This is a genomic window from Bradyrhizobium sp. LMTR 3, from assembly GCF_001693485.1.
Taxonomy (GTDB): Bacteria; Pseudomonadota; Alphaproteobacteria; order Rhizobiales; family Xanthobacteraceae; genus Bradyrhizobium.
Genome location: NZ_MAXC01000023.1, coordinates 284,840 through 512,662 on the forward strand (window position 1 = coordinate 284,840; position 227,823 = coordinate 512,662).

General features: G+C 63.3%; 211 protein-coding genes, 1 tRNA gene and 2 pseudogenes (2 of these 214 only partly in view). 111 read left to right on the forward strand and 103 right to left on the reverse strand.

Annotated elements, in window-relative coordinates; genetic code table 11:
- The 12 genes from ybeY to murJ all read right to left on the reverse strand — a co-directional run.
- On the reverse strand, positions 1-414 hold the 5' portion of the coding sequence (gene ybeY, locus LMTR3_RS18420) for an rRNA maturation RNase YbeY (protein WP_065746452.1). 111 nt of this gene lie to the left of the window's left edge; 414 of the gene's 525 nt are visible here — the first part of the coding sequence; the start codon lies at positions 412-414; its stop codon lies beyond the left edge, outside the window.
- Positions 415-476: 62 nt separating this feature from the next.
- On the reverse strand, positions 477-1,532 hold the full coding sequence (locus tag LMTR3_RS18425; RefSeq protein WP_065746453.1) for a PhoH family protein: 1,056 nt from the start codon (positions 1,530-1,532) through the stop codon (positions 477-479).
- 4 nt (positions 1,533-1,536) lie between these two features.
- Complete coding sequence (gene miaB / locus LMTR3_RS18430) at positions 1,537-2,955, reverse strand: tRNA (N6-isopentenyl adenosine(37)-C2)-methylthiotransferase MiaB (RefSeq protein ID WP_065746454.1); 1,419 nt, start codon at positions 2,953-2,955, stop codon at positions 1,537-1,539.
- A 195-nt stretch (positions 2,956-3,150) separates the two neighbouring features.
- Positions 3,151-5,064: an ArnT family glycosyltransferase gene (locus LMTR3_RS18435; protein ID WP_141686675.1), complete on the reverse strand. Its 1,914-nt coding sequence runs from the start codon at positions 5,062-5,064 to the stop codon at positions 3,151-3,153.
- Between the two features lie 165 nt (positions 5,065-5,229).
- Entirely contained in the window at positions 5,230-5,910 is a 681-nt protein-coding gene (locus LMTR3_RS18440) for an HAD family hydrolase (RefSeq protein ID WP_065746456.1), read from the reverse strand.
- 12 nt (positions 5,911-5,922) lie between these two features.
- Positions 5,923-6,372: a Fur family transcriptional regulator gene (locus tag LMTR3_RS18445; protein WP_065746457.1), complete on the reverse strand. Its 450-nt coding sequence runs from the start codon at positions 6,370-6,372 to the stop codon at positions 5,923-5,925.
- A gap of 52 nt (positions 6,373-6,424) precedes the next feature.
- Positions 6,425-6,910 carry a ribosomal protein S18-alanine N-acetyltransferase gene (gene rimI / locus LMTR3_RS18450; RefSeq protein WP_057844713.1) on the reverse strand — a complete coding sequence of 162 codons (486 nt, stop codon included), beginning with the start codon at positions 6,908-6,910 and terminating at the stop codon, positions 6,425-6,427.
- Entirely contained in the window at positions 6,907-7,605 is a 699-nt protein-coding gene (gene tsaB, locus LMTR3_RS18455; protein ID WP_065746458.1) for a tRNA (adenosine(37)-N6)-threonylcarbamoyltransferase complex dimerization subunit type 1 TsaB, read from the reverse strand. The genes rimI and tsaB overlap by 4 nt, the downstream gene beginning before the upstream one ends.
- Positions 7,606-7,767: 162 nt before the next feature.
- The gene (locus LMTR3_RS18460; protein WP_065746459.1) at positions 7,768-8,337 is read right to left on the reverse strand and encodes a NifU family protein; all 570 of its coding nucleotides are present in this window, start codon (positions 8,335-8,337) and stop codon (positions 7,768-7,770) included.
- A 115-nt stretch (positions 8,338-8,452) separates the two neighbouring features.
- Complete coding sequence (locus tag LMTR3_RS18465) at positions 8,453-8,947, reverse strand: universal stress protein (RefSeq protein WP_057844710.1); 495 nt, start codon at positions 8,945-8,947, stop codon at positions 8,453-8,455.
- Positions 8,948-9,164: 217 nt separating this feature from the next.
- Complete coding sequence (gene trpS / locus LMTR3_RS18470; RefSeq protein ID WP_065746460.1) at positions 9,165-10,217, reverse strand: tryptophan--tRNA ligase; 1,053 nt, start codon at positions 10,215-10,217, stop codon at positions 9,165-9,167.
- Positions 10,218-10,297: 80 nt separating this feature from the next.
- A complete protein-coding gene (gene murJ, locus LMTR3_RS18475) occupies positions 10,298-11,842 on the reverse strand; it encodes a murein biosynthesis integral membrane protein MurJ (RefSeq protein ID WP_065746461.1) in 1,545 nt (514 codons plus the stop codon).
- 111 nt (positions 11,843-11,953) lie between these two features.
- Here murJ and LMTR3_RS18480 point away from each other — a divergent pair, with 111 nt between their 5' ends.
- Positions 11,954-12,955, forward strand: coding sequence for an adenosine kinase (locus tag LMTR3_RS18480; RefSeq protein ID WP_065746462.1), 1,002 nt, complete (start codon positions 11,954-11,956; stop codon positions 12,953-12,955).
- 430 nt (positions 12,956-13,385) lie between these two features.
- Here the strand turns inward: LMTR3_RS18480 and LMTR3_RS18485 are convergent, their stop codons facing one another.
- Positions 13,386-14,579 carry a serine hydrolase domain-containing protein gene (locus LMTR3_RS18485; RefSeq protein WP_065746463.1) on the reverse strand — a complete coding sequence of 398 codons (1,194 nt, stop codon included), beginning with the start codon at positions 14,577-14,579 and terminating at the stop codon, positions 13,386-13,388.
- 355 nt (positions 14,580-14,934) lie between these two features.
- On the opposite strand from LMTR3_RS18485, the gene LMTR3_RS18490 reads away from it, so the two are divergent.
- Both LMTR3_RS18490 and LMTR3_RS18495 read left to right on the forward strand, forming a co-directional pair.
- Positions 14,935-15,255 carry a hypothetical protein gene (locus LMTR3_RS18490; RefSeq protein WP_065746464.1) on the forward strand — a complete coding sequence of 107 codons (321 nt, stop codon included), beginning with the start codon at positions 14,935-14,937 and terminating at the stop codon, positions 15,253-15,255.
- Positions 15,256-15,455: 200 nt separating this feature from the next.
- A complete protein-coding gene (locus LMTR3_RS18495; protein ID WP_065746465.1) occupies positions 15,456-16,949 on the forward strand; it encodes an NAD-dependent succinate-semialdehyde dehydrogenase in 1,494 nt (497 codons plus the stop codon).
- A gap of 165 nt (positions 16,950-17,114) precedes the next feature.
- Here LMTR3_RS18495 and LMTR3_RS18500 read toward each other — a convergent pair whose 3' ends face one another.
- From LMTR3_RS18500 to LMTR3_RS18510, 3 genes are all read right to left on the reverse strand, one after another.
- Positions 17,115-17,918: a crotonase/enoyl-CoA hydratase family protein gene (locus tag LMTR3_RS18500; protein WP_065746466.1), complete on the reverse strand. Its 804-nt coding sequence runs from the start codon at positions 17,916-17,918 to the stop codon at positions 17,115-17,117.
- Positions 17,919-18,069: 151 nt separating this feature from the next.
- Complete coding sequence (locus tag LMTR3_RS18505) at positions 18,070-18,984, reverse strand: phosphoribosylaminoimidazolesuccinocarboxamide synthase (protein ID WP_065746467.1); 915 nt, start codon at positions 18,982-18,984, stop codon at positions 18,070-18,072.
- 69 nt (positions 18,985-19,053) lie between these two features.
- Entirely contained in the window at positions 19,054-19,971 is a 918-nt protein-coding gene (locus tag LMTR3_RS18510; protein ID WP_065746468.1) for a pirin family protein, read from the reverse strand.
- 203 nt (positions 19,972-20,174) lie between these two features.
- Between LMTR3_RS18510 and LMTR3_RS18515 the strand changes: the two genes are divergently transcribed.
- Together LMTR3_RS18515 and LMTR3_RS18520 are read left to right on the forward strand one after the other, a co-directional pair.
- Entirely contained in the window at positions 20,175-21,239 is a 1,065-nt protein-coding gene (locus LMTR3_RS18515) for a helix-turn-helix domain-containing protein (protein ID WP_065746760.1), read from the forward strand.
- A gap of 149 nt (positions 21,240-21,388) precedes the next feature.
- Positions 21,389-22,820: pseudogene (locus LMTR3_RS18520) on the forward strand (serine hydrolase domain-containing protein).
- Between the two features lie 201 nt (positions 22,821-23,021).
- Here LMTR3_RS18520 and LMTR3_RS18525 read toward each other — a convergent pair.
- The 5 genes from LMTR3_RS18525 to gyrB all read right to left on the reverse strand — a co-directional run bounded on the left by LMTR3_RS18525 (position 23,022) and on the right by gyrB (position 30,194).
- A complete protein-coding gene (locus LMTR3_RS18525; protein WP_065746469.1) occupies positions 23,022-24,392 on the reverse strand; it encodes an MmgE/PrpD family protein in 1,371 nt (456 codons plus the stop codon).
- A gap of 75 nt (positions 24,393-24,467) precedes the next feature.
- A complete protein-coding gene (locus LMTR3_RS18530; RefSeq protein WP_065746470.1) occupies positions 24,468-24,989 on the reverse strand; it encodes a DUF2867 domain-containing protein in 522 nt (173 codons plus the stop codon).
- Positions 24,986-26,392 (reverse strand): MATE family efflux transporter, encoded by a 1,407-nt coding sequence (locus LMTR3_RS18535; protein ID WP_065746471.1) that lies wholly within the window; start codon positions 26,390-26,392, stop codon positions 24,986-24,988. Before LMTR3_RS18535 ends, LMTR3_RS18530 begins: the two co-directional genes overlap by 4 nt.
- Before the next feature lie 53 nt (positions 26,393-26,445).
- Positions 26,446-27,744 carry a UDP-N-acetylglucosamine 1-carboxyvinyltransferase gene (gene murA, locus LMTR3_RS18540; RefSeq protein WP_065746761.1) on the reverse strand — a complete coding sequence of 433 codons (1,299 nt, stop codon included), beginning with the start codon at positions 27,742-27,744 and terminating at the stop codon, positions 26,446-26,448.
- Positions 27,745-27,758: 14 nt separating this feature from the next.
- A complete protein-coding gene (gyrB, locus tag LMTR3_RS18545) occupies positions 27,759-30,194 on the reverse strand; it encodes a DNA topoisomerase (ATP-hydrolyzing) subunit B (RefSeq protein WP_065746472.1) in 2,436 nt (811 codons plus the stop codon).
- Positions 30,195-30,528: 334 nt separating this feature from the next.
- Here gyrB and LMTR3_RS18550 point away from each other — a divergent pair, with 334 nt between their 5' ends.
- On the forward strand, positions 30,529-32,415 hold the full coding sequence (locus tag LMTR3_RS18550) for an acyltransferase family protein (protein WP_065746473.1): 1,887 nt from the start codon (positions 30,529-30,531) through the stop codon (positions 32,413-32,415).
- Positions 32,416-32,524: 109 nt separating this feature from the next.
- On the opposite strand, the gene recF is transcribed toward LMTR3_RS18550, so the two are convergent.
- The 4 genes from recF to dnaA all read right to left on the reverse strand — a co-directional run bounded on the left by recF (position 32,525) and on the right by dnaA (position 37,143).
- Complete coding sequence (recF, locus tag LMTR3_RS18555; RefSeq protein ID WP_065746474.1) at positions 32,525-33,661, reverse strand: DNA replication/repair protein RecF; 1,137 nt, start codon at positions 33,659-33,661, stop codon at positions 32,525-32,527.
- 84 nt (positions 33,662-33,745) lie between these two features.
- Complete coding sequence (locus LMTR3_RS18560; protein ID WP_065746475.1) at positions 33,746-34,051, reverse strand: endonuclease domain-containing protein; 306 nt, start codon at positions 34,049-34,051, stop codon at positions 33,746-33,748.
- A 149-nt stretch (positions 34,052-34,200) separates the two neighbouring features.
- On the reverse strand, positions 34,201-35,319 hold the full coding sequence (gene dnaN / locus LMTR3_RS18565) for a DNA polymerase III subunit beta (RefSeq protein WP_065746476.1): 1,119 nt from the start codon (positions 35,317-35,319) through the stop codon (positions 34,201-34,203).
- A gap of 393 nt (positions 35,320-35,712) precedes the next feature.
- The gene (gene dnaA / locus LMTR3_RS18570) at positions 35,713-37,143 is read right to left on the reverse strand and encodes a chromosomal replication initiator protein DnaA (protein WP_065746477.1); all 1,431 of its coding nucleotides are present in this window, start codon (positions 37,141-37,143) and stop codon (positions 35,713-35,715) included.
- Between the two features lie 1,120 nt (positions 37,144-38,263).
- Between dnaA and LMTR3_RS37730 the strand changes: the two genes are divergently transcribed.
- Positions 38,264-38,446 (forward strand): hypothetical protein, encoded by a 183-nt coding sequence (locus tag LMTR3_RS37730; RefSeq protein ID WP_141686676.1) that lies wholly within the window; start codon positions 38,264-38,266, stop codon positions 38,444-38,446.
- 21 nt (positions 38,447-38,467) lie between these two features.
- On the opposite strand, the gene rpsT is transcribed toward LMTR3_RS37730, so the two are convergent.
- On the reverse strand, positions 38,468-38,734 hold the full coding sequence (gene rpsT, locus LMTR3_RS18575; protein ID WP_028347803.1) for a 30S ribosomal protein S20: 267 nt from the start codon (positions 38,732-38,734) through the stop codon (positions 38,468-38,470).
- Between the two features lie 371 nt (positions 38,735-39,105).
- Between rpsT and LMTR3_RS18580 the strand changes: the two genes are divergently transcribed.
- The 4 genes from LMTR3_RS18580 to LMTR3_RS18595 all read left to right on the forward strand — a co-directional run bounded on the left by LMTR3_RS18580 (position 39,106) and on the right by LMTR3_RS18595 (position 42,467).
- The gene (locus LMTR3_RS18580; protein WP_065746478.1) at positions 39,106-39,423 is read left to right on the forward strand and encodes a hypothetical protein; all 318 of its coding nucleotides are present in this window, start codon (positions 39,106-39,108) and stop codon (positions 39,421-39,423) included.
- A 122-nt stretch (positions 39,424-39,545) separates the two neighbouring features.
- The gene (gene msrA / locus LMTR3_RS18585) at positions 39,546-40,202 is read left to right on the forward strand and encodes a peptide-methionine (S)-S-oxide reductase MsrA (protein ID WP_065746479.1); all 657 of its coding nucleotides are present in this window, start codon (positions 39,546-39,548) and stop codon (positions 40,200-40,202) included.
- Between the two features lie 133 nt (positions 40,203-40,335).
- Positions 40,336-41,097 (forward strand): polysaccharide biosynthesis/export family protein, encoded by a 762-nt coding sequence (locus tag LMTR3_RS18590; protein ID WP_176721932.1) that lies wholly within the window; start codon positions 40,336-40,338, stop codon positions 41,095-41,097.
- Positions 41,098-41,459: 362 nt separating this feature from the next.
- Entirely contained in the window at positions 41,460-42,467 is a 1,008-nt protein-coding gene (locus LMTR3_RS18595; protein WP_084029691.1) for a Bug family tripartite tricarboxylate transporter substrate binding protein, read from the forward strand.
- 126 nt (positions 42,468-42,593) lie between these two features.
- Here the strand turns inward: LMTR3_RS18595 and LMTR3_RS18600 are convergent, their stop codons facing one another.
- From LMTR3_RS18600 to LMTR3_RS18610, 3 genes are read right to left on the reverse strand one after another with little or no spacing between them, the layout of a single operon-like run.
- A complete protein-coding gene (locus tag LMTR3_RS18600) occupies positions 42,594-43,265 on the reverse strand; it encodes a dienelactone hydrolase family protein (protein ID WP_065746480.1) in 672 nt (223 codons plus the stop codon).
- Between the two features lie 50 nt (positions 43,266-43,315).
- The gene (locus tag LMTR3_RS18605; RefSeq protein ID WP_065746481.1) at positions 43,316-43,660 is read right to left on the reverse strand and encodes a hypothetical protein; all 345 of its coding nucleotides are present in this window, start codon (positions 43,658-43,660) and stop codon (positions 43,316-43,318) included.
- Positions 43,657-44,457: an alpha/beta fold hydrolase gene (locus tag LMTR3_RS18610; RefSeq protein ID WP_065746482.1), complete on the reverse strand. Its 801-nt coding sequence runs from the start codon at positions 44,455-44,457 to the stop codon at positions 43,657-43,659. Before LMTR3_RS18610 ends, LMTR3_RS18605 begins: the two co-directional genes overlap by 4 nt.
- A gap of 267 nt (positions 44,458-44,724) precedes the next feature.
- On the opposite strand from LMTR3_RS18610, the gene LMTR3_RS18615 reads away from it, so the two are divergent.
- A complete protein-coding gene (locus LMTR3_RS18615) occupies positions 44,725-45,822 on the forward strand; it encodes an HD-GYP domain-containing protein (protein ID WP_065746483.1) in 1,098 nt (365 codons plus the stop codon).
- Positions 45,823-45,943: 121 nt separating this feature from the next.
- Here the strand turns inward: LMTR3_RS18615 and LMTR3_RS18620 are convergent, their stop codons facing one another.
- Together LMTR3_RS18620 and LMTR3_RS18625 are read right to left on the reverse strand one after the other, a co-directional pair.
- Entirely contained in the window at positions 45,944-47,524 is a 1,581-nt protein-coding gene (locus LMTR3_RS18620) for an AMP-binding protein (protein WP_065746484.1), read from the reverse strand.
- Between the two features lie 249 nt (positions 47,525-47,773).
- Positions 47,774-48,193, reverse strand: a complete 420-nt coding sequence (locus LMTR3_RS18625) for a VOC family protein (protein ID WP_065746485.1) — start codon at positions 48,191-48,193, stop codon at positions 47,774-47,776.
- Positions 48,194-48,343: 150 nt separating this feature from the next.
- Between LMTR3_RS18625 and LMTR3_RS18630 the strand changes: the two genes are divergently transcribed.
- From LMTR3_RS18630 to LMTR3_RS18680, 11 genes are all read left to right on the forward strand, one after another.
- Positions 48,344-49,321, forward strand: a complete 978-nt coding sequence (locus LMTR3_RS18630) for a Bug family tripartite tricarboxylate transporter substrate binding protein (protein WP_065746486.1) — start codon at positions 48,344-48,346, stop codon at positions 49,319-49,321.
- A gap of 81 nt (positions 49,322-49,402) precedes the next feature.
- A complete protein-coding gene (locus LMTR3_RS18635) occupies positions 49,403-49,660 on the forward strand; it encodes a DUF3551 domain-containing protein (protein ID WP_065746487.1) in 258 nt (85 codons plus the stop codon).
- A gap of 152 nt (positions 49,661-49,812) precedes the next feature.
- The gene (locus tag LMTR3_RS18640; RefSeq protein ID WP_065746488.1) at positions 49,813-50,283 is read left to right on the forward strand and encodes an ArsR/SmtB family transcription factor; all 471 of its coding nucleotides are present in this window, start codon (positions 49,813-49,815) and stop codon (positions 50,281-50,283) included.
- Positions 50,283-50,624, forward strand: coding sequence for an SRPBCC family protein (locus LMTR3_RS18645; protein ID WP_065746489.1), 342 nt, complete (start codon positions 50,283-50,285; stop codon positions 50,622-50,624). The genes LMTR3_RS18640 and LMTR3_RS18645 overlap by 1 nt, the downstream gene beginning before the upstream one ends.
- A gap of 16 nt (positions 50,625-50,640) precedes the next feature.
- Positions 50,641-51,378, forward strand: a complete 738-nt coding sequence (locus LMTR3_RS18650) for a DUF899 domain-containing protein (RefSeq protein ID WP_065746490.1) — start codon at positions 50,641-50,643, stop codon at positions 51,376-51,378.
- A 155-nt stretch (positions 51,379-51,533) separates the two neighbouring features.
- Positions 51,534-51,896 (forward strand): DUF1428 domain-containing protein, encoded by a 363-nt coding sequence (locus LMTR3_RS18655; RefSeq protein ID WP_065746491.1) that lies wholly within the window; start codon positions 51,534-51,536, stop codon positions 51,894-51,896.
- A 145-nt stretch (positions 51,897-52,041) separates the two neighbouring features.
- Positions 52,042-53,199 (forward strand): ABC transporter ATP-binding protein, encoded by a 1,158-nt coding sequence (locus tag LMTR3_RS18660; RefSeq protein WP_065746492.1) that lies wholly within the window; start codon positions 52,042-52,044, stop codon positions 53,197-53,199.
- Between the two features lie 28 nt (positions 53,200-53,227).
- Positions 53,228-54,142, forward strand: a complete 915-nt coding sequence (locus LMTR3_RS18665) for a carbohydrate ABC transporter permease (protein ID WP_141686696.1) — start codon at positions 53,228-53,230, stop codon at positions 54,140-54,142.
- Between the two features lie 14 nt (positions 54,143-54,156).
- On the forward strand, positions 54,157-54,975 hold the full coding sequence (locus LMTR3_RS18670; protein WP_210184713.1) for a carbohydrate ABC transporter permease: 819 nt from the start codon (positions 54,157-54,159) through the stop codon (positions 54,973-54,975).
- A 30-nt stretch (positions 54,976-55,005) separates the two neighbouring features.
- Entirely contained in the window at positions 55,006-56,280 is a 1,275-nt protein-coding gene (locus tag LMTR3_RS18675) for an ABC transporter substrate-binding protein (protein WP_065746495.1), read from the forward strand.
- Between the two features lie 77 nt (positions 56,281-56,357).
- A complete protein-coding gene (locus tag LMTR3_RS18680; protein WP_065746496.1) occupies positions 56,358-57,182 on the forward strand; it encodes a phosphodiesterase in 825 nt (274 codons plus the stop codon).
- 34 nt (positions 57,183-57,216) lie between these two features.
- Here LMTR3_RS18680 and LMTR3_RS18685 read toward each other — a convergent pair whose 3' ends face one another.
- From LMTR3_RS18685 to LMTR3_RS38585, 3 genes are read right to left on the reverse strand one after another with little or no spacing between them, the layout of a single operon-like run.
- A complete protein-coding gene (locus LMTR3_RS18685; RefSeq protein ID WP_065746764.1) occupies positions 57,217-58,335 on the reverse strand; it encodes an amino acid ABC transporter permease in 1,119 nt (372 codons plus the stop codon).
- A 4-nt stretch (positions 58,336-58,339) separates the two neighbouring features.
- Positions 58,340-59,527 (reverse strand): amino acid ABC transporter permease, encoded by a 1,188-nt coding sequence (locus tag LMTR3_RS18690; protein WP_065746497.1) that lies wholly within the window; start codon positions 59,525-59,527, stop codon positions 58,340-58,342.
- Entirely contained in the window at positions 59,524-59,676 is a 153-nt protein-coding gene (locus tag LMTR3_RS38585) for a hypothetical protein (RefSeq protein ID WP_176721933.1), read from the reverse strand. Before LMTR3_RS38585 ends, LMTR3_RS18690 begins: the two co-directional genes overlap by 4 nt.
- Here LMTR3_RS38585 and LMTR3_RS18695 point away from each other — a divergent pair.
- The 4 genes from LMTR3_RS18695 (at position 59,675) to LMTR3_RS18710 (ending at position 63,709) form a co-directional block, all read left to right on the forward strand.
- A complete protein-coding gene (locus tag LMTR3_RS18695) occupies positions 59,675-60,550 on the forward strand; it encodes a MurR/RpiR family transcriptional regulator (RefSeq protein ID WP_065746498.1) in 876 nt (291 codons plus the stop codon). The genes LMTR3_RS38585 and LMTR3_RS18695 overlap by 2 nt on opposite strands.
- A 5-nt stretch (positions 60,551-60,555) precedes the next feature.
- The gene (locus LMTR3_RS18700; RefSeq protein WP_065746765.1) at positions 60,556-61,905 is read left to right on the forward strand and encodes an aspartate aminotransferase family protein; all 1,350 of its coding nucleotides are present in this window, start codon (positions 60,556-60,558) and stop codon (positions 61,903-61,905) included.
- A gap of 10 nt (positions 61,906-61,915) precedes the next feature.
- Positions 61,916-62,926 carry an amino acid ABC transporter substrate-binding protein gene (locus LMTR3_RS18705; RefSeq protein ID WP_065746499.1) on the forward strand — a complete coding sequence of 337 codons (1,011 nt, stop codon included), beginning with the start codon at positions 61,916-61,918 and terminating at the stop codon, positions 62,924-62,926.
- A 141-nt stretch (positions 62,927-63,067) separates the two neighbouring features.
- On the forward strand, positions 63,068-63,709 hold the full coding sequence (locus LMTR3_RS18710; protein ID WP_065746500.1) for an arylsulfatase: 642 nt from the start codon (positions 63,068-63,070) through the stop codon (positions 63,707-63,709).
- Between the two features lie 47 nt (positions 63,710-63,756).
- Here the strand turns inward: LMTR3_RS18710 and LMTR3_RS18715 are convergent, their stop codons facing one another.
- Positions 63,757-64,902 carry an MFS transporter gene (locus tag LMTR3_RS18715; RefSeq protein WP_065746501.1) on the reverse strand — a complete coding sequence of 382 codons (1,146 nt, stop codon included), beginning with the start codon at positions 64,900-64,902 and terminating at the stop codon, positions 63,757-63,759.
- Between the two features lie 66 nt (positions 64,903-64,968).
- Entirely contained in the window at positions 64,969-65,397 is a 429-nt protein-coding gene (locus LMTR3_RS18720; RefSeq protein ID WP_245319931.1) for a hypothetical protein, read from the reverse strand.
- Positions 65,398-65,863: 466 nt separating this feature from the next.
- On the opposite strand from LMTR3_RS18720, the gene LMTR3_RS18725 reads away from it, so the two are divergent.
- Positions 65,864-66,637, forward strand: coding sequence for an AraC family transcriptional regulator (locus LMTR3_RS18725; protein ID WP_245319932.1), 774 nt, complete (start codon positions 65,864-65,866; stop codon positions 66,635-66,637).
- A 109-nt stretch (positions 66,638-66,746) separates the two neighbouring features.
- Here LMTR3_RS18725 and LMTR3_RS18730 read toward each other — a convergent pair whose 3' ends face one another.
- Entirely contained in the window at positions 66,747-67,058 is a 312-nt protein-coding gene (locus LMTR3_RS18730; protein WP_065746503.1) for a hypothetical protein, read from the reverse strand.
- Positions 67,059-67,314: 256 nt separating this feature from the next.
- Here LMTR3_RS18730 and LMTR3_RS18735 point away from each other — a divergent pair, with 256 nt between their 5' ends.
- Complete coding sequence (locus tag LMTR3_RS18735; protein ID WP_065746767.1) at positions 67,315-69,012, forward strand: methyl-accepting chemotaxis protein; 1,698 nt, start codon at positions 67,315-67,317, stop codon at positions 69,010-69,012.
- Between the two features lie 217 nt (positions 69,013-69,229).
- On the opposite strand, the gene LMTR3_RS18740 is transcribed toward LMTR3_RS18735, so the two are convergent.
- From LMTR3_RS18740 to LMTR3_RS18750, 3 genes are all read right to left on the reverse strand, one after another.
- The gene (locus tag LMTR3_RS18740; protein ID WP_065746504.1) at positions 69,230-69,478 is read right to left on the reverse strand and encodes a type II toxin-antitoxin system Phd/YefM family antitoxin; all 249 of its coding nucleotides are present in this window, start codon (positions 69,476-69,478) and stop codon (positions 69,230-69,232) included.
- On the reverse strand, positions 69,475-69,768 hold the full coding sequence (locus tag LMTR3_RS18745; RefSeq protein WP_065746505.1) for a type II toxin-antitoxin system RelE family toxin: 294 nt from the start codon (positions 69,766-69,768) through the stop codon (positions 69,475-69,477). Before LMTR3_RS18745 ends, LMTR3_RS18740 begins: the two co-directional genes overlap by 4 nt.
- Positions 69,769-69,831: 63 nt before the next feature.
- Positions 69,832-70,935 (reverse strand): transporter, encoded by a 1,104-nt coding sequence (locus tag LMTR3_RS18750; protein WP_065746506.1) that lies wholly within the window; start codon positions 70,933-70,935, stop codon positions 69,832-69,834.
- Between the two features lie 386 nt (positions 70,936-71,321).
- On the opposite strand from LMTR3_RS18750, the gene LMTR3_RS18755 reads away from it, so the two are divergent.
- Entirely contained in the window at positions 71,322-71,831 is a 510-nt protein-coding gene (locus LMTR3_RS18755; protein ID WP_065746507.1) for a copper chaperone PCu(A)C, read from the forward strand.
- 549 nt (positions 71,832-72,380) lie between these two features.
- Positions 72,381-72,605, forward strand: a complete 225-nt coding sequence (locus tag LMTR3_RS18760) for a hypothetical protein (RefSeq protein WP_176721934.1) — start codon at positions 72,381-72,383, stop codon at positions 72,603-72,605.
- 164 nt (positions 72,606-72,769) lie between these two features.
- Here LMTR3_RS18760 and fabA read toward each other — a convergent pair whose 3' ends face one another.
- Complete coding sequence (gene fabA, locus LMTR3_RS18765; protein WP_065746769.1) at positions 72,770-73,300, reverse strand: bifunctional 3-hydroxydecanoyl-ACP dehydratase/trans-2-decenoyl-ACP isomerase; 531 nt, start codon at positions 73,298-73,300, stop codon at positions 72,770-72,772.
- 209 nt (positions 73,301-73,509) lie between these two features.
- Between fabA and LMTR3_RS18770 the strand changes: the two genes are divergently transcribed.
- On the forward strand, positions 73,510-74,838 hold the full coding sequence (locus tag LMTR3_RS18770) for an MFS transporter (protein ID WP_245319933.1): 1,329 nt from the start codon (positions 73,510-73,512) through the stop codon (positions 74,836-74,838).
- 130 nt (positions 74,839-74,968) lie between these two features.
- A complete protein-coding gene (locus tag LMTR3_RS18775) occupies positions 74,969-75,559 on the forward strand; it encodes a hypothetical protein (protein ID WP_210184711.1) in 591 nt (196 codons plus the stop codon).
- 257 nt (positions 75,560-75,816) lie between these two features.
- Here LMTR3_RS18775 and LMTR3_RS18780 read toward each other — a convergent pair whose 3' ends face one another.
- The 4 genes from LMTR3_RS18780 to LMTR3_RS18795 all read right to left on the reverse strand — a co-directional run bounded on the left by LMTR3_RS18780 (position 75,817) and on the right by LMTR3_RS18795 (position 77,435).
- Positions 75,817-76,149 (reverse strand): addiction module antidote protein, encoded by a 333-nt coding sequence (locus LMTR3_RS18780; protein WP_065746509.1) that lies wholly within the window; start codon positions 76,147-76,149, stop codon positions 75,817-75,819.
- Entirely contained in the window at positions 76,149-76,439 is a 291-nt protein-coding gene (locus LMTR3_RS18785) for a type II toxin-antitoxin system RelE/ParE family toxin (protein ID WP_065746510.1), read from the reverse strand. Before LMTR3_RS18785 ends, LMTR3_RS18780 begins: the two co-directional genes overlap by 1 nt.
- 296 nt (positions 76,440-76,735) lie before the next feature.
- Positions 76,736-77,134, reverse strand: a complete 399-nt coding sequence (locus LMTR3_RS18790) for an MAPEG family protein (RefSeq protein ID WP_245319934.1) — start codon at positions 77,132-77,134, stop codon at positions 76,736-76,738.
- A gap of 224 nt (positions 77,135-77,358) precedes the next feature.
- Positions 77,359-77,435, reverse strand: a tRNA-Arg gene (locus tag LMTR3_RS18795).
- Positions 77,436-77,606: 171 nt separating this feature from the next.
- Here LMTR3_RS18795 and LMTR3_RS18800 point away from each other — a divergent pair.
- Entirely contained in the window at positions 77,607-78,083 is a 477-nt protein-coding gene (locus tag LMTR3_RS18800; RefSeq protein WP_065746512.1) for a universal stress protein, read from the forward strand.
- 123 nt (positions 78,084-78,206) lie between these two features.
- On the opposite strand, the gene LMTR3_RS18805 is transcribed toward LMTR3_RS18800, so the two are convergent.
- On the reverse strand, positions 78,207-78,614 hold the full coding sequence (locus tag LMTR3_RS18805) for a YccF domain-containing protein (RefSeq protein WP_057844659.1): 408 nt from the start codon (positions 78,612-78,614) through the stop codon (positions 78,207-78,209).
- A gap of 145 nt (positions 78,615-78,759) precedes the next feature.
- Between LMTR3_RS18805 and LMTR3_RS18810 the strand changes: the two genes are divergently transcribed.
- Together LMTR3_RS18810 and LMTR3_RS18815 are read left to right on the forward strand one after the other, a co-directional pair.
- Positions 78,760-79,839: an LLM class flavin-dependent oxidoreductase gene (locus LMTR3_RS18810; protein WP_065746513.1), complete on the forward strand. Its 1,080-nt coding sequence runs from the start codon at positions 78,760-78,762 to the stop codon at positions 79,837-79,839.
- Positions 79,840-80,036: 197 nt separating this feature from the next.
- The gene (locus tag LMTR3_RS18815; RefSeq protein WP_245319935.1) at positions 80,037-81,932 is read left to right on the forward strand and encodes a patatin-like phospholipase family protein; all 1,896 of its coding nucleotides are present in this window, start codon (positions 80,037-80,039) and stop codon (positions 81,930-81,932) included.
- On the opposite strand, the gene LMTR3_RS18820 is transcribed toward LMTR3_RS18815, so the two are convergent.
- The 3 genes from LMTR3_RS18820 to LMTR3_RS18830 form a co-directional block, all read right to left on the reverse strand.
- The gene (locus LMTR3_RS18820; protein WP_065746514.1) at positions 81,848-84,955 is read right to left on the reverse strand and encodes a bifunctional diguanylate cyclase/phosphodiesterase; all 3,108 of its coding nucleotides are present in this window, start codon (positions 84,953-84,955) and stop codon (positions 81,848-81,850) included. The genes LMTR3_RS18815 and LMTR3_RS18820 overlap by 85 nt on opposite strands.
- A 108-nt stretch (positions 84,956-85,063) precedes the next feature.
- The gene (locus LMTR3_RS18825; protein WP_065746515.1) at positions 85,064-86,839 is read right to left on the reverse strand and encodes a putative bifunctional diguanylate cyclase/phosphodiesterase; all 1,776 of its coding nucleotides are present in this window, start codon (positions 86,837-86,839) and stop codon (positions 85,064-85,066) included.
- Positions 86,840-87,016: 177 nt separating this feature from the next.
- The gene (locus LMTR3_RS18830) at positions 87,017-87,979 is read right to left on the reverse strand and encodes a sensor histidine kinase (protein WP_065746516.1); all 963 of its coding nucleotides are present in this window, start codon (positions 87,977-87,979) and stop codon (positions 87,017-87,019) included.
- A gap of 194 nt (positions 87,980-88,173) precedes the next feature.
- On the opposite strand from LMTR3_RS18830, the gene LMTR3_RS18840 reads away from it, so the two are divergent.
- Both LMTR3_RS18840 and LMTR3_RS18845 read left to right on the forward strand, forming a co-directional pair.
- Positions 88,174-89,016 carry an SDR family NAD(P)-dependent oxidoreductase gene (locus LMTR3_RS18840; protein WP_065746518.1) on the forward strand — a complete coding sequence of 281 codons (843 nt, stop codon included), beginning with the start codon at positions 88,174-88,176 and terminating at the stop codon, positions 89,014-89,016.
- A gap of 155 nt (positions 89,017-89,171) precedes the next feature.
- Complete coding sequence (locus tag LMTR3_RS18845) at positions 89,172-89,669, forward strand: cupin domain-containing protein (protein WP_065746519.1); 498 nt, start codon at positions 89,172-89,174, stop codon at positions 89,667-89,669.
- A 119-nt stretch (positions 89,670-89,788) separates the two neighbouring features.
- Here the strand turns inward: LMTR3_RS18845 and LMTR3_RS18850 are convergent, their stop codons facing one another.
- Positions 89,789-91,171: a cytochrome P450 gene (locus LMTR3_RS18850; protein ID WP_065746520.1), complete on the reverse strand. Its 1,383-nt coding sequence runs from the start codon at positions 91,169-91,171 to the stop codon at positions 89,789-89,791.
- Between the two features lie 234 nt (positions 91,172-91,405).
- Entirely contained in the window at positions 91,406-92,647 is a 1,242-nt protein-coding gene (locus LMTR3_RS18855; RefSeq protein WP_065746521.1) for an LLM class flavin-dependent oxidoreductase, read from the reverse strand.
- Positions 92,648-93,207: 560 nt separating this feature from the next.
- On the opposite strand from LMTR3_RS18855, the gene LMTR3_RS18865 reads away from it, so the two are divergent.
- Complete coding sequence (locus LMTR3_RS18865) at positions 93,208-94,419, forward strand: extracellular catalytic domain type 1 short-chain-length polyhydroxyalkanoate depolymerase (protein ID WP_065746523.1); 1,212 nt, start codon at positions 93,208-93,210, stop codon at positions 94,417-94,419.
- A 33-nt stretch (positions 94,420-94,452) separates the two neighbouring features.
- Here LMTR3_RS18865 and LMTR3_RS18870 read toward each other — a convergent pair whose 3' ends face one another.
- Positions 94,453-95,133 carry an MBL fold metallo-hydrolase gene (locus tag LMTR3_RS18870; protein ID WP_065746524.1) on the reverse strand — a complete coding sequence of 227 codons (681 nt, stop codon included), beginning with the start codon at positions 95,131-95,133 and terminating at the stop codon, positions 94,453-94,455.
- 184 nt (positions 95,134-95,317) lie between these two features.
- Between LMTR3_RS18870 and LMTR3_RS18875 the strand changes: the two genes are divergently transcribed.
- The gene (locus LMTR3_RS18875; protein ID WP_065746525.1) at positions 95,318-96,133 is read left to right on the forward strand and encodes an RMD1 family protein; all 816 of its coding nucleotides are present in this window, start codon (positions 95,318-95,320) and stop codon (positions 96,131-96,133) included.
- A gap of 170 nt (positions 96,134-96,303) precedes the next feature.
- Positions 96,304-96,789 (forward strand): MmcB family DNA repair protein, encoded by a 486-nt coding sequence (locus LMTR3_RS18880; RefSeq protein ID WP_028347747.1) that lies wholly within the window; start codon positions 96,304-96,306, stop codon positions 96,787-96,789.
- 134 nt (positions 96,790-96,923) lie between these two features.
- Here the strand turns inward: LMTR3_RS18880 and LMTR3_RS18885 are convergent, their stop codons facing one another.
- The 3 genes from LMTR3_RS18885 to LMTR3_RS18895 all read right to left on the reverse strand — a co-directional run bounded on the left by LMTR3_RS18885 (position 96,924) and on the right by LMTR3_RS18895 (position 100,802).
- Positions 96,924-98,645 carry a SulP family inorganic anion transporter gene (locus tag LMTR3_RS18885; protein WP_065746771.1) on the reverse strand — a complete coding sequence of 574 codons (1,722 nt, stop codon included), beginning with the start codon at positions 98,643-98,645 and terminating at the stop codon, positions 96,924-96,926.
- A 159-nt stretch (positions 98,646-98,804) separates the two neighbouring features.
- Positions 98,805-99,359: an ActR/PrrA/RegA family redox response regulator transcription factor gene (locus LMTR3_RS18890; RefSeq protein WP_065746772.1), complete on the reverse strand. Its 555-nt coding sequence runs from the start codon at positions 99,357-99,359 to the stop codon at positions 98,805-98,807.
- A gap of 117 nt (positions 99,360-99,476) precedes the next feature.
- Positions 99,477-100,802: an ActS/PrrB/RegB family redox-sensitive histidine kinase gene (locus LMTR3_RS18895; RefSeq protein WP_065746526.1), complete on the reverse strand. Its 1,326-nt coding sequence runs from the start codon at positions 100,800-100,802 to the stop codon at positions 99,477-99,479.
- A 527-nt stretch (positions 100,803-101,329) separates the two neighbouring features.
- On the opposite strand from LMTR3_RS18895, the gene ccoN reads away from it, so the two are divergent.
- The 11 genes from ccoN to LMTR3_RS18950 all read left to right on the forward strand — a co-directional run bounded on the left by ccoN (position 101,330) and on the right by LMTR3_RS18950 (position 110,364).
- The gene (gene ccoN, locus LMTR3_RS18900; RefSeq protein ID WP_065746527.1) at positions 101,330-102,982 is read left to right on the forward strand and encodes a cytochrome-c oxidase, cbb3-type subunit I; all 1,653 of its coding nucleotides are present in this window, start codon (positions 101,330-101,332) and stop codon (positions 102,980-102,982) included.
- 6 nt (positions 102,983-102,988) lie between these two features.
- Positions 102,989-103,732: a cytochrome-c oxidase, cbb3-type subunit II gene (gene ccoO / locus LMTR3_RS18905; RefSeq protein WP_176721935.1), complete on the forward strand. Its 744-nt coding sequence runs from the start codon at positions 102,989-102,991 to the stop codon at positions 103,730-103,732.
- Positions 103,729-103,899 (forward strand): cbb3-type cytochrome c oxidase subunit 3, encoded by a 171-nt coding sequence (locus LMTR3_RS18910; protein WP_065746528.1) that lies wholly within the window; start codon positions 103,729-103,731, stop codon positions 103,897-103,899. The genes ccoO and LMTR3_RS18910 overlap by 4 nt, the downstream gene beginning before the upstream one ends.
- Positions 103,890-104,774 (forward strand): cytochrome-c oxidase, cbb3-type subunit III, encoded by an 885-nt coding sequence (gene ccoP, locus LMTR3_RS18915; protein WP_065746529.1) that lies wholly within the window; start codon positions 103,890-103,892, stop codon positions 104,772-104,774. Before LMTR3_RS18910 ends, ccoP begins: the two co-directional genes overlap by 10 nt.
- A complete protein-coding gene (locus tag LMTR3_RS18920; RefSeq protein ID WP_065746530.1) occupies positions 104,771-105,019 on the forward strand; it encodes a hypothetical protein in 249 nt (82 codons plus the stop codon). The genes ccoP and LMTR3_RS18920 overlap by 4 nt, the downstream gene beginning before the upstream one ends.
- A 15-nt stretch (positions 105,020-105,034) precedes the next feature.
- Entirely contained in the window at positions 105,035-105,829 is a 795-nt protein-coding gene (locus tag LMTR3_RS18925) for a DUF2189 domain-containing protein (RefSeq protein WP_065746531.1), read from the forward strand.
- Positions 105,830-105,877: 48 nt separating this feature from the next.
- A complete protein-coding gene (gene ccoS / locus LMTR3_RS18930; protein WP_065746532.1) occupies positions 105,878-106,093 on the forward strand; it encodes a cbb3-type cytochrome oxidase assembly protein CcoS in 216 nt (71 codons plus the stop codon).
- 135 nt (positions 106,094-106,228) lie between these two features.
- A complete protein-coding gene (locus LMTR3_RS18935) occupies positions 106,229-107,023 on the forward strand; it encodes an ABC transporter ATP-binding protein (protein WP_065746533.1) in 795 nt (264 codons plus the stop codon).
- The gene (locus LMTR3_RS18940; protein ID WP_065746534.1) at positions 107,020-107,838 is read left to right on the forward strand and encodes an ABC transporter permease; all 819 of its coding nucleotides are present in this window, start codon (positions 107,020-107,022) and stop codon (positions 107,836-107,838) included. Before LMTR3_RS18935 ends, LMTR3_RS18940 begins: the two co-directional genes overlap by 4 nt.
- Before the next feature lie 128 nt (positions 107,839-107,966).
- Positions 107,967-109,316 (forward strand): polyhydroxyalkanoate depolymerase, encoded by a 1,350-nt coding sequence (locus tag LMTR3_RS18945; RefSeq protein ID WP_065746774.1) that lies wholly within the window; start codon positions 107,967-107,969, stop codon positions 109,314-109,316.
- Positions 109,317-109,542: 226 nt separating this feature from the next.
- Positions 109,543-110,364 carry a M48 family metallopeptidase gene (locus LMTR3_RS18950; protein ID WP_065746535.1) on the forward strand — a complete coding sequence of 274 codons (822 nt, stop codon included), beginning with the start codon at positions 109,543-109,545 and terminating at the stop codon, positions 110,362-110,364.
- Between the two features lie 145 nt (positions 110,365-110,509).
- On the opposite strand, the gene LMTR3_RS18955 is transcribed toward LMTR3_RS18950, so the two are convergent.
- Positions 110,510-112,729 (reverse strand): transglycosylase domain-containing protein, encoded by a 2,220-nt coding sequence (locus LMTR3_RS18955; RefSeq protein ID WP_065746536.1) that lies wholly within the window; start codon positions 112,727-112,729, stop codon positions 110,510-110,512.
- Positions 112,730-112,874: 145 nt separating this feature from the next.
- Here LMTR3_RS18955 and LMTR3_RS18960 point away from each other — a divergent pair, with 145 nt between their 5' ends.
- Positions 112,875-113,300, forward strand: coding sequence for a DUF1330 domain-containing protein (locus LMTR3_RS18960; protein WP_065746537.1), 426 nt, complete (start codon positions 112,875-112,877; stop codon positions 113,298-113,300).
- Between the two features lie 111 nt (positions 113,301-113,411).
- Here LMTR3_RS18960 and LMTR3_RS18965 read toward each other — a convergent pair whose 3' ends face one another.
- Together LMTR3_RS18965 and LMTR3_RS18970 are read right to left on the reverse strand one after the other, a co-directional pair.
- Positions 113,412-114,638 carry an ABC transporter substrate-binding protein gene (locus LMTR3_RS18965; protein WP_065746538.1) on the reverse strand — a complete coding sequence of 409 codons (1,227 nt, stop codon included), beginning with the start codon at positions 114,636-114,638 and terminating at the stop codon, positions 113,412-113,414.
- Positions 114,639-115,009: 371 nt separating this feature from the next.
- The gene (locus tag LMTR3_RS18970; protein WP_065746539.1) at positions 115,010-116,233 is read right to left on the reverse strand and encodes an ABC transporter substrate-binding protein; all 1,224 of its coding nucleotides are present in this window, start codon (positions 116,231-116,233) and stop codon (positions 115,010-115,012) included.
- Between the two features lie 266 nt (positions 116,234-116,499).
- Here LMTR3_RS18970 and LMTR3_RS18975 point away from each other — a divergent pair.
- Positions 116,500-117,012: pseudogene (locus LMTR3_RS18975) on the forward strand (methylated-DNA--[protein]-cysteine S-methyltransferase); the annotation flags it as partial.
- Positions 117,013-117,877: 865 nt separating this feature from the next.
- On the opposite strand, the gene LMTR3_RS18980 reads toward LMTR3_RS18975, so the two are convergent.
- The 4 genes from LMTR3_RS18980 to LMTR3_RS19000 all read right to left on the reverse strand — a co-directional run bounded on the left by LMTR3_RS18980 (position 117,878) and on the right by LMTR3_RS19000 (position 124,417).
- On the reverse strand, positions 117,878-118,264 hold the full coding sequence (locus LMTR3_RS18980; RefSeq protein ID WP_065746540.1) for a response regulator transcription factor: 387 nt from the start codon (positions 118,262-118,264) through the stop codon (positions 117,878-117,880).
- Between the two features lie 93 nt (positions 118,265-118,357).
- Positions 118,358-119,029 (reverse strand): response regulator transcription factor, encoded by a 672-nt coding sequence (locus tag LMTR3_RS18985; RefSeq protein ID WP_065746541.1) that lies wholly within the window; start codon positions 119,027-119,029, stop codon positions 118,358-118,360.
- Positions 119,026-120,780, reverse strand: a complete 1,755-nt coding sequence (locus LMTR3_RS18990) for a PAS domain-containing sensor histidine kinase (RefSeq protein WP_245319936.1) — start codon at positions 120,778-120,780, stop codon at positions 119,026-119,028. Before LMTR3_RS18990 ends, LMTR3_RS18985 begins: the two co-directional genes overlap by 4 nt.
- 841 nt (positions 120,781-121,621) lie before the next feature.
- Positions 121,622-124,417, reverse strand: a complete 2,796-nt coding sequence (locus tag LMTR3_RS19000; protein WP_065746544.1) for a [protein-PII] uridylyltransferase — start codon at positions 124,415-124,417, stop codon at positions 121,622-121,624.
- A 209-nt stretch (positions 124,418-124,626) separates the two neighbouring features.
- Between LMTR3_RS19000 and LMTR3_RS19005 the strand changes: the two genes are divergently transcribed.
- Together LMTR3_RS19005 and LMTR3_RS19010 are read left to right on the forward strand one after the other, a co-directional pair.
- Positions 124,627-125,136, forward strand: a complete 510-nt coding sequence (locus LMTR3_RS19005; RefSeq protein WP_065746545.1) for an OsmC family protein — start codon at positions 124,627-124,629, stop codon at positions 125,134-125,136.
- Positions 125,137-125,278: 142 nt separating this feature from the next.
- Entirely contained in the window at positions 125,279-126,073 is a 795-nt protein-coding gene (locus LMTR3_RS19010; RefSeq protein WP_065746546.1) for a hypothetical protein, read from the forward strand.
- Between the two features lie 33 nt (positions 126,074-126,106).
- Here LMTR3_RS19010 and LMTR3_RS19015 read toward each other — a convergent pair whose 3' ends face one another.
- Together LMTR3_RS19015 and mutS are read right to left on the reverse strand one after the other, a co-directional pair.
- Positions 126,107-126,373, reverse strand: coding sequence for a hypothetical protein (locus LMTR3_RS19015; RefSeq protein WP_065746547.1), 267 nt, complete (start codon positions 126,371-126,373; stop codon positions 126,107-126,109).
- Positions 126,370-129,111, reverse strand: a complete 2,742-nt coding sequence (mutS, locus tag LMTR3_RS19020) for a DNA mismatch repair protein MutS (RefSeq protein WP_065746548.1) — start codon at positions 129,109-129,111, stop codon at positions 126,370-126,372. The genes LMTR3_RS19015 and mutS overlap by 4 nt, the downstream gene beginning before the upstream one ends.
- A gap of 232 nt (positions 129,112-129,343) precedes the next feature.
- Here mutS and pcaF point away from each other — a divergent pair, with 232 nt between their 5' ends.
- The 16 genes from pcaF (at position 129,344) to LMTR3_RS19105 (ending at position 145,519) form a co-directional block, all read left to right on the forward strand.
- The gene (pcaF, locus tag LMTR3_RS19025) at positions 129,344-130,552 is read left to right on the forward strand and encodes a 3-oxoadipyl-CoA thiolase (RefSeq protein WP_065746549.1); all 1,209 of its coding nucleotides are present in this window, start codon (positions 129,344-129,346) and stop codon (positions 130,550-130,552) included.
- A 135-nt stretch (positions 130,553-130,687) separates the two neighbouring features.
- Entirely contained in the window at positions 130,688-131,389 is a 702-nt protein-coding gene (gene pcaH, locus LMTR3_RS19030) for a protocatechuate 3,4-dioxygenase subunit beta (RefSeq protein ID WP_065746775.1), read from the forward strand.
- Entirely contained in the window at positions 131,390-131,995 is a 606-nt protein-coding gene (gene pcaG, locus LMTR3_RS19035; RefSeq protein ID WP_065746550.1) for a protocatechuate 3,4-dioxygenase subunit alpha, read from the forward strand.
- 45 nt (positions 131,996-132,040) lie between these two features.
- Complete coding sequence (locus LMTR3_RS19040) at positions 132,041-132,979, forward strand: LysR family transcriptional regulator (protein WP_065746551.1); 939 nt, start codon at positions 132,041-132,043, stop codon at positions 132,977-132,979.
- 146 nt (positions 132,980-133,125) lie between these two features.
- Complete coding sequence (locus LMTR3_RS19045) at positions 133,126-134,016, forward strand: shikimate dehydrogenase (RefSeq protein ID WP_065746552.1); 891 nt, start codon at positions 133,126-133,128, stop codon at positions 134,014-134,016.
- Positions 134,017-134,068: 52 nt separating this feature from the next.
- Entirely contained in the window at positions 134,069-135,205 is a 1,137-nt protein-coding gene (locus tag LMTR3_RS19050) for an ABC transporter substrate-binding protein (protein ID WP_065746776.1), read from the forward strand.
- A gap of 246 nt (positions 135,206-135,451) precedes the next feature.
- The gene (locus tag LMTR3_RS19060; RefSeq protein WP_065746554.1) at positions 135,452-136,327 is read left to right on the forward strand and encodes a branched-chain amino acid ABC transporter permease; all 876 of its coding nucleotides are present in this window, start codon (positions 135,452-135,454) and stop codon (positions 136,325-136,327) included.
- A complete protein-coding gene (locus LMTR3_RS19065; RefSeq protein WP_065746555.1) occupies positions 136,324-137,322 on the forward strand; it encodes a branched-chain amino acid ABC transporter permease in 999 nt (332 codons plus the stop codon). The genes LMTR3_RS19060 and LMTR3_RS19065 overlap by 4 nt, the downstream gene beginning before the upstream one ends.
- Positions 137,319-138,062, forward strand: coding sequence for an ABC transporter ATP-binding protein (locus LMTR3_RS19070; protein WP_065746556.1), 744 nt, complete (start codon positions 137,319-137,321; stop codon positions 138,060-138,062). Before LMTR3_RS19065 ends, LMTR3_RS19070 begins: the two co-directional genes overlap by 4 nt.
- A gap of 12 nt (positions 138,063-138,074) precedes the next feature.
- A complete protein-coding gene (locus tag LMTR3_RS19075; RefSeq protein WP_065746557.1) occupies positions 138,075-138,815 on the forward strand; it encodes an ABC transporter ATP-binding protein in 741 nt (246 codons plus the stop codon).
- Positions 138,812-139,867 carry a Gfo/Idh/MocA family protein gene (locus LMTR3_RS19080; RefSeq protein WP_065746558.1) on the forward strand — a complete coding sequence of 352 codons (1,056 nt, stop codon included), beginning with the start codon at positions 138,812-138,814 and terminating at the stop codon, positions 139,865-139,867. Before LMTR3_RS19075 ends, LMTR3_RS19080 begins: the two co-directional genes overlap by 4 nt.
- Positions 139,864-141,735 carry a bifunctional sugar phosphate isomerase/epimerase/4-hydroxyphenylpyruvate dioxygenase family protein gene (locus LMTR3_RS19085; protein ID WP_065746559.1) on the forward strand — a complete coding sequence of 624 codons (1,872 nt, stop codon included), beginning with the start codon at positions 139,864-139,866 and terminating at the stop codon, positions 141,733-141,735. Before LMTR3_RS19080 ends, LMTR3_RS19085 begins: the two co-directional genes overlap by 4 nt.
- Positions 141,736-141,840: 105 nt before the next feature.
- Positions 141,841-144,075: a cation:proton antiporter domain-containing protein gene (locus LMTR3_RS19090; RefSeq protein ID WP_065746560.1), complete on the forward strand. Its 2,235-nt coding sequence runs from the start codon at positions 141,841-141,843 to the stop codon at positions 144,073-144,075.
- A 107-nt stretch (positions 144,076-144,182) separates the two neighbouring features.
- Positions 144,183-144,506 (forward strand): ArsR/SmtB family transcription factor, encoded by a 324-nt coding sequence (locus tag LMTR3_RS19095; protein WP_065746561.1) that lies wholly within the window; start codon positions 144,183-144,185, stop codon positions 144,504-144,506.
- A gap of 11 nt (positions 144,507-144,517) precedes the next feature.
- The gene (locus LMTR3_RS19100; RefSeq protein ID WP_065746562.1) at positions 144,518-145,000 is read left to right on the forward strand and encodes an SRPBCC domain-containing protein; all 483 of its coding nucleotides are present in this window, start codon (positions 144,518-144,520) and stop codon (positions 144,998-145,000) included.
- A 51-nt stretch (positions 145,001-145,051) separates the two neighbouring features.
- The gene (locus LMTR3_RS19105; protein WP_065746563.1) at positions 145,052-145,519 is read left to right on the forward strand and encodes a GyrI-like domain-containing protein; all 468 of its coding nucleotides are present in this window, start codon (positions 145,052-145,054) and stop codon (positions 145,517-145,519) included.
- A 106-nt stretch (positions 145,520-145,625) separates the two neighbouring features.
- Here LMTR3_RS19105 and LMTR3_RS19110 read toward each other — a convergent pair whose 3' ends face one another.
- The 3 genes from LMTR3_RS19110 to LMTR3_RS19120 are packed head-to-tail and all read right to left on the reverse strand — an operon-like array spanning position 145,626 to position 148,828.
- Positions 145,626-147,185: a DHA2 family efflux MFS transporter permease subunit gene (locus LMTR3_RS19110; protein ID WP_065746564.1), complete on the reverse strand. Its 1,560-nt coding sequence runs from the start codon at positions 147,183-147,185 to the stop codon at positions 145,626-145,628.
- 4 nt (positions 147,186-147,189) lie between these two features.
- Entirely contained in the window at positions 147,190-148,356 is a 1,167-nt protein-coding gene (locus LMTR3_RS19115) for an HlyD family secretion protein (protein ID WP_065746565.1), read from the reverse strand.
- A complete protein-coding gene (locus tag LMTR3_RS19120) occupies positions 148,349-148,828 on the reverse strand; it encodes a MarR family winged helix-turn-helix transcriptional regulator (RefSeq protein WP_065726370.1) in 480 nt (159 codons plus the stop codon). The genes LMTR3_RS19115 and LMTR3_RS19120 overlap by 8 nt, the downstream gene beginning before the upstream one ends.
- A 154-nt stretch (positions 148,829-148,982) precedes the next feature.
- Here LMTR3_RS19120 and LMTR3_RS19125 point away from each other — a divergent pair, with 154 nt between their 5' ends.
- Positions 148,983-149,468: a Fur family transcriptional regulator gene (locus LMTR3_RS19125; protein WP_065746567.1), complete on the forward strand. Its 486-nt coding sequence runs from the start codon at positions 148,983-148,985 to the stop codon at positions 149,466-149,468.
- A 36-nt stretch (positions 149,469-149,504) separates the two neighbouring features.
- A complete protein-coding gene (locus LMTR3_RS19130) occupies positions 149,505-150,443 on the forward strand; it encodes a DMT family transporter (protein ID WP_065746568.1) in 939 nt (312 codons plus the stop codon).
- 126 nt (positions 150,444-150,569) lie between these two features.
- Here LMTR3_RS19130 and LMTR3_RS19135 read toward each other — a convergent pair whose 3' ends face one another.
- Positions 150,570-151,445, reverse strand: a complete 876-nt coding sequence (locus LMTR3_RS19135; protein ID WP_065746569.1) for a sulfurtransferase — start codon at positions 151,443-151,445, stop codon at positions 150,570-150,572.
- Positions 151,446-151,713: 268 nt separating this feature from the next.
- Between LMTR3_RS19135 and ispG the strand changes: the two genes are divergently transcribed.
- From ispG to LMTR3_RS19150, 3 genes are all read left to right on the forward strand, one after another.
- A complete protein-coding gene (ispG, locus tag LMTR3_RS19140) occupies positions 151,714-152,997 on the forward strand; it encodes a flavodoxin-dependent (E)-4-hydroxy-3-methylbut-2-enyl-diphosphate synthase (protein ID WP_065746570.1) in 1,284 nt (427 codons plus the stop codon).
- 228 nt (positions 152,998-153,225) lie between these two features.
- On the forward strand, positions 153,226-154,119 hold the full coding sequence (locus tag LMTR3_RS19145) for a TauD/TfdA dioxygenase family protein (RefSeq protein WP_065746571.1): 894 nt from the start codon (positions 153,226-153,228) through the stop codon (positions 154,117-154,119).
- 155 nt (positions 154,120-154,274) lie between these two features.
- Positions 154,275-155,615, forward strand: a complete 1,341-nt coding sequence (locus LMTR3_RS19150; RefSeq protein WP_065746572.1) for a Rieske 2Fe-2S domain-containing protein — start codon at positions 154,275-154,277, stop codon at positions 155,613-155,615.
- Between the two features lie 25 nt (positions 155,616-155,640).
- On the opposite strand, the gene LMTR3_RS19155 is transcribed toward LMTR3_RS19150, so the two are convergent.
- Positions 155,641-156,015: a nuclear transport factor 2 family protein gene (locus tag LMTR3_RS19155; RefSeq protein WP_065746573.1), complete on the reverse strand. Its 375-nt coding sequence runs from the start codon at positions 156,013-156,015 to the stop codon at positions 155,641-155,643.
- A gap of 101 nt (positions 156,016-156,116) precedes the next feature.
- On the opposite strand from LMTR3_RS19155, the gene LMTR3_RS19160 reads away from it, so the two are divergent.
- On the forward strand, positions 156,117-156,545 hold the full coding sequence (locus tag LMTR3_RS19160; RefSeq protein ID WP_065746574.1) for a GFA family protein: 429 nt from the start codon (positions 156,117-156,119) through the stop codon (positions 156,543-156,545).
- 218 nt (positions 156,546-156,763) lie between these two features.
- Entirely contained in the window at positions 156,764-158,533 is a 1,770-nt protein-coding gene (locus LMTR3_RS19165; protein WP_084029711.1) for a caspase family protein, read from the forward strand.
- Positions 158,534-158,592: 59 nt separating this feature from the next.
- Here LMTR3_RS19165 and LMTR3_RS19170 read toward each other — a convergent pair whose 3' ends face one another.
- Complete coding sequence (locus LMTR3_RS19170) at positions 158,593-159,273, reverse strand: DUF1345 domain-containing protein (protein WP_065746575.1); 681 nt, start codon at positions 159,271-159,273, stop codon at positions 158,593-158,595.
- Positions 159,274-159,394: 121 nt separating this feature from the next.
- Complete coding sequence (locus LMTR3_RS19175) at positions 159,395-160,315, reverse strand: polyprenyl synthetase family protein (protein WP_065746576.1); 921 nt, start codon at positions 160,313-160,315, stop codon at positions 159,395-159,397.
- 186 nt (positions 160,316-160,501) lie between these two features.
- Between LMTR3_RS19175 and mtgA the strand changes: the two genes are divergently transcribed.
- The 4 genes from mtgA (at position 160,502) to LMTR3_RS19195 (ending at position 162,843) form a co-directional block, all read left to right on the forward strand.
- The gene (mtgA, locus tag LMTR3_RS19180) at positions 160,502-161,179 is read left to right on the forward strand and encodes a monofunctional biosynthetic peptidoglycan transglycosylase (RefSeq protein WP_065746777.1); all 678 of its coding nucleotides are present in this window, start codon (positions 160,502-160,504) and stop codon (positions 161,177-161,179) included.
- A 154-nt stretch (positions 161,180-161,333) separates the two neighbouring features.
- Positions 161,334-161,516, forward strand: a complete 183-nt coding sequence (rpmF, locus tag LMTR3_RS19185; RefSeq protein ID WP_028347701.1) for a 50S ribosomal protein L32 — start codon at positions 161,334-161,336, stop codon at positions 161,514-161,516.
- 138 nt (positions 161,517-161,654) lie between these two features.
- Positions 161,655-162,377: a hypothetical protein gene (locus LMTR3_RS19190; protein WP_065746577.1), complete on the forward strand. Its 723-nt coding sequence runs from the start codon at positions 161,655-161,657 to the stop codon at positions 162,375-162,377.
- A 28-nt stretch (positions 162,378-162,405) separates the two neighbouring features.
- Positions 162,406-162,843, forward strand: coding sequence for a VOC family protein (locus LMTR3_RS19195; RefSeq protein WP_065746578.1), 438 nt, complete (start codon positions 162,406-162,408; stop codon positions 162,841-162,843).
- 71 nt (positions 162,844-162,914) lie between these two features.
- Here LMTR3_RS19195 and LMTR3_RS19200 read toward each other — a convergent pair whose 3' ends face one another.
- Positions 162,915-163,202, reverse strand: coding sequence for a hypothetical protein (locus LMTR3_RS19200; protein ID WP_065746579.1), 288 nt, complete (start codon positions 163,200-163,202; stop codon positions 162,915-162,917).
- Positions 163,203-163,435: 233 nt separating this feature from the next.
- Between LMTR3_RS19200 and LMTR3_RS19205 the strand changes: the two genes are divergently transcribed.
- Entirely contained in the window at positions 163,436-165,127 is a 1,692-nt protein-coding gene (locus LMTR3_RS19205) for a putative bifunctional diguanylate cyclase/phosphodiesterase (RefSeq protein ID WP_065746580.1), read from the forward strand.
- 144 nt (positions 165,128-165,271) lie between these two features.
- Here the strand turns inward: LMTR3_RS19205 and phaR are convergent, their stop codons facing one another.
- Entirely contained in the window at positions 165,272-165,871 is a 600-nt protein-coding gene (phaR, locus tag LMTR3_RS19210) for a polyhydroxyalkanoate synthesis repressor PhaR (RefSeq protein ID WP_065746581.1), read from the reverse strand.
- A gap of 318 nt (positions 165,872-166,189) precedes the next feature.
- On the opposite strand from phaR, the gene LMTR3_RS19215 reads away from it, so the two are divergent.
- From LMTR3_RS19215 to yddG, 3 genes are all read left to right on the forward strand, one after another.
- The gene (locus tag LMTR3_RS19215; protein WP_065746582.1) at positions 166,190-167,368 is read left to right on the forward strand and encodes an acetyl-CoA C-acetyltransferase; all 1,179 of its coding nucleotides are present in this window, start codon (positions 166,190-166,192) and stop codon (positions 167,366-167,368) included.
- A gap of 203 nt (positions 167,369-167,571) precedes the next feature.
- Positions 167,572-168,297, forward strand: coding sequence for an acetoacetyl-CoA reductase (gene phbB, locus LMTR3_RS19220; protein ID WP_065746583.1), 726 nt, complete (start codon positions 167,572-167,574; stop codon positions 168,295-168,297).
- A 183-nt stretch (positions 168,298-168,480) separates the two neighbouring features.
- Positions 168,481-169,350, forward strand: a complete 870-nt coding sequence (yddG, locus tag LMTR3_RS19225) for an aromatic amino acid exporter YddG (protein ID WP_065746584.1) — start codon at positions 168,481-168,483, stop codon at positions 169,348-169,350.
- Here yddG and LMTR3_RS19230 read toward each other — a convergent pair.
- The 4 genes from LMTR3_RS19230 to gloB form a co-directional block, all read right to left on the reverse strand.
- Complete coding sequence (locus tag LMTR3_RS19230) at positions 169,347-170,027, reverse strand: flavin reductase family protein (protein WP_065746585.1); 681 nt, start codon at positions 170,025-170,027, stop codon at positions 169,347-169,349. The two genes, yddG and LMTR3_RS19230, sit on opposite strands and share 4 nt — an antisense overlap.
- 124 nt (positions 170,028-170,151) lie before the next feature.
- On the reverse strand, positions 170,152-170,592 hold the full coding sequence (locus LMTR3_RS19235) for a hypothetical protein (protein WP_065746778.1): 441 nt from the start codon (positions 170,590-170,592) through the stop codon (positions 170,152-170,154).
- A 191-nt stretch (positions 170,593-170,783) separates the two neighbouring features.
- The gene (locus LMTR3_RS19240; RefSeq protein ID WP_084029697.1) at positions 170,784-171,218 is read right to left on the reverse strand and encodes a cupin domain-containing protein; all 435 of its coding nucleotides are present in this window, start codon (positions 171,216-171,218) and stop codon (positions 170,784-170,786) included.
- Entirely contained in the window at positions 171,218-171,985 is a 768-nt protein-coding gene (gene gloB / locus LMTR3_RS19245; protein WP_065746586.1) for a hydroxyacylglutathione hydrolase, read from the reverse strand. Before gloB ends, LMTR3_RS19240 begins: the two co-directional genes overlap by 1 nt.
- Positions 171,986-172,105: 120 nt before the next feature.
- Between gloB and LMTR3_RS19250 the strand changes: the two genes are divergently transcribed.
- The gene (locus tag LMTR3_RS19250) at positions 172,106-172,861 is read left to right on the forward strand and encodes a methyltransferase domain-containing protein (protein ID WP_141686678.1); all 756 of its coding nucleotides are present in this window, start codon (positions 172,106-172,108) and stop codon (positions 172,859-172,861) included.
- Between the two features lie 104 nt (positions 172,862-172,965).
- On the opposite strand, the gene LMTR3_RS19255 is transcribed toward LMTR3_RS19250, so the two are convergent.
- From LMTR3_RS19255 to LMTR3_RS19275, 5 genes are all read right to left on the reverse strand, one after another.
- Positions 172,966-173,715, reverse strand: coding sequence for a DUF4167 domain-containing protein (locus tag LMTR3_RS19255; protein WP_065746587.1), 750 nt, complete (start codon positions 173,713-173,715; stop codon positions 172,966-172,968).
- 489 nt (positions 173,716-174,204) lie between these two features.
- Positions 174,205-175,086: a peptide chain release factor N(5)-glutamine methyltransferase gene (prmC, locus tag LMTR3_RS19260; protein WP_065746588.1), complete on the reverse strand. Its 882-nt coding sequence runs from the start codon at positions 175,084-175,086 to the stop codon at positions 174,205-174,207.
- Positions 175,087-175,315: 229 nt separating this feature from the next.
- Entirely contained in the window at positions 175,316-176,395 is a 1,080-nt protein-coding gene (prfA, locus tag LMTR3_RS19265) for a peptide chain release factor 1 (protein WP_065746589.1), read from the reverse strand.
- 56 nt (positions 176,396-176,451) lie between these two features.
- On the reverse strand, positions 176,452-178,719 hold the full coding sequence (gene ptsP / locus LMTR3_RS19270) for a phosphoenolpyruvate--protein phosphotransferase (RefSeq protein WP_065746590.1): 2,268 nt from the start codon (positions 178,717-178,719) through the stop codon (positions 176,452-176,454).
- 320 nt (positions 178,720-179,039) lie between these two features.
- Positions 179,040-180,293 (reverse strand): aspartate kinase, encoded by a 1,254-nt coding sequence (locus LMTR3_RS19275; RefSeq protein ID WP_065746591.1) that lies wholly within the window; start codon positions 180,291-180,293, stop codon positions 179,040-179,042.
- Positions 180,294-180,469: 176 nt separating this feature from the next.
- On the opposite strand from LMTR3_RS19275, the gene LMTR3_RS19280 reads away from it, so the two are divergent.
- From LMTR3_RS19280 to LMTR3_RS19290, 3 genes are all read left to right on the forward strand, one after another.
- Positions 180,470-180,949, forward strand: a complete 480-nt coding sequence (locus LMTR3_RS19280) for a PH domain-containing protein (protein ID WP_065746592.1) — start codon at positions 180,470-180,472, stop codon at positions 180,947-180,949.
- Positions 180,950-180,952: 3 nt separating this feature from the next.
- On the forward strand, positions 180,953-181,720 hold the full coding sequence (gene ubiG / locus LMTR3_RS19285; RefSeq protein WP_141686679.1) for a bifunctional 2-polyprenyl-6-hydroxyphenol methylase/3-demethylubiquinol 3-O-methyltransferase UbiG: 768 nt from the start codon (positions 180,953-180,955) through the stop codon (positions 181,718-181,720).
- A gap of 236 nt (positions 181,721-181,956) precedes the next feature.
- Positions 181,957-182,856: an EamA family transporter gene (locus LMTR3_RS19290; protein ID WP_065746782.1), complete on the forward strand. Its 900-nt coding sequence runs from the start codon at positions 181,957-181,959 to the stop codon at positions 182,854-182,856.
- A 93-nt stretch (positions 182,857-182,949) separates the two neighbouring features.
- Here LMTR3_RS19290 and LMTR3_RS19295 read toward each other — a convergent pair whose 3' ends face one another.
- Genes LMTR3_RS19295 through LMTR3_RS19310 form a run of 4 tightly spaced genes read right to left on the reverse strand, consistent with a single transcriptional unit; the run spans position 182,950 to position 185,416 of the window.
- Positions 182,950-183,420 (reverse strand): DUF1178 family protein, encoded by a 471-nt coding sequence (locus LMTR3_RS19295; protein ID WP_065746593.1) that lies wholly within the window; start codon positions 183,418-183,420, stop codon positions 182,950-182,952.
- On the reverse strand, positions 183,417-184,295 hold the full coding sequence (locus LMTR3_RS19300) for a carbon-nitrogen hydrolase family protein (protein ID WP_065746594.1): 879 nt from the start codon (positions 184,293-184,295) through the stop codon (positions 183,417-183,419). The genes LMTR3_RS19295 and LMTR3_RS19300 overlap by 4 nt, the downstream gene beginning before the upstream one ends.
- Positions 184,292-184,564 (reverse strand): glutaredoxin 3, encoded by a 273-nt coding sequence (grxC, locus tag LMTR3_RS19305; RefSeq protein ID WP_065746595.1) that lies wholly within the window; start codon positions 184,562-184,564, stop codon positions 184,292-184,294. The genes LMTR3_RS19300 and grxC overlap by 4 nt, the downstream gene beginning before the upstream one ends.
- A gap of 42 nt (positions 184,565-184,606) precedes the next feature.
- Positions 184,607-185,416, reverse strand: coding sequence for a ComF family protein (locus LMTR3_RS19310; RefSeq protein ID WP_065746596.1), 810 nt, complete (start codon positions 185,414-185,416; stop codon positions 184,607-184,609).
- Between the two features lie 77 nt (positions 185,417-185,493).
- On the opposite strand from LMTR3_RS19310, the gene LMTR3_RS19315 reads away from it, so the two are divergent.
- The gene (locus LMTR3_RS19315) at positions 185,494-186,339 is read left to right on the forward strand and encodes a methyltransferase domain-containing protein (protein WP_065746597.1); all 846 of its coding nucleotides are present in this window, start codon (positions 185,494-185,496) and stop codon (positions 186,337-186,339) included.
- 125 nt (positions 186,340-186,464) lie between these two features.
- On the opposite strand, the gene LMTR3_RS19320 is transcribed toward LMTR3_RS19315, so the two are convergent.
- The 3 genes from LMTR3_RS19320 to LMTR3_RS19330 form a co-directional block, all read right to left on the reverse strand.
- Positions 186,465-186,875, reverse strand: coding sequence for a (deoxy)nucleoside triphosphate pyrophosphohydrolase (locus tag LMTR3_RS19320; protein WP_065746598.1), 411 nt, complete (start codon positions 186,873-186,875; stop codon positions 186,465-186,467).
- 15 nt (positions 186,876-186,890) lie between these two features.
- Positions 186,891-188,126: a bifunctional glutamate N-acetyltransferase/amino-acid acetyltransferase ArgJ gene (argJ, locus tag LMTR3_RS19325; RefSeq protein WP_065746599.1), complete on the reverse strand. Its 1,236-nt coding sequence runs from the start codon at positions 188,124-188,126 to the stop codon at positions 186,891-186,893.
- 221 nt (positions 188,127-188,347) lie between these two features.
- Entirely contained in the window at positions 188,348-189,268 is a 921-nt protein-coding gene (locus tag LMTR3_RS19330) for a peptidylprolyl isomerase (RefSeq protein ID WP_065746600.1), read from the reverse strand.
- Positions 189,269-189,613: 345 nt separating this feature from the next.
- Between LMTR3_RS19330 and secA the strand changes: the two genes are divergently transcribed.
- A complete protein-coding gene (gene secA / locus LMTR3_RS19335) occupies positions 189,614-192,451 on the forward strand; it encodes a preprotein translocase subunit SecA (protein WP_065746601.1) in 2,838 nt (945 codons plus the stop codon).
- A gap of 85 nt (positions 192,452-192,536) precedes the next feature.
- Here the strand turns inward: secA and LMTR3_RS19340 are convergent, their stop codons facing one another.
- Positions 192,537-192,980 (reverse strand): MarR family winged helix-turn-helix transcriptional regulator, encoded by a 444-nt coding sequence (locus tag LMTR3_RS19340; RefSeq protein ID WP_028347666.1) that lies wholly within the window; start codon positions 192,978-192,980, stop codon positions 192,537-192,539.
- A 207-nt stretch (positions 192,981-193,187) separates the two neighbouring features.
- Between LMTR3_RS19340 and LMTR3_RS19345 the strand changes: the two genes are divergently transcribed.
- The 7 genes from LMTR3_RS19345 (at position 193,188) to LMTR3_RS19375 (ending at position 200,668) form a co-directional block, all read left to right on the forward strand.
- Positions 193,188-194,372, forward strand: coding sequence for a substrate-binding domain-containing protein (locus LMTR3_RS19345; protein WP_065746602.1), 1,185 nt, complete (start codon positions 193,188-193,190; stop codon positions 194,370-194,372).
- Between the two features lie 143 nt (positions 194,373-194,515).
- Positions 194,516-196,030, forward strand: coding sequence for an amidase (locus tag LMTR3_RS19350; RefSeq protein WP_065746603.1), 1,515 nt, complete (start codon positions 194,516-194,518; stop codon positions 196,028-196,030).
- A 35-nt stretch (positions 196,031-196,065) separates the two neighbouring features.
- Positions 196,066-196,923, forward strand: coding sequence for a branched-chain amino acid ABC transporter permease (locus tag LMTR3_RS19355; RefSeq protein WP_065746604.1), 858 nt, complete (start codon positions 196,066-196,068; stop codon positions 196,921-196,923).
- Positions 196,924-196,927: 4 nt separating this feature from the next.
- Positions 196,928-198,148 (forward strand): substrate-binding protein, encoded by a 1,221-nt coding sequence (locus tag LMTR3_RS19360; RefSeq protein WP_065746605.1) that lies wholly within the window; start codon positions 196,928-196,930, stop codon positions 198,146-198,148.
- Between the two features lie 64 nt (positions 198,149-198,212).
- On the forward strand, positions 198,213-199,253 hold the full coding sequence (locus tag LMTR3_RS19365; RefSeq protein WP_245319945.1) for a branched-chain amino acid ABC transporter permease: 1,041 nt from the start codon (positions 198,213-198,215) through the stop codon (positions 199,251-199,253).
- Positions 199,240-199,974 carry an ABC transporter ATP-binding protein gene (locus LMTR3_RS19370; protein ID WP_065746607.1) on the forward strand — a complete coding sequence of 245 codons (735 nt, stop codon included), beginning with the start codon at positions 199,240-199,242 and terminating at the stop codon, positions 199,972-199,974. The genes LMTR3_RS19365 and LMTR3_RS19370 overlap by 14 nt, the downstream gene beginning before the upstream one ends.
- The gene (locus LMTR3_RS19375) at positions 199,967-200,668 is read left to right on the forward strand and encodes a branched-chain amino acid ABC transporter ATP-binding protein (protein WP_065746608.1); all 702 of its coding nucleotides are present in this window, start codon (positions 199,967-199,969) and stop codon (positions 200,666-200,668) included. The genes LMTR3_RS19370 and LMTR3_RS19375 overlap by 8 nt, the downstream gene beginning before the upstream one ends.
- A gap of 60 nt (positions 200,669-200,728) precedes the next feature.
- On the opposite strand, the gene LMTR3_RS19380 is transcribed toward LMTR3_RS19375, so the two are convergent.
- The 4 genes from LMTR3_RS19380 to LMTR3_RS19395 all read right to left on the reverse strand — a co-directional run bounded on the left by LMTR3_RS19380 (position 200,729) and on the right by LMTR3_RS19395 (position 205,057).
- Positions 200,729-202,222: a L,D-transpeptidase family protein gene (locus LMTR3_RS19380; RefSeq protein ID WP_065746609.1), complete on the reverse strand. Its 1,494-nt coding sequence runs from the start codon at positions 202,220-202,222 to the stop codon at positions 200,729-200,731.
- A 291-nt stretch (positions 202,223-202,513) separates the two neighbouring features.
- Positions 202,514-203,476, reverse strand: a complete 963-nt coding sequence (locus LMTR3_RS19385; RefSeq protein WP_065746610.1) for an acetyl-CoA carboxylase carboxyltransferase subunit alpha — start codon at positions 203,474-203,476, stop codon at positions 202,514-202,516.
- Positions 203,477-203,880: 404 nt separating this feature from the next.
- Positions 203,881-204,840, reverse strand: coding sequence for a site-specific tyrosine recombinase XerD (xerD, locus tag LMTR3_RS19390; RefSeq protein ID WP_065746611.1), 960 nt, complete (start codon positions 204,838-204,840; stop codon positions 203,881-203,883).
- A gap of 70 nt (positions 204,841-204,910) precedes the next feature.
- On the reverse strand, positions 204,911-205,057 hold the full coding sequence (locus LMTR3_RS19395) for a histidine kinase (protein ID WP_065746612.1): 147 nt from the start codon (positions 205,055-205,057) through the stop codon (positions 204,911-204,913).
- A gap of 143 nt (positions 205,058-205,200) precedes the next feature.
- Between LMTR3_RS19395 and LMTR3_RS19400 the strand changes: the two genes are divergently transcribed.
- From LMTR3_RS19400 to LMTR3_RS19410, 3 genes are all read left to right on the forward strand, one after another.
- The gene (locus LMTR3_RS19400; RefSeq protein WP_065746613.1) at positions 205,201-205,833 is read left to right on the forward strand and encodes a shikimate kinase; all 633 of its coding nucleotides are present in this window, start codon (positions 205,201-205,203) and stop codon (positions 205,831-205,833) included.
- The gene (aroB, locus tag LMTR3_RS19405; RefSeq protein ID WP_065746614.1) at positions 205,830-206,972 is read left to right on the forward strand and encodes a 3-dehydroquinate synthase; all 1,143 of its coding nucleotides are present in this window, start codon (positions 205,830-205,832) and stop codon (positions 206,970-206,972) included. The genes LMTR3_RS19400 and aroB overlap by 4 nt, the downstream gene beginning before the upstream one ends.
- Before the next feature lie 61 nt (positions 206,973-207,033).
- The gene (locus tag LMTR3_RS19410) at positions 207,034-208,386 is read left to right on the forward strand and encodes a hemolysin family protein (protein ID WP_065746615.1); all 1,353 of its coding nucleotides are present in this window, start codon (positions 207,034-207,036) and stop codon (positions 208,384-208,386) included.
- 45 nt (positions 208,387-208,431) lie between these two features.
- Here LMTR3_RS19410 and LMTR3_RS19415 read toward each other — a convergent pair whose 3' ends face one another.
- From LMTR3_RS19415 to LMTR3_RS19425, 3 genes are all read right to left on the reverse strand, one after another.
- A complete protein-coding gene (locus LMTR3_RS19415; protein ID WP_065746616.1) occupies positions 208,432-208,875 on the reverse strand; it encodes a hypothetical protein in 444 nt (147 codons plus the stop codon).
- 147 nt (positions 208,876-209,022) lie between these two features.
- Positions 209,023-209,538, reverse strand: a complete 516-nt coding sequence (locus LMTR3_RS19420) for a P-loop nucleotide/nucleoside kinase family protein (protein WP_065746617.1) — start codon at positions 209,536-209,538, stop codon at positions 209,023-209,025.
- 33 nt (positions 209,539-209,571) lie between these two features.
- Entirely contained in the window at positions 209,572-209,850 is a 279-nt protein-coding gene (locus LMTR3_RS19425) for a BolA family protein (protein WP_065746618.1), read from the reverse strand.
- Between the two features lie 109 nt (positions 209,851-209,959).
- Between LMTR3_RS19425 and LMTR3_RS19430 the strand changes: the two genes are divergently transcribed.
- The gene (locus LMTR3_RS19430; protein ID WP_065746619.1) at positions 209,960-210,607 is read left to right on the forward strand and encodes a J domain-containing protein; all 648 of its coding nucleotides are present in this window, start codon (positions 209,960-209,962) and stop codon (positions 210,605-210,607) included.
- 190 nt (positions 210,608-210,797) lie between these two features.
- Here the strand turns inward: LMTR3_RS19430 and LMTR3_RS19435 are convergent, their stop codons facing one another.
- The gene (locus LMTR3_RS19435; protein ID WP_065746620.1) at positions 210,798-211,889 is read right to left on the reverse strand and encodes a citrate synthase/methylcitrate synthase; all 1,092 of its coding nucleotides are present in this window, start codon (positions 211,887-211,889) and stop codon (positions 210,798-210,800) included.
- A gap of 74 nt (positions 211,890-211,963) precedes the next feature.
- On the opposite strand from LMTR3_RS19435, the gene LMTR3_RS19440 reads away from it, so the two are divergent.
- Positions 211,964-213,181: a citrate synthase family protein gene (locus LMTR3_RS19440; protein ID WP_065746621.1), complete on the forward strand. Its 1,218-nt coding sequence runs from the start codon at positions 211,964-211,966 to the stop codon at positions 213,179-213,181.
- Here the strand turns inward: LMTR3_RS19440 and LMTR3_RS19445 are convergent.
- A complete protein-coding gene (locus tag LMTR3_RS19445; RefSeq protein ID WP_065746622.1) occupies positions 213,139-213,798 on the reverse strand; it encodes a DedA family protein in 660 nt (219 codons plus the stop codon). The genes LMTR3_RS19440 and LMTR3_RS19445 overlap by 43 nt on opposite strands.
- A 280-nt stretch (positions 213,799-214,078) precedes the next feature.
- Between LMTR3_RS19445 and cobS the strand changes: the two genes are divergently transcribed.
- The 5 genes from cobS (at position 214,079) to LMTR3_RS19470 (ending at position 220,797) form a co-directional block, all read left to right on the forward strand.
- The gene (gene cobS, locus LMTR3_RS19450) at positions 214,079-215,077 is read left to right on the forward strand and encodes a cobaltochelatase subunit CobS (protein ID WP_065746623.1); all 999 of its coding nucleotides are present in this window, start codon (positions 214,079-214,081) and stop codon (positions 215,075-215,077) included.
- 136 nt (positions 215,078-215,213) lie between these two features.
- The gene (cobT, locus tag LMTR3_RS19455; protein WP_065746624.1) at positions 215,214-217,118 is read left to right on the forward strand and encodes a cobaltochelatase subunit CobT; all 1,905 of its coding nucleotides are present in this window, start codon (positions 215,214-215,216) and stop codon (positions 217,116-217,118) included.
- A 4-nt stretch (positions 217,119-217,122) separates the two neighbouring features.
- Positions 217,123-218,190, forward strand: a complete 1,068-nt coding sequence (locus LMTR3_RS19460; RefSeq protein WP_065746625.1) for an esterase-like activity of phytase family protein — start codon at positions 217,123-217,125, stop codon at positions 218,188-218,190.
- A 117-nt stretch (positions 218,191-218,307) separates the two neighbouring features.
- On the forward strand, positions 218,308-219,420 hold the full coding sequence (locus tag LMTR3_RS19465; RefSeq protein WP_065746626.1) for an NADH:flavin oxidoreductase/NADH oxidase: 1,113 nt from the start codon (positions 218,308-218,310) through the stop codon (positions 219,418-219,420).
- A 276-nt stretch (positions 219,421-219,696) separates the two neighbouring features.
- Complete coding sequence (locus LMTR3_RS19470; RefSeq protein WP_065746627.1) at positions 219,697-220,797, forward strand: LLM class flavin-dependent oxidoreductase; 1,101 nt, start codon at positions 219,697-219,699, stop codon at positions 220,795-220,797.
- A gap of 157 nt (positions 220,798-220,954) precedes the next feature.
- Here LMTR3_RS19470 and LMTR3_RS19475 read toward each other — a convergent pair whose 3' ends face one another.
- From LMTR3_RS19475 to rpmB, 4 genes are all read right to left on the reverse strand, one after another.
- Positions 220,955-222,082, reverse strand: coding sequence for a DUF2336 domain-containing protein (locus LMTR3_RS19475; protein ID WP_065746628.1), 1,128 nt, complete (start codon positions 222,080-222,082; stop codon positions 220,955-220,957).
- 295 nt (positions 222,083-222,377) lie between these two features.
- Complete coding sequence (locus LMTR3_RS19480) at positions 222,378-223,667, reverse strand: T6SS phospholipase effector Tle1-like catalytic domain-containing protein (RefSeq protein WP_065746629.1); 1,290 nt, start codon at positions 223,665-223,667, stop codon at positions 222,378-222,380.
- Between the two features lie 402 nt (positions 223,668-224,069).
- Entirely contained in the window at positions 224,070-225,887 is a 1,818-nt protein-coding gene (locus LMTR3_RS19485) for a UvrD-helicase domain-containing protein (protein WP_065746630.1), read from the reverse strand.
- A 304-nt stretch (positions 225,888-226,191) separates the two neighbouring features.
- Positions 226,192-226,500: a 50S ribosomal protein L28 gene (rpmB, locus tag LMTR3_RS19490; RefSeq protein WP_065746631.1), complete on the reverse strand. Its 309-nt coding sequence runs from the start codon at positions 226,498-226,500 to the stop codon at positions 226,192-226,194.
- 545 nt (positions 226,501-227,045) lie between these two features.
- On the opposite strand from rpmB, the gene LMTR3_RS19495 reads away from it, so the two are divergent.
- Positions 227,046-227,823, forward strand: partial view of a DUF3108 domain-containing protein gene (locus LMTR3_RS19495; RefSeq protein ID WP_245319946.1) — the 5' portion only. Its footprint extends 5 nt past the window's final position; only the first 778 of its 783 coding nucleotides appear in the window; its start codon is at positions 227,046-227,048; its stop codon lies off the right edge, out of view.

The following is a 227,823-nucleotide window of genomic DNA, read 5'->3' on the forward strand; positions in this document are numbered from 1 at the left end:
TCCGATCAAATGCAGGAACCCGTGGACCGCAAGATGGCTGAGGTGATGATCGAACGGCTTTTCTTCCTCATCGGCCTCTTTCCGGGTGGTCTCATAGGCGATGGCGATATCGCCGAGCATGCGCGGCGCGTCCGCAGGCGCGCCCGCGGCCGGCTGCAGCGCCGGAAACGACAGCACGTTGGTGGGCTTATCGATGCCGCGCCAGTTGCTGTTCAGCGTGCGGATTCCGGCATCGTCGGTCAGCATGACCGCAAGTTCCGTATCGCCGACGCCGGCATCGGCGATTTCGGCCGCCGCATTGATGGCGCGATGGATCACCGCCTCGGCCTCCGGCTCGGTCTGCCAGCAGTCGGCGACGACGAGCACTTCGGTGAGGGGAAGGACGGAAGACACGAGCGTTCCAGCGGTTTGCATTGCAATGTTGGGGTTGCGGCCCCGGCCTGCCGGCGGCAGGCGCGGGCGCGAAGAGTTTTCTGTCAAGATTTTCCGGTTGCCGGTTTCTGCGGCAATCCCTCATAGGCGGCGACGATCCGCGCCACCAGTTCATGGCGGATGACGTCTTCCGCGGTGAATTTCACCTGCGCAATGCCTTCGACGTTGTCGAGCAGCTTGCAGGCTTCGGCAAGCCCCGAAGCCTGACCGTTCGGCAGGTCGACTTGCGATGGATCGCCGGTGACGATCATCCGGCTGTTCTCGCCGAGCCGGGTCAAGAACATCTTCATCTGCATCGACGTGGTGTTCTGCGCTTCGTCGAGGATGATTACGGCATTGGTCAGAGTGCGGCCGCGCATGAAGGCCAGCGGCGCGATCTCGATTTCTCCGCCCTGCAATGCACGTTCCACCACTCGCGCGTCCATCAGGTCGTACAGCGCGTCGTAGATCGGCCTCAAGTAAGGATCGACCTTTTCGCGGAGATCGCCCGGCAGGAAGCCGAGCCGCTCGCCGGCCTCGACCGCAGGCCGCGACAGGATGATGCGATCGACTTCCTTGCGTTCGAACAATTGCGCGGCATGCGCCACCGCAAGCCAGGTCTTGCCGGTGCCGGCCGGGCCGATGCCGAACACCAATTCGTGGCGTTTCAGCGCGCGGATGTAGGAATCCTGCGCCGCGGTGCGGGCGCGCACCGGACGCTTGCGCAGGTTGATGGTCTCGAACGAGGGTTTGGCGGTCTTGGCGTCGAACTCGAACAGCGAGCCCTGCGCGAGGACGGCTCGGATCGCGCCCTCGACTTCGCCCTGCGAGAGGTCGTGGCCTTGCACGGCCTGTGAATAGAGCGTCTCCAGCACGCGCCGCGCGGCGTCGCAGCCGTCACGCGAGCCGGCGATGGTGATGTGGTTGCCGCGGGAATCGACCACAACGTTGAGCCGCCGCTCGACCAGCGCCAGGTTCTGGCCGTAAGGGCCGACGAGGGCGGAAGCAGCGCGGTTGTCGTCGAAATCGATGACGACCTGGGTCTCGGGCGGAATTTGCATGTCGCGATCAAATTTGCGGCTGGGAGCGAGCGAAGATGAATCCGATGCGCTTTTTGGCAAGGGTTCAGGCTCCCCGAATTTCTTGAGAAGGTCTGGTCATGTCTGAAAGCATTGAGGATCCGGGCTGCGTGGAGCGGCCAGCGAGTTCGCCGAGCAGGCTGTACCGCTCCAGGCTGTCGATCCTGACCGGCAGCACCTGTCCGATGATGTCGGGCGAGGCAAACACATGCGCGGGCTGAAGATAGGCGGTGCGGCCGACGATCTGGCCGGGATTGCGGGCCGCGCGTTCGAACAGCACATCGACGGTGTTGCCAATCATGGCCCTGTTGAAGGCCGATTGCTGACTGTCGATCAATTCCTGGAGCCGCACCAATCGCTCGTCCATTTCAGCCGCTGACACCGTCTCCCGCATGTCCGCCGCCGGCGTGCCGGGCCGCGGCGAATATTTAAACGAATAAGCCGCAGCGTACCCGATTTGCGTGACAAGCGCGAGGGTCGCGGCAAATTCTCCCTCGGTTTCGCCCGGAAAACCAACGATAAAATCCGATGAAAATGCAATATCTTGGCGTGCTGAGCGAAAACGGTCGATGACGCGGCGGTAGTCATCGGCGGTATGCCTGCGGTTCATGGCGGCAAGAATCCGGTCGGAGCCGGACTGCACCGGAAGATGGACGAATGGCATCAGGCCTGCGAGATCGCGATGCGCTGCGATGAGCGAATCGTCGACGTCGCGGGGGTGGCTGGTCGAATAGCGCAGCCGCACGATGCCCTCGATTTCCGCCAGGCGATGCAACAGTCTGCCGAGCGGCCAGGTCCGGCCATCGGGGCCCTCGCCGTGATAGGCGTTGACGTTCTGCCCGATCAGGGTGATCTCGCGCACCCCGTTATCGGCCAGCCGCTTCACATCGTCGACGACCTTTGCGACCGGGCGCGAGACTTCCGCGCCGCGCGTATAGGGCACCACGCAGAAGGTGCAGAACTTGTCGCAACCTTCCTGCACGGTGACGAAAGCGGAGATTCCGCGCGCGCGGATCGCATCCGGTTTTGGGGCGGGGAGAAAACCGAATTTGTCCTCGACCGGAAATTCGGTTTCCAGCACGCGACCTTCGCTCTTCGCGCGCGCCAGTAGCTGCGGCAAGTGGTGGTAGCTTTGCGGCCCGACCACGACGTCAACCGTCGGCGCGCGGCGGATGATCTCTTCGCCCTCGGCTTGCGCGACGCAGCCGGCAACCGCAATGCGCATCTCGCGCCCGTTGCGTGCCGCCTCGTCCTTGGCGACGCGCAGCCGGCCGAGTTCGGAGTAGACCTTTTCGGACGCCTTTTCCCTGATGTGGCAAGTGTTGAGGATCACCAGATCCGCATTGTCAGCGCTTTCAGTCTCGACAAAGCCCTCGCCCGCCAGCGTATCCACCATGCGCTGTGCATCGTAGACGTTCATCTGGCAGCCATAGGACTTGATGTGCAGCTTGCGCGGCGGCTTCATGGAACCCGGGGTGCTGGTGGAAATAGCGCCATGGCGGCGACTGCGGCTCAAATATAGCCTAAGTGGCCAAAAAGCCAGTGTTTAGGCCCGTCATTCCGGGGGCGCGAAGCGAACTATGATGCGCGTTTGCGCACCTGAGAATCTCGAGATTCCGGGTCTGGTGCTGGCACACCATCCCGGCCTGACGAGGCAGGATCAGTTCACTTTGCCCCACAGATCGAAAAGTTCGGGCGGCGGAACCTCCACCCACTCATTGCCGAGGTTGATGCGGTAGGGGGAACTGCTCGAACCACCGGACAGGCGCCACAACTTTGGATCGACCGGGCGGCCGTTGGCGCGCACCCATCGCGCGATCGGATCGAGCGCTGCCGCCTGCTTCGCCGGCGCCAGGGTAAATCCGCCAAGCATCACGAAACGCAGTTGCCTGTCGGAGGCCAGGCGTTCGATGTCCGCAGGCGTCAGGATCGGATCGTCGCCGAGATATCCGCCCATCGCCATGACGGGCAGGCCCGTCGAGACAATGAGTGGCGCGGCGACGTTTGCGTTGGGAACCGCGACGAGAAAGTTTGCCGCTTCGCGATTGGCGATCAGGTAGCCGGTGAGTTTTTGGCGGCTGGCTTCCAGCCGCGATGTCCGCAATGCTGCACGCTCGGTCTCTGGCGGTGCGAGCAGCGCGATCATATTGGCGACGGGCGTCGCAATGTTCGGGCGCCGCAGAACGACGCTGGCGGCGGTCAATGCCGGCGAAACGAGCAGCGCGCCAATGGCCGCGACCACGAACAGTTTCGCCAATCTGTTTTGCGGCGGAAATAGATAAAGGGCAGCAGCGCAGATTGTGGCGATCCCGATCGACGTCAGCCACGTCAGGCTTAGCCAGTCAGATCCGATTCTGTCGGACTGCGCCACGCATAGATAGGTTTGCCACCCGGCCGTGGCCGCGATGATCAGCGGCAGGTATGGCTCGCCTGCCTTCCATCTCGACCAGAGCCCGGCGACGGCGATGCCGGAAAACACGGCGAGCGGCGGACCGAGCACGGCCACGTAGTAAGTGTGGATCAGCCCGCCCGCAAAGCTGAGCACGATCCAGTACATCACGAGCCAACCGGTCCAGACGGCGGCGCTGATGCGGCGTGACGCCGGCGTGGCCGGACCCGATGCATCCGACCAGGCGAAAACGAGGCCTGCGAGCGCGAGCGGAAACAGCCAGGCGAACTGTGTTGCGGCCCTCGGCCGGAACAGGCGGAGAATACCAGTCGGCGAGTCATCCGTCATAACGGGTTGCGACCGGACTTCCGCGCCTGCAGGCGCCGCCTCGCCCGAGACGGCAGGGGAGGGGTTTGCCGAACTCGTGGCGAGGACGCGGGCCGCGCCATTATGCACCAAGGCGAGCTCCAGCATCGAATTGTGTTTGGTGCTGCCCGCATAGGGCCGGTCCCGGGCCGGCGCGAGATCGAAAAAGATTGCCCAAGACAGTGAGACCGCAACAAGGACGATGCCCGCGATGGCCTGTCGCCCGATATGCCAAGTGATGGGCGCGGCCGGCCGGGCGAGGCTGAACGTCAACGCCACGACCGGCGCCAGCACCAGCGCCGTCCCCATCTTCACGTTGAAACCTATGCCGATCGCGGCCATCGCGGCGCACAGCATCGCGAGCCTGCCGGTTTCGGCGGCCCGCATCGCAAGCCATGCGCCGGCCAGCAGCACCAGGATGAGACAGCTCTCGGTATTGTTGGAGCGGTCGACGGCAACATTGACCGGGCTGAGCGCGAGCGCCAGTGCGGCCATGACTCCAGCCGTCCTGCCCCAATATTTCTCCACCAGAACGTAAACGAAGAGGATCGCCGCCAATCCCGCCATCACTTGCGCGAGCAGAATCGAAAGCGCGCCAAAGCCGAACAGTTTGGCGCTGGCGACCTGCAGCCAGATCGCCACGGGCGGCTTGTCGATAGAGACAAAGCCGGCAGGGTCGAACGCGTTGAAGATGAAATTGTGCCAGCTATCCAGCATGCTGCGCACGCCGGCGGCGTAATATTGTCGCCCGAAATCGTTCTGCGAAAGCTGCCAGGTTCGCGCAAGCGCAGCCAGCGCTACGACGAGCGAGAGCGGCAAGACCGTCTTCAATATCTGGCTGTCGGGTAATTTCGGAATGCGTCGCCGCCTCGCGCAGGTCGATCCGAAATTATCACCTGCGGGTCCCGCGCCCAGTTAACTCGCGGCAAGGTTGCTTGATCTGACCTCGGCAGCGACGCCGGACTTCAACTCTGCAGTGCGAATTTAGTCGGCGTTTCGACCGATGCGCGCAATCAGGTCGGGCAGTTGCCGCATATCGTCGAACGTCGCGATGGCCCCGGCTGCGCGCAGCATCTCGGCATAGCCCGGCTGGCAATGGCTGCCGCCGTGAAAACCGAGCACAGTCATGCCAGCGGCGCGGCCGCCGGTGACGCCGGGAACGCTGTCCTCGATCACGACGCAGCGTTCCGGCGCGACGTTCATCTGTTCGGCCGCGAACAGAAACAGGTCCGGGGCGGGTTTGCCGTTAGAGACCTGCGAGGCCGAAAAAATATTCGGCGCAAACCGATCATAGAGCCTGGTGCGGCCGAGGCTAATTCGCATGCGTTGATGCGAGCCGCTCGATGCCACGCAGACCGGCTGGGTGATGGCATCGAGCGCGCTGTAAATGTGTGGGATCGGTTCCAGATCGGCTTCGAACGTCCGGTGCAGCTCATCCCGCAATTGCAGATGGAAATCGTCGGGCAGGGCGCGGCCGAGTTCGGCCTCGACTTCGAGGTTGGCTTGGCGCGCCGAGCGGCCGAGGAAGCGGTGAAACACCTGCTCCGACGTGATCGGATAGCCGTGGCGGTTGAGAATTTCCGCATGCGCGCGGCACGAAATGACTTCGCTGTCGACCAGCACGCCGTCGCAGTCGAAGATGACCAGATCGAAGTTCGGGTTCAAGTTGGCACGCGATCAGGATTTGTCGTCGTCGAGCGGCACGCAATAAAGCTCCAGCCGGTGATCGACCAGTTTGTAGCCGAGCTTGCGGGCGATCTCGGCCTGCAATTTCTCGATCTCCTCGGAGGTGAACTCGATCACTTTGCCGTCGCGCAGATTGATCAGATGATCGTGGTGACTGTCAGGCATCTGCTCGTAGCGCGCGCGGCCCTCGCGGAAATCGTGCCGCTCGATGATGCCGGCATCCTCGAACAGCTTGACGGTGCGATATACCGTCGAGATCGAGATCTTGTCGTCGACCGCGACACAGCGGCGGTAAAGCTCCTCGACATCCGGATGGTCGACCGATTCCGCGAGCACACGCGCAATCACCCGGCGCTGTTCGGTCATGCGCATGCCGGTGGCGGCGCAGCGAGCCTCGATGCCGGTATTCTTTTGCGCAGACGGGGATTTCAGTACGGGCATGACTTTGGGGCCTTGAAGAGCAGGTCGGGGCTGTTGTGCCACCCCGCGCATATTACGACAAGTCACGCCGCATCAGAAGCGCATTCAATTGCTCCCCGCCGGGCTGCTGATAGTAGCGTTCCCGGCGGCCGACGACCTCGAAGCCGGCCCATTCGTACAGCCGCCGCGCCGGCTGATTATTTTCTTCAACCTCGAGGAACACCTTGCGCACGCCGCGGCCGGCGAGATGGCCGAGGTGCGTCAGCAACAGGTTGCGTGACAGGCCACGGCCACGCTCAGTCGCGTCGATGGCGATCGACAATAGCTCCGCCTCGTCGGCCGCCATGCGCGACACCGCAAAGCCGATGATCTTGCGCCCGAGCCTGAGACGATGCACGAGCGTGTTGCGCTCGGTCAGCATCACCTCGAATTCGCCTTCGCCCCAGCCGCGGTGAAACGATGCGCCGTGCAGTTGCGCCAAACGTGCCGCATCGCGTGGAATGGCCGGTTCGATCACCGAAGTGCCGCCGCCCCACCATTCGGTCAACCATGTCATCATGATGCCGGCGGCTGTGCTGCTTCGGATAACGGACTTTTCGGCGGCTTGGCGTCAGGCGCGCGCAGATAATAGGGCCGTGCCGGTGAGCTCTCGGGATCGACCGCTGCGCCCAGCCACGCCACCCAGGCGATGTCGGGCGCGGCCTGCTGATTGATTTTGAAAGGCGGCGGCGCATCGGTCGGCCAGCGCTCGGCGATCATTTTCGCCGCATTGCCGACCAGATGCGGCGCGCCGAAGCGTGCCGCATCGAGCGCTTCGGCGATCGGCGCCACCTTCGGCTTGACCAGCGAACTGCCGTCGCCGCCCAGCACCTGGAAATAGACGTGATCATGCCGCGCATCGATCGCGGCGATGACGGGATGTTCGCTGCTCTCGCTGACGATGGGGGCGGCAAACACGGTCAGTGTCGTCACGCCCACCACGGGCTTGCCGGCGGCAAGGGCAATGCCGCGGGCGGCGGATAGGCCGACACGCAATCCGGTAAAGCTGCCAGGACCGGTCGTCGCGGCGACGCGGTCGAGCGCGGCAAAGGCAACGCCGGACGCCTTCATGACGCGCGCGATCAGCGGCATCAGCGCCTCGGCATGACCGCGCTTCATCGCCTGCGATTCCCGGGCAATCAAACCGCCCGCGCTGGTGTCGAGCACGGCCGCGGCGCAGGCATCGAGCGCGGTATCGATGGAAAGGATCAGCATGAGGGGAGATATAGCAGAGCCGCAATCATTGCGTCATGTGTTGCGGCGTCGTGTGGTCCGCGTAGGGTGGGCAAAGCGCAAGCGTGCCACCATCTCACCATGCGGATAGGTCATGGTGGGCACGGCGCGAAGCGCGCCTTTGCCCACCCTACGGCATCAAACTCACATTGGCCGGACTTCGACCACGTCGGGCACGAAATGCCTCAACAGATTCTGGATGCCGTGCTGCAACGTCGCCGTCGAGGACGGACAGCCGGCGCAGGAGCCCTTCATGTTGAGATAGACCACGCCATCCTTGAAGCCGCGGAAGGTGATGTCGCCGCCGTCATTGGCGACCGCAGGGCGCACCCGCGTCTCGATCAGGTCCTTGATGGTCGCCACCGTGTCGGCGTCGGCCTCGTTGAAGAACTCGCCTTCCTCGTCCATCGCCTCGTCATTGCCGACGGTGCCGTCCGCCAGCAGCGGCGCGCCGGACATGTAGTGCTCCATGATGGCGCCGAGGATCGCGGGTTTGAGGTGCTGCCAGTCGCCGTCCGCCTTGGTCACGGTGACGAAATCGTAGCCGTAAAACACGCCGGAAACGCCTGATACGCCGAACAGTCGCTCCGCAAGCGGCGAACGGGCGGCGGCTTCGCGGCTTGCGAATTCCATCGTGCCGGTGTCGAGCACGGTGCGGCCAGGTATGAATTTCAGGGTGGCGGGATTGGGCGTGGCTTCGGTCTGAATGAACATTGGTTTTCTCCGGCGTCGCCGGTTCAAGGCCGGCGCGTGGGTGTCCCATAGCAGATGGCGACCGCCGGCGCACGGTCAAGGGGAGAAATCAGAAATTCTTTAACCAGATCAAGCCCTAAGACAGCCCGTCGATCTCGGAATCGCTGAGATCGCCGGGGACGATGACGACCGGAATCGGGAACGAGCCGGCGGCCTGGGCCATCATGCTGATCAGCGGCCCCGGCCCCTCGGGACCCGGATTGGCCGCCAGCACCAGCATCGAAATATCGACGTCCTTGTCGATCACGTCGAGGATCTGGGTGGTGGGATCGCCCTCGCGAATCACCCGTTCGGGCGTGATCGCGGCGATACCGTTGGCGCGGCCGGAGGCGCGGTCGAGCGCCTCGTTGGCGGCGTCCTCGGCCTCGGCGCGCATCAGGTCGGCGACACCCAGCCATTGCTGGTTCTGGTCTTCGATCGCGATGATTCGCAGCATCACCACGCCGCCGCCGACGCGCACGGCCCAGCGGCTGGCGTAATATACCGCGCGGTCCCATTCCGCAGTGTCGTCAACGATGACAAGGCATTTCGGTTTGTGACCCGTCTCGTAGCTTCGTCGCTGGGTGGTCATGCATGTCCCGGTGCTGCGCCAAACCGCCGCATGCTGCCACGGCGCAGCCGCCTTCGACAAGCGGCGACGCTGTTGCAACGCAGTGCGAGCCATAGCGTTTTCGAGCGAAGCATGCCCTCGGACTTGATCCGGGGGTGGGTACCGGTTCGCATAGCAATCAAGTTTACGCAGATTGCGTAGACTTATCTGCGCAGAAAACGCGTCAAAACAAGAATCTCTAGCTCTTTCGGATGAAACCGACGATGTCCCGTGTCGCCCGCATGGTTTCGTCGGCAAGGACGCGCGCGCGGTCGGCGCCATCGACCAGAATCTTGTCGACATGGCCGGGATCGGCGACCAGCCGCTTCATCTCGGCGGCGATCGGCGAGAGTTTCGCCACGCAAAGTTCCACCAGCGCATTCTTGAAGCTGGAGAACTGCCCGCCGCCGAATTCGCGCAGCACGTCGGATTTGCTGCGCTCGGCCAGCGCCGCATAGATGCCGACGAGATTGTCGGCCTCGGGGCGGTTCTCCAGCCCCTTTTCCTCCGACGGCAACGGTTCCGGATCGGTCTTGGCTTTCCGGATCTTCTGCGCGATCAGGTCGGCGTCGTCGGTCAGGTTGATGCGCGAGTTGTCCGATGCGTCCGACTTCGACATTTTCTTGGTGCCGTCGCGAAGCGACATCACCCGCGTTGCCGGGCCGGTGATAAAGGGCTCGGGCTGCGGAAAGAACAGGCCGTCGTTGAAACCGTGGCCGCGTATCGAATCGCCGAAATCATTGTTGAACTTCTGCGCGATGTCCCGTGAGAGCTCCAGATGCTGCTTCTGGTCCTCGCCGACCGGCACATGGGTGGCGCGGTACAGCAGAATGTCCGCCGCCATCAGCACCGGATAGTCATAGAGCCCCACGGACGCGTTCTCGCGATCCTTGCCGGCCTTCTCCTTGAACTGCGTCATGCGGCTGAGCCAGCCGACCCGCGCCACGCAGTTGAAGATCCAGGCGAGCTCGGCGTGGCCGGCGACCTGGCTCTGGTTGAACACAATGTGCTTCTTCGGATCGATGCCGGCGGCGATGAAGGCCGCGGTAACCTCGCGGGTGTTGCGGGCCAGTTCCGCCGGGCCGCCCCAGACGTCGACGCCTTGCGTGATCGCGTGCATGTCGACGACGCAATAGATGCAGTTATGGGTTTCCTGCATCTTCACGAAGTTGACGATCGCGCCGAGGTAATTGCCGAGATGCAGATTACCCGTCGGCTGGACGCCGGAAAAAACCCGTTCAACAAAAGCCATTGTCAGCTTCCCCAAGGATCCTGTCTCGGATGCCTGTTTCGCGCCGTCGTTTGCCACGCAGGGGCTATCAGCGCAAGCTGCTAGCCCTTCGTTTGCCTGACGGCGTTAACCGCGTCGCGCCAGCCGATGACGCCGAAAACCCTTAAGAGCAGGCCGTAAATCGCAATTCCTGCCGAGATCACGATCAGCAGCAGGATGGCCTGCACAAGGCCGTGTGCGCCCGAGGTGAGGGAAGGCAGCGACCGCGTCGCAAGCCACAGCAACGCGCCCATCGCCAGTGCCGCCAGCGCGATGCGCGGCAGCCGCCGTTTTGCTTGCCTGTCGATCGAAAACCCGAAGGTTTTCGCGCCGCGGCGGATCAGGCTGAACGCCATGCTCCAGGCGCCAACAGCAATGGCCACCGCGATGCCGTCTGCGCCGTACCAATGGCTGAGCAGGAAGGCAGAAGCGATCGCCAGCACCACGCCTCCCAGCGCGGCGGTTAGCGGCGTCATCGTATCCTCGCGGGCGAAGAACGCCGGCGACAGCGCCTTGACCAGCACATGCGCCGGCAACGCCAGCGTCAGCCACATCAGCGCGCGGGCGGTGGCTTTGGTGTCATCGGCGGTGAACGCGCCATGCTCGAACAACAGCCGCACGATCGGCGCAGCTAACGCGATCAGGCCGAGCGTTGCCGGCAGTGCGAGGCCAACCGCGAGTTCGAGGCCGCGCGATTCGGCGTGAGCAACGGCAGCGCGGTTCTCAGCCCGCACCGCGCGCGTCAGTTCCGGGATCAATACCGTGCCCATGGCGACGCCGACAATGCCGAGCGGCAGTTCGACCAGCCGGTTGGCGAAATAGAGCCACGATACCGCCGACGGCGACGAGGACGCGATGATCGCGCCGGCCACGACAAGCAATTGCGGCGCGCTCGACGCCATCATGCCCGGCACAGCCTTGCCGAGAAAGCCGCGGATCTCCTTGTCGAACGAGACGCGCAAAGGTGTCGCGATGTTCTCGCCACGGCGCAGCACCAGCACGGAGAGTTGCAACAGCCCGGCGATGCCCACGGTTGCGGCGACGATCTGCGCGGCCCGCGTGGCATCCGGCTGCACGACCAGCAGCGCTGCCATCACCGCGATCAGCGCGATGTTGAACAGCAGCGGCGAAAACGCCGTCAGCGCAAATCGCCCCTGTGCGTTCAGTAGTGCCATCATCACCGTCACCGGACCGGCAAAGGCGAGGTAGGGCAGCATCAGCCGCGCATTGTCGACGGCGAGCTGCAGCGTCTCGCGACCGGCAAATCCCGGCGCCAGCACGGTGATGACGAGTGGCATGACGAGCGCCATCAATGCCGTGGCAACGATCAATACAGCCGTAATCGTGCCGAGCACGCGCCCCGCAAACGCCGCCGCCGCTACCGCGCCATCGGTTTCACGCACACGCAGCCATGAAGGCACCAGCGCGGCGTTCAGTCCGCCCTCGGTCAGCAGCCGTCTGATGACATTGACCAGTTGGAACGCGGCCAGAAACGCGTCCGCCACGGCTCCCGCGCCAAGCAGCGCCGCCAGCGCGGAATCGCGCACGAAGCCGAGTAGCCGCGAGGCCAGCGTTCCCGTGGAGACCGTGAGGAAAGAGCGGATCATGGAGGCTGTATAGCAGCAGCTTCACTTGCTGGCGCTACGCCGATCTGGTAGGCCGCAGCCTTCTTAGCCGTGCTCGGCTTCTTCGCGCAACGCCGTAAACAGGACGGATGAATGACTGACGCAAAATACGACGTTCTCGCTATCGGCAATGCGATTTTCGACGTCTTCGCGCAAACCGATGAGAAATTTCTGGCCGATCACGGCATGACCAAGGGCGGCATGGCGCTGATCGACGAGGCCCGCGCGGCGTCGATCTACCGCGACATGGGCCCGGCGACGGAGGTGTCCGGCGGGTCGGCCGCCAACACCATTGTCGGCGTCGCCAATTTCGGCGCCCGTGCCGCCTATGTCGGCAAGGTCAAGAGCGACCAGATCGGCGGCCTCTACACCCACGACATCCGCGCCGCCGGCGTCGCCTTCGAGACCAGGGCGGCTGAAGCCGGCCCCGCCACCGGCTGCTCCTACATTCTGGTGACGCCGGACGGCGAGCGCACCATGAACACCTATCTCGGCGCGGCGCAGGACCTGAGGCCGGCCGATATCGACGAGGCGCAGATTGCGGCATCGCGGATCGTCTATCTCGAAGGCTATCTCTGGGATCCCCAAAACGCCAAGGAAGCCTTCGTCAAGGCAGCTAGCATCGCCCATGGCGCCGGCCGACAGGTGGCGCTCACGCTGTCGGACTCATTCTGCGTCGATCGCTACCGCGACGAATTTCTCGATCTGATGCGCAAAGGCACGGTCGATCTCGTCTTCGCCAACGAGACCGAACTGCATTCGCTGTATCAGACCTCGGATTTCGAGGGTGCGCTGAAGCAGCTCCGCGCGGATACAAAACTCGCCGTCGTCACCCGCAGCGAGAAGGGCTGCGTCGTGGTGTCGTCCGATGGCGTTGTCGCGGCGCCGGCGTTCCCGATCGAAAAGCTCGTCGACACCACCGGCGCCGGCGACCTCTTCGCCGCCGGTTTCCTGTTTGGGCTGGTGCGCAACGCCGGTCATGAAAATGCCGGGCGCCTCGGCGCGCTGGCAGCCGCCGAAGTGATCCAGCACATCGGCGCGCGGCCACAGGTGTCGCTGCAGGATCTGGCGAAGCAGAACGGGTTGGCGGTGTAGGGCGCGGTCTATCGGCTTAGGGGTTTAAAAATGGGCCGATTGATTTTAACGGTTGCTTTTGGCGTTCTTCTCACAGCCGGTGCGGAGGCATCCTGTGTCTGCCGCTGCGTCGACGGTCAAATGCAGCCGCTGTGTAGTAGCTCGATTGATTTGCCGCCGATCTGTCCAATGACAACGTGTGCACTGACGCCGCCATCGATCGCGCCGATACAACCAGCGCAACTGCCGCCCATCGGCACCTCGCAATGCTCCCAACGCCAAGTTCTCAACCCGGCCACCCGGCAATATGAGTGGCGCAGCATCTGCAATTAGGCTGAAGCTCTCAGCAAGCCGCGGCGTACTGGATGCCCCGCATGCGCGGGGCATGACGGCCGTGGATGAGGAGAGGGCGTGCCGCGCGACGAAGCGTAGCCGCCCTCTTTCATCTTTTCTACGCCGCGCGTTGGCCGCTGCCGGCGTCGAGCCCGGCGTACACCCCGCGCTCAAACCCCGCAAAGGCCTCCAGGCATTTTGCATCGGCGAATGGCAACAACTGCATCAGGATGACGCCGGAAACGTCGCGCGCCGGGTCGATCCAGAAATAGGTGTTGGCGAGACCGGCCCAGGCCAGGCTGCCGGCGCTGCGTCCCTCGGCCGTCGGGGCGGTGTTGATCATGAAGGAGAGGCCCCACTTCTTGACGATATCAGGATAGAGATCGACGTCGTTGGTGTAGATCGGCGCCACCGTCACCATCTTGACCATGGTGAGCTCGCCGATGTGGTTCTGGCTCATCAGCGCGATGGTCTCGGGCTTGAGCACCTCGTTGCCGTTGCCGCGGCCCTTGTTGAGGATCATCTGGGTGAACTTGATGTAGTCGGCCGCGGTGCCGTAGAGGCCGCCGCCGCCCATGTGGAATTCCGGCTCCTGTTCCAGCTCGAACGGGATCGGCGCCAGCGAGCCATCCGGGCCGCGGGCATGCATGCCGACCAGCCGCTGGCGCATCGAATCGGTGATCTTGAAAGCGGTGTCGTTCATGCCGAGCGGGGTGAACATGTGGTCGCGCAAATAAGCATCGAGCCGCTTGCCGCTCACCGCTTCCACCGCCTTGCCGACGAAATCGATACTGGTGCCGTATTCCCAGCGCGTGCCGGGCTCGCTCATGATCGGCGTCTTCAGCGCGGCGTTCTGGCAGGTGGTGATAGCCGGGGTTCCGGTCTTGTCGAGATACGTCGCGCACACTTCGCTCCACATGTTGTAGGCGAAGCCGGCGGTGTGGGTCATCAGATGGCGTAGCGTGATCGGCTTCGTCGCGGGGCGCAGCTTCGGCTCGCCATTGGCGTCGAAACCTTCCAGCACTTGCGGGCTGGCGAGGTCAGGCAGCACTTTTCCGATCGGCTCGTCGAGCGAGAGCTTGCCTTGCTCCACGAGCTGCATGCCGGCCGCGGTCGTAATCGCCTTGGTCATCGAGGCGATCCAGAACACGCTGTCGGCGGTCATGACGTCGTCCTTGGAAAGGTCGCGTTGGCCGAACGCGCCCTGGTAGATCACCTCATTGCTGGTGGCCGCCATCGCGACCACGCCGGGAATTTCCTTCACCTCGCATTTCTGACGAAGAATCTGATCGATCTCGGCCTTGCTTTGCATGGGTCACCTCCCGCTGTTTTTTATGGAGTGGAACGATCTTCCTCCCGGCCGCGTGATCCCGCAAGCGCTCGGCGGAGGCGGCCGCCGATGTCGCGATCTCGTGATAAGTAAAGGGGGAGGCAGTAGCCGCGCCGGGCTGGCGGCACAAAATGGCAACACATCGCCGCATTCTGCCGGGCGCGCAGGGCAATGGCGGTGACCGGCTTAACCATCCACGATAACGTGATTTCGGTAGCGATTCCCGTCGCCGACCTTTTTCAGTAAAGCGTTCAGATTCCAGCATAAACGCAAGCGTGTTGGCTGGGTCAAATTAACCAAAATGGTTGTCATTTTTCTGCTTGTGCAAAGGTGCGCAATGATTTCGACATGGAGTGAATGGAAGCGTTACCCCCGTCCCGGGCGTGGCGAAAATATCGAGGCGCCGATCTCGCCCGGCATTTATGAAGTGCGCTACGCCGGTACCGGTGCGCTGCACTCGTTTGAGGCGGTCGATAACGTCGCCCAGGCGCTGGCGCTTTTGCCGGTCGGTTCCAAGTCCTGGTTCAGCCGCCGCGACCCCGCCAAACTGCCCGACCTCGAATATCGGACCTGCGCGACCTCTACGAAAGCCGACGCCAAGGCCGCCGCGCAGCGCATGATTGGCCGCCGCGAGACGTATATGAGCGGGGCGGCGTAAGGAGTGATCGTCATTCCGGGGCGCGAAGCGAACCCGGAATCTCGAGATTCCGGGTCTGGTCCTTCGGACCATCCCGGAATGACGGTGGCCCCATCGCCCTCAACATTGCTTGAAGCAGACCCGCGTCTGCCGCCGGTGCATCGCCGCGGATATCGGCCTATACTCGGACCAATCCTTCAAGAAAATCCGAGGAGTACGCCATGAACCCGCCCGTCGCCGCTCGCGCCAAATCCGCCCAGCCCTCGCTGCATGACCGCCTGAAAGATTCCTCGCTGCTGCGCGACCGCTGCTACATCGACGGCGCCTGGGTCGGCACGCCGTCGCGCCCGGTCACCAATCCGGTCAACGGTGTCGAACTCGCAAAAGTCCCGGCGTTCAGCACGGCCGAAGCCACCCAAGCGGTCGAAGCCGCCGAGCGTGCATTCCCCGCCTGGGCCAAGCTCACCGCCAAACAACGCTCCAACATTTTGCGAAAGTGGTTCGAGCTGATCGCGGCGAACCGCGAGGATCTCGCGCTGATACTCACGTCGGAACAAGGCAAGCCGCTGGCGGAAGCGCTCGGTGAAGTCGATATCGGTGGCGCCTATGTCGAATTCTTCGCGGAAGAAGCCCGCCGCGTCTACGGCGAAACCATTCCGACCCAGCGGCCGGATGCACGGCTACTCGCCATCAAGCAGCCGATCGGCGTCTGCGGCGCGATCACGCCGTGGAATTTCCCGTGCTCGATGATCACGCGGAAAGTCTCGCCGGCGCTCGCTGCCGGCTGCACCGTGGTGCTCAAGCCCGCCAATGAAACCCCGCTGACCGCGCTGGCGCTGGTCGCGCTTGCCGAAAAGGCCGGCGTGCCGAAGGGCGTGTTCAACATCCTGACCGGCAATTCGTCCGCGATCGGAAAGGTGCTGTGCGAGCATCCCGCGGTGCGGTTCGTCGGCTTCACCGGCTCGACCGAAGTCGGCAAGATCCTCTATCAGCAGGCTTCAGTGGGCGTGAAGAAACTCGGCCTCGAGCTCGGCGGCAATGCTCCCTTCATCGTGTTCGATGATGCCGATATCGATGCGGCGGTCGAAGGCGCCATGATCTCGAAATACCGCAACATGGGCCAGACCTGCGTCTGCGCCAACCGCATCTACGCCCAGGACAAGATCTACGACGCGTTCGTCGAGAAGCTTTCCAAGAAGGTCGCGGCGATGAAGATCGGCGACGGCACGGAGCAAGGCGTGGTGCAGGGCCCCCTGATCAACATGGACGCGGTGCTCAAGGTCGAGAAGCACATCGAGAACGCGGTAAAGGGCGGCGCCAAGATCGTCACCGGCGGCAAGCGCCATGCGCTCGGCGGCAGCTTCTTCGAGCCGACGGTGCTGTCAAATGTGAAGCCGGATGCGCTGGTCGCGCATGAAGAAACCTTTGGGCCGCTGGCGCCGGTGTTCCGCTTCAAGGACGAGGCCGACGTGATCGCGATGTGCAACGCCTCGCCGTTCGGCCTCGCCTCCTACTTCTATTCCCGCGATCTCGGCCGCGTCTGGCGCGTCGCCGAAGCGCTGGAATCAGGCATGGTCGGCGTCAACACCGGCCTGATCACGACCGAAGTGGCGCCGTTCGGCGGCGTCAAGGAAAGCGGCCTCGGCCGTGAAGGCTCGCATCACGGCATGGAAGAGTATGTCGAGATCAAATACGTGATGATGGCCGGGGTGTAGTAGCGGTCGTCCGGGTTTCGTAGGGTGGGCAAAAGCGAAGCGTGCCCACCATTCTCGATTGCGCCAGGTGTGGTGGGCACGCTGCGCTTTGCCTACCCTACAATCAACTGTAACAACAGACATCAGAGGTTATGGGTCTCTGCGTTCGCAGGGACGACAACTCCATCAATCGCTCGCGTCACTAGCAAACGCGCCATGACGTCCCACGCCCGAAGCAAACCGCGTCGCGCCCGACAACGTTTCGCCTGACGCAATCACCGCGAGCCCGCCGCGCATTTCGTTGGCGATCGCTTCCTCCTCCGCAAGATCCCATTGCCGCAGCGCCGACAACCGATCGGCGCGCAGGCATTTTTGCGGAAATCGTGCGATCTCCCGCGCCAGCGCAATCGCCTGTGCGGCTGCCTCGCCGCGACCAACGACGCGATTGGCCAGCCCCATCCGCAGCGCCTCCTGCGCGCCGACCGGCCGGCCGGTGAGGATCAAGTCGATCGCCTGCGAGTGCCCGATCAGCCGCGGTAGCCGAATGGTGCCGAGATCGATCAATGGCACGCCGAACCGGCGGCAGAAGATGCCGAAAGTCGCGTCTTCCGCAACCACGCGCATGTCGGCCCATAGCGCGAGCTCCATGCCGCCCGCCACCGCAAAGCCTTCGACCGCGGCAATCACCGGCTTCGACAGCCGCAGCCGGCTCGGTCCCATCGGCGCAATCGAATCGTGGCCGCCGAGCTCCCGCTTCTTGTTCGGATCGCCCGCCGCCACCGCCTTGAGGTCAGCGCCGGCGCAGAAATAGCCACCGGTGCCGGTGAACACCGCAACCGACGCGCTCTCGTCGGCATCGAAAGCAAGAAACGCGTCGTAGAGTTTCCGCGCGGTCGCGCCATCGACGGCGTTGCGGCAATGCGGACGGTTGATGGAAACGATGGTCACGGGACCATCGCGCTCGACGAGTACGGAATTTTCTTCGGACATCTTTGGCGCTCCCTGGATATTAATTCCTGGAAGCTTGGCATTAGACGCGAGGGTGACGCAATGACGGTGAGGTCGCCATCTTCGACAGTTGTCATCGCCCGGCAAGCCGGGCGACGACAGCATGAGAATGGGCGAGGTCGTGGTTGACGGACTAAACCTGCAACTCATCCCCCGTCACGCGCCGGTACGCTTCGAGATAGCGCTTGCTCGTCGCGTCCACCACGCTGTCGGGGAGCGGAGGCGGCGGAGCGTCGCCGTTCCAGCGGCCGGCATGGCGCTCGGCGTCGAGATAGTCGCGCAGCGGCTGCTTGTCGAAGGAGGGTTGCGGCCGGCCGGGCTTGTAGACGTCGGCCGCCCAGAACCGCGAGCTATCCGGCGTCATCACCTCGTCGATCAGGATGACGCGGCCGTCCGCCGCGCGGCCGAATTCGAACTTGGTGTCGGCGATGATGATGCCCTGGTGGCGGGCGATCCGCTCGCCGAAATTATAGACCGTGCGTGCCATGCTCTCGAGTTTTTCGGCGATGTCGCTGCCGACGATCTCGCGCATGCGCGCGATGGTGATGTTCTCGTCATGGCCGGTCTCGGCCTTGGTCGCCGGGCTGAAGATCGGTGGCTCGAGCTTTCCGCTTTCGAGCAGGCCTTCCGCCAGCTCCTCGCCCGCAAGCGTGCCGGAGGCCGCATACTCCTTCCAGGCGGAGCCGGAGATATAGCCGCGGATCACGCATTCGACCGGAAACACGGTGGTGCGCCGGCACAGCATCGCGCGCCCGAGAATGTCGGCGCGGTGGTCCTTCAGGCCAGGCACCTTGCGGATGATTTCGTCGGCGTCGGCGCTGATCATGTGATGCGGCACCACGCCTTCGAGCTGGCGGAACCACCACGCGCTGATCTGCGTCAGCACCGCGCCCTTCATCGGGATGGTTTCCGCCATCACCACGTCAAAGGCGCTGATGCGGTCGGTGGTGACCAGCAGCACGCAGTCGCTGCCGACGGCGTAGATATCGCGCACCTTGCCGCGGCCGATCCGGGGCAGGGGCAAGTCGCTGGCAAGCATCGCGTTCATCTGGTCAGGCTTTCGAACAGGCGGCCTCGTGCAAGCGCGAGGCGGCAAATGAGAAAGCGGAGCAATAGCTCACTCCGGCAGCGGAATGAACTCATGTTCTTGCGGAACGGCCGCAAACCGCCCAGTTTTCCAATCCTGTTTGGCCTGCTCGATCCGCTCCTTGCTGGAGGAAACGAAATTCCACCAGATGTGCCGCGGGCCTTCCAGCGCGTCGCCGCCAAGAAACATCATCCGCACCGGCGTGACCGCCTTCACCGTGATGCGGTCGCCGGGCCGGAAGATCAGGAGCCGCGGCCCCTCGTAGCGCTCGTTCGCGATCTCGACTTCGCCGTCGACGAGGTAGATCGCGCGCTCCTCATGGTCAGGGTCGAGCGGTACGCTGGTCCCAGCCTGCGCCGTCACTTCGGTATAGAACCAGGGCGACACCATGCTGACAGGCGATTGCACGCCAAAGCCGTGGCCCGCGATGATGCGCGCGGTGAATCCGCTCTCCTTCACTGTCGGCAGCGCTTCGGCCGCGTAATGCTGGAACGACGGCGCGATCTCTTCGGAGCCCGCCGGCAGCGCGATCCAGCTTTGCAGGCCGAGCATCTTCTGGCCATCGCGGCGCTGCACATCGGGCGTGCGCTCGGAATGCGCGATACCGCGGCCTGCCGTCATCAGGTTCATCGCGCCGGGCTGGATCTCCTGGATGTTTCCCTCGCTGTCGCGGTGCATGATCGAGCCGTCGAACAGATAGGTGACGGTGGCAAGCCCGATATGCGGATGCGGCCGCACATCCATGCCCTTGCCGGCCATGAACTGCACCGGGCCGAAATGGTCGAAGAAGATGAACGGCCCGACCATCTGCCGCTTGCCATGCGGCAGCGCGCGCCGCACCGCAAATCCGTCGCCGAGATCGCGGGTGCGCGGCACGATGATGAGGTCGAGCGCATCGCAGCTTTTGGGATCGCCGAGCACGGGATCGTTGGACGGTTGCCAGCTCATGGGGGCTCCTTGAAGTTTTGTGCGATCATAGCAGGAATCGCGGGATCGCCTACAGGCGACGGCCTCTCCACGTCATTGCGACCCGTTGGCTCGCAATGACGGCGGTAAGCACGTGCGTACAAGTCTGGAACCTGAAAATTGAAGCGCGGGCCACTTCGCGCTAGATTCATAACGCGCAGATGAATGCACGAACGGACCATCCGATGCTGCTATCCACCTTCGACATCGCCCTGCGCGGCGCCACCGTGGCGTTGCTTCTGGTGCTGGCAGCAGCGCTGTTTCGCGGTTTTGGAACGGTACTCGCCGGACGGCTCGCTGTGGCCTTCGCAGTGGGTTCGGCGGCGCATGCCGTGACCTCTTCGATCGGTGTGACATCGAAGGTGGCTCCGGCGCTCGCGCCCGTGATCGCGCTGTCGACCGGCAATGCCGTGGTGTTCTGGCTGTTTACGCGGGCGCTGTTCGAGGAGACGTCCAAACTGCGCTGGTGGCACGCGCTGGTCTGGGCGGCGGTCGCGGTTTTCAGCTTCGTCAACTGCATGTGGCTGGCGCCCGCATCCGGCGTGCAGTTCTCCATCATCGCGGTCAATCTGCTCGCGCTCGGCTTCATCGTGCTGGCCGTCGTGCAGACCGTCGCGTCATGGTCGGCCGATCTGGTCGAGGGCCGACGCCGCATCCGCGTCTTCATCGTCAGCGCGGCGGCACTGTACGGCGGGCTGAATGCGGTGCTGCAGATATCACTGTCCGGCAGCGGCGCCGCGGACCTTGCCAACACCCTGAATTCGGCGGCGCTCGCCGCCGTGGTCGCGGCCATCGCGATTGCGATGATGCGTGTCGATGGCGCCGATCTGTTCCCGGCTGCGGCGGTCGTCCAGCCCCGTCCCATCGAGGCGGCCACCGCCGTCGAGTCCAGCGCGGCCGACCAAAAACTCATCGATGCACTGATGCGCCTGATGGCCGACGAGCGCATCTATCGGCATGACAACGTCACCATCGGCACACTCGCAACCAAACTCGCCATTCCCGAATACCGGCTGCGGCGGCTGATCAACCAGCGGCTCGGCTACCGCAATTTCAATGTCTTCCTCAACGAGCACCGGATCGCCGAAGCCAAGGCGGCGCTGGCCGATCCAAGCCAGGCCGAAGTCCCCGTGATTACGATTGCGATGGACGCCGGCTTCCAGTCGCTCGGCCCGTTCAACCGCGCCTTCAAGGCCATCACAGGCGTCACGCCGACCGAATATCGCCGGCTGAAGGCGAGCGCGGCTTAATCCGCATCATATTGTTATTGTTACATAATTTTAGAATCGGCGAGGCATTTCGAGCATTCGGCCAGCGCGAGTTCCAAATCCGGCGAGCGGCCGGCGGCGGCCTCATCAACATCCCCGGCACACGCTGATGCGTCGTGCCGGAGGCCTCCGTGACCAGACGAAATCTCATCCTCATCCTCGCCGCCACCACGGCGCTCAGCGCACTCGCGCTCTCGGCCGCCCGCGCCCGCGACGTGCCGAAGGTCGCGACCGGCTTCGTCGGCGGCGTGCTCTGCAGCGAGACCTTCGTCTCCGGCCTCGACCCGGCGCGCGTGTTTGCCGAGACTGCGTCCGCCATGCCGGGCGCCGGCCTGATCGCCTGGGCGCTCGACTATCGCGTCGACCGTGCTCGCAAGGACGTCACGGTGACACTGTTCGGCCTGGGCCGGAGTCACGCGGTCTACCGCGGCGAAGGGCTCGGCTGCTATCTCGATCATGGTGGTGCCGTGGCCGAGATTGTGTTGCCGCCGTCGGAGACGAGACCGGCGCTGCTGCCCGACAACGCTGGCCGTGCCATTGTCGAACCGCAGACGCCGCAACTGGCTCTCGCACTCGACCGCGCCTTCACCGAGCCGGACAAGTCGCCGCCGCGCAACACCCGCGCCGCGGTGATCCTGAAGGATGGGCGCATCATTGCCGAACGCTATGCCGAGGGCATCGGCATCGACACGCCTCTGCTTGGATTCTCCGCCACCAAGTCAGTCATGTCGGCGCTGGCCGGCATCCTCGTGCGCAAGCGCGCGCTGAAGCTTCACGAGCCGGTGCCGATCGCGGCGTGGCAAGGCCCTGGCGACGCGAGGCGGGCGATCACGCTCGATCATCTGCTGCGCCACACCGCGGGGCTAAAGCTGGGCAGTTCGCTGTAGGCGTCGCTGGCGTCCGCGCTCGAGCCGGTCAATCGCATGAAGTTCATGGAGCCCGATATGGCCGCCTATGCAGTGAGCATGCCGCTGGAGTCGACGCCAGGCGCGGCGTGGAACTACCAAGACGGCAACACCGTCATTCTCGCGCATCTGATCCGCCAGGCCACTGGCGGCAGCGCAGCCCATATGATGGGCTTCGCAAGGCAGGAACTGTTCGAGCCGCTCGGCATGCGTAACGTGACGCTCGAATTCGACGCCTCGGGCAATGCGGATGGATCGAGCCAGATGCTCGCCAGCGCCCGCGACTGGGCGCGCTTCGGCCAGCTCTATCTCAATGATGGCATGGCCGACGGAAAGCCGCATTCTGCCCGAAGGCTGGGTGAAATATTCGGCGACGCCGACGCAAAATGCCTGGGTCGGCCAGGGTGCCGGCTTCTGGACCAATCACGGCGACAGTTTCGGTGCAACCTACCGCACCGAGCGCGGCTGGCCACGCGACGCGTTCTTCGCAAAGGGCACGCTCGGGCAGTATGTGATCGTCGTCCCCTCCGAACAGTTGGTGATCGTCCGGCTCGGGCGCTCGCCGAATTGGCCGCCAGAAGGCGACGGCGTGTTCGATCTCGTGCGAGATGTGGTCGCGGCAACCGGCGGCAAGGGAAAGCTGGCAGGAGCGAACTGATACGTGATGAGGCAAATCTTCCTTCTCCCCTTGTGGGAGAAGGTGGCGGACGTAGTCCGCCGGATGAGGGTTCTATCCGCGAATACCAATGCGAGAGATTCACCCGCGGAGAGAGACCCCTCACCCGTCTCAATCGTGCTTCGCACGATTGATCCACCCTCTCCCACAAGGGGTATACCGCCGATGTGGTGCTTGTTCAGTCTACTGCCGCCCCAATTGCGTGGCCTTCTCGACGCGGTCGAACCGTTCCAGCGACAGGATCGCATCGGCGAGCTGATCGGCGCGGCCGTTCAGCACGGGGCGGGCGAGCGTGAGGAATTTTTGCTGCATCGCCTGGGCGTCCGGAAACGTGTTCGGCTCGCCGGAGGGATCGGCATAGAGACGCTCATGCACGCCATCGTCGGTGGTGATCGAGACGCGCGCGCCGAAGGGGTGGGTGCGGCCGATCTCGAGGCGATCGTCCTGCACCACATCGAACTTGTCGGCGAGCGCATTGACGGCGGCATCACCGAGCCGCTCGTAATCGTCCCACCCGAAACGGCCCTGGTCGAGCACCAGCGCGCCGGTGAAGAACATCGAGAATTGCCCGCCGACGATCGAGCTCGGATGCCGCTTGGTGGCGGCGTCGCCGGTCAACGTGATGCCGTTGCGGTGCAGGCCGATCTCGACCCGCTTGATCTGGTCCGGCGTCAGATTGTGTTCCCGGCGCATCGCGATCAGCGCATCCAGCGCGGCATGGGTGTAGCGGCAGCTCGGATAAGGCTTCACGCCGATCCGCAGCGTTTCATAGGTCTTGCCAAGGCCGGCGACAGCCTTGTCGGGATGGGCGTCGTCGCTGTAGCCGACGAGGAGGCCATGCTTGCCCTCGACTGACTCGGTCGAGCCGACAAAATTGTTGCGTGCGAGCGTGGCAGCGATGACGCCGTTCATCGCGGCGGCACCGACCTGGTAGCGCTTGTTCCAGGCGCCGTTGACCAGAAACTGCAGCGAGCCCGCGGCCTGGCTGCCGGAAACGCCAAAGGCTGAGATGATCTGGTCCTTCGAGAGGCCAAACAGCTTTCCCGCGGCGGCAGCCGCGCCATAGGTTCCCGCGGTCGCGGTCGGATGAAAGCCGCGCGCATAATGCGAGGTCGGATCGAGCGCGTTGCCGAGCCGGCAGCACACTTCATAGCCGGCCACGATCGCAGTCAGCACGTCGCGCCCGGATGCGCCGACCATTTCGCCAACCGCAAACGCCGCCGGCACCACGGGTGCGCTTGGATGCAGCGAGGAATCGGCATGCGTGTCGTCGAAATCGAGGGAATGGCCGAGCGCGCCGTTAAGCAGCGCGGCGACCGCAGGCGTCCAGGTCTTCGCATCGCCGAATACGGTGGCCTCGCCCTTGCCGTCCAGCGCCAGTGCTTCCAGCATCTTGAGCAGCGAGGGCGTGGATTCCGCATCGCGCCGCGCCCGGATCGTGCTGCCGAGGAAATCCAGCGTCAGCACCTTGGCGCGGTTGAGCACCTCGGGCGGAATGTCGGCAAATTTCAGGTCGGCGACATAGGCTGCGAGCGTTGCGGTTTCGTGGGCCACGGCGTTGCCTCGTTGTTCTTGCGTTTGAGTTAGGTACGGCGCAGCCGGGGCGTCGTCAACGTCCGTTACGGCGGGTCAGACCCCCGCTTTACTTGCGCCTGACCGGGAGATCCGGTCCAGGCTGCCGGCAACAACCTGATGCAGCAGCGCCGGCACGATCAGCCGATGAAACGGCATGATGATTTTGAGATAGGCCCGGCCGAGCCAGTTGTGTGTCAGCACCAGCGTCGTCGCGGTGACCTGCCTGACGCCGCCGGGAGGCGTCACATCCACCACGACGCGAAAGTCGAGGTGGCGGTCGTTGAAGCCGGCGATCAGGCGATCAGGCGTTTCGCTCACCACCGGAAAAATTCCGATCATGTCGCGGGGCACGTCCGGATTGGCGCCCGACGTTTTCAGCCCGAGCGGCGCGACCAGGAGATTGCGCACCGACAAGAGCGCCTCGGCCCATCGCGGCTGACGCGCCATCATTCGCTCGGCGGCGCGGCGCGCATCGAGTTCGTGATCCCTGATTTCAATCTGGAAGGCGTCGGCAAATTGCGCGCCGGCCAACATTGTGGCGGCGTCAACGGCGGGCGTGATTTCGCGGACGTTCATTTGAACGTGAGCTTGCTCGTCAGCAGGCGGAAGCGCAAGAGCAGCAGCGTCGCGTATACAGCGGTCCCGACCGAGAGCCCGCTCCACACGCCGACGGCGCCCAGGGAGGTCCGGAAGCCTAGCCAGCAGGCGCAGGCGAACCCGATCAGCCAGTAACTGAGGATCGCGAACAACAGCGGCACGCGCGTGTCGTTCATGCCGCGCAATGAGCCGGCGGCAATCGTCTGGATGGCGTCGGCGATGAAGAAAGTCGATCCGACCAGCAGCAGCGTTGCCGAGAGTTCGGCCGTTGCGTCGGTGTTCTCGCCGAGAAAAATCCGCGCAATGCCGAAGCGGCTGATCACCACCGCGAGCGTCAGAATTGCCGCCAGTACGATGCCGAGCCAGGTTGCGACGTAGCCGGCGCGCCGCACCGCACCGGCGTCGCCGCGGCCGATGGCGTGTCCCACCCGCACGGTGGCGGCCATGCCGATGCCGAACGGCACCATGAACAGGATGGCCGCGACCTGCAGCGCGATCTGATGCGCGGCCAGCGCGGTGGTGCTGATGATGCCCATCAGCAGACCCGCGGCGCCGAACAGGCCGTATTCGAGCAGGAAGGAGAGCGAGATCGGCGCACCGATCACAACGAGCTGCCGCATCAGCTTCCAGTCGACGTGCCAGAAATGGCCGAGTATCTGAAATTTTCGGAATGGGCGGCGCCGTGCGGCAAACCACAGGCCCGCCAAGAATGTGCCGAGATTGACGATCGAGGTCGCCAATCCCGCGCCGAACAGGCCAAGCTGCGGCAGGCCGAAGGCGCCATACAGCAAGAGATAGACCAGTAGCGCATTGGCCGGGATCGCGGCGAGCGTGATCCACAGGATCGGCTCGGGCCGGTTGACCGCGCTCATGAAGCCGCGAATCGCCATGAACCACAGCGCGGGCAAGACGCTCCAGGTCAGGCCGAGCAGATATTCTTGCGCAAGGCGCGCAGCCGTCGGCGCCTGGCCCAGCATCAACAGGATCTGTTCGCCGTAGAACGACAGCGCCATCATCGGCAGCGACATCAGGAATGCAGCCCACATGCCGACGCGGAGCGACCGCCGGATCAAATTTGGGTTGCGTGCGCCAAATGCCTGCGCTGCCAAGGGCGCCACGGCAGACACCAGTCCCATCCCGAAGGTGAAGCTGACAAAGAAGACGGTATGCGCCAGCGCAGCCGCAGCCATGGCCTCGCTGCCGAGCCGGCCGATCAGGGCAATGTCGGTCGTCATCATCGCGATCTGCCCGAGCTGGGTCAGCGCGATCGGCACCGCGAGTTTTAGCGTCTCGGCCAGCTCAATCGCGAGGTGACGGCCGGGAACGGCCGCAGAGGCGGGTGGCGCAACGCTTGCGCGTTCAATTTTTTCGAGCGAGGTCATTGCAACAGACTAATACCGGCGAAGGTCGAAAAAGTGACGCCGGCGTTCGCAGCCTAGTGGCCGTCGCGTGCCGGAACCCGGGTGATTCGCGCGCCCAGCGCATTGAGCCGCTGCTCGATGCGCTCGTAGCCGCGCTCGATCTGGTCGGCGTTGTTGATCGTTGACGTGCCTTCGGCCGCGACCGCCGCCAGCAGCATCGCCATGCCGGCGCGGATGTCGGGCGAAGTCATCGGGGCGCCGCGCAGCCGGCTCGGGCCGGCCACGATCGCGCGATGCGGGTCGCACAGCACGATGCGGGCGCCCATCGAGATCAGCTTGTCGACGAAGAACATCCGCGACTCGAACATTTTTTCGAACATCAGGATGACGCCGTCGCATTGCGTCGCTGTCACGATCGCAATCGACATCAGGTCGGCCGGGAAGGCCGGCCACGGCTGGTCCTCGAGCTTCGGCACATGGCCGCCGAAATCGTCATGGATCTTCATGGTCTGGCCCGAGGGCACCACGAGATCATCGCCCTCGACGCCGCAGACGATGCCGAGCCGTTCAAATCCCATCCGGATGGAGCGCAGATGCTCGACGCCGGCCTTGGCGATGCGCAGCGGCGAGCGCGTCACCGCGGCAAGTCCGATCAGCGAGCCGACTTCGATATGGTCGGGCTGGATCGAATAGCTTGCGCCGCCAAGCGTCGCCGGGCCGTGCACGATGATGGTGTTGGTGCCGATGCCCTCGATCTTGGCGCCGAGCGCTACGAGGAAATGCGCGAGGTCCTGCACATGCGGCTCGGAGGCCGCGTTGCGCAAGAATGTGGTGCCGTGAGCGGCGACCGCCGCGACCAGCGCGTTCTCGGTGGCCGTAACGCTCGGCTCGTCGAGAAAGACGTCGGCACCCTCGAGGCGGGAGGCGCGGAATTCCAGCCGGTGGGTGGCGGTGACGGTGGCACCTAACTGCTCGAAGGCGAGGAAATGCGTATCGAGACGACGGCGTCCGATGACGTCGCCGCCGGGCGGCGGCAGCGCCACCTCGCCGCAGCGAGCCAATAGCGGCCCGGCCAGCAGAATCGAGGCACGGATCCGCGCGCAAAGTTCAGGATCGAGATCGGCCGCGCGGACCTCCTTGGCGTGGATCGCAAGCGTATTGCGCGCCTGCCACTCGGCAGAAGCGCCGACCGAGCGGATCAGTTCGACCAGCGTTTCGGTGTCGCGGATGCGCGGCACGTTTTCCAGCATGACCGGATGCTCGGTGAGCAGGGCGGCCGCGATAATCGGCAGCGCAGAGTTCTTGTTGCCGGATGGCTCGATTGTTCCCGCCAGCCGGTGGCCGCCTTCAACGATGTACTGAATGGGCGGCATGGGCGCGGCCTGCTTCACACGTCGACATTGGCGCTGAGCGAATTATCCTGGATGAATTCGCGGCGCGGTTCGACGACGTCACCCATCAGCTTGGTGAAGATGTCGTCGGCCTCGTCGACCTCCTTGATCTTCACCTGCAGTAGCGAACGTTCGTTGGTATCGAGCGTGGTTTCCCAGAGCTGGTCAGGATTCATCTCGCCGAGGCCTTTATAGCGCTGCAACGCGACGCCCTTGCGGCCGGCGTCGGTCACCGCCTCGAACAGGCTGACCGGGCCGTGGATGGCGGTCTCGGCATCCCTGCGGCGCAATATGCCGGGCTTCGGATAAGCCTCCTGAAGTTTGGCGGCGTAGTCGTCGAGCTTGCGGGCGTCGGCGGAGCCGAGCAGGGCGTCGTCGATGATGGCGACATCCTTTACCCCGCGGATGGTGCGCTCGAAGAAGAAGCCTTCGCCTTCGGTGAAACGGCCGGTCCAGCCGCGCTCGACCTCGTCGGCCAGCGCATCGAGACGCTTGGCGATGTAGTCGGCGGCGGCATTGGCGGTCGCGATGTCGCCGGTGATCTTCGGGCTCAGCACGCCCGCGATCGCGGCTTGCTCGACCACCTTGCGGTTATAGCGGCTGTGCAGATTGTTCAGGATGCCGCGGATGACGCGCGCGTCCTCCACCAGCGACAGCAGATCGCGCCCGCCGCGTTCCGAACCCGACGCCGGCTTGAACACGCAGTCATCGAGGCCGGTCGCGATCAGATAATCTTCCAGCGCGCGCTCGTCCTTCAGGTACTGCTCGGACTTGCCGCGCGTCACCTTGTAGAGCGGCGGCTGCGCGATATAGAGGTGGCCGCGGTCGATCAATTCGCGCATCTGCCGGTAGAAGAACGTCAAGAGCAGCGTGCGGATATGGGCGCCGTCGACGTCGGCGTCCGTCATCACGATGATCTTGTGATAGCGCAGCTTGTCGGCGGAGAAATCGTCGCTGATGCCGGTGCCCAGCGCGGTGATCAGCGTGCCGATCTGCTCTGACGACAGCATCTTGTCGGTGCGGACGCGCTCGACATTGAGGATCTTGCCGCGCAGCGGCAGCACCGCCTGGAACTCGCGGTTGCGGCCCTGCTTGGCGCTGCCGCCGGCCGAGTCGCCCTCGACGATGAACAGTTCGGACTTGGCTGGATCCTTCTCCTGGCAGTCGGCGAGCTTGCCGGGCAGCGAGGAAACGCTGAGCGGGCTCTTGCGCGTCAGTTCGCGCGCCTTGCGGGCGGCTTCGCGCGCGGCCGCCGCCTGGATTACCTTGCCGACGATGACCTTGGCCTCAGCCGGGTGTTCCTCGAACCACGCCGCCAGCGCTTCGTTCAGGACGTTCTCGACCACCGGGCGCACTTCCGAGGACACCAGCTTGTCCTTGGTCTGCGACGAAAACTTCGGATCGGGCACCTTCACCGACAGCACGGCGGTGAGGCCCTCGCGGCAATCGTCGCCGGTCAGCGCGATTTTTTCCTTTTTCGCATTGGCCTCGGCATAGCCGTTGACCTGGCGCGTCAGCGCGCCGCGGAAACCGGCGAGATGGGTGCCACCGTCCCGCTGCGGGATGTTGTTGGTGAAGCACAGCACGTTCTCATGGTAGCTGTCGTTCCACCACAGCGCCGCCTCGACGCCGATGCCGTTGGATTCCGACCGCACCATGATCGGAACAGGCACGATCGCCTTCTTGTTGCGGTCGAGATATTTGACGAACTCCTCAACGCCACCGTCGTAGCGCATCTCCTCGCGCTTCTCGACCGCGTGACGCATGTCGGAGAGGATGATGTGAACGCCGGAGTTGAGGAAGGCGAGCTCGCGCAGCCGGTGCTCCAGCGTCGCGAAATCATACTCGATGTTCTTGAAGGTCTCGCCCGAGGCGAGGAAGGTCACCTCGGTGCCGCGCCTGCCTTCGGCCTCGCCGACCACCTTCAAAGGTGCCAGCGCGTCGCCGTGGGCGAACTCGACGAAATGCTCCTTGTCGTCGCGCCAGACCCTGAGCTTCAGCGAGCTCGACAGCGCGTTGACGACGGAGACGCCGACGCCGTGCAGTCCGCCGGAAACCTTGTAGGAGTTCTGGTCGAACTTACCGCCGGCGTGGAGCTGGGTCATGATGACCTCGGCGGCGGAGATGCCTTCGCCCTTGTGGATGTCGACCGGAATGCCGCGGCCGTCGTCGCGCACGGTTACGGAATTGTCCGCATTGAGGATCACGTCGACGCGGGTGGCGTGGCCCGCGAGCGCCTCGTCGATGGCGTTGTCGACGACCTCGTAGACCATGTGGTGCAGGCCGGAACCGTCATCGGTGTCGCCGATATACATGCCCGGCCGCTTGCGAACGGCATCGAGGCCCTTCAACACCCGGATCGATTCCGCACCATATTCAACGGGAATGGGATGCTCAGTGTCGGCAGGGGTCCGCCGGGCAGGTTCTGTCATGTGAGGCCTTCGAGGGTGTCCCGAATCAGCTGCGCAATATGAGGCGCTGATTGATCTATTTGTGCCATGAAACAGGCACCGCGCCTAGCGCAAACTCTCTGTGTGCAAGTTGTTGAATAAATGGTGGTTTTTTACACTTTTTCAAGGTCTCCAAGGGCAGATTCTGAAGCCTTCGAAAAGCGCGATTCGAGGGCTGCTTCTGCGCCCTCGATCGCTGGATTCTTGGACGCCACGCGATGGGAAATGGCAGTCTGCTGCGGACCTGCTAGAGAAGGCGGCGCGGCAGCTTGTAGTCGTTGCCCGCCGTCCACAGCGATCCCGGGTTAGCCTCCAATTGACCTCGCCTTCCCCAAAATATCGGCCGGATGTCGACGGCCTCCGGGCCATCGCCGTGATGCTGGTCCTGAATTTCCATGCATTCCCGGACGCCATGCCGGGCGGCTTCATCGGCGTCGATGTGTTCTTCGTGATCTCGGGCTTTCTGATCACGGGGATCGTTGCGCGCGAACTGGAACTCGGTCGCTTCGGTCTGATCGAATTCTACAACCGGCGGATCCGGCGCATCTTCCCGGCACTGATTGTGGTGCTCTCTGCGACATTGGTGCTGGGCTGGTTCTGGATGCTGCCGTCAGCCTTCGCGCAGCTCGGCAGCGACAGTTTCGCCAGCGCGGCGTTTTTGGCCAATATCGCGCTGTTGCTGCAGTCCGGCTATTTCGACGTCGAATCCGCCAGGAAGCCGCTGCTGCATCTGTGGTCGCTCGGCATCGAGGAGCAGTTCTATCTGTTCTGGCCGTTGCTGCTGATGCTCGCAGCCCGGCTGCGAATGAGCATCATGGCGGTGGCGGCGGTGCTCGGCATCGGGTCCTTCCTGCTCAACGTGGCGCTGATCGACTCGAATCCCGTTGCGACCTTCTATCTGCCGTTTACGCGCGCGTTCGAATTGCTCACCGGGGCGGCGCTGGCGTACGGCTGGAACAGGGTCGGCCACAGCGTCAAAGCGAGTGATTGGCGCGCCTGGATCGGGGTGACGCTGATCGCGGCGGCGGCCGTGATCCTCGACGGCCATCGCGCCTTTCCAGGCTGGTGGGCGGTGTTGCCGGTCGCTGGCACCGCGCTTCTGCTGTCATCACCCGCGGCCTGGGTGAACCGGGCCTTGCTTGCAAGCCCGCCAATGGTGTGGATCGGGCTGATCAGCTACCCGCTTTATCTCTGGCACTGGCCGCTATTGGTGTTCGGCGGGATTATCAAATTCGGTCCGCTGACCTTGCCGGAACGCGAATTGATATTGCTTGCGAGTGCGCTGTTGGCCTGGGGGACCTACCGGTTTGTCGAGATGCCGATCCGGTTCGGCGTGCCGAGTCGTCGCAAAATGTTCGGGCTTGGGGCGGGCATGGCGATGATCGCGGTCGCCGGCATTGCCGTCATCTGGGGGCGCGGCTTCGACTTCCGCCTGCCGCCGGAAATCCGCGCGCTGGCCAATGTGGCGACCGAGAGCTTCAAATGGCGGTTTCACGAATGCCTGCTCGATCTCAGCCGCGAAATGACGTTTGCCGACACCTGCGTCGAGCATGATCGGCGTCCGCTGGTTTTGATATGGGGCGATTCGACCGCGGGCGCGCTGTTGCCGGGCCTGCGCAAAGCGCAGGAGAAGCGAGACTTCGGCATGGCGCAGCTCACCTCCAGTTCCTGCATTCCGGCGCTGAATGCCGACATCGCGGGCACGCCTAATTGCCGGGCGATGAACGACAAGGTCTTGTCGCTCGCTCAGCAGATCAAGCCCGACGTCGTATTGCTGCACGGAACCTGGGAAAAACATCTCGATAACGTGGCCGAGACGGTGGCCGCGCTGAAGAGGGAGACAAATGCCCGCGTCGTTGTTCTCGGTGGGGTGCCGATGTGGCGGCGCGGGCTTCCGTCCGAAGTGCTCCGATATTTCATGCTCCATCGCACGCTGATCCCGCAGCGTTCGCCCAACGGCATCCCGCCCACCGCCTACGATGCCACTATGCGCGCCAGGCTCGAGCCGCTCGGCGCGGAATTCATCTCGGCCTCCGACGTCCTTTGCAATGCAGAGGGTTGCCTGACGCGCATTGGCGATGCGGCGAGCGATCTCACCGCGAGCGATCAGGTCCACCTGACGGAAAAGGCGTCGGTGTTCCTGATCGCATCGATCATCGACCGCTTGCTCGGCAGCGAAGCGTCAGGTGGTAAGAGGCGTTGAACGGCTCTTAGAGCGTTTTCCAGCGAAGTGGACACCGGTTCGCGTCAAGAAAACGCGTCAAAACAAAAACCTAGAGCTCGGTTCTGATTCAATCAGAACCGAAAAGGCTCTAGCCGCGGCGGCTCACCTGGCCAGACTCGACGTCAAAAATCTCGCCGGCCGCGCCGATATCGACGAAAGCCGCCGGATCGGCGCCGGTCATCCAGACCTGCGCGCCGAGCTTTGCGAGTTCATCGAACAGCGCCTTGCGCCTGACGGGATCAAGATGCGCGACGACTTCGTCGAGCAGCAGTAACGGCACGATCCCGGTCATCTCGGCGACCAGCGTGGCATGGGCCAGCACCAGCCCGATCAGCAGCGCCTTCTGCTCGCCGGTGGAGGCGTCGCGGGCCGGCATGTTTTTTGGCGCGTAGATCACCTGCAAGTCCGTGAGATGGGGGCCGTCCAGCGTGCGGCCGGCGGCGGCGTCGCGGGCGCGGCTGGCGCGCAGGATCTCGCGGTAGCGATCCTCCACGGCGGTTGCGGATTCATTGACCAGCGCATTCTCCATCCAGCCGTCGAGCATGATCTGCGCCGACGGAAAGGCCGAAGCCGCGCCTCGTTCACGCAGCATCGCCGCCAGTCTCGTCACCGTCTGGCCGCGCGTGGCGGCAACCGCAACCGCCAGCTCGGCAGTTTCGCGCTCGATCGCGTCACACCAATGGTCGTCATAATTGCGCACTTCGAGCAGGCGGTTGCGCGAACGCAGCGAGCGCTCCAGCGCGGAAACGCGGCTGGAATGCTCGCTGTCGATCGCCAGCACCAGGCGGTCGAAGAAGCGCCGCCGCTCCGAGGCAGCGCCACGGAACAGACCGTCCATCGCCGGCGTCAGCCACACCATGCGCAAATGATCGCCGAACGCGGCCGCCGACCCCACCGGCTCGCGGTCGATCCGGCAGCGCCGGCTGGAGGCGGCGTCCGCGGCCGGCGCATCGATGCCGGTGCCGAGCGTAGCCAGGCCAAGCGCGCCCTCAACCTCGGCCGACACCGCCCAGGAGCCGTCGCCCTGATTGTCGGCAACATCCTCCAGCCTCGCGCGCCGCAGGCCACGTCCCGGCGACAGAAACGAGATCGCCTCCAGGCAATTGGTCTTGCCGGCGCCGTTCGGCCCCACCAGCACCACCATATCGCCGCGCACCTGCACGCTCGCCGCGCGATAATTGCGGAAATGCGTGAGCGACAGGCGATGGATGCGGGAGGGGGGCATGATGAGTCAGGTCGGTCCTTCTTCCCCTCTCCCCTTGTGGGAGAGGGTGGCGCCTCACGAAGTGAGGCGACGGGTGAGGGGTTCTTACCGCTCGGCGAGCTTCACGATAATGTCCTCCAGCACCGCAGAGGGTTGTTGCAGCACGTCGTTATTCCAGTAACGCGCAATTCGAAATCCTTCAGCGATCAACACCGCTTCCCTAGCTTCATCACGAGTCGATGATGCGTGCTGACTTCCATCGACTTCGATGACCAGCCGCTTCTCGAAACAGACAAAATCGAGAATAAAGTTTCCGAACGGAACTTGCCGTCGAAATTTGAAACGCGCGAGGCGACGGTCACGAAGCAGTCGCCACATCGCCAATTCCGCATCGGTGGGCTCGTGACGCATCTTCTTGGCGAAGCTGCGGATGCGCTTGGCGACAGGCCTATGGCTTGGTGTATGCGGCGCGAACCCCTCACCCGTCGCCGAACTTCGTTCGGCGCCACCCTCTCCCACAAGGGGAGAGGGAAGGTCGGTGTCCGTTTCGCGAGGCGCAGTCACACCCGCATCGGCATCAGCACGTAGAGTGCGCCCTTGTTGTCCTTGTCCTGCACCAGGGTCGGCGAGCCGGGGTCGGCGAGGCGGAGCACGGCGACTTCGCCTTCGATCTGGGCGGCGATGTCGAGCAGGTAGCGCGAGTTGAAGCCGATATCGAGCGCGTCGGAGGCGTATTCGACTTCGAGCTCCTCGGTGGCGCTGCCGGAATCCGGATTGGTCACCGACAGCACGAGTTTGCCGGCGGACAGCGCCAGCTTTACGGCACGGCCGCGCTCGCTCGAAATGGTCGAGACGCGATCTACCGCCGCCTCGAAATCCTTCTTGTCGACGATCAGTTCCTTGTCGTTGTTCTGCGGGATGACGCGGCCATAATCCGGGAAGGTTCCGTCGATCAGCTTAGAGGTCAGCACGACATTGCCGAGGGTGAAGCGGATTTTGCCCTGCGACAGTTCGATTTTGACTTCGGCTTCATTGTCCTCGATCAGCCGCAGCACCTCGCCCACCGTCTTGCGCGGCACGATCACGCCGGGCATGCCGGTGGCGCCGGAGGGCAGCGCCAGATCGATCTGCGCCAGCCGATGTCCGTCGGTCGCAACCCCGCGCAGCGTTGCGGCCTTGGCGCTGCCGGCCGTGTGCAAGTAGATGCCGTTGAGGTAATAGCGGGTCTCTTCGGTCGAGATAGCAAACTGCGTACGGTCGATCAGGCGCTTGACGTCGGCAGCCGTGAGCGAGAACGAATGCGTCATGTCGCCGGCGGCGAGATCGGGGAAATCGCTTTCGGGCAGGGTCTGCAGGGTGAAGCGCGAGCGGCCGGCGCGGATGGCCATTACCGAGCGGTCGCCGTCGGCCTCCAGCACGATCTGCGCGCCGTCGGGCAGTTTGCGGACGATGTCATAGAACATGTGCGCCGGCACGGTGGTGGAGCCGGCGGTTCCGGTCTCCGCCGCCAGCGTTTCGGTCACCTCGAGATCGAGGTCCGTCGCCTTCAGCGACAGCCTGGCGTTTTCGGCGCGGACCAGCACATTGCCGAGGATCGGGATGGTGTTGCGGCGCTCGACCACGCGATGGACGTGACCCAGCGATTTCAGCAGTTGCGCGCGTTCGACGGTGACCTTCATTGCAATATCCGCCAGAGATGGAAAAGCCGGGCGGCCCGTCAAGGCAGCGCCGCGGCATTGGAAACCCGAAAAGCCGGATCATGACCGGATTTGATCAAACCCCCGGGGGGACCGCAAGGTGGCGCGGATGGGGCGCCGGTGCAAGGGAGCAGGCCGCCGTTCCCCCACTTTTGCGGCGAAAAATGGCCGCAGAAAAAAATTCTCCCGCCCACCCAACTCGGGTTTACTCGAGTTGGGCATTATGGATCAGGGCGGGAGAGGCTGGGGAGGAGCCGGATCCTGTTCCCAGAGTTTCGGTTCTGATTGAATCAGAACCGAAACTCTAGATTCTTGTTTTGACGCGTTTTCTTCACGCGAACCGGTGTCCACTTCGCTCGAAAACGCTATAGCCAGCTATTCCTGCAATTGCCGCTTCAGAGACTCGACCTCTTCGGACAGCGCGATATCCCGGGCCACCAGTGCCTCTATCTTGCGCACGGCGTGCAGCACCGTGGTGTGGTCGCGACCGCCGAACCGGCGGCCGATCTCGGGCAGCGAGCGCAATGTCAGCGTCTTTGCCAGATACATCGCCACCTGGCGCGGGCGAACCACGTTCGCGGTCCGCCGCGATGACAAGAGATCCGAACGGCTGACATTGTATTGCCGGGCGACAACCCGCTGGATGTCCTCGATCTTGATCCGCTTCGGTTCTTGCGGACGGATCAGGTCGCGCACTTCGCGCTCGGCCATTTCCAGCGTTACCGGCTGGGCGTTGAGCTTGGAATGGGCGAGCAGGCGGTTGATGGCGCCTTCGAGGTCGCGGCCGTTGTGGGTGATGGTGCGCGCCAGATAATCCAGCACTGTCTCCGGCACATCGAAGCTCGCATGATGCGCGCGTGCTGCCGCCACGCGCGATTTCAGGATGCCGAGCCGCAGCTCCTCGCCGAGCGAGCCCATCTCGACGACGAGACCGCCAGCCAGCCGCGAGCGAACGCGGTCGTCGAGGCTTTCGAGATCGGACGGCGGGCGGTCGGCGGCGATCACCACCTGACGTCCGGCATCGATCAGCGCGTTCAGCGTGTGGCAGAACTCGGCCTGGGTCGACTTGCCCTGCAGGAACTGCAGGTCGTCGATCACGAGCACGTCGATGCCGCGCAGCGCCTCCTTGAACGCCAGCGCCGTCTGCGTCTTCAGCGCAGCGACAAAGCCGTACATGAATTTTTCAGCGGTGAGATAGAGCACCTTGCGCTCGTTCCCCGAATTGCCGGCCCACGTCACGGCCTGCAGCAAATGGGTTTTGCCGAGGCCGACGCCGGCGTGAATGTAGAGCGGGTTGAACATCACGGGATCGCCCCGGCGGCCTTCTGCAACCTGGCGCGCCGCCGCATGGGCGAGGGTATTCGAGCGACCGATGACAAAACTCGCAAAGGTCAGGCGCGGGTCGAGCGGCGAGCCGCCGAGCGCATCATGGCTTGCGGACACCGGCGCAGTGGCGGTCGCGCGCAATTCAGGGGCGGCCCGGCCATTTGCCTGCTCGATACGGCGTTGATCGGCTGGCGCGGTCGGTTCCTTGGCGGGCGCGGCGGACCGCATCGCGGTGCGCACGGTGAGGTCGATCCGGTGCACTTCCGGCATCTCGGCCTGCCAGCAGGTCAGGACACGGTCGGCGTAATGCGCCTGGATCCAGCTCTTGAGAAAGCGGGTCGGCACCGACAGATGGACGCTTTCGTCCTGCACGCCTTCGAGGTCCATGCGCGCAAACCAGCTCGTGTAGACGTCCTCGCCCACAGTCGTCCGCAACCGCCCCTTCACGCGCGACCAGCGATCCTGTTCCGTATTTGTCATTGCCTGAGAACTTTTCTGAATGAGTAATGGTGTCTTGTGAAATCGGCTGGCGGTACCCTTGCGGGCTTCCTGCCAGGCGTGACCTCGGCGCGGCGCTTCAACCACCAGGCACAGATCTAGCGTTCGGCGGAATCGCCGTTGCGCAGATCAAAGGCTAGATGGAGTGGAAGCTGCCGCGAGGTCAGCGCGTACTCGACGCTCGGTGTGGAGCTCGCGTAGGGGGACGGCCAAAAACGTCGTTCAGGAATTCTGAAGCGGTCTCGATGGAAATGAGTGTGCTGAATGTCGCGTTGATTCCGTAAAGCATAGTACCTCCCCCTCTCGCCGCGAGAGTGCGCGACGAGTAACCAGATCACCAGTGTTTCAAAGCCAGTCTGCCGCTACCGAACATCCGCTTGTTCGACCGCTGCGTCCGCCCGCGTACCTCAGTCTGTCGTCTTCAACACGTTCACGAGCTCCGCGTTCCCAATCGCTGCATGGTCGGCAAGCATCTTATTCCCCTTATCCGGAGCGCGCTTCAAACGTTAGCGCCACGCCGGGAAATTTAGACACAGAACAACCGTCCTCATATTGCTATGAGTTACCAACTCAGCTTCGCTTGGAAAGCGTCGCTAACGCGCACACCGCCGCCGATTTGCACGTCCGCTCTTGGGTCTCAAACCGCGCTGGTCAGGAGAGCCTTGAGCGTCGCGAACGAGTAACAAATACACCAAGCGTGATTTCTGACAATCCGTGATTCGACGATGTCGCGTGACTCTTCGGCTGTGTTGCAACACTGCAAATGCGACACTCCACACCAAGTTTTTGAATCAGCGCAGAGAATCCCGCGGCGCGAACGAGCGTGACAATTTTCGCCGCACGCGCAAAATTTTTTAAGAAACCGTTACAATCTTGGTTACCGGGACCAATTTTCAAAACGCTTGTCCTCGCTATGTGGATAAGTGATTAGCGAGACGAAGCTTTTCGGAATTGTTTTTGCAGGGTAACTCGCGCGAGCGACTCCGTCGGAGGAGGCGGGTGTTGTCTGATCAGGTCAGCCGCCGCGATAGCGCTTCTCGCAAATGCGCATGACAACGCTGGTGCATAAGTTGCACCTCGTAAAACTACGGGTGCCCGAAATATGACACGCAAGCCGGCGCTCAGCAACGAGACAATTGAATTGTCACGGTCGATCCGGCGCGCGGCCTTTGGTGTGTGTCCGAAATCCAACAGGATGTATGTCCGTGACGAACATGAATTTCGGGCTCGTGTTCATGCGCCGGTATGGCAGAAAAAGAAAAGCCCGGCGGAGCCGGGCTTTTGATGAATGTCTATTTCCGTCAGTTCACTTCGCGAGCTTGGCGATCGCGTGGGTCAGGCGCGACACCTTCCGGCTCGCATTGTTCTTGTGAATGATGTTGCGCTGCGCCGCCTGCATCAGTTCTGGTTCCGCGCGCTTCATTGCTTCCAGCGCCGCATTGCGGTCGCCGCTCTTGATCGCTTCCTCGACGGTGCGGACCGCGCCGCGCATCTGGGTGCGACGCGACTTGTTGACGATGGTGCGGCGGGCAATCTTGCGGGTCGCCTTTTTGGCGGAAGTCGTATTGGCCATGTTCTCAACTATCCTTCGGCTGTCATCGCTCGGGTGGTCGGCCCTTGAGCGCGCCGGCCGTTCAAATCGCGTGATCGCTGGTTGTATTTTCCAGGGTGTTCGTAACCTAAGCCGTTCTTGAGGATGCCATGGACGGAAGCCAAAATGCTCCCGCAAGCGGCGCTGCTCAAAGAACAGCGGCGGCGGGATTGCGCCCGCCGCCATTGGGGGTCTTATAGAGGGCGCATCCTGCACCGTCAACGCTTTCCGGCCCCCCGAAGGGCCGGAAAGGGCGGCGGAACGGGGCGCGTAAGGTGCTGACGAGGTTGAATTTCCGGGGTGCCCCCGGTATTGGCTGACGGCCTTTGGGGGCGACAGATATAAGGTGACCCATGATCCGCGGTTTTTTCCGGCTTATCGGCCTGCTCCTTCTGGCCGGCGGATTCATCTTCATGGTCTATGACGGGGCGCGCTTTGTTGCCGACCAGACCCTGCGATTTACCCGGTTCGGCCAGTTTTGGAACGACGTCCATCAGTCCAGCCAGCTTACGTTCCGGACCTGGGTCGAGGGTAACGCACCCTGGCTCTGGAACAGTGTCATGAAGGTCCTGCTGGACCAGCCGGTTTTCGCCGTGCTGGGCGTGGTCGGCATTCTGCTCATGATCCTGTTCCGGCCCCGCAAGCCGTTGATCGGCTATTCGCGGGACTAACCTGGCCGGCGCCCGCCCCGGGGGTCGGGTAACAGGGCTGCGGTCACAGGCGTAAAGACATATATAGAAGTCCGACCGGCCGATGCCGTCGCGTCCGCCGATGTCCCGCCTGGAGGTGCTCCATGTTGTTCATGCGCAAGACCACCGCGTTGCCGAGTGCAGCCGAAGCGTTGCCGGGCCGTGCCACCCCGATACCGACCGCAACCACGCATTTCGTCAACGGCCGCAAGCTTCAGCCACCCTATCCGGCGGGCGTCGAACAGGCAGTTTTTGGATTGGGCTGCTTCTGGGGCGCAGAGCGCAAGTTCTGGGAGCTCGGCGACGGCATCCATGCGACCGCCGTCGGTTATGCCGGCGGGCATACGCCCAATCCGACCTATGAAGAGGTTTGCTCGGGCCGCACCGGTCATACCGAAGTGGTGCTGGTCGTGTTCGATCCGAAGAAGATTTCCTACGAGCAACTCCTGAAGACGTTCTGGGAAAATCACGACCCGACGCAGGGCATGCGGCAGGGCAACGATGTCGGTACCCAGTATCGCTCGGCGATCTACACGTTTGGGGACGCGCAGCGCCAAGCCGCCGACGCGTCGAAGACTACGTACCAGAAGGCGCTGGCGGCGAAGGGCTTTCGCGCCATCACCACCGAGATCACGCCGGCGGGCGAATTCTATTTCGCCGAGGACTATCATCAGCAATATCTCGCCAAGAATCCGGCGGGCTATTGCGGGCTAGGCGGCACCGGCGTGTCCTGCCCGATCGGCGTCGGCGTGAGTGCTTGATTCTTGCTTCTCTCTCCCTCTCCCCGTGAAGAACGAGGAGAGGGAGCTTTGAGCGCCGTCGTCGCCCCCACCTTCCAAAAAACCGTTTGTTAACCATACCCAGTGCAAGACTAGAGCTGTCTCGCTTTGAGGGATGGCCTGGGTGCGGGTTGTGCGCGCGTTTCGAATACCGATCACTGCGATCATCACCGCGCTCGCGCTGTCGGGCTGCATGCGCACGACCGGGCCTGTTGCGGTCGCGCCGCAAGGCGATCTCGACCAGATGGCCTATGGCCAATCCAACAGTCCGCCGCCGCGAACGGTCGCGGTCGATTCCGGTGGCGGCGCCATTGGCGCGCTTCGCGCCGCCTTTGCCGCGGCGCCACGAACGGCACCGGCACCCACCGTCGTTGCCGCGCCTGCCGCCTATGCCGAACCCGCGCCCGTGCGATACGACGCGGCCTATCATCTCGATGCCGGCGACAAGCTGCGCGTCGTCGTCTATGGCCAGGAGGGCCTGACCAACACCTACGCGATCGACGCCAGCGGCGCGATCACGATGCCGCTGATCGGTTCGGTGCGCGCGCGCGGCCGCACCACGGCGGGACTGGCGGCGGAGATTTCGGCGAAACTGCGCGCCGGCTTTATCAGGGAGCCATCGGTCGCCGTCGAGATCGAAGCCTATCGGCCGTTCTTCATCCTCGGCGAGGTCGCAGCACCCGGGCAGTACCCCTACGTCCCCAACATGACGGTTGAGAGCGCGGTGGCGATCGCCGGCGGCTTTTCGCCGCGCGCCCGCCGGGACGGCGTCACGGTCACCCACACCGATGCGTCCGGCACGTCACGTTTCGTCGTTCCGCCCGGCAGCCCGATCAGCCCCGGCGATACCGTGCTGGTCAGCGAGCGCTGGTTCTAGGCGTTTCATCGAAGCGTCGTCTCGATTGAAGTCTTTCCTGAGCATTTATGTCAGGCAAATGCCTCGCATTTGACCAAGATAATTCACCATCCGTTGCGCGCGAGCGCGAACGCAGCGTTCTGCATCATGTTGCGGAAGCAATCATTGGCAAATGGTCTAACTTGCAGTGGCAGACTTGCGGTTCCGCACGTGCTTGACGCTCTGTTGGGAGTCCTGCGTCAGCTTCGGTGCGATGAATTGGCGCTATGCGCTGAATGCGTTCGAAACCATGTTCCATCTTGCGCTGCAGCGATGTAGAAAGCCGTCGTTCAATCGAGGCGCGCCGGCTTGTCGGTAGAGTGCCTGCAATCCGGAGTGTAACCATGAACTATCATTTGCCGGTCCGCGTGGCGCGTGCGGCAACGGCTTTAGCGTTGCTCGCTTCCATCGCCGTGACCGCCTTGTGTGCCTCTTCGCATCAAGCATCGGCGGCCGATCCCTATCCGAGCCGCCGCATCACCTTCGTGGTGCCCTATCCTGCGGGCGGCGCTACCGACGTCCTGGCCCGCTTGCTCGCCAACAAATTGCAGGAGTCGTGGAAGCAGACCGTCCTCGTGGAGAACAAGTCGGGCGGCGGCGGCGTGGTCGGCAACGACCACGTGGCAAAGGCACAACCCGACGGCTACACCGTGCTGATCGGCATTACGCAGATCATTCAGGCGCCGAGCCTCGTTTCGAAACTGCCCTACGACGTCTTCAAGGATCTCGCGCCGGTCACCCAGATCTCGCTGTCGACGATCGTTTTGGTGGTCCCCGAGCAGCAGCCGATCAAGTCCGTCAAGGAGCTGATCGATTATGCCAAGGCGAACCCCGGCAAGCCTTACGGCACCTTCGGCAACGCCACGACGTCGCATCTTTACGGCGAACTGCTCAAGAAGACCGCCAATATCGACATGACCCATGTGCCCTATCGCGGCTCGGCGCCTCTCACGAACGACTTGCTCGCTAACACGGTTACCTCGGCGTTCCAGGACCTGACCACGGCGAGCGCGCAAATCAAGGCGGGCAAGCTCAGGCCGTTGGCGGTTGGCGGCGAAAAGCGCCGGACCGCGTTGCCCGATGTGCCGACGATGGGCGAACTCGGTTACCCCGGTTTTGAAATCGAAGGCTGGCTCGGCGTCTTCGTGCCCGCCGCAACGCCCAAGGAGATCGTGAAGAAGCTTTCCGACGAACTCGCCCGTATCATCGCCTCGCCCGAGGGCATCGCCGGGATCGAGACGCTCAGCCTCGTGCCGGTGGGTGGCTCGGCGGAAGCGTTCGAGAAAGTCCTGCGCCGCGACTACGAGAAATGGGCCGATGTCGTGAAGGCAACCGGCGTCAAGGGCGAGTGAGGCCGGGACTTCTCTCCGTCATTCCGGGATGGTCCGAAGGACCAGACCCGGAATCTCGAGATGGTGCGCAATTGCGCACCATAGTTCGCGCGAAGACGCGCGCCCCGGAATGACGCCCTCCGGGCGTCACTTCAAATGCTTGGCGAAAAACGCCAGGCTGCGCGGCCAGGCGATATCGGCGCTGGCCTTGTCGTAGCTCGCGCGTTCGTCGCAGTGAAAGCCATGCTGCGCGCCGGGATAGAGATGGACTTCGACGTCCGGCCGCTTGGACTTGATGGTTTCGACGTCGGTTAGCGGAATGCCCGCATCCTTTTCGCCGAAATGCAATTGCGTCGGCACTTGCGGCTTGTCGTCGGCAAAGCGGACAACGGCGCCGCCGTAATAGCCGACCGCGGCGGACAAACCTGACAGCTTGGTCGCTGCCGCATAGGCGATGCTGCCGCCGAGGCAGAAGCCGATGATGCCGATCGGGCCGACATCTTTCACTGCGTCGATCGCGGCCTGGGTGTCGCGCAGCATCGCGGCCCAATCCGGATTGGCGATGAACTTTCGTGCATTTGCAATCTCGTCAGGCGAATAGCCGCACTGGAAGTTCGGTTGCGTGCGATCGAAGATCGACGGCGCAATCGCGACATAGCCTTCGCCCGCCAATCGGTCGCACACCGAGCGGATGTGGTGGTTGACACCAAAAATCTCCTGGATCACCACGATCGCCGCTTTCGGCCGACCTGCGGGATCGGCGCGATAGCCGCCCAGTTTGAAGCCATCCGAGGCCGTCAGTTCGATATCTTGTCCCACGGGTCATCCATTTGCGTTTGAGTTGCACGAGATCGATGTTCTGGGGTCGGCTATTGCCACATCCAGTTGTGACCCCAGTCGCCCTTCCAGCCGGCCAGCCTGCCCTTGCGAAATTGCAGATAGAGCCGGTCCTTTCTGTAAAATAGCCCGCTGCCGCCGACGTTACGGAACGCGAGAAAGATTTCATCGCCCGGACGGCCCCTGATGTAATTGAGCGGGACGCCGAGCGCGCGTGCGGCTTCATCGGCCTCCATGCCGAACGCCAGCGGAATGTTGTTCGATAGCGTTTCGGTGAACGGTGGCGGGTAGGGGCCGCCGACCGGCGGCAAGTGTTGCGCGGCAGCTTGCGCGAAGCTGCTCGCGATAAGGGCGAGGGCCACCGCGGCTGTCTTCATGACGCGGCCTTCTGTGGTGCCGTGTGTGGCGCCTTGGCATCAAGGCTGTCGAGGAACGGCAGCACCGTGTCGATGAAGGCCTGCGGCTGGTCGATGTTGACGGCGTGGCCGGCAGCAGGGATCACCATCTTCTGCGCGCCCGGAATCTTGGCCGCCATGTAGTCGGAAGCGGCGAGGAACGGGGTGTCGTCGGCGCCGACCACGATCAGCGACGGCACCTTGATATGGGGCAGCGATTCAATCACGCGGGCATCGCGCTGGGTCAGCATGCCGCGCGCGGCGCGCGCCAGTCCCGACGCATCGCGATGGATGACGCCGGAGCGTTCGCGGCTGGCCGATTTCAAAACCTCCAGACCCTCGCGCTCGAAGCGATCGCCGGTATCGTACGCGCGCTTGTTCCAGACCTCGCGGGCCTCGTCCTTCTTGAAGCCCGGGCCGGTATCGATGATCAGCAGCGCGCGGACGCGGTTTGGATGGGCGCGGTAGAACGCCAGCGACATGTAGCCGCCCAGCGAAAGCCCGCCGACGATTGCGCTCTCGGTGCCGACGGCGTCAAGCAGCGCCGCCATGTCGGCAACCGTCAGCGCTTCGCTATAGGCTGCGGGATCACTGGGATAATCAGACTGGCCGTGGCCGCGCATATCCCACAACACGAGCTTGTGATGCTTCGACAAGGCCGCGATCTGGCCCTGCCACATCCCACTGGTCGATGAATAGCCGTGGGTCAAGAGCAACGGTGGGCCGGAGCCGTGAACCTCGTAATAGATGCGGACCCCGTCGCGATCGATCGTCGGCATTGCGGCTCCCTGGGAGTTCCCATGCAACTTTCGCCCATCCTAGCGCGATCCGATCGCGATTGGGAAATGCGGAAAGCGAGGGTGGTATCAGCGCATTGATAAGACCCTTGTTCTCGTCATGCCCCGCGCATGCGGCGCATTACGAACGAGATCGCTAAAATTTTAGCGTTCACAGTAGCCTATATTCACGATGCCTCTTAAGCCCCGGGGAACTCCTTATCCGCTAGCCTCGGTTGCAAGTCATCATCGCTAGGGGTCTGGGGTTTCATGACATCCGCAACCAACAAGACTTCGACCAGGCGCCGGCTGTTGCTCGCTTCGGATCGGAGCGATCAGAGCAGCGAACTCGCCAGCATTTTGCGATCGGTCGGTCAGGTCGACACCATCGCGACTTCCGACATTCCCGACGCGCCGGAACGCGATCTGGCGGGTATCGTGGTCGACATCAACCTGCGCTCCGCCGAGAGCGTACAACTGGTGCGCAACAAGCTGCGGGCCGAGGCCTATCGCGAGATGCCGCGGCTGTTCGTGCTGGCGGACGCGCTGCACCACGGATCGATGCAGGCCTGGGCGCTCGGCGCCACCGACACGATCGCGCGGCCGTTCGACGCGCTAGGCATCCTGCAGCGGATCCGCGCTGCCTTTCCGGACAGCGACGGATACGACGAGACCGATCGCGGCAAGGCCCTCAACAGGGGCGTCGAAGCGGCGCATGCCGTGATGGTCAAGATCTTCGAAAAGCTTCCGGCCGGCGTTCCCTTGAAGTTCAGCGACATCATCGAGGCCGAGAGCAAGATTCTCAAGGCTATCAAGCATTCGTCCTTGCGGGAATGGCTGACGACGGTCGGCTGCCACCACAGCGGCAGCTATCGCCATTGTCTCTTCGTCACCGGCTTTGCGGTGGCGTATGCGCAGCATCTCGGCATGCGCGACGACGACCAGCGCCGTCTCGCCCGCGCGGCGCTGCTGCACGACGTCGGCAAGGCGTTCATTCCGGTGGCGATACTGGACAAGCCGGGTCCGTTGACGCTGGAAGAGATGGAAGAGATGCGCCAGCATCCGCGCCGCGGCTATGACGCGCTGTCCGCGCAAGGCGGCTTCCCGCCGGAAATGCTCGATGTGGTGCTGCACCACCACGAATTTCTCGACGGCACCGGCTATCCCAACGGCCTGAGCGGCAAGGAGATCAGCGACATCGTGAGGCTGACCACGATTGTGGATATCTACGCAGCCCTCGTCGAGAAGCGCGCCTACCGGCTGCAGTTCACCCACGCCCGGGCCTACGGCATGATGGAAGAAATGGGCGACAAGCTCGACCAGCATCTGCTGCACGCCTTCCGCCCGGTGGCGTTCGGGTATTATTGATTCCCTCCATCGTCATTCCGGGATGGTGCGTTAGCACCAGACCCGGAATCTCGAGATTCTCAGGTGCGCAATTGCGCACCATAGTTCGCTTCGCGCCCCGGAATGACTGCCATTCGGCATCTCACCCCAGCATCTTCCTTAACTCCGCCTTTGCCACCTTCTCCAGCGTCGAGCGCGGCATGTCGTCGACGAAGTGAATTTCGCGCGGGACCTTGAAGTCGGCGAGCCCGTTCCTGCAGGCGGCCATCACGGTGTCATGGAGATCCGCCGGCGCGCCCGCGACACCGGCCTGCGGAATGATGAAGACGACCGGCACTTCATCCAGCATCGGGTGCTTCTTCGCCACCACCGCGGCCTCGCGTACGCCGGGCACGACGGCGATCACCTGTTCGATCTCGGAGGCCGCGACGTTCTCGCCGCCGACCTTCAGCATGTCCTTGGTGCGATCGCCGAACCGGATGAAGCCGTTCTCGAGCAGCGTGACGCGGTCGCCGGTGATGAAATAGCCGTGCTCGTCGAAACTCTCCCGCGTGGCTTTTTCGTTGTGGAGATACTCTGAAAACAGCGACAGGCCGGGAATGCCCTTGATCAGGAGATTGCCGGTGCCGCCGACTGGTGTCGGCGTGCCGTCGTCCTCGACGATGCGGATCTGATATTCCGGCGCCGCGCGGCCGATCGACATCGGCGTATTGGGCTGGTCGACCTCGCCGACGATGCCGTGGGTGATGGTTTCCGTCATGCCCCACCAGCCGATCGTCTTGACGCCGAAGGCGGCAAACGGCGGCGGCTCGGATACCGCGGTGCCCCACAGCCGGAATTTGTGGCTCTTCGGAATCTCGTGTTCCAGCAGCGCCTTCATGCAGAAGGGAATTGTCGACGTCCAGGTGCAGTTGTGCTCAAGCGCCACGCTCCAGAAGCGACTGGCCGAAAAACGCGGTTGGATCACGCAGGTCGCGCCGACCCACAATGACGCCAGCATCGAATAGGCCAGCGCGTTGGTGTGAAACAGCGGCAGATAGGTCTGGTGCACGTCGCCCGCATGCAGGTCCTCATGCGCGGCGTTGATCTTGGCGCCCCACAATGCGTTGGCATGCGTCCACAGCACTGCCTTTGGCCGCGACGTGGTGCCGGAGGTGTATTGAACGCTGCACGGCGCGAACGGATCGGTGGCGCGGCGTGCCCGGTCGGCGCTGTCGGCGAAGAGCTGCTCAAAACTGTCGCCGCGCGGCGCGACTTGCGCCGACGTACTGCCTGCATCATGCGAGATCACGGCGATCCAGCGCAGGCCGCGGCAATTGGCCGAGATCAGTTCGGCATAGGCAGGCTGGGTGATGGCCGCGACCGCGCCGCAATGGCCGGCGAAATACTCCATCTCGGCTGCCGCCGAGCGGGTGTTTGTGGTGACCGCGACCGCGCCGAGTTCGACGCAGGCGAACCAGGCCAGCATGGCCTCGATGCAATTGTCGAGATGGATCAGCACATATTCGCCGGGCTTGACGCCGCGCTTGGCGAGGCCGGCGGAAAGCGCGCCGACGCGCTCGTGGAATTCCCCGTAAGACCACCTCCGCGCCGGCCCCTCGAACGCCGCCCAGATCAGGAATGGATGGTTGCGGCGGCTTTCGGCACGCATCCGCAGCAGCCATGGCACGTCGAGATCCGCGAACGGTCCGACAATACCTGGTGCGGCCTGTGAAAGTGGCATGATTCCTCCCGCGCGGCTCTACGGCCGCCTTGGTTTTTGCTTGGGAGTAGTTTTGCCATCGGATGGCGCGCCGGGCAAATCGGGCAGTCATTCCGGGACGATGCGAAGCATCGAACTATGGTGCGCAATTGCGCACCTGAGAATCTCGAGATTCCGGGTCTGGTGCTAGCGCACCATCCCGGAATGACGAAGGACCAATCGTCGCTTCAATGACGAAGGACCAATCGTCGCTTCGTTCGCCGGAGCGCCTTAGCCCACATCCCCTTCATACGACGAAATCTCGATCAAGCTCCCGTCCGGATCCCGGCAATAGACCGAGCGCAGCGTGCCGCGGGCGCCTTGCTTCGCGACCGGGCCTTCCTCGATCGCGACGCCGTTGGCCTTCAGGTGCGCCACGACTTCGTCCGGCGTACTCGACGTCAGGAAACACAGATCGTCGCTGCCGGCGGTTTCGTGATCGGCCGTGAACCACTCGACCTTGTCGGCGTCGCGCGGCCGCACGTTGATCTTCTGGTTACCAAACACCAGCGAAGTCCGCGGCGTTTTGCCCGGACCGGGATCGAACACCTTGACCTCCACGCCGAGGATCTTCCGGTACCACTCGGCGGAACGCGCCACGTCCGACACATTGATGACGAGATGGTCGAGAGCGTTAACCCTGACAGACATGCCTTATCCTTTCGTCGCGGTCGGAGACGCTGCGCCCCACTGGCCGCACCCGGGTTTGTTTGTTACAACGCGCGCCGCGTTCGGTTCAATGGAACCGCGCTTCAATAGAAACGGACCGGGCTTGAACCCCGGCCTCCAAGGAGAAGTTTTATGATTTCACGCCGTACCGCGATTTGCCTGGCTGTCATCGGCCTTTCCACTGCCGCTTCGATCGGCAGCGTTTCGGCGGCGGACTATCCGACCCGGCCGGTGAAATGGGTCGTCGGATATCCGCCGGGCGGCGCGACCGACATCATCGCGCGGCTGATCGGTCAGCGGCTTTCCGAGCGGCTCGGCCAGCAATTCGTGATCGAGAACAAGCCCGGCGCCGGCAACAATATCGCCACCGAATCCGTCATCAACGCCGAGCCGGACGGCTATACATTGCTGCTGGTCAATCCCGCGAACTACATCAACGCCACGCTCTACGCCAATCTGAAGTTCAACGTGGTCCGCGATCTTGCACCGATCGCGGCGTTCAATCGCGTGCCGAACGTGATGACGGTCAACAAGGACGTGCCGGCCAAGACGGCCGCCGAGTTCATCGCCTATGTGAAGGCCAATCCCGGCAAGGTGAACCTGGCCTCGTCCGGCAACGGCACGTCCGTGCATCTATCGGGCGAAATGTTCATGGCGATGTCCGGAGCCAAGATGCAGCACGTGCCCTATCGCGGCGCCGCGCCCGCGATCACCGATCTGCTCGGTGGCCAGGTCCAACTGATCTTCGACAACATGCCTTCCATCCTCCAGCATGTTCGTGCCGGCTCGGTGCGGGCGCTGGCCGTCACCAGCACGACGAAGTCGCCGCTGTTGCCTGATGTGCCGGTGCTTGCCGACACCATCCCGGGCTACGAGGCTAGCGCGCTGTTCGGCGTCGGTGCACCGAAGAACACGCCGAAGGAAGTCATCGCCAAGCTGAACAAGGAGATCAACGAGATCCTCGCCGAGCCGGCGATCAAGGTCCGCCTGACCGAGCTTGGCGGCGAGCCGCTGATCGGACCGCCGGAGGTATTCGGCAAGATGATCGTGGCCGAAACCGAAAAGTGGAAGAAGGTGATCGAGGAAGCCAAGGTCGAAAAAGTGCAGTGATCTTCGTCACGGAACATAGGCGCAGCCGCGGTGTTTTATGGCAAAGGCGACGCGGCTTGCCTCATGTGAAGGAGATCGAAGATGCGCAGTGCAATATTAGCGACATTGGCGCTGACGGTGGCGACAGTCGCCACGGTCGCGGGCAGTTCACCCGCGGCGGCCTATGACTATCCCTACTGCCTCCAGGGTCGGACCATCGGCATTCCTGGCGACTGCTCCTACAGCAGCTATGGTCAGTGCATGGCATCGGCGTCGGGTCGCGGGCTCTACTGCAACGTCAATCCGCGCTTCGCCTTTGGACAACAGCAGCGGCGGATGCGGGTTTATCGGGATTATTGATCGCGTCTCGCAACCCTTCCGCATGATGGCCGGACGAGAGCGCTGTTCGCGCTGAGCGATCCGGCCATCGGTGTCTCTTCTTCCCGTTACTCCCGAATTCGTGATGCATACGCCGGCTTGACGGCGTTTTGTTTGCGTCTATACTAAACCGTATGGTTAAATATCAAGAGGACGTTCTGGACCGCACCTTTGCCGCGCTGTCCGATCCGACGCGACGCGCGCTGCTGGCGCGGCTCGGCGACCGCGAAAGCCTGTCGGTCAGCGAACTGGCGCAACCGTTTTCGATATCACTGCCTGCGATCATGAAGCATCTCGATGTGCTGTCGGACGCCGGCCTGATCGCCCGCGAAAAGACCGGCCGTACGGTCGCGTGCCGGCTGACCGCCAGCCCGATGGAGCAGGCGATGGACTGGCTCAACCGCTACCGGCGCTTCTGGTCCGACAATCTCGACCGCCTTGCCGCTTTTGTGGAGGAAGACCCATGGCCACCCAGTCAAGCCTTGCCAAGAAAGACCCTGCCCGCAACGCCGAACTCGCCGCGCGCCCCAGTCTCACGCTCACGCGCCGGTTCAACGCGGCGCCCGAAAAAGTCTACGCCGCGTGGGCCGACCCGGAAAAGCTAGTGCAATGGTTCGGGCCGACCTCCGTCGAGGAGGGCTCAGTCAAGGCCGATATCGACCTGCGCGTCGGCGGGCGCTACCGCATCAGCTTCAAGGTCGACGGCAACTATAACGAGGTCGGCGGCGTCTATCGCGAGGTCGTTCCGAACGAGCGGTTGGTGTTTAGCTGGGCATGGCATTCGACGCCGGAGCGGGAATCGCTGGTGAGCATTTCGATCAGGCCTGAAGGAAGCGGTTCGCTGCTCGTCTTCAACCACGCGCAATTCGTCGATGAGAAAGCACGCGACAATCACCAGCGCGGCTGGACCGAATTCCTTGGCAAGCTTGAAAGCTACTTGGCCTGAACACGAGGAGCCGCCCATGCAACCGCATCGCGTCGTTTCCCGCGAGGAATGGATCGCCGCCCGCAAGGCACACCTTGCGCATGAGAAGGAATACACCCGAGCGCGCGAGCGTCTGAGCGAAGAACGGCGCGCGCTGCCCTGGGTCAAGGTCGAAAAGAACTACGTATTCGATGGTCCCGGCGGCAAGGTCTCGCTCGGCGACCTGTTCAAGGGGCGCAGCCAGCTCGTGGTGCAGCATCTGATGTTCGAGCCCGACTGGAACGAGGCCTGCAAGAGCTGCTCGTTCTGGGCCGACGGGTTCGAGCGCATGATCCCGCATCTGGCCGCCCGCGACACCACGATGGTCGCGATCTCGCGCGCGCCGCTGCAAAAGCTTACTGCATTCAAGCAGCGGATGGGCTGGACCTTCGATTGGCTGTCGTCGGGTGCAAATGAGTTCAACTACGATTACGGTGTCTCGTTCACGCCCGCGCAGCTCAAGTCAGGCGCCGCGCTCTATAATTTCGGGACCACCGCCTTCGGCGGAGAAGAGGCGCCGGGCATCAGCGTGTTCTATCGCGACGAGGCCGGAAACATCTTCCATACCTATTCCTGTTTCTCGCGCGGCCTCGACATGATGAACGCCGCCTACCACTATCTCGACCTCACCCCGCTCGGGCGTCACGAGGAAGGCCTGCCGTATCCGATGGACTGGGTGCGACTACGTGACCAATACCAGCCGTCACAGGTTCAGGCATCTTGTTGTCATAGCTGAACGAGCGGTTTTCTCGTCATTCCGGGGCGATGCAAAGCATCGAACTATGGTGCGCAATTGCGCACCTGAGAATCTCGAGATTCCGGGTCTGGTGCTAACGCACCATCCCGGAATGACCGAATGCGACGGCGAGAAATGTGAAGAGGAAACTTGCAATGCCTTACGTCGATGGCTTCATCGTCGCCGTGCCGAAGAAAAATCTCGAGGCCTACTCCCGCCTGTCGAAGAAAGCCGGCAAGATCTGGCGCGAGTACGGCGCACTGGATTATCGCGAATGGGTCGCCGAGGACGTCAAGCTCGGCAAGGTCACGTCATTTCCGCGCGCCGTGAAGCTCAAGCCGGGCGAGACCGTCGTGTTTGCCTGGATCACCTACAAGTCGCGCGCCCAGCGCGACAAGATCAACGCCAAGGTGATGGCGGACCCGCGGCTTAGCGAAATGATGGATCCGAAATCGAAGCCGCCGTTCGACGGCAAGCGGATGATCTATGGCGGATTCGAGAGCTTGGTGAAGGTGTAGGCGGAGCTCCGCCTACATCAGCCATGTTCCGAGGGCACCCGGTGGAAAGCTGGGGGCCAAGCCCGGCGGTTCGTTCCGTTGTGATATAACTGTCAAACAAGCCCTTTAGGACATCCGGTACCGCAGCCACGGATACCGGATTGAAATGGCCGAGATCGAGATTCGGGCGCTTCGCAAGGCCTTTGACGGCGCCGAGGTTCTGAAAGGTGTCGATCTCACGATTCACGACGGGGAGTTCATCTCCCTCGTCGGTCCGTCGGGGTGCGGCAAATCCACGCTTCTGCGCGTCATCGCCGGTCTCGAACCGCAGTCGTCCGGCGAAGTCCGGATTGACGGTGCCAGTGCCGACGGCGTCAGGCCGAGCGCGCGCAATCTGGCAATGGTGTTCCAGTCCTACGCGCTTTATCCGCACCTGAGCGTGTTTGACAATATTGCCGTCCCGCTGCGGATGAAGCGCCTGTCCGCGCTGGAGCGGGCGCCGTTCGTGGGCCGGCTGATGCCTGGTCGCCGCCGCGCCGAACGCGTCATTCGCGACGATGTCGAAAGGGTGGCCGCGCAGCTCGAGATTTCGCCGCTGCTGAAGCGCAAGCCCGGGCAATTGTCCGGCGGTCAGCGCCAGCGCGTTGCGGTCGGCCGCGCCATCGTGCGTCAGCCGCGCGCGTTTCTGTTCGACGAGCCGCTGTCCAATCTCGACGCCAAGCTTCGCGTGCACATGCGCGCCGAGATCGCCCAGTTGCACCGTCAGCTCAAGACGACCTTCATCTACGTCACCCATGACCAGGCCGAAGCGATGACCATGTCGGGCCGGATTGCCGTCATGATCGGCGGCGAGCTCATTCAGGCCGGCGCGCCCGCCGCTGTCTATGAAGACCCCTGCGATATCCGCGTCGCCGAATTCGTCGGCACGCCGAAGATAAACGCATTTCCCGGTCGTATCCGCAGCGATGGCCGGCTGGAGACGCTCGGACATGTTCTCCATATGGCAACACCGGCGCCGGAAGGAGAGTGCCGCATCTGCGTCAGGCCGGAGCGGATCGAGCTGGCTTCGCAGGGACTGCTTTCCGGCACGGTCGTGCATCTGGAAAATCTGGGATCGGAAGCCTTCGTCCATATCGGCAGCGCGGGCACGGACGCGCCCGTGGTGGCGCGCGTCAACGACCCCAGCCAGGTGCCGGCGATCGGAGCCACAGTCGGCTACGGCTTTGCGCCGGAGGCGGTTCGCGCCTTCGACGTTGATGGTAAGCGCATCGCGACTTCGATCCCGTCGCGCGTCGAGCGGCCGCGGGAGATGGCCGTTGTCTGACGCTGCCACCGCGCTGCAGGGAGTGGCGATGGCGCCACGCGTCCCTGCTCGGGTGTTTGCCAGTTTCCGCCGGACGGGGCGATCGCAGGCAGCCTATGCGCTGGCCGCGCCGGCCTTCGTGCTGATGCTGCTGATGCTGATCGGCCCGCTCGCCGGCGTGATCGCGCTCTCGTTTACGGACTATCAACTAGGCGCGCCGGCGTTCTCCTGGATCGGCCTCTCGAATTATCGGGAGATGTTCGCCGACCGGGTGTTCTGGATTTCACTGAAGAACACGCTGACCTATGTCGCGATCGTAGTGCCCGGCGCGGTGGCGCTCGGGCTCGGCGTTGCGCTCCTGATCCAGAGCGGCGCCGGGCTCAAGAGCTGGTATCGCACCGTCTACTTCCTTCCTGTCATGGCGACGTTGATCGCGATGGCGATCGTCTGGGAATTCATGCTGCATCCGCAGTTCGGCCTGGTGAACGGACTTCTGCGCGCCGCCGGCTTGCAGGGCCATAGCTGGCTGCAGGATCGCGGCACCGCGCTTTATTCGCTGTGCGTAATCGGTATCTGGCAGGCCACTGGCTTCAACATGGTGCTGTTTCTCGCCGGCCTCGTCTCGATCCCGAAGCATCTCTACGATGCGGCCGAGATCGACGGCGCCGAAGGCGCGTGGTCGCGTTTCCGCCTGGTGACGTGGCCGATGCTCGGGCCGGTTACCCTGTTCGTGGTGGCGATCTCGGCAATCCGCTCGTTCCAGGTGTTCGACACAGTTCAGGTCTTGACCAAGGGCGGCCCTTCGAAATCGTCGGAAGTGCTGATCTACACGATGTATACCGAAGGCTTCGAGTTCTTCCGCTCCGGTTACGGCGCGGCCGTTACCGTCGTGTTCCTGGCCTTCGTGCTGCTGCTCACCCTGCTCAAATCGGCGCTCGGCAACCGGGAAGTGCACTACGCATGACGCCACGCGCCCGCATGCTTCTGTGCTCTGCGATCCGGCACATCGTGCTGCATGCGGGAGCGCTGGTGATGTTGACGCCCTTCATCTGGATGGTGTCGACCGCGTCAAAACCTCAAACCGAGATTTTCTCGTCCGATCTGCACCTGATTCCCTACCACTTTGCGCTGTGGGACAATCTCCGGATTGCTTTCGCCAAGGCCGATCTATGGCGCTATCTGCTCAACGGCTTGATCGTCACGACCTCGATCTTCGGCCTTCAGGTGCTGGTTGCCCTGCCCGCCGCCTACGCCCTCTCCAAATTGCGCTTTCTCGGCCGTGACGTGCTGTTCGCGCTCGTCGTGTTCTGCATCCTTATTCCGCCGCAGGCGACCGCGATCCCGGTATTCCTGCTGCTGCATAAACTGGGTGTTCTCGACAGCTATGCGGCGCTGGTGCTGCCGTTCACGATCTCGGTGTTCGGCATTTTCCTGATGCGCCAGTTTTTCAAGACCGTGCCCGACGACCTGATCGACGCCGCGCGAATGGACGGGATTTCCGAGTTCGGCATCGTCTGGCGCGTGATGCTTCCGACCGCGATTCCGGCGGTAACCGCGTTCGGCATCTTCTCGGTGGTCGCGCACTGGAACGACTATTTCTGGCCGCTGATCGTGCTGAACAGCGAGCATTTGCAGACGCCGCCGCTTGCGGTCGCGCACTTTCGCAACAATGAGGCCGGAGCCAATTACGGCCCTCTGATGGCGGCGGCGATGGTCATCATCGCCCCGCTCGTCATCGCCTTCCTGTTCGCCCAGCGACGCTTCATCGAAGGCATCACGCTCACCGGCATCAAGTAACCGAGTTTTTTCAAACCTCAGGAGACGACAATGTTCAGAACATGGATTGCCGCAGCCGCCCTTTCGCTCGCCGCCGGTATCGCGCATGCGCAGACCGAAGTCGTTGTTCAATACCCCTATGCCGAATTGTTCGATGGCACGCACAAGCGCATCATCGAGGAGTTCGCCAAGGTGCGGCCGGATATCAAGGTCACGCTGCGTGCGCCCTATGATTCCTACGAGGAAGGCACCCAGAAAGTGCTGCGCGAGGCGGTGACCAGCCAGATGCCCGACGTGAGCTTCCAGGGTCTCAACCGCATCCGCGTACTGGTGGACAAGAACATTCCGGCCGAACTCGACGGCTATATCGCGGCCGAGAAGGATTTCGACAAGCAGGGCTTCCATCAGGCGATGTTCGATATCGGCACGGCGAGCGGCAAGGTCTACGCGCTGCCGTTCGCGATTTCGCTGCCGATCGTCTACGTCAATCTCGACCTGGCGAAGAAGGCCGGCGCCGATCCGGCCAATCTGCCGCGGACGTGGGACGGGCTGATCGATCTCGCCAAGAAGATCAAGGCGCTCGGTCCCGATATCAACGGTATCACCTACGCCTGGGACATCACCGGCAACTGGCTGTGGCAGGCGCCGGTGTTTTCGCGCGGCGGCACCATGTTGAACGCCGAGGAAAACAAGGTGGCGTTCAACGGGCCGGAAGGCCAGTTCGCGATCAGGACGCTGGCGCACCTTGTCAGTGAAGCCGGCATGCCCAATCTCGACCAGCCGGCGATGCGCGCGACCTTTGCCGCCGGCAAGACCGGCATTCACGTTACCTCGACCTCCGACCTCAACAAGACCACGCAGATGATCGGCGGCAAGTTCGAGCTGAAGACCCACACGTTCCCGGACGTGGTGTCGCCGAACGGCCGGTTGCCGGCCGGCGGGAATGTCGTGATGATTCTGGCCAAGGACAAGGCCAAGCGTGACGCGGCCTGGGAGGTCGTGAAATTCTGGACCGGCCCGAAGGGCGCTGCAATCATGGCGGAGACCACCGGCTACATGCCGCCGAACAAGGTCGCCAACGACGTCCACCTGAAGGATTTCTACGTCAAGAACCCGAACAATTACACCGCGGTCAGCCAGCTCGCGCTGCTGACCAAATGGTACGCCTTCCCCGGCGACAACGGCCTCAAGATCACCGACGTGATCAAGGATCATCTCAACTCCATCGTGACGGGTGCGCGCACCAAGGAGCCGGAAGCCGTGCTCGCCGACATGACGAGCGACGTGCAGAAGCTGCTGCCGAAGACGGTGGGTTCGGTGCGTTGACGACAACCGCCTTACCAGGAATCGCCGCGGTTACCACGCCACGCCGCGGCGGTCGCTAACAGGGAGACCATGGCTCGATGAAATTCGTCATCCTTACCGACACTCATTTCGTCGCCCGTGGCCGTAAGCTCTACGGGCTGGATCCCACCGAGCGGCTTGGCGCGGCGGTCGAGCGGATCAATCGCGATCATCCGGATATTTCCTTCGTGATCGTGACCGGTGACCTTGCCCACTGGGGCGAGGACGCCGCTTACGAAAATCTCGCGTCGGTCCTGGCGCGGCTGAAGGCGCCGACCATCCTCTTGATGGGCAACCACGACAAGCGCGGTCCGTTTGGCCATTTCTTCCCCGGCGTGCCGCGCGACGAATCCGGCTTTGTGCAGTCCATTCATTTGTTCGATGCTGCCACGATCGTCACGCTGGATACGCTGAACGAGACCGCCCCTGATCATGCCGGATGGCTGTGCGAGGCGCGGCTCGCCTTCCTCGAACACGCGCTCGGCTCGGCGCCAGCCGATCGCCCGCTGCTGCTGTTTCAGCACCATCCGCCGTTCGATACCGGGCTGCGCTACATGGACGACATCAAGCTCGCCAATCCCGAGGCCGAATGGGACGTGATCGCACGCACGCGAAAGCCGGACTATCTATTCATGGGCCATCTGCACCGGCCGATCTCGGGCACCTGGCGCGGCATCCCCTTCCACATCCAGCGCGCGCTATCCCATCAGGTGGCGTTCGACCTCGCTACGGCGGATCACATTCCCGGATCGCACGAACTGCCGGACTATTCGCACGTGACCGTCAGCGCCGGACAGGTGGTGATTCACCAATGCTCGTTCCTCTACGATGGACCGCTGTTTTCGTTGCAGGACCGCGCGGCAATCGAATGGACCGACCGATAACGCCTGACAACGCCAAACACGCCGCGATCGGCCGTCAGCCCGGCCGGGACTGCGCTTCCAACTGCCGGCTGTAGCGCGACATCGCAAAGCAGAACACGAAATAGATCAGCCCGACGAACACGTAGACTTCAACGCTGAACTGCTGCCAGGCGGGATCGATGATGGAGGTCTTCGCTGTCGTCAGCAGGTCGAAGATACCGATGATCAGCACCAGGCTGGTGTCCTTGAAGAAGGCGATGAACGTATTCACCAGCGGCGGGATCACATGGCGAATCGCCTGCGGCAAGATGATCAGACCGTTCTTCTTCCAGTAGGTGAGCCCGAGCGCGTCGGCGGCGTCGTGCTGTCCTCTCGGAATGGCCTGGAGGCCGCCCCGGATGACTTCGGCAAGATAGGCGCCGGCGTACAGTATGAACGCGATCTGCGCCCGGAGCAGTTTGTCGATGTTGACGCCGTCGGGCAGGAACAGCGGAAACATCACGCTCGCCATGAACAACAGGCTGATCAGGGGAACGCCGCGGATCAACTCGACATAGAGCACGCAGAGCGACCTGATCGCGGGCAATTTTGAACGGCGGCCTAGCGCCACCACGATCCCGAGCGGGAAGCCGAACGCCAGCCCGAACGTCGCCAGGATCAGCGTCACCGGCAGCCCGCCCCAGCGATCCTGTGAAACGTAGGACAGCCCGAAGACGCCGCCCCACATCAAGACGCCGATCAGGACCAACGCCGCCGCCCAAACCAGCACCAGTTCCTTGCGCCACCAATTGCGCCGGCTCGACACCCAGAACAGCGCAATGAAGGTGAGGCACACCAGCGCCGGCCGCCACTGCTCATTGAAGGGGTAAGTGCCGAACAGGATGAAGCGGTATTTTTCAGGGATCACGGCCCAGCAGGCGCCGAGCCCACGGATCGACCGGCAGGGGCCGGTCTGGTTGCCGGAAACGATCCAGATCGCATTCCAGTAGCCCCACTGCACCAGGCTGACGAACGCCTTGGCGAGCAGCGCGATCAGGAGCACGGAGATGATGCTTGACGTGACCGAGGCGAACAGGTTCGTGCGCAGCCACCGGATGGCGCGGCCGGCTGGAGTCCGGCGGGATCGCGCGTCGAAGGGAAGCGGATTTTGCGGAGCGTGCGTGATCGACGTCATGGCATCAGCGCTCCACCAGCGCGATGCGCGCATTGTACCAGTTCATGAACAGGCTGATGCCGAGGCTGATGGTGAGGAACACGGCCATGATGAGCGCGATGGCTTCGATCGCCTGGCCGGTCTGGTTCAGCGTGGTATTCGCAATCGACACCACGTCCTGGTATCCGACCGCAACCGCAAGCGAGGAGTTCTTGGTCAGGTTCAGATATTGGCTGGTCATCGGCGGAATGATGACGCGGAGCGCCTGCGGCAGTACGATGCGCTGAAGCACAAAACTACGTCGCAGGCCGAGCGCGTTCGCGGCGTCCCATTGGCCCCTTGGAACGGACTGAATGCCGCTGCGCACGATTTCAGCGATGAACGCCGAGGTGTAGGTGACGAGCGCGATCAGCAGCGCGAAATATTCCGGTGCGAGCGTCAGTCCGCCGACAAAGTTGAAGCCGCGCAGTTCGGGCAACGTGATGGTCCATGACGCGCCGAGACTGAACGACACCAGCGCCGGCAGGCCGACGAGCAGGGCCAGCGCATAGGGCCAGAGCGGGCGCGCTTTGCCGTCCGCCATTTGCCGCGCCACTAACTGCCGCCGCAATAGATACAGCGCGCCCAGGCCGGCAGCGGCCGCAGCGATGACCCACAGATTTGCTTCCTCGATAGGAATTGCTGGCAACACCAGGCCTCTGTTCGACAGAAAGACGCCTTCGATCGGCTTCCAGGCCGCGCGTGCCGCCGGAAGTCCCTGCATCAGCACGTACCAGAACAACAACTGCAGCAGCAGCGGAACGTCGCGGAGTACTTCGACGTAGACTGCAGCCAGCCGCGACAGCAGCCAGTTCGACGACAGTCGCGCGATGCCGATCAGCGTGCCAAGCACGGTCGCGAGCACGATGCCGATGACCGCGACGCGGAGCGTATTGACGATGCCGACGATGAAGGCGCGGGCGTAAGGATCCCTGGGGCTATAGGCAAGCCAGCTATCCGCGATCGGCATTCCGGCCTCGCGGCCGAGAAAGGCGAAGCCGGTCGAAATCCGGCGTACCGACAAATTGTGCAGGGCGTTGGACCAGAGCCAGCCAACGATTGCGACCGCAATGGCGACCACCACGATCTGCCAGACGAGGCCGTTGACCTGCTGGCGATTCAGGTGGAGGCGCATCCGCCGACGGCGAGGGAATTCGGGCGTGGATGTCGTCACAGCACAAGGATACCTGACTTAAGCGGCGATGACTTTGAGCAACGATGTCTTGCAGCAGCGATCTTCCAGCAGCGACCTTCAGCGATGCGCCCCGCAAGGCGCATTTCAAATGTTGCACCAAAAATGATTTTGTGCAACATTTGTTTCATGACGCAGCCCCGGCCGAAATCCTCGCCGCTGAACGATTTGTGCAGTGCGCTGCCATCGTTGCCGATGCGGCTGCAGCAGGTCGGCCGGTTCGTTGCCGCCAATGACTATGACGCCACCACGCGCTCGATGCGTGATCTTGCCGCCGAGGCAGGCGCCGATCCCGCCGCTTTCACCCGGCTCGCAAAAGCGCTCGGCTATTCCGGATGGGACGAATTGCGCGCCGCGTTGACCGAGGCCCGCCGGCCCGCGCAAGCTTCGCCGTTCTCGGGTCGTGCCAAAGGCGGCCGGAAAGGGCCCAACGCCGAGATATCGCTGGTCTCCGACAAGCTGGAAGCCGAGGCGGCAGGCCTTGCGCGCATTTCGGCCGGCTCGGTGGCCAACGCGGCCAAGGCTCTGCACGGCGCGCGGCGCATCTGGATCGCCGGCTTTCGGAGCTGCCGCAGCGTTGCGGAATTACTCAATTATCAGCTCCGCTTGTTCCGGCCAGACGCGGTGCATCTGGTCGGCGGCTCGGGTCCCGAAGATCTCGATCTGGGCGCGTTCCATAGCGGCGATGCCGTCGTCGTGATCGGGTTTGCGCCCTATTCGAGGGCAAGCGTTTTGTCGGCACGGGCGGCCCATGATTCCGGCGCCACGCTGGTTGCGATTGCCGATACGATCACGGCGCCGATGGCGGAGGGGGCTGATCATCTGCTGCTCTATGAGGCCGCCGCGTCGCCGGGATTCTTCCCGAGCCTCACCGGCGCCATCGCCATCGCCCAGTCGTTGGCCGCCGTGACCTTCGTGCTGGGCGGCGCCGGCGCCAAGCGGCGCCTCGAAGAGACCGAAGGCCGGTTGGCCGCGCTGTCGCAATATGTCGCGGAGAAAGGTTGATCGTCATGGGAGCCGGCAAGAGCCGCGTGCTGCACCGAAGCCTGCGTGAAACGCCGCCCAAGGCCATCGGTGGCGATGGTGTCTGGCTGATCGCCGAGGACGGCAGGCGGATTCTGGACGCTTCCGGCGGCGCGGCCGTCTCCTGCCTCGGCCACCAGCACCCCCGCGTGCTCGAGGCCATGACACGGCAGGCATCGAAGCTGGCCTTTGCCCATACCGGGTTCTTCTCGTCGGAGCCCGCCGAAGCGCTGGCTGAGGCGCTCGTTGGCGACGAGCCCGGCGGTCTGGCCTACGCCTATCTCGTCAGTGGCGGGTCGGAAGCGATCGAGGCCAGCATCAAGTTGGCGCGGCAATATTTTGTCGAAACCGGCCAGCCGCAACGCCAGCGCTTCATCGCGCGCCGCCAGAGCTATCACGGCAATACGCTGGGCGCGCTCGCCGCCGGCGGCAACGCCTGGCGGCGCGAGCCCTACGCGCCGCTATTGTCGTCGGCCTTCAGCCACGTGACGCCGGCGTTCGCCTATCACGAAAAACGCGACAGCGAATCCGAGACGGATTTCGTGGCGCGACTGGCGGCCGAGCTCGAAGCCGAATTCCAGCGCCTTGGTCCGGATACGGTGGCGGCATTCATCGCCGAGCCGGTGGTGGGCGCTACCGCCGGATGCGTGCCGGCGCCGGAAGGATATTTCCGCGCCGTCCGCGAGATCTGCGACCGGCATGGCGCGCTCTTGATCCTGGACGAGGTGATGTGCGGCATGGGCCGCACCGGCACGCGCCACGCCTGGGAGCAGGAGGGCATCGCGCCCGATATCCAGACGATCGCCAAGGGGCTTGGCGGCGGCTATCAACCGATCGGTGCCATGCTCGCCGGCGGGCGCATCGTCGATACGATCCGGGATGGCTCGGGCGCATTCCTGCACGGCCACACCTATCTGGCGCATCCGATGGCCTGCGCAGCGGCGCTCGAGGTGCAGCGGGTGATCGATGACGAGCAACTGCTCGACAGGGTCAAGGATCTCGGCCGTCAGCTCGAACGGCGCCTGACCGAGCGTTTCGGCAATCACCGCCACGTCGGCGATATCAGGGGGCGGGGCCTGCTCCAGGCCATCGAGCTCGTCGCCGATCGCGCCAGCCGCGCGCCGTTCGATCCCGCGCTCAAGCTCCACCAGCGGATCAAGGCCGCCGCGTTCGAAGGCGGCCTCGCCTGTTATCCCTCTGGTGGAACGGTGGATGGCCGCAGCGGCGACCACGTTCTGCTGGCGCCACCCTATATCGCGACGTCAGACGATATCGACATGATCGTCGAACGGTTGGGTCACGCCGTCGACTTGGCCTTGAAGAGTGTTGGTCATTAGGAGGAGCCGAATGAAGAGAATCATCATCGCTACAGGCTTGCTCGCCGCGTCGGGCTTGATGGCGCAAGCCGCAACGCTCGATACGGTCAAACAGCGCGGCACGCTGGTGTGCGGCGTCAGCATCGGCTTCGCCGGGTTTTCCACTCCGGACTCGCAGGGCAATTATAAGGGGCTCGACGTCGACTATTGCCGCGCCTTGGCCGCCGGGGTGCTCGGCGACGCCAGCAAGGTGCGCTATGTCGCGCTCACGGCGCAGAACCGCTTCACGGCTTTGCAGTCGGGCGAGATCGACGTGCTCTACCGCAACTCGACCCAAACCTATCTGCGCGGCGCGACGCTGGGGCTGCGGCAGGGCCCGGTCAATTTCTACGACGGCCAGGGTTTTGTCGTAAGGGCCGACGCCGGCGTAAAGGACCTCAAGAACCTCAATGGTGCCACCGTCTGCGTCGCGCAGGGCACGACCCATGAAGTGACGCTCGGCGACTACGGCCGCGCCAACGGCATCGAATGGAAACCGCTGGTGTTCGACCGCACCGATACCATGTACCAGACATTCTTCGGTGGGCGCTGCGATGCCATGACCCAGGACGCTTCCGCGCTCGCCGGCGCGATCACCACCGCGGCTTCCAATCCGGCCGACTACACCGTGCTGCCGCAGACCATCAGCAAGGAGCCGCTCGGGCCGTTCACCCGCAACGGTGACGACGTGTGGACGGACATCATTGCCTGGCTGCACTATGGCCTGATCGAGGCGGAAGAGCTTGGTGTCACCGCAGCCAACGCCGAACAAATGGCAAAATCCAATGTGCCGGCCGTCCAGCGGCTGCTCGGTACCTCGGGCGAGCTCGGCTCGCGGCTCGGGCTCGACAACAAATGGATGCTGCAGGCCATCAAGGCGGGCGGCAATTACGGTGAGATCTTTGAGCGCAATGTCGGCAAGGCGAGCCCGTTAAAACTCGATCGCGGCCTCAACGCGACCTGGGCCAAGGGCGGCCTGATGTACGCTCTGCCGATCAAGTAGTGAGCATAGCGTTTTCGAGCGAAAGCCTGCCCCGGACTTGATCCGGGGTGGATACCGGTTCGCGTGAAGAAAGCGCGTCAAACAAAAAACTATCGCGGCGCGGCGGGTTGACACAAGTCGCGCCGCAGCCAGACTGACCCTATGCGCATTACCCTGATCCACGCCCTGAAGCATTCGATTGTGCCGATCGAAGCCTCCTTCGCCAGGCTTTGGCCGGCCGCCCGCCTGATGAATCTACTCGACGACAGCCTGTCGGCCGATCTGGCGCGTGACGGCGGGCTCACCGACGCGATGACCGAGCGTTTCCTCGGGCTTGGACGCTACGCCGTCGGCACCGGATCGGATGCGATCCTGTTCACCTGCTCGGCGTTCGGCCCTTGCATCGAAGCCGTCGCACGAGCCCACGCTCCGATGCCGGTGCTCAAGCCCAATGAAGCGATGATCGAGCAGGCGGTCGCGCGCGGCCGCAGGATCGGACTGTTGTCGACGTTTCCGCCGACGCTGGCCTCGATGCCGCCGGAGTTTCCGTCGCGGGTCGAGCTGGTGCCGAAACTGGCGGAAGGCGCGTTAGCCGCGCTCGATCGCGGCGATCGCGCGACCCATGACCACCTGGTGGTGGAAGCAGCGAGGAGCTTGCGCGACTGCGACCTGATCGCGCTCGCCCAGTACAGCCTGGCGCCGGCGGCCGACGCGGTCGCCGAGGCGACGGGACGGCCGGTGCTGACCACGCCCGACAGCGCGGTGCAGAAGCTGATGAAGATGCTCGGTGTCGAAGGCGCCTAGGCTTGTTTCCTCGTTTGGCGTCTTTTTCGGCTAGGCTTGCTCAACGTTCATCTCTTGCCGTGGCCAGCGGCAAATGCCGCTCCAACCGCGGCAACAAGCAGAGCAGCTCCTCCCCAAGAGAGCGCATCCGGGCCGAACCAAATGATCAGGCCGCCACCGAAGGCGCTGCCGAACATTTGCCCGAGATACGTGGCGGACAGATTCAATGCTGCGGAGGCTGAAGCCATTTCCGGCGACAGGAGCACCAGCCGTGCCTGCTGAGACGGATGAATAGCGAAGCCGCCAAGCCCCCAGATCGAGATCGCCAGCATCGTAGTCACCAGCGAGCCGTAGGCCATGGGCCACATGGCAAATGCTGCAATCATAAGGACAAGGCAAGCGTCAACCACACGTCCGGCGCCGATGCGATCAATCACGCGGCTCGCGAAGTAATTGCCAGCAAGCCCCGCTACCCCGAACCAGCCGAACAGAAGGCCAATTCCCCCCGCATCGATGCCCAGGCTGTCCCTGAGGACGGGAGCCAGGTAGGTATAGAGTGTAAATTGACCGGCACACTGGAGAGCCGTGGTCAGCAACAACCATAGAATGACTGCATTGCCCGCCAAAGACCGCCATGCGTTCCAGTCTACCGGCGCATTCGGCAGTCTGGTTGAAACCGTGAGTGCGACCCACACCGCGCTCGCGAACGACATTGCGCCGACAAGGCCGAGCGTTACGCGCCAGCCAAGGACCGCTCCGAGCGCGTTTCCTGCAGGTATCCCGATCACGATCGAGAGCGTGAACCCGAGAAACATCGTGGCGACGGCTCTGCCGCTCTGTCCGGGCGGAGCTGCAAGACCGGCGGCAGCGATCGAGTGTGGAGTGACGACCGCGGCGGCAAGGCCTGCAAATATGCGCGCCGCTGCAAGCGTGCTGTAGGTCGGCGCCACCGCCGCGGCAAACTGCAGGACTCCAAACAGGACAAGTCCCGCAGCAATCAAGTCTCGCCGTCCAAATCGCCTCGTGAGAGATATAAGCAGCGGCGCCCCGACCGCGAGCGAAAGTGAATAGGCGGACATCAACTGTCCCGCGCCTGCGACTGACGTCCCAAGCTCCCGCGCGATCTCGTTGAGCAGACCGGTCACCGCGAAAGCGCCGACCCCCACAACGAAGTAGCCGAATGCAAGAGCTGCCGTGGATTGGGTTCTGTGCACACGACCTCACGTAAGCTTCGGATGCGGTCGGCTGATGATTTGGTCGCTGGACACGCCCGCAGCCGCTCACATGCGGCGCGCACGAATATCGACTTCCTTCCGCCAGGTTTCGTTGTCCAAGCTCCGCTCCGCCGTCCAATGAAAAGACGCCGGTTCAATTTCGGCAAATGTCCAGCGCATCGAGCCGCCTCGTGGATCCGGACCGTCCTGCACGATATCTCGTCCTCGCGCGCGGCCGGTCTGTTGCGTGAAAACATCGGTCGCAGGGTCATTCCAGAGAATGCGCCAAGCATCGAGATTCGGATCGTAGATGCGCAGCGTCGTTCCGTACCAATTTCCTGCACCGGGGAGCTGTTCAATACCCGGACGCCGTTGGTTGAGGCGCGGGATCATCCAAACGTCCTGTATGGCGCGGCCTTGCAGTATCCAGCCGGCGTGAATCTCGCCGCGACCGGCGTAGCTGGACCCGTCCTCAAGTATGGTGGTGACGTCCATCTCCCACTGACCGACGAGCCACGAGTACAGTTCTAGCTTGGCCCTGCGCTCTGGATCCGGGCCATCGGCGTGGAGCACGCGAGGAAATGATGTGGTAAGCGAGCTTGGCGCTTGAGCATTTGTGGTATGCGCAGATGTCATCATAGGCTCCTCTGACTCTAACGATCGGCCTCGCAGTGGGCCTCGATCCGATATCCGTCGGGATCAATCACGAAGCTCGCCGCATGGAACTTGCTCACTGTCACGGTCCGGTGCGGCGAAACTGAAGTGCATGCCTGGGGTGGATCCGGATCGCCCCTGAAGATGTGGCGCGGCGCCGGCTTTCGCTTGGGAAAAATTGCTAAATCTGGTCTGGCTGGCCGGAACAGCCCGTTGCCCGCTCTGTTGGAGAACCTGAGACCGAATTGTTCGTTCTGGCGTTATGGCACTCAAGATTCAGGTATTGGCGTCTGGCCCGGGTTGGAGCGTGCGTGACGTGCTTTGCGACTACGGGCCGCACGACCACTCTTTCGTCGAGCAGCATGCCGAAACGGCAATCTCGCCAGTGGCGCAGGGAAGCTTTCAGTACCGGACGCAGGCTGGAGCCGCGACGCTCGTGCCAGGATCGCTTCTGCTCGGCAACGCCGGCAGCTACTTCGAGTGCGGACATGAGCATGCGCAGGGCGACCGGTGTCTCGCGTTTCATTTCGCACCGGCATTCTTCGAGAGCATTGCCGCAGGCGTGCCCGGCGCGCGCAGGACTACATTCGTCCATGCGGCCTTGCCTCCGACAAACGAACTCGTTGGTCTACTCGCCGATGCTGAAGTCGCCCGCGATCAGCGCGACGGAGCAGCTCTCGAGGAAATCGCGACCCGACTTGCCGGCGCCGTTCTGATGATGACGGCCGACAAAGGCGCGGCTGTCCGGACTCCAAGCGCGCACGATGAGCGGCGGATCACCCGGGTCGTCCGTCATATCGATGCACAACCAGATGGAAGGTTACGGCTCAACGCGCTTGCCCGCGACGCTGCAATGAGCCCCTATCATTTTCTGCGCACGTTCCGGCAAGTGACCGGAATGACGCCGCATCAGTACATCCTGCATATGCGGCTCCACCGCGCTGCAAGGCAGCTCCGCGAGAGCTCGGATCCGATTTCCAGGATCGCTTTCACGGCCGGCTTCCAGGATCTCGCCACTTTTAACCGGCGATTCCGTCGACTGATCGGCACAACGCCGAGGACCTACCGCGCGGTCAGTTAGATATCTCACGGCGGGTAGCGCGAATAGAGAGCAGGCCCTTGCTGCCAAAGTCGCCATGTGACTGCTGCGACAAGCCGCATCGGAAAGCGATGCTTGGTGCCAATCGCGGCTAGGCGTTTTTCTTCTTAGGAGCCTTTTTCGTCGCCTTCGCCGCCGCCGCTTCCTCGGTCGCGTTCCTGATCGCCCGCGCGTAACTATCGGCGGTATTTTGCGCAGAGTTTTGCAGCCGCTTGGCGGCGGCCGTACCGAGCTCCATCGTGCTCCTGGCGATCAGCCGGAATTGGTCCCGCGTCTCCTTGTCCTTTGCCTTGGCCGCGCGGGCCATGATCTGATCGCGCCGTTTCTTCACGGCTGCCATCAGGCTCTTGTTCTGCGCTTTTGCGATTTGCCGGATGACGACGTCGAGATCGGCTTCAGCCATTATGAGTCACTCTTGCCGCACCATGCCCCCGGTCAGGGTGCGCTGATACACTGGCGCATTACGGTTGATGAAGGAACAGGCGGCATTGTGTCGCCCTGGCGTGACGATTTCAAGCCCGATTTGGCAGCGGCGCGGCGTGACGGCTCAACCTTGGAGCTGACGCGCAAAGCCGGACGTCATGTCGGAAGGATCCGCTGCTAACCGTCGGTTAACGTTGTATTGCTACGCATTCGCAACCGACAGGAAAGGCAAGCGGATGCGTAACCTCACCGTCTATCAGCGCTTTGCGATGGTCATTGCGGCGCTGACGATCGTGCTGCTGGCCGTCTCCGCCTTGCAGATCCTGGTGCTGCGCGATGCGGTCCTGGCCGAGCGGCGCACCACGGTCCGCAATCTTGTCGAGGCCGCGACGAGGATCCTCGCTCAATACGAGGTTGAGGCCAAGGCCGGCAAGATCGAGCCTGACCGGGCGCGTCAGATGGCCTTTGCTTCGATCGGCGCCATGCGCTGGGGCGAACACGCCGACTATATCGGCGTGTACGGCACGGGAAGCGCCGATGCCGGCGTCACCTATGTGCACGTCAATCCGAAATACATCAACGTCAACCGCTGGGAGTTCAAGGACAAGAGCGGCAAGCTGCTGATCCAGGACATCGTGCGGGCCGCGCGCGCCGGCGGCGGCTTTGTCGAGTATCTGGCGCCCCGCTCCGCCGGCGGCGCCGAACTTCGCAAGCTCGCCTATGTCGGGGCGTTTGGCACAGGCGACAAGCCTCTCGCGATCCAGGCCGGCGTTTATGTCGACGACATCGACGCCGTGGTCTTCGGTCGCATGATCTGGGCCGGGATCGCCGGGCTGGCCGGGCTGGCAATCGCGGCTTTCTCGGCATTCTGGCTCGGCCGCGGCATGGTCGTTCCGCTCAACAGAACCTGCTCGGCGATGGACGAACTGGTCAAGGGCAACCTTGCTGCCGAGATCCCGTTCGTCGACCGGACCAACGAGATCGGCCGGATTGCGCGAAGCCTCCAGGTCTTCAAGGATCATCTGGTCGAAACGACGCGGCTGCGCACCGAACAGGAAGCGATGAAGACGCGTTCCGCCGAGGAGCGGCAGGCGGTTCTGTCCCGCATCGCCGACGAGTTCGAGCGCAGCATAGGCGGGGTGATCCGGGGCACCGCAACGGCCGCCGACGAGTTGCAGAATTCCGCTTCGTCGATGTCCACGATCGCGGTGGGAACGACGGATCAGAGCGCGAAGGTCGCGGCTGCCGCCGAGCAGACGGCGTCGAATGTCCAGACCGTCGCGGCGTCGGCGGAGGAATTGTCGTCCTCGATCCAGGAGATCGCGCGGCAGGTCACCCAATCTTCATCAATTGCCCAGAATGCGGTCGGGCAGGCCAACCGAACCGAGGCCATGGTCGGCCGCCTGGTCGAGGCCTCGCAGAAGATCGGCGAGGTCATGGCGCTGATCCAGACCATCGCAGGACAGACGAATTTGCTGGCCTTGAACGCGACCATCGAAGCTGCGCGGGCCGGCGAGGCCGGCAGAGGCTTCGCCGTCGTCGCCAACGAGGTGAAGGCGCTGTCGTCGCAGACCGCCAAGGCTACCGACGAAATCACCAGCCAGATCCAGGAAATCCGCGATGCGACCGGCTCGACGGTCAACGCAATCCGTGAGATCGGCACGACGATCGGGCAGATGAACGAGATCGCAGGCTCCATTGCGGCCGCCGTCGAGGAGCAGGGCGCTGCGACCAACGAGATCGCCCGCAGCGTGCAGCAGGCTGCGCAAGGTGCTCAAGAGGTGATGCAGAATATCACGGGCGTGCGCGAAGCTTCGAGCAAGGTCGACGCTGCCGCGAGCCTCGTGCTCAATGCCGCCGCTCAACTGACATCGCAATCCGAGCAGCTCGAGACTGAAACCGGAAGATTCCTCGGCAACATCCGCGCGGCGTGACGTCCGGGGTAGGCTTCCCACGAAGGGCGGAGGGTCTGGGTGTGCCGAACCGTCGTGAAGCAACCCACCTTGCTTTGACGTTTTCTCGGTGAGTTGAATTTACCGGATATGGACGCCATTGCTTCGCAGCGTGATGTGACAATTGCGTCCGATCTTCGCCACGGCGCGATGAAGCGTATATCCATGCGCATTCTTCGACGAGATACGGCAGTCGCCACTATTCCTCTTCAAGATCTTCGAGCCTGACACCACGTCCAGCGCTCAAGCTGCTGCGCGCCTGCTCAATGCGGCGCAAGAAGCGCGGGTCATGTTCGAGACGGTATTCGAACCAGTCTTCTTCCGATTCGAAGCCGATCAGTACGCCCGCCGGTTTGCCATGGCGGGTTATGACGATCTCCTGAGTCTCCGCCTCGCGGAGAAACCGTGACAGATCGTCCTTGATCTCGGATAGGGGAACTTCCTTCATCCCGGATTTCCGAATTGTGCGAGCCATGACTCAGCCTCCGATTTGGCCACGATCGCTAAAACTTCGACGGTCGTGCCGGAAACATCATAGAACACCCGGATTTCGTCTACACGCAGCCGATATTGCGGATGGCGCAAGCCTCGCAGCCGTTTAATGCGACTGCGGCTTGCTTTTTCGGGCTCGTGCCGTAGATGCGTCTCGAGCGCGGTCCGCACCGTAGCTCGAACATTCGCTGTCAGCCTCTTGAGGTCTTCGACGGCTTCCGGAGCAAGTACGATGACGAAGGGCATTCTGGCCAGATTATAGCCAGAATTGCGCGAACGTCAAACGGCGAGCATCATCGGCGTCAGCGTTCAGTTCAGCCGCGCGCCGATCCCCGTGAGCACGCGATAGTCCGGCTTGGACTGAATGCCGTTGTGCTGGTTGATGACCGGCACGCCGACGGAGACGAAGCCGGAGAAGCGATCGAAGCCCACTCGCACGCCGGGCGAGAGATAGACCGTGGTGCCGCCCGAATTGGGATCCGGAATGCCGGCGATGCGTTGCTTGTCGTGCCATTCGCCATTGAGCTCGAGAACGAGATCGAGCGTGTACGGCGTCTTCTTCATGTCGCTGTGGTCGTGATTGGCGTGATAGAGACAATGCTCCTGCAACTGGTTGCGCGGCTGCATGCAGTATTCGTGCAGCTCCACCTCTTTCGCCGAGCCGGTTGGCCCGACCAGGCGATACGACACGGCGGTCCCGAACAGGAAGCGGTCGCCGAGATTGGTGTCCTGCGTGCCCGTGCTGATCAGGTAATAGAGGCCGCTCACGTCGAACGACCAGCGGCCGGCGCGCTTGGTGACGGCGGCGCCGAACAGGCCATCCCACGAGCCGGAGCCCGGCTGAAATTGGGCTTGGAAGAGTTGGCCGGCGGCGTCACGCTGGTTGGTGCTGCCGGTCGGCGCCTTGAAACCGAACAGCACGGCGGCCGACGTCCCGCTCTGCGCGTTGCTGTGGAAACGATATTGCCCGAGCATGGTGACGTCGCCGAAGCCTGCGGAGTTGCCTCGCCGGTTGATGCCATCGGGGCTCATCAGGCTGCCCATGTCGCTCGCATCCATCATGCCCATATGGCCGCCGCTCAGCATGTCCTCGCCGGGCTCACTGATACCTGAGCGGCGAACGCCGGCTGCGCGAACGGCAACCGTCAGGTCGTTGGTGACGCCATAGGCGACCGAAAGCGATACGCTATCGATCGAGCGGATCGAATGTGCGTGCGTGCCCCGGCTTGCTGCGGCGAGCAGATCGGCGTCGCTGAGCTGACCCAGTCGGATGAATTCGTAGCGAATTGATGCAGCGAACATTCCTTCGGCAAGCGTGTCGGCCGAGATGGTGTTGATGGGGCCGCCGCTGCCGGTGTTGCCCCCGCCGCCGGGATGATGCGCTTCTGCGGGAGAGGTGAGAAAAAGTATCATGGATGAAAAGATGCCGGCCGCGGGCCGTCTAAGATACGCACGCACATACGCCCCCTGTACTCACTGTCCGGCGATTAGCCATCGCAATCCGGCGCGAGATTGACTGGATCGTGCGAGAAGCGCGGCTTGCCTGCGACCGAAGGGAAGCGGAAAAGCGAACGCGCCATCGCGGGCGCGACGTCAGTGTGGCTGTCGCGTGTTGGGCGAATGACGAAAGAGACGCAATCCGTTGCTTGGTTGCATATCCGAGGTCACTCGCGTCGCGCCGCAGTGGCCGCAATCACGTCGGGCAGTGGCCGTAATCACGGCGAGCGCCAGCCGTAATCGCGTCCGATTGATTCCCTACACGCTTCACGGTCCAGCGCGCGTATCGGAGTAGGACAATTATGACAAGTATCGTCAGGGATATCTTTGTGTTTGTGACCGCGGCTATTTTTGTCGCAGCGAGTTTGCTCATTGCGACCAGCGCCAACGCGCACGAGTACAAGGTCGGCGCGCTCGACATCGGCCACCCCTGGTCGCGCCCGACCCCGAAAGACGCCAATATCGCGGGCGGCTATCTCACCATCACCAACAAGGGAAAGACCGCGGATCGTCTGATCGGCGGCACCTCGCCCGCGGCAAGCCAGATCGAGGTGCACGAGGTGGTCGATGCTGACGGTATGGCGAAGACGCGTCCGCTCGCGAACGGTCTCGAGATCAAGCCCGGCAAGACCGTGGAGCTCAAGCCCGGCGCGTATCGCATCCTGCTGATGGGCCTCAAGGAGCCGTTCCTGATCGGCCAGAAGGTGAAGGGCACGCTGGTGTTCGAGAAAGCGGGGCCCGTCGACATCATCTACAACGTCGAGGAAAACGCCGGAGCCGCCGTGAGTGGTGTCGCGCACAAGCACCATTAGCGCGGCACGCTGCCCCGCGCCGGACCAAGCGAGGGCTGACTGAAAGAAGATTGAGGCAACAAGCCGTCGCCGACAGCGGCGGCCGATCCTAGAACCCGTTACTCTTCATGGGGAATACTGGTCCGTGTCCAGCTCAAGCCAACTGTCGCTCGCTACCCCCGGCACGCCGCAAGCGTCGCCACGAGTAACGCCAGTCGCCTTGCAGTCCGTCTCCGCGGTCCTATCAGCATCGCTTCTCGGAATTGGGGTGGCTTACTGTGCCTGCACGTTGTTGATTCCTGCCGTCGCGCGTGAGGGGAGCAGTGCGTCGTTACTTTCGGCTGACGGTCGTTCGCAGGATGTCATCTGTTCAAGCGACACGTCTTCGGCGCCACCGCAGACGGCTCGCACGGATGAGTGAATGTTCGGGAGGCTGCAGCGCGTCCGCTCGATGCCCGTCCGCCATCAACAGTTCGGAAACCACGCGCAATCTCTGCCTGTCGCGCTAACCAATCGAAAATCGTTCTGCCGCAAGTTCGTCTCCGGGAAAAGAAATGGGGAGATCCGAAGATGAACGGCCTGGCCATCATGGAAAACGTTCGCCGCTACCGCACCATCGCGTCGCTGTGCCGGCAGACCGCAGCCTACCGGCCGCGGCATAGCTGTTCGCTGCTGGCGCAAGCCAGCGAGTGGGAGCATCGCGCCGTCGCGGAGCTGGAAGCCTATTTTGAGGCTTTCTGTCACGCGGCTTCCGGCAATGCACCTGCGCACTCGGCGAGCTACGCCGTGAACTGACGGCAGGCGCTCCGGAAGCGGATGCGTCTTAAGTTAACGAAAACTAGCTAGGGCGGCGTGGGTAAGATCTACCTCCGCCGTTTCAGATGGGTCACCCGATCGATCAAGCGAACTTTGTTAACCGCGATACGATCGAGTTCGTCGCCCGCACCCCGGGCCGCCTGTCAGCTCGCGGACGCGATCAGCCCGACTCTCATATCCCTGGCGATATAGACGCATATGTCGTCGGCAAAGACACGGCCGTTCGCAATACCAACGGCCAGTTTACCGCGCCGGACATGGCGCATGCTGACCTCGTAGCGAACGCGCTTGACGTCTGGCTTGATGTCGCCTCGGAATTTCACCTCGCCGACGCCGACCGCGCGGCCTTTGCCCGGTGAGCCCGACCAGCCGAGCCAATAGCCGATGATCTGCCACATGGCATCCAGACCCAGACACCCCGGCATCACCGGATCGCCGCGAAAGTGACAGTCAAAAAACCAGAGGTCAGGCGTGATATCGAGTTCGCCGATGACGTGGCCCCTGCCGAATTCGCCGCCGTCCACGCTGATCTCGATGATGCGGTCCATCATCAGCATGGGCGGTGCCGGGAGCTGAGCATTGCCCGGGCCGAAATAGCCGCCTTCGCTCGACTTGAGCAGATCCTCTCTTGTGTAGGCCGATTGCGGAGCGTGAAAGTTGCGCGGGTCGGACATGGCCATGTCACCTCTGAGGATGTTTGGTGGGTGGTTGTCGACGTTCACGGCCGCCTTTTCGACGCCGGAGCCTGGCGGCAGGCGCAGGGCGCCCGCCATGAACGCCCAGATTTCATCCGTGAGTTTGCCAGGATCGGGTCGCTGCCGGCGCGAAACTTCTTATGGTCTGCTGCCTTATCAACACATTGTGGATTCAATGAATCTGGCTGATGACTGTTGGGTCGATCCGGATGCCGAAGACCTTGCGCCCGATCGTGTCGTTGCTCCTGGGGCTCGCGTTCCTGCTGGCGGGCAGCGGCCTGCAGTTCACGTTGCTGCCATTGCGCGGCAGCGCGGAAGGTTTTGACGATCTTGCGCTCGGTGTCATCAGCTCGGCCTATTACGTCGGCTTCGTCAGTGGCTGTCTGGTCGCGCCTTATCTGATCCAGCGCGCGGGACACATTCGCGCTTTTACAGCGATGGTGGCGGTGGCGGCTGCCGTGGCGCTTGCCCACGCGCTCGCGCCGGTGGTCGTGGCCTGGATAGTTTTCCGCGGCGTAACCGGCCTCTGCCTCGCCGGTCTCTACCTGGTGGTCGAGAGCTGGCTCAACGATCGCGCCTCCAACGAGACTCGCGGGCTCGTGCTGTCGGCTTACGTGGTGGTCAATTATGGCGCCATCACATTTGGTCAGGCTCTGGTAACGCTTTATCCGATCGCTGAGGCCGGAAACTTCATGGTGGCCGCCATGCTTTCCTCGCTGGCCATCGTTCCGGTGGCCCTGACCCGTGCGGCGCAACCAGCACCGATTACCACGGTCAGCTTTCGCGTCGGACAGCTATACCGCGCGGCACCCGTCGCGCTGGTCGCAAGTTTCATGATTGGCGCGGCTAACGGTGCATTCTGGGGCCTTGCGCCGCTGTCGGCCGCCGGCAGCGGCCTCAGCATCGATCAGGTGGCGCTGTTCATGAGTACGGCGGTGCTGGCAGGAGCGATCGTCCAGTGGCCGGTAGGCCGTCTGTCCGACCGCGTCGATCGCCGCCTCGTGCTGCTCGTTCTCTTGATCGGAGCCGCCGCCGCGGGCGTTGCCTCATGGCTGATCTCCGCATCCGGAATGATGCTGCTGCTATTCGGCATTCTCTTCGGGGCGCTCGCGCTGCCCGGCTATTCGCTTGCCGCGGCTCATGCCTATGACAAGACCCCAGCGAGTGATGTGGTACCGATCGCCGCCACAATCCTGCTCACCAACGGCCTCGGTTCAGTGGTCGGGCCGCTCATTGCCGCTGCCTTCATGTCGGCGGAAGGGCCACGCGCCCTGTTCCTGTTCACCGCGATGGTCCAGGCGTTGCTTGCGGCCTACGTTTTGTATCGCACGCAGGTGCAGGTCGCGCTCGCTTCGCCACAGAAGACCGACTTCGATCTTGCCGCGACAGCACTCGTGGGCACGGTGGTCACGCACGATGCGCTGGACCCGGCCGATCCCTCGATTATTATCCCGGAGGCCTATGCGCGCGCGCCCATGCAAGCCGATGCCAGATCGATTCCATCGTCGGAGAGCTGACCTTGGGCTCGCCGGTTGACGCGGCGTCAGGCGCCGAACTCCATCCTGATGACCACGGCACGTCGAGGGGGCCGACATGCATCCGGATAACCGCAAGAAACTCAACGACCGCGTGATCAGAGCTGCTGAGGTGGCGCTCGCAGCCCAGAAGTATGTGAGTCCCGTCGACGTGCTGGTCGGGATCGGATGGCTCGATCCCGGGGCACTCAAGCGTTGGCGGCAGGGGCAGGTCGACTATCTCGAGCGGGTCACGCAGACCAATCTGCCGCGCATTTCGGAGGCCATGAAGCTGTTTCGGTCGTGTGCGACCGCGAAAGGGCTAATCCCAAGCGAGACGCATTATGTTGCGCGGACACCGTCGCGGCAGACGCTGCGCTTCAGCAAGAGCGGGAACCCGACGATTGAAAGATTGTACCGCACCCATTGGATTTCGGACGAGCTTTCCGAGAAGAAGCGAGAGCGCTTGGTGGAGAGGACGAGCCGCGCGCCCGAGCTGGTAGTGATCCAACCACTGAACGACACCTGGAAATGCCACCGCTGCGGCGGAACGGCTGATCTTCTCATCATGGAAAGCCCCGGCCCGGCGTGCATGCGATGCACAGGTCTCGCCGATCTTGAATTTTTGGGGGCCGGGAATGCACTGCTCACGCGTCGGGTGAAGGCAAAGAGCCCGAGGCATGCCGTGGTGGTACGCTTCAGCAAGACCCCGGGGCCGCTATGAACGACAAGGTCTGCTGGTCGAGCCGCACGCTTTAGCGGAGGCGGAACGTGAACTTGGCCAGCAGAGCCACGATTAACTCGTCGCAAGCGTGAGCCCGGCAACAATGCGCGCCGCGGCCGATGAAGATGGGCACTATTGCTTCGCCGCGTGGTGCTATGATGCTGCGGCCCATCGCTCGCTCCAATCGATTAGTCCACGACGGTCTGCGATTTCAACTTCGCCCCTTGCACGGTCGCTGCGCGTTGCCCCAATTTGGTTCACGCGACCCGGCGCCGCTTTGATGTCTGTTCATTCGCCGCCGGGCGTGCTGAAAGAGTTAGACCCAGGGCGCGAACAATGCGCATGACCGTGCCGAATTCGGGATTGCCAGTCTCCCCGAGCGCTTTGTACAGACTCTCTCGGTTCAGGCCAGCCCTCTTGGCAATCTCGCCCATGCCGCGTGCACGTGCAACGAGACCAAGCGCGTCACGCACGAAATCCGCGTCACCGGATTCGAGCGCTGCCGCTATATAGGCAACCTGACGCTCTTCGGTATCGAGATAGTCGGCGGCGTCAAATCGTGTTGTCTTTGCTATCGTTGTCTTGGGCATCACAATGTCTCCGCCAGTTTCTGAGCCCGTTTGATGTCCCGCTGTTGCGTGCGCTTGTCACCGCCGCACAACAGGATCACAATCTCGGCGCCGCGATGCGCATAGTAGATTCGGTAACCCGGCCCATAGTCGATGCGTATTTCCAGGATGCCCTGACCGACGCTTTTGGTGTCGCCGGGATTCCCCATCTCCATGCGGCGAATGCGACCGACAATGCGCGCAGCCGCATTGGCATCCCGGAGGCGGTGCAGCCAGCCCGAAAACTCCTCCGTCTGACGCACCTCGATCATGAGGAGGTAACGTAGTCTATGGGCTACAATGCGTCAAGCGACATTGCGCGCCGAGCATCGAGACTCAGCGGCAACCATAAGGCTGCCGGCGGCTTGATGCGGCACTTGCGCGCCAGTCGGAAACGCTGTCGTGAAAAATCGGAGAGTGGCGCGCCGCGGCCGATGAAGATGGGCACTATTGCTTCGCCGTGGTGCTATGCCGGCGCAGCAAATTCGCTGATGATGTACGCCGTTGCGCGCGGCGATGTGCTCGGTGCCTAAGCAAACGAGGCCCGCAGCCGGTGCCGTCGGGCGCTTCAGCGCGGCACGAAAGGCGCTGCCAGGACCGCGAGCATGCCAAAGGCGGCGATGTTCCAGAACAGCGAGCGGATGAGCGGTATTCCCGATATATAAAGCGCGGTGTAAGCGATGCGCCCGCCGATATAGGCAATCGATCCCCAATGGGTCAGCTCATTGTGAACGCCCGCCGCCTGAACAGTGAGAACCGCCGCGGCAAAGAACGGAAACGTCTCCATGTAGTTGCGGAAGTTACGGTTGATGCGCCCGGGGATGGGCGTGAGCGGCGGCATCTCGACGTCGCGCGGGCTCGCAGCCCATTTGAGGCCGTACTGCGCGTTTGCGGCCTGCGCCGCAGCAACGAGCTGAAGGAAGCCCCAAAGAGTTGCTGTTGCCAGCGCTATTAGCTCGAAGCTCATGCCCATCCTGTGTCCTCTTCCAAAAAGGTGCGGCCGGCTTTCAGCATCCCGCGTTACCCCGCATTTCTCGCGAGATTAAGCGCATCGGGGCTGCGAATCAGCGAAAGTTGTTGTGCGCCGGTCGCCATGCGGCTGTCGAGGATGTCCGCTTCCGCTCGCGACCTGTTCGGTCGCCGCAAATTCGCAGAATCGGCGAGATTGTGCGCCAATAGCGCATACCGAGCTGGCGCACCCGACACGATTCGAACGTGTGACCTTTGCCTTCGGAGGGCAACGCTCTATCCAGCTGAGCTACGGGTGCAACAGCGCTTCATTTAGCCGATCGGCCGGGCAGGGGCAACGGCCCTTCCGGGGCTGGTGAGACGAAGGTGGCACGACGCTGGCCACATTCCCTAACAAAATTCCGCTCCGTTCCCGTTAATTGGTGGTAATCTTGCCGCGTTGAACTTTTCGCCATGGATGGGGACGTCCGATGTATAAGAAGGTTCTTCTCGCCTATGACGGTTCGGTCGAGGGGCGGCGCGCGTTGCGGGAGGGCGCAAAGCTCGCACAACTCTGCCGTTCCGAGGTCTTTTTGCTCGCCGTCGTCGAGGTCTCCTCGATCATGACGCCCGAGGCCGGGCTTACGATCCCGATCGAGCTGCAGACCGAGGATTACAAGGCCATCCTGAACGAAGGCACCGAGCGGCTGAAGGCGCTGGGATTTTCGCCGACCGCGCGGCTCGAGGTCGGCGATGCCGGGCAGAAAATTGCCGAGGTCGCCGAAGAAATCGGCGCGCATCTCGTCGTCGTCGGGCACCACCCGCAGGGAGCGCTGGCGCGCTGGTTCGGCTCGATCGGCAGCTATCTCGTCAAGCGCCTGCGCTGCAGCGTGCTGGTGGCCCAGACCGACATCAGCGACGCCGAATTCGAGCGGTTGAAACCGGCGGAAACGGTGGCCTCGGGATAGCCGTAAGGCTGCGCCGAACCTCTAAAGCGTTTTCGAGCGAAGTGGGCACCGGTTCGCGTTAAGGAAGCGCGTCCAAATACGAGTCTAGAGCCGGGTTCTGATGCAATCAGAACCGAAAAGGCTCTAGTTCGCGGGAACGATGATCTTGCCGATCGGCCACAGCGCGATCCCGGCAAGTTTCAAGTGTGCCCAGGCAAAGGGAATGCCGATGATGGTTACGGCCAGCAGCACGGCCGTGACGACATGGCCGAGCGCCAGCCACCATCCTGCCAGCACCAGCCAGATGATGTTGCCGATCACCCCGAGCGGTCCGGTACCGATATCTTCCTGGCCCGTATAGGCGTCGCGCGAGACCGCCGTGAAGCCGAACGGGAACAAGGTGTACGCCGCGATGTTGAACGCGGCCCGCGCCCAGGGAATGCCGATGATCGTGATCGCCATGACGACGGACGCGACCAGCCAGCCGAACGCCATCCACGCGCCGCCGAGAACGACCCAGATCACATTGAGGAGCAGTGAGACCGGTGACATGGACGCTATTCCTATGTTGACGCAATGCTGGCGAACCCGCGCTGCCGGCGAACCCCGATTGCCCCAGGCCCAGCAGACGCTAGACTGATTCCCACGACGATCAAGCAACAAGCGCGCCAAGGAACACGTCAAGGGAGAAACGTTCATGCGTCCGCTCGAATTCGGCTGGTATCTGCCCACGCATGGCGACACCACGGCCTATGGCCTGATGGACGCGCAGATTCCGGGGTCTCCTGAACTGTGCGACCGCGTGGTGCAGGCGGCGGAGAAGGCCGGCTTCGAATATCTCCTGATCCCGGTCGGTTCCGTGTGCTGGGAAGCCTGGATCACGGGTGCGTTCATGGCGGCGCGTTCGTCGTCGATCAAGCCGCTGATCGCGGCGCGGCCTGGGTACATCAATCCGGTGCTGCTGGCGAAAATGATCTCGACCTTCGACCAAATGTCGGGCGGGCGGATCTGCATCAATCTGATCGCCGGCCAGAACGAAAGCGAGGTCGAGGGCGAGGGCGTCCGTTATCCGAAGGAAGCACGCTACGAATTGATGGAAGAGGAAGTCTCGATCCTGAAGGCGCTGTGGACGACGCGGGGGCCGGTGAATTTCGAAGGCAAGTTTCACAAGCTATCGGCTGCGCATATCCGCCCGCGCCCGCACCAGCAGCCGTTTCCAAAGTTCTATCTCGGCGGCGGCTCGCGCCAAGCCTGGGAACTGTCGGCCAAACATTCGGACGTGCATCTGTTCTGGGGCGATTTGCCGGAAAAGATTGCCTCGAACATCGCCGAGATCAGGGAGATGGCGCACGCGCATGGCCGTGAGAACGACATCGGCTTCGGCATGCGCCTTCAGGTGATCTGCCGCGAGAACGAGGCGGACGCCTGGGAGGCCGCCGATCAATTGGTGCGGCATGCGACCGAGCGGCAGAAGCAGGAAATGAAAACGCTTTACAACAAATCGGAAGCGAACCAGCGGGTGCAGCAGCTCGCCCGCGAGCATGGCGATCTCCTGCTGCCGCATCTGTGGACCGGCATCACAAAAGTCCGCCCCGGCGCCGGCATTGCCGTCGTCGGCAATCCCGTCCAGTGCGCCGACACGCTGCAGCAATTCATCGACGCCGGCTGCCACTCGTTCTGCCTGTCCGGCTATCTGCATGACGAGGAGGCCGAGCGTTTTGGCCGGCTGATCCGGCCCATTCTCGCCGAGAACAATCGCGGCCGGTGGGCGGCATAGAGCGGGCGGCGGATACGGCCGGCATGCTGCAGTGCAGCCGAATGCCAGATGACGCCGGGCGCATTGCTGCGCTGCGCCGAGGCACACTCTTTATATCACTCGCGGTGGTGTGTGGGCGGCGCTAAAGTCAGCCCGCGAATTCAACTGGGTACCGCCAAATGAGTGGATCGAGCTCGGTACTTGCGTGGAGCTCCGCGTTGGAGGAATTCGCGCTGTTTCGAACGCTCAGTTCCGAACAGCGGCTAAAAGCCCTCAATGCCATGGTCCGCCAGGATCTGGTGCGCGGGCAACTGCTGGTCGCGCAAGGCGGGCCGTCGGACTCCCTCTTCCTGGTGCTGCACGGCGCGCTGGCGGTGCGCAAGACCGGTTATCTCGAACCGATCGCCGAGCTTCGCGCCGGCGAACTGGTCGGCGAAATCGGCTTCTTCGCCAATGTCCCACGGACTGCCGATGTGATCGCCATCCGCGACACCAGCGTGCTGGCATTGACGCGTCCGGCCTATCAGAAGCTCGTCGAGGAGGCCCCCGCCATCGTCGAGGCGCTGCTCGCGGCGCTGGCGCGGCGGTTCGCCAAGGAGACCGCGCGCATCACGCCGTTCCGCACCTCGCCGAAGGCGCGGACGGTGGCGCTGATCGACGGCGGATTAGAGCCGCTGCCGGAAACTTTCGATCGCCGGATGCGCGACGGCTTGACCGTAAACCAAGCCGAGATCGTCGACGCCGCGCGTTTGCATGCGATGTTTCCCGGGCGCGGGCTCGATGCGCATGACGTCACCGAATGGCTCAACAGGCTCGAACACACCGCGCCGCTGGTGGTCTATCTCGGCGGCCGCGAGGCGTCGCCCTGGGCGCGCAAGGCCATCCGTCAGGCCGACATGGTCGTGTTCGCCTGTCGCGGGGATGCGCCTGCGGCCCCATTCACGGAAATCGAGGCATTCGCCTGCGAGGTTCATTCGATCTCGGCCCGGCGTCTCGTTCGCGTCCATGACCGGCGAAGCGGCGAGGTCTCAGGCACCGCGGCCTGGCTCGCCCGGCTGCCGGCCTTCATGCATCACCATGTCGCGCTCGAAGATCAGGTCGATATCGACAGCCTGATTCGTTTTCTGTGCGGCCGCGCCATTGGCTTCGTCGCCGCCGGCGGCGGCAGTTTTGGAACTGCGCATGTCGGAATCTACAAGGCCTTTCGCGAGCGCGGCGCGATGTTCGATATCTTCGTCGGCACCAGCGTCGGCTCGGCCATGGTGGCCGGCTTTGCCAAAAATCTCGAAGCCGAGCATCTCGAGCGCGGCACGCATGAAATCTTCGTCAGGAGCCGAAGCTTTCGGCGGCCGACTTGGCCGCGCTATTCGCTGTTGGATCACAAGGCGTTCGATCGGGCGCTTGCCAGTCAATACGGCGCTGACTGCCGGATCGAGGATTGCTGGCGGCCGTTCGCGGCCGTCGCCACCAATCTTTCGACGCACAATCTCGAACTGATCCGCACGGGGCCGCTTTGGCAGGCGGTCCGCGCATCGAGCGCGATACCCGGGCTGTTGCCGCCGTTCTACACGGCTGAGGGCGCGATGCTGGTCGATGGATGTCTGATCGACAATGTGCCGCTGGCGTCGATGCACCAGCTCAAGAGCGGCCCCAATCTCGTCGTGCATTTCGGCGAGCCGGCAGCGGAGATGTTCGACGTCGATTATGCCTCGCTGCCGGGACGGCTGGAATTGATCGCCGCGATGCTGACGCCGTTCCGTAAAAAACTGCTTCCGGCGGCCCCCAGCGCGGTGAACGTCTTGTGGCGAAGCCTGGTGGCGCATCAGCGCTACGATACGTTGCCGGTCGGGCCGTTCGATACGGTGATGCGTCCGCCGCTTCCGCTCGAGATCGATGTAACGGATTTCGACCGCCACACGGAAATCTTCGAGGCTTCCTACCTCTGGGCCAAGGAAGCCATCGCGGCGCTGGAGGCGGGAGGCAGTTCGGCGATCGCAGCCATTCTCGATACCGGCGCGCTGGAACGGCGTCAGGCGACGGCCGTCGCGGCCTCCAATCCCCCGCCCAGCAGTCGTCTCGCCTCTGCCGCCGGCTTCGGCGCGCTGAACAGGTAGCCCTGTATCTGGGTGCAGCCGAGTTGGCGCAGCATCTCGCGCTGCTGCTCGGTCTCGACGCCTTCCGCCGTCGTGGTCATGTTGCGGGCGGCTGCGATGTTCACCACCGCCTGCACGATCGCCGCCGAGCCGTCGACCTCGATGTCGCTGACGAAGCAGCGGTCGATCTTGATCTTGTCGAATGGGAATCGCTTCAGATAGCTCAGCGAGGAGAAGCCGGTGCCGAAATCGTCGAGCGCGATGCGCACGCCGATGGCGCGAAGCTGATGCAGGATGGCGAGGGCCGTTTCGTCGTCATGGATCAGCACCGCCTCGGTGATTTCGATCTCGAGCCGGTCGGGCGGCAGGCCGGAGGCGGCCAGCGCGCCGGTGATCCGCAGCGCCAGCGTCGGCGACTTCAACTGGATCGGAGAAACGTTGACGGCGAGCCGGACCCGGGATGGCCAGCCGGCCGCCTCGGTGCAGGCGGTCTGCATGACCCAATCGCCGAGTTCGTTAATCAGGCCGGTGTCTTCGGCAATCGGGATGAATTCGGCCGGAGAGACCATGCCGCGTTCGGGATGCCGCCAGCGCAACAGCGCCTCACAGCCCGTCACCTCGCCGCTCGCGAGATCGAGCAGCGGCTGGTAGTGAATTTCGAAGCCGCCGTCGGCCAATGCCTGTCGCAGATCCTGTTCCATGGTGAGCCGCGCCTGGGCGCGCGCATCCATCGCTGGCTCGAAGAAGCGATGGGTACGGCGTCCCTCGGCCTTGGCGGCGTACATGGCAAGGTCGGCGTGCTTGATCAACTGGTCGAGTTCGATGCCGTCCTCCGGCGCGAGCGCGATGCCGATGCTCGCATCAGTCGAGAGATGATGGCCGAGGCACCGATAGGGCTGCCGTATCGCCTCGTAAACACGGGCCACGAATTCCTCGACCTCCGCGCGGCCGCCGATCGCGGTCTGGATCACAGCGAATTCGTCGCCGCCGAGACGGGCGATCAGATCGCCCGGCTTGATGCAGTCCTTGAGGCAGGCTGCGACCGCCTTCAGAAGTTCGTCACCGACATGGTGTCCGAGCGAGTCGTTGATGCCCTTGAATTCGTCGATGTCGATATAGAGCAGTGCGAATCGGTCGCCGCCTGCGGCCTTGCGAAGCTCGCGTCCGATCTGCTCGCGGAACAGCACCCGGTTCGGAAGGTCGGTCAGCGCGTCGTAATGCGCCAGATGCGCGATCTTGTCGTTGGCAAGCCGGCGCTCGGTAACGTCGTCGACGACGTTGATGATGTAATGCGCCTGCCCCGCCGAGTTGCGGATTCCGAGCCGTTTGGAAGTGACGTAGCGCGGGCCCATTCCCTGGGTTTCCCAGACGTGCTCGTCCTTGAACAGGCCGTCGGTGGATTGCAGCGTTTTCTCTTCGTCGGCTGCAATGATCTCGGCGGCGGCTTGCGGAAAGATGTCGGAGGCCGTCCTGCCGATGATCAGGTCGCGCGAAATGCCGAACTGGGCTTCCGCCACGCGGTTGACCAGCAGATAGCGCCGATCGTGCACGTCCTTCACGGTGATCTGGGAGGGGATGTGATCGATGATCTGGCTCAGGAAGGCGTAGTTGCGGTCGCGCTCCTGCTCGAGGTTGCGCCGCTCGGTGATGTCTTCCATGGTGGCGACCCACCCGCCATCCGCCAGCGGCTTTCTAACCGTCAAGAATGCGCGCCCGTCGGCGCATTGGATGACGCTGTGACCCGCCTGGCCGCGCGCGATGTTCTGCACGACCGAATCGCAGAACTCATCGATGTCGCCATCGAACGAGCCGCGATCCTTGCGATGCTGCATCAGGTCGCGAAGATGACAGCCGGGCTTGACCACGTCCGCCGACAGATTGTGCATGTCGATGTAGCGCTGGTTGAAGGTGACGAGGCGAGCCGAGGCGTCGAACGTCGCCAGGCCCTGAATCATGTTGTTCAGAGCGGTATCGAGCCGGCCCCGTTCCGTTTCCAGCCGCTGCTGCGCTTCGCGGCTCTGCCGGGTGATCTGCCGGATGATCAGGAACAGGATCAGGGCGATCACCACCGCGGACAGCGTTGCTGCGATGAGCAGGAATCTGGTTTGCTCCTGCCAGTCGGCGAGTGCTGCGGCAACCGTATTGGTCGCGACCACCACGCCCGAGTAATGCGCGAGCGGAGCCGCAGATCCCAGCCTGGCAGTCTGGTCGATCGGACTTTGCACGCGCAGCGTCTGCGCGCTGCCGCTTTCCCGCACGCGCTGCAGCAGCGGCGCGTTCGAGAAATTCTGACCGATCAGTGCGTCTACGCGCGGATAGCGCGCCAGCAAGGTGCCGTCGGCATGAAACATCGAAATGGCGGCGCCGGTTCCGAGAGCGACGGAAGCGAAGAATTTTTCGTAATTGGCGGGGTTGATGCGCCGCGTCATCACGCCGAGGAAGATGCCGTCTTCGCCCTTCAATCGATGGGCAATGACGGAATTCAGGTTGCCCGTCAGATAGCTGCGAACCGACTCGGCCAGAATCGAGGGTGATCGCGAATCGAACTTGAAGCTCTTGAAATAGGCCCGCTCGGAAATATTGAGCTTGGGCGCCGGCAGCGGCCGCGACCAGTTGATCATGTCTCCATTGGAATCGAAGATCGAGATGTCGCCGAGATAGGACAGGACGCCCGCCTTCGATCTCAGGGTCTCGTACGCTTCTGCGCTGGCGACGCGTTGCCGAAATTCCTTCTCCGAGCCGATGCCGGAAATCTGCAGCCGGGAGATCACGTCGTCGGCGAGCGTATCGGAGTCCTCGAACTGCTGGTCGAAATGGCGGGTGAGCAGAAGAACGGTGTTCTCCAGCTCGCGCTCGCTGTTGACGAGCGCGCGCTCACGGAACTCGCCGGCCATCATGATGGTACCGACGAAAATCGCCGCGACCAGCAAGCCGCCGCAAAGGGTAAGCCACAACACCGGGCCCCGGATCGTTGCGGCAAGGTGCCGTCCGGCGGCCGCGATCCGGGCCTTCATGCCTCGCAGGTGGTGAAACAGGTCGCGCATTCTCCCTTCTCCCCCGGGAACATGCATACGATGTGCGCGTGTCATAAGCCGTTAGGAAATCCGGTTACCTAAGCCTTAATCGAGTGTCCTTCGGGGGCACCGCGAGGTTTAGCGGCGATAGCCGCCGGCGCGCGAATAGGTGGGGCGGTTTTCCTGTGCCGGCCGGCTGGCCTGGCTGGCGCGCGCCTCGCTGGCGCGCGGGGTCGTCAGCTTGAGGTCTTCCAGGAAGATCGGCTTCGAGAAATAGTAACCTTGGGCGTAACGGATCTTGGTCGCTGCCTGCAGATAGGCCAGTTCCTCGAAAGTTTCGATGCCTTCGGCGATCACGGTCATGCCGAGCGCTTCGCTCAGGGATTCGATTGCCCGCAGGATGCCCTGGCTGCGCGGACGCTTATGGATATCGGTGATGAAGGAGCGATCGATCTTGATCTCGTCGGCGGTAATGTCGGCCAACGCCGACAGCGACGAATAGCCAATGCCGAAATCGTCGATCGAGATCTTGACGCCGAGCTTGCGGAAGATCGGCAGGATCTCGTCCTGGAAATGCGTCTTGGTCACGAAGGCGTCTTCCGTCACCTCGATCATGAAGCGCTTTGGAAATCCGGTGGCTTCGATCGCCTGGGCGAACGGGCGCATGAATTCGAGATTGCCGGCCTGTTTGGCCGCGACGTTCATGCTGATCGTGGTGTCGGGGCCGAAGTTTTCGTTGATCAGGTCGATCGACTTGACGATCTCGGCCAGCACCAGGTGAGTCAGTTCGTCGATCAGGCCGAGTTCGGTGGCAAGATTGATGAAGGTGCTGGGGGCTTGAATCACCCCCTCGTCGTCGCGCAGTCGCACCAGCGCCTCGACGCCCATGAGCTCCTGGGTCCGGATATCGACCTTGGGCTGGAAAGCGCAGCAAAAGCGTTTTTCCAGGATCGCCACCCGCAGCGCCTGCTCGACCTTCATCCGCGCCAGGGCTTCGCGTTCCATGCTGGCGTCGAAGAATGCGGCGGCGCCCTTGCTGCCGTTCTTGACGCGGTACATCGCGATATCGGCGTTTTGACGCAACTCCTCATAGCTGCGCCCGTGCTCGGGGTAGAGGCTGACGCCGATCGAGGTCGAGGCGAAGATTTCAGACTGGTCGATGAAGAACGGCGCCTTCAGCCGCTGCAAAATGAAGCGGATGAATTCGGCGACCTCGTTCTCGCTCCGGACCGGATTGAGCAGCAGCACGAATTCGTCGCCGCTGATCCGCGACAGAATGTCGGAGTCGCGCAAATCAAGTCCCACCCGCTTGGCGATCTCCGCCAGCAGCGCGTCGCCGACCGAATGTCCGTAGTAATCGTTGATGTGCTTGAAATTATCGACGTCGAGAAAGGCCAACGCGAAGAGGCCCTGTCCGTTGTCGTACTTCAAGAGACTGTTGACGCGATGTTCGATCACGCGTCGCGTCGGCAGCCCGGTCAACTCGTCGTAATAGGCGGAGCGGAACAGATGCTCCTCGAACGCCTTCTGTTCGGAAATGTCGGTCGAACTCGAGATCAGCAGATTGCGCTCGGCGATCCGGACCGGCCGGTGGGAGGTCAGGAATACCTGCTTGGCTTGGCCACCGGCAATGGATTCTTCCAGCACCACCGGGCGGCCGGAACGCAGCAATTCGAGGCAGGTTTCGCGGCGATCGTTCAGGTGCGAGGCCTCCCGCGTGGCGGTGGCCATCTGCAGCGCGGCTGCCGCGGCGTCGTTTACCAACACGAACTCGCCGTTCTCGTCCTGAACCGTCACGCCGGTCGGAAGCAGCCTGAAGATATCCTTCAGGATATTCAGTTCGGATTCGAATGCGCTTTCGTTGACGGCCTGCGTAGCCGCCGCCTGAAAGTCGTTCTTGTAGGGACTATGCATGCCGCAGAGCTTGGCAAAGTCCCTTGTAGTATTGGTTAAGCGGACTTCCGAAAGACCGCAACAACCGTAGGAGTTGGCGATTTCGAACTGCCCCAGGCTCGATCGTTATTAACAGAGTGTCAACGCAATGCGAGAGAGTGCCGTCAAACACTTCGCGAGTGTGCCGGCGGCAATTGCCTAGCTCGCCGGGATCTTGCATTGCATCGTGCAATGCACGCCGGTTTTCAGGAAGCTGATCTCGGTCTTGCCGTCGAACGCGCGCAGCGCCGATTGCAACAGCTTGGTGCCGAAGCCCGGCGGGCCGACGCCTTCGATCACGGGGCCTTCGGTTTCATCCCAGGTGAGATTGAGGCGATCGTCCGACACCGACCACGACACCTGTAGCAGCCCGCGGGCCGAAGAAAACGCGCCGTACTTGCCGGCATTGGTGGCCAGCTCGTGGAAGATCAGCGCCAGGCTGACCGCCAGTTTGGCCGGCAGAAACAGTGCATCGCCGTTCAAATTGAACCGGACGTGGCCGTAGGGCCCGAGCTCGGAACGCAGCATGTCCTTGATGTCGCAGCCGCTGCCGTCCAGCCGCGCGATCAAATCGTCGGTTGCCGACAATGCGCGGAGGCGGCGATCGATGCTGCCCCAGACCTGCGGCTGGTCCTGCAGAACCTGGTGCAGCACAGCGTGAATCGTCGATGTCTTGTTTTTGAGCCGGTGCTGCAACTCCTCGATCAGGAGCTTGCGATATTCCTCTTCCTGGACCAGGCGTTTGGAATCTTCCCGTTGTTGCGCGACGATCCTCCGGTAATGGTCGACGCCCCAAATGGCAAAGCCGCAAACTGCCCAGAACATCACTAGCAGCGCAAACCGTGCGGAATCGGCCGTGGCACTGCTGAAATTGACGAGGACGCCGAGCGCGCCTCCCGCGATTGCCGTCGCGATCCCGATCCGGGCGCCGCCGACGGCGGCGGCCAGGAACACGGCTGGAAAATAAGGCGTGAAGAATACGTCCGGACGAATCTGGGCAATGCCCCACCGGGCGATCGTCGACAAGGCAAGGCAGCCGGCCGCGAACACGGTGCTGGAAAGCAGGGAGGGCTGGGAGATCCCCTGCCAGCCGTGCCTGAGCTCGTCGATCAATTTCTTCATCGGGGTTGTCACTTCACGTGATCAGCGCATCCAAAATATGGCCGATCATACCGAAAATCGGGGATTTCGTGGCGCGGAGGGCGGCAAGGCCAGCCGAGCGCCGGGTGATTGCGATGGAACAAGCTTGCTTGCCTTGTCCGCGAGAGGCGGGAATATTGGCGTCAACGTCAACGAATTTCGACGGGGGTAACAACATGGGACGGCTGGACGGCAAGGTCGCAGTGATCACCGGCGCGACCAGCGGCATCGGGTTGCACACCGCGGAGCTATTCGTCGCCGAGGGCGCAAAAATCGTCATCGCCGGGCGGCGCGTGCCGGAGGGCGAGGCGCTGGCCAAGAAGCTCGGCGCCAACTGCATCTTCCGCCAGACCGACGTCACGGTGGAAGAGCAGATGAGCGCGCTGATCGGGCTTGCGGTGGAAAAGTTCGGCCGCATCGATTGCCTGTTCAACAATGCCGGCGGTCCGGCGCAGACCGGCGGCATCGAAGGCCTCGAGGTCGAGCGGTTTGATGCCGCGATGGCGACGCTGGTGCGCAGCGTGATGCTCGGCATGAAGCACGCGGCGCCGCATATGCGTAAGCAAGGCTCCGGCAGCATCATCAACAACGGCAGCATTGCCGGCCGCCTCGCCGGCTTTTCGTCGTCGATGGTCTATAGCGCGGCAAAGGCCGCCGTCATCCATCTCACCAAATGCGTGGCGATGGAACTCGGCGAAGCCAACATCCGCGTCAATTCGATTTCGCCCGGCGCGATCGCGACCGGCATTTTCGGCAAGGCGCTCGGCCTGCCGGTGGAAGCCGCCGAAAAGACCCCGGCCGTGATGCGCGAGGTCTACAAGGCCGCGCAGCCGATTCCGCGCGCGGGACTGCCCGAGGATATCGCGCACGCCGCGGTATTTCTGGCCAGCGACGAATCCTCCTTCATCAACGGCCACGATCTGGTGGTCGACGGCGCCATGACCGGCGGCCGCAACTGGAGCCAGCAGCAGCAGGGTTATGTCACACTGAGGAAGGCCTTCGATCAGGGGGCGGGGTAGGGTCACGCCGTCATTGCGAGCCACCCGGTCGGCGCGAAGCGCCGCCGGATGACAGGCTCCGCGAAGCAATCCATAGGGCCACATATGGAGGCATTGATTGCTTCGTCGCTTCGCTCCTCGCAATGACGGCCCCAAATTGCAAGGGGAGACGCCAAATGTCTGCAACATTCCACCCATCACCATCGGCGAACGGCCGTCCGTTCTATCTCGCCATCATCGCCGGGCTCGCCTGTGCCTTCGTCATCAGCAAGACGCTGCCGTCGACCATGGACGCGGTTTCAGCGATCATCGAGCCGCTCTGCGCCAACAGCGCAACCGGTTCGACGCAGGACGTCGTCGAGCCGATCAGCTCGCATGCACTGCCGAACGTGCCGGGCAAGCGCGTCACCATCGTGCGCGTATTCTACGGCCCGGGCGGCTTTACGCCTGCGCACCGGCATGCCGGCTCCGTCACCGCCTACGTCACCAAGGGCGAGATCCGCTCGCAGCTTGCCGGCGGTCCGGTCGACACCTTTGGGGTAGGTCAGTCGTTCTTCGAGCCGCCCGGCTCAACCCACCTGGTCTCGGCCAATGCCAGCCTGACCGAGCCTGCGGAATTGATCGCGGTGTTCGTGGCCGATGAAGGCGCGCAGCTCACGACGCTGGTGAAGTAGGCAAATTGTAGGGTGAGCAAAGCCAACGGGTCGCGCAAATGCGCGCCCGATGACAAGCTCCGCATGCCCACCATCACGGGCACAGTGCTTGATGGTGGGCACGCTGCGCTTTGCCCACCCTACATACGTACCGCCTTCACCACCACCCGCAGCCCGTCCCGCGGTTTCGGGATTGGCCACATCTGCCAGTCCGCCTTGTAGCCGGGCTCCAGCGACACTTCGAGATTCTGCAGGAAATGCCGCGCAAAGGTCTTTGCCTGCATGTAGGCGAAGTGCAGGCCGAGGCACATATGCGCGCCGCCGCCGAACGGCACCCAGGCGAAGCGGTGGCGGGTGCGCTGCGCCTCGTCGGAGAAACGCATCGGATCGAATTTGTCCGGCTCGGGCCAGATATCCGGCATATGGTGCGTGAACAGCGGATTGACGCCGACCAGCGTGCCGGCGGGAATGTCGTACCCCTTAAACGAAAAGCTGCGCACCGCGCGGCGCGGCATCGACGGCACCGGAGGTTTCAGCCGCAGCGCCTCCTTGAACGCCATTTCCGACAGCGGCATCTTTTCGAGATTGTCGATGCTGGAGGGGTCGTTGGCCTCGATACCGAGGCCTTTGACCTCCTCGCGCAACTGCTGCTGCCATTCGGGGTGGGCGGCAAGCTCGCCGACAAAGGAGGTCAGCGACGATGTCAGCGTGTCATGCGCCGCCATCATCAGAAAGCTCATGTGGTCGATGACGTCCTGGGTCGACAGCAGCGCGCCGTCCTCGTGCGTCGCCTGGCATAGCTGCGAGAACAGGTCATCGCCGCCGCCACGCGCGCGGCGGATCGGAATCTGCTCGGAGAAGTAGGCAACGATCCGCTTGCGGCCCGCAACGCCGCGGCCCATCTGCGTGAACGGCAGCGGCCGTCGGATCGGCGCTACCGCAGCGGCCACCATGTCGATGAAGGCGCGGGTGATTTCGTCGACCTCGGGTCCGATATCGGCGCCGAGGAACGACGTCGCCGCCAGATCGAGCGTGAGCTGCTTCATCGCCGGATACACCAGCATCTCGCCTGGCTGCGCCTTCCACTGCTTCACCCGCGCGGCAATGCCGCGGTCGAGATCGACGAGGTAGGACTTCATCGGCCCCGACTTGAACGCGACCGACAGTGCGCGGCGGTGCAGGCGGTGCTCTTCAAAATCCAGCAACATCAGCCCGCGCGGAAACAACAGGCCGAGGATCGGCCCCCAGCCATGGGTGGAGGAGAACAGGCGCGCCTGATCGAACAGCACGAGCTCATTGGCCTCGGGCCCGAGCATCGTCACGCTGGTCTCGCCGAACAGATGGGTGCGGTAGATCAGACCGTATTTGGCGGCCGACTTCTCAATCTGTCCTTTGGGATCGGCCAGCACCGCCAGCGTATTGCCGATGAACGGCCACCCTTCGTTACCGGGAATGTGCCGTAACGCCTTGGGGTTTGGCGGCACCGGGATATTGGCGGGGGAAGCCACACTCTGCATCGACATGGCAATTGCTCCGGTTGAGCCTCGGATTGCGAGTATTATCGCCCGTGTTGGCGGCTTTGTCGCGGCCTGAATTGCGGGAAGAGGCGCCTCCCGCCATGGAAAATACCGCCAGCCCCGTCATTGCGAGGAGCGATAGCGACGAAGCAATCCATCTTCCTTCCGTGGTGAAGATGGATTGCTTCGCTGACGCTCGCAATGACGAAGGAGGGATCTCGTCGTCCCTGACGAACGCGATCACGCTTTCCGTTTCGCCGCTTCCTTCTGCAGGTCGGGCGCATTCACGGCCGGAATCGCGACCCGGCCGGGGCCAGTGTGCTGCAACGCGGCGGCGGCCTTTTCGTTTTCCATGATCTTGGCCATCACGGCCTGGCCCGCGCGCTCGAACACCGCGCGGTTCTCGACCAGGAATTTTTGCGACTCGCGCAGTTTTGCAACATAGCCGTTGATTTCGGGGATCACGTAGCGCGCGACCATGTCCCAGCTTCGGCGGGTATTTTCCGGATTGGCCCAGTCGTGCACGAAGCCGATGATGGCGCCGACGCCGCCCGAGACCTGCATCAGGTTCTTGATGGTTTTGACCAGATCATCCGGCGTGCCGATGGTGGAGGCGGCATTTTCGCCGCCGGCGGTTTTCTCGATCGCGTCCTCCGGCGAGGTGAACGGCTCCAGCCCCGGCCGCTGCAGCGTGCGCACATTATATTCGTTGTGCCAGCGCATCAGGCCGGGGCCGGCCTCGCGCTGCGCCTGTTCGCGCGTCTCGGCGATGTGCCAGCTTAGCAGCACGCGCCAGTCCGAACGGCTCACGGTGGTGCCGGCCTTCTTGGCGGCATCCTCGGCAAAGCCCCATTGCGTCGGCAGCGCCATCAGGCCCTGCGTCGACATCGAGCCGAGCGAAATGATGCCGATGCCGTATTTGCCGGCAAGCGTCATGCCCGACGGCGAAATCTGCGACGCCACCACGAACGGCATGTCTTCCTGTAGCGGCAGCAATTGCAGCGCGGCATCCTGCATGGTGAACCAGTCGCTCCTGGCGGTGACGCGCTCGCCCCTGAACAGCCGGCGGATGATCGCGATCGCTTCGTCCTGGCGGTCGCGCTGCGTCATCGGATCGATGCCGAGCGTGTGCGCGTCGGAGGCGAGCGCGCCCGGACCTGAGCCGAAAATGGCGCGGCCGCCGGTCATCCAGTCGAGCTGCACCATACGCTGCGCGACGTTGTAAGGGTGGTGATAGGGCAGCGAGATCACGCCGGTGCCGAGCTTGATGCGCTTGGTGCGCTCGCCGGCGGCGGCCAGAAACATTTCCGGCGAGGCGATCATTTCCCAGCCCGAGGAATGGTGTTCGCCGCACCAGAATTCGTCGAAGCCGAGCATGTCGATCTGCTCGACGAAGTCGAGGTCGCGGCGGAATTGCAGCAGCGGATGCTCGCCGATCGGATGATGCGGGGCGAGAAAGGCTCCGAATTTCAGGCGTGCCATGCGTGTTCCTCTCCGGATCTATTGTTCTTTGGAATTGCTTGGCATGAAACCTACGGGGTGGGCCGTAGCAAGGCAATCCTCGGAGCAGGGCAGCCGGCGCATGGTTGTCGCGCGTAGTTGGCTGACGTGCCGCCGCCCGGAATTACGCGGGTCTTGATCGTCTCGGTAAGAAATTTTTCGAGATCGCGCGTGATGTCGACGCGTACTTTCAGGAGACAACTCCAGGCGCCGGGTGATGTGGTGGCACTCCCGCACGTCGGGCAACGCCTTCCCTCTTTCCAGGTCGCCTCTCTTTCCAGGACGCCTCTATTGTTCTTCGCGATCGAATCAGCCCAGTCGGCGCGGCCGGCGCTGCTCGTCGCGTGCGCGCTGTTTGCGTTGTCGATCGCCTGCGCCGCATTCCTGACATGGATGCGTCGGGGTCACGGGATGACAAATTAACGTCAATTGCCAAAATTTGATTGTGGGGAATGACAGTGCACGGTCTTTTTATTTTGCAGTGCAGCAACTATCTGTTCTTGGTAACGTGATTCAAAAACAATCGCCCCAGGAGCCTGTCGTTGTCTCTCGCCAAGAACGTCGAATTCTTGCGCCATTTGCCGAAGCTGAACGGCTTCAATGGCTTGGGAATCTATGGCCGAAGCACGTTGCCCGGGGCCGGCAGTCCGCTCGTCGAAATCAGCGGATTCGGCACCAATCCCGGTGCGCTCAAAATGTTCGCGTTCGTGCCGGAGCAATTGCTGCCCGCCCGCGCCCTTGTCGTCGTGCTGCATGGCTGCGGCCAGACCGCGGCCGGTTACGATTTCGGCACCGGCTGGTCGACGCTCGCCAAACGCTACGGCTTTGCCTTGCTGATGCCCGAGCAGCAGGCGTCGAACAACGCCAACACCTGCTTCAACTGGTTCAATCCGGGCGACATCGCGCGCGGCCGCGGCGAGGCCGCTTCGATCCGTCAGATGGTCGCGCGGATGGTCGCCGATCACAAACTCGATTCGCGCCACATCTTCATCACCGGGCTTTCCGCCGGCGGCGCGATGACCTCGGTGATGCTGGCGACCTATCCGGACGTGTTTGCGGGCGGTGCCATCATCGCCGGTCTGCCCTACGGTATCGCCAGCAATGTCCGCGAAGCGCTCGGCGGCATGATGCAGTCGACATCACGCCCCGCCGGCAAGCTGGGCGATCTCGTGCGCAAGGCCTCCAAGCACAGGGGACCATGGCCGAAAGTGTCGGTGTGGCACGGCAGCGCCGATCGCACCGTCAACCCGGGCAACGCCAATGAGATCGTCAAGCAGTGGCTCGACGTCCACAGCCTGCCGGCGGCGCCGATGTCGATGGGAGACGTCGACGGCCATCCGCGCGAAGTCTGGTGGAATGAAGACGGCGAGACCGTCGTGGAGTCCTACACCATCACCGATATGGCCCACGGTACGCCGCTGGGGCTTGCCGGCAACGACGAGCGCTACGGCGCGGAGGGCGCGTTCCTGATCGAGGCGGGAATCTCCTCATCGTATCACATCGCCAATTTTTTCGGCCTGACCGAGCGCGTCAGTCCGGTCAGCGAAGCGGCCAAGCCGGCGCAGGCGCCGAAGGTCGTTCCGTCGGCTGCTACGGAGTCCCTGCAGTCGTCCGATATCGCCGCAAGACTCTGGTCCAGGACCCACAAGCCGGTTCGCGAACACAAGCCGGCGCCACGCGAACCGAAGCGTCGCGGCATCGATGTCGGCAGCGTCATCACCCGCGCGCTGACGGCCGCAGGCTTGATGAAGTAGCCGGACATACAGCGTCAGCCGGACAGTTTCAGCTCACATCTCGTCTGTCAGGAACGGATTGGTCAGCCGCTCCTGACCGAGGCTGGAGCCGGCGCCATGGCCGCAGATGAAGCCGACGTCGTCGCCGAGCGGCAATAGCTTTTCCTTGATCGAATTGATCAGCGTGGCGTGGCTGCCGCCGGGCAGGTCGGTGCGCCCGACCGATCCGTTGAACAGCACGTCGCCGACATGGGCGAAGCGCAATTCCTTGTTGAAGAACACGACGCTGCCCGGCGAGTGGCCGGGGCAGTGCAGGATGTCGAAGGCAAGGTCGCCGATCGAGACCTGATCGCCTTCGTCGAGCCAGCGGTCGGGCCCGAAATTGCGCACGCCGGTGATGCCGAAGCGCTCGCCGCTCGAGACGACGTTGTCGAGCAGGAATTTATCGGCGATATGCGGACCCTCGATCTTGACCTGCAGGGCGTCACGCAAATCGGCGGCGCCGCCGACATGATCGATATGGCCGTGCGTCAGCCAGATTTTCTCGACCGTGACGCCGGTCTGCTTGATCGCCTCCAGAATTTTTGGAACGTCCCCGCCGGGATCGATCACCACGGCCTTCTTGGAAGGCTCGTGCCAGATGATGGTGCAGTTCTGCTCGAACAGCGTCACCGGCACGATCATCGCGCCCGCCTTCGCCTGGTTCTCGGCCTGGGTATCGGTTCTGTTTTCCATCCGGGGAACATATTCATCCCCCGAAGGTCGTCAACACGGGTTTGCGATCATCTTGTAACCGGCGTGTGATCCACACGGCTCCGTGATAGCGTTGCGCGTCGTGTCACGGGTTGGAGTGCGACGCCTTATGTCGCCTTCGCCGGCCAGTTTCGGATTTCATCGGGGTTCGGCAGTTGGGATTTCCATGAATAAGGCTTCCGCATCGTCGCTGGTCGGGCCTCGCACCACGGCTCGCGCCTTCTTCGTCAGTGATCGCCTGAATACGTCGGGCCTAGAGCGCGGCGATGTCCTTGCCACCACACCGCTCGCGTTTCGCGTCAACGAGAATGGCGTCGCGATTCTCTTCCGCTATGGTGTGGTGGTCCTGATCGGACTGAATGCGCTGGAAGAAGAGGAATTCCTTCGCGGCCTTGACAAGCGCATGACGGGCAAGTTTGCGCGGCGTGACGAGGAGATCGCAATCGTCGAACTGGCCCCGGAAAGGGAGGACCAGATTCCACCGGGCGGGCCGATCTGCCTGCAAAGCCTTTCACCCGAGCGGCTGATCCTGATCGGCGAGGCGCTGGCGAAGAGCGTCGTTCTGGCTCGGCATGAACGCGAGGTTGCCAGCGTATTTGACACGACCGAGCCGTTCGCGCGGGAACTGGCGCTGAGCGGACGTATGCGCGGCAGCCGGCGCTCCATCCTGAAAAATATCGGCAGCGCGCTTCTGGTGCGGCATCGGGTGTCGGGGCCGGTCGAGGTGGCGGAGAAACCCGACGTGCTATGGGACAAGCCGCATTTGGAGCGGCTGTATGCCCGGCTGGAGGACGAGTACGAGCTCAATGAGCGTGCGGAATCGCTGAACCACAAGCTCGCCGTGATTGCCGAGAGCGCGCAGGTGTTGACCGACATCATCGACACGCGTCGCTCGCTTCGGCTCGAAGTGATTATCGTGCTCCTGATCCTGTTCGAAGTTCTGGTGACGATTTATCAGCTCGCCATGGGCCGGCACCCCTGAGCCGGGTCCGTCATTCCGGGGCGGCTGGGAGAGCCGAACCCGGAATCTCGAGATTCCGGGACTGGTCCTACGGACCATCCCGGAATGACAGCTGGATAACCTACCGCTTGATCTGCGCCTTCAGCGTATCCTCGACCATGTGGCCCGAAGTCGGCTATGGTTCGAGCATCATGGAATCACCCGCCCGCCACATCAGCCTCGTGCCTCCGCCCGACCGTCGTCAGTCGGAGACGGCACTGGCGATCGCGCGCGGCACCGCGCGGCTGTTACGGTCGCTGGGCTTTTCGTGCGTCAGCGAATTGCCGCTGCCGTCGGGCCGGCGCGCCGACTTGGTGGCGCTGAACGAGAAGGGCGAGATCTGGATCGTCGAGATCAAGTCGTCGGTGGAGGATTTGCGCGCCGACCAGAAATGGCAGGATTACCGGATGCATTGCGACCGGCTGTTCTTCGCCTTCACGCAGGACCTTCCTTGCGAGATTTTTCCTGAAGATACCGGCCTGATCATCGCCGACGCCTATGGCGCCTATCTGCATTGCGAAGCGCCCGAGCATCGGCTGCCGGCCGCAACGCGCAAATCGATGACGGTGCGCTTTGCCATGGCCGCAGCCCAGCGGATCAACCGGCTGGTAGATCCGCAGGGGCATGGGGAGTTTTGATGCTGTAGGGTGGGCAAAGGCGCATCGCGCCGTGCCCACCATCTATCCGCAACCGCGGCCTTGGATGGTGGGCACGCGGAGCCTGTCATCGGGCGCGCACTCGCGCGACCCGTTGGCTTCGCCCACCCTACGATCTAACGTTTGGCTCGGTCCTCCCAGTCCTCCCACTCTACATCATGGACTTCCAGGTAACCGGAAACGGCTGCGCCGATGGTTGGGAAGAAGCAATTCTCGCCAAGCTGCGCCAATAATCCGAATTTCTTCAGCTTGTCCTTTACGGGATCCTTGAGTTCGGCAAAACAAAGCTCGATACCCTGTGCGTGCAACGCTTTGTCCAATTCGGTGAGCGTATCGCCGGCGGTGACGTCCACGCTGGTGACCGGCTCCGCCGCAACGACCAGCCAACGGACGGGCGTCGGCGATTTCGCAACCGCGGCCAAAGCGCGCTCCTTGAAAAATTCAGCGTTGGCGAAGAACAGAGGCGCATCCCACCGAAACAGAACCAACCCGGGGATCTGGCGTGCATCTAGATATCTCGTGATGTCGTGATAACCTTTGACGCCGTCGGCGCGGCCCAGTACGGCGGAGTGCGGGCGCCAAGCGTCCCATAGAAACTCGGCAATGGCGATGGCGATTGCCAGGCCTATTCCCGGAATCACACCGAGCGCGACGACGCCGGCAAAGCAGACGATCGATAGCCAGAACTCCCACGGCTGAATGCGGCGGATCCGCATGAGGTCGGTGATCTCTATCAAGCTGATCGCAGCGGCGATGACGACAGCGGCCAACGCAGCGTTGGGCAAATACTGAAGGAGGTCGGGTGCCACCAGCAGAAGGAAACCGATGGCAAGCGCGCCAACGATGCAGGTCAGTTGAGTGCGGGCGCCGGCGGCTTCCGCAACAGGCGTACGCGAACTGCTGCTGCTGATCGGAAAACCTTGAAAAAGACCGGTTGCCAGATTGGCGGTGCCGAGCGCCACCATCTCCTGGTTGGGATCGACATGAACGCCCAGTCGTGCGGCATAGGCCCGCGAAAGCACGCTGGTATCTGCAAAAGATACCATGGCGATCGCGCAACCGCCGATCAGCACCGGGACCATATCGGCGGGGCCGATCCAGGGAACGGCGAAACCCGGCAGACCCTGCGCAAGGGGACCCAGAACAGCCACGCTGTAACGCGTCGTAAGGTCCAGCGCAGCGACAGCGGCGGTTGCCCCGACGACTGCAATCAGAATGCCCGGCAGCCGCTTGTATTTCTGGAGCAAGAGGATAACCGTCAACGTGCCGAGCCCGATCCCGAAGGCGACCCAGTTGGTCTTTCCTTCAAGGAAGGCACCGGCGATCGCCCACAAGCTCCGCAAAGATCCTTCGCTCTCGATCGAGAAGCCGAACAGCTTTGGTAGCTGGCTGATCAATGCGGTCAATGCAATTCCGTTCATGTAGCCGTAGCGTATCGGTTTGGAGAGCAGCTCGGTCACAAAGCCCAGGCGCGCGATGCCTGCCAGAATGAGTACCGCCCCGGAAACGATTGCCATCATGCCGGCCAAGGCTGCCGCACGGACCGGATCCCCGCCAGACAACGGAACGACAACGCCAAGGATGATAGCTACAAGAGCTGAGTCCGGTCCCAGCACGAGGATGCGGCTTGGGCCGAACAATGCGTAGGCAAAGAGTGGAATGATGGTTGCGTACAGACCGTAAATGCCGGGCAAGCCCGACGCCTCCGCGTAGGCAATGCCAACCGGGACCAGCATGGCCGACAGCGCAAGCCCGGCGAGGATATCGTGCCTGAGCCACCCCGCTTCATATCGACGGAGGGTGTCGAGGCCTGGCAGCCAGCGAATCCAATGCTTCATTGCCGGGCCACGCGGAGTTTGATAGACGCTGCCGGTAGGGTGGGCAAAGCGTAGCGTGCCCACCATCTTTTTTCTGCGATCAACGCTCGTGAATTCTGCGATCAACGCTCGTGAATGGTGGGCACGCTGCGCTTTGCCCACCCTACGATTTTAGCGAAACTACCGCGGCGCGCGCTTCGCCAAGATCCGCTGCAGGGTGCGGCGGTGCATGTTCAGACGCCGCGCGGTTTCGGAGACGTTGCGGTTGCACATTTCATAGATGCGCTGGATGTGTTCCCAGCGCACGCGATCCGCCGACATCGGATTGGACGGCAGCTCGGATTTCTCGGTGCCGCTGGCAAGCAGCGCCGCGACCACGTCGTCGGCGTCAGCAGGCTTCGAGAGGTAGTCCACCGCGCCCATCTTCACCGCCGTGACGGCGGTTGCGATGTTGCCGTAGCCGGTCAGCACGATGGTGCGCGCCTCGGGGCGCTTGCGCTTGAGCGCCGACACCACATCGAGCCCGTTGCCGTCGCCGAGCCGCAGGTCCACGACCGCAAAGGCCGGTGCTGACTTGTTGATCTGCGCCAGCCCGTCGGACACGGTGTCACAGGATGTCACCGCGAAACCGCGGGTTTCCATCGCTCGCGACAGGCGCTCCAGAAACGGCTTGTCGTCCTCGACGATCAGCAGCGAGCGGTCGGCGAGATCGTTCAGTTCGGCGATGTCGTTCAAGGCAAGGTATCCCCGGTTGCAGATGCGGAGCACTTATAGACCATATGGCGCGGTAATTTTGCACTGCCAAGGGCCCCAGCGTCGAGCAGCCCCGGTTTCCTCAATCCTTAACGTCTTTTAATCCACTGGCCCCGCAGCACTTTCCTCGGCCTCGAAGCGAACGCGCGGCCACGCGATCCGCACCACGGCGCCGTGATCGGGAAAGGTCCGGTTGGAGAACGAAACCTTTGCGCCGGTGCGCTCCAGGAGCGTTCGGGCGATGAATATGCCCAGCCCGAGGCCGGCGCGTTCGCGGTGGGTTTCATCGGCGCTGCGACGCCTTGATAAATAGGGCTCGCCGATCCGTTTCAGCATGTCGGGGGCGATGCCGGGGCCGTCATCGGAGATGACGATCTCAACCGTATCCGCATTCCACCAGGCGTTAACCTCCACCGTCGTCCGCGCGAAATCGACGGCGTTCTCCAGGATGTTGCCGACGCCATACAGAATCGCCGGGTTCCGGGCGCCGACAGGCTCCCGGGTGGCTGCGACAGCAAGCCGCACCCTGATCGTGACGCCAAAATCGCGGTGCGGCGCCACCACTTCCTCGATCAGCGTAGACAGCGGCATAAGATCGAACGGCGCCCCGGACGAGGAAAGCTGGGTGATCTTGGCGAGGATGTCGCGGCAGCGCTGCGCCTGCTCGCGCAGGGCCTTCAGATCGGAGGCCAACTGGCCGTTGCCCTCGACAGTCTTTTCCAGCTCCCGCGAAATAAGGAAGATCGTCGACAGCGGCGTGCCGAGTTCATGCGCGGCGGCGGCGGCCAGCCCGTCAAGCTGGGTCAGATGCTGCTCGCGCGTCAGCACCAGCTCGGTTGCGGCCAGCGCGTCGGAAAGTTTGCGCGCCTCCTCGGTCGCCTGGAACGCATAGAGACTGGTGACGCCGATCGCGAGCACGATCGAGAGCCAGACGCCGAACAGATAGATCGGCGGCAGCACCAGCGGGTCTTCGCTGTCCCAAGGCAGCGGCAGATGGAAGAACACCAGCGCCGAGGAGCAGGCGACCGCCAACAGCCCGAGGCCAACCGTCATCCGGATCGGCAGCACCGTCGCCGAGATCAGGACGGGGCCGAGGAAAAGAAATGAAAACGGGTTCTGCAACCCGCCGGTCAGGAACAACAGCGCGGCCAATTCGACGATGTTGAGCGCGAGCAGCGTCGCCGCATAGATCGGTTCCAGCCGTTGCATCGGGTTGAAGGCAACCTGCAGCGCAAGATTGAGCAGCGCCGAGATCCCGACGACGGCCACGCAGGCAACAACGGGAAAGTCGAACTCCAGTCCATGCGCCACGATGAAGATCGCGGTGAGCTGGCCGAGCGCCGCCAGCCAGCGCAGCCGGAGGATCGTATCGAGACGGACATAGCGGTGCGGATGGCGGAAATCGGAGGCTGCGACGTCGGACATTGTTGGAGTTTAACTGTCGCAGCGCGCGATCACAAATAGGCGGATTGGAGCTTTTCTTTCGTCAGGGCGGAGGGAGCGCAGCACCGGATCTACGCGCCTGCGCTCGACGGCGACCTGCCAAATGTCCGCCGGCGAAAGCGGACATTACCTGCCGATCAACGCCGTCTGCCAAGCGGAAAGCCATGCTCCCAATCGAGCCGCGCCACAGGAATAACCCGCGCTGATCAAGGCGAGGCCCGGCGCAGGAACGCCGGGTTCTGAGCAGGCGAGACCGGCTGTCCAGAGAGGCAGCGCCAGCGACGCAAAGGCTATGCGGCTGCCTGGCTCTGACAGAATGTGCGTTGAGGAGTCGACAAACCGGTGCGGTGGCCGGCGGCACGCGACGTCGGCGGCGCTAAGCAATCCCGCGGATGACAGAGGCCTGCGTTTGATTTAAATCAATAGAAGCGGCCTGGTTCATCGTTGAGTGAGGTCTCGAGCCTGGCTAAAATCTTGGCAGCCTCCTGACCGGACCTCGCAGGTTCACCATGGTAGCTCAACTCACCCGAACCGAGCGACAAGGTGCGATTCTGATCGGCCTTGTGGTCGCAATCTGCGGGTTTCTGCTTGGCGTGGTCGGTCGAGATGACCCGATAGCCATTCACGGCGCGCTCATCTTCGCTGCCGGTATCCTCACGATCTTTCTCATTGGCAAGGACTATTACGCCCCGGAGCCGTCGGATGAACGGTTCGCCTCCTACTATGACGATCCCACCAAGGCGGGGATCGTTCTGGCGATGGTCTGGGTCGTCTTCGGCCTTGCCGTCGGAGACTGGGCGGCATGGCAACTGGTCAATCCGAACCTGACCTTTGGCAGCGGCTGGTCGAGTTTTGGCCGGATCCGGCCAGTCCATACGACCGCGGTGATCTTCGGCTTCGGCGGCAACGGCCTGATCGCTACCTCGCTCTATGTCCTGCAGCGAACCTCGCGCGCGCGCCTGCCGGACCAGTTAAGCCCGTGGTTCGTGCTGCTCGGTTACAACTTGTTCTGCGTGCTTGCCGTCACCGGCTACATGATGGGCATTACGCAGTCGAAGGAATATGCCGAGACGGAGTGGTATGCGGACATCTGGCTCGTCGTTGTATGGGTCGTGTACTTCCTGATTTATCTGCGAACGCTGGCGCGGCGGAAGGAGCCGCACATCTACGTCGCGAACTGGTACTACATGGCGTTCATCCTGGTCGTGGCGATGCTGCACATCGTCAACAACCTCGCCGTGCCGGTCTCGATCGGCCACGCCAAGAGCTACACGCTGTATTCCGGCGTACAGGACGCCATGATCCAGTGGTGGTACGGCCACAACGCCGTGGCGTTCTTCCTCACCGCAGGTTTCCTCGGCATGATGTACTACTTCTTGCCGATGCGGGCGGGCCGCCCGATCTTCTCCTACCGGCTATCGATCATCAGCTTCTGGGGCATCACCTTTTTCTATATGTGGGCGGGATCGCACCACCTGCATTACACGGCGCTGCCGCACTGGGTGCAAACCCTGGGCATGACATTTTCGCTGATGCTCTTGATCCCTTCCTGGGCATCCGCGGGAAACGCGCTGCTGACACTGAACGGCGCCTGGGACAAGGTGCGTGACGACGCGACATTGCGTTTCATGATGGTGGCGGCCGTGTTTTACGGGCTTACCACGTTCGAGGGATCGTTCATGGCGATCCGTGCCGTCAATTCGCTCTCGCATTACACGGACTGGACCGTTGGTCACGTTCATGCCGGTGCGTTGGGCTGGGTCGCCATGATCACGTTCGGCTCGATCTATGCCTTGGTACCGTGGGTGTGGAAGTGCAAGAGCATGTACTCGGCGAAGCTTGTCGAGGCGCATTTCTGGCTCGCGGTTGCAGGCACCTTGATCTACGTGTTCGCGATGTGGAATTCCGGCATTATCCAGGGACTGATGTGGCGAACTTACAGCGAGAGCGGGACACTCACCTATTCCTTCGTCGATTCCTTGATCGCGATGCATCCCTACTACGTCGCCCGCTCCATCGGTGGACTATTGTTCCTGATTGGCGGGTGCATCGGCGCCTACAATATCTGGATGACCATCAAGCTTCCGAAGCCGATTTCTGAGACGACTGCCGATCTGCCAGAGAAGGTCACGGGCGGGGTCTCGCCACAGCCGGCGGAGTGAGATGTCATGTCGATCTTCGGATTTCACTATCGGATGGAACGCAAGGCGATCGGCCTTGTGCTCGGCATCATCGTGGTGGCGAGTATCGGTGGTCTGGTCGAGATCGCGCCGCTGTTTACCATTCATCAGACGGTTGAGTCCGCGCCGGACATGCGGCTCTACACGCCACTCGAACTTGCCGGCCGCAACATCTATATCCGCGAGGGCTGCTATGCCTGCCATTCGCAGATGATCCGCACACTTCGCGACGAGGTCGACCGCTACGGTCCCTACTCGCTGGCGGTCGAATCCAAATACGATCATCCGATGCTGTGGGGGTCCAAGCGAACTGGCCCCGACCTCGCCCGCATCGGCGAAAAATATTCCGACCAATGGCACGTCGTTCATCTCGTTAATCCCCGCGACGTGGTGCCGGCTTCGGTGATGCCCGCCTACGACTGGCTGCTCAGCACCGAACTGCGCACCGACGATCTCGGCCTTCACCTGAAAGCGCAGCGCGCGGTCGGAGTTCCTTATACGGACGATATGATCGCCAACGCGCCGCTTGACGCGTTCGGTCAGTCCAATCCGGATTCGCCGCAGGCCAAGGGCGTTACCGAGCGCTATGGCAAGGCAACCACATTGCGCGCGTTCGACGGACGCCCGAGCCAGTTGACCGAAATGGATGCGATGGTTGCGTACCTGCAAATCCTCGGACGGCTTACGGACGCGGCTCATAAGCCGATTGCACAGGCCGGAGCGAAGCAATGAGCGTGGAGCACGATTTTCTGGTCGGCTTTTCCAAATCGTTCGGACTTTTCTATCTGCTCGCGCTGTCGGCCGCGGTGTTGGTCTACGCCTACTGGCCCTCGAACAAGAAGCGCTTTGATTCGGCCGCGCAGTCCATTCTTCGCGATGAGGACAAGCCATGGCCGTAGATCAGCAGGAGCGCGACAGCCACACCGGCTATCTCACCACCGGTCATGAATGGAACGGCATCAAGGAATTGAACACGCCGGTACCGCGTGCGGTGTATTTCTTTCTCGCGCTCTCCGTTCTGTTCTCCGTTGTCTACTGGATCCTGATGCCAGCCTGGCCGTTGGGCGTCACCTACACGAAGGGCCTGCTCGGCGTGGACCAACGCACGACCGTTGCGGCGGCACTGAGCGAGGCGGCAATCGATCGCAGCCTCTGGGCCAAGAGAATCGAAACGGAAGGCTTCGCTGCGATTCAGTCCGATCCAAAGCTCATGGAAATTGTCCGCATGACCGGCCGCACCTTGTTCGGCGACAATTGTGCGGCATGTCATGGCCATGATGCCAAGGGCGGCCCCGGTTACCCGAACCTGGCCACGTCATCCTGGCTGTGGGGCGGCAAGCCCGAAGACATCTTTACTACCATCCGCGTCGGCATCAACTCCGCGCACAAAGACGCACGTGTGTCCCAGATGCCGGCGTTCGGACGCGATCAGATGCTGCCGCGGGCCGACGTCATGAAAGTGGCCTCGTTCGTCTATTCGCTCGCGAACCCTGACGCGAAAACCATCGATCCCAAGACTATCGCGGCCGGCAAGGAGATCTTCGCCGCCAATTGCGTGTCGTGTCACGGCGACGACGCCAAGGGCAATCCGGAACTCGGTGCACCGGACTTAACCGACAAATCCTCAATCTATGGCGGCGACCTGGAAGCCATCGATACCTCGATATGGGGTGGCCGGCAGGGTCTGATGCCAACTTGGGAAGGCCGGTTGTCCGAACTCGATCGAAAAATCCTCACGCTCTATCTGCTCGACAAGCGGACGGTGACCCCATGATCGATCTCGCCGGGTCGGATAGACAGCCACGCGCCAGAGCAATGATCCGTCTCTGGGTCCTGCTCGCTGCCGCCGCCGCTGTTTTTGTCGCCGCCAATGCCCATCTGATCTATGTCGCGACCGTGTCGCAGCCCGCCTGCGTTGCGCATCTAAAACAAGGCGAAGGCGATGCCGCGCGGGGACAATTCAGCGCTGCAAGGTCGGCGTGCTCGCCCCCGGCGGCGGTCAATGCGGGTCATTCCTGAGCAGGGAGAAACGCCGTGCCGATAATCCCTCCGGTTGCTTCGCCCCTTCCAATCCCCGATCGATGGACCCGGCCACTGAAGGCCGATGACCCGTTAAAGTGGCTTGCCCTGGGTTGGCGAGACTGCCTGACGCAGCCGGCGATGAGCATCGCTTACGGCCTGACCATCTTCTTGATCTCGATCGGCTTTGTCGGCGTCCTGGTCGCGCTTGGCCGCGACTACATCCTGTTCCCCGCTTTCGCCGGCTTCATGGTGGTTGGCCCGATCCTGGCCATTGGTCTGTATGAAAAGAGCCGCCGGATCGAAGCCGGTCAAGCCGTGCACTGGAGCAATCTCTTTTTCGTCAGACCGCGCTCGGGGGGACAGGTTCTGTTCACCGGCGTGCTGCTGTGCCTCCTGATGATCGTGTGGATGCGCGCCGCCGTCATCATTTACGCGCTGTTTTTCGGCCTGGTGCCGTTCCCGGGCCTCGATCGGATCGCGCCGATGCTCTTCAGCACGCCGACCGGCTGGGCGATGCTGGCGGTCGGGACCGCGGTCGGAGGGTTGTTTGCCGCATTCTCGTTCGCAATCAGCGCCTTTTCAGTTCCCATGCTGCTGGACGAGGACGTCGATGCCTTCACCGCGATGGGCAGCAGCATGGCATTGGTCTGGAGCAATCTGCGCGTCCTGCTTATCTGGGCGACAATCGTGCTGGTGCTGTTCCTGCTGAGCCTTGCAACTGCCATGCTTGGACTGGTCGTGATCTATCCGCTGCTCGGACATGCCACTTGGCACGCTTATCGCGCGGTGCAGCCGGGTGCAGCATGACGTTGTAGCGCGCCGGGCTCACGGCGTTAACGTCCGCGAGGCTCTGTCATGATCGATTTCTTCTTTCTGGTTCCGATTGCGATCGGGATGGGGCTGGTGGGGCTAGCCTCATTCATGTGGACCTTGAAGAATGGGCAATACGACGATCTTGAGGGTGCCGCACAGCGCATACTGTTCGAAGGCAATGAAGGCCCCGTGCTTGAGAAACATCGCACGCCTTCCACGGCTATCAAGGCCGATGCTGAAGGATCGGAATCCCCCTAACAAAGGAAAGTCCAACAGCTAGGCAAGGGATCTGCATTCCGCTGTCCGTCCGCGGAGGTTTTGGCGAACGCGGCAGGCCTCGGCATGATGAGCTCTTGCGCTTGCCGCTGCTATGGCCCAATGAACGTCCCCGTAATGGCCGATAGCGAGACAGTACCAGCGCAATCGCCCGCGGCCGGGCCGCAAGGTCCCGCCGCGATCGAGGTTGCGCATCTGATAAAACTCTACAAGACCACCCGCGCGGTCGACGATATCTCGTTCCGGATCGCGCGCGGCAGCGTCACCGGGCTGCTCGGCGGCAATGGCGCCGGCAAGACCACGACCATTGCCATGATCATGGGGCTCGTGCTGCCGACCTCGGGCCGCGTTCAGGTGCTGGGACACGCGATGCCGGAGCAGAGTGCCGAGGTGCTCGGGCGGATGAATTTCGAGAGCCCGTATGTCGACATGCCGATGCGGCTCACGGTGCGGCAGAACCTCACCATTTTCGGCCGGCTCTATGCGGTGGAGAATCTCGCCGAGCGCATCGAGCGGCTCGCCTCCGACCTCGACCTGAAAGATTTTCTCGATCGCGCCAATGGCAAGCTATCGGCCGGACAGAAGACCCGCGTCGCGCTGGCGAAGGCGCTGATCAACCAGCCGGAGCTGCTGTTGCTCGACGAGCCGACGGCCTCGCTCGATCCGGATACCGCCGACTGGGTGCGGCAGCATTTGCAGAACTATCGCAGGACACATGACGCCACCATCCTGCTGGCCTCGCACAACATGCTGGAAGTGGAGCGGCTGTGCGACCGCGTCATCATCATGAAGCGCGGCCGCATCGAGGATGACGACAGTCCCGACCAGATCATGGCGCGCTACAACCGCACCACGCTGGAAGACGTGTTCCTCGACGTCGCGCGCGGCCGGGTGGCGGAGACCGCGCCATGAGCGCTACCGCCACCCATCACGGGATTTCCGCGCACCGCATCCAGGCGATGGTGCTGCGCTACTGGTATCTCCTGATGTCGTCGTGGCCGCGGCTGTTGGAGCTGGTCTACTGGCCGGCGCTGCAGATCATCACCTGGGGCTTTCTGCAGAACTACATCGCGCAGAATGACAATTTCTTCGCGCGCGCCGGCGGCACGCTCATCGGCGCGGTGATTCTGTGGGACATCCTGTTCCGCGGGCAGCTCGGCTTTTCGATCTCGTTTCTCGAGGAGATGTGGGCGCGCAACCTCGGCAACCTCATGATGAGCCCGCTGAAGCCGATCGAGTTTCTGATCTCGCTGATGATCATGAGCCTGATCCGGCTCGCGATCGGCGTGATTCCGATGACGCTGTTGGCGCTGTTCTTCTTCGATTTCAATTTCTTCGCGATCGGCCTGCCGCTGATCGCGTTCTTCTGCAATCTGATCTTCACGAGCTGGTCGATCGGGATCTTTGTTTCTGGCCTGGTGCTGCGCAACGGGCTCGGCGCCGAGAGCATCGTCTGGACGATGATGTTCGGTTTGATGCCGCTCGCCTGCGTCTACTATCCAGTCGCGGTACTGCCCGCCTGGCTGCAATGGATTGCGTGGGTGTTGCCGCCGACCTATGTGTTCGAGGGCATGCGCGCGCTCCTGATCGATCACGTGTTCAGGGCCGACCTGATGGTCTGGTCGCTGGCCATCAACGCGGTACTGTTCGTCGCCTCCTTTGCGATATTCCTCGCCCTTTTGCGCAGTGCCAAACATCACGGATCTTTGCTCGGGGGTGGCGAATAAGTCACAGATTCCCGTGGTTTTCCGGGGTTTCTACGCCTTTTGGCGAGTGGACAGGCCCGTTCGGTGCATTGACGCAATATTACGCATTCTGCACTATGCTGCGGCGCAAACAGAAGGTCAGACATAAAATGCCGATTGGTGAGTTTGGCGGCGCACCGCCGCTGGTGGCCGAAGGCAGTCCGGCGCTCACGACGCCGATGTACTGGATGTACGAAATGGGCCACGCGTCGCTCAATCCGGCACGGGCCGTGACCGACGCCACCAAGATCCTGTTTCAAAACCCGCTTAATCCGTGGTCGCACACCCAATTCGGCAAATCAATCGCGGCGGCCTGCGAATTGTTCGAGCGCACCACGCGCCGCTACGGCAAGCCCGAATGGGGGCTCGACTTCACCGAGGTCAACGGCATCCAGACGCCTGTCGAGGTCCGCTCGATCTGGGAAAAGCCGTTCTGCCGTTTGCTGCACTTCGATCGCAAGCTGACCCGGCCGCTGCGCGCGCCCCATCCGCGCGTCTTGATCGTGGCGCCGATGTCCGGCCATTACGCGACGCTGCTGCGCGGCACGGTCGAGGCGTTCCTGCCGACGCATGAAGTCTACATCACCGACTGGTCCGACGCGCGCATGGTTCCTCTCACCGAGGGCCGCTTCGATCTCGATGACTACGTCGATTACGTCATCGAGATGCTGCATGTGCTCGGCGGCAACATGCATGTGATCGCGGTGTGTCAGCCTTCGGTGCCCGTGGTGGCGGCGGTCTCCGTGATGGAAGCCGTGCGCGACCCCTTCGTGCCGCTGTCGATGACCTTGATGGGCGGCCCAATCGATACCCGCCGCAACCCGACCTCGGTGAACAACCTCGCGGCCGAGCGCGGCATCGACTGGTTCCGCAACCATGTCATCACCAAAGTGCCGTTCCCGCATCCCGGCGTGATGCGCGACGTCTATCCGGGCTTTTTGCAGCTCTCGGGCTTCATCAGCATGAACCTCGACCGCCACACCGACGCGCACAAGGCGCTGTTCAACAATCTGGTGAAGGGCGACGGCGACATGGTCGACAAGCACCGCGAGTTCTATGACGAGTACCTCGCGGTCATGGATCTGACGGCGGAGTATTACCTGCAGACCGTCGACCTCGTGTTCGTCAAGCACGCGCTGCCCAAGGGCGAGATGACCCATCGCGGCAAGCCGGTCGATCCGTCAAAGATCCGGCGCGTGGCGCTGATGACGGTGGAAGGCGAGAACGACGACATCTCCGGGCTCGGCCAGACCGAAGCGACGCACGCTTTGTGCCCCCATATTCCCGATCATCGCCGCGTGCATTACGTGCAAAAGGGCGTCGGACATTACGGCGTGTTCAATGGATCGCGATTCCGTTCCGAAATCGTGCCGCGCATCTCCGATTTCATGATGTCGGCGACGAGTACCAATGAGTCAGCGGCTAAGATCAAGCCAACATTGGTCCGTGCGGCCGAATAGTGCGTCGGCGGCACCGATTCCGGGTCGCCGATAAGTTGCTGAGAAGATTCAAACAATCCGGATTCCGGCCGAATCAAGGGGTGAGTTCAGACTCACTCCTTGATGGCCTTTTTGACGTCCGGTTCCGTCAGAAATTTTGGGTTCCAGCCCCTGCCCCTAGGGGCTGAACGCCGCCCAACCCCTGTATATTGGGCAAATGATTTGTTTTTTGCGCCGAGCGATTTAGATGCGATTTCCTTGGCGGCGGATATGGCAGAATCCGGGCGAACTCCTGCTCCCCGGACTCCAAGAAATGGCTACTCGCGCCCTCCTTTATCGGCGGCCCGCCGAACCCGCGACTCTTTTGGTCAAACACTGCTCGCAAGTCTTTGCGATCAGGCTGCGCCGACATCGGCGGGCGCGGCGTTACACCTTGCGCATTCATCCAACCGATCGCGAAGCCATCCTGACGATGCCGCCGCGCGGCACGCTCGCGGAAGCCAAGGACTTTGCGCAGCTTCACGGCGGCTGGATCGCCGCCCGTCTCGGCCGTTTGCCGAAGGCTGCACCCTTTCAACCCGGCACGATCGTACCGTTGCGCGGCGTGCCGCATCGCCTGGTGCATCGCGCCGGCGAACGCGGCACGGTGTGGACCGAAACCCGCGACAGCGGCGAGAAGATTTTGTGCGTGGCCGGCGGCTACGATCACATGGACCGACGTGTCCACGACTTTCTCAAGCGCGAAGCGCGCAAGGATCTGCACAAGGCATCGCTCGCCTATGCCGCGGAACTCGGCGTGCGGGTCAGGCGGGTGTCGATCCGCGATCAGTCGAGCCGCTGGGGGTCATGCACGTCGGCCGGGTCGTTGTCGTATTCCTGGCGATTGATCCTCGCGCCGCCTTACGTGCTCGACTATCTCGCCGCCCATGAGGTGGCGCATCTCGTCGAGATGAACCATTCAGCCAGGTTCTGGAGGGTCGTCGACCGCATCTGCGATCACGTCGAACGCGCCAAGCGCTGGCTCGACACCCATGGCAACGATTTGCACCGGTACGGGGTCGAGGAATAGTTGTTCCCACACGCACTACTGTCATCGCCCGGCTTGACCGGGCGCCCAGTATTCCAGAGACGGTGGTAATTCATTGAGAAGCCGCGGCGTACTGGATACCCCGCCTTCGCGGGGTATGACGACCAGCTAAGTGGCGCGCGTATCGCTACCTTCCAAACAGCCGATCCACCAGCCAGCCATCGAGTCCTGCCGCCGCCTCGGGGCGAGCATTTGGATTGGGTGGCGGCGGGGGAGTTCGCGCCGGCGCAGGCCGATATCCGCCGCCTGATGGGACCGGCGCCGAGGGACTCGGCTGTGCACCAACCTGCGACGCGGTCTGGAACATGTTCGACAAAAATCCGCCGCGCTGCGCGTTCGGCAGGCCCGCCACCGGCACGCCCTGATGCGCCGTGCGCATGAAGCGGGTCCATACTTCCACAGGCAGGCCGCCGCCGGTCGCCTTCTTGGTCGGCGAGTTGTCGTCATTGCCGAGCCAGACGCCGGTGACGAGGTTGGCCGTGTAGCCGATGAACCAGGCGTCGCGGAAATCCTGGCTGGTGCCGGTCTTGCCGGCGGCCATCCAGCCCGGAATCTCTGCTTTCCGCGCGGTGCCCGAGAGCAACGTCTCCTGCATCATGGTGTTCATCATCGCGACATGGCGCGGCCCGATCACCTGGCCGAGCGGATCGGCCGTGCGCCTGTACAGCACCTTGCCTTCGTTGGTGCGAATCTTCGTCACCACATGCGGGGAGACGCCGAGCCCGCCATTGGCAAACGGCGCATAGGCGCCGACCAGCTCAATGACAGACACCTCAGAAGTGCCGAGCGCAATCGAGGGATTGGCCTCGAGTTTTGATGAAATCCCGAGCCGGTGTGCGGTCCGCACCACGTTCTTCGGCCCCACTTCCAGGCCGAGCCGCACCGCGACCGTGTTGAGCGACATCGCCAGCGCCTGCGTCAGCGTCACCGAGCCGAAATATTCATGCGTATAGTTCTCCGGCCGCCAACCTTTCAGGTCGAGCGGCGCGTCCTGCCGGATCGTTTCCGGCGAAAGCCCGCCCTCGATCGCGGTCAGGTAGATAAACGGCTTGAACGCCGAGCCGGGCTGGCGTTTGGCGGTGACGGCGCGATTATACTGGCTCTCGGCGTAGTTCCGCCCGCCGACCATGGCGCGCACCGCGCCGTCGGGCGTCATCGCTACCAGTGCGCCTTGCGTGACATGGAACTTCACGCTCTTGGCCGCCAGCTCGTCGATGATCGCGGCTTCCGCCACGCTCTGCAGCTTCGGATCGATCGTGGTCTCGACCACGATGCTCTGGTCGATCTGGCCGACGAGATCGTCGAGCACTTCGCCGATCCAGTCGGCGACGTAGTTGATGGTGCCGGCGCCGGCCGGCTTCACGTTGTAGGAGGGATGTCCGATCGAGGCCTTGGCCTGGGCGTCGCTGATGAACTTGGCGTCCGCCATCGCCGCGAGCACGATTCCGGCGCGTGCTTCCGCGCCCTCGGGGTTGCGGTTCGGCGCCAGCCGCGACGGCGACTTGACGAGGCCGGCCAGCATCGCGGCCTCCGCGACCGTGACGTTCTTGGCCGACTTGCCGAAATAACGCTGCGCCGCCGCCTCGACGCCATAGGCGCCGGAGCCGAAATAGACGCGGTTCAGGTAAAGCTCGAGAATTTGGTTCTTGGAGTGCTTGCGCTCCAGCCAGAGCGCGAGCTCCACTTCCTGCAGCTTGCGCGCGATCGTCCGTTCCTGGGTCAGGAACAGGTTCTTCGCGAGCTGCTGCGTCAGCGTCGAGCCGCCCTGCGAAACGCCGCGATGCAGGATGTTGGCGACCGCCGCGCGTGCAATGCCCACGGGATCGATGCCGTAATGCGAATAGAAGCGGCGGTCCTCGATGGCGATGAACGCCTTCGGCAGATAGGGCGGCAGATCCTTCAGCGCGACATTGGCGCCCGGCGCTTCGCCGCGCGAGGCCAGTACGCTGCCGTCGATGCCGACAATCTGGATGGTCGGCGGGCGCTTTGGAATTTCCAGCGACTGGATTGCCGGCAGATGCGCGCCGACCCAGACCACGACGCCGATGATCGCGATCGCCGCCCACAGGCCGAGCACCGCGCCCCAATAAACGAGACGGCCAAACCTGAAGCGGCGTTTCGAGCGCCGCTTCGCACCGCTTTTGGCGCCACGCGGCTTGCGCTCGCGCGGCGGCTCGTCCTCGTCGTCTTCGTGCTTGCGCTTCGGCACTGGCTTTTTCGGTTTGTCGTCGTCGTCGGTGGCAGCCGGAATGCGATCCTCGGGCGAGAGACGCAGCTCCGCGAGCGCTGCCGGAAGCCCGAACAGCGGCTCCTTGCGTCCGCCGCTCTTTTTCCGTCCCCACGCCATGCCAAACGCCGTTCACACCCGTCCCGCCGCACGCTAACGGTCGCTGTTTAAGGGTCGGTTACGGAAAGGTTAATGCGGGATTAGGAGGTGCGGCGGAGCCGTATTAGGATTGGCGCAAACGACAGCGTTTGCAGGAGAAGGCGGCATGGGCCACATCGATCCGACCAAGGAAGTGTTCGCGCAATTCAAAGCCAATGACCGGCCGGGTCCGATCCACATGCTCAACCTCGTCCGGCTGCGCGCCGAGGCGGCCTATCCCGACGGCCGCAAGGCGACCGGCGCGGAAGCCTATGCGGCCTATGGGCGCGAGAGCGGACCGGTGTTCGAACGGCTCGGCGGACGGATCGTATGGCAGGGCAGGTTCGAGCTGATGCTGATCGGGCCGCAAGACGAGCGCTGGGACCATTGCTTCATCGCCGAATACCCAAGCGTCACTGCGTTCGCGGAAATGATCCGCGATCCCGTCTACCGCGAGGCGGTGAAGCACCGCCAGGCCGCGGTCGAGGATTCCCGCCTGATCCGCCATGCCGTGCTGCCGGCCGGCAAGACGTTCGGGGAGATTCCGAAGTAGCGCCGGATTCGTAGGGTGGGCACGCTTCGCTTTGCCCACCCTACAAAAAATCGGCGGTCCCGAAGGACCGCCGATCGCTCTTCCGCCGATCATTCTGTTGGCTCAACGGGCCTAGCCCGCCGGACCCTTGTCCTCGAGGATCGGGCCGAACATTTCCCAACGCTCGCCGTTGAACTTCATCATCTGCAACTGCTTGTTGACGCGATAGTCGGTCGGCGTGGTGGTGACCGAGATGCCCGGCAGCAGCAGGTCGAGTTGAACGTTCTTCAGGTTGCTGGCCTGCTTCAACACGTTCTCGCGGGTCAGATTGTCACCGCATGCCTTCAATACATGGATCAGCAATTGCGTGGTCATGTAGCCATAGGAGTTGAAGCTCGAGTCCTTGTCGCCCTCGGGATAATACTTCGCCATGAACTCGAAATACTTCTTCATGCCGGGGTCGTCCTTCCAGGTCGGATCGAGCGGATCCTTACCGTAGTTGACGCTGATCACGCCCTTGGAGGCTTCGAGCCCCGCCGGCTTCATGACTGCCCCGACGGATGTCGCGTTGATGTCGAGGATGTGCACCGGCTTCCAGTTGAGTTCGGCGATCTTCTTGATCGCCTGTGCCGCCTGCTTGGGCGTCGTCGCCGAGAAGAACAGGTCCGCGCCGGCATCCTTGATCTTGAGGATCTGCGAATCGATGGTCGGATCGGAGACTTCGTAGGAAGCTTCCGCCACCACCATCTTCGCAGCCTTGTCGCCGAGGCCGGCCTTGATGCCGTTCAGATAGTCCTTACCGAGGTCATCGTTCTGATAGAGGATGCCGATCTTGGCGTTCGGATGTTCCTTCAGGATGTACTGGCCGTAGATGCGCCCTTCGACGAAGTAGTTGGGGTTGAAGCCCATCGTCCACGGGAAATTCTTCGGATCGGTGAACTTCGACGCGCCGGTGGCGGCGAATAGCTGCGGCACCTTCTTCGAGTTGAGATATTTCTGGACCGCTGCGTTCGAGGGCGTTCCGAGAACCTGGAAGGTCAGCAGCACCTCGTCGCTCTCGACCAGCTTGCGCACCTGCTCGACCGCTTTCGGCGGCGAGTAGGCGTCGTCATACTGGATCAGATTGATCTTGCGGCCGTTTACGCCGCCCTGGTCGTTGATCATCTTGATATAGGCCGCCTGCGTCTTGCCGATCGTGGCATAGGAGGAGGCGGGGCCGCTGAATGGATTGGTCTGCCCGATCTTGATCTCGGTATCGGTCGCACCGGTGTCGTATTTTTTCTGCGCCGATGCCGTCGAGACCGACAGCGCAAGCACGAGCGCCGTACCGGTGGCCAGATGGAAAATACCCTTCCTCATAATGCTGCATTCCTCGTGAGTTTATGATTGAGCCGATGAGCTTGCCCGCTGCCGTTAGGCCGGGCGCGCCTCACCGCTGCCGCAATAGTGGCGGAAGCCATGTTGCAATGCAAGACGCGGTTGAGATGCAGGATTTTTGGAAGGAGGCGGGTTCCGCCTGCACAAAAAGAATCCAGTGCCTCTCGCGGGGCGCGGAATTATGCACCTAGCGCGCGTTCCCCGGATGCAGCGCAGCGCGCCGCGTCGGCGGCGTGGTGCGCTGCTGATCCGGGGTCCACGTGCGGCGCGATGGGTCCCGGCCCTGCGGTGCATCGCCCAGGGGCGCTGCACCGCGTCCGGGACACGGGAGATTATCCGACGAAAACCCGAGCTTAACCGCTCGGTCCGGTATCCTCGATGATCGGGCCGAACAGTTCCCAGCGCTCGCCGTTGAACTTCATCATCTGCATCTGCTTGTTGATGCGGTAGTCGGTCGGAGAGGTGTTGGTGACCATGCCGGGTAGCGACAGGCTGCCGGTGACGTTCTTCAGATTGGCCGCCTGCTTCATGATGTTTTCGCGGGTGAGATTGTCGCCGCATTGCTGCAGGATCTTCACCAGCAATTCCGCCGTCGCATAACCGTACGTGTTGACGGTGTTGAGCTTGTCGCCCTCCGGGTAATATTTGTCCATGAAGGCGAAATAGGCCTGGATGCCGGGATCGTCCTTCCACTGCGGATCGCCCGGATCCTTGCCGTAGTTGGTCGAGATGATGTCCTTGGAGATGTCGAGGCCTGCCGGCTTCAGCGTCGCCGAGACCGGGCTCGCATTGATGTCGAGGATATGGACCGGCTTCCAGCCGAGGTCGGCAACCTTCTTGATAGCTTGCGCCGCAAATTTCGGCGTCGAGGCGTCGTAGAGCAGGTCGGCGCCGGCTGCTTTCAATTTGACGATCTGCGAGTCGATGGTCGGATCGGTCAGCTCGTAGGAGACTTCGGCGACGATCATTGACGCGGCCTTGGAGCCGAGCCCTTCTTTTAGGCCCGTGACGTAGTCGCGGCCGAGATCGTCGTTCTGATAGAGAATGCCGATCTTGGCGCTGGGATGATTTTGCAGAATGTATTTGCCGTAGATGCGCCCCTCGGACTGGTAATTGGGATTGTATCCCATGGTCCAGGGAAAGTTCTTGGGGTCGGTGAATTTCGAGGCGCCGGTCGCGGCGAGGAGTTGCGGCACTTTCTTGGCGTTGAGATATTTCTGCACGGCAGCGTTCGAGGGCGTGCCGATGATCTGGAAGGTGAACAGCACCTCGTCGCTCTCGACCAGCTTGCGCACCTGCTCGACGGCTTTCGGCGGCGAGTAGGCGTCGTCATACTGGATCAGATTGATCTTGCGGCCGTTGATGCCGCCTTTTTCGTTGATCATCCTGAAATAGGCGGCCTGCGTCTTGCCGATGCCGGCATAGGCGGAGGCCGGTCCTGAGAACGGAACGGTCTGGCCGATCTTGATCTCGGTATCGCTCGCGCCGGTATCGTATTTCTTCTGCGCGTTGGCGGGTGACGCCAGCGCGATCGCGACCGCCGTGCCTGCGATCAGATGAAGAACGCCACTTCTCATATCGCCGCTCCCTTCCCTTGATCTCGACCGATGATCCTGTTCCGGTCATCCGTTCGGAAGGCCGGACGTCATCGTTGGGAAGCGAGTTTGGCGGAACGGTTTTGCCAATGCAAGGCGGTACGGGGAGGCCGTTACGCCAGCCAGAGCAGCACCACAGCGAGCGCCGCGCGCACGCAGAGGATCCGGCCGACCGGCATCGGAATTCGGGTGGACGCCAGCACGCTGCTGGGTGAAAAGTGCGGGTCGCTTGCCGCTAATTTTCAGGGATGACGATGCTGGAGAGCTTCAACCTCGACCGCCTGCCAACGCCGATCGGCACGGCGCTATTGGTCACCGATGCGGACGGCCTGCTCCGCGCGCTGGACTGGGAGGACTACGAGCCGCGCATGAAGCAATTGCTGCGCCTGCATTATGGCGCGGTGAACTTGAACAACGGGCGGGCGCCGCGCGATTTGCGCGCCGCCTTGACCGGCTACTTCAAGGGCGACCTCGACCGCCTCGCAGCGATCGAATGGCGCGTCGCCGGCACGCCGTTCCAGCAGAAGGTCTGGAACGCGCTGCCGAAGATCGCGGCAGGGACGACGATGAGCTATGGCGCGCTCGCCGCAAAACTTCGGATGCCGCGCGCCGTCCGCGCCGTCGGCCACGCCAACGGTTCGAACCCGATCAGCGTGGTCCTGCCCTGCCACCGCCTGATCGGCGCCAATGGTTCGCTGGTGAAGTACGGCGGCGGGCTGGAGCGCAAGCGCTGGCTGCTCAAGCACGAGGGCGTGGAGATTAGCCTGCGAACGGGCGCAGCGCGTAGTGTAGGGTGGGCAAAGGAGCGCAGCGACGTGCCCACCATTCTTGCCGTACGTGAAATGGTGGGCACGCTTTCGCTTTGCCCACCCTACAAATCAATGAAAGCGCGAGGGGATCAAGAATAGGGAGCGGCGGATCGAGCGAGCCGGCTTGCAGTGATGTTTGGGGACATTCCGCCGTTTCAAGTCAATCGGGGTCACGGGGCGCGTTTCGCATGTCGCGAAGGATATAGATGAATACAATCAGCAGAGGTCCCCACGCCAGTAACGCGCCCACCAGCATCGCATTTACTGTTGCCATGCTGGCTCCTCCGCGATCACCGGCACGATAGATGGTCTCTGCGCGCCGCAGTTTCCGGCACCTGGTAAAGCCACTTCCAATATGTCCGGTTGCGCTCCAGTTGACGCTTGTAGATCTCGCGGCACTTCGCCGAACAAAACTGCTGGAAGTACCAGCTACGCCGGACCAGCCCGAAGGGACGCTTGCATTCCGGATTTCCGCAACAATTTTTCATGACGCGATCTCCGTATTGGCACGCCGTAACCAGCGAATGAAACTCTCGTGGCCCTTGTCGAGACAGAAGCGCCCGCAATAGCGTTCGCGTGCTGGATTTCGCAGCGAGATTATTTTGGGGCCTTCGCTGTCACACTCGACGCAACGCAGTTCTGTACGCATGGCGACCTCCTTCCGAGGAATTGCCACTTGCTGGTCAAAATGTGTGATGCTTTTCGCCCTTCGCTTCTCGAAGGACGATGCGAAGTCTGGCGCGGTCGGGGCTTGTCTTCAATTCGTCCAGATGTTTGGCGAGATCATCCTTATGTATGCCGGCTCGCCCGGATCGGCTCATTTGCTTGCTGCCGCGCCATCTGGCGCCAGCGCCGCTTCGAGGCATTTGATCAGCGCTTCCCCATCGCACGGCTTGCTCAAAAAGCAGGTCGCTCCCGCCTTCATGGCCCGGGCGCGGTCGCTTTCGACCGAAAAGGCCGTGACGAAGATGAAGGGAAAGCGATGCCCGGTGGCGAGTAAATGAGCTTGCAGCTCGAGCCCGCTCATGGTGGGCATTCTGACATCCGTTATCACGCACGAAGTGTCATTCAGATGCGGCGATTGCAGGAACTCCTCGGCCGACGCAAATGAATGGACGACGTAACCAAGCGACCTGACGAGATTCTGGGTCGCGGCGCGAACCGACCCGTCGTCGTCGATGATTGATATGGCCCGATTGGACAAGGCGATACTTTCTGGAGACGACCAGAGGATGTTTTTTGCTGTGCCGCCGCGTCTCGGGAGAGTGCGCTGCAAATCAGCGAGGGAAAATCATACTTAGGTTTGCGACCGGCCGGATGCAGGCCCGATTCCGAGTAGCTCGGCCATCCGTACCAGATCGGGCAGCGACTTCGCTCCCATTTTCCGCATGATATGCCCGCGATGTATCTTCACGGTGATCTCCGCCAGGCCGATTTCGGCCGCGATCTGCTTGTTCATGAGCCCCGACGTCACCAGCGCCATCACCTGCCGCTCCCGGGGAGTTAGCGTCGCGAAAAGCGTGTGCAGCTCCGAGAGAACCATCGCTTCGCCGCGGCTGTTGCGGTCGCGCTCGATTGCCGCGGTTACGGCATCCAGCATGTCCTGATCGCGGAAAGGCTTGGTCAGAAAATCGACGGCGCCGGCCTTCATTGCGCGGACCGTCATCGGAATATCGCCATGACCGGTCATGAAGATGATCGGAATGTGAATGTCGGCCTTGGCCAGTTCGGCCTGAAAGTCGAGGCCGCTCAGCCGGGGCAGCCTGATGTCAAGAATCAGACAACTGGGGGCATTCGGAAGCTTGTACTGCAGAAAATCGTGAGCCGAAGCGAATGCCTCGGCGCGCAATCCCACTGAGCGAAAGAGATTGCTCAGTGACTCACGTACCGATGCGTCGTCGTCGATGACGAAGACGACCGGTTCCTCGGCGGTTGCGAGGGTGGAAGGCGATGCCGGGCGTCCGGTCACGGCGCTCCCTCCTGGTTTGATGGCAAGGTGAACTGGAATGTCGCGCCAGGGCCGGCATTTCCGGACGCGGACAGCCGTCCGCCATGAGCGCCGATGATGGAGCGGCAGATCGACAGTCCCATTCCCATGCCGCTGGACTTGGTGGTGAAGAAGGCGTCGAACAGGCGGCCAGCATTCTCGGCTGCCAGCCCGACGCCGCAGTCCTTCACCGTCACCACGATCTGCCTGATATCGTCCTGGCATGTCCGGATCACCAGTTCCCGCGGCCTGTCCGTGACCGGCTGCATCGCCTCGATGCCATTGATGACCAGGTTGAGAATGACCTGCTGCAACTGGACCCGATCGGCGATGACCAGCGGCAGGTCGGGGGAGAGTTCGAGCCGGAACGATACCCGGTGGTTGAGCAGCTCATGCTGCACCAGGCTGATGACCTCGTTGATGACATCGTTAATGTGAAGCGCTGCCTTCTGATCGGTCGCCTTGCTCACGAGCGCGCGGACCCGCTGGATCACTTCGCCGGCACGATTGCCGTCCTTGATGATCGCTTCCACTGTCCCGCGCGCTTCCTTCAGATCGGGAGGCTCACGGTCGAGCCAACGCTGGCATGCGGCGGCATTGGTGACCACGGCGGCGAGCGGCTGGTTCACCTCGTGGGCGATCGAGGCGGCAAGTTCGCCAAGCGCAGTGACGCGCGTGACATGCGCAAGCGTCGCCTGCGCTTCATGCAATTCCATCTCGGCCTGCTTGCGGGCCGTGATATCGGTTACCGCCCCAACGAATTCGATGGCGCCGGATTCGTCCTTCACCGCATGCGCGGTGGCGTGGACATGCTTGATCGAGCCGTCGGGCATCAGCAATCGATAGCTATGCGCGAAGTCCCGGCCCTCGCTGGACGCGCGGTCGATGGTCCGTTGTGCGCGTCCGCGATCGTCCGGATGAATGCGTTGAATGGCGGTGGCGAGCTTGATGGACGGGGCCTTTTTGAATCCAAATATTCTGAAGGTCTCTTCCGACCAGATGAGCTCGCCGCTGGCGACGCGCAAGCCGAAGCTGCCGGTGCGGCTCAATCGCTGGGCTTCGGCCAAATACATTTCACTCTGCCGCAGCGCATTTTCGGCCTGCTTGCGCTCCGTGATGTCCTCGCACGCGATCAGGACGATCAATCGGCCGTCCAGCCGCCGCACGGCCTTGGCGTTTTCACGAACCCAGAGCGTTGAGCCGTCCTTGCGAACCTTGCATATCTCCCAATTGTGGGTCTGGCCGATATTCTCCAGGCATATGGCGACATTGCTCTGGGCGGCGCGTTGCTCGTCGGCAGGAAAGACTTTCAGCACGGATTTCCCAAGCAATTCGCTGACGGTGTAGCCAAGTTGTGCGGCGCCGAATGTGTTGACGGACAGCACGGTTCCGGTCGCATCGACCATGAAGTACATCACCGGGTTATGCTCGAATACCTCCTTCCATTGCGCCTCGCTGTGGCGCAGCGTCTCGATCGCGCGCGCTTCGGCGCTCACCCGGCCCTCAAGCATGGCTTCCACCTGCCGTCGGGTACGCCCCACCAGGCCCATCATGATCAATGAGGCGGCAATCGAAGCGATCAGCAGCACGATCGCAATGAAATGAGGCGCGGCCATCGGTGTGGGACCGATCAGCAGCCAGATTCCGGCCACCGCTCCCAACGCCAGCGCCATGCTGCCGAGCAACCATTGCTCGGCCGAGCTCAGGGACTTTATCGTCGGCTTCCGCATCATCAGCACTGACACTCGGCCATCGCGAGCGGCGCTGCGTCGCCAGGTGTTCGCGTCCATCAGCGGCAACAACTCGCCTCCTAACAGGCTGGATACTAGCAGCTTTTCGCAGGCCCGGAGGGCAAAGTTGGCTGGTCCTCCGTGGCTCCTCGGGCGCGATCTTCCGTCGCGCAAGGGCCAAGCGGCGATCCTAAACCTCGGTATGGTCCGCGCAACCGAATGGAACGTTTGGATCAACCTCCGTTCAATGGTCCGGTCCTGCTCGAAGAATACGCTGATTGGCTAACCGGATGGCGGGAGAGCGCCGGTATTGCCATGCGGGAAGAGTGTTACGGAAGACCCAATGACCTGACGCCTTGCCGCTCGCAACCGTCGCTGTGATCAAACCCGCCTCGTTAGGGATCACCGACCGAACTTCGGGGATTGATATGCCGAAAGCACACTTGCATCTAATCCGTTGCTCTGACGACATCGCATCCGAAACAAATCGCCGAGACCGCAGGTTCCAGCCCACCCTTATCGATGGCGGCAGGCGAGCAAACGCCGTCCCGGTAGAGAACGCTTGGGAAGGTCTACTCGATCTGTTCGATCTCGGCCTCCTGATTGCGCAGGCAAATTACCTTACCTTCGTCGCTGCGAGCTCGATCGCGCTCGAGTATCACGCTCGGGCTGCGGCCGAACGGACCAGTTAGCGGCGTAGGGTGGGCAAAGGCGCGCATGCGCCGTGCCCACCATATTTCGGCGGACCGCTATCGTGAATGGTGGGCGCGCTTCCGCCCTCGCTCGTGGAGCTACGGCGGACGTGGTCGCTTTGCCCACCCTACGGCGCAGCGATGATAATCGATCACGCCGCCGGCTTGGCGACGTTGTCCTCGGCAGCGAGCAGATGAAGCAGCGCGCTCTTGATCGCGGCCTGCCGGGTCGGCGCGTTGATTTGGGCGCCGAGCAAATCGGTGACGTAGAACACGTCGCGGGCGCGTTCACCGAAGGTCGCGACATGGGCGGAGGCGATGTTGAGGTTGAGCTTCGAGATCGCGGTGGTGAGCTGATACAAGAGGCCGGGGCGGTCGAGGCCGGAGACCTCGATCACGGTGTAGCGGTCCGACCACTGGTTGTTGATGGTGACCTCGGGCTCGACCACGAAAGCGCGCACCTTGCCGCGGTTGGCGGCCTTGCGCGCCACCACTTCGGGCAGCCGCAATTTGCCCTCGAGCACGTGCTCGATCATCTCGCCGATGCGGGTCGCGCGCCGTCCCTCGTCCTCGTCGCGGTCGTATTCCCTGGAGATCGCGATGGTGTCGAGCGCGCGGCCGTCGGTGGTGGTGTAGATCTGCGCGTCGACGATGTTGGCGCCGGCGGAAGCGCAGGCGCCGGCGATGATCGACAGCAGCCACGGATGGTCGGTGGCCAGTATCGTCAATTCGGTGACGCCGCGCGCCTCGTCGAAGCCGACATTGATCGCGAGCTGATGCCCGGCCTGTTCGCTGGCGCGGATAAAGCGCGCCTGGCGGATTTTTCGCTGCAGATCGACCTTGAGCCAGTAGGCGGGATAATGCCGCGCAATGTAGGCATTGAGCTCCTCCTCCGGCCATTCGGTGAAGGCAGCGCGGAATTCGGCCTGTGCCACCGCGATGCGCTGCGCGCGGTTCACTTCCGAGAAGCCGCCGGTCAGCACGGGCTCGGTTTCGTAATACAGCGTACGCAGCAACTGCGCCTTCCAGCCGTTCCACACGCCGGGGCCGACGCCCCGGATGTCGGCGGTGGTCACGATGGTCAGAAGCTTCATCTGTTCGACGGATTGCACGACGGCGGCAAAATTCTCGATCGTCTTGCGGTCGGAGAGGTCGCGCGACTGGGCCACCGTCGACATCGTCAGATGCTCTTCGATCAGCCACGCCACCAGCTCGGTGTCGGCGGTGTTGAAGCCGAGCCGCGGGCACAGCCGCCGCGCTACCCTGGCCCCCGCGATCGAGTGATCCTCCGGGCGGCCCTTGGCGACGTCGTGCAGCAGGGTTGCGACATAGATCACAGCGCGATGCTCGGGCTGGATCTTGCGGAACAGGTCGCTGGCGACCGTGAACTCGTCATTGCCGCCGCGCTCGATCTCCTGCAGGAAACCGATGCAGCGGATCAGATGTTCGTCCACCGTATAATGGTGGTACATGTTGAACTGCATCATCGACACGATCTTGCCGAAGGCGCGGATGAAGTGACCGAGCACGCCGGTCTCGTTCATCCGCCGCAGCACGGTCTCGGCGTCGTTTGACGTCAGGATCTCCATGAACAGCCGGTTGGCTTCCGGATTTTCACGAAGCTGGCTGTTCACCAGTTTCAGCGAGCGCGTCACCGTCCGCATCGCGTCGGGGTGGAAGGCGAGGTTGTTCTTCTGCGCCAGATGGAAGATGCGGATCAGGTTGACCGGGTCGTGCTTGAAGACGTCGGACGCGGCGAGGTTGATGCGGTTGTTGTCGATGATGAAGTCGTCGCTGTCGGGCACCCGCCGCCGCTTGGCGGCCGGCCGCAGCCGCGCCACCATCCGGCTCAAGACGGGCGCGGGCTTGGCCTGCTCCTCTTCCAGCTTGGCGCACAGGATCGCGGTGAGGTCGCCGACGTCCTTCGCGACCAAGAAGTAGTGCTTCATGAAGCGTTCGACATCCTGCATGCCGGGGTGCTCGGTGTAGCCGAGGCGGACAGCGATCTCGCGCTGCATGTCGAACGACAGCCGCTCCTCGGCGCGCCCCGAGACGAAATGCAGATTGCAGCGCACCGACCACAGGAAATCGGCGCAGCGGCGGAAGGTGCGGTATTCCTGCGCGTCGAACACGCCGCGCTCGACCAACTCCCCGGTCTCGCGCACGCGGTAGACGTATTTGGCGATCCAGAACAGCGTGTGCAGGTCGCGCAAGCCGCCCTTGCCGTCCTTGACGTTGGGCTCGACCAGATAGCGCGATTGCCCGGCGCGGCGGTGCCGCTCCTCGCGCTCGGCAAGCTTGGCGGTGACGAAATCAGAAGCCGTGCCCTGCACGACGTCCTTATCGAACCGGGCCACCAGCTCGTCATAGAGCGGCCGGTCGCCGGTCAGGAACCGCGTCTCCAGGATTGCGGTGCGGATCGTCATGTCGCCGCGCGCCTGGCGGATACACTCATCGACCGAGCGCGTGGCGTGGCCGACCTTCAATCCCATGTCCCACAGGCAATAGAGAATGGCTTCGGCGACCTGCTCGCCCCAGGCGGTCTGCTTGTAGGGCAGGATGAACAGCAGATCGATGTCGGATTCCGGCGCCATCAGGCCGCGGCCGTAGCCGCCGGTGGCGACGACCGCCATGCGCTCGGCGCCCGAGGGCACGTGCGAGCGATAGAGATGCCGCGTCGCGGCCGCATAGAGGATACGGATAATTTCGTCCTGCATGAAGCAAAGCCGCTCCGCGCAGCGGCGGCCATGGCGATCCTTCAAGAGCACGGCCTGTGCTGTGGCGCGCGCCGCGATCATCTCGGCCTTGAGCAACTGCGCCAGCGCCGAGCGGAACACGTCCTCGCGGCCGGCATGTTTTTCGGCCAGCGCATCGACCGCCGCGGTGATCCGCGCGGTATCGAAACGGTCATCCGCCCCGGAGCGGTCCTCTGTCACGATGCTGTCCATGATCTCCCCGATATCGGACGGCGCAGGGGCTGTCACGGGCGATTGTACGATCAACGCAAAGCTATGCCGCCGCCTCGGCGAATGCCAGCCATAACCCGTTGGAAAAGTGGGGATTTCCGATGGGGTACGCGCGCAGCCACGAGGGTGTGTGATGACAGCGCATCGATAGCCCAGTATATCCGATGCACAAAAAAATCCGGGAGTAGAAAATGGACGCCGCCGAACTCCGCGCGATGCAGGCCCCGATCAAGGAACGCTACAAGTCCGATCCCTCGGCCGCGGTCATTACCCTCAAAGCCAAAGGCTCGATCGACCATGAAGGCATCGCCTGCAAGGTCGAGACCGGCCGCGCGCTGGCGGTTGCTGGGCTGCACCCCGCCACCGGCGGCTCCGGCCTGGAGCTCTGCTCCGGCGACATGCTGCTCGAAGCCCTGGTCGCTTGCGCCGGCGTGACGCTGAAGTCGGTGGCTACCGCCACTGATATTACCCTGAAGACCGGCAACGTCATCGCCGAGGGCGACCTGGATTTCCGCGGCACGCTCGGCGTCGACAAGGAAGCCCCGGTCGGCTTCGAGGAGATCCGCCTGCGCTTCGAGGTCGCAACCGACGCGCCGCAGGACAAACTCGATCTGCTGCTCAAGCTGACGGAACGCTATTGCGTGGTCTATCAGACCATCAAGAACGGCCCGAAAGTCTCGGTGTCGATGAAGCGGGTGTGAGGCAATCTTCGGCGTCGTCCCTGCGAACGCAGGACCCATTACCTCCGAAGTCCATTGGTGCGGGAAGTATCAGCCCGCACCTCCCAAAATCGATCAGCCGCGGCGTATGGGTCCCTGCGTTCGCAGGGACGACGGATAGAGCATGTCCCCCGAACTCGCCTTCATCCTGACGCTCGGCCTGCGCATGGCGATCACCGCGGGGTTCGTGGTGACGGCTTCCATCGTCACCGAACGCTCGGGCCCCGTCATCGGTGCGCTGATCGCGACGCTGCCGATCTCGGCGGGGCCGTCCTACGTATTCCTCGCGCTCGATCATGACGCGGCCTTCATCGCCGAGGGCGCGCTGGCGAGCTTGCCGATCAATGCTGCGACGATCTTCCTCGGTCTGACTTACGTGGTACTCGCGCAGCGCCACGGCGCCCTGCTTAGTTGCCTCGTGGCGGTCGCCGTATGGCTCGTGCTCGCCGCGATCATCCGCTCGGTGCAATGGTCGTTGACCGGCGGCCTGATCGCGAACGCCATTGCCTTTGCTATCTGCGTGCCGCTGCTCGCCCGCTATCGTCACGCCAAAATGCCGCCGATCAGGCGGCGCTGGTACGACATTCCGCTGCGGGCATCGCTGGTCGCAACCTTGGTGGCGACGGTGGTCACGACATCTAGCTGGGTTGGTCCCAAGATCAGCGGCATGATCGCGCTATTCCCGATCGTGTTCACCTCGATGATGCTGATCCTGCATCCCCGGATCGGTGGCCCGCCGACCGCGGCCGTGCTCGCCAACAGCGCCTGGGGATTGATGGGGCTCGGCATCGCGATTGCCGTGCTGCATGTCACAGCACTGCAGTTCGGCTCGACGATAGGGCTGAGCCTGGCGCTCGCGACATGTGTGGGGTGGAATCTCGGCCTATTCTGGTGGGGCAAGCGGAAGGCTGCACACTAATCGCCATCATTGCTTCCGCTTTGCATGGAATCTTTAGCGCATCCGATAATGGAGCATCCAATAGAAGCCGCCCGATACAGCAATCGACAGCAGCGCGGCGCTGGCTGTCGCCGCCGGCGGCAACCTCTGCCAGCGGCGGATTTCCTGCATCAGGATCAGCGGCACGAATGGCGACAGCAGGAAAATCAGCACCAGCGGCATCGCCCAGCCCGAAGAAAAGATCATAACGCCGCAGATCAGGACCTGCGGCAGGCCGAAGAGAAGCGCGAGCCACACCAGCAGCGTCGCGACCTGTTTCATTTGTCCGCCTTCGATGCGAGCGTCTTCAGTTTGTAAAGCGCCTCCAGCGCCTCGCGCGGTGACATCTCGTCGGGATGCAGCGCCTTCACCGCTTCCATCAACAGCTCCGCCTCGCTCGGGGCTGCGGCTTCGGCGGCGGCGCGGGAGGGGACGGCGAACAGCGGAAGATCATCGGCGAGTGCGCGCGCGGTCTGGCCGCGGTCCTGGGCTTCGAGCTTCGCCAGCACCGACTTGGCGCGCGCGATCACGGCCGGAGGCAGGCCCGCGAGCTTGGCGACCTGGATGCCGTAGGACCGATCGGCCGAGCCCGGCAGCACCTCGTGCAGGAATACGACATCGCCCTGCCACTCCTTGACGCGCACGGTGGCGTTGAACATCCGCGGCAGCTTGGCGGAGAGCGCGGTCAGCTCGTGATAATGCGTGGCGAACAGCGCGCGGCAGCGGTTGGCTTCATGCAGATGCTCGATCGCGGCCCAGGCGATCGACAGGCCGTCGAAGGTCGCCGTGCCGCGGCCGATCTCGTCGAGGATAACCAGCGAGCGCTCGCTGGCCTGGTTCAAAATCACGGCGGTCTCGACCATCTCGACCATGAAGGTCGATCGTCCCCGCGCGAGATCGTCGGCCGCGCCGACGCGTGAGAACAGGCGGTCGACGACGCCGATCCGGGCGCGCGACGCCGGCACGTAGGAGCCGATCTGCGCCATCAGCGCGATCAAGGCGTTCTGGCGCAGGAACGTCGACTTACCAGCCATGTTCGGGCCGGTGATCAACCAGATCTGGCCCGACTTCTGGCCCGGTCCCGGCGAGAGGTCGCAGGCATTGGCAATGAACGGCTGGCCGTCGCGTTTCAGGGCCTGTTCCACGACGGGGTGCCGGCCGCCCTCGACGGCGAAGCCGAGCGAGCCGTCGACCTCTGGCCGCACGTAATTGTCATCTATCGCGAGCTTCGCCAGCGCGGTCGCGACATCGAGCAGCGCGAACGCATGCGCCGCGGCGCGCAGATCGTCGCTGGCGGCGAGCGCGATCGCAGAGAGCCGCTCGAAGATATCCAGTTCGAGATTGAGCGCGCGATCGCCGGCGTTGGCGATCTTGGCTTCGATCTCGCCGAGCTCGGAGGTGGTGAAGCGAACCTGCCCGGCCAGCGTCTGGCGGTGGATGAAGGTCGCGTTCAGCGGCGGAGCCATCAGTTTGTCGCCGTGCTGCGCCGTGACCTCGACGAAATAGCCGAGCACGTTGTTGTGACGGATCTTGAGGGCCTTGATGCCGGTATCGTCAGCGTAGCGCGCCTGCATCGCGGCGACCACGAGGCGGGAGGCGTCGCGCAGGTTCCGGCTCTCGTCGAGCGCGGGCTCATAACCTTCGCGGATGAAGCCGCCGTCGCGCTTGATCAGCGGCAGTTGCGCGGCGAGTGCACGTTCGAATTCGCGTGCCAGATCGCGCGACGGGCGGCGCAGCGCCTCCATCACGGCGATGATTTCAGCCGGTGCGGCTTCGAGCTGCGTGAGGCGAGCCAGCGCCTGGTCTGCCGCGAGAATGCCGTCGCGCAAAGCTGCAAGGTCGCGCGGGCCGCCGCGACCGACCGACAGCCGCGCCAGCGCGCGCGACATATCGGGCGCGGCGCGCAGCGTGGTCCTGATATCGTCACGTGCGGCGCTATCGCTAACAAATGTCGCAATCGCGTCCAACCGCCGCGCGATGGCCGCACTGTCGGTGAGCGGCGCCGCCAGACGTTGCGCCAATAGACGGGAGCCGGCGGCGGTAACCGTGCAGTCGATCGCATCCAGCAGCGATCCGCGCCGCTCGCCCGCAAGCGTGCGGGTCAGTTCGAGATTGGCGCGGGTGGCGGGATCGATCGCCATCGTCGTGCCCGCAGCCTCGCGTGACGGCGGCGACAGCGGCGGGCGCTTTCCGACCTGGGTACGGTCGATATAAGTGACGGCGGCGGCCGCGGCGGTCGCCTCCAGCCGCGACATCGCGGAGAGGCCATCCATGGTCGCGACCGCGAAATAGTCGCACAGGCGCCGTTCGGCGGTGGCTCCGTCGAAGACGTCGCGGGTCAAGGGCGTCACTGAGGGCAGTTCGCGCAAGAGCGCGCCCAGATCAGGATCGCCATAGAGCGCATCGGTAACGATCGCTTCATTCGGATTGATCCGCGCCAGCGTCGCCGCCAGTTCCGCGGTCGAGCATTCCGTGACCATGAACTCCGAGGTCGAGATATCGATCCAGGCAAGCCCGATGCGGTCGCCGGCGGAGGAGGCGCGGGCGCGCGCGATCGCCAGCAGATAATTGTTGGTGCGGGCATCGAGCAGCGTTTCTTCGGTCAGCGTGCCCGGCGTCACCAGCCGCACCACGCCGCGCGCCACCACGCTCTTGTTGCCGCGGGCGCGGGCGGCGGCCGGATTCTCGGTCTGCTCGCACACGGCGACGCGATGGCCGGCGTTGATCAGGCGATGCAGATAATCCTCGGAGCGTTCCACCGGCACGCCGCACATCGGGATATCCATCCCCTGATGCTTGCCGCGCTTGGTCAGCACGATGCCGAGCGCCTTCGAGGCGATCTCGGCGTCCTCGAAGAACAGCTCGTAAAAATCGCCCATCCGGTAGAACAGCAAGAGCCCGGGATGGGCGGCCTTGATCTCGAGATATTGTTCCATCATCGGCGTGACGCGCGAAGGGGCGTCGGTCGCCGGCGTGGCCTCGGGCGGAGCGGGGGAGGGGATGGATTGCTGGATCGTCATTGCGGGCGGCAAGCTACAAAATTTCGCCGCCTGGTCCTATTCCCTTACCTGCGTTGTCAGAGTTTTCCACGCCTGGGGCCGCTCGACCGATTATACGCCCGGAGCATGACGGCCCCTTCGCGAAAGCGCCGCGGGGCAGCCATGCCTCAATTGACCTGCCGCGGGTGCGCTCCTAAAACTCGCCATCAAATCTGGGTCAACGCCTAAAGCACGGCATTCAGGGAGAAATTCTATGCGTGATGTATTCATTTGCGATGCCGTCCGGACCCCGATCGGCCGTTTCGGCGGTTCGCTCGCCAAGGTGCGTGCCGACGATCTGGCCGCAGCCCCGATCAAGGCGCTGATGGCGAAGCATCCCAATCTCGACTGGTCGCAGGTCGACGAAGTATTTTTCGGCTGCGCTAACCAGGCCGGCGAGGACAACCGCAACGTCGCGCGGATGGCGCTGTTGCTGGCGGGCATGCCGGAATCGGTTCCCGGCCAGACGCTGAACCGCCTCTGCGCGTCGGGTCTCGATGCGGTCGGCGCCGGGGGCCGCGCGATCCGCGCCGGCGAGATCGATTTCGCGATTGCCGGCGGCGTCGAATCGATGACGCGCGCACCCTTCGTGATGGGCAAGGCGCCGGAAGCGTTTGCGCGCTCGGCCGAGATTTACGACACCACCATCGGCTGGCGCTTCATCAATCCCCTGTTGAAGGCGCAGTATGGCGTCGATGCGATGCCGGAGACCGGCGAGAACGTCGCCGAGGAATTCCAGGTATCGCGCGCCGACCAGGATGCGATGGCGATCCGCTCGCAGCAGCGCGCGGGCGCGGCGATCGCCTCGGGATATTTCGCCGAGGAAATCACGCCGATCCAGGCGCCCGGCGGCAAGGCAGGTCCCATCACCGTCGACAAGGATGAGCATCCGCGTCCCGAAACGACGCTCGAAGGATTGGCAAAATTGAAGCCGATCGTACGCAATCCCGGCACGGTGACCGCGGGCAACGCGTCCGGCGTCAATGACGGCGCGGCGGCGATGATCCTGGCCTCCGAAGCCGCCGTGAAGAGGCACGGGCTGACGCCGCGAGCGCGCATCCTAGGGTTAGCCTCGGCCGCGGTGCCGCCGCGCATCATGGGCATCGGCCCGGTGCCGGCGACGAAGAAGCTGATGGAGCGGCTCGGCATCAAGATCTCTGACTTCGATTTGATCGAGCTCAATGAAGCCTTCGCTTCCCAGGGCATAGCCTGCCTGCGGCAACTGGGCGTCAAGGACGATGCCGACTTCGTCAATCCGCATGGCGGCGCGATCGCGCTCGGCCATCCGCTCGGTATGAGCGGCGCGCGGCTGGCGCTGACGGCGGTGCACGGCATGGAGAAGCGGGGCGGGAAGCTTGCCTTGGCAACCATGTGTGTCGGCGTCGGCCAAGGCGTTGCGGTCGCGATCGAAAAGGTCAATTAAGACAGTGGTTTGGGAGGATGAAAAATCGCCCTTTCCCAAATTAGTTATGTCATATAATGATCCGGTAGCGCGGCTTCGCGACAAAACCGCAAAGCGATTTTGCGCGGCGACTGCGATGCGAGGGAGGAATTCGTCATGACATTGGTCTATCCAGTGCAAAGTCTCGCGGCGCATCCGCCGCGGCTGTCTCCCGCCTACAAGAGTACGGTCAAGCGTTCGCCCTCCAAGCCGCTGATTCCGATGCGCCATACGCTGTCGGAATTGACGGGACCGGTCTACGGCCACGAGACCGTGCGCGCGAACGATCACGACCTCACGGTTCACGGCAAGGGCGAGCCGATCGGCGAGCGCATCATCGTGCACGGCCATGTGCTTGATGAAGATGGCCGCGGCGTGCCGAACACGCTGGTCGAACTGTGGCAGGCCAATTCCTGCGGCCGCTATGTCCACGTCGTCGATCAGCATCCCGCGCCGCTCGATCCGAATTTCACCGGCGCCGGCCGCGCGCTATCCGACGCGCAAGGCTACTATCGCTTCGTCACCATCAAGCCCGGCGCTTACCCTTGGGGCAATCACCACAACGCCTGGCGCCCCGCCCACATCCACTTCTCGGTGTTCGGCCACTCCTTCGTCTCGCGCCTGGTGACTCAGATGTATTTCCCCGGCGATCCGCTGTTTCCGTTCGATCCGATCTTCAATTCGGTCACCGACGAGAAGGCGCGCAACCGGATGATCTCGTCATTCGATCTGGAGAACACCAAGCCGGATTGGGCGCTGTGCTACCGCTTCAATATTGTGCTGCGCGGGCGCAACGCCACGCCGATGGAGAACAAGTAAGTGTCACAGGCGAAACCGGACGGAGTCACTCCGTCGCAAACCGTCGGTCCGTATTTCGCCTATGGCCTGACGCCGAACGGCAAATACGACTGGAACGACGCGTTCAACAACAATCTGCTGACGCCGGATACCTCGGGCGAGCGCATTCGCGTCGAGGGAACGGTGTTCGATGGCGACGGCGTGCCAGTCGTCGATTGCATGCTGGAGATCTGGCAGGCGGACGCGCAGGGCAGGTTCAGCGATCCGCAGGACAAGCGGGCGCTGCCGAATACGTCGTTCAAAGGGTTCGGCCGCATCGGCACCGATGCCAAAGGCGGCTATGCCTTCGATACCATCAAGCCGGGTGTGGTGCCCGATCCCGACGGCAAGCCGCAGGCGCCGCATATCGTGCTCGCGGTGTTCGCACGCGGCATGCTCCTGCATCTCTATTCGCGGATCTATTTCGGCGGCGAGGCCGCCAATGCCGCCGATCCGGTGCTGGCGCTGGTGCCGGCCGAGCGCCGCTCCACGCTGATCGCGACGCGCCAGTCGGGCAGCGGCAATGCGGTCTATCGTTTCGACGTACATCTGCAGGGCGACAACGAGACGGTGTTCTTCGACGTGTAGCCGCGACTGCATCGCAGGGGCGGCGCGACAGGCAAGACTTCGCACATGATGACGCTCCGTCAGGTCGAGGTGATCCGCGCCGTGATGGTGACCGGCACGATCGGCGGCGCTGCGAGACTTCTGAACGTATCCGCGCCGGGCATCAGCCGGCTGGTGAAATATACCGAGAAGTCGCTGGGCGTCCGCTTCTTCCAGCGCCAGAACGGGCGCTATTTCCCGACAGCGGAAGCCCGCAACATCTTCGAGCAGATCAACGGCGTCTACGAGAAGATGGATGATCTCTCCGAGATCATCTCCAAGATCGGACGCGGCGATCTGTCCGAACTGCGCATCGGCTCGGTGCCGAGCATCTCGCAGGTGATGGTGCCGCGCGCGATCGAGCGGGTGCGGCGCCGTTATCCCGAACTACGGATCGACATCAACATCCTCAAGATCGAGGAAGCCGTCGACTATCTGTTGCTCGGCCGCGGCGATTGCGTCGCCATGAGCTACCGGCTCGAGCATCCCGGATTGGATTTCCTGCCGCTGGCGTCGGGAGAATTGTTCTGCATCGTGCCGCCCGGGCATGAGCTTGCCGGGTGCAAGCAGGTCTCGGCCGCCGAAATCATCCGCTATCCCCTGATCGGCATCGATCCCAACGATCCCTATGGACGGATCATGGCGGAGATATTTGCGCGCAACAAACTCGACTACGACATCACCATCCGCGCACGCTTCGGCACCACGGTGTGCGCGCTGGTCAAGGCCGGTCTCGGCATCGCCGTGATCGACCAGTTTACCGTCGCGCATGGCGGCTATCCCGGCGTCGAACTACTGAAGATCGTCGAGCCGACCAGGTTCGACACCTACATCGCGGTAAAGCGCGGCGCTCCGCTGTCGCTGCACATCGAGCATTTCATCGAGTGCCTGCGCTCGGAAATGCGCGCCGTTGGACCGAGTATGGCGGCGCTGCGAAAGCCCGATCCCAAGCCGCGCAAGAAATAACGCCGCGCAAGAAATAACATGATGTTATATATCCGGCATAAATGGGTAATTGTGTTAGGTCGGCAAAACGCTATCGTTCGGCCGGATCGGGACGTTCCCGAGCCGCCCGCTGGCCCTAACGCGCGTTTGCGCCCGACGACGAGATCATGAGCCCTGCCGCCCGCCCGATTGCTCCGGCCGATCGCCGCTTCCTCACCGGCCTGATCGGCGCACCGATTGCGCATTCGGCGTCGCCGGCGATGCATGAGCGGGCCGCCGAAGCGCTCGGCGCGCACTGCCATTACCAGCTTATCGAAGTTGCCGGTGCTGCCTCCGAAGAATTGCGGCTGCTGCTCGACGGCGTCCGGCGTCTGGGCTTTGCGGGCGTCAACGTCACCTTCCCGTACAAGGAAGCGGTGGTTTCCCTGCTCGACGAATTGTCGCCCGGTGCGCGCGCGATCGGCGCCGTCAACACCGTCGTGGTTCGGGATGGCCGGCTGATCGGGCACAACACCGACACTACGGGATTTGCCCGGGCGATCACTGAACTCGTCCGCGATCCCGCGCAGAGCGTTGTCGCCGTGATCGGCGCGGGCGGTGTCGGCAAGGCGATCGCCTTTGCGCTTGCCGGAATTGGCGTGGCGGAGATCAGAATCTTCGACACTGATGCAGTCAAGGCAACGCAACTTGCCGGCCTGATCGAGAGCCGTGGCAGCACGAGGGTTGCCGATAGCGTCGAGGAAGCCATGCGCGGCGTCACCGGCGTGGTCAATGGCTCGCCGGTCGGCATGCTGCCGAACCGTCGCACGCCTGTGCCGGATGCACTGCTGCACAGGGATATTTGGGTAGCGGACGCGGTCTACACGCCGCTCTGGACGCCGCTGTTGAATGCCGCCAAAGCGAAGGGCGCCGAGGTCATGACCGGGCGGGAGCTCGCGATCTACCAGGCGGCGGACGCCTTCGAGCTGTTCACGGGATTGAAGCCATCGGTTGTCGAGATGGGAAATGCATTCGACGCCGTGATGGCCAAACGCTACGCTAAAGTGAATGCAGCGTAACAGAACGGCCGGCGACAAGGCCGTCTTTCTGAAACAACAAGAGGGGATGGAAATGAGATCTGGAATCTTTGCCGGGCTATTGCTCGTTACCGTATCGGCCGCAACCGCATTTGCGCAGGGCGCGCCGATCAAGCTCGCCGACGTCGCCGAACTGTCCGGCGGCGGCGCCACCGTCGGCAATAACTGGAAAAACGGCATCGACCTCGCGATCGAGGAAATCAACGCCAAGGGCGGCGTGCTCGGCCGCAAGCTCGAGGTCACGCATGCGGATTCGCAGTCGAATCCCGGCGTTGCGCGCGCGCAGGTGCAAAAGGCGCTCGACAATGAGCCCTACGTTCTCCTCGGGCCCGGCTACTCGGGCTCGGTCAAGGTTACCTCGCCGCTCGCCGCGGAAGCCGGCATCACCCAGATCATGGGTGGCGAGGCGGCCGAACTGACGCAGGGCGGCAACAAGTTTTTGTTCCGCACCTCGTTCGGCCAGCAGTCCTCGATGCCGAAGGTTGCCAAATACATCAACGATGAGCTGAAGGCGAAATCGGCTGCGATCGTCTGGGTCAACAATGATTTCGGCAAAGGTGGCCGCGACGTCATCACTAAGGAATTCGCCAAATACAATATCAAGGTCGCGGCAGACCTTTCCACGGAAGCGGGGCAAGCCGATTTCGCCGCCGACGTCAGCAAGATCAAGGCCGCGGCGCCCGATGCGGTCTTCGTCTACCTCAACGAGGAAGAAAGCGCGCGCATCCTGAAAGAGCTGAAGCGCCAGGCAGTCGCAGTGCCGCTGGTGGGCGAGACTACCCTGGTCGGTCAGAAGGTGGTCGAGTTGGCTGGAGACGCCGCCAACGGCGCACGCGGCCATGTCGGCCTCACCACCGATGCGCCGGTCGATCTGGTCAAGGCCTTCCGGGAAAAGTTCGTCAAGAAGTACAACTACGTGCCCGACCACAACGGACTCAAGGGCTATCTCGCGATCTACATGGTCAAGGCGACCACCGAGAAGATGGGCAAGGTCGATCCCAAAAAGTTCGCCGATACGCTTCACGGCCTCACCATCAAGGCCGCGAGCGAGCCCGGCATCCTGATGGATGTGACCTTCGACGAGAAGGGCGACATCGATCGCCAGGGATTCCTGGTCGAGATCGTCGAGGGCAAGCAGGTCGTCAAGCAGGTGCTGCCGAAGCTGAATTGAGCCGTGATGAGATGAAGTCGCGCGGCGACGACGCTGCACTCCCTCTCCCGCTTGCGGGGGAGGGCTGGGGTGGGGGTGTCGCCACGAGCGACGCCGTCCGTGTGGAGAGAGCCCCCACCCGCATCGCATCCGTCGATGCGATGCGACCTCCCCCGCAAGCGGGAGAGGTGGAGCCCGTCGCGCGGCCGAGCGATTTCATCTGAGAGTAGCGGAGCCGATCTCCGCGTGTGACGGTGAGGGAAAAGCATGTCCAATCTGCTCGATCTGCTCGTGGCAGGCCTTGCGACCGGGGCGATCTATGCCCTCGTCGCCGTCGGTTTCACGCTGCTGTGGCAGACGTCGCAAACCATCAATTTCGCACAGGGCGAATTCGTGATGCTGCCGGCGTTCCTGATGCTGGCCGTGATGCATGCGGGCGCGCCGTTCTGGCTCGCCATCATCCTTGGCATCCTGCTGTCGCTGCTGCTGTTGGGGCTCGGCTTCAAGCTCTTGCTGGTCGATCCGATGCTGCGGCACGGCGTGCTGCCGCTCGCGATCGCAACCATGGCGCTCGCGATCGGCATGAAAGAGGCGGTGAAGCAGTTCTTCAGCGCGGAAGCCTCGCCATTCCCGTCCATCGTGCCAGCCGGTGATGTCTGGATCCTCGGCCGCGTGGTCTCGTTGCAGAGCCTCGGCGTCCTCGCACTTGCGATCGCCGTGGTGATCGGCCTGACCGCGCTTCTGAACCGCACGTCGATCGGTCACCAGATGCAAGCGACCGCACAGAATCCGACGGTGGCCCGCATCATCGGCGTGCCGGTCGAACGCATGATTCTGCTGACGTTCCTGATCAACGCGTTTCTGGTGGCTTTGGCGTCGCTGCTGATTACGCCGATTTATCTCGCGAAATTCTCCTCCGGCGAAGTGCTTGGACAGGCGGCGTTCATCGCGGCGATCGTCGGCGGCTTCAACCAGGTGCGCGGCGCCATTGCCGGCGGGCTGTTGATCGGCGTCGTCGACAATCTGGCGGCGGCCTATGTGTCGACGCAGTACCGCGCCGCGGTGCCGTTGATCCTGCTGATCGTCATCATCCTGTTCCGTCCGCAGGGGCTACTCGGCCGGCCCGAGGAGCGCACGGTATGACCGCAGCAGGAAAATATTGGCGCATCGCCCTCGGCGTTGCCGTCATCGCGGCGCTGATTATTGTGCCGATGAATTTCAACCGCTATGGCCTCTACATCCTGAGCCAATGGACGGTGATGACGATTGCCGCAATGGGGCTCAATTTGACGCTGGGATATGCCGGCCAGGTTTCGCTCGCGCAGGGCGCCTTCGTCGGCATCGGCGCCTACGCGGCAGCGATCATGACCACGCAGGGCATGCCGCTGATTGTGGCGCTCGGCGTTGCGATCGTGCTGTGCTTTGCGATCGGCTGGATCCTCGGCTATCCCGCGCTGCGCGTGCAGCACCATTACCTCGCCTTCGTGACGCTGGCGTTTTCGACGCTGGCCTTCCTGGTATTCCGCAACGAGGACTGGCTCACCAAGGGCATCTACGGCATCTCCAACATTCCGCGGCCGAATGTCCTGGGCTTCGCGACCAACCGGCCGCTGCCGTTCTATTACTTCTGCCTCGGCTCGCTCGGCATCGTCTCGCTGGCGATGTGGTGGCTGATCCGCTCGCCCTGGGGCCGAGCCTTCGTGGCGCTGCGCGAAAATCCGGTGCGGGCGCTGTCGCTCGGCATCGACACGCGCCGCTATACGCTGATGGCGTTCGCAATCGGCTCAGCCCTCGGCGGCGTCGCCGGCACACTCTATGCGCCGCTGACGCAATATATCGATCCGGTTCCCTTCAACCTCTCGCTCTCGCTCGATCTGTTGATGATGGTGATCGTCGGCGGCTCCGGATTCTTCTTCGGGCCGTTCCTCGGCGCAATGATTGCGGTGCTGCTGCCGGAATGGCTGCGCTTCACGCAAGGCTACTATCTGATGCTCTATGCGGTCGCCGTGATGTTGCTCCTGATCTATTCGCCGACCGGCATTCTCGGCATCCTCGACCGCTATCTCACCGAGCGTCGCACCAAGGCGGCGTCCGCCTTGCGGGCGGTCGCCAAATCCCGGCTGGAGACGGCGCCATGACCGCGGTCCTCGAAGTCAGCGACATAAGAAAGAGCTTTGGCGGCATCAAGGCCGTCGACGGCGTCAGCTTCGACGTGCACGAGGGCGAAATCCTCGGCCTGATCGGCCCGAACGGCTGCGGCAAGTCCACGCTGTTCAACTGCATCCTCGGGCAGCTCACGCCGACCGATGGCGAGGTGAAGGTCGACGGCAAAACCGTCACGGGATTGCGGCCGTCCGAGTTGAACCGCCTGGGCGTCAGCCGCACCTTCCAGCTTCTACAGGTATTCCCGAAACTCTCGGTGCGTGAAAACCTGATCCTTGCTGGCCAGGAGCATCAGGGCAACATGGTGTCGCGGCTGTTCGGCCCCTCCGATGCCGGGCTGAGCGCTGCGGCCGACCAGATGATCGGCTTCTTCAAGCTCGACCATCTGGCCACCGAAGCTGCGGGCGGGCTGTCATACGGCCAGCAAAAGCTGCTCGACGCCGCCATGGCGTTCATGGGTGGCCCGCGGCTGGTGCTGCTCGATGAACCGGCCGGCGGCGTCAACCTCACGATGCTGGGCGATCTCAAGGAACGGCTGGCCGCGATCAACCGCGAGAAGCGCGCCACCTTCGTCGTGATCGAGCACAACATGGAATTCGTGATGTCGCTTTGCACCCGCGTCATGGTGATGGCGGAAGGCAGGCTGCTGGCGATGGGCACGCCTAGCGAAGTCCGCGCCAATCCTGCCGTCATCGAAGCCTATCTCGGCCACTAAAGGGATCGATCCATGAGCGATGCCATCCTGGATGTTCAAGGCCTTATTGGCGGCTACGGCAAGATGACGATTCTCAACGGCACGAGTTTTTCCGTGCCGGCGGCCTCCATCACCACCGTGATCGGCCCGAACGGCGCCGGAAAATCCACCGTGTTCAAGGCGATCTTCAGCCTCTTGAAGCTGCGTGAAGGCAGGATCGTATTCAAAGGGCGGGACGTTACCGGGCTGAGCCAGCGCGAATTGCTGACGTCAGGCATCTGCTACGTGCCACAGGGACGCAACATCTTCCCTGAATTGTCGGTGCGCGACAACATCCAGCTCGGCGCCGTCGTCGCCGGGCGGGACATAACCGATCTGCCTGCGCGAATCGAGGCGGCGCTCGACAAGTTTCCTGCGCTGCGCAAAAGGGCGACGCAGCAGGCGTCCACGCTGTCGGGCGGCGAGCAGAAGCAGCTCGAAATCGTCCGCGGCCTGCTGCTTAATCCGCAACTGGTGCTGATCGACGAGCCTTCGATCGGGCTGTCGCCGCTGATGGTGCAACAGACCTTCAATATGCTGAAGGAACTGCGCGACCGCGGTGTGTCGATCCTGATGATCGAGCAGAATGCGCGCTCGGCGCTGGAAATTTCAGATTACGGCATCGTGCTCGAACTCGGCCAGACCCGGCTCGTCGATAAAGCGGAGCGGGTGCTGAACGATCCCCGCATCGGGCAATTGTTCCTGGGGGGCGCCATGACGGAGACGGCGGCATGAGCGGCGCAACGCGGATCGGTGTGGCAGGCGCGGGGTTGATTGGGCGTAGGCACATCGATCTGGTCGCCGCGTCATCCGATTGCGCCCTGGCCGGGATTGCCGATCCGTCGCCCGAGGCGAAAGCGTTTGCGGAAGCGCAGGGGATTGCCTGGTACGGCGATCATCGCGCCCTGCTGGAGCGCGAGAAGCCCGACGGGATGATCATTGCGTCGCCCAACGCGCTGCATTTGTCGATGGCGCTCGATTGCGTCGCGCACGGTGTTCCGGCGTTGGTGGAGAAGCCGGTGACGGATACGGTCGCCGCTGCGCTGCGTCTCTGCGAGGCCGCGCGGCGAAGCGGCGTGCCGGTCCTGGTCGGCCATCACCGGCGGCACAATCCCCGCATCAATGCCATTCGCGACAAGGTCGGAGGCGGCGAGATCGGCCAGCTCACCGCCGTCGTCGGGTTGTGGCTTCTGAAGAAGCCGGACGATTATTTCGAGGTCGGGCGGCGCGAGATCGGTGGCGGGCCGCTCTTGATCAATCTGGTGCACGATATCGACAATCTCAGGTTCATCTGCGGCGAGATAGCAGAAGTTCAGGCCATGACCTCGCACAAGGCGCGCGGCTTTGCCGTCGAGGATACCGCGGGCCTGCTCCTGAAGTTCGCCGGTGGCGCGATCGGTACGGTGACGCTGTCGGATGCGACGCCGGCGCCATGGAGTTGGGAATTGTCGTCGGGCGAGAACGGGGCGTATCCGAAGCAGGATCAGCCTTGCTATCTGTTCGCCGGCACCCGGGGATCGCTCTCGGTGCCGACCATGGAGCTGTGGTCGTACCCGGACGAAGGTGGCTGGTATGCACCACTCTCCCGTACTGCTGTCGATGTGCCCGCGGCCGATCCGCTGGTTGAGCAGCTCCGGCATTTTTGCGCCGTGATCGCAGGGCGCGAAGCGCCGCTGATATCCGCCAAAGACGCCACGGGCACGCTCGCCGTCGTGGAGGCCGTGCGCGAAGCCGCGGTCACGGGCAATCGCGTATCGCCGGCTCGGATCATGGAGCAGGTCGCATGAACCAACGCTCGATCGCTACCGTTTCGCTGAGCGGCACACTCGACGAAAAGCTGCGGGCGATTGCCACTGCCGGATTCGACGCCGTCGAGATCTTCGAGAACGACCTGCTGTCGTTCGCAGGCAGCCCGCGCGACGTCGGCCAGATGTGCCGGGATCTCGGGCTGTCGATCTGCGCCTTCCAGCCATTTCGCGACTTCGAGGGCATGCCGGAGCCGCAGCGAGGGCGCAATTTCGCCCGCGCCGAGCGCAAGTTCGACCTGATGCAGGAATTGCAGACCGACTCGATGCTGATCTGCAGCAACATCTCGCCGGCCGCGCTCGGCGGCATCGACCGCGCGGCCGCCGATTTCCGCGAACTGGGTGAACGGGCCGCCGCGCGAGGCTTGCGCGTCGGCTATGAGGCGCTCGCCTGGGGACTTCACGTCAATGATTATCGCGACGCCTGGGAGATCGTGCGGCGCGCCGAGCACAAATCGATCGGCATCATTCTCGACAGCTTTCATGCGCTGGCGCCGTCGTTCCCGACGCTGCCGATTCAATCGATTCCGGCCGACAAGATCTTTCTGGTGCAACTGGCCGACGCGCCAAAGCTCGGCCTCGACGTTTTGTCCTGGAGCCGGCACTTCCGCTGCTTTCCGGGGCAGGGTGACCTGCCGGTCGCGCGCTTCGTGGAAGACGTACTCGCCACCGGCTATGCCGGCCCGCTGTCGCTGGAAATATTCAATGACCAGTTTCGCGCCGGCTCGGCGGTGCGCACCGCGACCGACGGGCTGCGCTCGCTGATCCTGCTCGAGGACGACGTCCGCAGCGCCGCCTCGAGCGCTGCGCCAAAGCCGCTGCCGCCGAAGGCGCGCAGCCGCGGCGTCGGCTTCATCGAATTCGCCGTCAGCGAAGAGAAAGCCAGCGACCTCGCGGCGCTGTTCGGCCAACTCGGCTTTCGCAAGACGGGCGTTCATCGCAGCAAGGACGTCGAGCGTTGGTCGCAGAGCCATATCGATCTCGTGATCAATTGCGAGCCTGATAGCTTTGCGCATTCGCATTTTGTCGCGCACGGTCCCGGGGTCTGCGCTATCGCTGTTGATGTCGACGACGCCGGCAGCACCATGGCGCGCGCGGAAGCGCTGCAGGCGCGCACCTTCTATCAGCCGGTTGGGCCGGGCGAGCTTGAAATCCCGGCGATCCGCGGCGTTGGCGGCAGCCTGCTGTATTTCCTGGAGCAAGCCGGCAAGAACTGGGACCTCGATTTCGAGCCGCTGCGCAGCGATGCGGCTACCGATCGTCTCGATGCCGTCGACCACATCTCGCAATCGATGCCCTACGATGAGATGCTGTCGTGGCTATTGTTCTACACCGGCATTCTCGATCTGAAGCGTCTGCCTCAGTTCGAGATCGCCGATCCGGTCGGCCTGGTGCAAAGCCAGGCGCTGATCAACGGCAACGAAAACCTGCGGGTGGTTCTGAACGGTTCGTCGGCGACGCGCACGCTGTCGGCCCGCTTCATCCACGAATTCTTCGGCTCCGGTGTCCAGCACGTCGCGTTCTCCTGCCGCGATATCTTTGCAGCCGTGACCGACATGCGCGCGCGGGGTGCGGATTTCCTGAAGATTCCCGACAATTACTACGACGATCTCGAGGCCAAATACGGCCTCGACGCCACGACGATGGCGGCGCTCCGCGACAATCAGATTCTCTACGATCGCGAAGGCGAGGGCGAATTCTTCCAGGCCTATACCCATGCCTTCGACGAGCGGTTCTTCTTCGAGATCGTCGAACGGCGCGACTATCACGGCTTCGGCGCTGCCAACGCTGCGATCAGGCTCGCCGCCCAGACCCGGGAATCCCGGCCGTTCACCATGCCACGGGCCTGAGCGACCGCGAATTCTGCCGTCACAAAAAGCCCTCGGGAACGCGCGCGGCTTCGGAAAGTTCACCTCTGGGAAGGCTGTCGACGCCGTTCCGGAGGATGATGACCGATGAAGCGGGGGTCGGCCCGGCTGACACTGTGGGTTATTCCCGTCGTGGTGCTGACGGCCACGTTGGCCGAGGCGGCCGAAGACGCCACGCGTCCCTCCGAATTCATCCTCATCCTTCAGATCGTGCTGTTGATCACCGTCGGCCGCGGGCTCGGTGAGATCATGCAACGCATCGGCCAGCCGTCGGTGGTCGGCGAACTGCTCGCGGGGCTGCTGCTCGGTCCGTCGCTGTTCGGGTGGGTCTGGCCCTCGGCGCACGCTGCGCTCTTTCCGCCCTCCGCTGAGCAGAAGGCCCTGATCGAAGGTCTTGCCCAATTCGGCATTCTGCTGTTGCTGCTGCTGACGGGAATGGAGACCGATCTGGGACTGGTCAGGAGAGTCGGCAGGGCCGCGATCATCGTTTCCATCGCGGGCATCGTCGTTCCCTTCCTGTGCGGCTTTTTGCTCGGGCAAATCCTGCCCGACAGCCTGCTCCCGCATCCGGAGGCACGCCTGGTCGCCTCGCTATTCCTGGGCACGGCGCTATCGATTTCTTCGGTGAAGATCGTCGCCGTCGTCGTTCGCGAGATGAACTTCATGCGCCGCAATGTCGGCCAGATCATCATCGCGGCGGCGATCATCGATGACACGATCGGCTGGATCATCATTGCCGTGATCTTCAGTCTCGCCTCGCAGGGCACGCTCGACCTCTTGTCGGTAGGTCAGGCGGTGGCGGGAACGCTGATCTTCCTGGCCGTCAGTTTCACGATCGGGCGGCGGCTGGCGTTTCGGCTGATTCGCTGGGCCAACGATACGCTGGTCAGCGCGTCCGCCGTCATCACGGTCATCCTTCTGCTGATGGGCAGCATGGCCCTGATCACCCATGCGATCGGCGTGCACACAGTGCTCGGCGCGTTTGTCGCCGGCGTGCTGGTCGGCGAATCGCCGATCCTGACCCGGCAGATCGACGAGCGATTGCGCGGGCTGATCACCAGCCTGTTCATGCCGGTATTCTTCGGTCTGGCGGGATTGAACGCGGACCTGACGGTTCTGAAGGATCCGAATTTGCTATGGCTAACAGCGCTGCTGGTGCTGATTGCAAGCATTGGTAAATTCGGCGGTGCCTTCGTGGGCGGCAGTCTCGGCGGAATGAGCCGCTACGAATGCTTTGCGCTGGCAAGCGGCATGAACGCGCGAGGGTCGACGGAGGTCATCATCGCCAGCATCGGCCTTTCCATGGGCGTGTTGAGCCAGAACCTGTTCTCGATGATCGTCACCATGGCGATCCTGACCACGATCGCCATGCCGCCGATGCTGCGCGCCGCGCTGTCGCGGCTTCCCATGAAGGCGGACGAGAGAGAGCGGCTCGAACGGGAGGAGCTGGAGGAGAAGGGATTTATCGCAAATCTGGAGCGTCTGCTGCTTGCCGTCGACGAGAGTGCCAACGCGAAGTTTGCATCCCATCTCGCAGGCCTCCTTGCGGGCGCGCGCGGCATTCCGATCACCGTGCTGCATATCGGTGCCCGTGCGAAGCGTCAGGAAAAGAAGCGCGACGAGGAGGAAAGCCATGAAAGCGCGGTGAGGAGCGCAGCGAGAATCATCGTCGATTCCGGCCCGGACGAGGCCGCGCGGGAGATCGATGTCACGACGCGCGCAAAGAGCAAAAAGCCGGCAGATGCCATCATCGACGAGGCCCGGAAGGGCTTTGACCTGCTGATCGTCGGAACGGAAAGGGTGGTCGGCGCCAAGAACGGCTTTGACGAAAGGATCGAGGATGTGACGGCAGGCTTTGATGGCCCGCTCGCCATCGTCGTCGCCAGGGGCGGCCATCTCGAACAACCCGCGGCAAGCTCTTCGTTCAGGATTCTGGTCCCGGTATCGGGTAGCGGCGCGTCGCGGCGGGGAGCCGATGTCGCGGTCGCACTGGCCCGCGCCGGTCCGACATCGGTCCGATTCCTCCATGTGGCCGCGACCAGGGACAAAGGACGCCGCGGCAAGAATGCCTCATTGCTGCAACAGGAGGCGATCCTGAGGGACACCGGCTCGCTTGCCGCCCGCTACGGGATCGAAGCAGCCACGGCGATCCGCGCCAGCGCGTCGCCCGAGCAGGCGATCCTGCGCGAAATCGAAAGCAGCGGCGTTGATCTGGTGGTTCTGGGGGCCGACCGCGTCCAGAGCGAAAAACTCAGTTTTGGCGGCGTCGCCTCCTCGGTTCTGGAGAACTCGACCGCCTCGGTCTTGCTGATATCGAGCTGAGTTGCCGGGCAGCCGGCGGCCAGCCGCAGCGAGCCTCCACATTCTCGGCTTGACATAATAGAACAGTTATATAAGAGATTGGTTATATAACCGATCTGAGATGTTCTATGGCGAACCTTGATGCTGCCTTTTCCGCCCTGGCCGACCCTACTCGCCGGGCGATCCTGGCGCGCCTTGCGCTAGGCGAGGCCACCGTCATGGAATTGGCTGAGCCGTTCGAGATGACGCAGCCCGCCATCTCCCGTCACCTCAAGGTCCTCGAAGGCGCCGGCCTTATTCTGCGCCGCGTCCAAGGCACGAAGCGGCCATGCCGACTGGCGCCCGCGGCCGTCGCCGAGATCGACCAGTGGCTCGCGATGCTGCGGCAGACGCTCGCGGCAAACTACAACCGGTTGGACGACGTGCTGGCCGAAATGAAACCCCAGGAGTGAAAGGCAATCCCATGAGTAAGTTGACGCTGAAGACCGAAGGCGACACCCACGTCGTGGCTACCAGGCGCTTTGCCGCCACGCCGGAGGCGGTGTTTCGCGCGCACACCGAGCCGGCACTGATCCAGAAGTGGCTGCTTGGTCCGGAAGGCTGGACGATGCCGGTCTGCGTCAATGAGGCACGCCCGGGCGGCAAGATCCGGTACGAATGGAGCGACGGCAAGGGCGGTGGCTTCCACCTGACCGGTGAATTTATCGAGGTGGTGCCGTTCAGCCGCCTCGTACATGTCGAACGGATGCATATGCCGGACCCGACACCGGACAATCACGTCGAAACCAACTTCGCGCCGGACGGAGCCGGCACCCTGATGACCATGCGAATGACGCTGCCAGATGCTGCGACGCGCGCCGCGATGCTGGCGACCGGCATGGAGCAGGGAATGGAAGCGAGCTACGCCCGGCTCGAGAGCTTCATCAATTCGTTCCCTCGCGCCTAGCTGCCATTAGCAGCGACTCTCATCCCAGCAACGTTTCAATGAGGACGCGCCGTGATCGAACCGCTTCGTATTCTTCAGACTACCCAGCAACTCACGGCCTCCATCCCGATCAAGGTGCCGCGCGAAGACGTTCGCAAGGTGATGGGACCCGGGCTCGCCGAATTGAAGGCTGCCGTCGCCGCACAGAACATCCCAGTCATCGGGCCGTGGTTCACACACCATATCCGCAACCCCGGTGAAGTCTTCGATTTCGAGATATGCCTTCCGGTCGCCACGCCCGTGGCGCCGGCCCATCGTATGAAGCCGGGGCAATGGCCCGCCATGAATATCGCCCAAACCACCTATCATGGCGGCTATGAGGGCCTCGGCAGCGCCTGGGGCGAATTCATTGGCGCCATCAAGGCCGCAGGACACAAGACCGCCGACGGACTTTATGAGTCCTATGCGGTTGGCCCGGACATGAGCGCTGATCCCTCTGCGTGGCGGACGGTACTCAGCAAGGAATTGCTGGCGTCTTAGAGCGTTTTCAAGCGAAGTGGACACCGGTTCGCGTCAAGAAAACGCGTCAAAGCAAGAATCTAGAGCCCCGGTTCTGATTCAATCAGAACCGAAAAGGCTCTAGGTCTTACTCCATCACCGCATGATCCGGCGCGGTCGACTGCTCGCGCAGCGTCGCCTTGGTCGAGCCGATCATGATGGCGAGAGGGATGGCGCAGGCGGTGAAGATCATCACGAGCTGATAGTCGTACGAGAACGAGATGATCTGCGCCTGTGCCTTGACCATCATATCCGCCATGGCGCGGCCCTTGTCGGTGGCGAGGTCGATCATGTCGCGCACCCCTGGCATCTGCAGGGCGTGATTGAACGGATTGATATTCTCCGACAGGACCGCGTAGGTGTAGCGCGTGCCTTGCGTCAGTTGCGAGATCACGAGCGAGATCCCGATCGAGCTGGCGACATTGCGCATCAAGGTCAGCATCGAGGTGCCGTCGGTGCGCAGATGATTGGGTAGCGTCAGGAACGCCACCGTGGAGAGCGGCACGAACACCAGGCCGAAGCCAAAGCCCTGGACCACGCTGATGATCACGATCTCGGTTACGCCGGTCTGGTCGGTCCAGCCGGTCATGTAGAACAGCGACAGGCAGGTGATGCCGAGCCCCGAGACGATCAGCGTCCGCGCTTCGATATGGCGCATCATGCGGCCGACCAGCATCATCGCCACGAACGTGCCGCAGCCGCGGGTTGCCAGCAGAAGGCCGGCGGTGATGATCGGATAGCCGATCACGTTCTGCAGGAACGGTGATGACAGCGCCATGGTCGAGAACAGCACCAGCCCCATCACGGCCATGAATACGCAGCCGCCGACGAAATTCTTGTCCTTGAACAGCGCGAACTGGATGAACGGATGCGACGTGGTTAGCGAATGCGCCAGGAAATAATAGAAGCCGACCGCTGATATGATGAACTCTGCAATGATCTCGTTGGATTCCAGCCAGCCGAGCTGCTCGCCGCGGTCGAGTGCGAGCTGCAGCGCACCGATGGCGACCGCCAGCGCGGTGAAGCCGAACCAGTCGAACCGCAGCTCGAGGTCCTTCTTGGTCTCTTCCATGAAGATGACGAGGCCGAGCACGGTGATAATGCCGAACGGCAGGTTGACGAAGAACACCCAGTGCCAGGAATAGGTTTCCGTCAGCCAGGCGCCGAGCGACGGGCCCATGATCGGGCCCATCATCACGCCCATGCCCCAGATCGCCATTGCCTTCGCGCGTTCGTGCAGTGCGTAGGAATCGAGCATTACGGCCTGCGACAGCGGCACCAGCGCAGCGCCGAACACGCCTTGCAGCAGACGAAACACCACCATCTGGCCGATGTCCTGCGCCAATCCGCATAACACCGAGGCGATGGTGAAACCGGCCGAGCAGATGATGAAGACGCGCTTGCTGCCGAAGCGGTTGGCGATCCACCCGACCGGCGCGGTCATGATCGCGGCGGCGACGATATAGGACGTCAGCACCCAGTTGATCTGGTCCTGCGACGCGGACAGCGTGCCCTGCATGTAGGGCAGCGCGACGTTGGCGATCGTCGTGTCCAGCGCCTGCATGATGGTCGCCGTCATGGCGCAGATCGTCACCATGTTCCGGCGCAGGCCGGGAACGGATGCCGATGGCTGGCCCGGCGTCACCATGGTGCTAATCGTGGTCCTGGTTCGCCGTCGCCGGCGACAGGCCGAGCAGGGCTGAGAGCGAGCGCCGATGGTTGGTGTCGATGGTAGCGTAGACGCTCATGCCGGCCTTCAGCTTGCGCACGAACTTGTCGTTGTTGTCGAAATAGATCCGCACCGGCACGCGCTGCACCACCTTGACGAAATTGCCCGACGCGTTCTGCGGCGGCAGGATCGCAAACTGCGCGCCGGTGCCGGGCGAGAGCGAGCCGACCGTGCCCTTGAACGGGTGATTGGGAAACGCATCGACCTCGAGCGTGACGGATTGGCCGACCGCAACATAGGTGAAATCGGATTCCTTCGGGTTGGCGTCGACCCACGGGTTCGAGGTGTCGATGATGCTGAACACCGGCGTGCCGGCCGTTACGAAGCGGCCGAGCTGAATCTGCTCGACCTGCGTGGCAATGCCGGCCATCGGCGCCCGCATCACGGTGTGGTCGAGGTTGCGCTGGGCCTGGTCGAGTGCCGCCTTGGCCTGGGCATAGGGCGGGAATTCCTCAAGCGGCAAATCGGGATTGCCGAGCAGTTGGGCTTTTGCGGTCGCGATCTTCTGCTGCAGCAACTGGAACTGGGCGCTGGCGGTGACGAGGGCGGTCGACGCGTTGTCGAGGTCGAGCTGCGAGCCGAAATTGCTCTTCACGAGCGAAGACTTGCGTTCGACGTCACGCCGCTTCAGTTCCATGCCCTGCTGCGAGAGTTCGCTCATCTGGCCATAGATTTTCAGGTCGGCGATCAGATTGTCATAGGTGACCTTGGTTTGCGCGAGGTTGGCCTTGGCCTGTGCCACGGCGAGGCGGAATGGCACCGGATCGATCTCAAACAGGATGTCGCCTGGATTGACCTGCTGGCCTTCCTTCACGACGACTTTCTCGATCTTGCCGGAGATGTCCGGCGTGATCAGAACCTTCTGCGCGCCGACATAGGCGTCGTCGGTGGTCACGTAGCGGCCGCCGTTGAGATAGAACGTCACGCCGGCGACCAGCGCAGCCAACGGCAACACCACCAACAGCAGGAAGCGCCGGTAGCGCCGCATGCCGGCCATCAGCCGGCGACGCGGCTCGGCCGCGAGTTTCGGCCGTGACGGTGTGGGGGCGCCCTTCTGCTCGGGCGGAAATTTGAGGACCGGATCAGCCATAGCGCTGCTCCTTTCTGGGAGGTTCGCCGGCCGGATTCTGGATCGCGTTGCGAACGTTTTCCTTGATCAGATCGAGTTGGTCGAGCAGGCGGTGCGCGTCGGCGGGATTGATGCCGTCGAGCGCGGTCGCCGTCAGTTCGGAGCGAAGCCCGGCGAGCTTGCCGAGCAACGGCCGCGCGGCTTTGCGCAGATAGAGGCGGTTGACGCGGCGGTCATTCTCGTCGCCGCGGCGTTCGATCCAGCCATTGTCGCAGAGCTTGTCGATCAGCCGCGTCAGCGTGATCGGCTGCATCTCCATCTGTTCGGCCAGTTCCGACTGCTTGAGGCCCTCGGTGCGCTCGACCTTGGCCAGCACCGCCCATTGGGCGCGGGTGATGCCATAGCGCGCCGCTTGCCGGTCGGCATAGGCGCGCACCATCCGTTGCACCTCGCCAAGCGTAAACAGGAAGTTCATGTCCACGGAACCGCGCATGCCCAAAGCCTCCATAAGCCTGCAATACAATAAGCTTGCTTATGAATTCTGCACGCCCAGTTAGTAATGGCCTGATCCGCTTCCTGCACATGGCTGGGAATCAATGCGTGCGTGGGCTTTAGGATTGGCCCTCAAACTGGTACAAAGGTCCGATATGAGCCTGACAAAGCCGACATTTCCTGCGCCCGACCATGATCACGGCCGCTGCACTGCGGAAGCGATCGCGCATGCCGAACAGGTTTGCGCGCGGCGGGCGCAGAAATTTACCCCGATCCGGCGTCAGGTGCTGCAGGCGCTACTGTCGAGCCACCGCCCGCTCGGGGCCTATGAGGTGATCGACGAACTCGCCAAATCGATGCCGCGGCCGGCGCCGATCACGGTCTACCGCGCGCTCGATTTCCTGATGGAAAACGGCCTCGTCCACCGCATCGAGAGCCGCAATGCGTTCCTTGCCTGCGCGCATGATCATGACGAGACCTCGATGGTGGCGTTTTTGATCTGCGAGCTCTGCGGTTCGGTCGGCGAAATCCCCGCAGCCCCCGTGGCGCAAAGCCTCAATGCGGCGGCGCGCGCCTCCGGATTCGCGCCAAAGCTCTCCGTCGTCGAGATCGCCGGCATCTGCGCGCATTGCCAGAAATAACGAGAACACGGCGCGCCAAGCCGGCCACGAGGATTAATGTCGTCCAAGCCAGCAGAACCTTCCGCCGGGCGTGCGCTCACCCCGGGCGCCATCGCCTTGATGCTGATGTTGTGCCTGAGCTGGGGTTTCAACCAGATTGCGGTGAAGCTAACGCTGCCCGATGTGCCGCCGATGCTGCAGGCCTTGATCCGCTCGGCCGGCGCGTTGCCGGTGATGCTGCTGGCCGGTTGGCTGCGCGGCGTGAAATTCTTCGAGCGTGACGGCTCGTTCCGTCCCGGCCTGCTGGCGGGCACGTTGTTCGGTATCGAATTCGTGCTGATCTTCAGCGGGCTGGTGTTCACATCGGCGTCGCGCGCCGCCGTGTTCCTGTACACCGCACCGTTCTTCGTCGCGCTCGGCTCCTACCAGTTTCTCGGCGAGCGCCTGAGCATGATGCAATGGGGCGGGCTGGGCCTCAGCTTCGCCGGTGTCGCGCTGGCAATCGGCGTGCCGCAGGCAAATGTCGACGCAAAAGTGTTGCTGGGCGACCTGCTTGTGGTCGGCGGCGGCGCGCTGTGGGGCGCGACCACGCTGATCGCCAAGGGCACGAAACTTCGTAACGCGGCGCCGGAAAAGGCGCTCGGCTATCAGGTCGCCGTATCGATCCCGATCCTGGGCTGCGCATCCCTGCTGTTCGGCGAAAAGATCACCCACATGCCAGGCGCGCTGTCGATCTCGCTGTTGGCTTATCAGGCGATCTGGGTGGTGGGCTGCACCTTCGTGCTGTGGTTCGCGCTGGTGAAGACCTATTCAGCCAGCAAACTGTCGTCGTTCACCTTCGTCACGCCATTGTTCGGCGTCGTCGCCGCCTATTTCATCCTGCACGATACGCTGACCATTGCCTTCGGTGTTGCAGCGCTGCTTGTCATCGCCGGGCTCTATCTCGTCAACAAGCCGGACCCGAAGGTGGTGCCGGATCCGAACGTGCCGGCATAGGCGTCCGTTGCGATCCATCCTTCCAGCGCGCCGTCATTTCGGGGCGATGCGAAGCATCGAACCCGGAATCTCGAGATTCCGGGTCTGGTCCTTCGGACCATCCCGGAATGACGGCGAGAACAAAGATTATCCCGTCTCGATCGGCAGCGACCCATCCTTGGCCCATTCGCCCATCGAGCCATCGTAAAGCGTGAGGTTGTCGTAACCGAGCTGGTAGAGCAGGAACAGGTCGATCGTGGCCGAAATGCCGCCGCCGCAGTAGGCGACGACGCGCTTGTCCTTCGTGATGCCCTGCGCGTTGAACTTGGCTTCGGCTTCCGCAAGCGGCACGAACACCTTGGTCTTCGGGTCGAGCAGTGTGGCCGCCGACACGTTGCAACTGCCGGGAACGCGGCCGGGCCGGCCATAGCGGCTGGGCTCGAGGCCTTTGTGAAATTGCGGGCCGAGCGCGTTGACGATGGCGGTGCCTCGCTCGGACGTAGCGGCAAGCGTTTCGTGCTTGTCGACGAAGAAACCTGGCCTCGGGTTGGCCGTGAATGTTGCCGGCTCGTATCCCTTCGCCGGCCCGGTTTCGAGCGGGCGTCCCTCGAACTTCCATTTGTCGAGACCGCCATCGAGCACCGCGACGTTCTCGAAGCCGAGCGATCTGAGCATCCACCAGAACCGCGTTGCCCACATCGGCGTGCCGATGCTGTACAGCACGACCCGGCTTTGATTTGAAACGCCATGGCGGCCGAACGCCCGTTCGAGCCGCACCACATCCGGCATCATGAAGCGAAGTTCGGTATCGGGATCGGAGAACTCGCCCTGCAGATCGAGAAAGTCCGCGCCCGGGATATGGCCGGCCTCGAAGCTGTGCCGGCCCGGCACGGTGAGATAGGGCAGGCTGGAGCCTTCAGGGGCGGGTTCGAGGTAGGTGGTGCAATCGAACAGGCGCAGATCGGGCTGACTGAGAAGGTCAGTGAGTTCCGCCGTCGTGATCAGCTCGTCTCGCGCCGGCATACTCGCCTCCCATTATTTATGTTTCGGCGATGCTAGGGCTCGCATCGGGCCATGAAAAGGCCGCCAGACGCATGCTCACCCTTTCAATTCGGCGATTCCTGTCCAATATAGCGGTTAACGAAGACTGAGGTCTTTTGCCCTGCTTTCGGCCGCTGCGATTGGCCTAAGCGATTGAACACACAAGATAAAAATCCGCTGCGTGACAAGGCGCACACTGCCTTCGCCGCCCCCTTGGTACATGTCACCAAAACCTGATATTCGAGGCCCCATGAACAAGCCCGAAATAATCCCGCAAGACGACGTCGCCGGCCCGAAGGCCCGGCACAAAACCACCCAGGTCATGGTCGGCAATGTTGCCGTCGGCGGGGGGGCGCCGATCGTCGTGCAGTCGATGACCAATACCGACACCGCCGATGTCGACGGCACAATCGCGCAGGTCGCGGCGCTGACCCGCGCCGGGTCCGAGATGGTGCGCATCACCGTCGACCGCGAGGAGGCGGCTGCCGCCGTTCCGCACATTCGCGACGGCCTGCGCAAGCGCGGCATCACCACGCCCCTGATCGGTGACTTCCATTATATCGGTCACAAGCTGCTCGCCGAATATCCGGCCTGTGCCGAGGCGCTCGACAAGTATCGCATCAATCCCGGCAATGTCGGCTTCAAGAACAAGCGCGACACGCAATTCGCTGACATCATCGAGATCGCCAACAAGAACAACAAGCCGGTCCGCATCGGCGCCAATTGGGGTTCGCTCGACCAGGAGCTGCTGACCAAGCTGATGGACGAGAATACGGCCTCGCCGAACCCGCGCGATGCGCGCGCGGTGACCCGCGAGGCCATGGTGCAGTCGGCGCTGCTGTCGGCCGCCCGTGCCCAAGAGCTCGGCATGGCCAAGAACCGCATGATTTTGTCGGCGAAAGTTTCCGCCGTGCAGGACCTGATCGCAGTCTATCAGGAGCTGGCGCGCCGCTCGGATTACGCCATCCACCTCGGCCTGACCGAAGCCGGCATGGGATCGAAGGGCATCGTGGCCTCGTCCGCCGCGCTCGGCATTCTGCTGCAGGACGGCATCGGCGACACCATCCGCATTTCACTCACGCCCGAGCCCGGCGGCGACCGGACGCTGGAAGTTCAGGTCGCGCAGGAATTGCTGCAGACCATGGGCTTCCGCACCTTTGTGCCGCTGGTCGCGGCATGCCCGGGCTGCGGCCGCACCACCTCGACCACATTCCAGGAACTGGCGCGCTCGATCCAGGATTTCATCCGCGAGGAAATGCCGGCCTGGAAAACGCAATATCCCGGCGTCGAGCAGCTCAACGTCGCGGTGATGGGCTGCATCGTCAACGGCCCGGGCGAATCCAAGCACGCCAATATCGGCATCTCCTTGCCCGGCACCGGCGAAGCGCCGGCCGCACCCGTGTTCGTCGACGGCAAGAAGTTCCGCACCCTGCGCGGACCGACGATTGCCGCCGACTTCAAGGCACTGGTGATTGACTATATCGACCAGCGGTATGGCAGCGGCAGCAAGACGCCGGTGACTGCGGCGGAGTAAGGCTATCTCTGCCCGTCGTCCCTGCGAACGCAGGGACCCATAACCACAGGGCTTTGTGGTTATGCCTGGGCTGTGGCTCCAGCTTTCACAACAATGTGCTCCTGTGGTTATGGGTCCCGGCTCCTGATGCGCAATTGCGCATATGGGCCGGGACGACACCTACTGCATTGCGCTTGACATCGCCTGCGCTACGATGCGTCCCAATCAAGAACGGTTGGGAGAACGCCCATGTCATCGCTGTCCGGCAAGCAGGGACCGCGCTACCGGCACGTGGCCGACGAAGCCGAACCTTACGAGACCATTGCGGTCGAGAAGCTCACGCCAATCATCGGCGCGGAAATTTCCGGTGTCGATATCGGCAAGCTCGTCTCGGACGACGCGCGCTCCAACCGGCAGATGGACGAAATCCATCGCGCGCTCGCCGAAAACCTCGTCATCTTCTTTCGCGACCAGTATATCACCCCGCAGCAACATCTCGCTTTCGGGCGGAAGTTCGGTGAACTGCATGTGCATCCGGCGGCGCCCAACGAGGGCGACCCGGCGCTGATGAAGATCTATGCCGACAAGGATTCGCCGCGCGCCAATGGCGAGGGCTGGCACACCGACGTATCCTGCGACGTCGAGCCGCCGATGGGATCGATCCTCTACATCAAGCAATGTCCACCGCACGGCGGCGACACGCTGTTCGCCAACATGTATGCGGCCTATGAGGCGCTGTCGGACCGGATGAAGGCCTATCTCGACGGGCTGACCGCATTGCACGACGGCGAGCAGACCTATCGCGGGCTCTACGCCAACTATGGCGTCGCCGACCGGGTAGAATATCCGCGTGCCGAACACCCCGTGGTGCGCACGCATCCCGTCACCGGCAAGAAGGCGCTCTACGTCAATCGCGGCTTCACCCGCCACATCATCGGCATTCCGCGCGACGAGAGCGATGCCATGCTCGCCTATCTCTACCAGCATGCGGAGAACCCGCTGTTCCAGTGCCGCTTCCGCTGGACGGAAAACGCCATCGCGTTCTGGGACAATCGCTGCGCCCAGCACCGCGCGATGTGGGACTACTGGCCGCATACGCGGTCAGGCACGCGGGTGACGGTGAAGGGCGAGCGGCCGGTGTAAATTTCGTAGGGCGGATTAGCGCAAGCGTAATCCGCCGCACCAAGGTCGGTGGGTTGCGGCTTCGCCTAACCCACCCTACGACGCGAACCGCGTTGACGCGCAATCGCGCCTGCGTCAATCTTCCGCAAAAGCAAAAACAAGGTCGGGAGGCCCTCATGCTCCGCGCCGAAGACAACAAATTCCTCACCGAGAGCGGTGCAGGCACCGGCATGGGCGAACTGCTGCGCCGCTTCTGGATTCCGGTGCTGCTGTCGGAAGAGTTACCTGAGGCCGACGGTCCGCCAAAGAAGATCGTCGTCATGGGCGAGGAACTTCTCGCCTTCCGCGACACAAGCGGCGTCGTCGGCGTCATCGATCAATATTGCCCGCATCGCGGCGCCAATCTCTGGCTTGGCCGCAACGAGGAGTGCGGCATCCGCTGCGTCTATCACGGCTGGAAGTTCGACACAGAGGGCCGCTGCGTCGACATGCCGACCTCCTATCCCGACCTCAATGCGAAAGACCTGATCCGCATCAAGTCCTATCCGGTACGCGAGTGGGGCGACATGATCTGGGCCTATATGGGGCCCGTCGATCAGGTGCCCGAGCTGCCCGATCTGGAAATGGCACTGGTGCCGCCCTCGCATCGCTACGTTTCGAAGAAATGGCAGGACTGCAACTGGGTGCAGGCACTGGAAGGCTCGATCGACACCGCGCATTTTACCTTCGCGCATCTCTCCTTCGAAAAGGAAGAGAACGAGATCCTCGATATCAAGAAGCACTTTGTGAATCCGCTTGTGCGCGTGGCCACCGATCACATGCGCTGGATTGCGGAAGATCCGCGCCCCGTCATCAAGATCAACCCGCATGACGCCGGGCTCACGATCGCAGGTGGGCGTCTCACCGGCGGCGATAATATCTACTGGCGCATCGCCCAGTTCCTGATGCCGGTGCATGCCTATGCGCCGAGCGCGATGCCGGGCGAGAACATCTTCGGTCAGAGCTTTGTGCCGGTCACCGATACCAATTGCTGGATCTATACTTATGCCTGGAATCCGGAACGCCCGATTACGGATGCCGAGCGTGCGGCCTACGATCGCGGCAACGGCGTCATTGCAGAAGTCGACGAGAACTACGTGCCGCTGCGCAACAAGTCGAACGACTACCTGATCGATCGCAAGCTGCAGAAGACCCATAGCTACACCGGCATCAGGGGCGTGTCCGAGCAGGACGCCGCCGTGCAGGACAGCCAGGGCCCGATCGCCGACCGCACGCGCGAACATCTCGGCCCGACCGACCTCGGCATCATGCATTTCCGCAAGCTCGTGATGGACGCCGCCCGGGCGCTGCAGAAGGGCGAGACACCGCCGCACCTGAAGCATCAGGACCGCTACGCCGTGCGCTCTGGCGCCTGCGTCACCAGCAAAGCCAAGGACCTCACCGCCGTCATGATCGAGCGGTTCGGCGATGCGGCCGGCTACGTTGGCGATCCCGGCAGGAACGCGGCGGCGGAGTAGGGGCAGGCTCGATCCATCGTCATTATTACTCGCGCAGATCGTAGCGGTAGGATTTCGAGACGATCTTCCAGCCGTCGCGCAGTTTCATTGCCACCAGATAATCGGTGAAATAGCGCGGCGGCAATTGGCAGCGCACCTTGACGAAGGCGGTGGATTCGTCCGAGCGGTCTATCGTGACGATGAAATCCTCGCGCGGCTTTCCTTCAGCCTTCGCCGACGGCCGCTTTCGCACGCGATCGAGCCAGTCCGGAACGCTCAGCACCTGCAACTCGCCCTTCTCCAACCAGCGCAAATCGGCGGAGGGGTCGAAGATCGCGCCGAGCTTGTCGGCATCGCCCTCATAAAGGCCATCGAAATAGTTCTGCACCACGGCTTCGACGGTCGATCGGTCATGACTCACAGCTATTCCTCCCCGACATTTGAAATTTGTTCGAGTTGAATTAAGCCACGAACCGGGGCATTGCGCTATGGTGAGTTCATCACAGGTGCGAGGGATTGCGGGTGGCGGGTTCAGCAAAATCGAAGGCTCGCATTCTTGCCGGAGAATGCTTCTGTCGCGCGACGCGCTATGCGGTGGCGGACGAATTCGCATACGCCTTGAATTGCCACTGCTCGGATTGCCGTCGCACCACCGGTTCGGCGTTCAAGCCGTTTGCCGGCATCGCACGTGACAAGTTTGATGTCACCAAAGGCAAAGACAACATCATGATCTATGGCGATGCGGCGAACCACAACGCGCATTGCCCCAAATGCGGCTCGTTGCTCTATTCCTTGGTGCGCGACGGCGCCTTCGTCCATGTCGCCATGGGCACGCTGGTTGACGATCCCTCGATCCGTCCATCGGCCCACATCTTCGTCGGCTCCAAGGCGCCCTGGTGCTCGATCACGGATGACCTGCCGCAATTTCAGGAACATGTCGTGCCGCGGTGATTGCGCCGGCGTACACGTTCGCCGCCATATCCGGGCGGAACCCGGCGGAAATGGTGATTGGCGATGGCCGAACCCGCGGGACACTGGCCAGACTAAGGATGGAGAGGGTGCGATTCACGTCTGCGTGGTTCGTGACCTAACTCACAAAGTCCGCCTGCTCCTTCTGATAGGCAGACCGGTGTGGTAAAAAAGTACGAGGCTCCGGAGGAGTCATGATGATGTCTGGATCGCTAAAATTGTGCCGATGGGCACTTGCAGCCGCCGCCTTCCTGCTGGCGAGCGAGCAGGCCTTTGCCGAGAAGCGCGTGGCGCTGATCGTCGGCAATTCCGCCTACCAGAATGTCGCACCGCTCACCAACCCGGTTAACGACAGTTCCAAGATCGCGGCGACGCTGAAGGACGCCGGTTTTGACGTCGTCGATTCCCGCCGCGACTTGCCGGCAGCCGAAACCCGTCGCGCGCTGCGCGACTTCGCCGATCGCGCCCGCGATGCCGATATCGCCGTGGTCTACTACGCCGGCCACGGGATCGAAGTTGACGGCGCGAATTACCTGATTCCCGTCGATGCGCGGCTGGAACGCGATACCGATATCTATGACGAGGGCCTTTCGCTCGATCGCATCCTGATCGCAATCGAGCCGGCCAAGAAGCTGCGGCTCGTGATTCTCGACGCCTGCCGTGACAATCCGTTTGCCCGCACCATGAAGCGTACCATCGCGTCGCGCGCGATCGGGCAAGGCCTGGCCAAGGTCGAGCCGACCAGCCCCAACGTCCTGATCGCCTATTCGGCCAAGGCCGGTTCGACCGCGGCCGACGGTGATGGCAAGAACAGCCCGTTCACGTCGGCGCTGTCCAATCATTTGACCAAGCCCGGGCTCGACGTGCGCCGCGCGTTCGGCTTTGTCCGCGACGAGGTGCTCAAGACCACCAACAATCGGCAGGAACCCTTTGTGTATGGTTCGCTCGGCGGTGAAGACGTGCCGCTGGTGCCGGCACCGCGCGTAGCGCCGGCGGCCGCCGCGCCAGCCCTGAGCGCACAGGCCGAAGCCCGCCGCGATTACGAACTCGCGCTGCAGATCGGCAATAAGAGCGCGCTCAACGCCTTCCTCGCGCAATATCCCGATGGCTTCTACGCCAGCCTCGCCAAGCTTCAGGTCGACAAGATCACCGCCGAAGAAATGCGGGTTGCGGCTACCGAGAAGGCACGGCTCGCCGAGCAGGAGCGGGCGCGGCTCGCCGCTGAGGGAGCCCAGAAGGCGCAGCAGGCGAAGGCCGAGGCCAACGCCAAAGCCGCCGAGCAGGCGCGCATCGCGGCTGAAAAGGCCAAGCAGGTGGCGCAGGAACAGGCGGCAGCAGCCGAGCAGAAGCGCGTCGCCGCCGAAAGCGCCGCCGCCGACAAGGCGTCGGCTCCGGCACCCGCGGAGAAGGACAAAGCCGTAAACGTTGCTGCCCTCTCGGCCGGCCCGCCGCAGGCCGACGTCACCAAGTCGGTACAGGCCGAACTGCAACGCGTCGGCTGCCTGACCAGCAATGCCGATGGCAACTGGAATAGCGCCTCGAAGCGGTCGCTGACCCTGTTCAACCGCTACGCCGGAACCAAGCTCGACACCAAGGTCGCCAGCGTCGATACGCTCGATACGATCAAGCTGAAGTCGACCCGTGTGTGCCCGCTGGTCTGCGAACACGGCTTCAAGGCCGAGGGCGACCATTGCACCAAGATTGTCTGTGCCGAGGGCTCGTACCTCAACGACGACAATGAATGCGAGAAGCGTAGCGCCAGGAAGCCGGTCGCCAAGCGCGGGAAGCCCGAACCGCGGCGGGCGCTGGAAGCCAGGCCGTATCAGGTGCCGCGGGGCAGGCAGGCCACCGCCGGGCGTTATCACGGACGGGATCCGAGCATCGGGGCCAGTGGCCGCCCGCTCACCGGCCTCGAACGCCAGCAGGGCTGCAATGGCTACCAGGCCATCATGTCGGGCGTGTGCCCGTAACGGCGGCCGGCATCAGATCAAGTCCACATTGGCGCCGCGACAGCGGGGCCAATTGCTTTTCAGATCACGCTCGCCGCGATATTCACCATCAAGGCCAGCAGCGCGGTGTTGAACACGAACGAAATGATGCCGTGCACGGTCGCGGTGCGGCGGATAATCCTGTCGGTAATGCCGACGTCGGAAACCTGCGCGGTCATGCCGATCACGAACGAGAAGTAGACGAAATCCCAGTAATCCGCATCCTTGTGTGCGTCGCCGCTTGGAAACTGCAGGCCGCCGGGCTTTTTGCCGCGATAGAAATCATGGGCGTAGTGCAGCGCAAAGGCGGTATGCACAAGCGCCCATGACAATGCGATCGTCGCCGTCGCCAGGATGAGCCCGGCCGGATTGCCTTTCGAGGCGCCGAGTTCGAACACGATCGCGCCAAGGCTTGCGAGGGCGCCGAACGCGGTCACCAACAGGATCAGGAAGCGCCCGTCATCCTGCAACACCGCGCTGCGCCTGATATGGCCGACGTCGCAGCGCAGCATCATAATGTAAGCGAGTACGAGATACAGCGCGGCGAAGACATCCCAGCCGACGATGAGACGCGTCGCGAGCCGAAGCGTGTCAGGCACCAGGAAGAATACGGCCCCGCCAACCGCGAGCGCGATAAAGGTCCGCGGCCGTCCGTAGACGACGCGGACCGGCATCGGCAGGTTCTGGAAGCGAACAAGGTGTGTCTCGAATTCCTTGTCCATCCGCTGGCCTTCGATACGCGCTATAGCGTTTTCGAGCGAAGTGGATACCGGTTCGCGTGAAGAAAACGCGTCAAAACATGAATCTAGAGCTTCGGTTCTGATTTCAATCAGAGCCGAAGCTCTAGTTCCTGCGCTCCGCGACAAAGCGCGCGGCTGCCCGCAATATGTCGCCCCTGGCGCCGAAGATCGACAGTGCGGAATCGGCGCGCGCCAGGAGATCGCGCACGCGCTGCTTGGCGCCGTCGATGCCGAGCTGGGTGACGAAGGTGGTCTTGCCGAGCGCCGCATCCTGGCCGGTCTGCTTGCCGAGCGCTGCGGCGTCGCCCTCGACGTCGAGCAGGTCGTCGGCGATCTGGAACGCCTCGCCGAGCGCGCGGCCGTAATCGTCGAGCGCCTGGTATTCCTTCGGCGTGGACTGGCCGAGAATCGCGCCGGCGATGCAGCCATAGCGCAACAGCGCGCCGGTCTTCATCTGCTGCAGCCGCGCCACGTCGACCGGCTCGCGGTCGCCGAAGCGGCCTTCGCCGGCGAGGTCGAGGATCTGGCCGCCGACCATGCCGCCGATGCCGGAAGCGCGCGCCAGTGCCCGCGTCAACAGCAGGCGCACATTGGCGTTCTTGTGGATCTCGTCGCGGGTGACGATGTCGAACGCCAGCGTCAATAGCCCGTCGCCGGCGAGGATCGCGGTGGCATCGTCGGTCTTCTTGTGCAGCGTGGGCCGGCCGCGGCGCAAATCGCTGTTGTCCATCGCCGGCAGATCGTCATGGATCAGGGAATAGCAATGGATGCATTCGAGAGCCGCGCCGACCAGCAGCGCGGCCTCGCGCGGGACGCCGAACACTGCGGAACTTTCAACCACCAGAAAGGGGCGCAGCCGCTTTCCGCCGTTGAGGCTCGAGTAGCGCATCGCCTCCATCAGCCGCTTCGGCCGCGCGATCTCGTCGGGCAGCAGCGTATCGGACAACAGCTCCGCCAGCAGCGCTTCGGTGTCCTCCGCGGTCTGGTCCAGTCGTTTGGCGAAATCGGCAGTGGCGGTCGTCATTAAGAATAGCTCCAGATCAATTTGGCCCGGACAATGTTTGATAGCGGGCGCTTCGTCAATTCCATGACATCGGTCACAGCGCCTTAAAAGGGGCTGGAAAACCCACGAAATATCATGGAGATGTCACTTGGATGGGGCCTATTGATCGGACCCGGGCCGGCTTGGGCAGAACCGGAAGCGTCGAATTTGCGGATTGTCCGAATCTTACTGCTGATCCTGCTGGCGGTGCTGTTGCTGCCCTATCTGGTGACGCCGTTGTACCGCACCGGGCATCCGGTCTCGACCCTGATGGCCTGGCGCTGGCTCAAGGGCGCGCCGGTGTCGCGGCAATGGATCGATTTCAAAGCGATTTCGCCCTACCTGCCGCGCTCGGTGGTCGGCTCCGAAGACGCCAGATTCTGCAGCCATCGCGGGGTCGATTGGGGTGCGCTGCAGGACGCAATCGACGACGCCGAGGACGGCGAACCCACCCGCGGCGGGTCGACAATTACCCAGCAGGTGGCGAAAAACCTGTTCCTGTGGCCGGGCCGCAGCGTTGTCCGCAAGGTGCTGGAACTACCGCTCGCGATGTGGATCGATCTGGTGCTGCCCAAGCAACGGATCCTGGAAATCTATCTCAACATCGCCGAACTCGGCCCGTCCGGGCAGTTCGGGGCGGAAGCAGGTTCCCTCTACGCCTTTGGCCGCTCGGCCTCGACCCTGTCGCCGCGCGAGGCCGCCTTGCTGGCGGCGATCCTGCCCAACCCTGTCAGGCGGAGCGCCCGCAATCCCGGCCCCGGGGTGCGCCGTCTGGCCGCCACCTACATGGCGCGGGCCAATGCCGCGGCGCTACAGCGCTGCTGGAGCGAGAATCGGGCTTTTTGAGCCAATTTTCGGCCGCTTTTAGCGCAACCTGCCCTAGCTTTACGCCGGCCCATCCTCTATAAGCGCGGCCTTATCGGCATCGCAGCCCGTGCGCGAAGCGCTGGGCGGTCTGGTTTCGGACGGATGCCTCCGACAACACCCCTAGAGGACTGTTATGGCCGTTCCCAGAAGAAAAACATCGCCCTCGCGGCGTGGCATGCGCCGCTCGGCGGATGCGTTGAAGAAGCCGACCTATGCCGAGGACAAGGATTCGGGCGAGCTGCGCCGTCCGCACCATCTCGACCTGAAGACCGGCATGTACAAGGGCCGGCAGGTGCTGAAGAAGAAGGAATCCTGACCGGATGGGGGACAAGGCGCCGCTTCCAGTGGCGCCTGCCCGAATTTGGCCAACGAGTGGGCCAACGGTTCCAATAGGGCGAAGCGATGCGCTTTGCCCTGGGGACATTTCCGGTTTTCCTAGCAAGGCGTGATACCCATGGTCGGTTTTCCGCTGCTTCTGATTCCGCTCGCGATCTACAACATCATCGTCTTCCTGATGCCGGAGGTATCGTTCACCGATCCGCTGGTGAAGCTGACCTTGATGTCGGGTGCGGAATGGACGGTGACGCTGAGCGACGTGCTGCTCACGCTCAGCATCTTGCTGCTGCTGGCCGAGGTCATCAAAGGCGCGCGGCCCGGCGCGAAATATCTCACCGACCATCTGCTGTCGCTGATCGTGTTCGGGGCGGCGGCGGCTGAATTCCTGCTGTGGCCGAAGTTCGGCACCTCGACCTATTTCCTGATGACGGCGCTGTCGCTGGTGGATTTCGTCTCCGGCCTCGCATTGCGGACACGACGCCGTGCCGTCGTCGCAGCGGCGGCGCCTGCGCCCGCACCTGCGCCTCCAGCAAAGGACGCCCAAAAAGTCGAGGCGCCGGCGGCCGAGCCCCAATCCGCCCCTGTGCCGACAGTGGCACCTGCTGCACCAGCCGTACCGGCCGGAACCTCGGTCGCCGAATCGGTGCTGGCGGATCCCCCCGAACCGAAACCAGCACAGCCTGCGGCCGCGCCCGAAACCACCTCGCCCAAAGCACCGTCGCAGGAAGTCCCATCAGCGGAAGTCTCGTCACCGGAAGTTCCGTCGCCGGGACTGCAGCCGGGCTCGACCCCGTCAGGTCCGGCGCCATCACCGGACAAGCCAGATACCCACCAGCGCTGATCTGGACGACACCTTGTAGGTTGGACACATGGCGCTCAAACGGATGGACAACGTAGGAATCGTCGTCGATGACCTCGGAGGGGCGATTGATTTCTTTCGCGAGCTCGGCCTGGAGCTCGAAGGGCGGGCCACGATCGAAGGAGAATGGGCCGGACGTGTCACTGGACTGGGCGATCAGCGCGTCGAGATTGCCATGATGCGCACGCCGGACGGCCACGGCCGGCTCGAGCTATCCCGCTTCCTCACGCCGCCTGCCGTCGCGGATCACCGCAACGCCCCGGTTAACGCTCTAGGCTACCTCCGCGTCATGTTCGCCGTGGACGACATCGACGAGACGCTTGAAAGGCTCCGCAACCGCGGCGCGCAGCTCGTAGGCGAAGTAGTCCAGTATAAGGACGTGTATCGGCTCTGCTACATCCGCGGGCCTGAAGGGCTTCTCATCGGACTCGCCCAGGAACTTGGCTGAGCGCAATACGACGACAGTGACGAAGGGCGACCAATGTCAGCGAGCGCGTCTCACAAGGAGCCGTTGTTAGACTAGATGGTTTGCCGTGTCCGGAAGCCGGTGTTGCAGCACCGGATCTGGTTGGCGCCATAGGCCGTCTGCGCATCGGCCAGCGAAGCCCGCCTCAGGCCGCGGGTTTGCGGCGTCTGATCGGCGGTCGCGATCAACTGCGCGAGGAAGGTCGGATCGGGCCGCGGCATCGCCGCTCTCTGTGACCAGTGCACGGACTGGGCGACCGGCACCAGCTCGACGCAGACCGGCTCGTCGAGGTTGACGAACTCGCCGTCCAGAATTTCGTCTGATCGATCGATATCCAGCATCGCGCACCGCAACCGGCTAAAACTGTCACGTTTCGGGACGAAACGCCCCACTGCGATCTGACCTCGCAAGGCCTATGCCGCTCCATTCCGCTTCGTTCCCGGCTGACCCGGAAAGTCCGTGAAACATGGTTTCCGGATTATTTATCAACTTTGCCTAGCCTCTCGTTCGAAACAGCCACTATCCTTAAGGCCCAAGGGAATCACCCGGCGGTGTCCCGAATCGAGGCGATCTGATGCCCCCTGTCCCGGAAGCCTCCAGCATTCTTGCCTCGCTAGGCCAGGCGGCTTTCGTTTGGGACCTAATAGCGGACACCATCGCCTGGAGCGACAATGCCGGCGCGGTTTTCACCGACATTCCGGCGGAAGCGCTGACGAGTGGCGCCGGGTTCGCCGGGTTGATCGAGCCCTCCCGTTCGATCCGGACGGACGCCCTCACTCGATCGCCACCGCCGCGGGGCGGCGAAGGCGTCGCCTACCGGATCGAATATGGCGTGCGAGCCTCAAGCTCCGCGCCGGTACTCTGGATCGAGGAAACCGGTTGCTGGTTCGCAGGGCCCGACGGCAAGCCAGTACGCGCGCAAGGCATTGTCCGCATCAACAATGAGCGCCGTGCCCGCGACGAGCAATTGCTGAAGCTCTCGATGCACGATCCGCTGACCGGTGAACTCAATCGCACGCATCTCATCGCCTCGCTGGCGGAAGCGATCGAGGAAGCCATGCGTCTCCGATCGACCTGCGCCTTCATGCTGATCGGCATCGATCATTTGGCGCGCGTCAACGATGCCTTCGGCTTCGATGTCGCGGACGCCGTGATTGCCGAAGTCGGAAAGCGCATCCGTGCCAAGCTGCGCGGCGGCGACGTGCTCGGGCGCTTCTCCGGCAACAAGTTCGGGCTGATCTTGAGGAACTGCACCGTCGAAGACGCCAATATCGCGGCCGAGCGTTTCCTGGCAGGGGTCCGCGACGAGGTAATCCCGACCAAATCCGGCCCCGTTTCGGTGACGGCCTCGATCGGCGCGATCAGCATCCCCCGTTACGCCCGCAACGCCGATGAGGCCGTCAACCGCGCCCAGGAAACGCTCGATGACGCCAAGCGCCGCCGCGCCGGATCGTTCTCGCTGTGGAAGCCGAACGTCGAGCGCGACGCCCAGCGCCGCGTCAACATCCGCGTCACCGATGAGATCGTCACTGCATTGAACGAGCGGCGGATCGTCACCGCCTTTGAGCCCGTGGTCGAAGCGCGCTCGCGGCAGCCGGCGTTCTATGAATGCCTGGTGCGGATGGAGCAGGAGGACGGGCAGGCGCTGCTGGCGCCCGATATCGTTCCTGTCGCCGAGCGATTGGGCCTGATCCGGCTGGTCGATCATCGCGTGCTCGAACTCGCGGTCGCCGAGCTCGCGGCGTCGCCGAACGTGCGGCTCAGCCTCAACATCTCGCCCGACACCACCATGGACCCGGACTGGTGGACCGGAATCGAATCGCTGATGCAGGCGCATCCCGGCGCCGGCGAGCGGCTGATCGTCGAGATCACCGAAACGGTTGCGATCCAGGACCTCGACGATATCAGGGGCTTCATCACGCGACTGAAAAGCTTCGGCAGCCAGATCGCGATCGACGATTTCGGCGCCGGCTACACCTCGTTCCGCAACTTGCGCAAGCTCGGCGTCGATATCGTGAAGATCGACGGCGCCTTCGTGCAGAACATCGCCCGCTCCGCCGACGATCGCGCCTTCGTGCATACGCTGATCGATCTGGCCAACCGCCTGCAGATCAAAACGGTAGCCGAATGGGTGCAGGACGAAGAAACCGCCGTGATGCTACGCGAATGGGGCTGCGACTACATCCAGGGCCGCCTGATCGGGCTGGCGTCGCCGCAGCGTCCGTGGGTGGCGGCGGCTGAGACGGTGCTGCCGGCAGCGGGGTAGCCGTCGTCCCCGCGAACGCGGGGACCCATACGCCGCGGCCCTTCAATGGGGCAATCGCGTAGACGGCGTCGCCAAACAATTAACACTGGTGGTTATGGGTCCCTGCGTTCGCAGGGACGACAGATAGTGAGACGAAGGAGAGTCCTACTCTTCCTTCTTCGGCTCTTTCGACATGCGCTCGAGGCGTTCCTGCATTTCCTTCATCTGGCGGCGAAGATCGTCGATATTGTCTCCGTCGGTCGTCGGCTCCGGCACCTTCTCAGGCTCGGGCGAAGTCGATCCGGCGCGCGGCGGCACGAACGGCTTGAACATCGAGAACGTCTGCTGAAACAATTCCATGTTGCGGCGGACATGTTCCTCGAGCGGCGCGAACGGCGTGCCGCTGAAGGTGTTGGTGAGCTGCTTGCGGAATTTTTCCTGCTCGCGCGTCAGCGTATCGATCGACTGCTCCAGATATTTCGGCACCACCAACTGCATGCTGTCGCCGTAGAAGCGGATCAACTGCCGCAGGAAAGTGGTGGGCAACAGATTTTGTCCGGCCTTGTTTTCCTGTTCGAAGATGATCTGCGCCAGCACCTGGCGGGTAATGTCGTCGCCGGTCTTGGCGTCGTAGACGAGAAAATCCTCGCCTTCCTTCACCATCGCTGCGAGATCCTCGAGCGTCACATAGGTGCTGGTGCCGGTATTATAGAGCCGCCGGTTGGCGTACTTCTTGATGGTCGTAGGTTGTTCTGACTTTGCCATAAGCTCACACATCGACACCGAGAGCAGGGAACCCGGCGGCTTCGCCGGCGGGCAGACAAGCAACGCAAACGCAGCAAAGTAAGCATTTTCAATGCGGTTCGGCTACCGTTTTGTGCGGCACGGTTAATTCCAAGGCATGGACGCTGCTATGGAAACCCCTTGGGGGAGCAATTTGAATGCGCCGCGGCAGGATTTTGGGCGCCGGCCGATTGACATGGGTCAACGAGGTTAACAACATAAGGTGAGAGACAGGCTCGCCACCCCGGCCGCCCGCCGTCCAACAACGTCAAGCCCAAGAAACCCCATAAGGAGATGTCCATGTCAGACGATGTCGTCATCGTCAGCGCCGCCCGCACTCCGGTCGGCAGCTTCAACGGCGCGTTCGCCACCACCCCGGCCCATGACCTCGGCGCCATCGCCATCAAGGCCGCGCTGGAGCGGGCGGGTGTCGAGCCGGGCCAGGTCTCCGAAGTCATCATGGGCCAGATCCTGACCGCGGCGCAGGGCCAGAACCCGGCCCGTCAGGCCTCGATCAACGCGGGCATTCCGGTGGAAAGCCCGGCCTGGGGCGTCAACCAGCTCTGCGGCTCGGGCCTGCGTTCGGTCGCGCTCGGCTACCAGGCACTGCTGAACGGCGATTCCTCGATCGTGGTCGCGGGCGGCCAGGAATCGATGAGCATGGCCCCGCATGCGCAATATCTGCGTGGCGGCGTGAAGATGGGCGGCCTGGAGCTGGTCGACACCATGATCAAGGACGGCCTGTGGGACGCCTTCAACGGCTATCACATGGGTAACACTGCCGAGAACGTCGCCAAGCAGTGGCAGATCACCCGCGCCCAGCAGGACGAGTTCGCCGTCAACTCGCAGCAGAAGGCGGAAGCCGCGCAGAAGGCCGGCAAGTTCAAGGACGAGATCACCGCCGTCACCATCAAGACTCGCAAGGGCGACGTGGTGGTCGATACCGACGAATATCCCCGCCACGGTGCGACCCTGGAGTCGATGGCCAAGCTGAAGCCGGCCTTCGAGAAGGACGGCACGGTGACCGCCGGCAGCGCGTCGGGCATCAATGACGGCGCGGCCGCCGTCGTGCTGATGACCGCCAAGGAAGCCGCCAGGCAGGGCAAGAAGCCGATCGCCCGCGTCGTCTCCTGGGGCCAGGCCGGCGTCGACCCCAAGATCATGGGCACCGGCCCGATCCCGGCGTCGCGCACTGCGCTGAAGAAGGCCGGCTGGAACGTCGGCGACCTCGACCTGATCGAGGCCAACGAGGCGTTCGCGGCGCAGGCCTGTGCAGTCAACAAGGACCTCGGCTGGGATACCTCCAAGGTCAACGTCAACGGCGGCGCGATTGCGATCGGTCACCCGATCGGCGCGTCGGGCGCGCGCGTGCTGGTGACGCTGTTGCACGAGATGCAGAAGCGCGATGCCAAGAAGGGCCTCGCCACGCTGTGCATCGGCGGCGGCATGGGCATCGCGATGTGCGTTGCACGCGACTGAACTAAAGGCAGAGTGATCGGTTGAATGATGAAAAGATCATCTCGCAACCGCGGCTCGAATTGGTAAAGATGAAATGCCCGGTCTCGCGCCGGGCATTTTCATCTTGTGGGAGCGTTTCCAAGAACGCTTTCAAAAAGATTGAGACTCGTCAAAAGACCGGGACAATTCCGGCGTACTAAGCGATTACCAAGGAGGACTACGACATGGCACGTGTTGCATTGGTTACGGGTGGTACGCGGGGCATTGGCGCTGCGATCAGCAAGGCACTGAAGGCTGCGGGCTACAAGGTTGCGGCAAGCTACGCCGGCAACGATGCCGCCGCCGAGAAATTCAAAGCCGAGACCGGGATCCCCGTCTACAAATGGGACGTCAGCTCCTTCGATGCTTGCACCGACGGCATCAAGAAGGTCGAGGCCGACCTCGGGCCGATCGACGTGCTGGTCAACAATGCCGGCATCACCAAGGACGGCGCCTTCCACAAGATGACGCTCGATCAGTGGAACGCGGTGATCAACACCAATCTCGGCTCGCTGTTCAACATGACGCGCCCGGTGATCGAGGGCATGCGCGCCCGCAAATTCGGCCGGATCATCAACATCTCCTCGATCAACGGCCAGAAGGGACAGTTCGGCCAAGTCAACTATTCCGCCGCCAAGGCCGGCGACATCGGCTTCACCAAGGCGCTGGCGCTGGAGAATGCCAAGGGCGGCGTGACCGTGAACGCGATCTGCCCCGGCTACGTCAACACCGAGATGGTGCAGGCGGTGCCGAAGGACGTGCTCGAGAAGAGCATTCTGCCGCTGATCCCGATCAATCGTCTCGGCGAGCCCGAAGAGATTGCCCGCGCGGTGGTGTTCCTGGCTGCCGACGAGGCCAGCGGCATCACCGGCTCGACCATGACGATCAACGGCGGCCAGTACTTGGTGTGATCGCGGTCGGTCATTGCATGGCCGTTGCATGTCGCAATGGCTCATAAAAAGTCGTCATGCCCGGGCAGAAGCGCGAAGCGCGTCTTCGCGCTAGATGTCCCGGGCATCCACGTCTTTAAAACCCATCCGGCGAAAGGACGTGGATGGCCGGGATAACTCCGGCCATGACGGAATGACAGACACATGACTCCCCGCACCGCCACGCTGATCGGACTGACCGCGATCCTGATGTGGTCGCTGCTGTCGGTCCTGACGGTTGCGACCGGAAAGATCCCAGCCTTCCAGCTCGCCGCCATGACGTTTGCGATCGGCGCCTTGGTCGCTTTCGCAAGTTTCCTGTTCCGGCCCGCCGCCTTTGGCGCCTTGAAGCAGCCAGCGGTCGCCTGGGTCGTCGGCGTCGGCGGATTGTTCGGCTATCACGCGCTGTATTTCCTCGCGTTGCGCTTTGCGCCGCCGGCCGAAGCCGGCTTGCTGAATTATCTCTGGCCGCTCCTGATCGTGCTGTTCTCGTCGCTGTTGCCGGGGGAGCGGCTGGCGCCGCATCACATCATAGGTGCGTTGCTCGGGCTTGCCGGCACGGTGCTGCTGTTCGCCGGCAATACCGGCAGCTTTACGCCCGGGCAGATCCCAGGGCTGGCGGCGGCCTTCGTCGCCGCCTTTGTGTGGGCCGCCTATTCGGTGATGTCGCGCAAGCTCAAGGCGGTGCCGACCGATGCGGTGGCCGGCTTCTGCCTCGCCACCGCGCTGTTCGCCGCGCTCGTCCATACCATGGTGGAGAAGACGGTGTGGCCGGAGACGATCGGGCAATGGCTTGCCGTCATCGCGCTCGGCGTCGGCCCCGTCGGTGCTGCGTTCTTCGTCTGGGACATCGGCATGAAGCGCGGCGATATCCGCGTGCTCGGAGCGGCGTCCTACGCTACGCCGCTGCTATCGACCTTGTTTCTGATCCTCGCCGGCTTCGCGCAGCCGACTGCCACGATCGCCATTGCCGCGATCCTGATCGCCGGCGGCGGCCTGATCGCGGCGAAGGATATGGTGTGGCGGAAGTCCTAAGCGGCAGGCTTCCAGCCCGGTGGCTTGTACATCGCTTCCGGAATTTGCCCGAGTTCTGAGCGCTGCAGCTTCTCGGACGTCAGTCCGTAGAATTGCTGGAAGCTCATGATCAGTGGCCGCCATCTGTCTGGATCGACGCGGTTGGGCTCGCCATCCATCATGATTCCGGAATGGGCATGGACGCGAGTGACGCGCACCTCGATCGCGGCAAGATTGCCGCGCCATACCGCATCCTCCTCGGCCATCTCGTGGACGTGTGCGACCCTGGCTTCGATCTGCACCGGGCATTCCAGCGCGCGCGGCGCCGCAACGGTTTCGCCCGGCATCGCGGTTAGGCCGCACAGGCCAAACTTGTCGCGCGCGTGCCGATAGCCGCGCATCCGCTTACCCGATGGCACCGGATCCGAGCCGGTCGTGCGAGCCAGACGGTCGACCGCGCCGACCAGTGCGGCCGACGGCAGATTGAGCACGCACTCGCCTGTGCGGATCATGTTCTCGGTGGTCTTTGAGTTGGCCGCCAACCCCAGCATGCAGCGCCAGCCAACCCACCATGCCGACGACATCGGCGCGAGGTTGAATGAGCCGTCCTCATTGGTCGAGCCGATCAGAACCACCGGCGTGCCGAAATAGAGAATCGCCGGTTCGATCTGATGTGAAACGCTGAATGTCCCGTGCATTTTCCGCTCCTCATGTTGTGGAGCGGAAACTATGTTCAAGAGTGCATCAAACCCACCCGATTCCCGATCATTCGCCACCGGTGAACCGCTCTTGGTAAAGCTCGGCTTGTAATGCTCTCGGCTGTCACGCTTTCATACGCAAGGCAGCAAGCGTCGCCGCACAAAACGCCAGCAACGTCACGCCCGCATTGACGGCGTGGGAATATTCCCAGTGCCGGCGCGAGGTTTGCCAGTCCTCAGGGCGCACAGTCCAGTTGTCGGTAGCGACGTTGACCGGGTTGGTCCAGATCAGGAAAATTGCCAGATTGACAATGATGAGAGCAATTGCGGCGCCTGCAAGCCAAAGCGCCAATTTGTCAGCTCTGACTTCGACGGCGAGAGCCAGATTGGCAATCAACGACGCCGGCAAGAACAGGCCGACCACCCACCAGCCGACATAGATGCGCTGGACCACGAAGTAGTCCTGCTCGGACATCTGCATCTTGTGGCGCAGTTCGAACAGATGCGCGGCCGGAGCGATGACGGCAAGGCCGGTGAGAATAATCGCCAGGAATCGAATGATCATCGGAGCGGCTTTCGTCATGCGAGAGGGACGGCGCGCAGCGTGGGCACCCGTTCTCTGGCATGCCGAGATACCGGATCGGGCCGCAGCTCGCCCGCGAGTTGCTTTCGCTACCAACCTCGTCGCCCGGCCAGCGTTCCAGCGGTTGCTTGTTCGGGAGGCCGCGCGGCAGTTCGCGCGCGAGACCCGGCACCTCACTGCGCAGGGAACCAGTCCGGTTTTGCCAGCTCAAACTTCGCAAACTCGAATCCGGGGGCGACGGTGCATCCGACCAGCGTCCAGTCGCCGGTGCTTTCAGCGGATTGCCAGGCGTGCGGAGGCACAACGGCTTGCGGAGCCTCGCCGCCAGCGAGATCGGGCCCAAGCCTGACGCTGCGCTGGCCGCTGTCATCGGCGATCTGCAGCGTCAGCGCCGCGCCCGCGTAATAATGCCAGGTTTCGACCGCATCGATGCGATGCCAATGCGAGCGTTCGCCGCGCGCCAACAAGAAATAGATCGCAGTCGATCGCGAACGCCCGGCGGTATCAACGCTTTCATCGCGAAACGTCTCGCGATAATGCCCGCCTTCGGGATGCGGCTTCAGGTCGAGCCGCGCGATGATCTCGGCGGCTTGTTTTGGCAGCGCCATCAGGACTTGTTCTTGCGTTCGCGCAGTTCGCCGAAAACGTCGACGGCGCTGGCGCCCTTCATGTGCAGCTTGGCCGCCACCGACGGCTCGTCGGCGCGCAGGAACACGTTGGCTTTCTTCTCCTCGCCCAACAGCACCGGGATCGTCGGCTTGTTCTCGGCGCGCAGCCGCGTGACTTCCTCGGCGCGCGCCTTCAGCGCCGGATTGTCGCCGTCGACGGTGAGCGCGAATTTGACGTTGGAAGCAGTATATTCATGGCCGCAATAGAGCTTGAAATCGTCCGGCAGCGCACGGAGCTTCAACAGGGAATCCCACATCATCGGATAATTGCCCTCGAACACCCGGCCGCAGCCGATCGAGAACAGCGTGTCGGCGGCAAACACCGCCTTTTCGTTGTCGAACACGTAGGAGATATGATCGAGCGTGTGCCCCGGTGTTTCCAGCACCCGGGCCAGCAGGCTTCCCACCTTGACGACGTCGCCATGGGCAGCGCGCAGGTCGACATTGGCAATCTTGGTGGACTTGTCGTGCGGTGCAACGACGCGGCAATTATATTTCTGCTTCAACTCGGCAATGCCGCCGACATGGTCGTGATGGTGATGAGTGACGAGAATATCCGTCAGCGTCCAGCCCTCGCGCTCCAGCGCCTTGATGATCGGGGCAGCTTCCGGCGCGTCGATCGATGCGGTGGCCTTGGTCGCGGGATCGTGGATCAAATAGCCGAAATTGTCGTTGAGGCAGGTGAAGGTACGAATTTCCGCGGCCATGACAGCTCCGTGGTTAAGGCTTTCAGCCCCATTAATCCGCAAGAAATATGGCGTTAACGCTTGCGCGGCAATGCCATTTTGGGCGCGCCGCATTGAAACACGGTATGGTAGATTGTGCCCATGACCATCGACGTCATCGATCTCCGGGATTTCTATTCGCAGCGCCTCGGCATCGTGGCGCGGCAGTTGATCAACCGCGGCATTCGGGCGCGCTGGCCCGATGCGGCGGCGCAGCGGGTGCTCGGGCTCGGCTATCCGACGCCCTATCTCGGGCTGTTTCGCGAGGATTCGGAGCGCTGCATCGCCTTCATGCCGGCGGCGCAGGGCGTCCTGAAATGGCCGACGGGGCGACCGGCGCTGGCGTCTCTGATCGATGAATTCTCGATGCCGCTGCCGGACGCCGCGGTGGATCGAATCCTGCTGGTTCACGCGCTGGAGATGTCGGACGATCCGGAGCGCTTGTTGCGCGAGGTGTGGCGGGTGCTGGCGCCGTCCGGCCGGCTCATTGCGGTGATCCCGAACCGGCGGGGCGTATGGACGCGCACCGACAATACGCCGTTCGGTCATGGCCGTCCGTATTCGCGCGCGCAGATCACGCAATTGCTGCGGCAGACCTGGTTCACGCCGGCGGCGTGGGGCGAGGCGCTGTTTCTGCCGCCGGTGGGCAATAGCTGGTTTCTGCGCTCGGCGATGGCGTGGGAGCGTGTCGGCGCCGCGCTGTCGCTGCCGTTCGCCGGCGTCCATATCGTCGAAGCGACCAAACAGGTCTATCGCGCCATCCCCGCAGGCCGCGAACGTACGCGGCTTATTCCGTCGCTGGAGCCGGCGCTGGTGCCGTCATCGACGGCAACGCGGGATAAGCTGAGGGATTCGTAGGGTGGGCAAAGGCGCGCTAGCGCCGTGCCCACCATTTCATCCTCAGTCTTTGCGGTAAGTTGGTGGGCACGCATGCGCTTTGCCCACCCTACGAAATCGGACGCCTACTCATTCCCCGGATTGAAATCTTCGCTTGGCGCGGCGGGCGCGGCCATGCTGTCGGGGCGCGGGCCGTGCGGCCGGCGGCGCCGGCGCGGGAAACGCTCGCGCTCGCCGCGGCCCTCTTCGTATCCGCCGGGCGCACCGTTCACCTGGGGCTGCGGTCCGGTGATGAAGGAGGGCAGGCGATCGACGCCGCCGGTATCGGCAATCACCGGCTGCGGCTGGGGTTGCGGCTGATACTGCGGCTGCGGACGGTGCTCGCGTTCGCGATGATGTTCGCGCGGCTGTTGGTCGCGCTGATAGGGCTGGTTGTCGCCGCGCTGTTCGCGTTCGCGCGGATTGTTGTCGCGGATATACGGCTGCGGCTGCTGCGGGACGAAGCCAGGCTCCTGGCCGAAATGCGAAAAACTCTCGCCGTCGTCGTCACCGTCTTCCGTCGGCTGCGTTTCGGTGTCGATGCGCGGCTGCGGCTGGTTCTGCCGGAACTGCTCCTGCGCAGCGGCGATCAGGCGGAAATAATGCTCGGCGTGCTGGTAGTAATTCTCGGCGGCGACGGGGTCGCCGGAAGAGCGCGCGTCGCGCGCTAGCTGAACGTATTTTTCCGCAACGTGCGAAGCGGTGCCGCGGATCTTGATGTCAGGCCCGTTGGATTCGAACACCCGGGTCATCGGGTTCTGACCGCGCCGGCCATCGTTCCGGTTACTGCCCTGGTTCCGGTTACGCATCCGCTTGTTGTTTTGACCGTTTCTCATGTCTCGCCTTTATTCCAGCCCTGATGTTTTGCAGTTGCCGTCGTAGCCTGATCCGATCCGGCGCGCACTCAGGCGCACCGAATCACGATGCCGTTCAAATTCATGTCGTCGATTCGCCAACCCTCGCGTTCAGCAAAGACGCGTTCCCCAATCGGCAGCGTACATGTGCCCGCCGGATCAAAACATTCAGCCTGCCAAAACCAGCCTAACCGTCTTGCGTGACGGCTTCGCGTGACTGGCTGTTGCGTAAGTCTTCAAGCGCAATATCAGGCTTTCGTTCGCTTTACGGTCGAGAGCAGCACAGCTCCAGCTATTGCGCTCGATTCGACCTGCGTTTGGAACCTTTCACCCGGCGGGCTCTCGTTTCGAGAAACTCTGGCCTCACCCGTATGATCTTACGGGGCCAGCAACCCTGGACCGATGTTGTGAGCGGAACGTAGTCGCTCCGGGGGAATATTCCAAGGGGTTTTTTTGCGCTCCAAAAGGACTTTATCGGGCCATTTTGTGGCCCGCGACCGCCCTTGGAATGCCCGCCAGATCGGCCTTGGGCGCCGTTGCGGGCATTAACCCTGCGCTCGTCATCAGGGCCTGAATTGGGCCGCTTTGGCCCTCTCCGGCCTCCACAACCAAGGCTGCACCCGGGGCGAGCAGGCCGGCCGCCTGAGGGATCAACGCGCGGTAGGCGTCCAGCCCGTCGGCGCCGCCATCGAGCGCGGCGAGCGGATCATGATTTCTCACCTCTACCGACAGGCGGCCGATATCCGCCGATCGGATATAGGGCGGGTTCGAGACGATCAGATCGAACGAACCGGATAGCCCGCGCGCGTAATCGCAGGCGATGAACGTCGCGCGCTCCGAGAGGCCCGCGCAGGCGGCATTGGCCGCCGCGGTCTGCAGCGCCGCTTCGGAGATGTCGGTTCCGAATCCCTCGGCCGCCGGCAACTCGGACAACAATGCGAGAAGAATTGCGCCGGAACCGGTGCCGAGATCGGCGATACGCATCGGATGAGCGAGATCGCCGCCGGCGCGTAGCAGTTCCAGCGCCAGTTCGACCACCGTCTCGGTATCGGGCCGCGGCACCAGCGTTGCGGCTGAGAGTCGCAAGGGCAGACCCCAAAATTCCTTTTCGCCGATGATGCGCGCGACCGGTTCTCGCGCGAGGCGACGGCGGGCGAATTCCTCGAGGTGAGCCGATTCGTCCGAGGTGAGCTCGCGCTGCGCGGCCGATATCAAGCCGGTGAGGTCGAGGCCCAGTGCATGGCCTGTCAGAATCCGCGCATCGAGTTCGGCGGATTCGATGGCGGCGGTTTTGAGTCTCGCTGCGAGCGCGCGCCGCGCGGCCTCGACTGTTTGGCCGATGAAATTCGTCATGCGACGTTCTCGCGCAAATCCCTCCACGCGTCGTCCCTGCGAACGCAGGGACCCCGAGCGTGAGCGCAATTACGCTCATCGCGTCGCCGCGGCCTTTCGACTGAGGCAGTGTGGGTCGATATCTTCCGTTGCAACGAGAGCCTGTGGTTATGGGTCCCTGCGTTCGCAGGGACGACGTTGGAATTGTGGATGGGTCCCCGCTTTCGCGGGGACGACGGCCGGATGCTCCTCACGCTGCCGCGCCTTGCGCGGCGAGCTGGGCGGCCTGGTGCTCGGTCGTCAACGCGTCGATCAGTTCGCCCAGCGCTTCGCCCGCTATCACCTGCGGCAATTTGTAGAGCGTCAGGTTGATGCGGTGATCGGTGACGCGGCCCTGCGGGAAATTATAGGTGCGGATGCGCTCGCTTCGGTCGCCGGAGCCGACCTTCTCCTTGCGGTCAGCGGAGCGCGCGGCGTCGGCGCGCTGGCGCTCGGCGTCGTAGATGCGTGAGCGCAGGATGTTCATCGCGGAAGCGCGGTTTTTGTGCTGCGAGCGGCTGTCCTGCATCATCACCACGATGCCGGTCGGAATGTGCGTGATACGGATCGCGGATTCAGTCTTGTTGACGTGCTGGCCGCCGGCGCCCTGCGCGCGCATGGTCTCGATCCGCAGATCTTCATTCTTGATGTCGACATCGACATCCTCGACCTCGGGCAATACCGCCACCGTTGCAGCCGAGGTGTGAATCCGCCCCTGTGTTTCCGTGTCGGGCACGCGCTGCACGCGGTGCACGCCGGATTCGAATTTCAGCTTGGCGAACGCGCCGCGGCCCTGCACCTCGGCGATGATTTCCTTGTAGCCGCCCACGGTACCTTCCGAGGCCGAGATCACGTCGACCTTCCAGCCCTGCAAGGCGGCAAACCGCTCATACATACGGAACAGGTCGCCGGCGAACAACGAGGCCTCGTCGCCGCCGGTGCCGGCGCGGATTTCCAGCATCACGTTGCGGTCGTCCATGGCGTCCTTGGGCAGCAGCGCCACGCGAATCTTCTGCTCGAGGTCAGCGACGCGCGCCTGCAGCGTTTCGAGCTCGGCTTCGGCCATGCTGCGGATTTCGGGATCGGTGCCGGCATCAGCCAGGAGCGATTCTGCGCCCGCAATCTCGGCCCGCGCCGTCCGGTACGCCTTGACCGCATCGATCAGCGGATTGAGCTCGGCGAGCTCGCGCGTGATCTGGACGTATTTTTCGGAATTGACCTGGCCCAGCAGCTCGGCCTCGAGCGAGGCATGATGGGCGAGCAGGATATCGAGTTTGGCTTCGGGCAACATGGCGTATTTCTCAGGCAGCGGATACGGAAAGGTGGCGTTGTCGGGACAGAGCCTCGCTACAACGACAGCCCCTCGGCTTCCGCGAATTCCGTCAGCTTCTGCCGGATCGAGACGCTGCCGGCCGGCGCGTCGAGCAGCGGCATCAGGACAGCTTCCGCCTTTTTGGCGTCGAGGTCGAGGATCATCGCCTTGACCGGCCCATGCCCGGTGGCCGACAGCGACAGCGAGCGGTAGCCGAGCGCGATCAGCGCCAGCGCGCCGAGCGGCTTTGAGGCCATCTCGCCGCATAGCGAGGCCATCTTCTTCGCAGCTTGCGCCTTCCGCACGATATCGCGCAGCGCGCGCAGGATCGGCACCGACATGGTGTCGAACCGTTCGGAAACTTTTGCGTTGCCGCGGTCGACCGCAAACAAGAACTGGAACAGGTCGTTCGAACCGACCGAAACGAAATCGACCTTCTTCAAGAGTTCGTCGAGTTGATAGAGCAGCGCCGGCACTTCCACCATGGTGCCGACGTCGATACGTTCCGGCAACGCGTGGCCGTGCTGGCGCAGGTAGGTCAGTTCGCGCTCGACGATGGCCTTGGCCTGGTCGAATTCGGCGACATCCGAAACCATCGGAAACATGATCTTCAGCGCACGGCCGCCGCCGGCCCGCAGCAGCGCGCGAATCTGGCCGCGCAACAGTCCGGGACGGTCGAGGCCGAGCCGGATCGCGCGCCAGCCGAGCGCCGGATTTTCCTCGATCACGGTCTCCATATAGGGCAGCGCCTTGTCGCCGCCAATATCGAGGGTGCGGAACGTGACCGGCTTGGAGCCGGCGGCGTCCAGCACGGTGCGATAGAGCGCGAGTTGGTCGGAAGAGCGCGGCAGGCTTTGGCCAACCATGAACTGCAACTCGGTGCGGAACAGCCCGATGCCGGCGCTGCCGGTGTCGTCGATATGCGGCAGGTCGACGACGAGGCCCGCGTTGATCATCAGTTCGACCGGCTGGCCGTCCTTGGTCACACAGGGCTTGTCGCGCAGCGCGGCATACTGCGCCTGCCGCCGCGCGCGAAACCGCACCCGCTCGGCATAGGCCGATTCGATCTCGGCCGAGGGGCGGACATAGATCGAACCCGAGGTGCCGTCGACGATGATGGGATCGCCGGGGTCGGCAATGCCGGGCGCGTTCGGGACTTCGCCGACCGCAGGGATTCCGAGCGCGCGCGCCACGATCGAGACGTGGGAATTCGCGGTGCCTTCCTCCAGCACCAGGCCGCGCAGCCGCTTGCGATCGTAGTCGAGCAACGCCGCCGGTCCCATCGCGCGCGCGATCAGAATGGCGTTTTCGGGAAGTTGCTCGCGCGAGGGCGCGTGATCCTGGCCGACCAGTTGCCGCATCAGGCGATGGCCGAGGTCTTCCAGGTCGTGCAGGCGGTCGCGTAGATAAGGATCGGTCGAGCGCAGCATGCGCGCGCGCGTGTCGGACTGCACGCGTTCGACCGCGGCTTCCGCGGTGAGGCCGGTAGCCACCGCCTCATGCAGCTTGTGTGACCAGCCGTGGTCGTTGGCAAACATCCGGTAGGCTTCCAGCACCTCGCGGTGCTCGCCGCCATCGGCGACGTCGCCGCGCTCCAGCATGCGGTCGAGATCGGCGCGCAGCTTGGTCAGCGCCGCGTCCAGTTTCTTGATTTCCTTCGGCAGGTCTTCGGCGATGTAGTTGGTGATGACGACACGCGGCTCGTGCAGCACGACATGGCCGAGCGCGATGCCGTCGGACAGGATCGCGCCGGTCTTGTGCAGGGAATGCCGCGCCGCCGGTTCCGCGCCGGGCTGCGCCAGCGCCGCCAGTTCGCCCGAGGCGATCATTTCCGCCAGCACCATGGCGGTGGTCTGCAGCGCCTCGACCTCTTCCTCGACATAGGTGCGCTTGGCGCGGTTCTGCACCACCAGCACGCCGAGCGTGTTGCCGGCGCGCAGGATCGGCACGCCGAGGAACGAGTGGTAGATTTCTTCGCCGGTTTCCGGGCGGAACGAGAACGCCGGATGGCTCTGCGCGTCCGAGAGGTTGAGCGGGCTGGCCTCGCTGGCGACGAGGCCGACGAGACCCTCGTGCGCGTTCAGCACCGTGCGGTGCACCGCGTCGCGGTTCAGACCTTCGGTGGCGTAAAGTTCGAGCGTGTTATCGATGCGCAGCACGTAACAGGAGCAGACCTCGGCCACCATGTTGGCCGCGATCAACACCACGATCTTGTCCAGGCGTTCCTGCGCCGAGACCTTCTCCGCCATGGTTTCGCGGAGCCGTCTCAACAAGACGCGGGGACCTCCCGACGTGCTCCGCATGTGCTGGTATCCTCCCCCGCAAGGCCAGCCCGCCGGGTGGCCGGTAGCTGGCGTGAAACGCTCGAAACACTACAATTATATTCATTCGGCGCCGCCGCTGGCCACCGATCCAGGCCGAATCGAGATCGCCTGTGGTGCAGTTTGCGGCAACGCACCTCACAGGCCGTATAGCCAATCGAGGCTTGCTTTGCCAAGCAAAACGCCTGCCAGAACCAATAACGTGTGTGTCAGGGCCGATGCTGCGCCAGCGAAGCGCATGATCTGCCAGAACGCTGCCGTTTGGCGATCAGACCATGCGCTAAATTTGAGAGAAAATCGTTCTAAGCCTGGTCGAGCCCGTAGAGCGTGTGCAGCGTGCGCACCGCAAGTTCGGTATAGGCGGCGTCGATCAGCACCGAAAACTTGATCTCGGAGGTGGTGATGGCGCGGATGTTGATGTTGCGCCCGGCCAGCGCGGTGAACGCCTGCGCGGCGACGCCGGCATGGCTGCGCATGCCGCTGCCGATCACCGAAACCTTGGCCACGTCGGTGGCGGTGTCGAGCCGGGCATAGCCGATCTTGGCCTTGGCCGAAGTGATGGTGTCGCGGGCGCGGGTATAGTCGGAGGCCGGCACGGTGAAGGTGAGATCGGTGGTCTTGCCGTCCTCGGAGACGTTCTGAACGATCATGTCGACATTGATGTTGGCTTCCGCGAGCGGGCCGAAGATCGCCGCCGCAACGCCCGGCTTGTCCTCGATCTGGCGCACGGAAATCTGGGCTTCGTCCTTGGAAAAGGCGATGCCGGTGACGACGTGGCTTTCCATGATTTCCTCCTCGCTGCAGATCAGCGTGCCCGGCGGGGTGCCGTGCGGGTCGATATCCTCTGGCTTGTCGAAGCTGGAACGGACGAACACGGGCATGTTGTGCACCATGCCGAGTTCCACCGAGCGCACCTGCAGGACCTTGGCGCCCTGCGAAGCCAGTTCCAGCATGTCTTCGAAGGCGATCTTGTCGAGCCGCCGCGCCTTGGGAACCACCCGCGGATCGGTGGTGTAGACGCCATCGACGTCCGTATAGATGTCGCAGCGGTCGGCCCGGATGGCGGCGGCGATCGCCACCGCGGAGGTATCCGAACCGCCGCGCCCAAGCGTGGTGATCCGGTTGGTCTGCGGGTTGATGCCCTGGAAGCCGGCAATGACGGCGACCTCCTGGCGATCCTTGAATCGAGCGGTGATCTCGCTGCCGTCGATCTCGAGAATCCGCGCCGAGGCGTGGGCGTCCGAGGTCTTGATCGGGATCTGCCAGCCCTGCCACGAGCGGGCCTGGATGCCCATGCCTTGCAGCGCGATCGCGAGCAGGCCCGAGGTCACCTGTTCGCCGGATGCCACCACGGCGTCATATTCGCGCGCATCATGCAGCGGCGAGGCGTCGCCGCACCAGTCGACCAGTTCGTTGGTCTTGCCGGCCATGGCCGACACCACGACGGCGACGTCATGCCCGGCGTCGACTTCGCGCTTGACGTGACGCGCGACGTTGCGGATTCGGTCGATATTAGCGACGGACGTACCGCCGAATTTCATCACGAGGCGGCCCATGACGACGCGTGCATTCCCTGTGAGGATAAGTTAGGTGACCCGCACGGAAAGTGGAGCGCCCGGGCCGAAAGCGGCGTATACATAGCGACGCGGTCCGGGGCAAGCACCCCCGGTTCCGTTTTCGACCCAAAAATGGCGCGAATTGCTGTGGTGACGGGTTAATTCAGGACGAGCGTATGGGGCGTTACATCGATGATATCCTGCAGCCCGGCGAGAGGGTGCTGTATTCGACCAATGCGCACTGGATATTTTTCTTGCCGGCGATCATCGGCTGGATTGTAGCGGGCGTATTCCTGGTGATCTCGGGTATGGTGCCAGCGGGCGCATCCGTACTGATCTGTCTGTCGCTGGCGGCGATATCAGCCATCGCTGCGTTGTACAAAACGGTCACCGCCTGGTTCCATCGATGGACCACCGAGACCGACGTCACCAATTTCCGTGTCGTCCACAAGACCGGCTTTGTTCAGCGGCAGACGTTCGAGATGAGTGTGGACAAGGTCGAGAGCGTCGACGTCAACCAGAGCATCCTCGGCCGCATCCTCAACTACGGCGACGTGACGGTCTCGGGGGTCGGCGAGGGTGGCAAGACCCTCGACACCATTGCTTCGCCGCTGGCGTTTCGCAATGCCATCACGGCACGACCGGCCGGTACGTAAATCATGGCCATGCAGCAAAATTCATCTGCCGGTTTCTCCGCCACTGGCAGCACGGTCGATCCGGCTGAAGTCGCTAAATTCTCGAAATTGTCGGATGAGTGGTGGGACCCCAAAGGCAAGATGGCCCCGCTTCACAAGATCAACCCGCTGCGGCTCGCCTATATCCGCGACGCCGCCTGCCGCAAGTTTGAGCGTAACGCCAGGAGCTTGAGCTGCCTCTCGGGCCTGCGCATCCTCGATATCGGTTGCGGCGCTGGCCTGTTGTGCGAGCCGTTGACGCGGCTGGGCGCGCAGGTGATCGGGATCGATCCGTCCGCGACCAATATTGCGGCTGCCAAGCTGCACGCCGACAAGGGGCATCTGTCGATCGATTATCGCTGCACCACTGTCGAGCAGATGGACCATCGCGAGCGGTTCGACGTCGTGCTGGCGATGGAAGTGATCGAGCATGTCACCGATGTCGGCGCGTTCCTCGCCCGCTGCGCGGCGATGGTCAAGCCGGGCGGGATGATGGTGGTCTCGACGCTGAACCGCAACTGGAAGAGTTTTGCGCTCGCGATCGTCGGTGCGGAATATGTGCTGCGCTGGCTGCCGCGCGGCACCCATCAGTGGGACAAGTTCGTCACGCCGGACGAACTCGCCCGGCATCTCGCCAACAACCGCCTCACCATCACCGAGCAGGCCGGCGTGGTCTATAACCCGCTCGCCGACCGATGGAGCATCTCGTCCGACATGGACGTGAACTACATGGTGGTGGCGGAAGGGGTTTAGGGATTCTCAGTTATCGTCGTCCCTGCGAACGCAGGGACCCATAAGCACATGTGGTCGTTGTTGCGCGAAAGCCGTCGACCAGCGGAATAAGTTGAAGCGCCGCGGCGTATGGGTCCCTGCTTTCGCAGGGACGACGGCCTGTTTTTGTCGTATCGCGCATCCCTGTCATGACGCCGCTCCGGTTGACCGCGCCCATCGCGCCCGGCACGGTGCGGCAGCATCCCGCCGGTATTCCCATGCTCTCCGTCGCCACGCTCTGGATTCCCTTCACCATCATCGCTGCGCTGGGGCAGGTCGCCCGCAATGCGATGCAGCGGTCGTTGACGGGGCCGCTCGGGACCTGGGGCGCGACCAATATCCGCTTCCTGTTCGGCTTTCCGTTCTCGCTGATCTTTTTCGCGATCGTGATCGCTGTAACAGGCGATCCTGTGCCGTGGCCGGCGGCTGTGTTCTGGCCATGGCTGCTGCTGGGCGCGCTCAGCCAGATCGTCGCCACCGGCCTGATGCTGCTCGCGATGAACGATCGCTCTTTCGTCGTGACGACGGCCTACCTCAAGACGGAAGCGATCCAGACCGCGATCTTCGGCTTCATCTTCCTCGGCGATCATCTGACGCTGCTGAAAGTAGTCGCGATCGTGATCGCGACCGTCGGCGTGGTCATCACCGCGCTGCGGCCGGGCGGCGAAAAGGGCTTTGCGGAGTTGAAGCCGACCATCATCGGCCTGGTTGCAGCGGGCTGCTTTGCGCTGTCGGCGATCGGATTTCGCGGTGCGATCATCACGGTGCCTGGCGTCTCCTTTGTGACGGCGGCGTCCTGCACGCTGGTGTTCGGCCTGTTCGTGCAAACGCTGGTGCTGTCAGTCTATCTGCTCGCCCGCGCGCCTGATGTGCTGATGAAAATTTTGGGCCTGTGGCGCCCTTCGATGCTCGCGGGCTTCATGGGCGCCTTCGCCTCGCAATTCTGGTTTCTGGCATTTGCGCTGACGGCCGCCGCCAACGTGCGCACGCTCGCGCTGGTCGAGGTGTTGTTCGCGCAGGCCGTGTCGTATTACTCGTTCAAGCAGCCGCTATCGGCACGCGAACTGTCCGGCATCGTGCTGATCGTGATCGGTGTGGCGCTATTGGTGGCGGTGTAGTTGCTTAAGTGGTCATTCCGGGGCGATGCGAAGCATCGAACCCGGAATCTCGAGGTTCCGGGTTCGCTTCGCGCCCCGGAACGACGCCGTGCGTCAATTCCGGTCTTCCGGCAGTACCGGCAGCGGGGAGACCTCGACGCCTTCGTCGATAAGCGCGCGCGCCTCATCCGCCGTGGCTTCACCGTAGATCGGGCGGTGCTCGATATCGCCGTAATGCATCTTGCGCGCTTCGTTGGGGAAGCGCTCGCCGACATTGTCGGCATTCTTGACGATGTGATCGCGCAATTCCTTCAGCTTGGCGCGCAGCTCGCGCTCCTGCGCCATCAACAGCGGCGTCGATTCCGATCCGGTTGCTTCCGCAGGCGCGGCCGGCGTCGGCGCGGCTTGCTCGCGGCCCTTCTTGCTGACGATCTGCGGAGCCATGATGGCGCGCTCTACCTTGACCGAGCCGCAATTCGGGCAGCTCACCAGCCTGCGCTTTTCCTGGGTTTCGTAAGCCGCGGAGCTTTGAAACCAGCTTTCGAAAGCATGGCCCTTCTCGCAGCGAAGGTTGTAGCGGATCATGCCGAGCCCCGGACGAGGTGCAGATGCTCGGGGCCGGCCTTGGGATCGGTAATGCCGAAGCGCCTGCCATGCTGCAGCGACGGCACGGCTCTCCGAGCCGTCTCGACCTTGGATGTGTCGACCTTGGCGAGGAACACGCCGGGCTCGACGCCGCCCTCGGCGAGGATCTCGCCCCAGGGGTCGATGATCAATGAATGCCCGTAGGTCTCGCGCTTGTTCTCATGCATGCCGGCCTGCGCCGCGGCGAACACGAAGCAGCCGGTCTCGATGGCGCGGGCGCGCAATAGCGTGTGCCAATGCGCCTCGCCGGTTTTCCTGGTGAAGGCCGAGGGCACGGTGAGGAACGACGCACCGGCCTCGGCCAACGCGCGATAGAGCGCCGGAAACCGCACGTCGTAACAGATCGTCAGCCCGATCCGCCCCCACGGCAGATCGGAAATCACGGCAGTTTCGCCCGGCTGGTAGTTGGCGGATTCGCGATAGCTCTCGCCGCCGGGCAGGTCGATATCGAACATGTGGATCTTGTCATAGCTGGCGCGCAAGTTGCCGTCGGGCCCGATCAGGAACGAGCGGTTGACGGCGCGCTCGGGCGAGAAGCGCAGCGCCAGCGAGCCGATGTGAAGATAAATCTTCAGCTCCGCCGCCAGCGCGCGATAGGCTTTCAGCGAGAGGTCGTCTGCTTCCGATGCAAGATGCTCGAACAGTGCCTTGCGGTTCAGTTGCATCATGTTGCTCACCTCGGGCGTGAGCACGTAGTCGGCGCCTTGCGCTGCGGCCTCGCGGATCAGGTTGATGCCCTGCTCGAGGCTCGGTTCGGGCAGCAGCCCGGTGCGCATCTGCACCATGGCAGCGGTGAAGGTGGAACCAGCGCTCATGAGGGGGCCTTTTCTCCCGCCAGCAAAGCGTCGAGCTTGCCCGCGCGGTCCAGTGCATAAAGCTCGTCACAGCCGCCGACATGGGTTGTGCCGATGAAGATCTGAGGGAAGGTCGAGCCGTGGCCTGCGCGGTCGTACATCTGCTCGCGATGAGCCGGGTCGGCGGCCACGTTCAGCTCCGTGAACACGGCGTTCTTGCGCGTCAGCAGCGATTTGGCGGCGGTACAGTAGCCGCAGCCCGGGCGGGTGTAGATTTCAATGGCAGTCATGGCGCGCTCTGAGTGGCAAGTCTTTCTTGGCAAGTCTTTGAATTATATGGGAGCCCGGGGGCTGTCCACAACCCGCGCGAATACCAGCACGTCGACCTGTGCGGCCTTGGCGCGCAGTAACGACCGGGCGCAAGCGTCGGTCGTGGCGCCTGACGTCAGCACGTCGTCGATCAGGATGACGCGGCGGCCCTGGATGTCGGCCACGCGGTCGGCGGCGACCTTGAAGGCGCCCTGCACATTGCTGGCGCGCTGTGGTCGGGACAGCCCGATCTGCTGCTCGGTCGCGCGAATGCGGCGAAGCGCCTCAGAGGCCAGTTTGACGCCGGTTTGGCGCGAAATCACCCGCGCGAGCGCGCCGGACTGGTTGTAGCGGCGGCTCCAGCCGCGCCGCCAGTGCAGGGGAACTGGGACCAGCACGTCGGCTTCATCGAGCAATTCCTTGCCCGCACGGGCCATCCAGCGGCCCATCGCCGGCGCCAGATCGGTGCGGTCCTGGTACTTCAGCGCATGAACCAGGGTTCGCGCGACGTCGTCATAGCGCACCGCGGCGCGGGCGCGCTGGTAGGCCGGCGGATTGGCGATCGCCTCCATCGACAGCAATTCGGGGCCGGGATCGTAAACGAAGGGGATGCCGAGCCGCGGACAGAACGGTGGTGCGATGAACGACAGTTTCGCCCAGCATGCCGCGCAAACGCCCTCGCCATCGACCGGTTCGCGGCAGGAAACGCATTGCGTCGGCAGTGCGATGTCGAGCGCGAGCCGTGGCAGATGCGCGAATGCGTCGCGGCAGGCGCTAAACGCGCCGCGAAGCTGGCTGGAGATGAAGCGTGGTGGCGATGCCTCGGCGTCCATGGATTGAGGCTAGCGCCGTGCCGCGTGCGGCTCAAGCACGGCATTGCCAGAGATACGCAGCCAGCGTACCAACCGGCATGGCTTCGAACCCGGCCAGCGCGCCCATCCTGTTCGACCGTGCGCTCTTGCGCGCGCGCCTTGACCGCGCGCGGCGCGGCGGGCCGGCGACATTCCTGCTCGATCGTATCAGGGAAGATTTCGAAGAGCGGCTGCAGGCCGTGACGCGAAGTTTTGCCGATGCGGCCGACATCTGGACGCCCGGCGAACTCCTGCGAAAGCCATTGGCCGATCGCTTCTCATCCATCACCCGCATCGATGTCGATCAATCCGAAACCCTGCGCTTGCCGCCGCAATCGCTCGATCTCGCTGTTTCCGTCCTGGCGTTTCAGTTCGTCAACGATCTCCCCGGCGTGCTGGCGCAGATCCGCCGCGCGTTGAAGCCGGATGGGCTGTTGCTGGCGGCGATGATCGGGGGCGATACGTTGACGGAGCTCCGGCAGAGCTTTGCGGCGGCAGAAGCCGAATGCGAGGGCGGGGTATCGCCGCGCGTCGCGCCGTTTGCGGATTTGCGCGACATCGGCAGCCTGCTGCAGCGCGCAGGGCTCGCGCTGCCGGTGACCGACGTCGATCGCGTCGTGGTGCGCTATGACAGCGCGTTCGCGCTGATGGCCGATCTCAGGCGGATGGGTGCGACCAATATTCTGATCGAACGGCGGCGCACGACCACCCGCCGCGCCACCATGCTGCGGATGGCGCAGATTTACGCCGAGCGTTTTGCCGATGCGGACGGCCGTATCCGCGCGACGTTCGATATTGTCTGGCTCTCCGGCTGGGCGCCGCATGAGAGCCAGCAGAAGCCGCTCAAGCCGGGCTCGGCGAAGGCAAGTCTCCAGGAGGCGGTGCAGCGAGTGAAGCGCGACTGACGCGCAATTCCGTTCGGCGGAAGCCGTGAGCAGGGCCCCATTTCTACTTTGCATGGGGTTGTTTTCGCGATTTTGTGTTCCGCCGTTCCGGTGCCGGCGAAGAGGCCATGCGTGGCCTCCGACTTTCACATCAACAAATCAATCAGATGCGGGATCAGCGGAATGTCCGCGGGCGGCATCGGGTAATCGCGCAGCTTGTTGGCGCGGACCCAGGCCAGTTGCTGGCCTTCGCGCGCCATCACCATGCCTTCCCAGCGCCGGCAGATGTAGAGCGGCATCAACAGATGAAAGCTGTCGTAGGCGTGGCTCGCAAACGTCAGCGGCGCCAGACAGGGCTCGCTGACGTCGATGCCGAGCTCCTCATGCAGCTCGCGGATCAAGGTCTGCTCCGGCCGCTCGCCGGGCTCGACCTTGCCGCCGGGAAATTCCCACAAGCCCGCGAGCGCCTTTCCTTCCGGGCGCTGCGCGATCAGCACGCGCTTGTCGGTATCGACCAGGGCGCAGGCGACCACGAGAGTAAGCTTGATATCAGCCATGCGCCGCTGTCTCGCTTATGAACGATAATCGCCATTGATCGCGACATATTCCTTGGTGAGGTCGCAGGTGAGTACGCGATCGCGGCTCTTGCCGAGGCCAAGCGCAACCTTGATCTGGATCTTCGGGTTCTTCATCACCTCGGAAACCTCCGCCTCGTTGTAGGACGGATCGCGCGCGCCGCTCTTGGCGACGCGAATGCCGTTGAACGAGATCGAAAGCTTGTCGCGGTTGGCGGGCTCGCCGGCCTTGCCGACCGCCATCACCACGCGGCCCCAATTGGCATCCTCGCCGGCGATCGCCGTCTTCACCAACGGCGAATTCGCGATCGACATGGCGATCTTGCGCGCGGAGGTCTTGGTGGTCGCGCCTTCGACGATAACCTCGACCAGCTTGCGCGCGCCTTCGCCGTCGCGGGCCACCTGTTCGGCAAGGTCGGCCAGCACACCCTGGAAGGCCTTGGCAAACGCCTTCAGGCGCGGATCGCTGGCGCGGCTGATCTTTGGCGCGCCATCGTCGGCGGCTGCGCCGGTGGCGAAGGCCAGCAGCGTATCCGAGGTCGAGGTATCGCTGTCGATGGTGATGGCGTTGAAAGTGTCCTCGACGCCGCTCTTGAGCAGCGACTGCAGCACGGCGGACGACAGCGGCGCATCGGTGAACACGAAGGACAGCATGGTCGCCATATCGGGCGCGATCATGCCGGCGCCCTTGGCCATGCCGTTGATCGTGACCTTGGCCTTGCCGAGCTTCACCGTGGCGGTTGCGACCTTCGGAAAGGTGTCGGTGGTCATGATGGCCTTCGCCGCGTCCATCCAGTGATCGGGCGTGGCGGCATCCGCCAGCGTTGCCAGCACGCCGTCGAACTTGGTGGCGTCGAGCGGCTCGCCGATCACGCCGGTCGACGCAAGAAACACCTCGTTGGCGCTGCAGCCTATAGCTTTTGCGGCGATCGAGGCCGTCAGTGCCGTCGCCTGCCGGCCGGTCTTGCCCGTGAATGCATTGGCGTTGCCGGAATTGACCACCAGCGCGCGGGCGCCGCGGCCGAGTTTGGCGCGGCACCATTCCACCGGCGCGGACGGGCATTTCGATTTGGTGAACACGCCGGCAACCGTGGTGCCCTTGTCCATGACGGCGAGCAGCACGTCGGTGCGCCCCTTGTAGCGAATGCCGGCGGCCGCCGTCGCAAGCTTCACGCCCGCGATGGCTGGCATCTCGGGGACATCGGTCGGGGCGAGGGGGGAGACGGTGGACATGGGAAGGCTTCCGGCTTCGAGGCGAGGGAAGCGCTCTCTATCACCTCAAACGTCAAAGTGGGAGGGGCGCGGTGTGACCACGCACACGCGTGTCGTCCCCGCGAACGCGGGGACCCACAATCACCGTCCTCAGTTGCTTCAGATGGTAATTGCCACGGCGCCGGAAGCGCCGCCGCGGAGTATGGGTCCCGGCTTTCGCCGGGACGACGATAGAGTTGGGCCTACTTCTTCGGCGGCGCCATCTTCGAATCCGAGGGCTTTGCTGCATCCGGCTTGGCGGCCTCGGCCGGCTTGTCCATGCGTTCGACCTTGGCGGCTTCGCGCAGCTTGGCGACGTATTCGGCTTGCGCCTTGCGCGTCACATAGGTCTCGATCTGGGACTTGACCTGCTCGAACTCGGGCGCCTTGCGGGCGCGCTTTTCCTCGACCTTGATCAGGTGCCAGCCGAATTGCGACTTGACGGGGTCGGAGATCTTGCCGGGTTCGAGCGTGAAGGCGACGGCGGAGAATTCCGGCACCATCTGTTCCTTGGTGAAGAAGCCGAGATCGCCGCCATCGGAGGCGCCGGGGTCCTTGGACTTCTTCTTCGCCAGTTCGGCGAAGTCGCCGCCCTTCTTCAGCTCTTCCGCAATCGCCTTGGCCTCATCCTCGGTCTCGACCAGGATGTGCCGGGCGTGGACTTCCATTTCCCCGGTGATCTGCTTGGCGGCCTCCTCGTAGACCTTCTTCATGGCCTCTTCGCTGGTCGCGGCCTTGCCCTCGGTGGCGAGCAGGCTGTCCATCAACAGGCGGCTGCGCGTGAACGCCAGGCGCTTCTTGAAGTCTTCGGAATTCTCGACCTTCTTTTCCTCGGCGGCCTTGGCGACGATCTTGAGGTCGATCAGGAAGGCCAGCACGTTGTCCTTCTTGGTCGCCGGGTCCATTTGCGCGAGGCTCGGGCCGAGTTCCTCTTCCGCGAGCGCGACGTCGCTCTGGCGGATCTCCGCACCGTTAACCTTGGCAAGAACGGGGTTGTCCTGGGCGCGAACCGGCAGGCCGGCGGCAAGAACCGCAGCCAGACAGGCCATTACGGCCAAAGAACCCCGTGAGCAGGCCGTGCCGAAGCGCAGGCCGGTTTTCGTTTCCGGGAACGAGGTGGTCATGGAAAATCCTTGTCTTGAAGAGGGGCGCCAAAGGCGGCGGGACACTCGCCCAATCATGCGGCCTTGGCAACGCGAAAAGTCTGTCAAAATGATGAATTCCTTGACATATGGACCCACGTTGACAAGGCCCGAACCCGGCCATATCTGTGCCGGATCGTACAGCGGCGATAGCGCTTATTTTGCTGCGTTTTTTGCCGTTGAACCTTGGATTGCTTGATTCCCACTCATTAGGCGGATGACGCCCCGGAACGGGGTATTTGCCGCCGTGCGTCACGGTGAGTTGATAGGCAACTTGGTGGTCCATCACGGCTTGCAACGCAAGTAACGGCAAAGGCAGGAATTGGCATGATCGGCGCGCTCGCCCGCAAGTTTTTCGGCTCCGCCAACGACCGGCGGGTGAAGGGATATCAATCCCGCGTCAACGCCATCAACGCGCTCGAGCCCGAGGTCGCGAAACTCTCGGATGAGGCGCTGAAAGCCCGCACCGCCGAATTCCGCCAGCAGCTCGCCGACGGCAAGACGCTCGACGACATTCTGGTTCCAGCCTTCGCGACCGTCCGCGAGGCCGCCAAGCGCACCCTCGGCCAGCGGCATTTCGACGTCCAGTTGATCGGCGGCATGGTGCTGCATGAGGGCGACATCGCCGAGATGAAGACCGGCGAAGGCAAGACGCTGGTGGCGACGCTCGCTGTCTATCTCAACGCGCTGGCGGGTAAGGGCGTCCACGTGGTCACCGTCAACGACTATCTCGCCCGCCGCGACAGCGAATGGATGGGCCAGATCTACAATTTCCTAGGGCTCACTGTCGGCGTCATTGTCCATGGTCTCGATGATGGCGAGCGCAAGGAAGCCTATTCGCGCGACATCACCTACGGCACCAACAACGAATACGGTTTCGATTATCTGCGCGACAACATGAAGTACCGGCTGGAGGACATGGTCCAGCGCGGCCATTTCTACGCCATCGTCGACGAAGTCGACTCGATCCTGATCGACGAGGCCCGCACGCCGCTGATCATCTCCGGCCCGCTCGACGACCGCTCGGATTTCTACAACACCATCGACACCTTCTTCCCCAAGCTCGACAAGACCGACTACGAGGTCGACGAGAAGCAGCGCACGGTGACGCTGACCGAAGCCGGCATGGAGAAGATCGAGACGCTGCTGCGCGACGCCGGCCAGCTCAAGGGCGATTCGCTCTACGACGTCGAGAACGTCTCGGTCGTGCACCACATCAACCAGGCGCTGCGGGCGCATTCGCTGTTTACCCGCGACAAGGACTACATCGTCCGCGACGGCGAAGTCATCATCATCGACGAGTTCACCGGCCGCATGATGCCGGGACGGCGCTATTCCGAAGGCCTGCACCAGGCGCTGGAAGCCAAGGAGCACGTTCAGGTCCAGCCGGAAAACCAGACGCTGGCCTCGATCACGTTCCAGAACTATTTCCGGATGTACGAAAAGCTCGCGGGCATGACCGGTACGGCCGCGACCGAAGCCGACGAATTGTTCGACATCTACAAGCTCGAGGTCGTGGAAATCCCGACCAATCTGCCGGTGGCGCGTCTCGACGAGGACGACGAGGTCTACCGCACCCAGACCGAGAAATACGCCGCCATCCTGGCCGAGATCGAGCGCGCCAATGCGCGGCTGCAGCCGGTGCTGGTCGGCACCGCCTCGATCGAAAAGTCGGAAGTGCTGGCCGACTATCTGAAGAAGCACGGCTACAAGCAGATCGATTTCGGCAACGACGTCGCGCTGGAGAAGCTCTATGCCGCCGCGCGCGCCGGCAAGCCGGCAAAACTGTTTGCGGTGCTGAACGCGCGCTTCCACGAGCAGGAAGCCTATATCGTTGCCGAGGCCGGCGTGCCTGGCGCGATCACGATCGCGACCAACATGGCCGGCCGCGGTACCGACATCAAGCTCGGCGGCTCGCTCGAGATGCGGATCCTTCAGGAGACCGCCGACATCACCGACGAGGCCGAGAAGGCCAAAAAGATCGAACAGATCAAGGCCGACATCGAGCGCTTCCGCGAGATCGTGCTGAAGGCCGAGGAAGTTGTGGAGCTCGAGCCTGCCAAGGGCTCAAAGGCGGCCAAGACCGTGACCAAGCCCGGCGGGCTCTACATCATGGGCTCGGAGCGCCATGAATCCCGGCGCATCGACAACCAGCTCCGCGGCCGCTCCGGCCGTCAGGGCGACCCCGGGCGCTCGAAATTCTTCCTGTCGCTGGAAGACGATCTGATGCGGATCTTCGGCTCCGACCGGCTCGACACCATGCTGCAGCGGCTTGGCCTGAAGGAAGGCGAGGCCATTATCCATCCGTGGATCAACAAGGCGCTGGAGAAGGCGCAGCAGAAGGTCGAGGCCCGCAACTTCGATATCCGCAAGAACCTGCTCAAGTTCGACAACGTCCAGAACGACCAGCGCAAGGTGATCTTCGACCAGCGCGTCGAGCTGATGAGGAGCGACAGCGTGGCCGAAATGGTCACGGATATGCGCCATGACTTCATCGACGACATCGTCGCCAAGCACGTGCCCGAGCATGCCTATGCCGAGCAGTGGGATGTCGCCGGCCTCAAGGAAGAATTGAGGCGCGTGCTCGACATCGATCTGCCGGTCGATGAATGGGCCAAGGAAGAAGGCATTGCCGACGAGGAACTGCTGACGCGGATCGAGCAGCGCGTCGACGAGCATATGGCGGCCAAGGTCGCGCAATGGGGTCCCGACGTGATGCGCTACGTCGAGAAAACCATCCTCTTGCAGACGCTCGACCACCTCTGGCGCGAGCACCTGATCATGCTCGATCATCTGCGTCAGGTGATCGGCCTGCGCGGCTATGGCCAGCGCGATCCCCTGCAGGAGTACAAGTCGGAAGCCTTCGGCCTGTATGAGGCAATGACCGCGCATCTGCGCGAGGCGGTGACGGCGCAACTGATGCGAGTCGAGATCGTGCCGCCGGAAGAGCAGCAGCCGGTGCTGCCGGCGATGGAAGCGCACAAGTTCGATCCCAATACCGGCGAAGACGAGATGGCCTTTGCCAGCGCCTCGCTGGTGCCGGAGGCCATTGCGGCCGATCGCGATCCGAAAAATCCGGCAAGCTGGGGCAAAGTCGGCCGCAACGAGGATTGCCCCTGCGGAAGCGGCAAGAAGTACAAGCACTGCCACGGCAAGTACGCCTGAGTCCGATGAGCGCGACACTGTCCGGCAGCTAATCAATCGCCCGGCTGACTTCGCGAAGGCGGCTGACGCGGCGCATCGGCGCGTTCTAGTTCGAGCTGTCGATCAGGCTCTCGAGCAGACGCTTGAGCTCGTTGGTCGACTTGTCGCCGTAGCTCTCGACGATGTGCTCTTCCTGGCTCACCGCCAGCGAGTTCAGCCGCTTGCTCAGCGCCTTGCCGCGGTCGGACACGAACATCAGGACCTTGCGGCGGTCCTTGGGGTCCTGAACGCGGTAGACCAGCGCGTCCGACACCATGCGGTCGACCATCTTGGTCAGCGTGGGATGATTGAGGAGCACGGCGTCCGCCAGCTCGCCCATGGAATGGCCGTTGCCGTCGGACAGAACTTTGAGGATGCGCCACTGCTCGACAGGCACGCCTTCCTTGCTCAGGCGCATCTCCAACTGCCGGTTGATCTCCCGGTTGGCTTGCGCGAGCAAATAGGCGAGGTGTTCGGTGATGGGGGAATTGTCTTTCGGCGGTTTGGCCACGGCTTGAGACTTTGTCTTGGTCTTGACCCAAATGAGTGAATGGCTGGCAATCGATGCCATTTCTATATGCACTTCAATTGTTCTATATGCACTTCAATTGTTGAATATTCAATATTTTCAAATAGGATATTTCCCCAACTAAGGAAGGGTGGATGCCGCGGCCGCCCGCTGGATGCGTTTTTGGTCTGGTGCCAGACAGGAGTTGGCGTGCTCTCGACGGTAAACTTCCCGGCTGCCGGCGGCTCCGCGATTCCGCCCTCGCTGCTGTTTCGAAACCTGTCGTCGGCGACGGATGATCTCGACCTGTCAACGATCAAGCCCGGATCGTCGAGACGCCGAGGCGCCCACAGCAAGCTGCGGGTCGGCAATTTTCTCACCTTCTCGGGATCGCCCGGAATCTGGGGCCCGAGCGCCACCAATAGCGTCCTGCTGGCGATCTCCGAGATTAATAAACGCGGCGGCATTCTCGGACGCGAGATTGAGTTGTCGGTCTACGATTCCGGTGGGCCAATCGAGGAGGTGGTGCGCCGCGCCGAACGCGCTCTCGCCTTCGACGAAGTCGACCTGATCATGGGTTCGCACATCAGCGCGGTCCGCGTCGCACTGCGCAAGGTCACCCGCAACCGCATTCCCTATATCTACACTCCCGTCTATGAGGGTGGCGAGCGTACGCCAGGCGTGATGGCGATCGGCGAGACGCCGCGCTGGCAGAGCCGGCCGTCGATCCATTGGCTGTCCGACTTCAAGAAGGCGTCACGCTGGTATCTGATCGGCAGCGACTATGTGTGGCCATGGCAGTCGCATCGCGCGGTCAAGCGATACATCGCCGAAGCGGGCGGGCAGGTGGTCGGCGAGGAGTTCGTCCCCGTCGGGGAAGACAATCACGAGGCGCATCTGGCGCGCATTCGCGCGGCAAGGCCCGACGTCGTGCTGATCTCGCTGATCGGAACGGACAGCATTACGTTCAATCGCGCCTTCGCCGAATGCGGCCTCGCCGCCACCACGCTGCGCTTCGCCGGCGCGATGGACGAGACGGTTCTGCTCGGGATCGGGGCCGAGAATACCGAGAACCTGTTCTGCGCATCCGGCTATTTCACTTGCGTCGGCTCGCGCGCCACCGACGAATTCCTCTCTCGCTATCGGGCGATGTTCGGTCCGCACGCGCCACCGATCGGATCCGTCAGCCAATCCAACTATGAGGGGCTGCGCTTCCTCGAGGCGGTGGCCAACCGAGCCGGCTCGCTGTCGATGGGGCCATTGCTCGCGGCGGCCCGCAACGTGATCTATACGGGCGCCCGCGGCGCCATCACCATCCGCGACGGCCGTGCCGAGATGCCGATGTATCTTGCCGAGGCCAATGGCCTCGACTTCAAGGTGATCAAGACGATCTAGAGAAACGATGCCGGATCTCGAGGGCCGCAATCCGAAATAATGCTTGAAAAGGAAAATATTTCCGTTTTGAATACAAAAGCGGAGCCGGCGCGTCGCAGGCGGGCCGGCACCGCGCCGGGAACTCAAAGCTTCAGGAGAGCGTCGTGTCAGTCGTCCTACCAACCCCAACGCAACTTCGTGCGGTCGCCGAGCAGTGCGGCCTTTCGCTGACCGAGGAAGACGTCGCATCGTTTCGCGGCCTGATGCAGGGCTCGATCGACGCCTACAATCTCGTAGCCGCAATGCCGGACGAGGTGCCGGAGGTGAAATACCCGCGCACGCCGGGCTATCGGCCATCGCCGGAAGAGAACCCCCGCAATGCCTGGTATCGCAAGTCGACCGTGAAGGGCGCCGCCAGCGGCAAGCTCAAGGGCAAGACCGTCGCGCTGAAGGACAACATCATGCTCGCCGGCGTTCCCATGACCAACGGCTCGTCGACGCTGGAAGGCTATGTGCCCGATTTCGACGCCACCATCGTCACGCGCATGCTGGATGCCGGCGCCGAGATCAAGGGCAAGGTGCATTGCGAGCACTTCTGCCTGTCCGGCGGCAGCCACACCGGATCCTACGGGCCGGTGCATAATCCGCACAAGATGGGTTACTCGGCCGGCGGCTCGTCGTCAGGCTCGGGCGTCGTGGTTGCGCTCGGCGAGGTCGACATGGCGATCGGCGGCGATCAGGGCGGCTCGATCCGCATGCCGTCCTCGTTCTGCGGCATCTATGGGATGAAGCCGACCTGGGGCCTCGTGCCCTATACCGGGATCATGCCGATCGAGATCTACGTCGACCATACTGGCCCTATGACCGCTACGGTCGCCGACAACGCGTTGCTGCTCGAAGTGCTCGCTGGCGACGACGGCTACGATCCGCGCATCAAGGCGCCGAAGGTCGAGGAGTACACCAAGGCCTTGGGGGCCGGCATCAAGGGCATGAAGATCGGCATCGTCAAGGAAGGCTTTGAGCAGCCGGCCGCGGAGGCCGCGGTGAATGAAAGCGTGCGCGAGGCGGCGAAACGCTTCAAGGATCTTGGAGCCAGCATCGAAACGGTGTCGATCCCGATGCACCTCTTGGGCGGCGCGATCTGGACCCCGATCGGCACCGAAGGCCTGACCCAGACCATGATGTTCGGCGACGGCTACGGCCTCAGCCGCGGCGATCTCTATTCGACATCGCTGATGGATTTTCATCGCGGCTGGCGCCGGCAGGCCGACTCGCTGTCCGAGACCACGAAATTGTTCATGATGCTTGGCACCTACATCAACAACAATTTCGGTCCACGCTTCTACGGCAAGGCGCTCAACATCTCCCGCCGGCTGACCGCGGCCTACGACAAGGCGTTCAGGGACTACGATCTGCTGCTGATGCCGACTACGCCGATGAAGGCGACGCCGCTGCCGGCCCCCAATGCCAGCCGCGAGGACTACGTTGCCCGCGCGCTCGAGATGATCTCCAACACCGCGCCGTTCGACATCACGCATCATCCGGCGATGTCACTGCCCTGCGGCATGGTCGACGGCCTGCCCGTCGGGCTGATGCTGGTCGGGCGTCACTTCGAGGAATCGACGATATATCGCGCGGCGCACGCCTTCGAGCAGATCGGCGACTGGAAGAAGATGTGAGGGGTCCATCGTTGCAGGCCGGCTGGACATAGAACATGGCTAGCGCATTCGTGGCGGCATTCGAAATCCTGAGTTTCGGCGCGATCATCGTTCTGGTCGTGCTGGGACTCGGGATCATTGCCAGCATGATGGGGATTTTCAATTTCGCGCAGGGCGAGTTCGTCCTGCTCGGCGCTTACGTTACCTATCTGGCGTACAGCAACGGGATTCCGATCTGGGCCGGCATGGCGGCCGCGCCATTCATCGTCGGCGGCCTCGGCTTCGTGCTGGAGGCGCTGATCATCCGGCGCCTCTACGCCGCGCCCATCGTGGCGATGCTTGGTACCTATGCGCTCGGCCTGATCATCCGCGAGAGTGTGCGCGGCCTGATCGGCGGATTCTACCTGACCGTGCCGGAGCCGATCGGCGGCTCGATCGACATCGGCACGATGCACATCTCGGCGTGGCGCTTCACGATCATCCTCATCACGCTGCTGGTGATGGGCGGCTGCTATGTGCTGCTGTCGCGGACCAGCTTCGGTCTGCGCGTGCGCGCCACGCTGGAAAATCCCGCGCTGGCGCGGGCGTCGGGGATCTCGACGCCCCTGATCTACGGCGCCACGTTTGCCTTCGGCGCCGCGCTGGCGGGGCTTGCCGGCGCGTTGATCGTGCCCGTGTTCAGCCTGTTCGCAGATCTCGGCATCCGCTTCCTGATCCAGGGCTTTGTCGCGGTCATGGTCGGCGGTGTCGGATCGTTTATCGGGCCGGTTGTCGGAGCCGGCCTGATCGGAACGCTGAGCGCGGCGCTGCCCTGGATCATGGCGCCCGTGGTCGCCGACGTCCTCGTCTTCGTGCTTGCCATCGTCTTCATCAAATTCCGGCCGCAAGGCCTCATCGCTGGAAAAGGGGTTTAGTCGCATGTTTGTTGATCGCTTTGATTTGACGCGTCGTCGTTTCCTCAGCGGCTTTGCTTTCACGACCGGCGCGATTGCGACCGGGGTCGGTAGCTGGGTGGTCAGGCCCGACTGGGCCAATGCCGCCGAAGGTCCGATCAAGGTCGGTATCGCAACCGACCTGACCGGCCCGATCGCCTACGCCGGCAACGCCGACGCCAATGTCGCGAAGATGGTGATCAAGCAGATCAACGCTGCCGGCGGCCTGCTCGGCCGGCCGCTCGAGCTCTATATCGAGGATACCGCCTCCAACGAATCGGTCGCCGTCGGCAATGTCCGCAAGCTGATCCAGCGCGACAAGGTCGACATGGTGCTCGGCGGCATCACCAGTTCGATGCGCAACGCGATCAAGGATCCGATCGTGGCGCGCGGCAAGACGCTGTACATCTATCCGCAGCTTTACGAGGGCAAGGAATGCACGCCCAATCTATTCTGCACCGGCCCGACTCCGGCGCAGCAATGCGACGAGTTCATACCCTGGCTGATCAAGAACGGCGGCAAGAAGTTTGCGCTGCCGAGCGCGAACTATGTCTGGCCGCACACGCTCAACGTCTATGCACGCAAGGTGATTGAATCCAGCGGTGGCGAGGTCGTGTTCGAGGAGTACTACCCGCTCGACCAGGTCGACTTCTCGGCCACCGTCAACCGCGTCATCTCCAACAAGGTCGATGTCGTCTTTAACACCGTAATCCCTCCCGGTGTCGGTCCGTTCTTCAAGCAGCTCTACGAGGCTGGCTTCCTGAAGAACGGCGGGCGGCTGGCCTGCGTGTACTATGACGAGAATACGCTCAACATCAATCAGGCTAGCGAGATCGAGGGCCTTGCGAGTTGTCTCGACTACTTCAAGGCGCTGACCAAGGACGACCCGGTCAGCGCCAAGATCCAGGCTGCCTACGAGAAGGATTTCCCCGGCAACTTCCTGTTCGCCGCCGGCAGCGCGGCGACCGGCACCTATCGCGGGCTGAAGCTGTGGGAAGCGGCGGTGAAGGAAGCCGGCAAGATCGATCGCGATGCGGTGGCCGCGGCGCTCGATCACGCCAAGATCGCGGAAGGCCCGGGCGGACCGGCCGAGATGGTGCCGGGCAAGCGGCACTGCAGGATGAAGATGTACACCGCTGTTGCCAAAGGCGGGAACTATGAGATCGTGGGCCGCAGCGACGGCCTCGTCGATCCCAAGGAATGCTGAGTGATCGATGGGTGCAGCAAAGCAGGCCCTTCGCGCAACGGTGAGCCAGGGGCTGGACGTTTCGATGGCTGACAATGGATCGGACCGAGCATTGCCGGCGCGAAAAGCTGTGGCAGGACGAAAGGTGCTCCCGATCGTCGAAGGAGTGGTGCTGATCGCAGCGCTGATCCTGCCGCTGGTTCTGCAGGACTATCTCACGGTGTTCGCCACCCGTGTCATCATCCTCGCCCTGTTCGCACTCTCGTTCGATCTGGTGTGGGGATATGCCGGCATCATGAGCTTCGGTCAGGCCCTGTTCTTCGGATCGGCCGGCTATGCTGTTGCATTGATGGCGCGCGACCTCAACATCACCTCGATCTTTTTGGTGCTGCCGGCAGGAACGCTGATCGGGCTCGCCACCTCGCTGCTGCTCGGTGGCTTTCTGCTGCTCGGCCGGCACCCCTCCAGCGTGATCTTCGTCGCGCTCGGTACGCTGACCGGATCCTACGCCGCCGACCGTCTGGCGCGCGGCTGGTACTATCTCGGCGGACAGAACGGCATTCCCTCGATTCCGTCGATGTCGCTCGGCAGCTACGACATTACCGAGGGACCGGTCTATTACTATTTCGCGCTCGGCATTCTCGCCGTGGTCTATCTGCTGTGCCGCTTCCTGGTGCGCTCGCAGTTCGGCCTGGCACTGGCGGGGCTGCGCGAGAACGAGCAGCGCATCGCCTTCTTCGGATACAAGACGCAACACCTGAAGGCGATTGTTTTCGCCGTCGGCGGCACCATCGCCGGCCTTGCAGGCAGCCTCTACGCGTTTCACGAGGGCTTCGTCTGGCCCAATATGGTCGGCGTGGTGATCTCGACGCAGGTCGTGCTTTACGTTCTGTTCGGCGGATCGGGCACGTTGATCGGCGCGGTTATCGGCGCCGTCATCATCGAGGGGGTCAGCTTCTGGCTGTCGGACAATTATCGCGAGATCTGGCCGATCCTTCTCGGCGTGTTGCTGCTGCTGGTGATCCTGTTCCGCCCGCTCGGGCTGATCAGCTTCGTGCTCGGCGAACGCGAGCGTGTCGGCAGTTTCGGGGCGACACGCAAGGAGAAGCGCAATGCCGCTCCTTGAGGCGACCGGCATCGTCAAGGTGTTTGGCAAGCTCACCGCGCTCGACGGTGCGGCGCTGACGGTAGCCGATAACGAGTTTCACGGCCTGATCGGGCCGAATGGCTCGGGAAAAAGCACCCTGATGAAGTGCGTCGCCGGCGCCGAGATACCGACCCAAGGCAAGGTCAGCTTCGTCAACCGCGATATCACCCTGCTGTCGCCGACCGAGCGCGCCCGCGCCGGCATGAGCCTGAAATTCCAGATCACCAGCATACTGCCGACGTTGACGCTGTACGACAACATCCTGCTGGCGCTGCAGGCGCAATCGTCGCTGTTCGATCTGGTGTTCTCGCGCACACGCGGCGTGCTGCACGATCAGGTAATGATGATGCTGAGCCAGTTCCGCCTCGCCGATCGCGCACATGATGCCGCCGCGGCGCTGTCGCACGGGCAGCAGCAATGGCTGGAAATCGCCATGGCGCTCGCAGCAAAGCCGCGGTTGTTGCTGCTGGACGAGCCGACCGGCGGCATGAGCCTGGAAGAGCGCCGCGTTACCGGCGAGCTCCTGCAGCCGATCAAGCAGCATTGCTCGCTTGTGATCGTCGAACACGATCTGGATTTCATCCGCGATATCTGCGACCGCCTGACCGTGCTCGACCAGGGGCGCGTGCTCGCCTCCGGAACGGTCGCCGAGATCCAGGCCAACAAGAGCGTCCAGGAGATTTATTTGCGCCGTGCCTGAACAGACATTTCTCGACATACGGCATCTCGATGCCGGTTATGGCCGCAGCCAGGTCCTGTTCGATGTCAGCATCGGCATTCCCTGGCGCGGCGGTGTCGCGGTGCTTGGCCGTAACGGAGCCGGCAAGACCACACTGATGAAGACGATCGTCGGCGAGCTTGCGAGCTCGAAGGGCGAATTGTTTTTCGACGGCCGCGACATCACCCGGCGCCGGACCGAGGAGCGGGTCCGCTCGGGCATCGGCTACGTGCCGCAGGAGCATTCCGTGTTCGCTCGGCTCACGGTGCGCGACAATCTCGCAGTCGGCTCGCTGTTCAATCCTGGTCCGGCGGCGGTCGATCGGGTCCTGACCATCTTCCCGAAGCTCGGGCAGCGGCTCGACCAGCCGGCCGGCACGCTGTCGGGCGGCGAGCGCAAGATGCTGGCGATCGGACGCGCGATGCTTGGCGATCCCAAATTGCTGCTGCTGGACGAGCCGACCGAAGGCGTGTGGGTCGGTGTGATCGAGGAGATCACCGAGCGGCTCATCGAGTTGGCCAAGCAGATCGCGGTCGTCATCGTCGAGCAGCATCTCGACCTCGCGCTGCGCGTCGCCGACTATGCCTATGTGCTCGATCGCGGCAGGGTGGCGCTGCAAGGCGCCGCGGGCGAGGTGCGGAGCGATCCGGAACTGCTGCGCTATCTCGCACCGTAGCGTTCGCAGAAGGCGCGCCTGCGCCGACGGCTGATCCGGCCGTGAAAGTGTTGCCGCGTCTTACTTCACCGCCCCGAAACGGCTATCGAACGAGTTTGTGGACACGATCGGCGCGGAGCCTGCGACCTGATTGTCCTTGGCGGCAGGTGCGGGGGTATCCGACACCGACGGTTTCAGCGGCGGGCGGGCGGCGGCGGCGTGTTTGACGTCGGGCTTTGCTGCCGTCGTCTTCGGCGCAGCGGCTTCAGGACGCGGCGGCTGCTTGGCCTCGGTCGCCGCCTTCGGCTTGGACGGCGGCGTGCTGGCGGTGGCGTCGGCTGCGCCGCCCAGGCCAACCTTGCGGGCGAGGCTGGAGAAGAAACCGTCATTCTGCTCAGTCGTCGGCGCCGCATTGGCGACCCGCGTCGAAGCAGGGGCAGAGGCAGGAGCGGCGACAGGAGCAGCAGCCGGTACTGCGGCCAGTTTCGGCTGCTCCGGCGGACCCCTCAGCAGGTTTTCGGACGGAGCTTTCGGCGGATTGACGTGAGAGGGAACAGTGCCTGGCGCACGCGCCATCAGCGACAGGGTCGAGCCATCGCCGGGCTCCGAAAGCCCGGTGCTGCCTTCGGGCACGCTAGCGGCGAACACCCTGTGCATGCCGCCGTCGATACCCGTGTTGATCCGCGCCACCGGCGTTCCCTTTGCGATCAGCCGCGCGGTCTCGGCAATATCGGTGGCCTGCTTCTCGCGCACGGCGTCGGCGATTTCATCTGGGATCACATAGGCCGGGCACTTGGAAGACGCATCGAACACCGGGTCCTTGGTCGCGTTCGGCGGCTTGGCCGCGTCGAACACGTACTTCTTTTCGCAGAAATCGACCTTCGGCTCCTGCCGCGTCACCTCGAAATGATCATTGCCTTCCTTGATCATTTTCCAGAACGGCATGTGCGGGTTGTTGCGATGTTTGGCCATGTTGGCCGGCGTCATCTTGAACGGATAGGCCTGCAACTGGAACGACTTCTGGCCGCCGAAGAAGGATTCGCGGCCCAGCGAATAGATTTCCGCGATCTGCTCGTCGGTCATCGCGTAGCAGCCGCGCGAGGAACAGTCGCCATGCACCATCAACTGCGAGCCGGTGCGTCCCAATGCTTTGTCGAACGCATTGGGATAGCCGGTGTTGAAGGAGAGGTAATAGGCCGACTGCGGGTTCATCTGCGCCGGCGAGATCGAGTAGAAGCCTTCCGGCGCCTGGCGGTCGCCTTCGCGGATCTTGGGGCCGAGATCGCCCGACCAGCGGCAGATCGGATACGTCTTCAACAGCGCGAAACGGCCGGAGCGGTCCTGCTTCCAGATCTCCAGTTCGGCTTCCTGCTTGAACAGCCGGACCAGGATCGGGGACTGCAGGTCCATGTTCTTGGCCGTCATGTCGGCGATCAGTTTTGGCGGAACTGGCTGGTTGGCCTTGGCGTTGTTGGCCAGCGAGATGCCGTCACTGTTGCAGCCGGCCATCAACACGCCTGCGCCCACGAGGATAGCCGACGTGACGAGCGCGCGAACCAGCGAGCGGTTAATCAAAGGCTAAGCTCCACACCCACCGGGCATTCTCGCACCCCAAATCAATAGCGACATGCCCTGAAGCCATTGTCTAAAATACTACCCATTGCCCCCCTGCGCCGCAACCCGAACGAGGCCGTCCAGCGGCTGCTGCGGCAGGCATGGTCAACAGAAACTAAAGACCGGGCTCGGGGCCTAATTGGGGCCGAATCATGCGCGTTGGCGAAAATAATGGCCGTTTAGAGGTCGTTAGTATTTGGAGCGAGTAGCCCGGCCGGCCTTACCGAGGCAGCGTAGATAGGGACGGTGCGATCAGCCGAGCTTGCGGCCGATATCGAGGAATTTCTGCCGCCGATGCCGGCGGACAGCATCCGCGTCGAGATTGCGGAGGTCGTTGAAGGCCTCCGAGATGGCATCGCCGGTGGCCGAGATCATGGCGGCAGAATCGCGATGGGCGCCGCCGGCGGGCTCTTTCAGGATCTGGTCGATCACGCCGAATCGCAGCATGTCCTGCGCGGTGATTTTCATGCTGGTGGCAGCTTCCTGCGCCTTGGTGCCGTCGCGCCACAGGATCGAGGAGGCCGCCTCCGGCGAGATCACGCTATAGATCGCGTGTTCGAACATCAAAACCTTATTCGCGGTGGTGATGGCGATCGCGCCGCCCGACATGCCTTCGCCGGTGACGATCGCGACATTGGGCACGCCGAGCGACAGGCAGGCGTCGGTGGAGCGCGCGATCGCTTCCGCCTGGCCGCGTTCCTCGGCGCCGATGCCGGGATAGGCGCCGGCGGAATCGACGATCGACAGCACGGGAATGCCGAAGCGATCGGCCAGCTCCATCAGCCGCACGGCCTTGCGATAGCCTTCAGGCCGCGCCATGCCGAAATTATGCTTGATGCGGCCCTCGGTCGAGGCGCCCTTTTCCTGGCCTACGACGCAGATGCTCTCGCCGCGGAAGCGGCCGAAGCCACCCATCAGGGCCTCGTCCTCGCCGAATTTGCGGTCGCCGGCCATCGGCGTGAAGTCCGTGATCAGCGCGTTGACGAAATCGGTGAAGTGCGGGCGCTGCGGATGGCGCGCCACCAACGTCTTCTGCCACGGCGTCAAATTGGCGTAGAGATCGGCCAGCGCCTGGGACGCCTTGTCCTCGATGCGCGCAATCTCGTCGCCGATGTCGCTGCCGGACGCCGCCAGCGCGCGCAATTCGTCGATCTTGGACTCGAGTTCGGCGACTGGTTTTTCGAAGTCGAGATAGCTGCGCATCTGTTCCGGCATCAAGACAATATAGGTAACAACGCGCTGTATAGGTAACAACGCGCTGTGAGGCGAAGCGGTTTTCGATTCACCCCAGGAAAGCACGCATCTTCAATGATTTAGCGCGTATCTCGGTCCGGATAACCCGGTTTGCCGAAAGCGCGCTAAACAAGGCCGCGGGCGGGATGGCTGTTTCGGGGGAGAAGCCGCGGAAGTCAAGGCGGGAAGTTCATCTACCTGTCGTCCCTGCGAAAGCAGGGACCCATACGCCGCGGCCGATCGGTCAGACCGGTGGGGGTAGACGCCTTCTGTAAATAATCCAGCTACGGTGGTTATGGGTCCCTGCGTGCAGCCTTCGCTAAAGCTTCGGCGAGCCCAACGGCAAACCCCGGCGAAGCCTTGGCGAAGACGGGTCGCAGGGACGACTACGACTTCTCCGCCAGCGGATGCAGGTCGCGCACCAGGCTCTTGAGCCGCTCCTCGACCACATGGGTATAGATCTGCGTGGTCGAGATGTCAGTGTGGCCGAGCAGGGTCTGCACGATGCGCAGGTCCGCGCCGTTATGCAGCAAATGGCTGGCAAAGGCGTGGCGCAGCACGTGCGGCGAGACCAGCCTCGGCGCGAGGCCTGACGCCGCCGCCAGTTCCTTCAAGTCGCGCGCAAAGTGCTGCCGCGTCAGATGGCCGCTCTCACCGAAAGAGGGAAACAGCCACTTCGATGCGGCGGCGCTTTTCTTCTTCTCGGGCCTGAGCGCTTCCATGGCGGCGAGATAATCGGCCATCGCCTGCCTTGAGGCTTCGTTGAGCGGCACCAGCCGTTCCTTGTTGCCCTTGCCGCGCACCATGATCATGCGGGCATCGCGCCGTGCGGCCGACAGCGGCAGCGCCACCAGCTCCGAGACGCGCAGGCCGGTGGCGTAGAGCACTTCCAGCAGGCAATACAGCCGCATTGCGCGCAGCCGCTGTTGCGGCGAGGCGTTCTCGGCCTCGGTCAATTCCTTGGCCCGCGTCAGCATCCGGTCGACATCCGATATCGACAGCACCTTCGGCAGCCCGCGGCCGCGCTTCGGGCCGGACAGGATCGCCGCCGGATCGTCGGCGCGGATGCGCTCGTTGAGCAGGAAGCGGAACAGGTGCCGCATCGCCGAAAGCCGCCGCGCCACGCTGGAGGATTTGAAGCCACGGGTGTCGAGATCGGCGAGGTAGTCGCGCAGCACGTCGGTCCCGGCACGGGCAAAGTTCTGTCCGGCTTGCCCGAGAAATTCGGAGAAATCCGTGAGGTCGCGCCGATAGGCGTCGAGCGTATTGTCGCCCGCCCCCTGTTCCGCCGCGAGCATGTCGAGGAACAGGTTGATCAGCTTCGTGTCGGAGGGTGTCGTGCGCATTCGCTATGATACCGCATGATCCGGCGCTGAGTCGTTAATCTGCCGGCCGTCTGATCCTCGCAGTCAGCGGCTATCTCTTGAGGAACCTGTCTGCGGGAATGGTGACCGTCATTTCCCGGGGGCTTGGATTGACGAAATTCGCCAGCGCGAAAATCACGCCATAGATCACCCCGGCTATCACGCCGACGACCGTCAGAAAGCGGAACAAGCTGGGCATAGGGGGCTCAGGGCGGCGAATTAACCAATGAAATCATCCAACATGTTCCCATCCCCGTGGCAAGAGTCTCTGGCAACTGTGTCAGTCGGGGTAGTATAGGTGTCGCGGAGCGGTGGAAATCCGCAAAACCACAGAGTTTTTTGATGTCCGAGACCGTCGCACCGGCCCAGGCGAGCACCCCCCAGGAGGCCGACGTTACGTCGGCCCTGGCACGGCGTTCGGTTGTGCTGGTTGGCATGATGGGGGCAGGCAAGTCGACCATCGGCCGCCGGCTGGCGGCGCGGCTGCGACTGCCATTTCTCGACGCCGATATCGAGATCGAGGCGGCCGCCGGGATGTCGATCCCGGATATTTTCGAAACCCATGGCGAGCCGCATTTCCGGGACGGCGAGGCGCGGGTGATTGCGCGGCTGCTCGATAGCGGTCCGGCCGTGATCGCCACCGGCGGCGGCGCCTTCATGCGCGAGGAGACCCGCAATCGCATCCGCGACAAGGCGGTCTCGATCTGGCTCAAGGCGGATGTCGACGTCATCATGAAGCGCGTGAGGCGCCGCGCCGACCGGCCGCTGCTGCAGACCGAGGATCCGACTGCCACCGTCAGCCGCCTGCTCGAAGCGCGCGAGCCGGTCTACCGGAGCGCCGACGTGACCATTCTGTCTCGCGACGTGCCGCACGATCGAATCGTCGACGAATGCATCGAGGCCCTGCGCGCCCGGCTGTGTGCCGGCGCCCCGGCCGCCCAGCCAACAACCGACGGGATGAACGTCACGCCATGACTGCGCCGCTGAAACATTCCGCCGCTATCACGGTCGACGTCGCCCTCGGCGACCGCGCCTATGACATCATGATCGGCCGCGGCGTCCTGGATACGCTCGGCACGCGCGTCGCCGCGCTGCGCCCCGGCGTGCGCACCGCCATCGTCACCGACCGCACCGTCGCAAAACACTGGCTGGAACAAACCGAGCGTTCGCTTGCCGAAGCCGGCATCGCGACGTCTCGCGTCATCGTCGAGGAAGGCGAGGTATCAAAGACCTACGCCGGTCTCGAAAAGGTCTCCGAAGCGCTGATCGCGGCGAAGATCGAGCGCAACGATCTGGTGATCGCGCTCGGCGGCGGCGTGGTCGGCGATCTCGCCGGTTTCGCGGCGGCGATCCTGCGCCGCGGCGTCGATTTCGTGCAGGTGCCGACCTCGCTTTTGGCCCAGGTCGATTCCTCGGTCGGTGGCAAGACCGGCATCAATTCGCCGCAGGGCAAGAATTTGCTTGGCGCGTTTCATCAGCCGGTGCTGGTGATCGCCGATACGTCGGTGCTCGACACGCTGTCGCCGCGCCAGTTCCGCGCCGGCTACGCCGAGGTCGCCAAATATGGCGCGCTCGGCGATGAAGCCTTCTTCACCTGGCTCGAAGCCAACCACGCCGACATCTTTTCCGGTGGCGCGGCGCGCGAGCACGCGATTGCAACCTCCTGCCGCGCCAAGGCCGCGATCGTCTCCCGCGACGAGCGAGAAAATGGCGAGCGCGCGCTGCTCAACCTCGGCCACACCTTCGGTCATGCGCTGGAGGCCGCGACCGGCTTTTCCGACCGCCTGTTTCACGGCGAGGGCGTCTCGGTCGGCATGGTGCTGGCGGCGGAGTTTTCAGCGAAACTCGGCATGATTTCCGAGGCTGACGCCACCCGGGTCGAGCGCCACCTTGCTTCCGTTGGCCTGCCGACCCATTTGCAGGACATCGCAGGCTTTGCCCAGGAAGGGCTGGCCGATGCCGACGCCCTGATGGCGCTGATGGCGCAGGACAAGAAGGTCAAACGCGGCAAGCTGACCTTCATCCTGCTGCAGGCGATCGGCCGCGCGGTGGTTGCAAACGACGTCGAGCCGGCGCTGGTTCGCGATTTCCTGCAACAGAAGTTGTCGGGATGACGGGATTATCGGGCGGCTTGACGCAAGCGTCGCGCGGGGCCGGGGCCGTCACGAGGAATATATGAGTTCGACCGCGCTCAATCTGCTGCTCGCGATCTTGCTGCTCGCCGCCAACGCGTTTTACGTGGCCGCCGAGTTTGCGCTGGTCAAGAGCCGCGGGTTTCGCATCAAGGCGATGGTCGAGCAGGACCGGTTCGGCGCGCGCCTGCTGCATGGCATGATGGGCAATATCGAGGCCTATCTCGCCTGCTGCCAGCTCGGCATCACCATGGCCTCGCTCGGCCTCGGCTGGGTCGGCGAGCCCACCGTCTCGGCGCTGCTCGAACCGGTGCTCATGCCGCTCGGAATGTCGGAAGCCAGCTTGCACTTCGTGTCGTTCCTGGCCGGGTTCCTGGTGTTCTCCTCGCTGCATATCGTCGTCGGCGAGCAGGTGCCGAAGACGCTGGCGATCAGGGAGCCGATGCCGGTATCGCAATGGATCGCGTATCCGCTCTATCTGTCCTATCTGGTTTTCTGGCCGCTGAACTGGCTGCTCAACAGCGCCTCGCGCGGGATTCTGCGACTGCTCGGCGTGCAGGAATCCTCGCAGCACGAAATTCTCACCGACTCCGAGATCGAAGGGCTGGTGGAAGAATCGGCCGTGCACGGCGGGATCGAAAGCGGTGAGGCCGAATACATTCAAAATGTCTTCCGCTTTGGCGATCTGGCGGTATCCGACGTCATGGTTCATCGCACCGCGATGGTGATGATCAATGCCGACCTGCCGCCGGACGAATTGGTGGGCGAGGTGCTAGCAACAGAATACACCCGCATCCCGCTCTGGCGCGACAAGCCGGAGAACATCATCGGCGTGCTGCACGCCAAGGATCTCTTGCGCGCGATCCGTGCATCCGACGGCGATACCTCGCACATCAACGTTTCGGCCATCATGCGCCCGCCATGGTTCGTGCCGGAAATGCGGCCTCTGTCCGAACAGTTGAAGGCGTTCCGCCGCCGCAAAACCCACTTCGCGCTCGTCGTCGACGAATATGGCGAGGTCGAAGGCATGGTGACGCTGGAAGACGTCCTGGAAGAGATCGTCGGCGATATTTCCGACGAGCACGACGTCGTGGTCGCCGGCGTCCGCGTCCAGGCCGACGGCTCCGTGGTAGTGGATGGCTCCGTGCCGATCCGCGACCTCAACCGCGCCATGAACTGGCATCTGCCCGACGAGGAGGCGACGACGGTCGCCGGCCTCGTGATTCACGAGGCGCGCTCGATTCCCGAACGCGGCCAGAATTTTACCTTCCACGGCTGCCGTTTCCGCGTGCTGCGCCGCGAGCGCAACCGCATTACGGCGCTGAAGATCACGCCGCTGCCGCGCGAAACCGGCGCGGAATATCCGAAGCCGAAGCGGGCAGGGACGGCGTTCTGAGCGCCTCTCCGCGCATTTGCGCGCTCGCTGCTCAGGACGGTGGGACTATTCAATATCGATCGTGACGCCAGAGAGCTTCCACTGGCCGTCGGAGGGAATGAAACCGAGCTGGTACTTCACCTTTTTCGGCGTGGTGTCGAAGCGGCCCTTCAAGCGCAGCACGCCCTTGTCATCGATCTTTGCGTCCTCCTCCGGAATGACCGGGCTGGCGACGATCGCGTCGAACACCGCGTGCTTCTCGACCAGATCCTTGAAGACGGCCCGCAGCTTGTCGGGCGGAAACTGATCGCGGAACGGCTTTGAAATCTTGGCGTGCAGGACCGTGAAATTGTCCGATGCCACCGCATCGTTGAGCGTCACCAGAATGCTCTTGATCAGCACCTCCTGAACGAAGGGGCTCGGCATGTCGAGCGCCTGCGTCCTGATTGGGGAAGCCGCAACCAGCAGCGCCACGGCGGCGGTCCATCTGAAGCGTGCCCAATATCGCATCGGACGACCCCATCGAGCTGCGATGGCATCAGGGTCAGCCGACCCCGCGTTCAACCGGAACTTGACCTTCGCTTTAATGATTGTCTCATAGTTGCGAAAACTGTTCTACCGTCTCCGCCGATTTTCACAGGAAGCTGCCGGACAACCTCATGTCAGGTGGGCGATGGCTTCCGCGAGCAGCCGTTCGGGCGGATACGCCGATGTGTCCAGCGTCAGCCTCGCATCGGTCCAAGCTTCATAGCCGGTGCGCCGCTTCTCGACCTCGGCCCAGGTAATTTCGGTCATTCCCTCGATGGAGCGCATTCGCGCTTCGATGCGCCGGCGGTGCGTTGCTTCATCCGCGCAAACGCATTCGATGATCGCTAGCTCCACTGGATAGTTTGCGGCGAGATTCCGCCATGCGGCGCGCGGCGCCTCGACCGGATTGACGGCGTCGATCACGACGGACTGCCCCAGCCGCAGGTGCTCTTCGGCCAATGCCTGCGCCACGACATATGCCGCAATTCCCGTTTGATCACGGGGCAGGCCGCTGCGCCACATCGCGGCCTCGATCGGATCGACGGAAAACAGCGGCAGCGAAAAATGGCGCGAAATCCCCTCGGCCAGCGTGCTCTTTCCGGAACCCGGGAGCCCTGCCAAAATTACCAGCTTCTGCGACAGCATCGGGCGCTCATACTGTTGCGGCAGGTTGCCAAACTACCGGCCGGCGGTTTCGCCCGGCGCCTGCGCCCTGATGGCGAGTGCATGGACGGAGCCCTCAAGTTCCGCCGCAAGCGTCGCATTTACCATGCGGTGGCGTTCAACCCGGCTCTTCCCTTCGAAGGCTTCAGATACGATATACACCCTGAAATGCGTCTCACCGCCTGGCCGGTGGCCCGCATGGCCCTCATGTAGATGAGATTCGTCCGCGACGTCGAGGCTTTCCGGCAAGAAAGCTTCACGCAACTTGTTTATGATAATGTCCCTGGTGCTCATGATGGCGGCAGATAATTGTGTGTCCGCTTCCCGTCAATGGCGCATCCGAATGGAGGTATTCGCAATGTCAAGACTTGAAGCCTTGCGCATTGCGTAGTCAAAGTCAGCCATGCCGATTGATTCATCCAAGTTCTTCGATTCCATTCGCATCAAGCCCAACAAGCTGAGTGCGAAGCAGCAGGCGCAGGCGCGCGAGGAAGCCGCCATGTGCGAGTGGGCGGGCTGTCAGAACAAGGGCCCGCATCGCGCGCCCAAGGGCCGGGAGAATTCCCGCGAGTACTGGCACTTCTGTCTCAACCATGTGCGCGAATACAACCAGTCCTACAATTTTTTCCAGGGCATGAACGCCGATGCGGTCGCGCGCTACCAGAAGGACGCGCTGACCGGCCATCGCCCGACCTGGAAGATGGGCGCGAACACCGCCGGCAAGAAGGGCAAGCAGCCCAGCGCCGAGGACTTTGACGGCGCGGCCGATCCGTTCAGCATGTTCTCCGAGCTCAACGGCCGCGGCCGCTGGCGACCCGGCCCGGGCGCGCAAGCCAAGGCCGAGACGCGCAAGGTGATGAACGCCGAGCGCAAGGCGCTGCAGGTGATGGGGCTTTCCGCCGAGGCAACGCTCGACGACGTCAAGGCCAAGTACAAGGCGCTGGTCAAGCAGCACCATCCCGACGCTAATGGCGGCGACCGTTCCACCGAGGACCGCCTGATCGAGATCATCAAGGCGTATAATTATCTGAAGACGGTGGTGCGGGCGTAATCGCTGAACGCAAATCTCCCGTCGTCCCTGCGAACACAGGGACTCATACGCCGCGGCTTCTCGATTTTATTCCTCTGGTCGACGGCTTTCGCGAGACAATACACATTTGTGGTTATGGGTCCCTGCGTTCGCAGGGACGACAGCGGAGATCTTGGCTCCGCTGGTGTCTTGTACGAAGTTTTGGTTCCGCTCACTTCGGCATTGGCCCGATATACGCCGAGCTCGGCCGGATCAGACGGCCGCCACGCTGCTGCTCGCGGCCATGCGCGGTCCAGCCTGCGGCGCGGGCGACTGCAAAGATCGGCGTAAACGCCTGCCGCGGAATTTTCAGCGCGTCGAGCAGGATAGCGGTGAAGAACTCCACATTGGTGTCGAGCGGGCGGTCGGGGTTTTTCCGCCGCAATGCGTCGCGGATGTAGGCTTCGACCTCGCCCGCGAACGGCAGCTCGGTGCCGCCTCCTGCGAACCGCCCGATCGCGCGCTTGAGCAAATCTGCGCGTGGGTCGCGGACGCGATAGACGCGGTGGCCGAATCCCATCAGCCGCTCGCCGCGGGCCAGCGCGCTGTCGACCCACGGCTTGATACGCTCGGTCGAGCCGATCGCGTCCAGCATCTCCAGCACCGGTTCAGGGGCGCCGCCATGCAGCGGCCCGGTCAGGGCGCAATAGCCGGCCGTGACGGCTGCGAACAAATCCGCTTGCGTCGAGGCTACCACGCGCGTCGTGAAGGTTGACGCATTCATGCCGTGGTCGCAGACCGTGACGAAGTAGGTGTCCAGCGCGGTGATCTCGCGCGGTTCGGCTTTGCGGCCGCGCAGCATCGACAGCGTGTCGGCGGCATGGCCAAGGGTCGGGTCGGGCGCGATCGGGTCCTCGCCTTTGGCCCGCTGCAGCAGCGCGCCCGCAATCACAGGCAATGCGCCGACGATGGTCGCCTCGTGCTCAAGTCCGTTCTCGGCGCGCAGGCCGGCAACGGCTGCACGAAAGCCGTCGACGATCGACATGCCACGCGTTGCCGGCAGCAATTCGGGCAGCCGTGCGAATGCGCGTTCCCGCGCAGCGCCGAGCCTCGAGCGCACATTGGCTTCGTTGAGCGAAGTTCCCATTGCGGCGTTCCACAGCCGCGCGGTCACGCCTTCAAAACTCGACTTGCCCGCGAGGTCGCCGACCCGTTCGCCGGCGATGATCAGTTCGCCGCGCTCGCCGTCGACATGGCTGAGGACGGTTTCGGCGGCCGAAATGCCGTCGAGGCCGATCGGGGTCTTGGAAATCTGCATGTTCATGATGGCTCTCCTTTGCCTGCTGTCAAAGGTCGGGCCTCTCGACAAATTGATCAATCTTGATTATGTAAATCAATATGAAAAAATCCGCCGGCCTTTACCTCTCGGCCCGCGAGGCCTCCGCCGAGCTCGCGATCTCCCAGGCGACCCTCTACGCCTATGTCAGCCGTGGCCTGATCCGGTCGGAACCAGCGGAGGATTCTCGCAACCACCGCTACCGGGCCGAGGACGTCCGCACGCTGAAAGAGCGGCGCGCGCCGTCGCCGGAGCCGCGCGGCCTGCGCAGCTTCGACGCCGATCTGCCGGTGATGGACTCAGCCGTCGGAACCATCACCGAGGACGGCGCGATCTATCGCGGCGTCAACTGCATCGATCTCGCCGAGCGCGACACGATCGAACACGCCGCGACGCTGTTGTGGGATGTCACAGGCGTCGACCCCTTCGATCAGAACAATTGTCCCGTCGTGTCGGACGAAATGCGCGCAGTGGCCGAGGCCGCACGCGGGGCTAATGCGATCGATCGCGCCATCGCCGTGCTGGCGCTCGCCGCCAGGGCTGACCCGCGGGCCTTCACCCGTGCCGACGAAGAGCGCGCGATGCTAGGTGGCCGCATCATGCGCCTCGTGGTCGCGACCATGCTGAACGCCAAATCCTCGGCAAAGCCGCTTCACTTGCAGATCGCACGCGTCTGGGCGCCGGAGCACAAGCACGCGGCCGATCTGATCCGCCGCGCGCTCGTGCTGCTGGCGGATCATGAGCTGAATGCTTCGACCTTCACCGTGCGCTGCGCGGCCTCGACCGGGCTAAATCTCTACGATGCCATGATCGCCGGTCTCGTCGCGCTGAAAGGCCCGAAGCACGGCGGCGCCGGCGTGCTGGCGGCGCAGCTTCTGAAGACGCTTGCCAATGGCGAGGTCGCCCCCGTCATCCGCGAGCGCGTCGCGCTCGGCGAACGCTTCGCGGGCTTTGGTCATGGGGTCTATAAGCATGGCGATCCCCGTGCGTGGGCGCTCCTGGAGGCGCTGGCACGCTCGGGCGCGGACCGTAAGCTGACCCACGAAATCCCGGAGCGGATCGCCGAAGCGACCGGCGAGTTCGTCAATATCGACTATGCCCTTGCGGTGCTGGTGCATACGCTCGGCCTGCCGCCGGGCCATGAACTGGTGCTGTTTTCCATGGCGCGAACGGTCGGATGGATCGCGCATGCCTGCGAGCAATTGCGCCATGGCCGGCTGATCCGGCCCCGCGCGCGCTATGTTGGTCCCGCCCCGGGACGGAGCCCCGTCCGCGCCTGACGGCGGCGCAGCGTCCAGACCCCGAGCGCGACGATTGCGGCTGCGAATACGGCCAGCATCCAGAGATGCTTGCCGGTATGCTCATGATGCGGAAGGCCGGCGTAGTGGTGCAGCGCCGAGACCGCCAGCACTCCCGGTAGCACATGCGCCAATGCCCAGGCCAGCACGGCCGGAACATTGACACCATAGAACCGGCCCGGCGGCATCCCGAGCGCGCCCGCAGTGACCGGCACGAAGGCGCGGATCGGCGGCACGAAGCGGGCGAAGAATACGGCCAATGTGCCCCAGCGTTGGAAGAACGCTTCGCTTTGCGCCATCACGTTCGGATAATTCTTCAACGGCCAGGCGCCGAGGATTTCGCGCTGCGAGCGATGGCCGGCCCAGAACGCCGTACCGTCACCCAGCAACGCCCCGGCAATCGCCGCCGCCAGCACGCCCCAAAGTTTCAATTCGCCACCCGGCACCAGCGCGCTCAGGGCCAGAATGATGGTCGAGCCCGGCACCAGCGCGCCCATAACCGGGACCGCCTCCAGCAATGCCGCCAAGAAGAGCGCGAGATAGGCCAGCCATGGATGTGCCGACACCAGCGCAATCAGGGAATCAAGGAATGAAGTCACAGGGCTCCTGTTGGGTGGCGGCCTGCCGGACCCAAAACTATCAATTTGGGGCGCAAGCCGAAAGTCCGCCCAAGGGCGCCGCATGGCAAAAGTGCGGCGTGATTCGCAGAGCAGCCCTCCAAAAACCTGAGAGATGGCTTATCTCAATGATAAGGCAATGGAACTTTGATTGCGCCGCGGGCTTCTGCCGGCCCCTGCTCTCTGCTAGGTTCACGGTAGCCCCCATCCGCAGCCATTCAACAGATCTGGTTTCGGGAATGCCCGGGACCTCGGAGGATTGATGACGACCGCCGCCATGAGCAAAGTTTCGGAGCCCGTCGGACTGCCCGACATGAAGGTGTCGGTCCGGCAGGTTTTCGGTATCGACAGCGACCTCGAAGTGCCGGCCTATTCCGAAGTCGACCCGCATGTGCCGGAAGTCGATTCGGACTACCGCTTCGACCGCGCCACCACGCTCGCAATTCTTGCCGGTTTCGCCAAGAACCGCCGCGTCATGGTCACCGGCTACCACGGCACCGGCAAATCGACCCATATCGAGCAGGTCGCCGCAAGGCTGAACTGGCCCTGCGTGCGCGTCAACCTGGACAGCCACATCAGCCGTATCGATCTGGTCGGCAAGGATTCGATCGTCATCAAGGACGGCAAGCAGGTCACCGAATTCCGCGACGGCATCCTGCCCTGGGCGCTGCAGCACAACATCGCGCTGGTATTCGACGAATACGACGCCGGCCGCCCCGACGTGATGTTCGTGATCCAGCGCGTGCTGGAAGTCTCCGGCCGCCTGACGCTGTTGGACCAGAACAAGGTGATCAAGCCGCATCCGGCGTTCCGCCTGTTTTCGACCGCCAACACGGTCGGCCTCGGCGACACCTCGGGCCTCTATCACGGCACCCAGCAGATCAACCAGGGCCAGATGGACCGCTGGTCGATCGTCACCACGCTGAACTATCTGGCGCATGACGAGGAAGTCGAGATCGTGCTGGCCAAGGCGCATCACTACCGCACCCAGGAAGGTCGCGACATCGTCAACAAGATGGTGCGGCTGGCCGATCTCACCCGTAACGCATTCGCCAACGGCGATCTGTCGACGGTGATGAGCCCGCGCACCGTGATCACCTGGGCCGAGAACTCCGACATCTTCGGCGATATCGGCTTCGCGTTCCGCGTCACCTTCCTCAACAAGTGTGACGAACTGGAGCGGCCGCTGGTGGCCGAATTCTACCAGCGCTGCTTCAACCAGGAGCTGCCCGAGAGTTCGGTGAACGTGGCGCTTTCGTAGCTGTCGTTCCCGCGAAAGCGGGAACCCATACGCCGAGGACTTTCGATGGAAGGATGTTGCCAACGTCGGGTGAATTAACGACCGCTGGTGGTTATGGGTCCCTGCTTTCGCAGGGACGACGGGTGATAGAAACGTAATGACGACGTCGAACATCAAATTCCGTACCGGATCCAAGGAAGCCCCGACCGAACCGTTCAAGCGCGCGGTGACCTCGTGCCTGCGCGCGATCGCCAAGGCGCCGGAACTGGAAGTGACATTCGCGGCCGAGCGCCCCGGTCTTGCACCGGGCAAGGCACGGTTGCCGGAGCCGGCGCGCAAGATGACCAAGCGGGATGCTGCGATCGTGCGGGGGCACGCCGATTCGGTTGCGTTGAAGCTCGCCTGTCATGATCCCAAGGTGCATCGCAAGCTGATGCCGGGAAATCCGCAGGCGCGTGGCGTGTTCGAGGCGGTGGAGCAGGCCCGTGTCGAGGCCATCGGTTCGCGGCGGATGGCGGGTGTGGCGAAGAACTTGACCGCGATGCTCGACGATCACTTTCATCGCGGCAAATACGACGAGATCACCGATCGCGCCGATGCGCCGCTGTCCGATGCGCTGGCGATGCTGGTGCGCGAACGGCTGACGGGCCTTGCGCCGCCGGCGGCTGCGAAAAAAATGGTCGATCTCTGGCGTCCGGCGCTGGAAGACAAGATCGGCACCCGGCTCGACAAGCTCAGCCGCGTCACCGAGGACCAGGCCAAGTTTGGCGATCTCGTGCACGACCTCTTGTCGGCGCTCGACCTCGGCGACGACCGCGATGCGGACGCCGATGACGAAGAAAACGACGACGAGAATCAGGACGGCGAGAGCGATCAGTCCGGCTCCGAGGGCTCGCCCGATTCCGATGCCGCGCAGGAAATGAGCGCCGACCAGGCGCAGGCTTCCACCGACGAAATGTCGGAAAGCGCGATGGAGAGCGCGCAGGCTTCCACGTCAGATACGTTCGACGACGGCGAGCTCGGCGACGACGAGACGCCGGGCGAAGCGACGCGGCCGAATACGCGCGGCGCCAACGAGCCGCGCGGCCCGGAATATCACGCCTTTGCACCGAAATTCGACGAAGTCATCGCCGCCGAAGATCTCTGCGACCATGACGAGCTGGAGCGGCTGCGCTCCTACCTCGACAAGCAGCTCGCGCATCTGCAGGGCATCGTGGCGCGGCTCGCCAACCGGCTGCAGCGCCGCCTGATGGCGCAGCAAAACCGCGCCTGGGAGTTCGATCTCGAGGAAGGCATTCTCGATCCCGCAAGGCTGTCGCGCGTGGTCACCGATCCCTATCACCCGCTGTCCTTCATGCACGAGAAGGAGGCGACCTTCCGCGACACCGTGGTGACGCTGCTGCTCGACAATTCCGGGTCGATGCGCGGCCGGCCGATCACGGTGGCGGCCACTTGCGCCGACATTCTGGCGCGCACGCTGGAGCGTTGCGGCGTCAAGGTCGAGATTTTGGGTTTTACCACCCGCGCCTGGAAGGGCGGCCAGTCCCGCGAGGCGTGGCTCGCGGCCGGCAAGCCGGCCAATCCGGGCCGGCTCAACGATCTTCGCCACATCATCTACAAGTCCGCCGACGCGCCCTGGCGCCGTTCGCGCAAGAATCTCGGCCTGATGATGCGCGAGGGCCTGCTGAAGGAAAACATCGACGGCGAGGCGCTTGATTGGGCGCACAAGCGACTGCTTGGCCGCGCCGAGCAGCGCAAGATCCTGATGATGATTTCGGACGGCGCGCCGGTCGACGATTCCACGCTGTCGGTCAATCCCGGCAACTACCTCGAGCGGCACCTGCGCCACATCATCGAGGAGATCGAGACCCGTTCGCCGGTCGAACTGATCGCGATCGGCATCGGTCACGACGTCACGCGCTATTATCGCCGCGCCGTCACCATCGTCGATGCCGAGGAGCTCGGCGGCGCCATCACCGAAAAGCTCGCCGAGCTGTTCAGCGAAACTCACGGCGCCGCGCCTGCCAACGGTCACCGCCGGCCGCGCCGCCTGCACTCGTGAGCGCATGCCCCCGCTCATAGGCCGCCGCCGCCTTTTGAAATATGCAGCGGCGGGGCTTTCCATGGCGGCCGTGCCCGGCGCGGCATTGGCGCAGACCGCCGTTCAGCGGCCACTGAGGCAGACCGTTCCCGACGAGTTCTCGGTCCGTGCGCCGGTCTCGATCGACGTCAATGCAAGGCCGCTGCAGTCGTTCGACACCCGCGACCGCTCGCGTGTGCGGTTCGGCGAACTCGAATTTCGCAGCGGGCTGATCCTGACCTCGCGGTTCCGCGGCTTCGGTGGCTTGTCCGGCCTGCGGCTGGATCCAAAGGGCGAGCGCTTCATCGCCATCAGCGACAAGGGGGGCTGGTTCACCGGCCGCATTGTCTACAAGGGCCGCGAGATGACCGGACTCGACGATGTCGAGGCTTCGCCGGTGTTGGGTCCGGACGGCAAGCCGATCACCTCGCGCGGCTGGTACGACACCGAGGCGCTCGCGCTCGACGGCTCGCTGGTCTATGTCGGCCTCGAGCGCGTCCATCAGATACTGCGCTTCGACTTCGCCAAGGGATTTACCCACGCGCATGGCGAATTGATTCAGTTGCCGCTCGGCGTGCGCAAGCTGCCCAGCAACAAGGGAATCGAGGCGCTCGTCGTGGTGCCGAAGGGCCTGCCGCTGGCGGGAACGCTGATCGCGATCTCCGAACGCGGGCTCGACGCGCAGGGCAACATCACGGCCTTCCTGATCGGCAGGACGCTGGGGCTGTTCAGCGTCCGCCGCAGCGACAATTTCGATATCAGCGACGCGGTGCTGCTGCCGTCCGGCGGGCTGCTGCTGCTCGAACGCAAATTCTCCTGGCTCGGCGGCGTCGGCATCCGCATCCGCCGCATCGCGCTTGCCTCTATCGCCCCCGGGGCAGTTATCGACGGCCCCGTGATCTTCGAGGCCGATCTCGGCAGCGAGATCGACAATCTGGAAGGCATCGACGCCCATGTCACGCCGGAGGGCGAAACGATCCTGACGCTCATCTCCGACGACAATTTTTCGATGATCCAGCGCAATCTGCTGCTGCAATTCGCGCTGGTGGAGTAGCGCCGCTTCTTCTCCCGTATATTCGCCCGGCAGGGTTGAGCCGGGCGCGGGTTGAGCGGCGGGCGCGGCCTCGTTACACAATAGGGCTTGCTTCCTCCGGTCCGGATCCCTTTGCCCATGAGCGCTCTGTTTACCCCGATCAAGCTGCGCGGCCTTAACCTTGCCAACCGCATCATGGTGGCGCCGATGTGCCAGTATTCGGCCGTCGACGGCGAGGCCAATGACTGGCACTTCACCCATATCAATTCGCTCGCGCTGTCGGGGGCGAGCGTCTTCTGTATCGAGGCGACTGCGGTGGAGCCGACGGGCCGGATCACGCCGGGCTGTCTCGGCCTCTACAACGACGCCACCGAAGCCGCGCTGAGGCCGATCCTGGCCTCCGTGCGCAAGCGTTCGAAGGCCGCCGTGATGATGCAGCTCGCGCATGCCGGCCGCAAGGCATCGAGCCACACGCCGTGGGAAGGCGGGCAACTGATCCCGGTGGCCGAAGGCGGCTGGCGGGCGGAGGGGCCGTCGGCGATCCCGCACAAGGAGAGCGAGCCGCCGCCCGTTGCCTTCGATGCCACGGGCCTTGCGCGCGTGCGCGATGCGTTCGTGGCGACCACGAAGCGCGCCGAGCGGCTCGGCATCGACGCGATCGAGGTGCACTCGGCGCACGGCTATCTGCTGCACCAGTTCCTGTCGCCGATCGCCAACCGGCGCACCGATCAATATGGCGGCTCGTTGCAGAATCGCATGCGCTTCCCGCTCGAAGTGTTCGACGCGGTGCGCGCGGCGTTTCCGCACGACAAGCCGGTCGGCATTCGCGTGTCCTGCACCGACTGGGTCGAGGGCGGCTGGGATCTGGCGCAGACCATCGAGTTCGCGCAGGCGCTGAAAAAGCACGGCGTCGACTGGATCGACGCGTCCTCGGGCGGCGTGTCGCCGCTGCAAAAAATTCCGCTCGGCCCCGGCTACCAGGTGCCGTTCGCGCAAGCGATCCGCGAGGCGACCGGGCTGACCACCATTGCCGTCGGCCTGATCACCGAAGCCAAGCAGGCCGAGGAGATCGTGGCCTCCGGCAAGGCCGACATGGTCGCGCTCGCCCGCGCCATGCTCTACGACCCGCGCTGGGGCTGGCACGCCGCTGCCGAACTCGGCGGCGAGGTGTTCGCCCCGCCGCAATACTGGCGCTCGCAGCCTTCGACGCAAAAGGCACTGTTCGGCGCGACGACGTTCGGGACGCGGTAGCGCATCACTTCCCTTCTCCCCTTGTGGGAGAAGGTGGATCGCTGGCGCGCAGCGGCAGCGAGACGGATGAGGGGTCTGTCTCCGCGGATGCAAACCCCTCATCCGGCGCTTCGCGCCACCTTCTCCCACAAGGGGAGAAGGGAAGTGCGCGTCACTCCGCCGCGCGAACCTCAGCCCAGCCGTTTCGTCATATCTCGGCCATACGTTCGGCGTGCTATGCTTTCGCGTGCGCGCGATAGACGCGTTTTCAATAACAACATACAGCGAGGACGCCCCATGGAGATCGGATATTTCACGATGCCGTCCCATCCGCCGGAGTGCGGGTTGAAGGAGGGCCACGACTGGGACCTGCAGACGCTGCGCTGGCTCGACGAGCTCGGCTATCAGGAAGCCTGGATCGGTGAGCACCACACCGCGCCCTGGGAACCGCATCCTTCGCCCGATCTCATTCTTGCGCAGGCGTTTTTGCAGACCAAAAATATCCGCCTCGGTCCCGGCGGCTTCCTCTTGCCCTATCACCACCCCGCCGAACTCGCCAACCGCGTCGCGATGCTCGACCATCTCTCCGGCGGACGGCTGAACTTCGGCGTCGCGGCAAGCGGCCTGCCGAGCGACTGGGCGATGTTCAACGTCGATGGCATGTCCGGCCAGAACCGCGACATGACGCGCGAGGCACTCGAGATCATCCTGAAAATGTGGACCGAGGACGCGCCCTGGACCCACACCGGCAAGTTCTGGACTGTGAGCAAGCCCGACACGATGTTCGACTTCCTCAAGCCTCACCTCAAGCCGCTGCAGGCGCCGCATCCGCCGATCGGCGTTGCCGGTCTCTCCAAGGGTTCGGATACGCTCAAGCTCGCCGGCGAGCGCGGCTACATCCCGATGAGCCTCAACCTCAATCCGGCCTATGTCGGCAGCCACTGGGAGTCGGTCGAGATCGGAGCTGCGAAAACCGGACGCAAGCCCAAGCGCAGCGACTGGCGGCTGGTACGCGAGGTCTTCATCGCCGACACCGACGAGGAGGCGTGGCGGCTGTCGGTCGGCGACATGATGGGCCGGATGATGACCGAATATTTCCTTCCTCTGCTCGGCCATTTCGGCTTCAAGGACTACCTCAAGGCCACGCCCGATATCGCAGACTCCGACGTCACGGCCGAATACTGCGCCCGCAACAACTGGATCGTCGGCTCGCCTTCGACCGTCACCGAGAAGATCGAGCGGATCTATCACGAGGTCGGCGGCTTCGGCACGCTGCTCGTGTTCGGCTTCGACTACAAGCACAAGCCGGAAGCGTGGCACAATTCGCTGCGCCTGTTGAAGCAGGAGGTGATGCCGCGGCTGAAGCATCTCGATGCGGACTTGACGAAGGCGGCGTGAGTGAGCGCTCCACTCTTTCCCCGTCATTGCGAGGAGCGGTAGCGACGAAGCAATCCATTCTTTCGTTGTGCGGCGAGATGGATTGCTTCGCGGAGCCTGTCATCCGGCGGCGCTTCGCGCCGACCGGGTGGCTCGCAACGACGGTGGATATAGTCCCTCAACGCGGCGGCTTCGGCGCCGGCTCCACCGGGCGCACCTGCCAGAATTTCAGCAGGCGACGAGCGTTTTCGACCGTCAGTTTGGCGTACTGCTCTCTTGCTTTCGCCAGCTCGTGCCGGCCCATCGAGCCGGCGGCGAAGCGGCTGTCGAGCACGGCGGCCACCGTGTCCCAGTTCAGGCCGGCAACGCGGCAGGGGATCAGCACGCCGTCGTCGCGCAGGCTCTGCATCACCGGGCGGATCACCTCGACGGTCGAGCCTGATAGTTCGGCGAGCGCTGCGACTGTCTCGGCGTACTTCCGCTCTCTCGCAAACGCCAGGAGCGCCGGCTCGTTCAGCTTGCCGTGCTTGGCGAGCGCAGCGACGAAGCGGCGCGCGGCGGCGAAATCGCGGGTGCGCGACATTTCGCGGCTGGCGCCGGCCGAGGCGGCGGCGATCGCGTTGCGGATTTCCTCGAACAGATGTGGCGGCGCGCGCGACAACAGCCGCGTGCGCACGGCTTCCGTTGCGTTCTGCAGCAATTGCCGGCGCTGTTCGGCCGGCAGGTCGACGCGGATGCCGGTCTCGACCGCCAGATCCGGATCGCTCTCCGCCTGCTTCAGCACGATTGCAAAACCGCTCGCCGACATTCGCGCGCCGGGATTGGTCACGAGCCGCCGGCTGACCGAGGGATAATGCCGCTTGAGCAGCGCGTCGGTGACGATCTCGGTCAGCCACCAGCGCCCGGAGATCGCCAGCAGATGCTGCTCGCCTTTGGTCTGCGCCAATTCCACCAGATCGTCGGCCGTCAGCCGCGCCGATTCGGTCAGCACCGGACGCGCGATCGAAATCTCGTCGTTATGCGCGAGCCGTCGGATTACGATCGGCGGCGCATGCTTCGCGGAAGCGAGCTGCGTGCTCAATTCGGCAAGCGCGATGCGCGCGGAGACGTCGGCGAGCGCCCGCAGCTCGATGGTGCGGATCAGCCGTTCCAGCACGTCGCCGAACAGCTCGATCTGCTCGCCGGAATAGCCGTCGGCGGACAGCAGAAACAGGTCCGTGACCTGCCTCAGCGCATCCAGATGTTTTTCCGCCGAGCCGGCCTGGATGGCCGCCTCGACCTCCTCGGTGATCGATCGTTCCAACATCGCTCGTCCTGAGCGTTTCCAGCCGGTTCTGGCAGCAGATGCGTGAGAATAGGCAGCAGAGTTGAACGATTCGTAAACCATTCGGGTTCCGCGGCGGCAGGAATGCGGCCGTAAGGTTGCGGGGCTCGCTTTCTTCCTTCTCCCCTTGTGGGAGAAGGTGGCGCGAAGCGCCGGATGAGGGGTTCTCTCCGCGGAGACAGACCCCTCATCCGTCTTGCCGCCGCTCCGCGGCGTCAATCCACCTTCTCCCACAAGGGGAGAAGGGAAGAGGGCGCTCCGCTCGTCTCGGACCATCCTACGCTTCCGCCGCGACGTCCTCCGCGCTCGCATGCGCCGGCGGTGTCGGCATCGGGAATTTCTCGTATTGCTTCGGCAGGTTCACTGGCCGGTAGCTCGGCAGCGCGTCCATGCGCTGCAGCGCGGACTCGTGGATGACTGCGCCGTCGGGGATCAGCCGCGGTTCGGCGTCGGGGATGTAATAGCCGAAATGGCTCTCACGCGCCGGCCATTCCTTGTACGTCGCGCGCTTCGGCAGATATTCGAGCAGCCACCACGCGCCGCGCAGCGACTCGTGCAGCTCGCCGCGCACATCCGGCGCGACATAGGAGAACGGGCTGCCCTTGCGAGGGACTCCCCAGGCGAGCTGGTTGACGGTGGCCTGGTTGACGCGGAGCCCGCACTTGACCGCCTCGTCGATCATCCAGAGCAGCGGATACTTTGAAAGCCCGCTTTCCCTTTCCGGGTAGCCGCCGCCGATATCGGCATGGACGCCTGAGAACCACACCTGCAGAATATCCTGCGGCTCGGCGTTGATGTCGTTGAAGCGGTTGTGCCGGAAGGTTTGCGGATCGTCCCACTTTTTCAGGCGGAACATGCAGCGCCGCTCGTCGATCGAGATTGCCTGCCGGAACGTCTGCACGCTCGGGTTCGCAATGGTGAACGCGAGCTCCTCCAGGCTCGGCCAATAGAAGCGATCGGCCCGCGGCACGATCACGCTGGCGACCGTATCCCAGACGCCGACGAAGCGGATCACAGGCCAGCGTGTCGAGGTGATGCGCGCGAATTGGGCTGCGTTGTCGAACGCCGTCTGCGGCAGCGGCCCTCCAGCGTCGCCGGCATCGCTGAGCAGCTTCATCTCGCGGCGCAGCTTCGGCGCCTCGTCGGAGGAGAACTGCTTGTAGGCGATCAGGCCGCTTCCTGCGAGATTGACCTGCTCGGGCGAGATCAATCCAATCTTGTGCACCAGCCCCGCCAGCACCCGCACGGTATAGGCGCCGCGGGAAAAGCCGAACAGATAGATCTGATCGCCTTCGCGATAATGCTGGACCAGGAAGCCATAGGCCGCGAGCACGTTGTCATCGAGCCCATAGCCGGTGGCGAGCCCAAGGATGGCGTTGAAATCCTGCTTCAGCTTGTGCCACGGGTCCGGCCGCTCCAGCGTGCCGACGCCCGGATCGTAAAACACCATCTGCCGCGGCTCGGTCTTCTCCGTCTTGCGCAGGCAGCGATAGAGCTTGAGCACGTTGGAGATGTTCTCGGAAATCTCGTTGCCGGTGCCGTCGCAGCAGATGATGATGTTGCGCATGGTGACTCGCGGGGGAGGGGTGATACTACCGGAGCGAGTATAGCAAAATGAGGGGATTTTTGGATGGCGCTGCGGGGCGGCGATGGCGCTTCGTCCACGGCTATTCCGGGCGCAAGCGGCCTGCGGTCAGGCCGCCTCCGTCACCGCTCGTAGGTGAACGCCGGTTTCTTCCTGCGGCGCCCCGATGACGCCGAGCAGGTTTCCAGCGGTGGGATTGCCGTCGGGTCCGAACATGCGGATCAGGCTCTTCGGAGACCGCCCCCAGCACCTCGCCGAGCCGCTCGAAGTCGACGGTTGCGTTGATATAGGCCCGCAGCGCCGCGCCGGCCCTCATCGATCTCACCCTGCAGCAGCGCCCGCACCGCTTCCTGAAACAGGGCTTTGCGAAAAGCAGGCTCTAGTCTACGCGATCAACCGCTGCACCAGCGCTGACTCACTTGAGTACGTCAAGAGCGCCTCGTGAGTCGCCCGAGTAACCCCAACATACGTCAGCCGAACGCATTCCTCGACTGGCTCGCCGTGGCGACCGAGCAAGCCCAACCCTGCGATGGCGACGCACGGAAACTCGAGCCCTTTCGCAGTGTGCATGCTCAACAAACGCACAGCTACACGCTTCGTCGAAACTCTGTTCTTGTTGTTCTTGGCCATATCGATCGGCACTTCATGCTTGGTGAGTACCTGAGCGACCCGCTCCCCAATCCAGTGCTCCGGATAAAGGCAAGCCATTTGCGGCCATTCGTATCCCGCCTTCTTCCGCCCGAGAAACCATTCGGCCACGCAGTGAGCTTCTGCGTCGATGCTCACACACTGCCGCACGTCCGGCACCAGTCCCTGCCGACCCGCATCTTCGGGCAACAGGATGGGGTGCTCATCATCGGCCGTCGTGCCCGGAGCGCCGATCACGTCTGAAGCGAAGCGCCGCGCAAAGGCAACGATTTGGGCCGTGTTCCGGTAATTGACTTTCAGGACGGTCGTTCTGCCCGTCGCTTCAATTCCGAGCTGTTTCCACACCGGGCGCTCACGTCCCTTGTAGATGGCCTGTATATCGTCGTAGACGACCATCAGCGCCTTCGTGCGTGGGTTCACCATCTTGGCCGCAAGCGCGAGCCATTGCGGCTCGAAGTCGTGTGCCTCGTCGATCAGGACGGCGTCGTACTGTTCAGTTGGGATATGCCCCTGATCTACGGCCTTCACGACCTCTGCAACGCTCGCAGCCAATCGCTTTGCGTAGTCTGGATATTCTCGCTCGGATGGGGCAGGAATCCCATAAGTCCGCAGCATCCGGTAACACCAAGCATGAAAGGTAAGTACTTGAACGCGGTCTTCCACGCCCCGATTCTGCATGGCATCCTCAAGTCGCCCAGCGATGCCATTGGCGTAGCACAGGATGAGTACCGGCTTTGTAGCCGCACGCGCCAGATGTTCGGCGCGAAAGGCAAGGATCAGCGTCTTGCCCGATCCAGCGACGCCGCGAATAATTCGATGCCCCTCTCCCAAGCTGCGCGCGATCTGCTCCTGATGCATGTCCATGACTGCAAGCGTCCGATCGGATGGATCGGGCACCATCGCCTCGTCCAGAGGCAAGGCAATCTGTCGTATGCGGATTTCGGGAAAGAGCAGCGCGCGCAGCCGGTCGAACTGTGGCATCGACAACGGCTCTCCGAGACGCGGATAAACCATGCGCCATAATCTGGACCGGAATTCTTCAGGGTCGGTGCTCTCCGTCATTTCATCCTTGAACACACATAAGTGCTCGGCGAACACCTCCTTAAGTTCGGTCTGATCGAACTGCTTGCGCGTAATATTGGTGAATACGACCCCGAAGCCGAACGGAAGAATGGGTCGCCCCATGAAGCGATGACCAGCAGGAAACAGCAGTTGACCATCCCGCTCCAGCGTGCGCACGACCTCGAATGTGTACTTGCGAGCCTGCTCCAGGGGGCTGGTCTCCCGCACGATGCCACGACTCGTCAGCAATTCGACTTTCGTTTTGTCGGCCGCCACGATTGATTCCAGGCGCCAGTCCTTCACCTCAAGCACGAGCAGGCCGTTCGCTGGGTGAACGATGATAAAGTCCGGATGCCGGCTGCGAGGGCCGACCGGGAGATTGTGCCAAGCGATAGCGTTCTCTTCGAGGAAGTCCTTGAGGCGCTCCGCGAGTCGCAGCTCGCCGCGGGTGTCGAAGCGCGCGAAGCCCAGGCTAGGGATCAGGATTGCCATGTCATGGCCGAAAGGTTGAGAGCCAACTTAGGGCTCAACGCGACCTCATCACGTTTTGGGTCGATGCTCACGGACCTGCCCTTTTGCAATTCACGCGTTCTCCCGCGATCAGTGAGAGCAGAACTGACCTCGCTTGTAAATTGCGTCAGGAGTGCCTTTGAGGAATTCCCAAACGGCCGCTTGCCGTCGCCGTCTCTCCCGGCAAAGATCGATCTTAGGTTGCGTCGGCCGACCCCAAACGCAAAAACGGCCGGGTCTTCCGACCCGGCCGCTCCGAACTTCGATCCGCCGATTTACGTTTGGCTCAGCTCGCCTTCTTCACAGGCGCGGGCTTGCCGACCTTCTTCTCGAGTGCGCGCTTCAGTTCGAGCGCGCGGGGGGAGAGGACGTCGGCCTTGGCCTTGAGGAGGTAGGCATCGAGGCCGCCATTGTGGTCGACGCTCTTGAGCGCATTGGTCGAGACGCGCAGGCGCACGTTGCGGCCGAGCGCGTCCGAGATGAAGGTGACGTTGGCAAGGTTCGGCAGGAAGCGCCGCTTGGTCTTGATGTTGGAGTGGCTCACCTTGTGGCCCACTTGGGGGCCCTTGGCCGTCAGTTCGCAGCGCCGGGACATCTTGCAAAATCCTCTTCCATCCCCGCCAGGGCCAAGCCGCTTCTCGCGGGCGCCGCGGGGGTCCAAAATCGCGTCCATTTCCAGGAACCGCGGACGTATAGGGGGAGACGGCCACGCGGTCAAGGTTGTTGGGCCGGTAAAGGAGCCCCGTTCCGGGGCTCAAGCCCGTATTTCTGACGCGCTTTCTTCACGCGAAACCGGAAGTCCACTTCGCTTGAAAACGCTATGGTTCGTAACGACTGGTTTACCAGGGGTTCCAGCCACTTAAGGGACCATATAAAGGGCGTAATCCGCGCCGACACCATGGCTTTCGAAAAAGAACCGGCCCCAAGCCCCCGCAAGCGGTGGGCGGCCAGGGAGAGGTCGGGTAGAGGCGTGGCTTTCGCGAAAGCACGCGTTGTTTGCCGGATATTTTTGCCTAAATGAACACCCAATCGCGCCGATCCCGGGATTTTTCACTCGTGACTGCCAGATGCGCCGTTTCGCGCCAATCTCTCTCCGCAAGGCTCGGCCTCGCTGTCGGCCTGTGCGCCGCCGCGTGGGGCTTGCTCGCGCCGCAACAGGCCTCTGCGCAGGGGCGGCTGGACGCGCGTTATGAGGCGACGCTGGCGGGCATCCCCGTCGGCAAGGGAAGCTGGACCATCGAAATCGGCGACGATGTGTTTTCGGCCTCGGCGCAAGGCGGCACGGCCGGGCTGTTGAAGGCGTTTTCCGGCGGCACAGGTTCCGGCGCCAGCCAGGGCCGCATCGTGAACGGCGCGCTGGTGGCGAACGCCTATACCGCGACCACCACCACGCAGAAGAAGTCCGAAACCATCCGGATTTCGCTGGCCAATGGCGGCGTGAAGGAATTTTCGATCGACCCGGCGCCGCCGGTCGATCCCGGCCGCATTCCCGTCACCGACGCGCACCGCAAAAGCGTGCTCGATCCCATGACGGGCTCACTGCTGCGCGTGCCCGGCAATGGCGAAGTGCTGGCGCCGGATTCCTGCCGCACCGGGGCAGGGATCTTTGACGGACGCATGCGCTACGATCTCAAGCTCGATTACAAGCGCATGGAAACGGTCAAAGCCGAAAAGGGCTATCACGGGCCGGCGCTGGTTTGCGCCATCTATTTTACGCCCGTCGCGGGCTACATCCCGGATCGCCCCGTGATCAAATATCTCGCGAACGAACGGCGGATCGAGATCACCTTCGTGCCGCTCGCGGGGACGCGCGTCCTGGTTCCCTTCCGCATGACGATCCCGACGCCGTTTGGCCTGGCGATGCTGGAAGCGACGTCGTTCGTGACATCAGCCATGCCGCCACGGGTAGCGAAGACGA

Bases quoted from the DNA above. Each gene is read 5' to 3' on its own strand.
- miaB (WP_065746454.1), bottom strand. From the start codon at position 2,955: ATGAAGCCGCCGCGCAAGCTGCACATCAAGTCCTATGGCTGCCAGATG.
- LMTR3_RS18445 (WP_065746457.1), bottom strand. From the start codon at position 6,372: ATGCCCGTACTGAAATCCCCGTCTGCGCAAAAGAATACCGGCATCGAG.
- rimI (WP_057844713.1), bottom strand. From the start codon at position 6,910: ATGATGACATGGTTGACCGAATGGTGGGGCGGCGGCACTTCGGTGATC.
- tsaB (WP_065746458.1), bottom strand. From the start codon at position 7,605: ATGCTGATCCTTTCCATCGATACCGCGCTCGATGCCTGCGCCGCGGCC.
- LMTR3_RS18460 (WP_065746459.1), bottom strand. From the start codon at position 8,337: ATGTTCATTCAGACCGAAGCCACGCCCAATCCCGCCACCCTGAAATTC.
- LMTR3_RS18465 (WP_057844710.1), bottom strand. From the start codon at position 8,947: ATGACCACCCAGCGACGAAGCTACGAGACGGGTCACAAACCGAAATGC.
- trpS (WP_065746460.1), bottom strand. From the start codon at position 10,217: ATGGCTTTTGTTGAACGGGTTTTTTCCGGCGTCCAGCCGACGGGTAAT.
- murJ (WP_065746461.1), bottom strand. From the start codon at position 11,842: ATGATCCGCTCTTTCCTCACGGTCTCCACGGGAACGCTGGCCTCGCGG.
- LMTR3_RS18480 (WP_065746462.1), top strand. From the start codon at position 11,954: ATGACTGACGCAAAATACGACGTTCTCGCTATCGGCAATGCGATTTTC.
- LMTR3_RS18485 (WP_065746463.1), bottom strand. From the start codon at position 14,579: ATGCAAAGCAAGGCCGAGATCGATCAGATTCTTCGTCAGAAATGCGAG.
- LMTR3_RS18490 (WP_065746464.1), top strand. From the start codon at position 14,935: ATGATTTCGACATGGAGTGAATGGAAGCGTTACCCCCGTCCCGGGCGT.
- LMTR3_RS18495 (WP_065746465.1), top strand. From the start codon at position 15,456: ATGAACCCGCCCGTCGCCGCTCGCGCCAAATCCGCCCAGCCCTCGCTG.
- LMTR3_RS18500 (WP_065746466.1), bottom strand. From the start codon at position 17,918: ATGTCCGAAGAAAATTCCGTACTCGTCGAGCGCGATGGTCCCGTGACC.
- LMTR3_RS18505 (WP_065746467.1), bottom strand. From the start codon at position 18,984: ATGAACGCGATGCTTGCCAGCGACTTGCCCCTGCCCCGGATCGGCCGC.
- LMTR3_RS18510 (WP_065746468.1), bottom strand. From the start codon at position 19,971: ATGAGCTGGCAACCGTCCAACGATCCCGTGCTCGGCGATCCCAAAAGC.
- LMTR3_RS18515 (WP_065746760.1), top strand. From the start codon at position 20,175: ATGCTGCTATCCACCTTCGACATCGCCCTGCGCGGCGCCACCGTGGCG.
- LMTR3_RS18530 (WP_065746470.1), bottom strand. From the start codon at position 24,989: ATGAACGTCCGCGAAATCACGCCCGCCGTTGACGCCGCCACAATGTTG.
- LMTR3_RS18535 (WP_065746471.1), bottom strand. From the start codon at position 26,392: ATGACCTCGCTCGAAAAAATTGAACGCGCAAGCGTTGCGCCACCCGCC.
- murA (WP_065746761.1), bottom strand. From the start codon at position 27,744: ATGCCGCCCATTCAGTACATCGTTGAAGGCGGCCACCGGCTGGCGGGA.
- gyrB (WP_065746472.1), bottom strand. From the start codon at position 30,194: ATGACAGAACCTGCCCGGCGGACCCCTGCCGACACTGAGCATCCCATT.
- recF (WP_065746474.1), bottom strand. From the start codon at position 33,661: ATGCCCCCCTCCCGCATCCATCGCCTGTCGCTCACGCATTTCCGCAAT.
- LMTR3_RS18560 (WP_065746475.1), bottom strand. From the start codon at position 34,051: ATGCGTCACGAGCCCACCGATGCGGAATTGGCGATGTGGCGACTGCTT.
- dnaN (WP_065746476.1), bottom strand. From the start codon at position 35,319: ATGAAGGTCACCGTCGAACGCGCGCAACTGCTGAAATCGCTGGGTCAC.
- dnaA (WP_065746477.1), bottom strand. From the start codon at position 37,143: ATGACAAATACGGAACAGGATCGCTGGTCGCGCGTGAAGGGGCGGTTG.
- LMTR3_RS37730 (WP_141686676.1), top strand. From the start codon at position 38,264: ATGACACGCAAGCCGGCGCTCAGCAACGAGACAATTGAATTGTCACGG.
- rpsT (WP_028347803.1), bottom strand. From the start codon at position 38,734: ATGGCCAATACGACTTCCGCCAAAAAGGCGACCCGCAAGATTGCCCGC.
- LMTR3_RS18580 (WP_065746478.1), top strand. From the start codon at position 39,106: ATGATCCGCGGTTTTTTCCGGCTTATCGGCCTGCTCCTTCTGGCCGGC.
- msrA (WP_065746479.1), top strand. From the start codon at position 39,546: ATGTTGTTCATGCGCAAGACCACCGCGTTGCCGAGTGCAGCCGAAGCG.
- LMTR3_RS18590 (WP_176721932.1), top strand. From the start codon at position 40,336: ATGGCCTGGGTGCGGGTTGTGCGCGCGTTTCGAATACCGATCACTGCG.
- LMTR3_RS18595 (WP_084029691.1), top strand. From the start codon at position 41,460: ATGAACTATCATTTGCCGGTCCGCGTGGCGCGTGCGGCAACGGCTTTA.
- LMTR3_RS18605 (WP_065746481.1), bottom strand. From the start codon at position 43,660: ATGAAGACAGCCGCGGTGGCCCTCGCCCTTATCGCGAGCAGCTTCGCG.
- LMTR3_RS18610 (WP_065746482.1), bottom strand. From the start codon at position 44,457: ATGCCGACGATCGATCGCGACGGGGTCCGCATCTATTACGAGGTTCAC.
- LMTR3_RS18615 (WP_065746483.1), top strand. From the start codon at position 44,725: ATGACATCCGCAACCAACAAGACTTCGACCAGGCGCCGGCTGTTGCTC.
- LMTR3_RS18620 (WP_065746484.1), bottom strand. From the start codon at position 47,524: ATGCCACTTTCACAGGCCGCACCAGGTATTGTCGGACCGTTCGCGGAT.
- LMTR3_RS18625 (WP_065746485.1), bottom strand. From the start codon at position 48,193: ATGTCTGTCAGGGTTAACGCTCTCGACCATCTCGTCATCAATGTGTCG.
- LMTR3_RS18630 (WP_065746486.1), top strand. From the start codon at position 48,344: ATGATTTCACGCCGTACCGCGATTTGCCTGGCTGTCATCGGCCTTTCC.
- LMTR3_RS18635 (WP_065746487.1), top strand. From the start codon at position 49,403: ATGCGCAGTGCAATATTAGCGACATTGGCGCTGACGGTGGCGACAGTC.
- LMTR3_RS18640 (WP_065746488.1), top strand. From the start codon at position 49,813: ATGGTTAAATATCAAGAGGACGTTCTGGACCGCACCTTTGCCGCGCTG.
- LMTR3_RS18650 (WP_065746490.1), top strand. From the start codon at position 50,641: ATGCAACCGCATCGCGTCGTTTCCCGCGAGGAATGGATCGCCGCCCGC.
- LMTR3_RS18655 (WP_065746491.1), top strand. From the start codon at position 51,534: ATGCCTTACGTCGATGGCTTCATCGTCGCCGTGCCGAAGAAAAATCTC.
- LMTR3_RS18660 (WP_065746492.1), top strand. From the start codon at position 52,042: ATGGCCGAGATCGAGATTCGGGCGCTTCGCAAGGCCTTTGACGGCGCC.
- LMTR3_RS18665 (WP_141686696.1), top strand. From the start codon at position 53,228: ATGGCGCCACGCGTCCCTGCTCGGGTGTTTGCCAGTTTCCGCCGGACG.
- LMTR3_RS18670 (WP_210184713.1), top strand. From the start codon at position 54,157: ATGCTTCTGTGCTCTGCGATCCGGCACATCGTGCTGCATGCGGGAGCG.
- LMTR3_RS18675 (WP_065746495.1), top strand. From the start codon at position 55,006: ATGTTCAGAACATGGATTGCCGCAGCCGCCCTTTCGCTCGCCGCCGGT.
- LMTR3_RS18680 (WP_065746496.1), top strand. From the start codon at position 56,358: ATGAAATTCGTCATCCTTACCGACACTCATTTCGTCGCCCGTGGCCGT.
- LMTR3_RS18685 (WP_065746764.1), bottom strand. From the start codon at position 58,335: ATGACGTCGATCACGCACGCTCCGCAAAATCCGCTTCCCTTCGACGCG.
- LMTR3_RS18695 (WP_065746498.1), top strand. From the start codon at position 59,675: ATGACGCAGCCCCGGCCGAAATCCTCGCCGCTGAACGATTTGTGCAGT.
- LMTR3_RS38585 (WP_176721933.1), bottom strand. From the start codon at position 59,676: ATGAAACAAATGTTGCACAAAATCATTTTTGGTGCAACATTTGAAATG.
- LMTR3_RS18700 (WP_065746765.1), top strand. From the start codon at position 60,556: ATGGGAGCCGGCAAGAGCCGCGTGCTGCACCGAAGCCTGCGTGAAACG.
- LMTR3_RS18705 (WP_065746499.1), top strand. From the start codon at position 61,916: ATGAAGAGAATCATCATCGCTACAGGCTTGCTCGCCGCGTCGGGCTTG.
- LMTR3_RS18710 (WP_065746500.1), top strand. From the start codon at position 63,068: ATGCGCATTACCCTGATCCACGCCCTGAAGCATTCGATTGTGCCGATC.
- LMTR3_RS18720 (WP_245319931.1), bottom strand. From the start codon at position 65,397: ATGGACGTCACCACCATACTTGAGGACGGGTCCAGCTACGCCGGTCGC.
- LMTR3_RS18730 (WP_065746503.1), bottom strand. From the start codon at position 67,058: ATGGCTGAAGCCGATCTCGACGTCGTCATCCGGCAAATCGCAAAAGCG.
- LMTR3_RS18735 (WP_065746767.1), top strand. From the start codon at position 67,315: ATGCGTAACCTCACCGTCTATCAGCGCTTTGCGATGGTCATTGCGGCG.
- LMTR3_RS18740 (WP_065746504.1), bottom strand. From the start codon at position 69,478: ATGAAGGAAGTTCCCCTATCCGAGATCAAGGACGATCTGTCACGGTTT.
- LMTR3_RS18745 (WP_065746505.1), bottom strand. From the start codon at position 69,768: ATGCCCTTCGTCATCGTACTTGCTCCGGAAGCCGTCGAAGACCTCAAG.
- LMTR3_RS18750 (WP_065746506.1), bottom strand. From the start codon at position 70,935: ATGATACTTTTTCTCACCTCTCCCGCAGAAGCGCATCATCCCGGCGGC.
- LMTR3_RS18755 (WP_065746507.1), top strand. From the start codon at position 71,322: ATGACAAGTATCGTCAGGGATATCTTTGTGTTTGTGACCGCGGCTATT.
- LMTR3_RS18760 (WP_176721934.1), top strand. From the start codon at position 72,381: ATGAACGGCCTGGCCATCATGGAAAACGTTCGCCGCTACCGCACCATC.
- fabA (WP_065746769.1), bottom strand. From the start codon at position 73,300: ATGTCCGACCCGCGCAACTTTCACGCTCCGCAATCGGCCTACACAAGA.
- LMTR3_RS18770 (WP_245319933.1), top strand. From the start codon at position 73,510: ATGACTGTTGGGTCGATCCGGATGCCGAAGACCTTGCGCCCGATCGTG.
- LMTR3_RS18780 (WP_065746509.1), bottom strand. From the start codon at position 76,149: ATGCCCAAGACAACGATAGCAAAGACAACACGATTTGACGCCGCCGAC.
- LMTR3_RS18785 (WP_065746510.1), bottom strand. From the start codon at position 76,439: ATGATCGAGGTGCGTCAGACGGAGGAGTTTTCGGGCTGGCTGCACCGC.
- LMTR3_RS18790 (WP_245319934.1), bottom strand. From the start codon at position 77,134: ATGAGCTTCGAGCTAATAGCGCTGGCAACAGCAACTCTTTGGGGCTTC.
- LMTR3_RS18800 (WP_065746512.1), top strand. From the start codon at position 77,607: ATGTATAAGAAGGTTCTTCTCGCCTATGACGGTTCGGTCGAGGGGCGG.
- LMTR3_RS18805 (WP_057844659.1), bottom strand. From the start codon at position 78,614: ATGTCACCGGTCTCACTGCTCCTCAATGTGATCTGGGTCGTTCTCGGC.
- LMTR3_RS18810 (WP_065746513.1), top strand. From the start codon at position 78,760: ATGCGTCCGCTCGAATTCGGCTGGTATCTGCCCACGCATGGCGACACC.
- LMTR3_RS18820 (WP_065746514.1), bottom strand. From the start codon at position 84,955: ATGCGCGACCTGTTTCACCACCTGCGAGGCATGAAGGCCCGGATCGCG.
- LMTR3_RS18825 (WP_065746515.1), bottom strand. From the start codon at position 86,839: ATGCATAGTCCCTACAAGAACGACTTTCAGGCGGCGGCTACGCAGGCC.
- LMTR3_RS18830 (WP_065746516.1), bottom strand. From the start codon at position 87,979: ATGAAGAAATTGATCGACGAGCTCAGGCACGGCTGGCAGGGGATCTCC.
- LMTR3_RS18840 (WP_065746518.1), top strand. From the start codon at position 88,174: ATGGGACGGCTGGACGGCAAGGTCGCAGTGATCACCGGCGCGACCAGC.
- LMTR3_RS18845 (WP_065746519.1), top strand. From the start codon at position 89,172: ATGTCTGCAACATTCCACCCATCACCATCGGCGAACGGCCGTCCGTTC.
- LMTR3_RS18850 (WP_065746520.1), bottom strand. From the start codon at position 91,171: ATGTCGATGCAGAGTGTGGCTTCCCCCGCCAATATCCCGGTGCCGCCA.
- LMTR3_RS18855 (WP_065746521.1), bottom strand. From the start codon at position 92,647: ATGGCACGCCTGAAATTCGGAGCCTTTCTCGCCCCGCATCATCCGATC.
- LMTR3_RS18870 (WP_065746524.1), bottom strand. From the start codon at position 95,133: ATGGAAAACAGAACCGATACCCAGGCCGAGAACCAGGCGAAGGCGGGC.
- LMTR3_RS18875 (WP_065746525.1), top strand. From the start codon at position 95,318: ATGAATAAGGCTTCCGCATCGTCGCTGGTCGGGCCTCGCACCACGGCT.
- LMTR3_RS18880 (WP_028347747.1), top strand. From the start codon at position 96,304: ATGGAATCACCCGCCCGCCACATCAGCCTCGTGCCTCCGCCCGACCGT.
- LMTR3_RS18885 (WP_065746771.1), bottom strand. From the start codon at position 98,645: ATGAAGCATTGGATTCGCTGGCTGCCAGGCCTCGACACCCTCCGTCGA.
- LMTR3_RS18895 (WP_065746526.1), bottom strand. From the start codon at position 100,802: ATGTCCGACGTCGCAGCCTCCGATTTCCGCCATCCGCACCGCTATGTC.
- ccoN (WP_065746527.1), top strand. From the start codon at position 101,330: ATGGTAGCTCAACTCACCCGAACCGAGCGACAAGGTGCGATTCTGATC.
- ccoO (WP_176721935.1), top strand. From the start codon at position 102,989: ATGTCGATCTTCGGATTTCACTATCGGATGGAACGCAAGGCGATCGGC.
- LMTR3_RS18910 (WP_065746528.1), top strand. From the start codon at position 103,729: ATGAGCGTGGAGCACGATTTTCTGGTCGGCTTTTCCAAATCGTTCGGA.
- ccoP (WP_065746529.1), top strand. From the start codon at position 103,890: ATGGCCGTAGATCAGCAGGAGCGCGACAGCCACACCGGCTATCTCACC.
- LMTR3_RS18920 (WP_065746530.1), top strand. From the start codon at position 104,771: ATGATCGATCTCGCCGGGTCGGATAGACAGCCACGCGCCAGAGCAATG.
- ccoS (WP_065746532.1), top strand. From the start codon at position 105,878: ATGATCGATTTCTTCTTTCTGGTTCCGATTGCGATCGGGATGGGGCTG.
- LMTR3_RS18935 (WP_065746533.1), top strand. From the start codon at position 106,229: ATGGCCGATAGCGAGACAGTACCAGCGCAATCGCCCGCGGCCGGGCCG.
- LMTR3_RS18940 (WP_065746534.1), top strand. From the start codon at position 107,020: ATGAGCGCTACCGCCACCCATCACGGGATTTCCGCGCACCGCATCCAG.
- LMTR3_RS18945 (WP_065746774.1), top strand. From the start codon at position 107,967: ATGCCGATTGGTGAGTTTGGCGGCGCACCGCCGCTGGTGGCCGAAGGC.
- LMTR3_RS18950 (WP_065746535.1), top strand. From the start codon at position 109,543: ATGCGATTTCCTTGGCGGCGGATATGGCAGAATCCGGGCGAACTCCTG.
- LMTR3_RS18955 (WP_065746536.1), bottom strand. From the start codon at position 112,729: ATGGCGTGGGGACGGAAAAAGAGCGGCGGACGCAAGGAGCCGCTGTTC.
- LMTR3_RS18960 (WP_065746537.1), top strand. From the start codon at position 112,875: ATGGGCCACATCGATCCGACCAAGGAAGTGTTCGCGCAATTCAAAGCC.
- LMTR3_RS18965 (WP_065746538.1), bottom strand. From the start codon at position 114,638: ATGAGGAAGGGTATTTTCCATCTGGCCACCGGTACGGCGCTCGTGCTT.
- LMTR3_RS18970 (WP_065746539.1), bottom strand. From the start codon at position 116,233: ATGAGAAGTGGCGTTCTTCATCTGATCGCAGGCACGGCGGTCGCGATC.
- LMTR3_RS18990 (WP_245319936.1), bottom strand. From the start codon at position 120,780: ATGATGCGGAAGCCGACGATAAAGTCCCTGAGCTCGGCCGAGCAATGG.
- LMTR3_RS19000 (WP_065746544.1), bottom strand. From the start codon at position 124,417: ATGGACAGCATCGTGACAGAGGACCGCTCCGGGGCGGATGACCGTTTC.
- LMTR3_RS19005 (WP_065746545.1), top strand. From the start codon at position 124,627: ATGGACGCCGCCGAACTCCGCGCGATGCAGGCCCCGATCAAGGAACGC.
- LMTR3_RS19010 (WP_065746546.1), top strand. From the start codon at position 125,279: ATGTCCCCCGAACTCGCCTTCATCCTGACGCTCGGCCTGCGCATGGCG.
- LMTR3_RS19015 (WP_065746547.1), bottom strand. From the start codon at position 126,373: ATGAAACAGGTCGCGACGCTGCTGGTGTGGCTCGCGCTTCTCTTCGGC.
- mutS (WP_065746548.1), bottom strand. From the start codon at position 129,111: ATGACGATCCAGCAATCCATCCCCTCCCCCGCTCCGCCCGAGGCCACG.
- pcaF (WP_065746549.1), top strand. From the start codon at position 129,344: ATGCGTGATGTATTCATTTGCGATGCCGTCCGGACCCCGATCGGCCGT.
- pcaH (WP_065746775.1), top strand. From the start codon at position 130,688: ATGACATTGGTCTATCCAGTGCAAAGTCTCGCGGCGCATCCGCCGCGG.
- LMTR3_RS19040 (WP_065746551.1), top strand. From the start codon at position 132,041: ATGATGACGCTCCGTCAGGTCGAGGTGATCCGCGCCGTGATGGTGACC.
- LMTR3_RS19045 (WP_065746552.1), top strand. From the start codon at position 133,126: ATGAGCCCTGCCGCCCGCCCGATTGCTCCGGCCGATCGCCGCTTCCTC.
- LMTR3_RS19050 (WP_065746776.1), top strand. From the start codon at position 134,069: ATGAGATCTGGAATCTTTGCCGGGCTATTGCTCGTTACCGTATCGGCC.
- LMTR3_RS19060 (WP_065746554.1), top strand. From the start codon at position 135,452: ATGTCCAATCTGCTCGATCTGCTCGTGGCAGGCCTTGCGACCGGGGCG.
- LMTR3_RS19065 (WP_065746555.1), top strand. From the start codon at position 136,324: ATGACCGCAGCAGGAAAATATTGGCGCATCGCCCTCGGCGTTGCCGTC.
- LMTR3_RS19070 (WP_065746556.1), top strand. From the start codon at position 137,319: ATGACCGCGGTCCTCGAAGTCAGCGACATAAGAAAGAGCTTTGGCGGC.
- LMTR3_RS19075 (WP_065746557.1), top strand. From the start codon at position 138,075: ATGAGCGATGCCATCCTGGATGTTCAAGGCCTTATTGGCGGCTACGGC.
- LMTR3_RS19080 (WP_065746558.1), top strand. From the start codon at position 138,812: ATGAGCGGCGCAACGCGGATCGGTGTGGCAGGCGCGGGGTTGATTGGG.
- LMTR3_RS19085 (WP_065746559.1), top strand. From the start codon at position 139,864: ATGAACCAACGCTCGATCGCTACCGTTTCGCTGAGCGGCACACTCGAC.
- LMTR3_RS19090 (WP_065746560.1), top strand. From the start codon at position 141,841: ATGAAGCGGGGGTCGGCCCGGCTGACACTGTGGGTTATTCCCGTCGTG.
- LMTR3_RS19095 (WP_065746561.1), top strand. From the start codon at position 144,183: ATGGCGAACCTTGATGCTGCCTTTTCCGCCCTGGCCGACCCTACTCGC.
- LMTR3_RS19100 (WP_065746562.1), top strand. From the start codon at position 144,518: ATGAGTAAGTTGACGCTGAAGACCGAAGGCGACACCCACGTCGTGGCT.
- LMTR3_RS19110 (WP_065746564.1), bottom strand. From the start codon at position 147,185: ATGGTGACGCCGGGCCAGCCATCGGCATCCGTTCCCGGCCTGCGCCGG.
- LMTR3_RS19115 (WP_065746565.1), bottom strand. From the start codon at position 148,356: ATGGCTGATCCGGTCCTCAAATTTCCGCCCGAGCAGAAGGGCGCCCCC.
- LMTR3_RS19120 (WP_065726370.1), bottom strand. From the start codon at position 148,828: ATGCGCGGTTCCGTGGACATGAACTTCCTGTTTACGCTTGGCGAGGTG.
- LMTR3_RS19125 (WP_065746567.1), top strand. From the start codon at position 148,983: ATGAGCCTGACAAAGCCGACATTTCCTGCGCCCGACCATGATCACGGC.
- LMTR3_RS19130 (WP_065746568.1), top strand. From the start codon at position 149,505: ATGTCGTCCAAGCCAGCAGAACCTTCCGCCGGGCGTGCGCTCACCCCG.
- LMTR3_RS19135 (WP_065746569.1), bottom strand. From the start codon at position 151,445: ATGCCGGCGCGAGACGAGCTGATCACGACGGCGGAACTCACTGACCTT.
- ispG (WP_065746570.1), top strand. From the start codon at position 151,714: ATGAACAAGCCCGAAATAATCCCGCAAGACGACGTCGCCGGCCCGAAG.
- LMTR3_RS19145 (WP_065746571.1), top strand. From the start codon at position 153,226: ATGTCATCGCTGTCCGGCAAGCAGGGACCGCGCTACCGGCACGTGGCC.
- LMTR3_RS19150 (WP_065746572.1), top strand. From the start codon at position 154,275: ATGCTCCGCGCCGAAGACAACAAATTCCTCACCGAGAGCGGTGCAGGC.
- LMTR3_RS19165 (WP_084029711.1), top strand. From the start codon at position 156,764: ATGTCTGGATCGCTAAAATTGTGCCGATGGGCACTTGCAGCCGCCGCC.
- LMTR3_RS19170 (WP_065746575.1), bottom strand. From the start codon at position 159,273: ATGGACAAGGAATTCGAGACACACCTTGTTCGCTTCCAGAACCTGCCG.
- LMTR3_RS19175 (WP_065746576.1), bottom strand. From the start codon at position 160,315: ATGACGACCGCCACTGCCGATTTCGCCAAACGACTGGACCAGACCGCG.
- rpmF (WP_028347701.1), top strand. From the start codon at position 161,334: ATGGCCGTTCCCAGAAGAAAAACATCGCCCTCGCGGCGTGGCATGCGC.
- LMTR3_RS19190 (WP_065746577.1), top strand. From the start codon at position 161,655: ATGGTCGGTTTTCCGCTGCTTCTGATTCCGCTCGCGATCTACAACATC.
- LMTR3_RS19195 (WP_065746578.1), top strand. From the start codon at position 162,406: ATGGCGCTCAAACGGATGGACAACGTAGGAATCGTCGTCGATGACCTC.
- LMTR3_RS19200 (WP_065746579.1), bottom strand. From the start codon at position 163,202: ATGCTGGATATCGATCGATCAGACGAAATTCTGGACGGCGAGTTCGTC.
- LMTR3_RS19205 (WP_065746580.1), top strand. From the start codon at position 163,436: ATGCCCCCTGTCCCGGAAGCCTCCAGCATTCTTGCCTCGCTAGGCCAG.
- phaR (WP_065746581.1), bottom strand. From the start codon at position 165,871: ATGGCAAAGTCAGAACAACCTACGACCATCAAGAAGTACGCCAACCGG.
- LMTR3_RS19215 (WP_065746582.1), top strand. From the start codon at position 166,190: ATGTCAGACGATGTCGTCATCGTCAGCGCCGCCCGCACTCCGGTCGGC.
- phbB (WP_065746583.1), top strand. From the start codon at position 167,572: ATGGCACGTGTTGCATTGGTTACGGGTGGTACGCGGGGCATTGGCGCT.
- yddG (WP_065746584.1), top strand. From the start codon at position 168,481: ATGACTCCCCGCACCGCCACGCTGATCGGACTGACCGCGATCCTGATG.
- LMTR3_RS19230 (WP_065746585.1), bottom strand. From the start codon at position 170,027: ATGCACGGGACATTCAGCGTTTCACATCAGATCGAACCGGCGATTCTC.
- LMTR3_RS19235 (WP_065746778.1), bottom strand. From the start codon at position 170,592: ATGATCATTCGATTCCTGGCGATTATTCTCACCGGCCTTGCCGTCATC.
- LMTR3_RS19240 (WP_084029697.1), bottom strand. From the start codon at position 171,218: ATGGCGCTGCCAAAACAAGCCGCCGAGATCATCGCGCGGCTCGACCTG.
- gloB (WP_065746586.1), bottom strand. From the start codon at position 171,985: ATGGCCGCGGAAATTCGTACCTTCACCTGCCTCAACGACAATTTCGGC.
- LMTR3_RS19250 (WP_141686678.1), top strand. From the start codon at position 172,106: ATGACCATCGACGTCATCGATCTCCGGGATTTCTATTCGCAGCGCCTC.
- LMTR3_RS19255 (WP_065746587.1), bottom strand. From the start codon at position 173,715: ATGAGAAACGGTCAAAACAACAAGCGGATGCGTAACCGGAACCAGGGC.
- prmC (WP_065746588.1), bottom strand. From the start codon at position 175,086: ATGACGAATTTCATCGGCCAAACAGTCGAGGCCGCGCGGCGCGCGCTC.
- prfA (WP_065746589.1), bottom strand. From the start codon at position 176,395: ATGTTGCCCGAAGCCAAACTCGATATCCTGCTCGCCCATCATGCCTCG.
- ptsP (WP_065746590.1), bottom strand. From the start codon at position 178,719: ATGCGGAGCACGTCGGGAGGTCCCCGCGTCTTGTTGAGACGGCTCCGC.
- LMTR3_RS19275 (WP_065746591.1), bottom strand. From the start codon at position 180,293: ATGGGCCGCCTCGTGATGAAATTCGGCGGTACGTCCGTCGCTAATATC.
- LMTR3_RS19280 (WP_065746592.1), top strand. From the start codon at position 180,470: ATGGGGCGTTACATCGATGATATCCTGCAGCCCGGCGAGAGGGTGCTG.
- ubiG (WP_141686679.1), top strand. From the start codon at position 180,953: ATGGCCATGCAGCAAAATTCATCTGCCGGTTTCTCCGCCACTGGCAGC.
- LMTR3_RS19290 (WP_065746782.1), top strand. From the start codon at position 181,957: ATGCTCTCCGTCGCCACGCTCTGGATTCCCTTCACCATCATCGCTGCG.
- LMTR3_RS19295 (WP_065746593.1), bottom strand. From the start codon at position 183,420: ATGATCCGCTACAACCTTCGCTGCGAGAAGGGCCATGCTTTCGAAAGC.
- LMTR3_RS19300 (WP_065746594.1), bottom strand. From the start codon at position 184,295: ATGAGCGCTGGTTCCACCTTCACCGCTGCCATGGTGCAGATGCGCACC.
- grxC (WP_065746595.1), bottom strand. From the start codon at position 184,564: ATGACTGCCATTGAAATCTACACCCGCCCGGGCTGCGGCTACTGTACC.
- LMTR3_RS19310 (WP_065746596.1), bottom strand. From the start codon at position 185,416: ATGGACGCCGAGGCATCGCCACCACGCTTCATCTCCAGCCAGCTTCGC.
- LMTR3_RS19315 (WP_065746597.1), top strand. From the start codon at position 185,494: ATGGCTTCGAACCCGGCCAGCGCGCCCATCCTGTTCGACCGTGCGCTC.
- LMTR3_RS19320 (WP_065746598.1), bottom strand. From the start codon at position 186,875: ATGGCTGATATCAAGCTTACTCTCGTGGTCGCCTGCGCCCTGGTCGAT.
- argJ (WP_065746599.1), bottom strand. From the start codon at position 188,126: ATGTCCACCGTCTCCCCCCTCGCCCCGACCGATGTCCCCGAGATGCCA.
- LMTR3_RS19330 (WP_065746600.1), bottom strand. From the start codon at position 189,268: ATGACCACCTCGTTCCCGGAAACGAAAACCGGCCTGCGCTTCGGCACG.
- secA (WP_065746601.1), top strand. From the start codon at position 189,614: ATGATCGGCGCGCTCGCCCGCAAGTTTTTCGGCTCCGCCAACGACCGG.
- LMTR3_RS19355 (WP_065746604.1), top strand. From the start codon at position 196,066: ATGGCTAGCGCATTCGTGGCGGCATTCGAAATCCTGAGTTTCGGCGCG.
- LMTR3_RS19360 (WP_065746605.1), top strand. From the start codon at position 196,928: ATGTTTGTTGATCGCTTTGATTTGACGCGTCGTCGTTTCCTCAGCGGC.
- LMTR3_RS19365 (WP_245319945.1), top strand. From the start codon at position 198,213: ATGGCTGACAATGGATCGGACCGAGCATTGCCGGCGCGAAAAGCTGTG.
- LMTR3_RS19370 (WP_065746607.1), top strand. From the start codon at position 199,240: ATGCCGCTCCTTGAGGCGACCGGCATCGTCAAGGTGTTTGGCAAGCTC.
- LMTR3_RS19385 (WP_065746610.1), bottom strand. From the start codon at position 203,476: ATGCCGGAACAGATGCGCAGCTATCTCGACTTCGAAAAACCAGTCGCC.
- xerD (WP_065746611.1), bottom strand. From the start codon at position 204,840: ATGCGCACGACACCCTCCGACACGAAGCTGATCAACCTGTTCCTCGAC.
- LMTR3_RS19395 (WP_065746612.1), bottom strand. From the start codon at position 205,057: ATGCCCAGCTTGTTCCGCTTTCTGACGGTCGTCGGCGTGATAGCCGGG.
- LMTR3_RS19400 (WP_065746613.1), top strand. From the start codon at position 205,201: ATGTCCGAGACCGTCGCACCGGCCCAGGCGAGCACCCCCCAGGAGGCC.
- aroB (WP_065746614.1), top strand. From the start codon at position 205,830: ATGACTGCGCCGCTGAAACATTCCGCCGCTATCACGGTCGACGTCGCC.
- LMTR3_RS19410 (WP_065746615.1), top strand. From the start codon at position 207,034: ATGAGTTCGACCGCGCTCAATCTGCTGCTCGCGATCTTGCTGCTCGCC.
- LMTR3_RS19415 (WP_065746616.1), bottom strand. From the start codon at position 208,875: ATGCGATATTGGGCACGCTTCAGATGGACCGCCGCCGTGGCGCTGCTG.
- LMTR3_RS19420 (WP_065746617.1), bottom strand. From the start codon at position 209,538: ATGCTGTCGCAGAAGCTGGTAATTTTGGCAGGGCTCCCGGGTTCCGGA.
- LMTR3_RS19425 (WP_065746618.1), bottom strand. From the start codon at position 209,850: ATGAGCACCAGGGACATTATCATAAACAAGTTGCGTGAAGCTTTCTTG.
- LMTR3_RS19430 (WP_065746619.1), top strand. From the start codon at position 209,960: ATGCCGATTGATTCATCCAAGTTCTTCGATTCCATTCGCATCAAGCCC.
- LMTR3_RS19435 (WP_065746620.1), bottom strand. From the start codon at position 211,889: ATGAACATGCAGATTTCCAAGACCCCGATCGGCCTCGACGGCATTTCG.
- LMTR3_RS19440 (WP_065746621.1), top strand. From the start codon at position 211,964: ATGAAAAAATCCGCCGGCCTTTACCTCTCGGCCCGCGAGGCCTCCGCC.
- cobS (WP_065746623.1), top strand. From the start codon at position 214,079: ATGACGACCGCCGCCATGAGCAAAGTTTCGGAGCCCGTCGGACTGCCC.
- cobT (WP_065746624.1), top strand. From the start codon at position 215,214: ATGACGACGTCGAACATCAAATTCCGTACCGGATCCAAGGAAGCCCCG.
- LMTR3_RS19460 (WP_065746625.1), top strand. From the start codon at position 217,123: ATGCCCCCGCTCATAGGCCGCCGCCGCCTTTTGAAATATGCAGCGGCG.
- LMTR3_RS19465 (WP_065746626.1), top strand. From the start codon at position 218,308: ATGAGCGCTCTGTTTACCCCGATCAAGCTGCGCGGCCTTAACCTTGCC.
- LMTR3_RS19470 (WP_065746627.1), top strand. From the start codon at position 219,697: ATGGAGATCGGATATTTCACGATGCCGTCCCATCCGCCGGAGTGCGGG.
- LMTR3_RS19475 (WP_065746628.1), bottom strand. From the start codon at position 222,082: ATGTTGGAACGATCGATCACCGAGGAGGTCGAGGCGGCCATCCAGGCC.
- LMTR3_RS19480 (WP_065746629.1), bottom strand. From the start codon at position 223,667: ATGCGCAACATCATCATCTGCTGCGACGGCACCGGCAACGAGATTTCC.
- LMTR3_RS19485 (WP_065746630.1), bottom strand. From the start codon at position 225,887: ATGGCAATCCTGATCCCTAGCCTGGGCTTCGCGCGCTTCGACACCCGC.
- rpmB (WP_065746631.1), bottom strand. From the start codon at position 226,500: ATGTCCCGGCGCTGCGAACTGACGGCCAAGGGCCCCCAAGTGGGCCAC.